Source organism: Haladaptatus sp. CMAA 1909, from assembly GCF_043952005.1.
Lineage (GTDB): Archaea > Halobacteriota > Halobacteria > Halobacteriales > Haladaptataceae > Haladaptatus.
This window is the reverse complement of record NZ_JBIOAV010000001.1, coordinates 547,999-767,403: the sequence shown is the minus strand read 5'-3', so window position 1 is coordinate 767,403 and position 219,405 is coordinate 547,999. Positions and strand designations below refer to the sequence as shown.

The window sequence follows — 219,405 nt, the reverse complement described above, 5'->3', positions numbered from 1 at the left end:
GCACCCGCCGCCGGGACGATACTCAACGCGCTCGCCACCGGCGTCGGGTCGGCGTTCGCCATCGACATGACGACGACCGCGGAGGTCGAGTTGGACGATTCCGGCGAAATTCGCGGCGAAATCGCCGACGCTCCCGACGCGGACGCCCGACTCATCGAGCGCTGTGTGGAACTCGCTCTCGCCGTCGAAGACGAGGAGTTCGGCGCGACGGTTCGAACCGAGAGCGACGTTCCGATGGCCTCCGGCCTGAAGAGTTCGAGCGCCGCCGCGAACGCGACGGTGCTGGCGACGCTCTCGGCGCTCGATATCGAGATGCGGCGCGAAGACGCCTGCCGACTCGGCGTACAGGCGGCCCGCGACGTGGGCGTGACGGTCACGGGCGCGTTCGACGACGCCAGCGCGAGCATGCTCGGCGGCGTCACCGTCACCGACAACTCGGCCGACGAACTCCTCGCCCGCGACGAGGTGGACTGGGACGTGTTGGTGTGGTCGCCGCCGGAGCAGTCGTTTTCCGCCGACGCGGACGTTTCCCGATGCGAACGGGTCGCCCCGATGGCCGAACTGGTGGCTGAACTCGCGCTCGACGGCGAGTACGAGCGGGCGATGACCGTCAACGGCTTCGCCTTCTGTGGCGCGCTCGGATTTTCGGCGGACCCCATGGTCGAGGCCCTGCCGGACGTGGCGGGGGTCTCGCTTTCGGGAACCGGACCGAGTTACGTCGCCGTCGGCAGGCGGGGGGTTTTAGAGGACGTGCAGGAAAGGTGGAAGTCATTGGAGGGTACGACATGGCTAACGACGACGCAAACAGACGGAACCCGAACGACATGAGCTTGGACGAACTGCGCGACGAAATCGAATCCATCGACCGCGAACTGGTGGAACTCATTGCCCGACGAACCTACGTCGCCGACACGGTGGCGGAGGTGAAGGCGGCCCAAGACATCCCGACGACGGACGAGTCACAGGAACAGCGCGTGATGGACCGGGCAGGCGAGAATGCCGAGAAGTTCGAAGTGGAGTCGAATTTAGTAAAGGCGATTTTCCGGTTGTTGATCGAACTGAACAAGGTGGAACAGCGGGAGAACAGGTAGCTCAATCCAACTCGAGACTTAGTTTTAGTGCTTCATCTACCTCGGCCATGGTCGGCTCGCTCAGACTTCCGACGGCCGAGTGAATCCGCTTTTCGATTGAGACGACGCGAATCTGGTCGAGGCGAACCGAAGAATCCTTCTCGAACGGCGACCCTGCTGCTTCGACGAGGACCTCGAACGGGTAGCCTCGGTGCGTGCCAGTTACCGGGGCGACGATAGTTGTGTTGGAATTTCGGTTCCCGACATCGTTTTGCACGACTACGGCGGGGCGGGTCTTTTTCAGTTCGTGGCCTTCGGAGGGGTCAAGCCGGACGATAACAACGTCGCCGCGTCGAACGTCAGTACCCTCACTCATTCATCCAGTCCATCCCACGCCTCGTCGGACACCTCGTCCCACTCCTCAGAGAGAGCGTCAGCATTCTCAGACGCCTCTCGATACGCGGCGGCCAGTTCCTCTTCATCAGGGCGGTCAGATTCGACCTCGACGACAGCAACGGTCACACGCTTATTCGCATATTCTGTCCCGAGGTAGACTCTCCCTCGGTCGTCAGTATCGTTGGTTCGGAGGTCGTGAGCATCAACTTTCATCGTATTACCCACTTAAACCCACTGCTGAATAAGTCTTGCCCACTATTACCCACGAAGATTATGGTGTAGATGTATATTTGAGAAGTGGCAAAGTAGACGAAATCTGCAACACCGTTCAGCTACCTGAACAAAGTGGAACAGCGGGAGTCGCGCTGAGAAGCCGAGACTACTCCTCGTCGGTCGGTTCCAGTGGAACTCTCGACACATCGATGTCCTCGTAATCTCTCTCGGACGAGAGTACGTCCATTCCCCGAGTTTCCGTCGTCGCTGCGTGGAATGCATCGAATGGCGTCATCCCCTCGTCGTAATAGTTGACGGCTTTCAGAACCACCTGTTTCTCTTCTTCGTCTCGAACGGGGACGAGTTCGAGCAGGTTTGCCACCAGCGGAACGTAATCGAACTCGTAGCGTTCTCTGGCGAGAATGAGTTCGAGATACGAGAATGCCGACGTCTCGACTTCGTATTCGGCCAGCGCTCCCTCCGCTGACCCCTGTAACCAGTCGGAATCTTTTGCGAGCGCGAGCAAAAAATCGGTCTCGACGTACATCGTCATCTATCGGCGTCCTTGTCACGGGCTTTGGCTCTTCCCTCTGCCTCGATGTCCTCTCGAATCTCCTCGATGGACGCATCTCGGAGGTCACCTGCCGCCTCACGAACGGCGGCGAGAGGGTCGTCCGCGACTGGAATAAGTTCGATTCTATCCTCGTAGGTCACGATGTGGTACTTTTCGCCGTACTTCTCACGCACCTCTTTAGGGATGTACAACCGGCCCTGTCTATCCGTCTCTGTTGACATAGAAGATACTACAATACCATAGACAAAGAATCTTACCAACATTAGAGATTTTGTGGTATGGAGGGGGTCGTTTTAGCCCGTATGGTGAATTTCACCGAGTTGAACGAGGTCGAACAGCGCGAGAACCGGTAACGAATACACGATTGGCGTTAACTGTCGGAATCGCCTCCCTCGACGAACAGACGGATGTCATCCACGGCATCTCCGTGATTCCAGTAGGCGTTCTCGGGAACTCCGTCGAACCATCTTACTTCCAGTTCGTCCCACGGGCCGAAACGAGGGTCGTCATCGACAGGCTCACCCGTTACGGGAATCGTACGCAGTACGACGTCGTAACTCGTCGTTTCACGCGCCTCGTCACCCGCTTCACGATGGCTTATCCGAGCGACGCGCTCCGCGCAGGTGATAGTGACACTAACACCGGTCAGTTCCTCACCGACGTGTCGCCCAGCGACTACCCAGTCCTCGTCCGCATCGACAGGGCCATACGGTAACCTCCATCCGTGCGGGCTGTTCATCAACAGAACTGCTCCCGCCTCGTTGGTGATACCGACCGCGACCATCCCATCGACGAATTCGAAGTACTCGAAGCTGTCCTGTTCGTCAATGCTCTGCTCCTCTCGGAACTCGACGGCCGTCCGACCACGAAGGGAACTCGGGTCAGAGAGCGAATCCATGTCCATGCTTCGTTGACCGTCGAACTTGGTAGTTCGGTTGAATTTTGCCGTTAGAATAGACAATAGAGTTTGTCGTCGATGCGAACGCCCTCATCTCGGCGCTCATCGCGGCCTCGAAAACTCGGGAACTCATCGTCACGCTCGAACCTGACCTCGTAGGAGTGTACTTCGCCCGGCGAAACGAATTTGGTAATACGCTCGTAATATGCCCGTATGTCTAAAGCGGACACAGGAAACGACGGCGACGACGAAATCGTCACGGTGAATTTCAAAGTCACGCAGTCGTTCCTCGACGAAATAGACGACACGTGGCAGGGACGGGGTTTCAACAGTCGGAGCGAATTCATTCGGTACGCGCTCCGAGACGCAACCGAATTTCCGACGTTCGACCGCGACGAACTCGTTGCACTCCTCCGAGCGGAAGAAGACATCCGCGAGGGGCAAACGATGAGCGCCGAAAAAGCCCGCGAACGGTTCGGTACGAACGGCGATGAGTGACAGCGACTGGACGTGGGAACTCTCACCGAAAGCGCAGGCAGATCTCGACACGCTTTCCCCGCATGAGCAAAACCGAATACTGGACAAACTCGACGAAATCGTCGGTTCCCCGTGGCGTAATCCACCAGATTACGGCGAGCCGCTCCGGAATAGTCCACACAGAAAAGTACGTATCGGCGAGTTCCGACTGGCCGTAACGTTTCGACAGAACGAACACAGGATGATTGTCGCCAGAATCAAGCGTCGCGGCGGTGCCTATACCGCTGACGATGACTGACTGTTCCTCCGCTGAAACCGGCGATTTGGGCAAAAATCCCTAACGTCAGTTCGAAACCTGAACGAGGTCGAACAGCGCGAAAATCGGAAGTAATCGAAAACTCGACACGGAAACTCTATTGGCCGCGTTCCGGCCTCGCTCATTCGACATCGTCTCGAATTACCATCACCTTGACTCGGCGGACGCCGTCGAAGTCTCGGAGTTGATAAGTTAGTTCACGGACCCGCTCGGCGGACCCCCGACAGAACAGCGACTCCAGACACCACTCCCCTTGGTGGGTGTGGCTCGTATTGAGGATGACATCCTGATAGTCGTGCTGGACGGCGTGGAGTTCCCGTATCACGTCGTGATGGCGGTAATCGAACGCGACGAGTGCGACGACTTCACCGCTCGTCTCTTCGAGGCGGGAATGAGACTCGATGTACTCTAGCATCGCTTCCCTGACCGCACGTGACCGGTTTTCGAGTTCCTGTTCTTGCCACACGTTGTCGAATTCTTCGAGAACTTCGTCAGGGATGTTGAAGCTCGTTCGCATACGTGTTTGCTCGTCCTGCCTTCATAAGACATCTCCCGTATTACGACTCCCCCGTTTCGGTAGTAACAACCGTTATCCACGTCGTCGGCAGAACCTTCGATACGTAGATGTTACACAACGAAGCACTCGGACTGCTCGTCGGTGCCGTCGCCCTCGGTGCAGTCCACGGTATCGAACCCGGACACGGTTGGCCCGTCGCCGCGTCGTACGCCCTCGACCAAACGAACAAGTGGGTGTACGGGTTCGCGGCGAGTTTCATCCTCGGTGTCGGCCACCTCATCAGCAGTATCGCGATGGTAGGGGTGTTCTTCTACGCCAAAGAGTACTTTAGCCTCACGCAAGTCAACGAGCCGATCACCATACTCGGTGGTATCCAAATCGGCGGGCCGGTAAGTCTCGTGGCCGGTATCTTGCTAATCGCGCTCGGGATCCGCGAGTACTTCCACGGGCACTCTCACGGAACTCACAACCACGATGGCGGCCACGACCACGGTGATCACAGCCACGGAAGCGGCCATCACGACCACTCCGAAGACGGAGAGTTCAAGTACGCCGTCGACGGGATGGGCGACCACGGCCACGACGGTCACTCTCACGACGGCGGTCATTCCCACGATCACAGCCACCCTCACGACGGCGGTCATTCTCACGACCACGACGACGGAGGTCGGCTCTCTCGTCTGAAAGGGTTCGTCCCGTTCGTCGGAGGACACTCTCATTCGCACGGCAACCTCGACGAAGCCTCCGACCGGGGTCTCTTCGGAATCGCGTGGTTCGCGTTCCTCCTCGGGTTCGCCCACGAGGAGGAGTTCGAGATTATCGGGCTCTGTGCCGGGTCGAACTACTGCCTCGAACTGATGAGCGCGTACGCCATTACCGTCATCGTCGGTATCGTCGGTCTGACGATGCTGTTGATCGCGGGCTATCACCGATACGAGGAGAGAGTCGAGCGGTACACGCCGTACCTCCCGGCGTTCTCCGCCGCCGTTCTCGTCATCATGGGAATCGGGTTCATCACCGGGCTGTTCTGAAGCGCGATTAGAGCCCTGTATCGTGTCATTTCGAGCTTCTCGGGAGCAAATCGCTGTAATGTCGGCAGGTGATAATGTGGATTTCAGCGAGTTGAACGAAGTGGAACAGCGGGAAAACGGTAGTAACTCACACCGATACGCCGTTGGGAGATCGCGACGAAGAGCTATTACTGATTCCACGCATCTGTACAATGGACGAAAGCCCATGTCCACTACAAAAAGCCGCAGAGCGATATTCCCCGGTAGCTGGTGGATTCCTATTGTATCAATACCGACCCTTTACCTCCTCTGGTTCTCGGTAACACTCGCGAACACAGCCTCCGCTCGGTACGTCGGGCCACAGGTTTCGGGATATCTCACTGAAACTGCATCGGTGTTGCTCATCGTGAGCTATGCATTCCCGTTGTTCGCCCCGTTCGCACTTTACCACGACCGAAAGTACGTGAGCACGCAGTCGGAGTGGACGCCGACCCTTCTCTACCTGTTCGTCTTCGTTCCGTTACTGAACGTGCCGATTGCGATTCTCTATCTCGCCCGGCGACACCGATTCGTTGGAATTCCGTAGTTCGTCCCTTCCACTAGTAACAATAAATCGGACAAAACCCCCCGCAGTTAGAGACCAGAACGAGGTGAGCAGTACGGAAATCGGAGATGTCCTGTAGGGTGGGCGGCGAAAACCACCATGCTACGTCGAGCGTCGACCTACTTGCTTTCGGAATTTTGCATCCCGTAGCGTCCCTGTCCCCGAAGAAACCGTTTCGCTTCGAGGACGAGCATCGCAATCGAAGCGACTGCCGAGAACACCGCGATTACGGCCATCACTACCGACGAGTTCATGCGCCGTGTTGGATATCCTCGTAGATAGAATTTTCCTCGAAACGACGGTCGGTCCCGTATGTGCAGCAGTTCTTTGACTCTACCGTATTCTTTTGACACCGTCTTCCGAAGTACGGATACATCCCGCCCATGAAAGCTCTCGTCGCGATCATCGTCGTCGGAATTGCCCTTCTCGGAGTCGGGACGCTCCTCGTCGAGGATTCGCCCTACGACGAGAACGTCGTAAGCGAACACAATCCGTTCGTACCGGAGCGACCCGCGACGCTCGACGGTGCCGCGGCGAGGAAGTATCTCATCGACTACGAACGGACGCTCCTCTCCAACGACCTCCTCGCTTCGCGAGGGTACACGCTCGATACGGATGACAACGTTCGAGCGGACTGCACCGCGATTTCGACGACGGAGACGACGTCCGACCGGTTCCGAGTTCGCCTCCGTTGTCACGGGAGGATAGTCGACACGAACCGACTCGTCCAACCGACCGACTTCGGGTACACCGTGACGTATTCGATAACCGAAGATAGCCTCGAAGTACGCGCCCTACACGGCTATCCGTACGAGTCGAGGGACGAACTCCGCGAACGTCCGTCGTAGCCATTCTCGCATCTACGCTGTCCACCGACCGACCGGCTCTCACCGACCGCTTCCGCGGTCACATTCCGGTCGAACGTGAAAGAGGAAGTGTGTGTATAGTGGTATCAAGGGACGAACGTGGGGAAGGTACTTGTCCGAGAACCACCACCGAGCAGTCGAGGGGTGACGTCTATTAACGGCGACAATCGACATCCTGATTCGCGGTATCGTCCTCGGATTCTCCATCGCGGCACCGGTCGGACCCATCGGAGTCCTCTGTATCCAGCGAACGCTTTCTAACGGACGACGGTCGGGGTTCATCAGCGGACTCGGAGCGGCGTCCGTGGACGCGGTGTACGGGTCGATTGCCGGATTCGGATTCACGGCGCTCTCCGCGACACTGCTCGCCCACCGGACGGGCATCCACCTCGGCGGCGGTCTTCTGCTCGTCTATCTCGGCGTCCGGTCGTTCCGTGCCGAACCGGCAGCCCTTCCGACTGCGGCGGCCGAACACACAGTTTCCACGAATAGCCCCGAACCCAGTACAGCCAACGTGTCTCCGTCGGGCAGACGCACGCTCGTCCGGGAGTATGGTTCGACGTTCTTACTGACGATTACCAATCCGATGACCCTTCTCGCTTTCATCGGCATCTTCACCGGGTTGGGAATCGGAACGTCCGGCGAGTATCTCGACGCCGTCGCGTTGGTCGGCGGCGTCTTCCTCGGGTCGGCGCTCTGGTGGTTCGCGTTGAGTACCTGCGTGAGCCGTTTCCGCACCCGATTCAGTCGCTCCCTCATGCACCGAGTGAATCAACTCGCGGGCGTCGTCATCGTCGGGTTCGGACTCGTCGCCCTGTGGAGCGGGCTGTAATCTCTCTCCCGTTCGCTGCGTTCACGGGGGAAACGACGCAGGGGCTACCGCAACGGTTGTTTGTACACGTAGCTAGCCCGTTCCATGCCGATTCGGTCCTCGTAGAAGCGGTGTGCGTCCTCCCGTTGAAGACCCGATGAGAGCGCGACGAGTTCGCAGTTTTGCTCTCTTCCCCACTCCTCGACGAACGAGAGCAGTTCCGCCCCGTAGCCTTCCGAGCGATGGTCGCCGTCGGTTATCAATTCGTACACCCATACGTGGCGACCGTAGTACATGTTCACTTGAACGCCGACACCAGCGAGCGAGACGATTTCCCCGTCCACGCTGGCGGCGAAAAGTCGGTACCCGTCGGCCGTCATCGTTCGCAGATAGTCGAGGTATGTGTCCTCGTCGAGATGGGTTCGCAACTGGGCCATCACCGGAAACGCGTCAAGCCACTCCCGTTCGGTTTCCAACTCGTGAATCGTCGTTTCGGTCATCCCCTCACACAATGCGAAGTTCGCAGGTGTCCGTTTCGGTAGGGGCGTATATTTCGTCGGGACAGATGAGAAAGATGTGGGAAACGAAGTGAAGTAGTCACTCGTTTCGCGTATCCGCGCTCTCCTGTTCCGCGAGGAGGTCGAAAACCGCCATCAGACCGGCGACCAGCGAAATTCCGCCGCCGAGAAAGCCCGCGATTCCGAAGACGAAACCGCTCGACCCAGTCACGGCATCACCGACGATAGCGAGTACGACCAACCCAACGCCGAACAGGAACACCAGAATCAACAACCAGCGGCGAATCGAGCGGAGCAGCGCGTTCGTCTCGGAGGACATGGTCGAACGATTCGGGGCGTTATTATCGTCCTTTCGATACTTCTGTGCGTCCTCAGTACTCCCAGAGGCGTTCGATTCGCCCGTCGATGTCCGGGTGGTCGTCCTGCAACGTCTCCACGCTCGTCTCCCCGTTCACGTTGATGACGTGAACCTCTCCCCTGTTCCCCGAATACACGTCCTGAAAGTCGTAGACGACGCCGATGGCGTCCACGTCGTCCGGGACGTCGTCGCTATCGAGGAGGAACTCGATTTGTCTGTCCACGTTGTACTCGACGAGTCGGTTGATGGCACCCGCCCGGTCCACGTCGTCCGGGAGCGATTCGACACCCGCTTCGAGTCGGGGTTTCAGCAGGTCGAGACAGTGTTCGATACCCGCCGGTTCGGACACCCCGTCCGTCAGGGCGTCGTAAGTCGCCGTGACGGCACCGCAACCGGTGTGCCCGACGACGACGACGGTTTCGGTTCCCGTGTGTGCCACCGGGTAGAGGACATCGCCCGAGACGACTTCCCCGGCGTCGGTTCGCTGGACGACGCGATTTCCGATGTTGCCACAGGTGAAGACGCTTCCCGGTTCGTCGTTCCCCCAGAGGTGGTCCTGCAAGACGCGGGAATCGGAACAGCAGACGGAAACGACGTCGGGATGCTGGGACTCCTGTACGTCGTCGAAACGGGTTCGAAACTCCGCCGCGTGGTCGGCGTTGTTCTCCAACAACTCGATGAACGTCCGGTGCATGGTTGCCGTCGTTTCTCCCGGACAATATTCTTTGCTTCTTGCGAAGCGGGGAATCGACGTTCGAGGATCGATACTCCGACTCGTCGGTTTCGTTTGCCGGTACCAAACGGGACGATTCTTGTCGAACGGATTCCTACCTGACGGTATGAACGAGACACGGAGGGCCGTCTTGGACGCGGTCGCGGACGACCCGGTTTCCGGCCCGGAACTCGCGGCGGCGCTCGACATCTCGCGGAACGCCGTCTGGAAACACGTCGAAGCGCTCCGTACCGCCGGCTTCGAAATCGAGAATACGAGTGACGGCTACCTCCTCGATGAGATCCCCGAGTTTGGCCCGGCGGTGGAGTACGGACTCGACGCGCCGTTCGAAGTGGAGTATCACGATTCCATCGGAAGCACGAACGACCGAGCGCGCGAGTTGGCCGGGGAGAACTCGCGGGACGTCGTCGTACTGGCGGACGAACAGGTCGGCGGACGTGGCCGCCTCGAACGTGCGTGGGTCGGGCCGTCCGGCGGCATCTGGATGAGCCTCGTCCTCCGGCCGACGATACCGCCCGCACACGCGCCGCTCCTGACGCTCGCCGCCGCCGTCGCCGTGACGCGGGCGGCGCGGGAAGCGGGCGTTCCGGCGGAAATCAAGTGGCCGAACGATGTCCTCGTGAGCGACGAAGGAGCGAACGAGGGCCAGTCGGAGCAACGCTCCGACGATGTTCTTGTGAGTGAAACGAACAAGAACCAATCAGAATCCCGTTCTGACGATGTCCTCGTGAGCGACGAAGGAGCGCACGAGAGCCAGTCAGAACCTCATCCCGAGAGGAGGGGCGGAGACAAACTCTGTGGCATCCTCACCGAGATGGAGGGCGAGGCGGACCGCGTCTCGTGGGTCATCGTCGGTACCGGAATCAACGTCAATATCGCGGCCGACGACCTTCCGAAGGGTGCGACGAGCGTACAGGAGATGGTCGGACCGGTGAACCGGCGGGTGTTCGCCCAGCGGGTGGTAGAGGAATTCCACGCGCTTCGAACCGACCTCGACACCGTGCTCCCGGCGTGGCGCGAACTGTCGGCGACGCTCGGCCAGCAGGTGCGGGTCGAAACGCCCGAGGGGGACGTGGTCGGGGAGGCAGTCGATATCGTCACGCCGGGGGCGCTCGTCGTGGACACTGACGACGGAGAAGTGCGCGTTCACGCGGGAGACTGCGACCACCTTCGCCCCGCGAACTGAAACCGACGGTTAGCTACTACTCTGTGCTTTGCCGGTCGCCGACACTTCGGGACCGTCGTCCTCGCCGCCGACGCGGACCGTGAGGACGGGAACGGTCGAAGCGCGGACGACGCGTTCGGCCACGCTGCCGAGGAGCAGGCGGTCGATGCCGCCGCGTCCGTGCGTTCCCATCACGATGAGGTCGAAGCCGTCCAACTCGGCGTAGCGGACTATCTCCTTGCTCGGTGGCCCTTCGAGCAGGGTCGTCGTCAGCGAGACGTCGTACCCTTCGACGGCGCGACGGGCATCTTCCAGCGCCGACTCACCCTCCTCTTGGAGCATGTCGGTGACGCCCTCCCACGATGACTCCATCGGTAAACTGGCGAACGTCGAGGAGTTGATGACGTATATCGCGTGCAGTTCCGCGCCATGCGCCTCGGCCAGTTCGGCGGCGTGTGCGAGAACGCACGTCATCTCCTCCGAACCGTCGGTGGGCACGAGAATTCGGTCGTACATGGACGTGTTACCGAATGCCACGGCATGAGTTGTCTTAACTCATTTGGTGGCCATACCTTCGAATCGAAATGAAATCGGGAACAGTACGGCATCGACCGAAAGCCGCGAACGGCTGGAGTTTCGTATCGATTAGTTCCGGCGAGGGCACCGCCACCCGCCGCGCGGCCGCTCGAACCGGTTACAGCACCACGTCGGACATTACAACACCACGTCGGTCACGTCGTTCGCGCCCGCGCGGCGAACGACCGAGCGAACCACGTCGCGGTTTCCGGCGAGGTTGTCCGAGTCACCGTCAAGGACGAGGAGTTTCGCGTCGCGTCCGGGTTCGACGACGCCGCAGTTCAATCCCACGATGCGTGCGCCGTTCTGCGTCGCCATTCGAAGCACTTCGCGCGGCGCGATGTCCGTCAACTTCGCCGTGAACTCCATCTCCCGGAACATCGACGGACTGTTCAACATCACGTTGTCCGTCCCGAGCGCGACCGTCGTCCGTTCGAGGAGGTCGCGTATCGGCGGCATGCCGACGCCGGTCACGAGGTTCGAGCGGGGGCAGACCGCGATGGGGATCTCGCTGTGTTCGATTCTATCGAGGTGAATCGGCTCCGGGTGAACGACGTGGACGAGGAAATCCGGCGAGAGGTCGAGCGCCGGGTTGATATCGCTCGAATCGGCCTCCCCGGCGTGGATTCCGAACGTCTTTTCGGCCCGTTTCGTCGCCGTCCGCTCACGGGCGAACTCGGCGTCGTTGGCTCCGCTCGCACCGAAACCGTCCGCGGCCTCCATCGCGTCGACCGTCTCCCGGCCGAGGATGAACGGGTCGATGTCCAACCCCTCGACAGCTTCGCGGAGCGCGTAGACGCCCTCGACGCCGCCCTCCCGAAATTCGAGAAACGAGGCGGTTCCCGTCGCCTGCATGAACTGCAACGACCGACGCATCGCTTCGACTTTTTTCTCACGGGACGTTTCCCGGAGGAGTCGGTGTTTCAGTCCGTCCGGCGGCGCGACGAGTTCCTCCAACGAGAGGCCCGCACCGGCCTCCTTCGCGATGGAATCCCCGATGTGGGTGTGTGCGTTGACGAACGCGGGACAGACGATGTTCGACGACGAAACGGACTCCTCCTCGATGGCAGTTATCGTACCATCCTCGACGACGACGCGGCCTTCCACGGGTTCGAAGTTCGGCCCGGACAGGATGGTGCCCTCCACAAGCATAGATGCCGATTATCAGTTGTCGGACTTAAACGCCTCGTCGGCCGCCGCGAACGCTCGTTCGGGTTCCCTCTACTCCTCTTCTTCCTCGAAATCGGTCAGCGTCGTCCGAACGCCGGTTCGGATGTCGTTGACGAGCGCACCGTCAGTTTCCAACCCGAGGACGCGTTCGGCCGCCCGTCCGACCGCGTCCGTCTCCTCGGCCGACGTGTACACTCCGAGTCGCCACTGGTCGCGTTGGACTTGCTGCAGCGCTCGCACCAGCGTCGATTGCTTTGCGAGCGGGCGAATCTCGCCGTTGACGACGACGCGCGACGACGACTCGGTCATCGTCGGGCGGCTCGGAACGTCGAGCGTGACGAGTTCCGAATCCACGTCGGCGCACTCCGCGATGTCGTCTTCGTACTCGCGGACGGTGTCGTGGTCCGCGTCGATGATGTCGTCCGAAACGTCCACCATCTCGGCCCACACGGCGCGCTTGTAGAGGTCGCGGTCCGACAATCGTCGGGCGAGTTCGGCGGTTTCAGGGTTCGTCCGGAGGGCGACGAGCAGGTCGTGATCGTCCATTCGTCGCAACCGTTCGGCGTCGATGTCCGGCGAGTCGAGGAGCCGTTCGCTCGCCCGCTGGAGCATCGACTTGCTGATTCGCGTGACGTGGTGGTTGTACACCGTCGGGTTCATCAGCGCACGGGCGACGAGGAGACTCTCCGCGGTTTGGACGTTCCCCTCGGCGAGGACGAGTTTGCCGTCGAAGAACGTCAATTCGTGCGTCAGTCGCTCGTGGTCAATGGTGCCGTACGGAACCCCGGTGTGGTGGGCGTCGCGGACGAGGTAGTCCATCCGGTCCACGTCGAGTTCGCCGGAGACGACCTGGCCGAGTTCGCCCTCACCCGCGATGAGTCCGGCGATGGTGTCCGTGTCCAGAGCGTGGTCGCGGAGGATGTCGCCGACCTCCGATTCCGCGAGGAGGTCGTACACGTCGTCGTGGTACTTCCCCGTCCGGCGATGGATGAGGTCCTCGATGGTGTGGCTGTACGGCGAGTGGCCGATGTCGTGGAGGAGGGCGGCCGCGCGAACGCGCTCCGCTTGCACCCCCTCGATACCGAGGTTGGTGAGGGCTTGACGGGCGAGGTGGTAGACGCCGAGACTGTGTTCGAATCGCGTGTGGTTCGCGGAGGGATAGACGAGACGGGCCGTTCCGAGTTGCGTGATATGTCGGAGTCGCTGAACCGCGTGCGTATCGAGGAGATCGCTCGCGACGCCATCGACCTCGATGTGGTCGTGAACGCTGTCCTTGATAGTCTTCATTGCGAGAACGTTGCCCGCCATGGTATAAAAACCGAAGGACGAGGCTTTATGCCCTCTCTCGAAGGAATCCGAAGCATGGTCACGTTTCTCTCTGGAGGAACCGGGACCCCCAAACTGTTGGACGGGTCCGGGTCGGTTTTCCCGCACGGCGAGACGACCGTCGTCGGCAACACGGGGGACGACGTCGAACTCGGGGGACTCCTCGTCTGCCCCGACATCGATACGGTGCTGTTCCAGCAAGGGGGCGTCCTCGACCGCGAGATGTGGTGGGGAATCGCGGACGACACGACGGCGACGCACGACGAACTCCTCCGTCTCGCGGAGTCGGCGGACCTCGCCGACGGGCCGCGATATCTCCCGGACGACCGGCAGACAGCGGGTCGGGACATCGCCCGCTGGCGGCGATTTTCGGGCGTCGCGGAGTTCATGCTCCTCGGCGACCGCGACCGGGCGGTTCACGTCACTCGGACGGGGTTGCTGGACGAGGGGAAGACGCTCACCGAGGCGACGCGAATTCTGGCTGACGCGTTCGACTCGCCGATGGACGTCGTCCCGATGAGCGACGACCCCGTCGCGAGCATCATCCACACACCCGACGGGGAGATGCACTTTCAGGAGTTCTGGGTCGCACGCGGCGGCGAACCCGAAGTCACGAACGTGGAGTTCCGTGGCGGGGAGGAGGCACGACCGTCGGCCACCGCGCTCGACGCGCTGGCGGACGACCCCGTCGTCATCGGCCCGTCGAACCCGGTGACGAGTATCGGCCCGATGCTCGCCATGGACGCCTTCCGCGAGACGCTCGAATCGACCACGGTCATCGCCGTTTCGCCGTTCGTCGAGGACCGCGTGTTCTCGGGGCCGGCGGCGAAACTGATGGACGCGGTCGGCTATCGACCGAGCACGGCGGGCGTGGCGGAGGCGTATCCGTTCGTGGACGCTTTCGTTTTGGACGAGGAGGACGGAACGTCGCTCGACCGCCCGACGGTTCGAACGGACACGAAGATGGACGACGCGGAGGACGCGTCGCGCGTCGCCCGCGCCGTGAGCGACGCGCTGGAGGCGGCGTGATGTTCGAACCACGGGTCGCGGTCGCCAGCCTCAGCGGGGAATCCGACGCGGATTGGGCGCGAACCGCGTCCGAACACGTCGGTGCGGCGTTTCTGGGCGGCATCGCGCTGGACGAGGGGACGAGGGATGCGGCCCGGCAGTTGGTGTCGCGCGAGCGAAACGAGTTCCTGCCGGACGATCCCGTCGCGTTCGTGGACGAGCAACTCGCCATGCTCGCGGACGCTCCGATTCGTCCCGGCATCAACGTTCGTTCCGCCACTCTGCCACCAATTCGGGAAGCGGCGGGGGTGTGTTCGCGCCACGACGCGATGCTGGAGCTCAACGCACACTGCCGACAGGAGGAGATGTGTGCGGTCGGTGCCGGACAATCTCTCCTTCGGAATCCGGACCACCTCCGCCGGCAGGTCAGTACTGCGGCCGACGCGGGAGCGACCGTGAGCGTCAAGGTCCGAACCGAAGTTCCCGGCGTGAATCTGCCCGAGGTTGCACGACAGGTCGTCGCGGCGGGCGCGGAAATCGTTCACATCGATGCGATGGACTCGGAACACGTCGTGGCGGACGTCGCGGACGCCACCGACTGTTTCCTCGTGGCGAACAACGGCGTCCGCGACGGGGCGACGGTCGCCGAGTACCTCGACTACGGAGCGGACGCGGTGAGCATCGGACGGCCGAGCGACGACCCAGAGGTGCTCTCCCGTGTCCGCCGTGCGGCCGACGATTGGTTCGCGGAGGTGGTGGCATGACGCCCGCGGAACACGCGCAACTCGCGCTGCTGTTGGAAGTCGCCGGGACGCCCAAACCCGGAAACGTGGACCGCGACCGGGATTTTCCCGATTTGCGCTTCGAACACTTCCTCGCCGGTGCAATCGGGTCCGGGGCGGGACTCAGAGCGGCCGAGAAGGGGACGCCCGTCGGCGAGGCGTTCGAGGAGGCTGTCGAAGGTATGAGCCAGCAGGAGGGCGGCAACACGCAGTTCGGCGCGTTGCTGTTGTTGGTTCCGTTGGTGAAGGCCGACGAGTTGTCACCGGAGGGCGTGACGGAGGTCGTGGAGACGACGACGGTCGAGGACGCGGAAGGCTTCTATCGCGCGTTCGAACACGTCGATGTGGCCGTCTCCGACCCGCCGGAGGGGATGGACGGACTGGACGTTCGCCGCGGAAGTGACGCGATTTCCGCCCTCCGGGAGGGGAGTCTCACGCTCTACGACGTGATGGAACTCAGCGAGGACGTCGACGGTGTCGCCCGCGAGTGGGCGAACGGGTTCGAACGAACCTTCGAAGCCAGCGACCGAATCGCGGAATTGGACGGCGGCATCTCGGCGCGCGCGGCGCAAGTGTACCTGGAATTCCTCGCCCGCGAACCGGACACCTTCGTGGCGAAGCGACACGGAAACAAGGTCGCGGAGAGCGTCCTCGTCCGGGCACAGGAGGCATTACAGGAGGCGCGGGAAGGGAACCCGGAACTCGTCACGGCGTTCGCGGACTCCCTGGTCGAGGAGGGGATCAACCCCGGCACGACCGCGGACATCGTGGCTGGCGGCCTGTTCATCGCGCTGGAGCGGGGTATCTCGCCGTGACGCACGCCGATTGGCCGGTCGAACTGCGGGGCGTGACCGAATCAGTCGTCACGACGCTCGGCCCGAACGGTTTGTGGAACGTTGCCGTTCTCGGACTTCACGCCGGAGACGGCCGTGACGACGACCCGATAACGGCCCGAACGTGGGGAAACACCCGAACTCGGCGGAACTTCCACCGACGGGGCGGCGGCGTCGTCCAGTTTACCCGCGACCCCGTGGATTTCGCGGAGGCCGCACTCTCGATTCGGGAGGAAGCGGAATCGGTACTCGACTCCGCGGACGCGTGGGTCGAAATAGAGGCCGAGCAAGTTGGTGCGGGGGAAACGGACGGAACACGCTGGGAGGAGTGGGAATTGACGCCGGTCGAATCCGAGGTTCGCAAACGGCGGGTTCCGTTGACCAATCGCGGGTTCGCTGCGGTCGTGGAAGCCACGGTTGCGGCGTCCCGGTTGGGCGTCGAGGGCTACGACTCCTCGGAACTCCGAACCCGATTGGACTACTTCGAGGAGGTCGCGCGGACGTGTGGCGGCGAGCGCGAGAGCGCCGCGTTCGACCGGATTCGAGAGTTGGTCGAGTGGTAAGGAACACGTCGATAGGTTGACCGTTCCGTTCTCCGACGAGTCGGGGTGATTTCAAAAGAGGTATCACTCGCGGTCGCACTACCCGCCGAGTATGAAACCCCGGTTCGTGGGTCGGCTTTCGCTCGCCGACGCGGTGACGGTATCGAACGCCGCGCTCGGCTTTCTGGCGGTTTCGGTCGCCACCACGACCCCGAGACTGGCCGCGCGCCTCATTCTACTCGCGGCGGTGGCCGACGGACTCGACGGGGTGTTGGCCCGTCACGTCGGCAGTTCCGCGGCGGGACCGTATCTGGATTCGCTGGCCGACGTCGCCTCGTTCTCCGTCGCACCCGCGATGCTGGTCGTCGCCGTCGTGCGACAAACGTGGGGCTACGATTCGCTCCGCGTGACGATCGCGACGCTCGGCGGGGCGCTCTTTGTCGCCATGGCCATCGTCAGGCTCGGGCTGTACACCGCCTACGACACCGACAACGACGTGACCGAGGGGATTCCGACGACGCTCGCGTCCGTCGTCCTCGCCGCCGGCGTCCTCGCGGGATTCACCGACCCGATGGTCGTCGTGGTACTCACCTACCTCCTCGCCGGCCTGATGGTCTCGACGATAACCTACCCCGACCTGTTGGCCCGCGACGCGCTCATCATGGGCGTCGTCCACTCGCTCGCCGTTCTCGTTCCGAGTTTCAAGGGCCGGGCGTTCCCGTACGCCCTGTTGACGCTCGCGCTGGCCTATCTCGTCCTCGCGCCGGGGTTTTACTGGCGCGAGACGGAGGGAAAGCCGACCCCGACGAAGACGACAGAAGGGAAACGCTCTTGATGGCTACGGTCCGAATTTTTCGCATATGAGAGCAACGGCACAGCCGGGGGTGGACGCATGAGCGACGAAGACGCCGAGGAGACACAGGACTCCGACGCGGAAGCCGAAGAGGAGACGGAACTCGTGAGTGCGGAGACCATCGAGGAGCAACTCGAAAGCGCGGAAGCCGAACTCGAAGCGGCGGACACGGAAGCCGAACTCGACGTCGTCGAGGCGCAACTCGACAAGATCGAAGGGCTGCTCGAAAGCGCCGACCTTCCCGAACCGGACGAGGACGACGAGGACGCGGAGGACCCGCGCGAGGAACTGGAGACGCACCTCTCGGACCTCCGTGACGAACTCGAAGATCAGCGCGGCCCGTACGCCGAAGACGTCATCAGCGACGTCGAGGACGCCGCTTCGACCATCACGGACACGCGATGGACCGACGACGGGAGCGAGGAACTCGTCACCGTCGTCGAATCCTTCGCCGAGACCGTACAGGAAACGCTCGAAACGGATTTCAGCGTGACGCTCTCGCGCAACGCGGACGACCTCGCCGAAATCCTCGAAACCGCGGCGACCGCCATCGGCGACGCGGACCTCGACCCGGACGAGGACGCGGACACCATCGAAACGCTCGTCGAAGCGACCGAGGAACTCAAATCCGGCATCGACGATGCCGAAGAGTGGAGCGACCTGTCCACCCGTGAACAGCTCGAAGCCGAGGGATATTACGACGTACTCAACCACCGCAAGGACTACCCACCGGAGTGGGGCGCGCTCAAGGTATGGGAGAAACGCGACCGCGTCGACATGGTCCTCCTCGCGCTCGATTCCCTCCAGTCGAACTTCATGGAACGTCACTGCCTGGAGTCGCTCGAACGGATGGGCAACGAGGACGCGGTCGAACCCATGCTCCAGCGCGCCCAGCGCCGCGACAAGGACGCCATCAGTATCCTCGGCAAGACCGGCAGCGAGGACGCCATCGACACCATCATCGATTACGTCGACGCCGACCCCGGAATGGCGAAGACGGTCATCAAGGCGCTCGGCGAAATCGGAAGCGACGAGGTGACACAGGAAGTCGCTGATCAACTCGTCGCCGACGACCCGGACGTCCGAAGCTACGCCGCACGCGCACTGGGTCGCATCGGCGACACGCGAGCCATCGAACCGCTCTCGGACACGCTCGAAAACGACGAGAACGATTCCGTTCGCGCGAGCGCCGCGTGGGCGCTGAACCAGATCGGCACCGAAAGCGCGCTCGATTCGGTCCGAGAGTACTCCGACGACCGCGCATATCTCGTCCAGAGCGAGGCCGAGAAGGCGCTGTAGTCGCCCGGTAAGCATCCCTTGCCGGCGCGTAATCGGTCAATAACGAAGTATCCTGAACCCGTTTTTGGACCGAGAGGTTCATGGCGACCAAATCTGCCCGGATTGGGACGTGTCCGAACTGTGGAGGAACCATTACCAGTGGCTATCTTCTGATAGAGTACGACACCAACGAAGGGCAGGAACGGTTCGCCGAATGCCCGTCCTGTGCGGAAATCGTCCACCCCACTCACTGAGCGAGGAACGTCGCGAAGAACTCCAGTGCGAACGCGACGGCGATGCAGAACGCGCCGACGCGCCCGATCCACGTGTGCTGTTTTACCTCCATCGGAGAGATATCGAGGGTGTAATCGTTGTAGTCCGGGTCGTACTCGATGTAGTTCGGTATCTGGAAGAACTCGAAGAAGACGAGAACCGCGCCGACAGCACCCAACGCATAGCCCGCCAGTTCGAGTATAATCGGAACGTCGACCATACTGGTAGGGCGAAGGTAGCGGACAAAAATCCACCGCTCCGAGCGTTTATATTGGAAGACGAAACCAGAACCTCCCGTGTTCGCCAAAGTCGCGTTCGCGGCCCTCTTGGTACTCGCCTCCGTCCCAGCGTCGGCGACGCCAGCAGCCCCGATTCGGACGGCGAGAACACCCCCAGAATCGGCACCGTCCGCGCCGCCATCGACCCGCTTGCCGACCATCGTCGCCGTCTATCCGAACCCCGTGGCGATGGACGACGTCGGCGAGTTCGTCGTCGTCTCGTTCCCGCACGAGACGAACCTCTCGGGGTGGACGCTTTCCGACGACGAATCGACCGCTCGCCTGCCCGCGCGACCCGTCTCGGGACGGGTCGCGTTCTCCACGGCACCGAACCGTACCAAGTCCCTCACTCCGCTTCGTACCCTTCCCCTTTCGAACCTCTCGCTCGCGAACTCGGGCGAGACGATCACGTTGCGACGAGAAACGACCGTCGAAATCCATGAGAGTGGCGAAGCTACCGAACCGAACTCCACGCGGGGGCGCGTGGATTCGGTTCGCTACGTCGATGCCCCGGAGGGCGAGTACTGGCGACCGAATGCCGAGGAGTGGCGACCGCTGGGCGCGACGAACTTCTCCATCTCCCGGTCGGGGGCCACGAGCGCTCGGGTGTTCGTACTCCCGGACGACCCCGAAGTCCCGGCCGAAACGCTTCGGAACGCGAACCGTCGCATCCTCCTCGCCGGATACTCGTTCACCTCCCGTCGCATCGCTGACCTGCTCGTCGCGGCGAAAAATCGGGGTGTGAACGTCCACGTCGTCGTCGACGACGCGCCGGTCGGCGGCATCTCGACCCGCGAGGCGACGGTTCTCGATGGACTCGCCGAAAACGGCGTCACCGTCGAAGTGATCGGCGGAGAACGGGGACGATACGACTTCCATCACGCGAAGTACGCCATCGCGGACGACGAGGCGGTCGTGATGACGGAAAACTGGAAACCGGCGGGCGTCGGCGGTCACGCCAGTCGCGGGTGGGGCGTCGTCGTCGGTGGCGACGCCGCAACCGACCTCCGCGAGGTGTTCGTCGCCGACACGTCGTGGAACGACACGGTTTCGTGGGCGGATTTTCGGAGGGGACGGACATTCAATCCGGTGACGCCCGCGAACGAGAACTATCCGACGCGATTTCCCGCGAAGCGTGTGTCCGTCGATTCGGTGGACGTGCTCACCGCACCGGATAACGCCGAATCGGGCGTCCTCTCGCTCCTCCGCTCGGCGAACGACTCGATTTCCGTCCAGCAGATGACGGCTGGCGGCATCGACCAACCGTTCGTCCGCGCGACGTTGGCCGCCGCCCGTCGCGGCGTCGAGGTTCGAATCCTGCTCAGTAGCGCGTGGTACGTCAGCGAGGATAACCGGCGAGTCGTGGATTGGCTGAACGAGCGCGCCGATGCGGAGGGCCTCCCGTTGCAAGCGAAACTCGCCCGGCCGGACGGGTACGAGAAGATTCACGCCAAAGGCGTCGTCGTGGACGAACGTCACGTCGTCGTCGGCAGTCTCAACTGGAACAATCACTCCGCCCGCGAGAACCGGGAAGTCGCCGTCGTCCTCCACGGCGATGCGGCCGGTGCATACTACACCCGCGTGTTCGGTGCGGACTGGGGAACGAACGAAAACACGTTCCCCATCGGCCTCGTCGGATTCGTCGCCGTCGGCGTCGCTGGTGCGCTTTGGGTCGCAAAACGTGAGATTCGGTTCGAACGCTGACCGTCGAAAGCGTCAGTCGTCCTGCTGGTGTCCGACCGTCGTGCTCTGGAGGTCCTCGTCGAGTTCCGCGTCGGCCATCTTTTCGACGAGGGCGTCGAGAACCTGCTCGCGCATTCCCTTGACGAACTTGATGCTACCGACGACGAGGTGGCCGCCGCCGCTGACGCCGCCGCCGACGATTTCCTCGTTGAGTTCCGTGACCATCTCTGGGATGTCGAGGCGGACGCCGTCGCTTCGAAGGACGGCGAAGTCCGGCCCGTAGCCGATGGTGATGACGGGTTCGCCCGTCTCCTGTACCTTCCGGTCGTGGATTTCACCGGTCGTCTTTCCTGGCGGCGGGTAGGTAAAGCGGTAGGCGTGGTTTTCCACGTCCACGCGGTAGAGGTGCGCCTCGCTCGCCAATCGCTCGTGTTTGACGTGCGGCATCGCGGCGTCGAGTTGCCGTTCGGTGTCGGTCTCGGCGCGCTCCGAGAGGAACGAGACGAGTTCCCGGTGGCGTTCCTCGTCGTCGCAGCCGACGTTGAGCACGTCGTTGATGAGGTTGCGTCCGGGGTCGTACTTCAGCCAGAACGCCCCGTAATCGAGCGCTTCGCCCATGTCGGAGAGGAACGTCTCGTCGTAGCCCTCGGATTCGGCGAGTTCGACGTACTTCGTCATCGCGTCCGCCTTGGAGCGGTCGGAGATTCCGGCGACGGCGGGAACGTGGCGTAGTTCGTCCGTGATATCCGGCGAAATCATCCGCGCGAGTTCGACGCACATCATCCCCGTCGTGATGCGGTAATCCTCGTCGTAGAGGTACGGATTGACGTGGCCGTCGATGTACGGGTCCACCGCTTCCGGATCCGGGTGGTGGTGGTCGACCACGAGAATCGGGATGTCGTAGTGTGCGAGGTTCGCGTACGCGGGAACGTCCTCCTCCGTGCTCCCGTTGTCGAGCATGAGCAGGAGCGGGAGTTTCTGGCCGTGTCGGGCCTGATCTTCGAGCGCGAAGTTCAGGTCGCGGGTCACGTCCTCCATCTCGTAGAACGGTGCCTTGCTCGGCAGACGCTTGAACAGGTGACGCTTCGCCTCGGGCGCTTGGTGGGTCTCCTCGATGAACCGCTGGAGCGCGAGTTCGACCGGGAGGCTGGCACACATTCCGTCGCCGTCGGCGTGGTGACGAACGCGAATCGGTCGGCTTTCGAGGACCGTACGGCGGAGCTGTTTTGCGATTTCCCGGAGGTCGGGGAACAGTTGTTCCAGCGCGGGCCATTCGATGAGCGGCTCCACGTCGTGCGGTTCCGCTCGCTCGTCGAGCGCCGTCTCGATTCTGTCGCGGACGACGTCCTCTTCCTCGCCCTCCAACGCGGTGAGCGACGTGACCTCGACTTGGAGGGACCCTTCGCGTTCCTCGACGACGCCGACGAGGTGAACGAGGTCCTCGATATCGATTTCGGGGTGCGCGCGAACGCCCGCTTCCTCGAAGGCGGCACAGGGGACGACGCCCGTGTGGTCGCTCACGTGGAATATCGTCGGGCCGCCCGTCTGTTTTATCTGGACGACTTCGCCTTCGAGGTGAACGGTGTCGCCGACCTGTTCGGAGAGTGTTCCGGTTTCGGCGACTTCGTACTCGTGGGCGACGGCGACAGTTTCGGCATCGTCGGCATCGGCCGGCGTGAAACTCAGGTCGCCGTTGTCCCGGACTTCGACGAGTTCGACGACGAGTTCGTCGCCGACGTCGTACGACGTAGAGAGATTCGATTCGTGAACGAGACCGGAGACGGAGTCGGAGAGGTCGACGAACACGCCGTAATCGACGACGCCGTTGACGACGGCGTGATACAGTTCTCCTTCGGACGTATCGGAGAGAGTACAGTCCGCCGCGAGTTCGTAGACGACGGGGGTATCCGGTCCACCATCGGGACCGTCTTGAGAGGAGTTCATCTTGTGCGTCCTTTCGGCCGCGCTATTTTTAACGCTTTGCAACTGCGTTCCGGCCGCGAACCGATTCGTTTCGGGTCGCTCTCGACCGCTCGTTCGCGAACACGGCTCCGTAGTCGGAATCGTCCCACAACGCGCCGTTCCCTTCGCAACGTTTAGAACGCGGGCGGTCGGAGTGTATCACATGCGGCTGTTCCGGTCGAACGAAATTCTCGGCATCGCGGAGGGCGCACTCACGTTCGCCCTCGAAGCCTCCCGCGATGCCCATCCGAACGAGTACATGGGCTATCTCCGCGGCGAGGAGGCGAGGAAACTCGGCCTCGGCCGCGAGGGTCTCGTCATCACCGACGTGCTCGTCATGCCCGGCACCGAGTCGAACAGCGTCAGCGCGACGGTGAAGACGAGCACCATCCCCAACGACATCAGGGCCGTCGGCTCGGTACACTCACACCCGAACGGCGTTCTCAGGCCGAGCGACACGGATTTAGGGACGTTCCAGAAGGGGGCGGTCCACATCATCATCGGCGCGCCCTACGAGCGAAACAGTTGGCAGGCGTTCGACCGGACGGGGAATCCACAACGACTCGACGTCCTCGACGTGGAACTCCCCGAGGCGGAATCGTTCTTCGACTTCACGCAGGCGGACATCGACGAGGAGCTGCAAGACAAGTGACACACGTACTCGCACAGGGAACCTTCGACATCCTTCATCCCGGCCACGTCCACTACCTCCGCGACGCCGCGGCGATGGGCGACCGACTGTCGGTCATCATCGCCCGCCGGGAGAACGTAACGCACAAGCAACCGCCGATTCTGCCGAATCGCCAACGGCGGGACATGATAGAGGCGCTCGGCGTCGTGGACGACGCGGTCGTCGGCCACCCGGAGGACATCTTCGTCCCCATCGAGGAACTCGACCCGGACATCATCGTGTTGGGCTACGACCAGCACCACGACGACGACGCCATCGAGGCCGAACTCGACCGCCGCGGTATCGACTGCGTCGTCCGACGCGCCTCGCCGCTGGACTCCGACGAGGGCGAACTCCTCTCGACCGGTCGAATCATCGACCGAATCTGTGAGGAGCGCTGCTGAGGACGAAGTCGACTTCGTTTGCCGTTTCGCGCTGACCCGCGTTTCGAGAGACATATACGCCGGGAAGACCGAACGTGAGCCATGAACCGCCGAGCGTTTTTGGCCGGGGTCGTCGGCGCGACATCCGCCACCTTGGCAGGGTGTTCGAGCGTAATGAACATGGGATCCGGGTCCGGATCCACCTCGGGCGACGACTTCGACATCGGGATGAGCGCGATGGCGTTCCATCCGACGAAGTTCGAGGTGAAAGCCGGAACCACCGTCGTCTGGAAGAACACCGGCATGCGACGCCACAGCGTCACCGCCTACGAGGACGGCATTCCGGACGATGCCGACTACTTCGCGTCCGGTGGCTACGACACCGAACGGGCGGCACGCGACGCGTGGACCCAAGGAAAGGGTGCGGTCGACCAAGGGCGAACGTACGAACACACGTTCACCGTGCCCGGAAACTACGCCTACTTCTGTATCCCACACGAGAAAGCGGGCATGTCCGGCGTCGTCGTCGTCAAGGAAAAATAAGGGACGTCTCTCGTCGGTCAGGTTTCAAAAAACGAAACGCAAAGCGTCGTCGTTAGACTTCGGCTTCCTCTTCGTCCACGTCCACGGAGGTCTCCTCTTCCTCGGCGACCTCTTCGGGGTGGGCTTCCAGCGTCGCTTTCTGGATTTCGACGCGGCGAAGCGGGTAAATCGTCTTGGCCTCGCCGTAGATCGCGCTGGAGAGGCGACCTTCGACGACGCCGTCGATGAGGTCCTGGAAGGTGTGGTCCTTCGCGGACTCCTGCACGATGTCGATCATCGTGCGGCGGATGGCCTTCTCCTGGCTGTGGTCCGCCTTCTTCGTCGTGAAGGCGACGGGCTGAATCTGGACGCGGTAGTCGTCCGAGGTCAGCACCGTGACGTACGCCTCGACCTTCGAGGCACCGCGGCGGACGAGGCTGCGGAGGTAGTCGCGGGTGAGTTCGTGTCGAACAAACTCCGTGTACGCCGCGTCGCTACCCACGTCGTTGATCTTGAAGGCCAACTTCGTGTTGTTCTCGCTGGCGTTGTTCGTCAGTTCGCCGAGCGTTGTTTCGATGGTGCGTCCGAGCACCTTGTCCGGTTCGTCTGCGGGGGTCGTTCCAAGCTCCTCTCGGTCGAACTGCTCGGGAGCGAGGACGGTGTACCACCGCTTTTCCTGTGACTTCTTCGAGACTGATCGTTCACTCATAGTTCGTGTTTGTGTGTTGGTTTGCCGTCTGTACTACCTTCGTTGCCACCGAGAGGTTCACAACGTAATCGTCGATGGTCGTCCGGAGTCCACCGGTCGTCTCGCGTTCGATGTGCGTCACAATCGTGCCGTCCTCCACGCTCGTGTCGATTTCGGGCGTGTTGTCGGGCACGACTGCCGCCGCGATACGCTTTGGATCCGCCAACTCCGTTCGAATCGTCGCTCGTCTCATAGTGCCTCCCGGAACGCCGAAAGGAACTCCTTCGCGTCCGCGTCGAACCGCGCGTAGCCCTGCCGTTCGGTCCCGGTTCCGTCGCCGCCGAGTCGCGACCCCGCTCGTTCCATGGCGTCCCCGATGTCGGGGGCGTCCACGGTGGAGTCATCCGTCTCGCGGTCACCGACGGCCACCGCGGCGGCTTCGTCGTCGGTGACGACCAGCGCGACCGGTTCCGGCGACCTGAAATCGCCGAGGAGTCGCGCCGTCGTCACGACCGGAACGTCGTCCGCTCGGGCGACGAACAGGCCGTCGTAGCGTCCCGTCGTCGCTTCCTGAAGCGCCGCGTGGGCCGTTTTCGTGTGCGTTCGCCACGCGTCGAGTGCGGGCGAACGGGCGTCGTGACCCAGTGCGAGCGCGATGCCGGTCCCCGGTTGCTCGCGGGAAACGGCATCGAGAACGTCGGCGTAACCGCCGAGCGTCGCAAACGGCCCGTCCGAAAGCTCGTACGGCCGAAGCGCCCGCTCGACCGTTTCGGCCGCTCGCGGCGTCGCGTTCCCCGGTCCGGCGACCGAGAGCGCGACGAGCGAAGCGACCCGTCGATGGGCGTCGTCGTCGAGTTCGACCGGTAGGCCGAGTTCCGCGAGTTCGGCCTGTGCCGCCTCCACGGTACCGGAGAATCCGGCGTGGAAAAGCGTCGAATGGGCCAGTCCGTCGGCGAGGTCTTCGGTCGGTGTCGAAACGCCGGGGCGTCGCGTCAATCGGTCGTCCGCCGCTTCGAGCAGTCGCGCCGTCCCGTCCGTACCCGGCGAACAACCCGCTGCAACGGCACCGGCGAGCGCCAGCACCGGGTCGGATTTGCCGCCGAGTTCGGTCGCGACGTCGAACGCGACGATGCTCGTCGGGCGACCGGGTAGCGAGATGCCACCACCGCTCGCGCCGACCGTGACGACGAGTTCGTCGTCACGTGAATCGACTCGTCGGGCGGGCAAGGTGGTTACACTCACTTGAAACGGAATCCCGACGGTCGCGCATGCACGAGCGAGGAGACCGCTCGATGCGAGCGCGTCGCCGTCGGCCCGCGCGACGAGCCGAACGAAGTCGGCGTCGCGGAGCGTCGCGGCGATGTCGCTCGCGGAACGGGCGTCCTCGGAAGCGGTTCGACCGGACGTGGACATCTATTCGAAGAGTTCTTTCGCGTTGTCGTAGGTGTACGTGAAGTCCTCGTCGAGTTTGTCGCCGCGGTAGTAGTTGACCAGACGGCGGACCTTCGACTCGGTGTTCTGCAGCGCGCGCTTGTTCTGCTTGTCCTGTGGGTTCTCGTCGACGTGCTCACGCAGGCGCACGGCGCGGACCATCAGGTTCTCGAGGTCTTCCGGCAGCTCGTTCGCTGCGTCGTTCTCCTCGAGGATTTCGGTTACTTTCTTGCCCGTTGCAAGCTTCACGTTCGGGACGGGCGTTCCGGTCACGCCCTCGTCGCGGAGCTTACCCCCGATTTCGCTCAGGCTGTAGCCTTGTTCCGCGAGTTCGACGACGCGGTCTTCCACGTCGTCGGCATCTACGTCGCTCCACTCCGGTGGTTCGTCTGCCACTGGTCGGTCCGAACCGGACGACCCGCGGCGTCGGGTGTGCATTCGTGCCATTGTTTGAGGATAGGAACTGCACGAGCCGCTGACGCTGGCGGTGGGTTCCGCCAGTCGTGACATGAGTCACGTTGCACGTCCGCAATCCCAGAGCCGTGAAATCTCACGACGAGTCGGATTTGCGGCTGTGCCGTTCCCTACAGACGCGTTCTGTTTTCGTGGCTTAAAGGGTTTCCATTCGAGTACCGCGTTCGAGACGACGAGTACAGTGCGGATTCCGGGTCACGATTGCAGCAGCTACGAAGCAGACCTCGAAAGCCCCACACGACAGCGACCGCACCTTACCACACGCCACCTCGAAAGTCAGCGGCGCGCGATACCGACCAATCGCCGTGGGCGCGTGCGCCAGCAACCCGAGGATTTCACATCCGAGGGCTGCTGGCAAGCGCGAGGGACGACCGGAGGAGCGAAGCGGGGGAGGGAGTCGGTTGGGGAGGACGTGGCTGTCGCGGTGCGGTTGCGGTGCCGTGGCGGTGCGGTTTCATTGACGTCTGTAGTTGCAGTCACGGCAATACCAACATCACTTCGTAGCGAGCAGAGGGGTGTACGAAAGAATCTCCGGAGCCGTTGTACTCACGGCCGAGAAAATCCATCGTATCGAGAGTGGTATGTCACACCCCCGCGGGGCGGCACGAAATTCGAGAGGTTTATCAATGGTCACACGGAAGAAGCGAGTGCAGACGAGGGCTCGTAGATCAGTGGTAGATCACTCCCTTGGCATGGGAGAGGCCCCGGGTTCAAATCCCGGCGAGTCCACTTCTTTCCTTCACTTCGTTCACTCAATCAGTGGACTCGCCGTAGTCCCCCTCGCTCACTTCGTTCGCTTGCGGGACTCCCGGCGAGTCCAGACGGACAAAGTGAGGAATGGACGAGCGGGATTTTAATTAGACAAGTCGCATGCCCGCGGGCGGAGCAAGCAGGAATGTTGGATGTAGCGACAAAGGAGATGGTCCGAGTGTGACGCAATCCTTGAAGCAAGTCCGACAAGTGTGGGGGACGATTGGGGATGAATCCCATTCTATTCCCTCTCGGGAAATTTGGGGACTCCGAACCCGATTGCGACGATACCAGTGTGTGCGGGGCACCAACGACATACAGTAAAGGGTGCGAGAACCCACCGACTCCGGCCCATGGCGCGTGTCACCGGATTAGCTTCACCGATACGGTAGACGATTCCGGTTCGGGGCTATATCGGGAGGAGAAAAGTGGTACTATTCATAGCCCGGTGTAGTGTCACATTCGGCCGTTCGTAACCCAAAATTGCATTATTCTGGAAGCTAATCTAATACCCAATGGAATTGCTGATAATCGGATCCGACGGAGCAAGCCCCCGTCTCCTCGACTATTACCTCAAAAGGGACGGATGCCCAATCTTCAACGGTTCCTCGAAACATCGGGGACCGATATGAAGCCGATGGCATCTCGGTTCGCCGGAAACGACGTCCCTCATACTGGTCCTGCATGGACGTCGATATACACGGGACTTCGGGCAGAACAGCACGGCGTCACCGAGGACGGATGGACCGAGGGACAGATATCGTTAACCCCTCACTTCGAAAACACCGTCTTCTCGCAGTTGATGAATGATGGCCTCTCGGTGGGGTCGTTGACGATGCCAATCACATACCCTGCTCAAGTCGAGAACGGCAGGTCGTGGATGCTATCTGGATATCCGTCAAGCGGACTCACTGACCGGCTACTGTCCCCAACCAAGAAACAGCCAGCACTCCCCGACGATTATTCGACCCTTCAGGCAAAAGCCCTCTTGTCGGAGGAAGGCCCTAAACCACCGGAACAGTGGGTTGAGTCAGAACGTCGGAAAGTGAACGACGTTCTCCCGAGCCTCACGACAGGGGTCGAAGATGTGTTGTTTTACGGTACACAAATAACGGATACGATGGGGCACCGTGCGCGGTATCGTCCATTCCGCCTGAACGGTGCTCTTACCCTCGCCTGTGAGAGGGTGAACGGCCTTCTTGGGACTGCAATCCAGCCACCACGAGTCGGGTCGATTGCATGGACGAACGAAATGCGTACCGCCTACGAGACGTTGGACTGGATTCTCGGCACGCTCATCGAGGACTACGACCCCGTGGATGTTCTGCTCGTGTCTGATCACGGCTTCCAGATGATCGGAGCGGACCACGAATTCCTTGGAGTCAGTGCCTCGACGTCCGGCATCGAACGTCCAGAATCGATCTTGGAAGTAAAGCGTGTCATTCTCGACCGCTTTGGAATCAACAACAGCCAAGAGTCGGTGGCAGTCGACCGTCCAAAGGACGAACTCAACGAGGAAGAATCCGAGAATGTGATGGGGCAACTCGAAGCACTCGGATACCGATAGAACATGACGAACTCCACTTCATGACGATGCGGTATCCATTTTACCTGAGCCTCGGCAGGCATGTGATGTGTATCGGCGTAACCCCAGCGAGTCCAGACGGACAAAGTGAGGAATGGACGAACGAATTTTGCTCATCACATTCCGAGTGCCAACAACAATACGTTTCGACAACAAATTACCCCGCAATGAGTCGCTCGCGTTCCCCTCGTCACTATCTCCGTGCGGAACTGTTCGAACAACCGCATCGTATCTCGCTGTCCTGTGCGCTAGTGGCGCTTTTTCTCGCCGGACTGACCTTCGCCACGGGCGCGACCTACATGGGGTCCGGCCACGCCGTCGTGGCGAGTTTTCTCCTGTTCGTCAGTTCCTTCCAGTATCGAAAACACGCGAGAAGTTCCAACGGGCGGCGTTCCAAGCGGTCGAAGAGCATGGACCGACTGTAGGGCGCGAACTTTGTCGAGAAGGTATCCTTGATCGGACGTTCAATTGATAGGTCTTCTGAATAGTGGGCAGATATTATCTTTCGCTCGCATCTAATTCCCCTATCAGATACTCCCGGCCTCGCTCGGTGATCCGAAAATGAGACGAATAGTTCTCGTCGCGCTCGATGAACTCCCGTTCTTCTAACTCCTCCAACGCTCGTTTTATCGTTCGATAGCCCGGTTGAAGTTCGTTGTCGAGGACGCCGATTGGGACGGCGATGTCGTGGTCGTCCAAGAACTCCAAAACGGGGTCCGTCGCCGTGTTCATCCAGCGTCCCCGTTTTCGCCGTGTCATTGGCAGTAGCACCACGAGGGAATACTTACTCGATTTGGTTCGTCACTCTCTTGACATTTTAGAATATCAAAATGGCAGTTTGAACTGCCAAATTATAAGTCAATAGCGTACAACGTTGCTGCCACGGAGACCACTCACGGACTGCCCACCCTGTGGAGAGCCACAACAGTGCAATCGGTCCGTGGTGGTCTCCGTATCCATCGGAAAGTCATGCTCCCCGAGAACTCGCCGGACGACGACGGTTCGATACGAGAAACGTTCCCCGACTGTCCCGTCTGTGGCGAGACAGTGTTGCTGGTCGCGACGCACGGGCCGGGCAGTCACGCGTGTCAACCGTGCGGCTGTCCAGTGAGTCCGGGAGCCATGTTCGAATTGCGCGGACAGAACACTCACGAGTGAGTGATGAAGCGGACGACGAGGCGAGCGAACCAACTCGTCGATGGTCGCAATCGTCGAAACGGCCAGTTAGTAGTCGTCGTTTCGTCCAACACACCTCGACGTCACTACCCGTCAAAAAGAGAGTTCGACCGTCCGCCCGTTTTTTCGCACACTCGTCTCAGACCCAGTCGTACACGCGGATGTAATCCACTTCCATCCGCTGTGGGAACTGCGTGCTGGCGTCGGGCGCGCCCGGCCAGTTCCCGCCGACGGCGACGTTGAGCAGGAAGAAGAACGGCCCGTCGTCGAACACCCATTCGCGGCCCGCGTTCTGCGCGTCGTACAGCGTGGTCACGAAGAACTGCTGGCCGTCCACGAAGAACTTGATGGCGTCGGGGTACCACGTCAGCGTGAAGGTGTGATAGGTGTCCGAGAACCAGTTGCTCTGGCTGTAGGACCCGCCGACGCCCGCTCCGCCGGAGTCGGGACCGTGAATGGTTCCGTGAACGGTGTCGGGGTCGGAGCCGATGAGTTCCATGATGTCGATTTCGCCGCAGTCGGGCCACCCGACCGAGCCGATGTTGGACCCGAGCATCCAGATGGCGGGCCAAATGCCCTGTCCGTAGGGAAGTTTGGCGCGCACGTCCACCCGACCGTACTGCTTGTTGTACTTTCCTTGGGTCGTCATCCGCGCGGAGGTGTAATCACACCCGCCGTACTGCTCCTCGCGGGCCTCGATGACGAGGTGGTCGTTCTCGGTCCACGCGTTGTTGCTCCGATAGTACTGGAGTTCGTTGTTTCCCCAACCGTTGTTGTTGCCGGTTTCGAAGTTCCAGATGCCGGTGTCGATGTATCCAGCGTTGAACTCGTCGCGCCAGCGAAGCGTCCACTCGTTTCCGTCAAACGCCTCGGTGTGGACCTGCCCCGAGGCAGCACTCGCAGTGTTGGTGGCGACCCCGCCGCCGAGCGAGACTGCCGCGGTGCTCAAGAACGTTCGGCGGTCGAATCGGTTACTGGTCTGTTCCTCGCCTGTCGGTTCGCTTGCATCGTCTGGACTCATTAATTTCCTCTCCATCGGGTGCCGCTGCTCGCCCAATCGCAAAACCGAGCTGGGTGGTCAACGACCTCCGATTTCAATTAATACCATGGATTACCGCAACTTAATTATTTTTTCTAGCAGTAGTAATTATCCGTGAGAAAACCCATACGTATCGAATCGCCTCACGAATCGTACCGAACTGACGGTCGATTCGTGTCGCCTCGATAATTCCTCCACGCTGTAAATAATATTTATCTTCAAAAACTATTATTCATTATTAGAATAATAACACTTGAGGACTTATGGCTAAAAAAACGATAACCGACCTGTGTTCGGGGACGGTTTCCCGACGGCGAGTGATCGAAGGAACGGGTGCGTTCATCGGTATGGCTACGACGGGAGGCGTCAGCGGCGGTAGTACGTCGGAGATGTCGAGCGCGAAAGAAGACGAATCGAAGGAGTACGAGGTCATCGCCAACTACGACTGTGTGACGGGCGAGGGGCCGCTCTGGCATTCGACGGAACGGCGGGTGTACTGGGGCGACATTCCGACCGGGCGGATGTTCCGCTACGATCCGGACACAGGGGAGCACGAGCAGTTTTACGACGGAGACGTCGTCGGCGGCTACACGATTCAGGACGACGGGTCCCTCCTGCTCTTCATGGAACAGGGGAAAGTGAAACGATGGAAAGACGGCTGTCTCACCACCGTCGTCGACGGAATCTGTGGAGAAGGGGACTCCCGGTTTAACGACGTCATCGCGGACCCGAAAGGGCGCGTGTTCTGTGGGACCATGCCGACGGAGGACCATCTCGGCAGTCTGTATCGACTCGACACCGATGGGAGTATCGTCGAGGTGCTGGACGGAATGGACATTCCGAACGGCATGGGGTTCACTCCCGACCGAGAACGGATGTACGTCACCGAATCGAACGAGCGGAAGATCTATCTGTTCGATTACGAGGAGGAGACGGGCGAGATATCCAACCAAACGACGTTCGTGCGGACCCCAGAAGGGGACGGAGTTCCCGATGGACTGACCGTCGATTCGGAGGGACACATCTGGTCCGCTCGCTACAACGGTGGAGGCCTCTACCGTTTTTCGCCGGACGGAACCCAGGAGAGGAAAATCGATCTGCCAGCGAAGAAGACGACCAGTATAACGTTCGGCGGGGAGGAGTACGCGGACGCCTACGTGACCTCCGGTGGCGGAGAAGACAAGGAAGCGAACGGGCCGGCAGCGGGTGCGCTGTTTCGAGTCGAAACCGGCGTAACTGGGGTCCCCGAGTTCCGGTCTCGAATCACCATCTAATCACACGCGACGAGCGCGTCGAAGTCGCATATTCGACCGGGATCAGTTTCGGTCCGCGCCCAGGAGTCATATCCTCCACCGGCATAGGGAATCACGAAGGAGTTCGGACACCGGCAGGAGCACCAATATGAACGCAGACATCTTCGAAACGACCATCGACATCGACGAGTCGCTCGTTTCTGAATCGAGCGGGGAAATCCGGAACCAAATACGAGAGTACGAATCGGGCGACCGCACGGAATTCGACCTGCACGTCACCGTTCCCGACGGAATGACCGGGACGGTGATGAACGCGATGGCCGACATACCGTACGGGGAAACGCGGACCTACGGCGAACTCGCCACGGCCCTCGATACGACGCCCATCGCCATCGGGCAAGCGTGCGGTCGAAACCCCGTCCCGTTGGTGGTTCCCTGTCATCGCGTCGTAGGGAGCGACGGGTCGCTGAAGGGGTATTCGGCGGCCGACGGAGTCGCGACGAAGCGACGCTTGCTGGACCTCGAAGCCGAAGTCCGGGAGCGTTCCCGGCAGACGCGGCTACCGACACGCTGATTCGGAACGACGTGCCTCGTGAAGGGCATCGCAGACGCCGCCCTGGCCGTCCATGTTCACCCGTGCGAGTCGCGCCCGGCGGTGGACGAGTTCGACCCGGTCCGGGTCGATGGGGTCCCCCTCCGGCGTTCGAAAGAGGCGTCCGTCGCCGTCGGCGAAACAGCCCACTTGCGCTCCCTTTTCGAGATACCGAACCAGCGGGTCGGCGTCCACCACGACGGCGAGCGCGCCGTCCCGAACGTCGACGGTGGCGTACTCCCCGCCGGGAAGGAAATTCACGTCCTCGCGGGACAGTACCGCTATCTGCTCGTGGGTCACGCTCGCGGCCAGCAGCACCTCGACGGCGACGTACTGCCGTGCGAGTCGAGCCTTCGAATCGAGGGTCGCGCGGGTCGCCTCGATTCCCCCGTCGGCGTCGGGAAACGTCTCGTCGAAGTCCCACCCGCCGTTGACGCCCTCCGTGACTTCCTGTGCGTGCATGTGGTCGGTCAGATACATCTCACAGCGGGCGACGCCCGGAATCGCTTCGACGGCCTCCCGCCCGTCGAGGGCCATCATCCACGCGAAGGCCGGCGAGCACCACGCCGTCGGGAGCGTGAACGTCACTCCGACGTGCGCGCCGGGTTTTTCGGGGTCGTCGGAGTCGTCGCGTTCGTCGCTCTCGATTTCGATGTCGTCGATGTAGTCGAGTTCCACGATGGACCGGTCGAGTTCGGGGTCGGTCACGCCGTCGAGCGCCGACCGGACGGCTGCTCGGGTGGGAACCCCTCCGCCGTTTTCGTCACGGTTGGCCGTTTTCGATTCGTCCGTGTTCGGCTCGTTGGTTTTCGATCCGTTCGCTCCCGGTTCGTTCGCGTTCGGAGTGTCCGTCGACATGGTCAGTCGGCCGTCGTGGAGTCCGTCGTTTCGTAGTGCGTTTCCAACCCGAACTGTTCGGTGATGGCGTCCTCGCGGAACTGCCGCTTTTTCTCCTCGATGTCGATGTCGTACAACCGGGCGGCGTTCTCACCCATGATTTTGCGCATGACTTCCGGCGTCAACTCGACGCCGTACTCATCTTTCTGTTCCTCGGTCAGTTCGGCGTTCATGACCGTCTCGACCAGCCAGTCGGGGTTCCACAGCGCGTAGTCGCTCCCGAACAGCAGGCGGTCCTCGCCGAGCCAGTAGAGGAGTTCGCCCATTATCTCCCCGAACTTCCGCGGGCGGTTCTGCGCCATCGGCGCGGCGACCGCGAGGCCGCCGTAGACGTTGGGTTCCTGCGCGGCCAGCCAACAGAAGTCGTCCAATCGCGGGAGACCGACGTGTTCCACGACGAAGTTCAGGTCCGGGAACGACGTGGCGGCGTCGTCCACGTCCTTCACGTCGAAGGCGTCCTTGTTCAGCGGTCGAATCGTCGGCCCCTTGTGCGGGTGGATGTTCTCGATGCCCAGTTCGACACACTTCTCCAGGTACTCGAACGCCTCCTCGCTGTCGAGTCGCCACCCCTTCGAATCGTCGAGCCACTCGGCGGTGTAGAGTTTCACGCCTTGGATGTCGAACTCCTCCTTCTGGCGTTCGAGTTCCCGCAACCCCTCCTCGCCTTCGCGCGGGTCGAAACGGCCGTTGACGATGAAGCGGTCCTCGTGGTCCGCCGCGAAGTCGGCGTTCGTATCCACCGTGTTGAAGCCCTCGTCGTAGAACTCCTCCAAGTGCGTCGGCTGGAAAATACCCATGTCCACGGCACCGTTGCCGAACAGGTCCTCTATCATGCGCTCCTGTGAATACTTGCGATACTCTTCCAACGTCCACTCCCGTTCCGGCGGTGTGAATCCAGTGTGGTAATCGTAAAAACAGCGGATGAACTGCTCGCCGCCCTCGTGAATGATGTTCTCCTCGCTCGCGTCCCAGAAGTGAATGTGTGAGTCGATGACGAACAGGTCCTCCTTGTCCTCCCATCGACCGTCTCCGGTTCCACGGTACATACCGCCCAAAGTAACGGGCTACTAGCACATAATCTTCATTTACAATCGTGTTATATGTGGTGCGGAAATCATATCCGAGCTGGGTAGTACACGAATGTTTATGCGTAATTCGGCGGTTATTCTACGCGCCATGGAAGCCGCACGCCTGCACGAGTACACGGAGGATATGGAAGACGCCCTGCAAATCGACGACGTGGACCGGCCGGAGGCGAGTCGGTCGAATCACGTCGTCGTGAAGGTTCGAGGGGCGGGGTGGTGCCAGACGGACAACCACGTCATCGAGGGGATGTGGACGGATTACGTGGAACAGGAACTCCCGATGACGCTCGGCCACGAGAACGCCGGTGAAGTGGTCGAAGTCGGGAGCGAGGTCCGAACCGTCGAGGAGGGCGACACGGTCATCTGCCATCCGGTGATGACCTGCGGGCAGTGTCGCCAGTGTCGCCTCGGCGAGGACATGTACTGCGAGAACGTCCAGTTTCCCGGCCTGACGACCGACGGCGGGTTCGCCGAATTCCTGCTCACGAACGAACGCGCGGTCATCCCTCTCCCCGGCGGGGTGGACCCCGTGGACATCGCACCGCACGCCGACGCCGGAATCACGGCTTACCACGCGGTCAAGAAGGCCACCCGTGAACTCAACCCCGGCGACCACGCCGTCGTCATCGGCGTCGGCGGACTGGGCCACATCGGCCTGCAATGTCTGGACGCGATGAGCGCCGCCGAAATCACCGCGCTCGACGTGAAAGCGGACGCCCGCGACTTGGCCGACGGCCTCGGCGCACACCACACGGTGGATCCGAGTTCGGAGGACGTCCCGGACACGATAACGGACATTACGGACGGCGCGGGTGCCGAACAGGTCATCGACTTCGTTGGCGCGGACGAGACGACGGGTTACGCCCCTGACATCGTCGCGCCCGGCGGCGACCACCACATCGTCGGCTACGGCGGCCACGTCCACGAACCCTCCCAGTCGCTCGTGGACGGCGAGTTCGCCTACCGCGGAACGCTGGTGGGCCGCTACACGGAATTACAGGAACTCGTGAAACTCGTCGAACGGGGCGACGTGACGCTTCACACGACGAGGTACGACCTCGACGACATCAACTCCGTCGCGGAAAAGCTGGAACATGGCGAAATCGAGGGCCGTGCAGTCATCATGCCGACGTAGACGAGTCGCCGGGTTGGGGTGGAGGAGTTCCGATTTGGGTTTTCGTTCTTTTTGTCTTCCGTTTTTCGCGTTCACGCGAGGACGCGCGAGAGCACGCGCCGCGAGACGAAAGTGAACGAAATCGACCCGCCGAGGTACCAGACGAGCCAGACTTTCACCGGGCCGACGAGGGTGGCGGTCAGTGCAACGTGCCCGACGACGGGGAGCGAGAGCGCGACCGGAATCGTCGCCGCCGCGGGATTCATCATCGCCCAGCGAATCCACAGGAACACCGGTATCGTGAGCAGCATGCTCCACACCATCGGGCGGAACTGCAGTTTCAGCATCGTCATCCACGACCGCATCAGTTCGCGTTGGTCGTCTCCGAGGGCGTCCGCGTCGTCGTCCGGCGGCGATTGCAGTTTCCCCTGCAGGGTTTTCATCTGCTCCTGCAACCGCTCCATCGCGTCGGAGTCCTGCAGGAGGAGTTGAAGCGTCGTCGAGTACAGTCCGGTCGCACCGGCCAACCCGAACAGGAACACCGAGACGGGAACGAGCGTGGCGAGCGGGCTGAGAACGACGTCCAGCGTCGCCACGACAGCGCTCTGAACCGGTGTGAGGTAGTAACCGGTCATGAGGACGAGCGCGAACGTGCCGGCCAATTTGTCGTACACCGTCCAACCGTTTTCGAGGACCATAATCGACGTACCTATTCGTCAAACATCAACTTTGTCCTCGATTCGTTTCGTTCATACAGTTCCTCGGCGAGACGGAGCAGAACAGCTAATCGCGTCCCGATGGTAGGCGGCGCGAATCGAAACAAACCACCCATGACACCGAACACGACCCAAACGAAACGCGAACTGCTTCGCCGAATGGCCGCAACGGGGACGTTTGCGGCCCTCGGGGCCGCGAACGCGACGGCGACGCGGACCGAATCCGAGGGGCCGCCGCGGTTGTTGTACACCTGTGACATCACGCCCGAAGACGACCCGACCCTGGACGTGAACGACCGACTCGACGTCGGGCGGGTCGAGGGGACCTTCGGTCCGACCGAAGCCGACTGTTTCGAGGAGCGAACGCTCCTCTATCGCTACCTGTTCGCCACCGTCGAGGGAGAAACCCGAAGACGGGAAGGAATCGCGTGGGCGACGCGGAAGCGACTTCCGCCCAGAACCTACCGAATCGCGACGATTTTCGTCTGCGAGGACGCACCGAGCGGCTACTGTGCCCAACGACCATTCTACGGGGTTGCGGTTCGTCGCGTCTCGGGATCGTCAGGGAACTGATCGGAGCGAACGACCTCCGATCCGCCCACTGCGGCCGGTCACGCGGCGGAACGGTATTCCGAACGGGCGAATCAGACGTCCGACCGAACCCACTCCGAACACAGTTCGACGGCCTGCAACAGCGGAACGTCGCCGTCCTCGAACGCGACGAACAGCGACCCTTCGCCGTGGAGGAATTGGATGACGACGGCTTCGTCGAAGGTGTAGATGGCGAAGTCGAGCGATCCGGCGCGGAACACGTTTTCGGCGTCCTCGCGAGCGTCGCGCCGGAGGAGCGACCCGTCGTGAATCCGGTCGAAATCTTCGGGGCGGAACCGCCCCTCGACGTCCTCGCGCGAAAAGAGGAGGTCGTACTCCTCGCGTCGGCCGTCGGCCACCGCGATCAGCGACGACTCGAAGCGGGACCGCAGTGCGCCGACGAACGCCTCCTCCGAGTCGAACACGATACGGGAATTCGGACGATAAAGGTATCAATTTTTTGTGTCGTGCTCGGTCGTTCGTCGACGGTACGATTCGATTATCGACCATTCGTTTCTGTAGACTTCTTGGCATAGATTTATACAGCTTCGAGATGGAAGTCGAGACTATGACACATCGGGAATCGGACACCCTCCGAAAAAACCGCCGTGGGCAATCCCCGCTTATCGGTGTCGTTTTGATGATTGGTCTGGTGACGGTTTCCGTCGTGGGCGTCCTCCTCATCGGTTCGACGGCCGTCCACGAGATTCGTGGAGCGGTGGAGGTACGGAACGCGGAACACGCGATGCGGGAGGTGGACGCCAGATTGAGTCAAGTCGCGTTCGGGACGAACAACGAACACGTCCTCGATTTCAGCGGCCAGGACGGCAACGTCGAGGTCACACACGACGGGGCCATGACCATCTCGCTCGTGAACGGGTCGAACGCGGCGTGTCGCAAGCGTATCGAATTCGGTGCCATCGAGTATCGCGGCGAGGACGGCGACGTGGTGGCGTACCAAGCGGGCGGCGTCTGGAAGCGAACCGGCAACGGGAGCGTCATGATATCGCCGCCGGACATGCAGTACCGAAACGGCACCTTCAGCTTTCAGTTGGTGAACGTCACCGGGTCCGCGAGCGGCCCCGTCGAGCGTCTCCGGGCGACGAAGAACGTCACGGCCTCCCGCGCCGACAGCGAGGAGTTCCGCGAGGCGTTCGACGCGCCGCGGTGCTCCCCGCCGGACAACGCGACGCTCACCGTCGAAAGCGACTACTACCGGGCGTGGGCGGACTTCTTCAGAACGCACGTCGACGGCGGGACCGTGACGGTGGACGACGGCAACGAAACCGCGTCGCTAACCGTCATCCTGAGCGGTTCGACGACCCGGAGCGACGACAACAGCGTCAGTGCCCAGCGGAACGCCTCCGTCAGCGTGGACGTGCTGGGGACGGAGATCTCTTCGGGAACCGATCTGGACTGGGTTTACAACGACACGACCGACGAGTGGGAGGTTCACGGGACGAAACGAAACGCCCCCATCAACATGCGCATCAACATCGGCGGGGACACCTACGAACCGTGGGGCGACGGCGTCGGGTCGACGGACGTCATCAGACACGACATCAACGATCCGACCCACGACGAGGGCTATCACTTCTCCGAAAACGTAACCGCGGGCGACGTCATCAGCGTGGAGGGAACCGCGTACGGAATCGGCTCCGTCGATTGGGGGTCCTCGGCGACGAAGCGACTCAACCAGTACGAATCCGGCAGGGAGCGGTACGATTACGTCTGGGAGTCCTACAGGACCGACTACGAAGGGTCGCTGATGACCAACATCGTCGTCGAGGCCGACGGATCGGGTACGAACGAGGGGAACGTCGTACTACTCGCCGACGGAATGGAGGTGCCGGGGTACGGTTCCGCGAATCCCGAACAGCGGAACATGTCCCAGATGCTCGGCGACCGAATCAACGACACCGGCTACCTCGACCTCGATCCGAACGAGTTCGTGTTGGTGTACGAACTCTCCTGTGCCGACGCGACCACCGACGACATCGGGACGGGGAAATGCGGCAGCGGCGACCCCGACTACAACGACGCGGTGGTCCTCATCTCGATTCACGAGGAGGGAAGCGTCGGGGAACCGGAAGACTTCCGCGTCCACGTGACGATGAATCAGGTGACGATAGAGCGGGCATCGTGAGGTCAGGTCCGGATTGCGAACACGACGGTCGTCTCGCGAACGACCGCCCGCCGGGTGTGACACTCGTACCACGTCCCGTTTTTCGACCATCCGTTGGCTTCGAAGTAGCGACGCCACGCGGCACCGTTGGGTGACGACCCGACGTTCAGCCTGACCGTCGTGGCTCGTACCCCATCCTGCGGGGTCCCGTCCGTCGGAAAGACGAGTTCCGTCGATGCGGTTCGCCCGACGAGGAGGACCGACCCCTGCTTGCTGACCGCGGAGGAGCCACCTCCCCGTTCGACCGAAACCGAGGAGACGAACGCCCGGTCGGGACCGCAGGCGAACGCCGGTGGGCGAATGGTGAAGCTTCCGCCGTCGCTTCGACCGAAGACGGCCCCCGCTTCGTACTCCACGACGTTGCCGTCGTGGGAGTAAACGAGCGCGCCGTGTGACAACGTTCGATCGAACTCGACCGCGGACGGACTCGTCTGGTCAACGATGACTTGGAGTTCCGTTCCCCGTTCCACCGACAGCGTTCCACCGGACAGGCGAACCTCTCCGGCGCGGGCGGGAGCGCGACCACGCTGGAGGTCGTCGAACGTCGTCGCCAGCGCCGAAAACGCCCGTTGGGCGTTGCGCGACTGCTCCGCGTTGCGGGCGTCGGTCAACGACCCGACGCCGCTGACGTAGAGGAGACCGACGGACGCCACGATGATGGCGAAGATGAAGACGAAGCCGAGCACCTCGCTCACCCCGCGCTCGTCGAACGTCACGGGGCCGTCACCCCGAGCGTTCCGTTCGCGGTGTCGTATTCGATGACGACGGTGCCGCCGGACACGTTCCCCCGACGAACCGGCGTTTCCGTGGCGAACGGGACCGTCACCGTCACGTCGTCGGTGGAGAGGACGAGACACTGCTGACCGGGACACGGCGGACCGTCGGTGACGAGTTCGACCGAGTAGTATCTGCCCGCGACCTGTCGTCGGTGAGTCGCGCGCAGTCGAACCGTGGGGTTCTCCCCGGCCCGCACGAGGGAGTCAACGCTCGTTAACTCGCCAGCCATTCGCTCGCCGATGACGCCGAGTTCGTTCCGTACCGCCTGCGTTCGCTGGTTCTCAACGAGTCCCCCGGCGGCGGTGATGAGTCCGCCGAGGAGTACCGCCGTAATCGCCATCGTCAGCACGTACGTGACGGTGGTCGAAACCGCTCTGTCGTCGGCCGCGAGTCGCGTAGGAATCATGGTTCGTAGAGGACGGTTCGAAGGAGCGTTCGGTAGGTCAGTTCCGGCGTCGCGTAGGTCAACCGAACCGAGACGTCGTACACGACGTACGTTCGGTACGGCGACGCGTCGAAGTCAGTGTGGACCGACTCCGACGGAATCGTCGCGTCGGTTCCGTTGAGGAGGATGGAATAGTTTCCGCTCGCGTTCGCGCCGTTCCGATACGTCACGTCGTAGCCGTCGCCGACGCCGTCAGCGAACGTGAACGAACAGCCCGATGCGGTGCCGTTGCGGAAGTCGATTCGAAGTCGGTCCGCGGTGACATTACAACTCGCCGTCGGAATCGAGGACCCGTTCGTTCGCACGACGACGTCGCTCCCGTTTCGATAGAGCGAGAGAGTCCAGTTCGCGGACCCGTCGGTGGTCGTCACCGCGAAAGAAGCGTTGGCGTCGGTCGAAAGCGACGACCGGTTCACCGTCGCGACGAACCGTCGAACGTCCGCGTTCCGCGCGACGGTCCAGTTGCTCGCATCGGTCGCGTTCGTGAAGTTCCCGCCGGGGTCCTGTTCGATACCCGTTCCGACCGTTTCGTCGACGACGGTGAGGTTCAACGAGGCGGGCGAGCGCCGGGAGAGTCGGAGTCCGATGAGCGTCCCGTACTCCGCGACGCTCGCGTTGACCGCTGTTCGGACCGCGTTCGGCGAATCGTACCGTTCCTCGTAATCGACCCGTCGAACGAGCGACCCGATGTCCTCCCGTACGAGGGCGTGTGCATCCCGCGCGTCGCGCGTCGACGAAATCGGTTCCCGGTTGGCGACGTTCTCCGTGTAGAGGACGCTGTTGAGGACGACGACCACGCCCACCAGCGCGATGGCGATGACTACCGCGCCGACGAGAATGAGTTGTCCTCGGTCGTCGCCGCGCAGGCGACGGCTTTCGCTTCCGTCTACCATACGACCAACCGCACCTCCACGACGTTGTAGACCACGTCCTCGTCGGCGTCGGGCGCGTAGAACCCGTTCGAGCCGAGCGATTCGAGCGTCGCGTTCCCGCCGTCCTCCGGGGCGGTCAACCGCTGGTCGTCGTACAGGACGACGGTGTGTCTCGCCGTCACCGCGTTGGCCGACGGCACGCCGCGGTAGACGACGCGCTCCGTGGCGACTTCCGTCGGGTCGTCCGGAAGTTGATAGCTCACGTAGAGGTTGTACGTGTAGCCGCGAACCGTGAACGCGTCGTGGAGGGTTTCGCCGAGCGAGTCGCACACGTCTTCCGGGGAACGGACGGGCGCGCAGGGCGGTTCCGAGCCGTATCCCACTTCGCTTTCGTTCGCGTAGGCGAACCCGCCGCTCGCGTTCCAGTACCGGGTGAGATTTTCCAGCGTTCCGTCGCTATCGACGGTCCTGAGCGCGTCGTTCGCTTGGACGCGGAGTTGTGCTTTCACGTCCTGGTCCACCGTCCCCGCCGTCGTCGGCGTCAGCACGATGGACTGGAAGACGAACAGCAGGGCGGTCAGCACGACGAGCGCGCCGACGAACCCCTCCAGCGTGTACGCCTGCCCCCTGTCGTCTACCATACTCTCACCGTCAGTTGGTAGGTGTTCGCTCCGATTCGAACGATGCGACCCGTCGCTGCGGTCGGACGGTCGCCGGGCGTACCGCCCGATGACTGATCGACGATTCCGGTTTCCGCATCGACGAGCGTGACGTTGACGTCAGTCGTCCGCGGGAAGCCGAGCACCCGACGGAGTTCCGTCTCGTTCTGCTCGAAAAACGTCGTGGTTCGGCTTTGGTCCAACACGTTCGGTCGTCCCTCGACGGAGAGGTCGTCGATGATGAGCGTCGCGCCGCGACTCGCGCGAGCGCTGGTCGAATCGTCTATCGGCGCGTTGAACAGGGTGAAGATGCTCGGCAGAAATGCGACGACGAACGCCACCGTCAACAGGAACACGCTGATACCGAGCACGTAGTCGTTCAGCGTCTGGCCTCGGTCGTCCATGGTCAGCCCACCACCATCCACACGCCGAGCGCCGTCGTCGCCAGCACGACGGCGAACTTGACGCCCGACAGGAGGTCCGCGTCACGAATGTAGCCGCTGATGAACCCCGAGAGGATGGCCTGAATCGTCACGGCGTGGAAAAAGAGCATCGAGAGCGTGTCGGTATCGACGCCGCCGCCGAAACTCGGACCGGACGAACCCGCACCTGCCGTCCCAGCGGCCCCCCCGCTTCCGCCCGCACTCGCCGAAAGGTTCGCCATCACGTCGAGGAACTGTGTCTTCAGAATCGCCATCACGGCGAGGAGCGTGAGGTACGTCATCATGATGATGACGACCTGCATCCGGGCGCGGGACCGGCGCTCCCGCGCGATGTCGTCCTGATTCTCGCTGGTCCGTGCCGCCGTGGTCAGAACGGCCGTAATCTGGCTCGACGCTTCCTGTGCCTTGCTGATGAGCTTCACCGTCCGGGCGAGTCGCGGGATGTGATACCGGTTGTTGAACTCGATGAGCGCCGCCTTCATGTTCATCCCGTACTCGACCTTGGCGTGCATCCGATCGAACTCGTCGGCGAGCGTTCCCGAAGACGTCTCGGCGACGGTCTTCACGGATTCGAGCAGCGTCAGGCCCGTGTCGTTCGCGCTGGACAGTTTGCGGAGGTCGTCCGAGAGCTTCCGAATCACCTTGTGGCGCGAGCGGACGTTCCATTCGCGGAAGACGGCGAGCGGAAACCCGTTCACGTACAACGGGATGTAGACGTAGACGAACGTCGTCCACGTGGGGTTCGCCCGGAGACCGTCGAACGACGACGCCACGGCCCCCGTCCACACCGCGCTGGCGACGAGGACCACCGATGTCGGAACCGTGATGCCGAGGACGTACAGCGGATTGTCGCGGAAGAAGACGTGCGGTCGTTTCAGCAGTTCGAGGGTGGTGTGGGTTCCCTCCCGGCTTTTGATTCGGTCGAAGACGGAAAACTCGCCGACGAACTCCTCGACGAGTCCGAGGTGGAGGAGGCCGGACCCGGAGACGGTTTCGAGGCGGTTCGTCCCCTCACCGGAGTCGAGGTAGCCGTCACCCACTTCGTCCTGTTTCACGGTCGAGACGAGGACAAGGAAGCCGACACCGATGATCGGAATCAGGGCGTACACCGTCCCGTAGAGCAGTATCTCCTGTGCCTTTCCGAGCATGCTCATGATGACGAGAATGATGATGAGGAGCAGGGGAAACAGCGAGAGCGTCATGTACATCTCGCCGAACAGTTCGAGGGTTTCGAGCGTCAACTCCTGTTCCTGCTTGGCAGTCCGCATGTGTTTGTCCTTCTTGTCGTCCAGAAACCGGGTCATGTTCCCGCCGCTGTTGATTATCGAGAGCATGTCGGTGAAAAACTGGGCCAACTCGTCGCTCGGCGTTTCGAGCGCCCGCTTTCTGATGGCGTTTCGGTAGTCGATGTCGAAGTAGTCGGTCTCCTGCACGACGCTCTGGAACTCGCGTGACACCTCCCCGTACGTGTCGTCCGCCTTCGCCATCGCCTCCAGAATTTCCAGTTGATTCAGCCCGCCGATGGAGAGGGCGTACATGAACGAGACGGCGTCCGGCAGGAGCATGTTTATCTCCCGCTTTCGCTCCCCGGCACGGCTGTACGGGATGACGAGTACCGTTCCGAAACCGGCCAAAAATCCGACCGCGCCGAGGACGACGCCGGTTCCGAGGACCAGCGCGGGAACCTTGAGCGCGTTCAGCACGTCGGCGACGGTTCCCGAGACGGGCATTCCGAGCCAAACGCCCGTTCCGACGACGCCGGACCGCAGGAGGAGATACCCGAGAAACAGACCGACCAACCACAGGACGAGTCCGGCGAGCGTTCCGATCGCGAGGCCTCGCGAGAGGTACAGTTCCGCCGTCTCGGACATCCGCGCCTCGGCGAGTTTTCCTTCCAAATCGGCGACGAAATCGCTGTTCTCGGGGAAGAGACGCTCGTACAGCGGATAGAAGGCGTCGGCGAGCGCGTCCGCACTCGACCCCCCTCCCGTCGACGCGGAACCGAAACTCATCCGTCGTCCTCCGATTCCGCCGTCCCTTCGTCTTCGCCGTCTTCGTCGTCCTCGTCGTTCCCGTCGTCCGTGACCGTCGCCTCCTCGAACCCGCCGAACGGGTCGTCGTCGAGCGTCGAATCGGGAACGCTCTCTGATTCCCGTTCGACGTCGGCTTCGCGGCCGAAACCGGGGTCCCGCTCGAAGCTCGATTCGCTCCCGCCTCGCGGACCGTCGGTGTCCCTGTCGTCCGTCGGTTTCGCCGTCTCCGCCAACGCGACGGCGAGACCCTTCTCCGAGACGGAGACGTCCCGATAGTCGTCGAACAGTCGGTCCTCCGCCTCGGCGAGGATATCCTCCGACAGATCCGCTATTTCCCGGGTCGGATCGGGTCGCGGGACCATCTCCTCCTTTTCGGGGTCGATGTCGATGAGGACGCTCTCCATCTCGCGGAGGTCGGCGAGGCTGTCTTCGAGCGCGTCGTTCGCCACCAGCGCGAGGATGGTGTCGGGATCGTTGATGAACGCCTGAATTGTCGCCGCGACCTGCGTGTACTCGTTCAGACCGTTGTCGATGAGGTAAGCGAGAATGGTCCGCCGTTTCAGGAACTCCTCGTCCAACCGCGACTGGTCCCACCCGCGGTCGAACTTTATCTCCTCCAAGGTGTTCGACCCGGTGAGCGGTTCGTGTTCGTCCGTTTCGGCGCGCCACTGGAACACGTCCTTGACGTTGATCTCGTCGTTCTCCGTGTCGTAATGGTTGATTTCCGTCAGCGACTTCGTCCGGCGCACCTTGCTCCCCTTTACCCGCGTCTGGGTCTGGACGGACACCAGATCGAGGGCGGTGAACAGCGTCTTCGAGACGTTGATTGGCTCCGTCGTGAACCGTTTCAGCACCTCGCCCACGGTGTCGGCGTGGAACGTCGTGTAGGTCGTGTGCCCCGTGGACATGACCTGAAAGAGCGTTCGCCCCTCTTCCCCCCGAATCTCGCCCATCACGATGTAGTCGGGGCGTTGGCGGAGCGCGGCCTCCAGCAGGTCGAACTCGTCCACGTCGCCCTTGTCGTCGTCCGAGAACGAGGGGCGGGTGACGCTCGCGATCCAGTTGCGCTGGGGCAGTTCCACCTCGCGCGTGTCCTCGATGGAGACGATCTTCGTGTTGCTCGGGATGAACAGCGAGACGGCGTTGAGACTCGTCGTCTTCCCGGACGCCGTCCCCCCGGCGAAGATGAGCGAACGGTGGTTCTCGATGGCGAGCCAGAGGAACGCCATCTCCTCCAGCGAGAAGGTGTTCCAATTGATGAGGTCGATGGGCGTGAACGGCACGTCCTTGAACTGCCGGATGGTGTAGTTCGTCCCGTGGTCCGACACCTCGCGCCCGAGCGTCAACTGGGCACGGGACCCGTCGGGGAGCGTGGCATCGACCTGCGGTTGGCGCTTGCTGATGCCCTTACCGGACCGTTGGGCGAGTTTGACGACGAAATCGTCCAGTTCGGTCACCTCGTGAAAGACGTTCGTGATGACCTGCTCGTAGTCCGAATGGTAGACGAACACCGGCGAGTCGTAGCCGTCACAGGAGATGTCCTCCACGTTGATGTCGTGTTTGATGCCGTCGATACGCTCGTACCCGATGAAGTTCCGCTTTAGGACGTACAGCAGTTTCTCGACCTGATACTCCGTCAGCGTGTCCGCGTCCTCCTCCAACAGGGCGGGTTCCGGCCGGGCCATAATGCCGTCGAGTTCGCCGCCCGTCTCGTCCACCTCGTGTTCCTCGATGATCCCCTCGATTCGGGTCCGAACCGTCCGACGAAGGCCCTCTTCCCCGGCGTGTTCGCGGAGGAGGTCCTCCCACCACGTCCGCAACTCCTCGATTCGGCTCGGTTCGACGGTAGGTGCCGATTCGTCCGAGGCCGACGGGTCGACCGAATCCGACAGTTCGACCGGTTTCGTCGCGACGACGGGTCCGTCGGTCTCCGATCCGACGTTCTGCGGGGCGGTTTCGACCGCTTCGCTCCCGGCTTTCGTTCGGTCCGTGTTCCGTCCTTGCGCGTCAGTGTCGCTTCCCGTTTCGGTTTCGGGGTTTTCCGTCCCCTCCACTTTCTCGGATTCCTCACCGTCGACCTCCTCGTTTTTACCCGTCCCATCGATCTCGGCCCCTTCCTCTATTGCTGGCGTTTCGTCTCCCCCTTCGGTCCGGTCGCTTTCGACCGCGTCTTCGACGCCGTCGCTCTCTGTATCGTCCTCGATATCATCGACGTCCTCACCTTCCCCTCTCTCCGCTTCCTCGGCGGCGTCTGCTTCGTCTGCTTCCTTCGTTTTCTCCGCTTTTTCCACTTGCCTCGCTCGTTCGATGCCCTCGCGCTCGGACTCGCTATCGCCGTCTTCGGCACCGTCCTCGACGTTTGGTTCGTCCGGGTCTGTGACGCTCGGTTCCGACGCCGACTCGTCCGATTCCGACGTCGCTTCCGCATCCGATTCCGACTTCGACTCGGCATCGGGCGAACTGATGGCATCCGGCCTCCTTTCTCGGAGGCTTTCGACGTACGGTTCCGTCCGCTCGCGGAGGGTTCGAAGCGTGTCGTCGGTTCGAGTTTCGAGTTCGGCGGCGTACCGCGTCCACGTCTCGCGTGCGTCGTCGTACCCCGAAAGCATCCCACTTAGCAGGTCGGCGATCTGGTCGTCGTCGAGCATGTACAGGTCGTAGCGCGACAGGAGGCGAAGCGCCTCGCGCCCGATGACGTCCTCGCGGGCCTCCTCGTCGGCCTCCACGACCACCTCGTCGCTGGCGTACTTGATGGAGGTCCTGAGTTTGCCGGTCAGGAACTCCCGAAGGTCCTCCTCGATTCGCGTTCGATACGGTTCCACGAGGTAGTATTTGGTCTCGTTTTCCCGCTCGGAGTGGAAGATGATGACGAACGAATAGGGCTTGTTCACCCAGTACCGGTCCACCTCGCGGAAGTGGCTCTTCTTCGGGAGCGCGACCGCCTTCTCCAAATCGTATCGGTTGACGACCGTCGTGTGCCCCTCGACGGTCGAAAAGAAGGCGTCCTCGTCCAGTTCTTCGGGAACGTCGAGCGTCCGCTCGTCCTCGACTTCGAGGAGTTTCCGCGCCTTGGCCGCACCCTCGGTGAGCAAATCCGGCAGGTCCTCCTCCTCGAAGCCGAGCCAGTCGGCTTTCTCGAACTCGATGACGTTACCCTCCTCGTCCCGAGGTTTTTCGTGCGGTTTCTCGCGGTCGGGGTCGTAGTAGTACTCGTAGCGGAAGTGCTCCCACATGTACTCGCCGACCGTGACAGGCGTGGTCGCGGGGTCGAGGAACGCCTCGAATCGGTCGCTTCCGCGATCTCCGGCGAACGCGCCGCGAAAGAGCCGTTCGGAGAGTTCGTCGGGGTCGAAGCCGAGCCAATCGGCCTTCTCGAACTCGATGACGTTACCCTCCTCGTCCCGAGGTTTTTCGTGCGGTTTCTCGCGGTCGGGGTCGTAGTAGTACTCGTAGCGAAAGTGCTCCCAATAGTAGCTCCCGAGCGCGACGGGCGTCCCCTCGTAGTCGAGGAACGACTCGAAGTAGTTTCCGAGCGCCGACGCGTTTTCCGCGGCGGTTTCGACGCGAGCGTCGGTCCCGTCGGGGTCGAAGCCGAGGAACTCCTCGGCCGGAAACGGACGCGGTTTTCCCCGCCAGTTCGTCGGCGGCATCCCGTCCTCGTGGAAAAATTCCTCTTTGAACTCCTCCCACGAGTACGACCCGACGGCCACACGTGGTGGAACCCCGTCCGAGAGGCGGATACCGTTCGGTCCGGTGTCGTCGGGACCCCCGTTCCCGAGCGTTTCGGACTCGTCACTAGCCATTGACTATCGTCAAACGCTAATCCATTAAAAAGACTTATTAAAATTAATATACATGTGGAATTTTTCACATTTGGAACCATCGGTTTCTACTCGCGTGGTTTTGAAATCACAGAGAAGAGATATCTCTCGGCCATGTCAGCTCGTTCGAAAGGGGGAGAGAGAACCGCATTTCCTCGGCACGAGGTAGTCACCGTTTCGAGGGAATGCGGCGTGCCTGACTAGGCTGTTTTCGCGGTATCTTCGTCGGAAGTTACCGCATTCGTTGCTGTTCTCCGACACGTGATAAATCTTTCATCACGTCGCTACCGGTAATTGGCGGAAAACGAGCGTCGCGCACCTCACACGGAAACGCGACATGTGCCCTCGCTCGAAAAAGACGTGGCGGGAGTGAGTGGATCGATGATTCACGAACGCTGAAAGACGCCGTGCGCCTTTCGAAACTCCCACGAGCGCAGCGAGGGCGTGGCGGGACTCCCGCGAGTGAACGTAGTGAACGAGGGGGAGTAAGCCACGCCCGTCGACTGAGCGAAGCGAGGGAGACGGGCGTGGCGGGATTCGAACCCGCGGTCGAGAGGTTAGGAACCTCTCGCCCTATCCGCTAGGCCACACGCCCCGCGTAATATGTGATAACTCGAAGGAAAAACAACTACGATTCCGACTCGGTCTTGGTTTCCGTCTCGGTCTCGGTCTCGGTTTCGGTGGCCGTCGTCGGTTCGCTTTCGACTTCGCGTGCGGTACTGGAAGAGCCCGAGCCTTGCATCTCCTGCAGTTCCTGCTCGACTTCTTCGCGGCCTTTCTTGAACTCGCCCATCGCCTCACCCGTGGAGCGTGCGAGCTTCGGAATCTTGTTTGCACCGAACAGGAGAACCGCGATGAGCAGGATCACCGCGAGCTCCATCCCTCCGGGAACCGGCCCGAATAGTGGTATCATTTCGAACATCCTCTACCAGTTTCTTACCCGTTGCCAACTATAGGCTTTTTGCTCTTCTCAGGGGGGCGATGACGAGGCTCCGAATCGACCTCACAGGGCGAAAACGTCCGACTCTTCGTTTCCCTCCATCGGTCAAATCGCGAAACGATGACGTCGGTCGCCTGCCAGTAACCATCACGATGGAAACTCGTCCGTGATCGCTCGAAATCCGTCGACTCGCGTTCGAGAGTCCCGATTACTGCGTTCGAACGACCCTTCCCCGAGAGCTTTTCTCCCCAGAACGTGAAATCGGACCATGGAAGATGCGGAAATGGAATCTCAAACGGAGAACGGGCGGCGTGCGTACGACCCGGACGCTGACCACGCCTTTCCCGACGAAAAGCTGAACGAGGTACTCGAATTCATCCACAACGACGAGGAGATTCAAGCGTATCTGGACGCCCAAAACGTCAACGCGGTGACTAGAAAGGGATACAACGACCACGGACGAAAGCACATCGAAATCGTTCGAAACCGCGCGCTTTTGCTCTACGACCTGCTGAAACGCGGCGGCGTCGAGTTCAACGGCGCGGCGGACGAAGGACTGGACGAGGCGGACGAGAGCGTCATCGTCGCGTTCGCCGCGACGCTCCACGACATCGGTCACATCGTCCACCGCGACGACCACTCTTACTACTCGATTCCGCTCGCGGCGGACATCCTCGACCGCGTACTGCCGAACTTCTACGACGTCGAAAACACGGTTCGGATGAAGGGCGAAATCCTCCACGCCATCCTCTGCCACCACACCGAGGAGGACCCGCTGACGACCGAAGCGGGCGTCATCCGCGTCTCGGACGCGCTGGACATGGAACACGGCCGCTCGCGCATCCCCTACGAGAAGGGTGGCCGCGGCATCAACACCGTATCCAGCCAAGCTATCAAGAAGGTCAGCCTGCGACAGGGCGACACCGTGCCGGTCCTCGTCGAAATCGAGATGCTGAACGCGGCGGGCGTGTATCAGGTCGACAACCTGCTCAAGGCGAAACTCCACGGGTCGGGACTGGAAGACGACATCCGAATCGTCGCCCTGAACGTCCGCGAAGGGAGCGACCACATCGTCGAGCGCGTCGAACTCTAAACGACGCGTTCGTACACCCGCTCCAATCCTTCGACCGCTCGTTCGACGCTGATTTCGTTTCTGCGGGCGAGACACGATTCCCGGAGACGCTCGCGTTCTTCGAGCGCGCGGCGAATCGACGCCCGAACGCCTTCGATGTCACCGCTCTCGAAGTGGTAGCCGGTCTCCCCGTCGACGATGGTGTTCGACAACGCTCCAGCGTTGGCACCGACGACGGGGGTGCCGCAGGCGTTCGCTTCCAGTGCGACGAGACCCTGCGTTTCGACGGGACTGGGGAACGCGAACACGTCGAGGGCGGAGTAAAAGGACGCCATCTCGTCCCGGTCGAGGAAGCCGAGGAAACGGACGTCCACGTCGTGGTCGCGAGCCTGTTTTTCGAGCGTCTTTCGGGCGGGACCGTCGCCGCCGAAGACGACGGTCACGTCCATGCCGTCCGCGGCAGAAATAACTTCGGACAGGCGCTTTTCGAACCCGTGACGCCCCGTGTAGCCGATAAGCGGCCGGTCGATGTCGAGGTCGTACTTTCGGACGAACGCCCCCGTTTCGACCGGGTGAAACCGCTCGACGTCGATACCGTTCGGGACGACGTGAACGGGCGCATCGACGCCGACGGTTTCGACGACGTGTTTCCTGGTCGCCTCGCTCGGTGTCAGCACGGCGTCCGACTGTCCGAAGAACCACCGTTCGTACGCGCCCGCCGCCCGTTCCACGTAGTCGGCGACCGACTCGTTCGAGACGAGATAGTCCGCATACTCCCCGGTCGGCGTGTGATACGAGGTCACGAACGGCCGGTCGTGTTTTCGCGCGAGTCGGAGGCCGCCGAGGCCGATGGCGAACGGCGTGTGAGAGTGGACGATTTCGGCGTCGAGAACGGCCTTCGGAATCCGCGGCGTTCCGAGTCGATAGCCGTCGTAGAAGGGAAACGGCAGGCTTCCGATGGGATGTTCGCCCTGCTCCGGCGTGTACTCGTCGGACTGGGGGTACACCACGTCCATTCGGCTACCGGTCTTCTCCCAGAAATCGCGCCACGTTCGAATCGTGTAGGTGACGCCGTTGATGGTCGGTAAATATGTGTCCGTGAAGGCGGCGACCCATCGGCTCATTGTTCGGCCATTCGACGACGGGGAGTTAAGTGCTTATGACTTCAGACGAGTTTTGAATACTCCTCGACAAGTCGTTCCCCGACGCGCTCGAGGCTGTGTTCGTTCGCCGTCTTCCGACCGTTCTCCCCCAGTCGCTCCCGGAGTTCGGGGTCGCGGTGGAGCAGTTCGAGCGCGCGTCGGAACTCGTCTTCCGTCTCGCACTTCAGGCAGTCCACGCCGTGCGTGAAGAACTCGTCGAACACGGGGATATCCCGAAGCACGACGGCTTTGCCACACGCCATGGCTTCGAGGACGACGATGCCCTGATTCTCGACCTTCGCCGGGAAGCAAAACACGTCCCCCGCCGCGAACGCGCCGCGTTTGTCCTCCACCCACCCGGAGAACGTCACGTTGTCCGGCGGGTTCTCGGTCCACTTCTTGACCGTCGAACTGGCGTGCGGCCCGTCGTCCACCGTCCCGAACCACGCGAAGTCGAAATCGGTCCGCTCGGCGACCCGGCAGAACGTCGTGAGACCCTTGCGTTCGAAGACGTTCCCCAGGGCGAAGACGACCATGCCGTTCAAATCGTAGCGCGCGCGGTACTCCTCGCGGAGCGATTCGAAGCCGTCCAACGACTCCGCGTCGACGCCGTTCGAGATGGGGTGGATCGGCGCGTCGACGGGGTAGCGTTCGAGGACGGATTTCGTGTACTCGCTGGGACACAACACGAGGTCCGCCTGCGAATAGAACCACTTCAGATAGCGTCCGAGGGGGCGCGCGACGAGACTCGACCCGCGAAAGCTCTCCGCGAAGTCCTCGCTCGTGACGTGCGAGTGGAGGACGAGCGGAATGTCGTTCCGTTTCGCGTGGCGCGCAACGGCGGCCGAACCCGGCCCGATGAGGTTGCAGTGGGCCACGTCGAAGTCGGCGAAGAAACGGCCCCCTACTGCCCCGGACGCGAGTGCATGAACCGGGGTTTCCCCCGTCCACGGCGACGTGATGACGTCGACGTCGGTTTCCGCTAACGCCTTGCGTTGCTGCTTCGTGGAGGTGCCGATGCCGCTTCGGGCCAACCGAGATTCAAGTTCGAGATAGTTGAGTACGCGCACTGCGCGGGAGATTGCATAGCGCCCAATTACTCCTTTCGGAAAGGACTCATTGAACGACCGCAAAGTATTTGTTCCCGTACGAGCATGACTCGCATGGGGCAATACAGGAACGATTTCTATCCTTGTCCTGTCTCGCCCCGGAAACCCCCCACCCCCCCATTCCGAATGACAGTAGCTCAAGAGCGAATAGAGCGTCTCGAAGTACTTGCACGGGAGGCCACCGCGGAGTGCAACGACGACAGAGCGCGGGAGTACGTCCGCCTCGCCAGGCGAATCGCCGAGCGACACCGCCTCTCGCTTCCCCGGCAGTTCAAGCGATTTACCTGCGACGCCTGTGATGCGTACCTCCGTCCCGGAAAGAACGCCCGCGTCCGATTACAGGATGGCCACGTCGTCATTACCTGCGACTGTGGCAACCACGCGCGCTATCCATACAACTGACTCGCGCGCGGTTCGACCCTCGGTTTTTGATTCTGTATCCCTCGTTTCGGAAAGCAGTGATTACGCGTCGGATTTCCACCCGTAGGAACTCCCTACCGGGCGGTTTTCGTCCTCCACACGTGTCACCGCACCGTCTCCTCGATATCCCGTCCCGTCTCCCGCACCGTTCTCGGAGACGAAACTACCAAGTCTCGCGCCATAGCACTGTCACCTATGAGCGGACAACGGTGGACGGACATGATCGTGGGGGACAGAATGGCAGTCGATAGGGAGTTCGCACAGGAAGTCGCCGATTCTCAATTCTCCCGGCAGGAATGGGGTCTAGTGATGACCGCAGTCGAGTTCGACATCGAACACCCCGACGATGACGAGCGCGCGAAACTCGTCGCCGACACGAGCAAGGTTCGACAAGTAATGCCCGAGATGGAGAATATCCAGTCGCAGATGAACTCGATGGCCGGAAAGTCGTCGAAAAAGGAAGGACGAGGCGTCTTCGGATCGGTCAAGGACGCGCTCGGACTGGGCGGCGGCGGAAGCGGCGTCGACGAGGAGCGACTCACGGCCGCCGAAGGGCTGGCACACCGATACGCCGACGAACTCCAAACGCGCCTCGAATCGAACGGGAAGTGGGCGCGTGTCAGGGCCGCGGTTCAGGAGTGATGAAGGTCGCACCCGGCGCGTGGCGATACGCCGCGCCGCCGTTCCTACTCGCCGGGCCACTTGGACTGTTCTCGCCGTTCGCTACGCTCGCGGCGCTCGCGACGGGGGGTGCCATCCTTCTGTTCTTCCGCGACCCGGAGCGTTCCCCGCCCTCCGCGGGTGTTCTCTCACCCGCCGACGGGCGCGTCTCGGTGATACGCGAGGAGGGAAACCGCGTTCGCGTCGGCGTGTTCATGAACGTGACGGACGTCCACGTCAACCGCGCGCCGCTCTCGGGGCGCGTCGAATCGGTCGAACACGAACCGGGAACCCACCGCCCCGCGTTCAGCAAGGAGTCGGACAACAACGAGAAAGTCCACATCGGCCTTTCGACCTGCGATCTGACGCTCATCGCGGGCGCGTTCGCCCGGCGAATCCACCCCTACGTCGAACCCGGAGACGAGTTGGCTCATGGGGAGCGACTCGGACACATCGCCTTCGGGAGCAGGGCGGACGTGCTCCTCCCCGAATCGTTCGACGTGGCGGACGTCGAAGTGAAAAAAGGTCAGCGCGTGCGCGCGGGAGAAACTCTCGTCGCTCGATGGGACGCCGACTGATTCAGTCGCTCGAATAGTCGCCGCCGTGGAAGAGCGTCATCTCCTCTGCCTCGTAGATGTTGATGAGCTCGTTGACGATTTCGTCATAGGATTCGTCCTCGACCCGGAGGCTGTCGAGACGCGAAACGGTTTCCTCGTCGAGTGTTATCTTGGGCATCAGCGAAAACTACCGCCCGGACGATCATTAAAGCATAGGCCGTCACCGAATTCGGACCCTCGTGGCGCGTGGTTCCAGGGGCAATTTTCGCCGTTCCGGCCGAGTAACCGGTCGTTACCGAAATCGTAGAGTTGTCTTTCCAAACGATAGTGGTTGGTTTCGCACCGACAGCCACCGGATAACAAAGTACCCACACTGATGTTAGTCGTATCGACGAGGTTCAGCATGACAACGACAAACAGCCAGATTGCTAGTGGAAGCGACACTGTAGCCGAAAACCGATGCCGAAGCTGCGGTTCCTTCGTGACGCGTGATTTCGCCCGCGTGTTCGGAAACAACGAGAACGAGGTCTTCGGGTGCCTCGAATGTATGACTGCGACCGAAGTCAAGAAGGGTGGAGCGCGCGCGGAGATCGTGGATACCTCGAAACCCGTCGGCGGACGGGAACCGATCCGCTGAGTCGGGACTGGGGACGGGGGTCCGGGGACTCGACGGGAGATGGAGAACGGGAAAACGGGACTTCTTTTTCCGATTCGACCGCTCAGGAGCGGCGCTCTTCGGTCAACAGTTCGCCGCCGCGCTCGAACACTCGGTTCGCATCGGGTGCCTCGTACGGGGGTGTGTGGCTGATTTCCGCCATCGTCTCTTTCTCTCGGTCGTCGTCTGTCGGTCGGGATGGTGAGTTCTCGTCTGTCATTGATCGGTGTGTCGGTCGTCCGCTTCGGATTTCGTGCGTTCTGTCACGATGCACAGTCGATGCCGTTCGGTGTCGATTCGAAGTTCAGTGGTGCGGATGCGGCAGGGTCAAACCCCTCCGGTGGGAATCGAGCCGACGATAGCACCGCTTGCACCGTGCGTATGCAAATCTTTAACGTACTGTTCCATCGTTGGCATGTGAATGCGTGGCAAGGCATATAACCGTTTTGCGTGAGGCAACGGTTGCCGGTCGAGTTCGCCACAATCGTAACGTAGTCCCACCGCGTACTCCGAGGCGATGACGAGCAACGAAGTCACGGATCTCCTTCGAAAGGCGTACAGCGACGAAATCGAGACGGTGATGAACTACCTGACGAACTCCATCGTCCTCGAAGGTGTGAGCGCAGAAGAGGTGCGAGAAAGCCTCGAAACGGACATCCAAGAGGAGTTGGGCCACGCCGAGATGATCGGCCAACGACTCAAACAGTTGGACGAGCGACCGCCGGCGTCCTACGACTTCGAGGCGCGGCAGGAAGGCCTGCAACCGCCCGAGGACAGCACGGACGTTCTGTCGGTCATCGACGGGGTCCTCGAAGCCGAAGAGGACGCCATCTCGACGTACCGTGACGTCATATCAGCGGCGCGAGAGGCCGACGACCCGGTTACCGAGGACCTCGGCGTTACCATCCTCGCCGACGAGGAGGCCCATCGGACGGAATTCCGCGGGTTCAAGCGCGAATACGACAACTGATCCGAATCAAGGCAAGGATTTTTCTCGGGGGGATGAGAGGTACCGCCATGAACGATTCGGGGTTCGATTTGGATTTACAAGCAGCCGAACAGGAGATAGATTTCGACGAGGATGCACGGGTCATCCTCGGCATCCTCGACGGAACCACTCCCATCGCGGAGCGCCTCGGCGCAATCGAGCACGGGCACGTCCTCGTTCTCTCCGTCGACGGCGACTTATCCGAATTGGCGGCCGACCTCGCACCGGCGGTGAAAAAACAGGGCGGAAATCTGGTTCACTTTCGGCAGTTTCTCATCATCTCACCGCCCGACATCGAAATCGATACGAGCGAACTCTGAGAGACGACGCGCCGTTGGAGGGGTGGACGGTGGTATCGCCGTCCGTGATTTGTGGCAGGGGAGACCACCGCACGCCGAAACGGCACCGAACTGTTCGAGTCCATTCGGGACGTTGTGAAAGCCGTCGCCGAGTACGTCGAGTCGCTGGACGCGAGCGACACGTAGCCACCGCGGGACGGAAGCGTTGCCCCGTCGATTTATGCGCGTCGGCCCGCTACTGTGGGTATGCCGCTGAAAGAAACCGATTCCCCGACCGAATATCGAGTGATCGACCGATGGGACGGTGGCGTCGGCTGGCTCGCCCATCCGGAGGAGACGATGGAACGGGCGAGTCACGCCCTCGCCATCGACGGTGACGTCTGGGTCATCGATCCGGTCGACGCCCCCGGTCTCGACGACCTGTTCGCGGAGTTAGGCACCGTCGCCGGCGTCGTCGTCCTTCTCGACAGGCACATGCGCGATGCGAAGGAAATCGCACAGCGGCACGACGTGCCGTTGTATCTTCCCACGTGGGTCCGCCGGAGCGTGAGCGGGGTTCCGGTTCGCCGGTTCGAGACGACGCTCGCCGATACGGGAGTGCGCGCGTTGCGACTGGTGGACAACCCGGCGTGGCAGGAGGCCGCGCTGTACGACGAGACGAACGGAACGCTCGTCGTCCCCGAATCCGTCGGAACCGCCGACTACTTCCGAACCGGCCGCGAGCGATTGGGCGTCCACCCGATGGTGCGACTCCTCCCGCCGAACGACCTGCGCGGGTTGACGCCCGAGCGAATCCTCGTCGGACACGGACCCGGTATCTTCGACGACGCTCCTGTGATCCTCGCGGACGCTCTCGATGGCTCCCGCCGACGATATCCGGCCCTGCTGATGAAAACGGTTCGCGGATTCATATCCTCGTGAGACAGTAAGAATTACAGATCGTCGATAGTTTTTTAGTATTCGGCCGACATATACGACGTATGTCCGATACGCTCCGGATTTCTTCCCCTCTAGTTTCGGAGGTGATTCGGTGACAATCTCGTTCGATGGTCGGGAGAACGAGGTCATCATACAGGACCCCATCGAACGACGCACATGTACGCTTCGGACGTTCGGTGCGGTTCGACCGAAACCGGTGGCGAATCATCCGTTTCCGTTTCCGGTCGACGACGCAGTTCGCCTTTCGACCGACGGCTTCCGTCTTTCGCCACCGGTCGCCACCTACGTCCGTGATACGGACGGCGAGATGGTACGATGCGTCGAGGGAATAGCGAACGAAGAGCTCCCGGATGGACCATACACTATCGAGCTCTGTGCGCCCATCAAACTGTACGTCCACGTCGAGGAGACGCTTTCCATCGGTGCGACGTTCGACGAGATATCGTTCGAGTTCGGATCGGAGACGGACATCGTCGTCGGCGGGCGGTCGTTCCATCGCCGTCCATCGGGAACGGTGACGACGACGGACGACCCGACGGACGTGATGGCGGCGGTTTCGACGTTCGGGTCGGCGCTGAAGACGACCAGTCCCGAGCGGGCGTTTCCCACCCTTCGCGGCCATCCGCCGGCGATCGAACTCGGCGACGAGCTTCATATCCCGGACGACCTACGACCGCCCGAAACAGGCGTGATTATCGAGGTACCACCGACGCTCGAATCCGTTTACGCCGTCGCCTCGCTCGCATACTACCTCGGCGCGACGGTCGTTCCGGGGAACACACCCCGAATCGTCGTGGGCGGCTTCGAACATCCTCTCGACATGGCTCGTGGCTTCGAAACCGAGGTCGAACGGGTGTTGAAAGGGACGTTCCTCCTCGACTGTGTGACCCGAACCGAGGGGTTGTATCCGGTCCACCTCTACGAACGTCGGGAACTCGAATCGACGGTCGAACTGGATTTTGCGGCCCTGTACGACGCGTCACCCGCCGAGAGACTGGAGCGATATCTCTCGATACCGTACACGGACATCGAGGAGTTCGTTCCCGAGTGGCAGTTGACGACGCACGTCTCCCCGACGGCGAGCAACGTCGAGATGCTGCCGTTTCTCGTTGACGACCTCGCGGTCATTCGGACCGCACGCGGCACGGAGGTATCCGCGTCGACGATACAGGTGCCGGCGGTCGAACAGTTCGTTCGTGGTAGCAGCGAAAGCAGCGAACACAGCAGAAGTGCGTCGGGAACGGCGGCGACGCCGCGTTCGTTCGTGGAACCGGAACGGGCCGACTCGCTCGAACAGGTGTGGGTCGGCGACGACGCGCCGATCGGTGCGAGTAAAGCGACGTTGACGGCGTTTCGGAACCGACTCGAACGCACGGCGACTGAAGGGGAGATAGACATAACGGTCGTCTGCAACGACGACGAGATGGACGAAGAGCGGAATCTCGCGGACGAGGTGTACGGTTCGGAACGGAACCTCCGGTTCGACGTGACCGTCCGTCACGATCTGTCCGTCGCGGAACTTCGTTCGGTTCTCGAATCCGAGACCCATTTCCTCCACTACATCGGCCACATCGACGACGGCGGGTTCAACTGTCGAGACGGAACCCTGGACGCCGCCGAACTCGACGACATCGGCGTCGAGGCGTTTCTCCTCAACGCGTGTCAGTCCTACGAGCAGGGAATGGCGCTCATCGAGGCGGGAGCCATCGGCGGTGTTGTCACGCTGAGTGACGTGATAAACAGCGGAGCGGTTCGTGTCGGGAAGACGATGGCGCGACTGTTGAACCGCGGGTTCCCGCTCTGGGCCGCGTTGGACATCGCCCGCGACCGGAGTATCATCGGCGGCCAGTACACGATCGTCGGGGATGGGAGCATCAACGTCGTGCAGACGGAGAGTATCACGGCCGTTCTTTTCGATATCGAAACCATCGACGGGGAGTTCGAGGTAACTCCGATCACGTATCTTTCCAACTCCGATGGAATGGGTGCGTTCGTGCACTTGCAACTGGACGAGGCGAACCAATCGTATTTGGCATCCGGAACACTCAGCACGCTTACGTTGGACGAGGACGAATTGGCTCGATTTCTCGCCTTGGAAGACGTTCCCGTTCGACTCGACGGACAGTTCACGTGGAGCTACGCGGTCGATGCGGAGAAATTCGATTAGCTCGGTTACACGGTGCCTCTGTAGGGGAACGTCGAATCTACGGTCCGCGTGACCCGGTCATCACGGCACCTGCTACGTTACCAGTTTGAGATAGTAGCAACACGATCGTGAACAGCACGCCGATCATTCGTGGGTTCTCTTCGAGGTACGTAGTAAGGCTGTTTTCTGCCATAGAAATGAGTTATATCTTAAAATATATAAAATTTTCTATTTTAATCTATGAAATTATATAGGAGTTACCGATATTGTATTATCATGCGAATACCACGCATGGAATCGTTATTAATTTATCACCTGAGGAGCCGCCGGGCGATGACGTTATCTCGATACGACACGAATGTGTCATCGTGGTCTTCCTCACCCGTGGATTGAGAGACGCGCTCCTCGAACTGGCCGCGGACGCCGAGCCGGAAAAGCTAACCGTCTCGTTGGCTGTCACTCCGGCGGGCGAACTGGACGGTGCGGACCATCTCGAACCGGGGACACCCGTGTTCACCCATTTCTATCCGCCGAACGCGGGGGGATCGGTGACTGCCGTGTTCGGCATGGACCTCTCGATTCCCGCCCGACAGACACAGGGGCGGTTCATCTCCCATCCACAGGGTCGTCTCGAAGTGGCACAAACTGACGACCTGCACGAAGTGGTGTTGATCGCGGTCCCGCCGTGGACGACCGAGATGGTCGGGGCGTTCGACCGGAGCGGAAGAAAACGGGAACTCGTCATCCTCGACGCGGAACCACCCGTGGAGCTACTCTAAGTATCCCAACTCGCGCAGTTGGTCCGTGATTTCGCTGAACTCCGATTCCGTCAGGCGACCCTGTCGCTGGTGTTGAATGACGATGCTGCGAAGCAGGAACCGAACGAGGTCGCTGGTGCTCGAAAAACTCGTTCCATCGATAGTCTCGTCGACGCGGTCGGCGAGGTCCTTCGGAATCGAAACCGTCGTGTATTCGGTCATATCCCCCGGTTGGTCGTCCCATCGGTTATCGTTTGTGTCCTGTCCCCGTGAACCGTCCCGGGCGTTCCGAACGACGGACCGTGGATGGTTCTCCGACAGCGACCGTCGCCTCATTCGTCACCGCGGTCGAACAGCGCGATACGGTTCCCCCAGATATCGATTCAGTCGATGAGATCCTCGAACTCGGGCAGCACGTCGTCCGAGTCGTCCCCCGTCTCCTCGTCCGAATCGTCGGTGTCATCGCTGGCCTCAGCGTCGGTTTCCCCCTCGTCTTCCTCCTCGAGTATCTCGACGTCGAGGACGGTAAGCGGGATGTTCTCCAGTCGTTGGCCGATTTCCTTGCGAGCGATTCGGGACGCGTGTTCCTCTCGCTCGACGTTGAACACCGTCATCTCCAACTCCAAGGCGACGAGCGCCTCGTCAGCGGCGATGAACGCTGGTGGGAGGTCTTCCCCGGACGGAGACGTTCGTGACCCCATGTTTATTTCGACGTAGTTCAGGTCGGGATTGAGCATCTCGCCAGTCTTCGAGATGGCGATACGCACCGCCTCATCCGGCGTTTTCACGTCGTATACCGGTATCGCGGCTTCGACGACAACTCTACAGTTCATACTCCCAAGAGTAATTACAGGGCCAATAGTATGAATTTTCGCCCTTTATAGCCCTTTTGACACGTCACACCACTACTTATGTCCGCTTCGGACCCAGCAGTAGCAATGACGACTCCGCCAGTGGTGGACGGCCACAACGATACGCTTCTCCGATTGTGCGGAACCGACGACCCCGTGGCGACGTTCACCGGTGCAGTCGAGGAACCGACGACCCACCTCGACCTCCCACGCGCTCGGGAGGCCGGACTCGGCGTCGGATTTTTCGCCACCTTCGCACTGGGAGGTGACGACCACGAACTCCGATGGACGGACGACGGCTACGAGTTTCGCATTCCGGACGCACTCGACCACGAGGGTGCACGCGAGACGACGTATCGGATGCTCGAACTACTCCACCGTCTCGCCGCCACCGCCGACGACTTTCGCGTCGTCCGCTCGGTGGACGACTTCGACGCCTGTCTCGACTCCGGCGACCTCGGTGCGATCGCACACATCGAGGGCGCGGCAGGTGTCGCCCCCGACTGCTCGAACCTCGATTTCCTCTACGCCGCGGGCGTCCGTTCCATCGGTCCGGTGTGGAGTCGCCCGAACGCCTTCGGCGCTGGTGTCCCCACCAAGTACCCGAGCGGTCCCGACATCGGCGGCGGGTTGACCGACGCGGGTCGGGACCTCGTCCGCGCCTGCAACGAACGAGGAATCGTCGTCGACTGTGCACATCTGGCCGAAACGGGGTTTTGGGATGTCGCCGAGACGAGTAGCGACCCCCTCGTGGCCACTCACATGGGCGTCCACGGTCTCGCACCTCACTCGCGGTGCCTGACCGACGAGCAGATAGACGCGGTGGCCGACTCGAACGGCGTCGTCGGTATCGGTTTCTTCGACATGGTCCTCTCGGACGAACCCGACCCGGAGGCCACCGCGACCATGGCCGACATCGTCGACCACATCGAGTACGTCGCCGACCGCGTCGGTGTCTCCCACGTCGTTCTCGGGTCGGATTTCGACGGCGCGCGCATTCCGGACGAGGTGGGCGACGTGACCGGCCTCCCCGACGTTCTGGCCGCGCTTCGAGAACGGGGGTTCACCGACGATGACCTCGTCGAGGTGGCTCACGAGAACTGGCGACGAGTCCTCGCCGCGACGTGGTGAATCGAAAGAGTTGCTTTCCCGCGATACCCATCCCCGAGCGATGGAAACCGGTTCGATACCCGTCGAAGACCTTCCGGGTGGGTTCGACCTGCAATCGACCGTCGAGAGCGGCCAAAGCTACCTCTGGCGGCGCGAGGACGGACGGATGTACGAGACGACTCGCGCCTACGGCGGGTCGGCGTGGTACTACACCGTCGTTGAGGACGAAGTCGTTCGCGCCCGCCAGCGGGACGGCCTGTTGGAGTGGGAGGCGACGACGGACGCCGAACCGCTCCTCGTCTCCCTTCTCCGTCTCGACGACGACTTGGACGCGATAATCGACGTGACGCCCGAGGATCCGCTGGTCGAAGCGGCCTACGACGAGTATCGCGGGATGCGCATCGTCCGCGACCCGTTCTTCCCCTGTCTCGTCTCGTTCATCTGCTCGGCCCAGATGCGCGTCAGTCGAATCTACGGGATGCAAACCGCGCTGGCCCGGCAGTTCGGAGACGCCATCGAGTTCGACGGGAAGACCTACCACTCCTTCCCGACGCCGACGCAGTTGGCCGCGGCGGACGAGTCGGACCTCCGAGCGTTGAAACTCGGCTACAGAGCGCCGTACGTCAAGAAATCCGCCGAACTACTCGCGTCCGGCGAGGCGACGCCCGCGGACGTGTCGGGGCTGACCTACGAGGACGCCCGCGACGCCATGCAGGCGTTCGTCGGCGTCGGCGACAAGGTGGCCGACTGCGTGCTCCTCTTCGCGCTCGGCTATCTGGAGGCGGTGCCGCTCGACACGTGGATTCAGAGCGCCATCGAGGAACACTACCCCCACTGCGAGCGGGGGTCGTATCGGGACACCTCGCGGGCGATTCGGGAACAGTTCGGCGACGAGTACGCTGGGTACGCCCAGACCTACGTGTTTCATTATCTGCGGAACTGAGTCGGGTATCTCGCCGTGGAACGGTTGGGTCGGAAACTATTTCGTCGGACCGCCGAGAGTGTCACCATGCAGACACCACTGTTCGGATTCCTCCTCGCGTTCCTCATCGGCGTAGCGGTTTCGGGCATCGGCGCGTATCTCGCGCTCAGGTCGTTCGTGTATTCGGAACTCGACCTCACGAAGGAGGAGATACGAACGGCGGTCAAACACCTCGCCTACGAGCGACTGCCGTCCGAGGAGTGACTCGATTCGGAAACACCGTCTCGAATTGGAACGGCCCCGACCGTTTTGTGTCTCGAATTCGAAATCCGGATATGGCAGACCGAACCCGCGCACACGTGTTCGTCTCCGGGAACGTGCAAGGTGTGTACTACCGAGCGAACACCCGCGATACGGCCGAGGAAAAGGGAGTCGATGGCTGGGTGCAGAACCTCTCGGACGGACGCGTCGAAGCCGTCTTCGAGGGTCCCGAATCGGCGGTCGAGGAGATGGTCGAGTGGTGTCACACGGGCAGTCCGGCGGCGGACGTGGACGACGTGTCGGTCGGGTACGACTCCCCCGAGGGCGAGGACGGATTCCGGATTCGGCGGTAGGACGGCGGCGAACGAGAACGAATGCTTTTAGGCCCGCTATCGGGAAGGGTCCGGTATGGCAATCAAACCCGACTACGTGAAGAAGACAGGGAACATCCTGTTGGAACGATACCCGACCGCGTTCACGAAGGACTTCGACCAGAACAAGGACAGCGTCGAACAACTGACCAACATCGGTTCGAAGGGCGTCCGCAACCGTATCGCGGGATACGTCACGCGCAAAAAGGAATAATTCTCGATCGTTTCGGCGTCACTTTTCACCGACGGACAGCACGGCGAGCGGTGTCAATCGTCCCCGATGACGTCCCCCGAAACCTGTAAAAACTCGGTACAACCACACTGCTCGCACTCGCCGGTATCCGTCGGGAGAACGTACGTGCCATCGTCACGAACGCGGACGGTGCACGGATGACCACACCCCTCACAGGTGACAACCACCCTATCCATACGAGTCTTGAGGTATCAGTCAGTATATCAGTGTAGCGCTCGGACGGATTCCCTGGCGCGTCGCCGCGTCGATCCGAGCGCTTGATTGCGTTTCGAGAGGCGTCGGTCCCCGTCCCCACGGCAAACTCCGTCGCCGTCGAAAGCTACTTGCACACTCCTGCTATCGAATCCCACATGAGCGTTACCGTTGGAATCCTTGGTGGGACCGGAGCGGTCGGACAGCGATTCATTCAACTGCTCGACGGGCATTCCGAGTTCGAATTGACGACGATAACCGCGAGCGACGACAGCGCCGGAAAGGCCTACCGCGAAGCGGCAAAATGGCGAATCGACTCCCCGATTCCGGACTACGTCGGCGATATCGAAGTACGCGCCACGGACCCGAGCGAGGTACCGGACGACGTGGACCTCCTCTTCTCCTCGCTTCCCTCCGGCGTCGCCGCGGACGTCGAACCGGAGTTCACCGAGGCGGGCTACGTCGTCTCCTCGAACTCCTCGAATAGCCGGATGGCCGACGACGTTCCGCTCGTCATCCCGGAGGTCAACGCGGACCACCTGAACCTCATCGAAGTCCAGCGCGACGAACGCGGGTGGGACGGCGCGCTCGTGAAGAACCCGAACTGCTCGACCATCACCATGGTCCCGACGCTCGCCGCCCTCGACGCCTTCGGCTTGGAGCGCGTTCACGTTTCCACCCTACAAGCCGTCTCGGGTGCGGGCTACGACGGCGTGACGTCGATGGAAATCATCGACAACGTGATTCCCCACATCGGCGGCGAGGAGGAGAAGATGGAAGCCGAACCGAAGAAGCTCCTCGGGTCGTTCGACGGGAGCGAAATCGTCCAGCACGACGTGGATGTGGCGGCCTCCTGTAACCGAGTCCCGACGCTCGACGGCCACCTCGAAAACGTGTGGGCGGAGACGGCCGAGGAAATCACGAAGACGAGCGCCGAGGAGGCGTTCGCGGGGGCGACCACCCTCGACCTACCGAGCGCACCCGACCCGCTCATCGAGGTGTTCGAGGACCCGGACCGTCCGCAACCGCGCCTCGACCGCTCCCTCGGCAACGGCATGCAGGTGGCCGTCGGCGGCGTGCAGGAAACGCCCGCCGGAATCCAGTACAACTGCCTCGCACACAACACGATCCGAGGGGCAGCAGGTGCCAGCGTGTTGAACGGCGAACTCCTCGTCGAAGAGGGCTGGGTGTAGGGAAAACCGCGGTTCGTTTTTCGAAGTCAGGAAACCAGATAGCGGAGCAGAACCCCGTCATCCACGCGCTCGACCGAATCGAGTTCGAGGTCCGGGAACGACGTCCGCTCGACGAAGCCGTCGCCGTCCGCGAGCGTCGGTGCCTCGCGCCCGCCGATGACCATTGACCCGACGTAGAGGCGAAGTTCGTCGACCAACCCGCCGTCGAACAGCGAAAAGATGAGTTCGCCGCCGCCTTCGACCATCGCCTGTCCGGTTCCCCGCGATTCGAGTTCCGAAAACGCCCGTCGGAGCGAGACGCGGCCGTTTCCGGCCACGACGACGTCCGCACCTGCCTCCCGTAGCGCTCGAACGCTCCCCTCCGGGGCACTCTCGGCGACGAAAATCAGGGTTTCCGCCCTGTCGTCCAACACCTCCGCGTCGAGCGGCGTTCGCGCCCGCGAATCCGCGACGACGCGCGTCGGGTTCGACCCGTCGTCCGCCGTCAAGGACGGGTCGTCCGCGAGGACGGTCCCGACGCCGACGACGATGGCGTCGCTTTCGACCCGCAGGTCGTCCACCCTATCGAAGTCGTCCGCACCGCTGATGGCGACCTGTTCGCGCTGACGCGAGGAGAGTTTTCCATCGGCGCTCATCGCGGCGTTGACGACCACGTGCATATGACCGACATACGGTACGCCGGAGAAAACCGCTTTCGGTGTCACCGGAGTGATTTCGATGCTACTTCTGTACTCGCCCGCTACGCACTGGCGTCTTTGGTTGTTTTGTGATTGCAGTTACCAAGAAGCAGACTTCGAACGCCCCGCCCGCTCGGTCCAGTGAGCGTGCGAATGGGACGTTGTCGGAGCAACGCTCCGACTGAACTCGCGACGAACTGGTGACTTCGAGTTGGTCTGTCGTTTCAGCTGATAGGAGGCAGACCACCTCGAAAGCCCCCGCCCGCTCACGGTCGCTACGAGTTGTTGTCGGTTCTTCTGTGACTGCATGTACAGACGTTAATGAAACCGCCGCCGCACCGTCTCCGCACCACACCCTCCCCAACCGATTCCCTCCGCCGCTCCTTTCAGTCGCGGCGTCACTCATCCCTCGCACGAATCTTCCGAGATGGTTCGGCCGGATCGCTGGCCGAACCATCTCTTCGGCGCGCGCCATCCGGCTGGACATGGACAGATTGCGCGCTACTGACGCTGGGTGGGCCGGACGCTACGGACCAACCACACGGCGCGCGAAGGCGCACGGTAGTGCGCCCGTGCGAGGGGCGACTGAACGAAGTGAGGGAGTCGGTTGGGGAGGATTGTGGTGCAGTAACGGGGCGGTTGCGGTCTTGATTGTTGCTCGGCATTTGCAGTCTCAGCAAACCCACATCCACTTCGGTGCGGCCGGGAATTCAGCCGGAGCAACGCTCCGACAACGTCACCCTTGCTCTTCCGTCGCTCGCGTGACCGGGCAGGGGTGTTCGAGGCGATTGTAGCTGCCGTCGTTGTATATTTGAAACCAAACAATCATCTCCCCGAGTTGTTTCCCTTTCTCAACGAACGAGATATGGACGAACAATCGATCCAAGTCGGTGGAATTGGAACCCTCCTTTTTACGATTTATACGGCCATTCTAGCAGGTGTTTTCACTTCATCTGGTGGTCACTTTCTCGCCCCGTTACTCGCATATTTCAGCATCCCAATCGCGCTTCTCGGGATAATTTTGACAGCGATTGGCTCATACTGAGAGAGGCTGACTACGAAACCCACTCTCCGCATCGACTTCTAGCGACGACGAACACTTTTAATCCATCCCGTCCCAACTTCGGGTGATGAACGTCGACGATCATGCCGAGGCGCTCGCCTCCGACCTCGGTGTTGACAAAGAGGAGGTCAAAGCAGACCTGCAGAACCTCATCGAGTACAGCGTCCCGATAAACGAAGCCAAACAGAGCCTTCGCCGGAAGTACGGCGACGGTGGCGGCGGCAGTTCCGCGCCCTCCACCGCCGACATCGCGGACGTGACGACCGACATGGGCAACGTCACGATCACCGCGAAGGTGCTCACCGTGGGTAAGCGCTCGATTCGCTATCAGGGCAACGAACAGACCATCTTCGAGGGCGAACTCGCCGACGAGACGGGAAAGATCTCCTATACGGCGTGGAACGACTTCGGCCTCGACGCGGGGCAGGTCATCACCGCCGGAAACGCGGGCGTCCGCGAATGGGAGGGAAAACCCGAACTCAACCTCGGGGACAGTACCAACGTCGCGCGCGAGGGGACCGACCTCGACGTGCCGTACGATGTCGGCGGCGACGCGACGCTGGCCGAGGTGACGCCCGGCGACCGCGGCGTCTCGCTGGAAGTGACCCTCCTCGAAGTCGAGAGCAAGGTCATCGACGGACGGGACGGCGAGACGGAGATAAAGAGCGGCGTCGTCGCCGACGAGTCCGCGCGCCTCCCGTTCACCGACTGGGAAGCGCGCGAGGAGGTGACGGAAGGTGCGACGGTTCGCGTGGACAACGTGTACGTCCGCGAGTTCCGCGGCGTGCCGTCCATCAACTTCTCGGAGTTCACGACCGTCGAAGCGCTCGCGCGTGAGGTGGACGTGAACGACAGCGCGACGCGCATGTCCGTCCGCGAGGCGGTCGAAACCGGCGGCGCGTTCGACGTGGAGGTCCTCGGTAACATCGTCGCGGTCCGCGACGGGTCGGGACTCATCCAGCGCTGTCCCGAGTGCGGCCGCGTCGTGCAGAAAGGACAGTGCCGAAGCCACGGCCAAGTGGACGGCAGAGACGACCTGCGCGTGAAGGCAATCGTGGACGACGGGACGGGCACCGTCACCGCGATTTTGGACGACGAACTCACCGCCGAGGTGTACGGCGGCGGCCTCGACAAGGCCCGTCAGCAGGCGCGTGACGCGATGGATCAGGAGGTCGTCGCGGACAGCATCCGCGAGAAGATCGTCGGCCGCGAGTACCGCGTTCGGGGCAACCTCTCGGTGGACGACTACGGCGCGAACCTCGAAGCGAGCGAGTTCGCAGAAACGGACGACGAACCGGTCGACCGTGCCAAGGCCTTCCTCGCGGAGGTGGACGCATGAGTTCGCAGGGCGGGGTCGGCCGTCGGGAAGTCGCGTGGCGAATTTTCGCCGCCGAGTACGACGATTCCTCGCTCGAACACTCGGACAGCGACGAGGAACGCGCGCCGAACTACGTCGTCACGCCGACCGGCGCACGAATCAATCGGCTGTTCGTCGTCGGCGTGCTGACCGAAATCGAGCGGGTCGGCGACGAGGTGCTTCGCGCCCGAATCGTCGACCCGACGGGCGGGTTCGTCGTCTACGCGGGGCAGTATCAACCGGACGCGCTCGCGTTCCTCGAACGCGCGGACCCGCCGATGTTCGTCGCCGTGACGGGCAAAGCACGAACCTTTCAGCCCGACGACTCGGACCTCGTGTACACCTCGATACGACCCGAGAGCATGAACGCGGTGGACGCCGAAACGCGCGACCGCTGGGTCGTCCAGACGGCCGAACAGACCCTCTCGCGCATCCGGACGTTCGCTGGCGCGCTCGATTTCGGCCGGTACGGCGAGGAACTGCAACACGCTCTCGAAGCCACCGACGTGGACACGGGACTCGCGGCCGGAGTTCCGCTGGCGCTCGACCACTACCGAACGAACACGCCGTATCTCGCGGAACTGCAGAACGTCGCGCTCGACGCCACACGGGTCGTGGCGGGCGAACAGGACGAGGTCGGTTCCCTCGACGTGTCGCCGGACGAATCCGGAGACGTGACGCTCGACGCGGATGTCTCGCTCGAATCGCCCGCGGTCGAAACCGGAGCGGACGAAACCGATGCGGACGAAACGCCGACCGCAGAGGCCGAACCGGAACCCGAGTTCGGCACGGAATTCGAGTCGGATTCGGAGAGCGAGTCGGGAACGGAACCGGCCGAATTCGAATCGACCGACGCCGAGCCGAGCGACGCCGACTTGACCGACGCCGAACCGACGGAACCGGAATCGGCGGAGGCCGAATCGACGCTCGAGACGGGATCCGAACCGGCGGACGAGTCCAGCGCGGAAACGACCATCCCCGATTCGGACCCGGAACCGGACACGCCACCGGCCCAAGCCCGCGAACCGGCGGAGACGGACGACCCGGTCGAACCGGAACCCGTCGGCGAAACCGGCGTCGAGGAGTTCGACACGGAACCGTCGGACGAAGGTCTCAGCGGCGAGATGTACGAGTTCGACGAGGGCGAGCGCGAGGAGATAGAGGAGGAGTTCGGCACCGAGTTCACCAGCGGCGCGGAGGTCGCCGACCCCGGCGAGGCCGACATCGAGACGCCGGAACCGGCCCAAGAGATTGCGACGGAGGCGGACGCGGAGACGGAGGCGGAACAGGACGACACCGCCGCCGCAGAACCGGCCGAGGCGACCGGTCCGGACGCCGACGCGGCGCAACCGGAGGGAACCGAAGCCACCGAACCCGAATCGGCGAGCGAGGGCGGCGACAAGCCGGTTCCCGAGAACCTCGAAAACACGGTGATGGAGGTTATGCGTGGGATGAACGACGGCGACGGCGTGAAGCGTGACCGCCTGCTCGCCGGCGTCGTGGATTCCTACGACGTGACGCCCGCCGACGTCGAGGACGCGCTTCAAGACGCGCTGATGGCCGGGCGCTGTTACGAATCCGGCGAGGAGACCCTGAAGCCCATCTGATGGCGCTGGTCGAACCGGTCCCCGGCGAACCCGCCGCGACCGCGACGCTCGGCGACGAACGGGCGCTCGTCGTGGCGGACTACCACGCCGGGATCGAGGCGGGACTCCGATACGAACAGGGAATCTCCCTCGACAACCGTGCCGGGGAGCGCCGCGACCGGATGGAATCGCTGGTCGAACGCACCGACCCGGACAGGGTCGTCGTCCTCGGCGACCTCATGCACTCCATCGCCGGACCGGGCGGTGCGGAGCGCGGCGAAATCGAGGTGCTCCTCGAATCCATCGACCGGCCGGTCACGCTGGTCAAGGGGAACCACGACGGCGACATCGAATCGTGGGTGGACTGCACGGTGACGCCGGGCGACGGAATCCGCCTCGGCGACGTTGGGTTCGTTCACGGGCACACGTGGCCGAACGAGTACGTGTTCTCCGCGGACGTGGTGTGCGTCGGCCACGAACACCCGTGCGTGCGGTTGGAGGATTCGGTCGGCGGCAGTCGAATCGAACGCGTCTGGTTGCGGGGGAAGTTGAATCCGGACGTGTTCGAAGAGCAGTACGGTGAGGAAGGCGCGGACGGTGCGGACGGCGCGGACGGCGGTGCCGAAATGTCGAACGACGCCCGACTCATCGTCTTTCCCGCGTTCAACGACCTGACGGGTGGGACGTGGGTGAACGTCGCCGGACAGGACTTCCTCGCGCCGTTCCTCCCGGACGGGCTCGCCGACGGGGAGGCTTACCTGCTGGACGGCACGCGGTTGGGTCGGTACGACGCGATTTAACGGCCGTGCGTGTTTTCACGCCGCACGGTGTTGGACCGTCCATGGACGCGAGTTTCGACTTCAGCGACGACGTCGTCCTCGTCACGGGTGCGAGCGGGGCGCTCGGGAGCGCGGTCTGTGCCGCCTTCGACGACGCGGGGGCGACCGTCTGTGCGACGGACGTGGTCGAACCGAACGACGAAGATGCTCGACTCGACGGCGAACGGGTCGATTTCTATCGGGCGGACTTCACCGACGAATCCGAGGTGGAATCGGTCGTGTCGGAGGTCGTTTCAGACCACGGCGGCATCGACGCGCTCGCCAACATCGCCGGAACGTGGAAGGGCGGGTCGCACATCGAAGGGACGGACGTGGGAACGTTCGACCTGCTGTTCGACGTGAACCTGAAGACGATGTTTCTCGCGTCGAAACACGCGCTCCCCCACTTGCAGGAACGAGAAGGAGCGATCGTGAGCGTCAGCGCACGGTCCTCGCTCGAAGGCGGCGAAGGCGACGGCCCGTACCGCGCCTCGAAAGCGGGCGTCCGCCTCCTCACGGAGACGATTGCCGAGGAGAACACCGGCGTCGTCCGGGCGAACGCCGTGATGCCGAGCGTCATCGACACGCCCGCGAACCGCGAAATGATGCCGGATTCCGATCACGACAAGTGGGTCGACCCGGCGGAAATCGCCGACGTGATGTGCTTCCTCTGTAGCGACGCCGCGGACGCGACCAGCGGGGCCGCAGTTCCGGTGTACGGCGAGGCGTAGGTCGCCGGTCGAAAAAGCGCTGTTCTCTCCCATGCATATTTATTATTTCATTTTCAATGTAGGAAATATACATCGGGTTGTTTATAACTCTTAATTAAAAATGGCAAGCACACACATGGCACAACGAGAAACGTGGACGTCACGAATAGGATTTATCTTCGCGGCGGTGGGGAGCGCCGTCGGTCTCGGAAACATCTGGTCGTTCCCGTTCCAGACCGCGACGAACGGCGGTGCGGCGTTCCTCGTGGTCTATCTTCTGGCGGTGGCGCTCATCGGTTTCCCGACGATGCTCATCGAGTTCGTCATCGGCCGTCGGGGGGAAAAGAACCCGGTCGAAGCGTTCCGACAAATCGGCCACGGGCAGTGGTCGTTCGTCGGGGGACTCGGCCTGTTCTCCTCGCTCTTGACGCTCGCGTTCTACAGCGTCGTCGGCGGGTGGGTCCTCAGCTATATCGTCGGTAGCGCCACGGGAAGCTACTTCGGCGACCCCGGAACCTATTTCGGTGCGGTGTCCGCCGGACCGACCGCCGTCGCCGCTCACGCCGTTTTCATGGCGGTCACCATCGGTATCGTCGCGCTCGGCGTCACGGGCGGCATCGAGCGAGCCACGACGTTCATGATTCCCGCCATTCTCGTCCTCCTCGTCGGACTGGGCGCTTGGGCGACGACGCTCGAGGGTGCCACTGCGGGGTACAACTACTACCTCTCGCCGGACTTCGGCGTCATCGCGAACAACTTCGGTACCATCGTTCCACCCGCGATGGGACAGGCGTTCTTCACCCTCTCGCTCGGGTTCAGCGTCATGATCGCGTACGCGTCCTACCTCGGCGAGGACGACAGCCTCCCGGCCGACGGGGGAGCCATCGTCGTCGTCAACACCCTCGTCGCGCTTCTCGCCGGGTTCGTCGTTTTTCCCATCCTCTTCGCCACGGGCGGAGCGGAAGGTGCGGGCAGCGGCGGTGCCGGAACGGCGTTCGTCGCCCTCGCTGGCGCGTTCGGTAACCTTCCAGCGGGACAGATAATCGGATTCGTCTTCTTCGTCGTCCTGCTGTTCGCGGCTCTCTCCAGTTCCATCAGCCTCCTCGAAGTGCCGGTGTCCTACATCACCGAGCACTACGGCTACCGACGTTCGACGACCGCGGTCGCGGCCGGCGTCTTCATCTTCCTCGTCGGTGTCCCCGCGACGTTCGGTACGTCCTGGCTCGGCTTTTACAACGACTTCGTGTTCAAGTTCCTCCTTCCCATCGCGGTGCTCCTCCTCGCCGTCTTCATCGGGTGGTTCGCCGACACCGACGCGATGGACGAACTCGGGCGGGGGAGTTCGGTGGGCGGGTCGTTCAAGACGGTCTGGCTGTGGTGGGTGCGGACCGTCGTCCCCATCGCCGTGGTCGTCACCCTCTACTTGGGCATCAAGGCGCTTTACACGGGACTCTCCTCGGGGGCCTACTTCGGCTGACGACGAATCGTAACGTATCGGTTAAATTTCCTTCCGATTCGGAATTGTAAATAGCAATTCAGCTGCCCGAAAACCATGATTGTCGTCTTTTGACGGTTTTCAATCTCGAAAGTCTCATAACCGTTCGACAAGCGAGTGCATAGCAATGGCACGTGAATCGTGGGCGAGTCGAATCGGCTTCATCCTCGCGGCGGTGGGGAGCGCGGTCGGCCTCGGCAACGTCTGGCGCTTTCCGTGGATGACGGCGGAGTACGGGGGGAGCGCCTTCCTCGTCGTCTATCTGTGTATCGTCTTGCTCGTCGGCGTCCCCGGACTCCTCGCGGAGTTCGTCATCGGACGTCGGTCGCATCGAAACCCTGCGGGGGCGTTGGCTCGCCTCGCGCCCGGCACCAAATCGTGGGGCTACGTCGGCCTGTTCGGCGTCGTCACGGCGCTCGTCCTGCTGTCGTTTTACAGCGTCGTCGGCGGATGGATCGTCCGGTACTTCGCGGCGAGTTTCACCGGGTCGTACTTCGCCGCGCCCGGCGGCTACTTCGAGACCATCAGCTTCGGGTGGGAGGCCGTCGCGTTCCACGCCGTCTTCCTCGGTATGACCGCGCTCGTCGTTCTCGGTGGCGTTCGCGGCGGAATCGAGAAGGCGACGAAGGTGATGATGCCGGTTATCATCCTGTTGCTCGCGACACTGGCCGGGTGGGCGATCACGCAGTCCGGTGCGGGCGACGGACTGTCCTTCTTCCTCGACTTCGACGTCGAAACACTGCAAGCGGCCGTCGAACACGACCCGGTCGGTCTGCTACAGGCCGCCGCCGGACAGGCCCTCTTCACGCTCTCGCTCGGCGTCGGGACGATGATAACCTACGCCTCGTACCTCGGCGAGGACAACAGCCTCCCGTTCGACGGGAGTGTCATCGCCGTGCTGAACACGGGAGTCGGCGTCCTCGCGGGACTCGTCGTGTTCCCGCTCCTGTTCGCGTTTCAGGGCGGCCTCAACGACACCTCCGCGGGCGGCGGCCCCGGCGCGCTCTTCGTCTCCATCGCCGGTGCGTTCACGCAGGTTCCCTACGGCAGGGTCGTCGCCGTCGCGTTCTTCGCCGCGATCCTTTTCGCGGCGCTGTCGAGTTCCATCAGCATGCTCGAAATCCCCGTCGCGTACCTCGTGGACGAACAGGACGTGTCGCGGCGGAACGCGACTATCGGCCTCGCTGGCTTCGTACTGCTCACCGGCGGGGTCTGTGCGCTCAGACCGTCCCTCTTCACGTTCGTCGCGGACACCCTCGTCAATTTGATGCTCACCGCCGGACTCGCCGGGTTCCTCGTCTTCGCCGGGTGGATCCTCGGCACGGACGCGCTCTCGGAGTTCGACTCCGGCGCGGGCGGACTCGCACGCTCGCTGGGTACGCCGTGGCTCTGGAGCGTCAGGACGGTCCTCCCGCTGTTCCTCCTCGTCACCCTCGCGGTGAACCTCTACTCGTTGTTGTAGGCTGGCGGACGTTTTCCCGACACAGTACGGAAACCTTTTGCGCCCGCTGGTACTGCAATTTCGCAATGACAATGCGTCCGGGTGTTCAGCGATGACAATGGACGAGCGCATCGACGAACTACGCGAGAAGCGCCGCGAGGCGGAGCAGGGCGGCGGAGAGGAGCGCATCGAGAAACAACACGAGCGCGGGAAGATGACGGCGCGCGAGCGCATCGATTACTTCCTCGACGACGACACCTTCAACGAGTTCGACCAACTCCGGACCCACCGAAGCCACAACTTCGGCATGGAGGAAAAGCAGGTGCCCGGCGACGGCGTGGTGACGGGCTACGGCGAGGTCAACGGCCGGAAGGTGTTCGTCTTCGCCCACGACTTCACCGTCTTCGGCGGGTCGCTCGGCGAGGTGTTCGCCCAGAAGGTCTGCAAGGTGATGGACAAGGCGATGGAAGTCGGCGCGCCGGTCATCGGCCTGAACGATTCGGCGGGTGCACGGATTCAGGAGGGCGTCGAATCACTCGCGGGCTACGCGGACATCTTCCACCGCAACCAGCAGGCCTCCGGCGTCATCCCGCAGATTTCGGCCATCATGGGACCGTGCGCCGGCGGTGCGGTTTACTCGCCCGCCATCACGGATTTCATCTTCATGGTGAAGGACACGAGCCACATGTTCATCACCGGCCCGGACGTCATCGAGACGGTCACGGGCGAGGAGGTAACGTTCGAGGAACTCGGCGGCGCGACGACCCACACCGACAAGAGCGGCGTCGCCCACTTCGCCGAGGACAGCGAGGAGGAAGCGCTGGACGACATCCGTCGCCTCCTCTCCTATCTCCCGCAGAACAACGTCGAGGACCCGCCGCGCTTCGAACCGTGGGACGACCCCGAACGCCGTGACGAGGAACTGAAGTCCGTCGTGCCCGACCAACCGCGCAAGCCGTACGACATCGAGCGCGTCATCGAAGGCGTCATGGACGAGGATTCGTTCTTCGAGGTTCAGGAAGGCTACGCGAAGAACATCGTCGTCGGCTTCGGCCGCCTCGACGGCCGCTCGGTCGGCATCGTGGCGAACCAACCCCGCGTCAATGCGGGTACCCTCGACATCGAGTCCTCGGAGAAAGGCTCGCGGTTCGTTCGCTTCTGTGATTCGTTCAACATCCCCATCGTGACGTTCGTGGACGTTCCCGGCTTCATGCCCGGCACGGACCAGGAACACGGCGGCATCATCCGTCACGGGGCGAAACTGCTGTACGCCTACTCCGAGGCGACGGTGCCGCTCATGACCGTCATCACTAGGAAGGCTTACGGCGGGGCGTACGACGTGATGGCCTCGAAGCACATCGGCGCGGACGTGAACTACGCGTGGCCGACCTCCGAAATCGCGGTGATGGGCCCGCAGGGTGCGGTCAACGTCCTCTACAGTTCGGAACTCGAAGAGGCCGACGACCCCGATGCGCGCCGCGACGAACTCATCGAGGAGTACCGCGAGCAGTTCGCCAACCCGTACACCGCCGCCGACCGCGGGTTCGTGGACGACGTCATCGAACCGCAGGACACCCGTCCGCGACTCATCGACGACCTCGAAATGCTGATGAGCAAACGCACCTCCCAACCCGAAAAGAAACATGGCAACATCCCGCTCTGAGGGTCTGGACCTCACGATACCGCCGGATGCCTCCGAGGAGGAAGCGGCCGCCATCGTCGCGGCAATCAACGTCCACCTCCGCGAGCAGGAGGCGGCCGCCGCCGCGGAGAACGAGGAACCTGACTGGGAGGGCGAACGCTGGACGTTCGCCGGGCGGGTGGCCCAGTTGCAGAACCGCGACGTTCGGGTCCCGACCAACGCGCCGACGAACGCGTGGAGTGCGGCGGGGCGGACGACGCGGTACTGAGTTTACCGGTTCCGGTGTCGGATGACGGTAAACTCGGCCCACCGGTACACGACGCGTAAACTAGCCGAGGTCCATTTGTATCGCTACCACCGACCCAGTTCAGCGACGCCCAAATAACCGACCGTCAGTCGCGTTGCAGACCAGCAGTTTACTGGTCACCTCGCCGATGGACACGACGTATCGGTAGGAGAGTGAGAAGAGGAATGGCGGGTCCGTGGTAAGCCTGGGCCGGGACCGTTATCGACGGGAGAGGGATGTCCGTCCCGTGGAGACCGTTCGAATGTCGTGCGATACGCTACCAAGTGTCCCCTAAAAACTTTTAGCACACCCTCCTTGCCCAGAGAATATGAAACACTCGTCATCGTCGCGGCCAGAGTCAACACCAACAACGCTATCAGACGCCGAATCAGTCACCGCGGCGGTGGTGACGGCCGTGACTGAAGCGAACGGGACGAAGCCTGCAACGCCCCTCTACGATGCGATCGACCCCGAGGGACTCGAAGCGATCTATCGACACGGCTCACCGGAGGTGAGTTTCGAGTATATCGGCTACCGCGTTACGATCCGTTCTGATCGGACGGTTTCCGTTTCCGACGTGGATTCTTAGAGCCTCCGAACAGCCGTGTCCGAGACAATCGTATATTCAGACGAGATCGGATCGAAATAAGGGAAGCGAACGTTATTATCGGGAGATCGCATCGAAACACCCATTCGGCTATTCGTTTCGGAGTCGATGCGGTACTTTTCTGTCGCTTATAGTCGAAATCTATGGATCCCAGTGCCAATCATCAAGCGTAAAGTAGCTATATTGATATAAAGAACATTAATATCGAACCCTGACCAAACATCTCCACATGACCCGGCAGCCTGATGACGACAACACGGCATCGGAGTAGCCTTCCGATGCCGTTACCGTCCCAGAGATCCCCGAACACAGACTGGAACTGGACCACGTGTTTCAGTCGATCGCAAAATCTCGCCGACGCTATCTTCTCTACACGCTCAGAACTAGGACCGAGTGGTCAGTGACCGAGCTTGCGACCAAGCTTGTTGCCTGGGAGACCGAAATCCCCGAGGATGCCGTCCCAGAGGACGAGATCGATCGAATGTACGCGTCGCTCTATCATGCACACATCCCCAAATTGGTCGATGAACGAGTGATCGAGTTCGACGCCGAAAGCGAAACCATCCGGACTGGAAAGTACGCCGAACAGGTCTTGACTGCCTTGGCGGGTGCAGGTGCGAGCCTGGACAATCGACAAGAAACGCACGCACGGAGTGAGATGGATGACGAAAAGTTCTGATGAAGGAGAGAGTTCCGAGATCGTCGTGGACGGTAGCGAACAACTCGTCGAGCAGGTTCATTACGAGCGCGCCGGAAGGGACGATCTCACGACCACAATAATTGGCGGGATCGCCGCCGCCGAGGGAGTGTCACCGGCCGAGGTGAAAGATCCGGTGCTGTACGAGTGTGTCGACGTCGCCGCGTTGGAAGATTCCTTCTTCGGACAGACAGTGGCGGGCGAACGCCGTGATGCGGTCGGCAGTGTCGAATTCCGCTTCGGCGAGTATCGCATTGAAGTCAAGAGTGATGGCTGGGTCTCGGTGTACGGACGCCCCTGAAACGGGATCGGTAAGACGCGATCGAGCGGTCCGTCTCGACGTTCAGGTACGGGTGATCGTACCCACTGCCGCTCGTGCTGTTCACAGGTAGCCAATCGGTAATTCGGGTGGATCGGAGGATCCGCTCGCTGCCGTCGCACGTTCTACTTCGGTTATCACATCGATCACGTGTCTCGAAACGAGCGAACCTCACAAATCGGATTGCTTCCCGCATGTCCGTTCGGCGTGTTTGATCCGTCGTTGAATCGCGCGGGTTACAGGGTGGGAAAACACGTCGAATAGAGCCTCGATGAAAGGACGGTATCGGTACTCAGTCGGTGGTCACGGGGGTCGCTTTCTTCGTACCCTCGTCCTGAAGTTTGCCGATCCGCCAGCGGAGAACGCCGACCGTGAGGAGTCCGATGACGAGGGCGACGTTCATGACGTATAGTGCGTTCGTGTAGCTCCCCGTCGATTCGAGAACGAACGAGGCGAGTTGCGGACCGGCGACGCCGGCGAAGCCCCACGCCGTGAGGGCGTAGCCGTGAATGGCGCTGACTTCCTTCGTGCCGAAGAGGTCGCTGAGGTACGCCGGGAGACAGGCGAACCCGCCGCCGTAGCAGGTGATGACGAGAAACATGAGCGCCGTCAGAACCCAAACCCCCGACACCTGCGGCATCACGAAGAACGCGGCTATCTGGATGACCATGAACGCCGCATACGTGGTCGTCCGGCCGATGTAGTCCGACAGGGTTGCCCAGGCGATGCGGCCACCGCCGTTGAAGATACCGATGTAGCCGGTGATGAACGCGGCCGTCGTGGCGGTGGCACCGCCGATTTGCTGGAGCATCGGCGATGCGAACGCGAGCAGCATGATGCCCGCGGAGACGTTGATGAATATGATGAGCCAGACCATGTAGAAGCGTGGTGACGTGCGCGCTTCGGCGGCGGTGTGGACATCGAGTCCCCGTAGCGCCCCCTTTGCCTTCTCCTGTGCGTCCTCCATGTCGTGCATTCCGTCGGGGAGCCATCCCTTCTCGGGCTTCGCGAGGTAGCTCGCGCCCAACGACATGAGGACGAAGTAAAGGACGCCGAGGGCGAAAAACGCAGTCGAGACCCCGTAATTCTGGATCAGGAAGTTTCCGAGCGGACCGGTGAGGAGCGCGCCAGCGCCGAAGCCCATAACGGCGAGTCCCGTCGCCATTCCGCGTCGATCGGGGAACCACTCGACCAGCGTTCCGATCGGGGAGATGTATCCCAGCCCGATTCCCATTCCGCCGATGACGCCGAACGTGGCGAGAAACAGCGGAAGGCTTCCGAGTTGCACGCTGAGTCCCGATCCGATCATCCCGAGGCCGTATAGGACGGCCGCCGCCAAGCCGGCTTTTCGCGGACCGTATTCCTCGACGTACTTTCCGAGGAAGGCGGCCGTGATCCCGAGGACGAAAACGGCGATGGAGAACGCGAGGGTTACGCTCGACGTACTCCACCCTTCCGTCTCGTTCAGCGGTATTTGGTAGATACTGTACGCGTAGATGCTACCGATCGACAGGTGAATCGCGACGGCCGAAGCGGCGATGAGCCATCGATTTTTATCCGAGTTCCTTGTTGACATGCGACGTAGTTAATAATTTATTATACTATAATAAATGTTTTCGTTGTTCTCATAAATCATGTTCGGATACTAATGGAGGACCTTATGGAATCCACCTGCCGAACTTGCCGGAACCACAATCGACTCGACCGCATCGCCGGACGGTGGCAGGGGGTCGGATCGGTGTGGGTCCGACGGGTAGGCATCCGTCGAAGAGCATCGTTTCGGGGTCGATTTCGGGAATAGTTATTTATCGTTCGTCTACATTAAACGACCATATACGTTACTCAATGTCCAAAGCTATGCACACAGAACGACCGGTCGTGCGCGTCGCCGGTCGCGGTGCGGAGCAAATCGCCGCGACCGCGAGGGACCAGACGGACGTACCCGTCGTCGAAGTCGGGTCGACGGGTTCCCCGGCAATAGAGCCGCTTCTCATCGTGGTGAACGAGGGGAGAGCGGTATTCTACACGAACGCCACCACACAGGAGGCCCGAACCATCGCGGTGGCGCTCGGTGACGCGAGCAACTCGCTTTCAGATGGGGACGCGTCGGTGACACACGCGGACTCGACTCGTTTTCCGATGCCCGATCTCGACGGATTCCGGGACGACCGGTCGGTGCTCGCCCGTTGCGGATGGGTGGAACCGACTGTCCCGGAGTCCTACGCCGAGACCGTCGGGTTTTCGGATGCGTCGCCGGAATCGGTACTCGAAGTAGCGGGGGCTACTCTCGGACGAGGATGGGGCGACTGGAGCGCGGACGAGCCCGTGGGCCCGCTCTGGGAGGGAGTCCGCGACCGCGACGGTGATCCGGCGATCGTCCTGAACGCACACGGGAACCCCGGAGACGTCCTTCTGGCCGAGAGCGATCCCTTCTCCGTACTGGAGGGTGCCGCCCACGTCGCACGCGTGGTCGACGCCGCACGGGTCTTCGTGTACGTCAGCGAAGACGACGAAACGACTCGCCAAACGCTCGAAACGGCGGTTTCCGCGTATCCGGATTTCCCGACCGATATCGCCGTCGTCCCGGGGCCGGCGGCCTACCGCTCGGCGGAACCGACGATGGCCATCGAGGCCGTGGAGGGCAATCACCGTCTCGAAGCACGCCTCCGACCGCCCGGCCCGGATGTCGAGGGTGTCTTCGGCGAACCCACCGTGGTCCACACGGCGCGAACGTTCGCGCACGTCGCCGCGGCAGTTCGCGGCGAGGAGACGGCAACACGCGTGCTCACGGTCACCGGCGACGCGGACGAGATGACGTTCGAAGTTCCGGAGACGAGTTCGATCGGAGATGCGGTGACGACCGCGGGTGTCACGGAGTACACGGGTGTCCTCGTCGGCGGGCGGTTCGGCGGCCTCACGCGCGACCTCGACGTCACACCCGATCCGGATGCGCTCGCCGAGCGGGACCTCGGCACGGACGGCGTACTCGAAGTCGTTGGCCCCGACCGCTGTCCGGTGGCGTTCGTCGGCAAGCGGACCCAGTTCGCCGCGGACGCGAACTGCGGGCGCTGTGTCCCGTGTCGTGAGGGCTCGACGCAACTGAGCGAACTCCTCCGAGACATCTACGAGGGGGATCTCGACCATGCGAAAATCGAGGAACTGCTACGCGTGATGGAATCGACGAGTATCTGCGCGTTCGGCCAGTACGCGCCGCGACCGGTTCGCACGGGACTCTCCGAATTCGGCGATGTCTTCGAGGCACACGCGAACGGGGAGTGTCCGGCGGGCCAGTGTTCCACGACCACGGAGACGGAAACGAAACCGAAGAGGGCGAAACCATGAGTTCACAGGAATCACCGCATTCGGAATCCGACGTACCGCCATTGACGGAAACCATCGCGCCGGGAACGGCGACGGACCCCGACGTGACGAGCGCGGAGACGGCGACAGTTACGGTCGACGGGGAGGACGTGACGGTCGAGGCCGGTTCGACGCTCCTCGACGCTATCGAGGCCGTCGAAACCGCCGAATACGTGCCCGCACTCTGTCACTACGACAGACAGGACATCGGGCCTCGAAGCGAGTGTCGGACGTGCATGGTCGAGGCGAAGGACGGAATCGTTCCGGCGTGTAGCACGCCCGCCGAGGACGGCCTGTCGATTTCGACCGATGCAGCATCGGCGTCGGAGGCGCGCGACGTCAACCTCGACCTCGTGCTCTCGGACCACAACCTCCGCTGCACGACCTGCGGGAAGAACGGTCGCTGTGATCTGCAGGACGTCTCCATCGAGAACGGCGTCGTCGAACCGAGGTACGGTGTGCTCGACGACCGCGACGAATACGAACCGATCGACGATAGCCACGACTTCATTCAGATCGACCGCAACAAGTGCATCCTCTGTAACCGCTGCGTGGAGGCCTGCAACGACGTGCAGGTCGAGGGCGTCCTCCGAATGGAGGGACACGGTGGAGAGACACGTATCGGCTTCCAGAACGGGGCCGAGACGATGGAGAAGTCGACGTGCGTCTCCTGTGGACACTGCGTCTCGGTCTGTCCGACGGGCAGTCTCGTCGAGAAGGGAATCGAAGACGCGACAACCATCCCGCTGCCCGGCTTCACCCAGAAGAACAGCGTCGGCGAGGCGATCGAGTCGGCGAACGTGCAGAAGGGACCGATGACGCCGATGAAAGCCGACGAGGTGACGGAACAGCGCCGTGAAATCGACGACGACACCGAGGAGAGGGATTGGCCATGACGAACACGGAGAACGCCACCGAGAACGAAGAGAAAGAGGGCGTGGCAGGCTATATGCAGACCGCCCGGAAGCAAGCACTGGAGAACGTAGAGCACGTCGCCGAAGGAGCGGCGGCGGGGACGCTGCCGGAGGGGAAACTGTTCGACATCGCCACGAAAATCGGCGAGAAGCGGCTGTCCGACCTGACCGTCGAGGACACAACCTGTGGCTACTGCGCCGTCGGGTGTCGGTTCGACGTCTACACGGACGGTGACGAAGTCCTCGCTACCCGACCGACCGACCCGGAGAAAGCGCCCGTGAACGGTATTTCGACGTGCGTGAAAGGGAAGTTCAGTTACGACTTCGTGGACAGCGAGGGACGACTGACGTCGCCGCTCGTCCGCGACCAAAACGACGAGTTCCGGCGCGCTTCCTGGGAAGAGGCCTACGACCGTGTGGTGGAGGGATTTCAGGACATCATCGACGAGCACGGCGGACAGGCGATGAGCGTCATCGCGTCCTCGAAGGCGACGAACGAGGAGAACTACCTGATGGGCAAGTTCGCCCGGCAGGTCCTCGGGACGAACACCGTCGACAACTGTAACCGGCTCTGTCACTCCTCGACCGTCGCCGGCCTCGCTCGCGCGTACGGGTACGGAGCGGCGTCCGTGTCGACGAAGGACTTCGAGCAGGCGGACTGCATCTTCCTCACCGGGTCGAACACGACGGAGGCTCACCCGGTCCTCGCGACGCGCATCAAACAGCGCGTGAAAGCCGGGAACGACCTCATCGTCTTCGACCCGCGGAAGGTTCAGATCGCGGAGTACGCCACCCAGTATACGCAGGTCCGGCCGGGGTTCGACCAGGTCTGGATCAACGGACTGGTCCGCTACATCATCGAGAACAACCTCTACGACGAGGAGTTCGTCGCGGAGCGGACGACCGGGTTCGAGGACGTGAAAGAGTCGGTCCAAGCGTTCACGCCGGAGTACGTCGAGGAAGTTACGGGCGTACCACCGGCGGACATCCGTTCGGCCGCTGAGACGATCGCTGCGGCCGACCGCGTCGTGTTCGGATGGACGCTGGGTCTGACCGAACACTCCCACGGGACGGAGAACATCCTCTCGATGGCGAATCTCGCCGCGATTACGGGGAACCTCGGAAAGCCCGGAACGGGCGTCTCCCCCTTCCGCGGGCAGAACAACGTTCAGGGCGGTGGCGGTGACATGGGCCCGCTCCCGGACAACTTCCCCGGCTATCAATCCGTCACGGACGACGAGAATCGTCGGAAATTCGAGGAGGCGTGGGACTGTGAAATCGCTCCCGAACCCGGATACTACACGACGGAGATGTTCCTCGCGGCGGACCAGGGGGACATCCGAGGAATGTACTGCATCGGCGAGAATCCCTCGCTCTCGGAACCGGGCGCGAATCACGCCTCCGAGGTGTTAGAAGGGATGGAGTTCCTCGTCGTACAGGACCTCTTTTTGAACGACACGGCGCGGTTCGCGGACGTGGTCCTGCCCGCGTGTTCCTTCCTCGAGAAGACGGGGACGTTCACCAACACGGACCGCCGCGTTCAGATGGTAAAGCAGGTCATCGACCGGAAGGGCGATTCGAAACCCGATTGGGTCATCCTTCAGGAGATAGCGAACCGGATGGGACGCGAGTGGGAGTACGAGGACACCGCGGAAATCATGGAGGAGATGCGCCGGTTGACCCCGATCTACGGCGGCATTACGCAGGAGCGCGTCGAAGCAGAAGGCGGCGTCCAGTGGCCCTGTTACGACTTCGACCACCCTGGAACGGAACGGCTCTACGAGGACGAGTTCAACACGGCGGACGGGAAGGCGCACCTCGTCGGTGTCGGCTACGGCGAACCCGGCGAACTCCCGGACGAGGAGTATCCGTTCTCGCTCACGACCGGTCGGGTCCTCTACCAGTACCACACGGGGACGATGACACATCCGGAAGAGGGCATCCAACACTACAACGACAGCGACTTCGTGGAGATCAACCCGGAGGACGCGGCGAACCACGGAATCGAAGACGGCGACCTCGTGACGATCGAGTCCCGGCGCGGCGAGATAACGGTGCCTGCACAGGTGACGGCCCGCATCGGGTCGGGGACGGTGTTCGCACCGATTCACTTCGCGGAGACGTGCGTGAACAGACTCACGAACCACGAGAGTCTCGACCCGGATGCGGCGACGCCGGAGTTCAAGATGTCGGCCGTCCGCGTTACGCCGTTCGAAGGCGATTCCGAGGACATCGAATACGACCAGACGGAACCGATCTCGGGGGACGACTGAGATGGCGAAACCGACCACTGGCGTCCCGGACGACGCGCTGAACATCGAACCGGAACGTCCGCAAGAGGGTGAGGAAGCACTGCGAGCGGTCCTCGAGGCCTACGGCGGGGATTACGCCGACGCCGCGGAGTACACGGAGGAACTCGAGAACGTCATCGAGACGGCGATTCTCGTCATCGCGAGCGCGGACGAACGAGACGTCGACAACGTCACGCAGTCGTTGGTCACGCTCGTCGAGGCCGCAGACGGACTCTCGACGGAGGGGACGGTTGCGCTCGCCGAGGGTGTCGGAGAGAACGGCGAGGACCTCGCGGAAGCCCTCGAATCCGTGCTCGAACTCCAGCGCGACGGACGACTCGACGACCTCATCGAGATGGCGGGAACGCTCTCGGCGCTCGAAATCAACGAGACGACGGTCGACGGACTGAACCGGTTGTTCCGCGCCATCGACGAAGCCGAACGGGAGACGAAACCCGTCGGGGCGTTCGGGTTCCTGCGGTCGCTCTCGGGGGACGACGTCCGATCGGGCATCGGCTACCTGCTCGCCATCGTGCGTGCGCAGGGCCGTCGTCTCCGCTCGGGTGATCGATAAACGGAGAGGGCGTCCTCCGCGGATTGTTGCGCGTCTCGGTCGCTGTGTCGGGGTCGCTCGTCACACCGTGCCGGTTCGTTCGATTCGTCTCCAACGTCGCGAATCGGCTACTACGGAGAGGATAGAGGCATCTACGTCTCGATGGTTCTCAGAAACAGCGCCTGTAGGACGCCGAAGAACACGCCAAACGCGAGGGCATACCCGAGATTTTCGCCGATCGGGCCGCCGAAGATCGCGCTCAAAGGGAGCAGTATCGCTGCCGTACCGAACGCCACCATGAGGGCACACCATCTAACCGGGTGCCCCTCGGCCCATCCGGTGAGTCGCCTGTTGTACGAACGAACCGAAGCGAGAGGACCCATACCCGTGTCAGGAGTCGAGAACTCATAGCGGTTCGGGTGCCGTTCGACTCGCGGCGCGGACCGCGTACGAATCGGCATCGGGATACCGGGGACGGGATTCGAGGTTGAGAGTAGAAATAAGCGTCGTCCAGAAGGGAGAGCGTGAGTATCGCGAAAGCACCTTCGCGACGATGACCGGTGCATCCTCCAGTAGATATATTATTCACCGACAATGAACGAAAACGTGAATATTCGACCGCTCGAAAGTGAGACGGATTTACGCGGGGCGATCCGCACGAACGGCCGCGCTTGGAAAGCCGCCTACGACGACATCGTTCCCGAATCGATCATCGAGCGGGTTGCCGCGTCACCGACGGATGAGCGCCTCGACGCACTGTTCGAAGCGGTCCATAATTCTCGGTACTTCGTCGCCGTCGATGAGACCGACAGTGTCAGAGGGTACGCGTACTTCCGATGGGGCGACGACGAGACGAAAGAGTTCGTCGAGGCGGATGAAGCCGGACTCAAAGAGATCTACGTCGACCCCGACGAGTGGGGCCGAGGAATCGGAACGGCGCTTCTCGAACACGGTCTAGCACGACTCCCCGAGTCCATCACCGCTCTCAAACTCGAAGCGCTTTCCGAGAACGACTCGGGAAAACGGTTCTATACGGCGCGCGGATTCGAACCCATCAAAGAATCCACCATTACGATCGCTGATGAGTCGTACTCCGTCACGATTTATTCGCTTTCTCTGTGACTATCCGTTTCTTGGTATCCAACTTCGCGAAGCGCCATGTCGTTCATAGAAATCGAGACCAGATCGAGAACGTAGAGTAATTTCACTGGGTCGCGTTCCGATACTGCTCTCGGGTTATGGTGTATCGATGGGCATTCGCAAGATCACCATCGTTTGGCCGAAAGTTCCTGAACAGTCCCTCGTACTGCCCCCCGTACCGATCGATGTACTTCTCAATTGCACGGCGTGACCGCTCGTTCCCCTCAAGTGTGAAGACTGCAAGCAGTTCGAGATCGAGTGTGTCGAAGACGATTTCTGTAAGTGCTGCAGCTCGTTCTCCAGCGAGTCCACGTCCCCAGAACCGCTTTCGTAACCAGAGGCGAATCGTTCCCGTTCGACGGCCCCAATGCACATCGATCCCGGTCATTCCGACAACGGGTTCGGAGGATTCTCGAAGGCGAAGCAAGTAGCGAAAGTCCTCTCCAGACTCCCAGTTTGATTCGGCACTGGTGAGAAGATCGTGAGTTTGCTTCGGCGTCTGATGAGGATCCCAGGGGAGGTACTCTGTCACGTTCTCGATTCCGGGATCGCTCGAACAGATGTCATAGAGGTCGAACAAATCAATGGCATCGTGAGTCAGTCGCTTGAAGATGAGGTGATCGGTTTCGATTCGTTCAGGAATCATATCCGTGCTTGCTGGGCCGCTACTATGAAGATACTGCGAAGAATCGCTTATCGAGACATATTGGGAGATCACACAAGTTGGGACGAGTGAGAAGTTCATGTGCCGTTTCTCTTAAATCATCTGTGCTTGGAGAAAGATAGAAGTGTCAATACGACAAAAATCGAGTAATGGGAATTCGCTCTGAACACGGCGGGACAATTACGCTCATTGGAGGACTCCTCGTGTTCATCGGCATCGGCCTCATCACACCACCCGTTTGTGGTGGCGTCGGTCTCCATGACGCAGATCCAAGTGGGCCGCATATCACTGGCTTTAGTGGGCTCGGAATCCAGTATACGTATACCACTGCTAGCGCACAAACAACCTGTAATATCGGAGCCGGCATCATTTACGTACCGCTCGGACTCGTGTTCGTAATTTCTGGGCTGCTCCGATGAGGTCTGTCGCTCAATACAGGTAGCTTCTGATGAATGAAGCATGTCAGTCATGTACTTTGCGAGGAATTATACGCTCTGCCTCTCATTAGCTCACAACTGGTGGAACCAAAATGTCACTATTGCCCGGCTCAACCCCTGAAATCGACACTGAGCAAGCGGGAGACATTCAAATTCTGGGCATCGATGAAAGGGATACGGATGCGGTCTTTGAGACGCTGTCGTCTGCAACAGCTCGCAACCTTCTCGTGACGATCAACGAAGAGCCAGGAACACCGTCTGAACTCGCTGAGCGCCTTGAGACGTCGATTCAAACTATTTCGTATCATCTTGACGCACTCGTCGATGCCGAGTTAATTCGGGTCGCGGATACACGATATTCCGAGAAAGGCCGTGAGATGAAGATCTATGCTCTTGGTGAGAATCCGGTTGTGCTTGTTGTTGGGACTGAAGAGCGGACACACGGGATTCGTTCGATACTCAAACGGTTTCTTGGCGCGATTGGTGCGCTTGCATTCCTCAGTCTCATCGTGCACACGCTTGTTGAGGGATTTCCGTTCATGGCGCAGACCGCAGCTGGTGGCCAACCAGAGCCAACCGGATGGCCGACTGGGATTGCATTCTTTGTTGGTGGGTTTGTGATTCTGCTGATCGTACTTTGGTGGCAAGCATCCCACAACTGAACGATTTACGTTGCAGTATTTTGGCTAGTAGTTAATGGGGAGAGGTAGGGTCTGTTCTGGTCACGAAGTTATACGCGAAGTCGTCGGGCTCCACTCCCAAGTACGAACCCGATTCCAGCAGCGAGCCCAATAGCGATCGCCATGAATGGGAGTGTTGTGTAGAGGAGAGTAGTATAGTTCAGTTGAAATGGTGGCGACGTATACAACATACTCCCAAGAACAACACCAAAGAGTGGACTCGCAGCGAGAACAATGCTAATGAGGAGGCCGTCGTTCAGATACGCGTTGAGCGCTGCGGGAATGAGCATGAGCGCAAATAGAATTACTAAATCTACGCCAAATCCAACAGGAATGCCGTATGACGCGAGCTCGCTAGCGCTGGGCGGTGCATGAAGGACGAAGAGGCAGAGAAACAAGATAGCCGCAAAGACGAGAGACCAACGTGACCGATGGGGGGGATCGACCGAACCAGAGCGACAGTCGACGTTGCTGGGATGTCATGAACGAGTAGTCGGAAGTGTGGGAGTAATCCGTTTGGATAGTTCAAAATCAATTTTGAGTCTATCCGATTTTCGTCTTCGGTTTTGATGTTGGTGTCTCAATCGGCGTCATTAAGAATTCCACTTCTGCTTATACTGCCCACGGAAAGTCAACCGCCAAAAACGGCCAAATTCGAGAAGTTGACCTCGCTGCTGTCGCACGTTCCACTTTGTCTACAGAATTAATCAGTCATCTCGAAACGGGGAAAATCACAGAAATCGGACTGCTTTTCATCTGACTTTTCGGAGCAATCGAATTCGCTCGTTGATTTCGATGAGCGTCGGCACACTAAATAACACCCACGAACTGTGAATAGATTGACCCGATATATTGAGGAAGTCCATTTTCGCTTATAGAATCAAACGGCGATTGCGAACCACGCCGCAGGACGGAAAACGCATCCGAATACTATACGCGACACACCGCCAGCATGTGCTCCGAGAAATCGACCGCCGCACGGTCCTCCCGGAGCAGTTTCACGAGCCGGCGAACGTCCTCGACGGCCTCGTCGCTGGCGTCCTCCAACTCCGGTTTCATTCGGTTGGCCACGCCCTCCAAACCGACCAGTTTCTCGACGGTGAAACCGGCGTCCCGCAGTTCGGCCTCGAACTCGTCGGCGCGGAAGAAGTGACACTCCGCCCAGCCCTCGCCGTCGGCGTGTTCGGCGACGCGTTCGGCGGTGTACTTGCCGTCCTCGGCGATGGGGACCAGCAATCCGTGGCTGGAGTCGAGGCTGAACTTCACGATGTCCCGAAGCGGGGCAAAGCGACCGATGACGGAGACGAAAACGGGCGCGTCGGGTGCGGCGACCCGGCGGAGTTCGCGCACGGCGGTGGCGCGCTCGTCGTCGTCCACGACGTGGCTCAGGGGGCCGCCGAGACAGCACACCGCGTCGAACGTTTCGTCCCCGAATCGCAGATCGCGCACGTCGCCCGCTTCGGCGCTGATTCGGTCGTCGAGTTCGCGCTCGGCGGCGTTTTCGCGGGCGAGTTCGACCTGCGTCTCGCTCACGTCCACGAGGGTCACGTCGTATTCGCGTTCGGCGAGCCAAAGTGCGTAGCGGCCCGACGCGCCGCCCACGTCGAGGACGCGACCCGAGTCGGGGAGGTATCGGTCGAGATAGTCGACCGTGTTCTCGAACTCCATGCGGGTGACGGGATCGCGCTCCAGTCGCTCCCATTCGTGTTCGCCGAACTCGTCGTAGTAGTTCCGGGGATCCATGTCGCTCATCGTCGTTCCCCGCTAACGGTTCGTCGAACCGTCTCGCTGCACGTCCGCTGCACTCGTTCGGTGTCGATACGTCGGACTGATTGCCTGATTTCGTACATCCGTGTCTGATTTCGGGGTTTCGTTCGGTAGTGAGAACGCGAGTCGCCCGGTTTCACCCCGTCGCCGCGTCAGCGGCCGAATCGGGACTCCACCCGGCGAAAAGCAGGTGCTGGCCCGTGATTCGGGCGGCCAGCGGCGGGTGGAGTCGGGAACGTCACGGTCGAAAAATCAATTCCGTTCGACATAACGGTTTGGGTTCGGGCGACGAACCGAACGGATCGAGTTGTCGGACGACCGTGGAACACGATTAAGTACGGATGTCACCTAGATAGTAAGGCGAATGGGTATCCGGTAATCCGAGATACGTCGCGTCTTTCAGGACGTATTCGGTCCAGAGTTGGGGAGCGGTCCGGGGGAAAAAATGGTACAAGTACTGTACGTTATAGAACGGGAGTTCATGAGAAAGACGTTCGAATCGATAAACGACCACGTGGATGTTTCGTCGGCGTACATCCCCGCCCGTCGGGAAGCGCGCGGGTGTTGCGACGCGATTCCCGAGATAGGGGTCGATGACGTGAGCGACGTCGACGGGAACGTTCGCGACATCGACCCGGCGGTCGTCGTGTACAACCACCGATTCCGCATCGATACGGTTCGGTTTCACGAGGAGTATCCGCTGGTCCACGTCCGCCACGGCGCATCGGTCGGTCGCGGGGAGGTCGACGTCACGGTCGGGACGATGGGTCGTGCCATCGACGCCGCACTCGCGCCGGGTGAGCGGTGGGCACGGAGGTACCGTGAGTCGTTTCCGGACCGCGTTCGCGTCGCGGTGGTCGGTATTCCGGAAGCGGATGGTCTCGTCGGTTCGAACGCACCGAATCGGAAGCGGGTGCTCTACGCGCCGACCAATCACAACTACGGCGGCGGGTCGTATCGGAACACCGCGATGGCGATTCTCGACGTGTTCGCCGACACCGAGTACGAACTCCTCTTTCGGCCCCATCCGATGGACAGAACCGAGGAACCCGGTCGGTCGCTGACCGAGGAGTGCAGGAAGCGAATCGGGACGATGCCGAACGTCGTGTTCGACGAGAACCCGACCCCGAGAGAGAGCATGTTGGACGCCGACGTGCTCCTCTCCGATTACTCCGGCATCATCGCCGAATGGCTTCATACTCGCCGTCCGCTCGTCCAATTCACCGACGTCGCCGCCGAAAACGGTACCGTCCCTGAAATCGGCCACGTAACGCGCGTGGGCGACTTCGACGTTCCGACCCTCGATGCGCTCTACGAAGGGGGGTATTCGGGGGCGGTCGCCGAGCGGGAAGCGAGATTCCGGGACGAACTCGGGATACCGATGGACGGTCGGGCCGGTGACCGCGCCGCAACGGAGGTGATGGCATGCAGGCGGTGATCCTCGCCGCGGGGTGTGGGAGTCGGATGGGTGATCTGACCGGCGACATCCCGAAGGCCTTCTTCGAGATCAACGGAAAGTCGTTCTACGAACGTCAGTACGAGACCCTCATCGACCGCGTCGACGGAATCACGGTCGTGCTCGGATACGGATACGAAAACGTCCTCGGGGAACTCTTCTCGGCCGAACCGCTCGTCTTCGAACGGTGGGACGAGTACGAGAACGCGGAGTCGCTTCGCCTCGCGTTGGAACGACACGACGACGACGTGCTCGTGCTCAACGGGGACGTCATCGTCTCCCCGTCCGTCATCGACGAGATGAAGCGACGCTATTCGGCGTGGCGGGGAAGCTACAACGTCGTCGGGTGTATCCCCGGGAATCAGATGAAACATACGGCCGTTCGGTTCGACGAATCGGGAACCGTCGTGGACTACGGAAACATCGAGGGACACCGCCACGCGGGCGTCGGCATCATCGGCCGTCGACATCGGCACCGTGCGATGGAAACCCTCGCTCGAAACCGAGAGGACTGGTACCCGCACGTGTACACTCGAACGCCGACGAAACGGATGTTCGTTCCTGCGAATCGACATCTCGAAATCAACCGTCCGACCGACGTCGCTCGGGCGCGGGAACGATTGCCGCTGTTCGACCAATCGAGTTCCGCGTGATCGGGAAACTTCAAAGCGGAATCTTTAATTCTTATGCGTCCCGGGACTCGGACGAGAATGGATCTTATCGCCCATCGAGGGTGCGCGGAACTATATCCTGAAAACACGGTGTACGCAGTCGAGCAGGCTTCGCTCGATTTTCCGGCCGTCGAGATAGACGTCCGCCGATGTCGGTCCGGGGAACTCGTCGTCTTTCACGACGAAACGATAGATCGAGTCACCGAGGGGAACGGTTCGGTGGCCGAAATGGCGTGGAGCGAACTGCGCAAACTGGAGGTAAAGCGATCCGGCGAGCGAATCCCGCTGCTGTCCGAAGCGCTCGCCGCGGTTCCGTCGGGTGTGAGCGTCCAAGTCGAACTCAAGCGGACGGGCATCGCGGCGGAGGTCCTCTCGCGCATTCACGATTCCGGCGTCGATGCGCGCGTCACGTCCTTCCTCCCGAGCGCGCTGAGCGAAGTGCAAGAGTACGACCCGGAGATGAAGCGCGGGTATCTCTTCGGCGAGGAGGTCGGAGCGACCATCGGCTTTCAAACGGCGCTCGCGCTCGGTTGTGACTCGCTTCACCCTCACTCCGCGTTGTGTCTCGAAACGGATATCGTCGAGGTCGCACACCGGGAAGAACTACGAGTCATCGCGTGGGCCGTGACGGACGAGTTGACCGTCGGCGAACTCCATACGAGAGGCGTGGACGCTGCGACCGCCGATACACGGATGTCGTCCATCCTCGAAGAGGCGGCACCGATGGCCGCCGACTGAAGTCCGTGGGCACGCCATCGTCACGACCCGTCGTTCGTGCTCCCGCGTCAACCGATGTGGAAATGTCACGTTGACGGCGTCGTCAGCGGGGGAGAACCGACAGAATGAGGTGGCCTTCCCGAATAGCTTTCCGCAAGAATGTTCGATAAGGTTCTTGTCGCAAATCGCGGCGAAATCGCGGTTCGCGTGATGCGCGCCTGCGAGGAGCTCGGAATCGACACCGTCGCCGTCTACAGCGACGCCGACCGAAACTCCGGACACGTCCGATACGCCGACGAAGCGTACAACGTCGGCCCGGCGCGCGCCGCCGACTCGTACCTCGACCAGGAGGCCATCATCGACGCCGCGAAAAAGGCCGGCGCCGACGCGATTCACCCCGGCTACGGGTTCCTCGCGGAGAACGCCGATTTCGCCGCGAAGGTCGAAGCCACCGACGGCGTGACGTGGATCGGCCCGGAGAGCGAGTCGATGGAGCAACTCGGCGAGAAGACGAAGGCCCGGAAGACGATGCAGGCGGCCGACGTGCCCATCGTCCCCGGAACGACCGATCCCGTCGAGGACGCGTCGGAGGTCACGGCGTTCGGCGACGAATACGGCTACCCGGTCGCCATCAAGGCGGAGGGCGGCGGCGGCGGGCGCGGAATGAAGGTCGTTCGCGGTCCCGAGGAAGCAGAGGACCAACTCGAATCCGCCCAGCGCGAGGGTGAAGCGTACTTCGACAACTCCAACGTCTACCTCGAACGCTACCTCGAAAACCCGCGTCACATCGAGGTCCAGATAATCGCGGACCACCACGGCAACGTCCGCCACCTCGGCGAGCGTGATTGTTCCCTCCAGCGCCGCCACCAGAAGGTCATCGAGGAAGGTCCGTCTCCCGCGCTCTCGGACGAGTTGCGGGAGAAAATCGCGGAGTCGGCCCGCGACGGCGCGGCCGCCGCCGGCTACTACAACGCCGGTACCTTCGAGTTCCTCGTAGAGGAGGACGAGACGCGCGGCGCTGACGAACTCCTCGGCGTGGACACGAACTTCTACTTCCTCGAAGTCAACACCCGGATTCAGGTCGAACACTGCGTCACGGAATGGTTGACCGACGTCGACATCGTGAAGTGGCAGATTCGAGTCGCGGCCGACGAACCGCTCGGCTTCGAACAGGACGACGTGGAACTCGAAGGACACGCGATTGAGTTCCGCATCAACGCCGAGAACGCCGCGAACGACTTCGCACCGGCGACGGGCGGGAAACTGACGACCTACGATCCGCCGGGTGGAATCGGCGTTCGTTTGGACGACGCGCTCCGACAGGGCGACGACCTCGTCACCGATTACGACTCGATGATCGCAAAGCTCATCGTCCACGCCGGCGACCGCGAGGAGTGTATCGCCCGCTCCCAGCGAGCGCTCGCGGAGTACGACATCGAGGGAATCCCGACCATCATCCCGTTCCACCGCTTGATGCTCGAAGACGAGGAGTTCGTCGCCGGGACGCACACGACGAAGTACCTCGACCACCACCTCGACTCGGACCGAATCGCGGATGCACAGGAGAAGTGGGGTTCGGAAACGTCGTCGGACGACGACGAGGAAGTCGTCGAACGCGAGTTCACGGTCGAGGTCAACGGCAAGCGCTTCGAGGTCAACCTCGAAGACCGCGGCGGCGTCGCGGCGGTCCCGACGAGTTCCAACGGCGGCGGTCAGAAGCCGAAACCGGCGGGCGGCAGCAGCGACGGCGGCGAAACCGTCGTGGACGCCGAAGGCGAGACGGTTTCGGCCGAGATGCAGGGCACCATCCTCGACGTGAAAGTCGCGGAGGGCGACGAGATCGAGCCCGGCGACGTGGTCTGCGTCCTCGAAGCCATGAAGATGGAAAACGACGTGGTCGCTTCTCGGGGCGGTACCGTCACCCAAGTCGCGGTCAGCGAGGGTGAGAGCGTCGATATGGGCGACGTGCTGGTCGTCGTGGACTGATAAAGGGAGCAGTCGATTTTTCGGCGTTTCGCGACTTTTACCCGGCGATAGATCGTGAGATGCTTTCACAGGCGGTCGTTTCATATACTCTGGACCGGTAGGTATGGAAACATACCGACGAACCATGACAGAAATCGGCGACCACTACCGACCCGCCGGCGAGCCATCCGATTCGAACGTCTACCGCGTCGTGGGACGGGAAGAGGAGGTGACGATGCTGCGGGTAACCGATACCGACGGGGACCGCGTCAACTCCGGCGAGATTCGTCGCTGTTCGGTGGCGGAACTCGATGCCGAGTTCGAACCGGCAAAAAACCCGGATTCGCGGTTCTCGCCCGTTTCGAGCGCGAAGAACATGCTTTCCGGGCTGTACTGGAGTTTCCGGCGATTTCTGTAGGTTCGGCCGAGCGGAAAGCGACGTTTTTGCGGGTTCCCGTCCAAGGGGAATCGGGGGAAAACGATGGTAGAACCAGTGGACGTTTCGATACGCGAGGCGACGCTCGACGATTTGCGTGATCGACTGGCGCGGACGCGCTGGCCCGACGAAGTGGCCGGCGCGGGATGGGAGTACGGGACGAACCTCGACTATCTTCGGGAACTCGTCGCGTACTGGGAAAACGACTTCGAGTGGGGAACGCAGGAATCGAGGCTGAACGAGTACGACCACTTCCGCGCAGAAATCGACGGCATCGGAATCCATTTTCTTCACGAACGGGGGGAGGGCGATGACCCGACGCCGCTGATACTCCTGCACGGATGGCCGAGCACGTTCGTCCAGATGCTGGACATCGTCCCGATGCTGACGACCCCGTCGGCGTTCGGCGGCGACCCCGACGAATCGTTCGACGTGGTCGTTCCGTCCCTGCCCGGATACGGCTTTTCGGACCGCCCGACCGAACCGGGGATGAGCGTCCCGAGAATCGCGGACCTGTTCCAGACGCTGATGACCGACGAACTCGGCTACGACCGCTACGCGGGTCGGGGGGGCGACATCGGGGCCGGGGTCCTGTTACAACTCGGACTCAAGTATCGAGGGTCGATACTCGGAATGCATCTCGGCGGGACGAACCCGCGGGTGGACGAGGGGATGATTCCGGACGACCCCACGGACGCGGAACGGGAGTTCATCGAAAACGCCGAACGGTGGGCGCGGGACGAAGCGGCGTACGCGATGGAACAGGCCACGAAACCGGGGACGCTCGCCTACGGACTGAACGACTCGCCCGCCGGGTTGGCGGCGTGGATACTCGAAAAGTTCCGCACGTGGAGCGACAACGACGGCGACGTGGAGGAGGCGTTCGCGCGGGACGACCTGCTGACGAACCTGACCATCTACTGGGCGACGGAGACGATAGGGTCCTCGATGCGGTTGTACTACGAGTCGATGCGCGACCCGGGCGAGTGGGGCCGCCCGGACGTACCGACGGCGTTGTTGATGGCACCGGCGGACATGTTCCCGACGCCGCGCGAATGGGCGGAACGGCTCTACCGGATCGACCGCTGGACGGAGGTGCCCAGTGGGGGACACTTCCTCGAATGGGAGGAACCGGAACTGACCGCCGAGGACATCCGTGCGTTCTTCGGGTCGCTGTAGCGGGACGGTGATTCCGAAGGAAAGCGAGAAAGTTCATCCGAGAACGGAGAGGAGCGCCCCGCCGACGACGATCCACGTGAGACGGCCAGGGTCGAAATCGTCCGTTCTTCCGGATAGATACTCATAGAGACTTCCGAGCACGAGACCGACGCCGCCGAGCGCCATTAGCCACTGGCTGATGCTGGATCGACTGGCGAGGAGATCGGGTACGGAGCCTGCGGCGAACGAGAGGCCGACGATACCCATCGACGCGTAGTAGAGGAGGGTCCGATTCATACGACAAATCAATCAGGAATTCCGATAAAAGCACCGACGATACCGTTTCGTTCGCAAAACTAGGGACGGATAGCCGGTCGTCGTGGCGACAAATGATAGCACCGTTGTGGTCCACGGAAGACGGATATCTTCCCACGCGTGGCTCCTCTCCGCACTCTACCGGTGTACGGAAACAGTCGTGCTGGAGCGAATCCACGCTCGGTGGTTCTCCGGGTCGTAGAACATCGCCACGGTCCCGTATTCGTCCTCGTATTCGCTGTACTCTATCTCGTTGGTTCGTGGTTCGGTCATTCTCTGTTATCGGTTGCGTTCGTGTCCCTTCCACGCGTCTCGGCAAGCGTGCGTACAGAACGGATACAAGCGGAGCGTCCCCGTCGCGTCGGTTTCGGCGAGGACCGGATGCCACGATTCGATATCGATGGCGTCTCCACAGACGGCACACACACGCTCGTCGGACGACGCTTCGGTTTCATCCATACGCTGTTCGCCCATCGTCATTCAGGGAGGACTTCCACGGTTCCGTCGCTGTGAACGCGGACGTCGTATCCTTCGAGCGAAAATTCGACGCGGCCGCCCCTCGTCCTGCTGTGAAAGAGCGAATCGAGGGCGTCCGGGTCGATGACGTCGTACAAGCAGGTCGTGAACTCGGTTGCGTCGTCGTATCCCGCCGCGTCCATGACGGCGGAAAGCACATCGAGGCTGATTCTATCGTCGGGGTCGCCTCGTTCGCTTCGTCGTTGCATATCCGTCTTCATAGTTACGGGGAGGGTATACTATGTAAAGGCGTTTCCAGCTAGATTGAACGTGATAGTTTTCGACGGGGGCTATCTGTCTAGACGGATGCCCCGCTGCTCACGATTCGAAGAGACGTCGGAGGAGTTTCCGCTCCGCCGTCCGCAGGTGGTGTTGGAACGTCGGCTGTGAGATGTCGAGCGAGCGTCCCACCTCCTCGCCGGTACTCTTTCGCGGCGAGTCGAAGAACCCGCTGTAGTACGCCGTCTCCAGCACCTCCCGCTGGCGGTCCGTGAGGGTCTCCGAGAGCGCCGTATCGATGTCCCCGGACACCACCGGTCGCTCCCGGTGTCTGCGACTCCGCAGTTCCAGCGCCGGGAACCGTTTCTGGAGTACCTCCACGAACGTCCGAACGTCGGCGTTCGTCGAGAGTCGAACGACGACCGAACCCGGAAGCGGTCCGACGGCGAACGTCTCCGGAATCGCGCCGTAATCGAGGAGCGTCCCGACGAAACTCGAATCCGTCAGCGTCGCGGCGAACAGCGCGGAGTCGTCCCGACTGCTCACCCGTTCGATGTCGACGACCTCCAACGAGCGGGACGCGAGTCCACACACGTCGTCCGACGGCGCGCCGGTCACGGTGAAAAACGCCGTCACCGTGGCGTCGTGTTTGGAGACGACACCCATGAATTCGACGTGACAGTCGAGCCGTTCCGCGATGTCCACGAACACGACCGACGAGTCCTCGATGTCGAACTGGAGTTCGACCATCTCGCTTCCGGTGAGGGCCTTCTTGCTCTCCACGGCGTTGATGGCGTAGGCGATGGTCTGGCTCACGTCTTCGAGGACGGCCCGTTCCAGTTCGTCGAACGTTCGAGGTTCGTCGGAGTACACCGAAAGCACGCCGTACACGGCGTCACCGTAGCGAAGCGGGAGCGCACACGAGGAGCGATAGCCGCGTTTCAGCGCCTCGCTCTGCCATTGCTCGGAGAGCGGACCGCGGAGTACGTCCTGTGCGACTTGCGCCCGCCCGGTTCGGAGCGCGATCCCCGCCAAATCGCCCGTCTCGTCGGCGGTCGTAATGGTTAGCGCGTCGAGGTAGCCGCGCCCGATACCCGCCGATTCGCGGGGGACGACGGCCCCCGTCGCCGGATCATCCGCTCCGATCCACGCGAACCGGTACGGCCCTCCGCTCGCCAGACGGGAACAGACGGCCGTCTCTATCTCCTCGCGGGTCCGCGCCTCCACGAGCGCCCGGTCGATGCGTCGAATACCGTCGTTCAGTTCGTTGAGGCGTTCGAGCGCGGCGTTCTGCCGACGAAGCCTCGTCTCCTGATCGCGCAGTCGTCGTTGGCGTTCGGCGCGTCCGAGGGCCGATTCGACGGCGGCCGCACAGAGTTCCGCGATGTCGAGGGTCGCGTCGCCGGACACCGAGGTGACGAACACGCCGTGCGTTCCGAGCGGAAGGATGACGGTCTCGCCATCGGATCGGACGTCGTTCTGGAGGAACGATTCCCACGCGATGCCGTCCCCGTTCAGTACCTCCTCCGGTAGTTCGTCCGACTCCTCCGTCCTCGCGGTCGGTTGGAGCGCGCCGGTCGATTCGTCGTACAGTGCGATGATCGTCACCGGGAGGGACAACAGTCGCTCCGCCGCCTCCACCGTGAGGGAACACACGTCCTCCGCGGTTTCCGTCCCCAGTAGTTCCCGCGTGAGGTCGGACAGCGCGGCGAGCGCCTCCTCGTGATGCTTTCGGCGGGTTACGTCGATGGCGACGCCGATGACGCGTTCCACGGTCCCGTCCGCATCGAATACGGGTTGGAAGACGATGTCGTAGATCGTCCCGTGGAACTCCCGCGTCGATCGAACCAAATCGCCCGACAGGGAACGGAGACAGTCCTCGAGGATGTCCGGGTAGTCCTCGTACCGTTCGTAGATGGATTGGCCGACGATTTCCTCGTCGGTCGCTCCCGTCGATTCCAACCCGCTCCCTTCCGCGAGTTGGAACGTCCCGTCCGTGTCGATGGAGAAAAATATCACCGGGACGTTGCGGACGATCATCTCGTAGCGCTCGATTTCCGAGTCCCGTTCGTGCCGTTCGGCGACGTTCATGTGCGCGACGACGACGAACCGGTTTCCGTCGTCCGTCACTTCGGCGGCACGCATCACGAACCACCGCCGTTCGTCCGGCGAGTGACACGGATATTCGAGGCTGAACTCGGACCGGTCGCCCGCCAAAATTCCGCGGATACCCGCGGCTACCTCGTCCGCCGTCAGGTCGTCAGCCACGTCGCAGACGTCGAGATAGCTGACGCCGCGCGTCGTGGCCGCCAGTCCGTTTTCCCGCCCGAACTCCTCCCACGCGTCGTTCGTCGCGACGATGATACCGTCTTCGTCGAGTACGGCGACGTTCACTGGAAGTGAATCGAGTGCGAATTGTTCGATATCGCTATGACTCACGATTCCCCCTACCCCCTAGTCAATAGGCCCGGTTGGACTTCTGCGGGTAAAACGGTAGCGCTACTCGCGGTACTCCGTCACCAACTCGTCCAGCGATTCGTGGTGGTGTGTCGTGTGCGGGGCGGTCAGCGGGGAGACACTGACGTTGCCCTCGTACACCGCGCGGCGGTCCGTTCCCTCCGCGTCCGGAAGCGTCTCGTCGTCCATCTGTTCCCACGTCAGGTCGTGCAGCGTGATGACGCCTCCTTCGTTGGTCGTATCCATGTCGTAGACGTGCGAGGGACGGGTGACTTCCATCGGCATCGGCCCGTCGCCCGGCATCGGCGCGTTGACGTTCAGGTACTCCGCCTGCTCGAACACGCCCGCGTCGAGCGCGTGTTCGGCGAGATACGTCGCCGCACGCGCCGCCTCCTCGTACTCATCGACGGTCGTGTCGTAGGGCCAGAGGTGGTTCGGCACGTGCAGCGAGACGGCGATGGCCGGAACGTCGAAGAATGCGGCTTCGACAGCGGCGCTAACCGTTCCGGAACGTCCGAGGACGTACGCACCGAGGTTCGCGCCGTTGTTACAGCCGGAGACGACGATGTCGGGGTACGGTCCGAGTTCGGTCAGGCCGGCGACCACGCAGTCGGTCGGGGTTCCCGTGACCGCGTAGCCGAGTTCGTGCTCCTCGACTTCGACTTCGTAGGACATCGCACGGCCGACCGCGCTCTGATCCGTCGCGGGTGCGACGGTGGTCACGTTGCCGACTTCCTGGAGGCTCTCGTACAGTGCGCGGATACCGGGACTGTCGATGCCATCGTCGTTCGTCAGAAGAATTTCGAGCGAATCGCCCATGAACAGGGGTTGGAACGGGGACGCAAAAGTACTCCGCTCGATGTTCGTGAACACGCCACAATAACCGTCGGACGGTGGCGGTGTGACGACCGGAAGTGAAAGCAAAACGAACGGGTGAGACGAAACGGCGTATGACCGACATAAATCACGACGTCGTGACAAATTAGCGCGCACCCGTCGTGATGAAACGTCGCGATAGCCCGTCGTCCAACCTGTTTCGCACCCGCCCAGGTTGGATACGACTCGTTTCCCGACTGTAATAATTCAGTATTGATACTCAATGAATCACCGGGATTTATACTGTGACGGTCATATAATGCGAACGGACATGGCGGAGGGAAATGTCACAGACGCTCACACGCTCGAACTCAACTACGAATACGCTCAGCGTAACGTAGACATCCTGTCCATCTGGTTCGAGTGCGAGCCAAAGAAGACGGTCGAACTGCTCGCGGAGAACAAAATACCGCTGTCACCGAACGACGAAGGGAAGTTCGGTTCGTACTACAACTTCGTCCGGGAGTGCGTCGAGGCGAACTAGCGGCGGTCCACGACCGTCCGCTCGTCCACGACGAGGTTGTACGCTTTTTCGTCCTCGTTCCAGAGCACGAGCACGTCCTCGAACGACAGGAGGCTTCCGTAGGCCGCCTCGCGAAGCGCGCGGTTGAGTGACGTTTCCCTCGTCAGGACCGCGAAGTTTCCCACCGCCTCGCTTCCGTCACTGATTTTGAACACGGCGTTTTCACCCTCCTCCGACAGCGAGTGACTGAGTTTCACCGCGACGAGGTTCACCCGTTCGGTGACGTGGCGCTCCATCCCCGCCATCTTCGCCGATTCGGACGGACGGGCGGTGAACTCCCGCCGACGGACACCGTCGGTTCGAAGGATGACGTGCGAGAACTGCACGTCGACGTTGACGAACTCGCCGTCGCCCTCGATGTCGTCCAACGTTACGGACTCCCGCGGTTCGTCCGTCCCGGTTTCGTGTGCGTTCGCGTCGGCACCACCCGCATCAAGTCCACGCCCGGACGTGTCGATATCGTCGCCGGCACCGTATTCGCTCGCGTCGGTTCCGTACTCACTTGCGTCGATTCCGTACTCGCTCGCGTCGATGCCTTGCTTATCCGTCCTCCCATCGTCGCCCGAATCGAACTCGTAGTCGCTGGCGTCGATTCCTCGGTGTTCCACCTGACTCGCGGATTCTTCGGTGCGTCCTTCGGTTTCGGTTTCGCGTTCGGAGACCTCGACGTCACCTTCGCCGTCCCCGCTCTCCCCCGCGTCCAGTCGGCGCTGAAACGGCGGCACGGCCAACTCGGGTTTCACGTCGAACGACCAGCAGTCGTCGGTCGGTTCCTCGCCGGGCCAGAGGCGAAGCGTCGGCGAGAACACGGTCGTCCGGTCGGCGACGCTTCGTTCGACCTCCCGAAGGCCGATGCTGGCGTTCTTGTCCGCCGGGGAGACGGCGACCAACGACCCCGTCGGCGCGAGGAAGTCGAGGTATTTTCGAACGACCACCTCCGGGTCGGCCAGTTCGCTCAACACGTTGCCGAACAGGACGAGATCGTACTCCGCGCCGTCCTCGGGTTCGAAGGCTTCCGCGGTGTCGCGGTGGACCGTCGGGTGGAAGTTCTCGCCCGTCTCTTCCAGCATCGCGGCGAGGACGTCGGCGGCGTCGCTCGGTTCGACGGCGTGGTACTCCACGAACGTCTCCGAAGGAAGGAAATCGTGGAGTCCGAGGGCGGGGCCGCCGACTCCCGCGCCGACGTCGAGGACGCGGAGTTTTCCGGGCAGCAGGCCGCGTTCCGCGAGTTCGGAGAGGACGTACTGGACCACGGCGTAGTAGTCCGGCAGGTGGTAGATGGCGTAGCCGAGCGCGACGCGATAGTCGTACTCGACGGGGTTCTGGGCGAAGTAGTCCTCCTTGAGCCGTCGAATCGTGTCGCGAAGTTCGTCGCCCGACGTGCCGTCCGGCCACCCAGCGCCGAACTCCGCGACCAGCAGGTCCTCCAGTTTTCGCCCGTACTTCTCGGAGAACGACTCGACACCGTGGAAGTCGGGACGAACGGGGTCGTCCGATGCGGGTTCGAAGGTGCCGTCCTCGCGCTCCACGAAACCGAGCGACCCCGCCTCCTCGCGGAGGACCTGCCGGACGACCGCCGGGTGGGGTTCGTCTTCGACGTATTCGGCGATCTCCTCGGGGTCCACGGGACGAACGTCTTGGAGGTACTTCGCGTTCGAGAGCACCTGCTCGCGCTGCTCCGCGTTCATTCGTCCACCTCGTGCGTGTCCGCCGCCTCGCGATACAACCGCTCGAAGTCGGCCGGGTCGGCGTCGGCCAGTCGCCTCGCCGCCTCCGCTACGCCCGTCGCGCCGTCGAAGGTGGCCTGAATGTCGGCGTACACGCGCGGTTCGCCGTCGGTCACGTGGCCCGCGAGGCCGGACAACTCCTCGTAGACGGGAGTTCGAAGCCCTTCGGGGACCGGCGTCGCCGCCAGCGCGAAAGCGAGCACTGCCGCGTGCGTTCCGGCTTGCACCGTCGTCATCGCCTCGTCGTGTTCCGCCGCCGTCGTCTCGACCAGCGTGTTCCCGCGAGCCTCGATGGCGGCGAGCAGTTCGTCCGTCACCGGGCCGGGTTCGTCCGCCACGACCGCCACGTTCCCCGGCGCGGTGTCCGACCCGAACAGGGGGTGCAGGCTCACCCGTTCGACGTTCGGCGCGTGTTCCGTCATCGCTTCGACCGGTTCGGCCATGACGCCGCTCACGTCGAGTATCGCCCGGTCGGCCTTCGGCGCGTGTTCCTCGACCGCCTCCGAAATCGCAGGCATCGGGACGGCGAGACAGACCACGTCGAATGATTCGTCGGATTCCAGCGCGACCGCTCGCCCGTCGGCCGTTCGAGCGGCCTCCTCCGCAACCCCCGGTTCCGCGTCGGCGAACGCGATATCGGCCGGTATCGCCTCGGCGAACCAGCGACCCATCGCGCCCGCCCCGACGACGAGTACGTTCATTGCCTTCGCGTTGGTGTGGTCCACCCAAAAGAGGTTCGTTTGCGCGAGTCGGTCAATCCGTGGATTCCGATTCCGTCGGGGGTTCGACGGCACCGATCTGTTCGAACAGTCCTAGCGCGTCGTCGTTGACGTACCGTTCCGCGAGTTTGCCGTCTTTCAAACGGTCGATGACGATCCCGGTGACCTCTATTTTCGTCCCCGTCGGCGCGATTCCCATGAGTTCACCGTCGTGGGTGGCCCGCGTCGTATATCGCGTCACCACCACGTCGTCCACGGCGTACATTCCGTCCACCTCGTGTTCCATGTCGGAGAAGGAGTCGTGAAACGCCTCGACTACTTTCCGATACCCGTCCGGGCCACGTGCCGGTTCGTCGAGCATCGGATTGTGAAAAACGAAGTCTTCGGCTACGAGGTCGGGAATCGTGTCGAAGTCCCCTCCGTCCCATACCTCGCGAATCTCTCGGTGAACGACCGCTTCGTTGTCGGCTGTTTTGATGCTCATAGTTCATCCGGTAGCGGGCGTGGACAACGGTAAAGCGGCCGCATTTCTCTCCGCTTCGAACCTTCGTCTCGTCGGTTCTGACGGTGAGGTTTCAAAAAAGCCGTTCGACGCGTCCGTCCCCGCTTACTCCTCGAACTCCCGCATCTCCGGCGGCAGTTCGACCACGCCGAGTTGGACGAGCATGCCGAGTTCGTCGGCGTTCTCGTATCGCTCGCGAATCTTCCCGTCCTCCAGTCGGTCGATGATGATGCCCGTCATCTCGATGCGCTCGTTCGTCGGTTCCTTGCCCATCATCTCGCCGGTGTTCGTGCCCCGCATGGTGTACCGGACGACCACCTCGTCGTCGGAGGAGAGGATGTCCTCCACCTCCATATCGAAGTCGGAGAACATCTTTCGGGTCTCCTCGGCCATCTCCCTGTACTCGTCCCGGCCGTTGATGTCCATCATCGACGTGTGATAGACGAAGTCGTCAGTCACGGTGTCGTCGATGCTATCCAAGTCGCCGTCGCTGCTCCATACCTCCTCGATGTCGCGGCGGACGACCGTCTCGTTGTCAGTTGTTCCGACACTCATTGTGTTTCCCCCCGCACTTGTCGTAGACCTCGTACGGCGATAAACGACGCTATCGTTCACCCGGAAACGGCAGTGAGACGGCGGGAAAGGCGGGATGGTTCGACGGACAGAGCCGATTTCCGCGTCCGTCGGCGGCCGGTTTCACCGCCTCGCCGGGTGGTCGTCGGCGAGGTGCCGCCGACCGAACACGTTCTCCCGAAGCGTTTCACCCTCGTACGCCTCGCGGACGAGGCCCCGCTCTCGGAGTTCGGGCACGATCAACTCCACGAAATCCCGGAGCGTGCCGGGGCGGACGATTTCCTTGAGGTTGAAGCCCGTAATCCCCGTCTCCGCGTGCCAGCGTTCGAGTTCGTCGGCGACCGTTTCCGGCGACCCGACGACGACGGGGGAGGTGGAACCGAGCCCGCAGAACTCCGCGACGTCGCGGACCGTCCAGTCGCGCTCCGGCGCGTGTTTGGTGAGGGCGTCCACCGCACCCTGAATCGCCTCGGTTTCGATGTGTTCGACGGGTTGGTCCGGCGCGAGTTCCGAGAAGTCCAAATCCATGAACCCGCCGAGTAAGGCGAGCGTCGCCTCCGTATCCACGTTCTCGCGGTACTGGTCGTACTTCGCCCGCGCGACGTCCTCCGTCTCGCCCACTATCGGCGCGATTCCGGCGAAGAAGGCGAGGTCGTCGCCGTTTCGTCCCGCCTCATCGGCGCGCGCTCGAACGTCCTCGACGTAGCGTTTCACGGCCGCTTCGGTGGGTTGGCTGACGAACAACGCCTCCGCGTTGGTCGCCGCGAAGTTTCGTCCGCGTTCCGACGACCCGGCTTGGTAGAGGACCGGCGTCCGCTGCGGCGACGGTTCGCAGGAGTGCGGCCCGGGCACCGAGAAGTGCTCGCCCTCGTAATCGATGGCGTGGACCTTCTCGGGGTCGGTGTACCGCCCCGCCTCGACGTCCCGAACCACCGCGTCGTCCTCCCAACTGTCCTCCCAGAGGCGGTAGCAGACCCGCATGAACTCCTCGGCCCGGTCGTAGCGCGCGTCGTGTTCCATTCGACCCTCCAGTCCGAGGTTTTCCGCCGCGCTTTCGAGGTAGGAGGTGACGACGTTGAACGCGATTCGCCCGTCCGTGAGGTGGTCCAGCGTCGAAAGCTCGCGGGCGAGTTGATACGGATGGACGTACGTCGTGGAGCGCGTCACCGCGAAGCCGAGGTCGTCGGTGACGCTCGCCATCGCCGGAATCACCAGTTCCGGGTCGTTCGCCGGCGTTTGGATGGCTTTCTCGATGGCCGCGGTTCGGTCCCCTCCGTACACGTCGTAGATTCCCCGCACGTCGGCGAAGAACACGGCGTCGAAGCCGCCCTTCTCCGCGAGTCGCGCGACTTCCTGCCAGTACGCCATGTCGGTGTAGCGGTGGGACTGGTCGCCCGGCGTGCGCCAGTTGCCCGCCGTCACGTGCTCCACCGAGTTCATGGTGAACAGGTTGAAATGAATGGTTTCGTCGCTCATTGTGATTCGTTGGTCGTATTCCGGAACGCCGGAGCAAATGTGACGGGGACCCGGCCAACCTCTCCGTCATCTGGGTTTCGGATACGATGGATCTGGGTTTCGAATACGATGGGGGCGACGGGGGAGCGGGGGTAGGGAGGTACCGTGGTTGCAACTGTCGAAGTGGCGACTCGGAACGCCCCCTGGCCGTTCGTTACGAAGTGGTGTCGGCTTGTCTATGACTGCAACGACAGACGTCAATGAAACCGCAACCACACCGTGCCACTCCCTCCCCAGCCGATTCCTCCCGTCGTCGCTGAAGCTCCTCCGGTCGTCATCCCTCGCGCGAAAGCCAGATCAGGCCCTCGGACGTAATGTCCTCGGGCCTGCCAGCCACGCGCGCCACGTGGTCGGGTCGATATCGCCCACCCTAACAGGAACAGTAGTAGTCGGCGGTTCCGAACTCGGTTTTCATGAGGCGGCGGATCGGTCCGACGTCGCCAGGCCGATACACGCCCGTCGTCAACTCGTCCGAGTCCTCGAACCCGCCGGACAGGAGGGACTCCCACTGCTCCGCCGAGAGGACGTCCGAGAAACCGGAACCGTTTGCCAGCAGTTTCAGGTAATCGGCGAGGTAGACCCACGTGGCGTCGTGCGTCTCGCCGGGGTCGAACTCCTCGCCGACCGCTTCGGCGTAGGCGGCCCCCGGCAGGTCGGCACCGGCCTGGACGGGCAGCGAAATCCACTTCCACGGACGGGTGTTGATGTCGAGGAGGACGTACTCCTCGCGCGATTGGTCGTATACGAACTCGGCTTCGCTGATGCCGTAGTAGCCCGTCTCCTCCAGCACCTTCAGTGCGCGCTCCTCGATTTCGGGTTGGTCCGTCTTCCGCACCAGACACGAGGTGCCGAACGCCTGCGGGTATCGAACGCGGGCGTTGCCGACGAACGTCACGGGGTCGCCGGATTGGGGAACGTACGAGGCGAGCGAGCAGTCCCGCCCGGTGGCGATGTCCACCTTCTCCTGTGCCATGACGTCGATGCCGGCATCCGCGGCCATGGCGGCCACGTCGGCCAACTCCTCCCTGTCGGCGACTTCGATGACGTTGGTCCCGACGGCCTCCTCGAACTCGCGTTTGAGCGCGGGTTTGACGACCAACGGGAATCCGAGCGCGTCGGCGGCGTCGTCCGGGTCGGTCTCCGAGAGGCGGTACGTCTCGGGGTACGGAACGCCCAACTCCTCGGCCTTCGTGTAGAGCGACTCCTTGTCGAGGACGGCGTCGATGGTCTCCCGACCGGCGAACGGCAGGCGGACGCCCTCGGGTTCCGTCCCGGCGAAGGCGTGAACCCACTCGTCCATGCACGGGAACGCGACGGGGTCGTGGTCCAGTTCTGCGGCGAGCGCTTCCACGTCGTCGCGGAACCCGTCCAAATCGTCGAGCGGGAACGTCACCTGTCCGGCGAAATCTACGGCGTCGGAGTACGGCGCGACGCCCTTGCCGTTTCGGTCGATGGCGATGACGGGCACGTCGTGGGCGGAGAGCGCACGGGCGACGCTCAATCCGGTGACGTGGGCGTTGCAGACTATCGCCGGTGGTTTGTCGAACGTCGCCTCGGCGAGCGCGCGCCGAAGCCCCTCGAAGGAACGAAATTCGTCGGCCATGGGTTCGATTTCCGGAGCGGAGCCTAAAGGCTGTCCGACCGGGAGAAAGCCGCCGCTATCTCGGTAGCGGAAGTCAACGAACGAAAGCGTGAATCGAAACCGAAATCGAGCCCAATCGAAAACCGGTCGGCCTACTCCTCGTCCACGACGAGTCGAATCGGGTAGTCGGTGAAGTTCTCGTAGCCGTCCTCGGTGACAACGGCGATGTCCTCGATCCGGACGCCGCCGACCTCGGGGTCGTAGAGGCCGGGTTCGATGGTGACGACGTGGCCGGGTTCCAACTCGCCGCCGCTCGGGCTGAGTCGGGGGTCCTCGTGGACGTCCAATCCGACGCCGTGGCCCGTGCTGTGGATGAATCCCGTCTCGGCGTTCGGGTTGCTCCGAAGCGTGTCGTAGCCGGCCTCCTCGTACACGTCGCACACGGCGTCGTGAACTTCTTCGCCCGTCGCGCCGGGTGCGAGGGCGTCGAACGCGGCGTCGAACGCCTCGTGCGTGAGTTCGTAGCGTTCACGTATCTCCTCGGAGGGTTCACCGCGCACGAAGGTGCGAGTCATGTCGGCGTGGTACTTGGAGGCCTTGTCGCGCGGGAAGATGTCGATGATGATGGCCTCGTTCGCCGCGAGTGGGCCACTGCCGCGGTTGTGCGGGTCCGCGCCCGCCGCGCCGCAGGCCACGATGGTCTCGTCCAGCGCGGCCCCGTGACGGAGGAGCGTCACCTCTATCTCCTCTTTCACGCGCTCGCTGGTCAACGGTTCGCCGTCGTAGTAGAGCAGGCCATCCCGAATCGTCGTCGCCGCGAGGAGGTCCTCGGCAGCCTGCATGGACGCCTCGTTCGCCTTCTGGGCGACGCGGACGTGTTCAATCTCCTCGTCCGTCTTCGTCGCGCGAATTCCCACGAGAACCGAGGAGTCGTCGGGTCGAACGGTCACGCCCGCTTCGCGCAGTCCGTCCGCGGTGCCGACGGGGAACCGAGCGGGGACCGCCACCGACTCGACGCCGCGGTCGGCGAGGAACTCGGCGATGATGTGGTTCTTCGCCGCCTCCGGACCGTGTTCGGCTATCTTCTCGTAGTAGTCGTACTCCGACAGTCGGGAGACGGTTTCCGCGTCGCTCTCCTTCTTGGCCCGTCCGTATTCGAGACTGGAGACGAGGAGGTGGACGCCGTCGGCGTACAGCGTCGTGAAGGCGTCCGGCGCGTCGAAGCCCGAGAGATACAACTGGTCCGAATCCGTCGAATCGGCGTCGATGAGAAAGCCGTCCACACCCATCGAATCGAGCGCGGAGTCCAATGCCGAGAGGTCCTGTGCCATATCCCTCGAGACAGAGGGGACGACCAAAACCATGTCGGAGGGCGGTCGTGTTCCCGGCAACATCGCCCGGAAAGAGCCGATTCTCCATCGACTCGAACTCCCTTCCATCGCCGAAATCCACATCCTCCTACGCGACCAACTAGCACCCGTTATGGGGGGATATCTGGTCGCACTCGATGGCTCGCCGTCGAGTACGGACGCACTGAACTACGCCATCGACCTCGCGGAGGACACGAACGCTCCGATTACGGCGATACACGTCGTCGTCCCGACGGAAGTGTTCGCGGGGAACGACGTACCGCCGACGAGTTTCGCCGAGGCCGACCGCGAACTGCTCTTGACGAGCGTCGAGGACGCGGAGACCCGGGGGCAGGACCTGCTCGACGACGCGGCGGCGAGCGCCGAACGCCGGGGAACGGAAATCGAGACGGGGATGCTGTACGGCGAACCGGTCGAACGGATCACTGAGTTCGCCGAGGAGAACGGCTTCGACGCCATCTTCGTCGGCCACCGCGGCGCGTCCGAGCGCTACGAGACGCTGTTCGGAAGCGTCGCGAAGCAGGTCACGGGACGCGCGACGGTTCCCGTCACGGTCGTCCGGTGAGTGTTTCGGCGCGCCGAGACGTTTCCGACCGGCGGAACGGAATGTCTCGGACTGAACGGACGTTTCGGCCGGGGTGGATGTCTCCGACCGGCGATATTTTCCGGAGGGCGGTAGTCTGATACCCGTTCGGATAGACGGGTCGAACATGGACGTCGAAATCTCCCAGTCGAGACTCTCCGGGACGGCACGGGCACCGCCGTCGAAAAGTTACACACATCGTGCGATTCTCGCGGCCGGGTACTCCGGCGGAGCGCTCGTGTTCGACCCGCTCATCAGCGCCGATACGAAGGCGACGATGCGGGCCGTCGACGGCTTCGGCGGCGACGTGACCGACACCGGCGAGGCCATCGAAATTAATGGCTTCGGCGGTGAACCGACCACTCCGGCGGACATACTCGACTGCGGAAACAGCGGCACGACGATGCGGCTGGTTTCCGGGACGACGGCGCTCGTGGACGGCATCACCGTCCTGACAGGTGACGCGTCGCTTCGCTCGCGACCGCAGGGACCGATGCTCTCGGCCATCGAGCAACTCGGCGGCAGGGCCGAAAGCAGCCGCGGTAACGGCAAAGCCCCGATCGTCATCAAGGGACCGATTTCGGGCGGGACGGTCTCGATTCCGGGCGACGTCTCCTCGCAGTACGTGTCGGCGCTGCTGATGGCGGGCGCGCTGACCGACGACGGCGTGACCGTCGACCTCGAAACGGAACTCAAATCGGCCCCCTACGTGGACATCACGCTGGAGTTGCTGGACGACTTCGGCGTCACCGCGGAGGAACGGGACGGCGGCTATCACGTCGCGGGCGGGCAGTTTTACGAACCGAGCGACGGCGAGTATCACGTTCCGGGCGACTTCTCCTCGATTTCCTACCTCCTCGCGGCGGGCGCGATCGCGGCCAATGACGGCGAGAGTATCCAAATCGAAGGCGCGTACCCGAGCGCCCAAGGAGACACGTTCATCGTCAACGTCCTGAAGCAGATGGGCGGGGACGTCCACTGGAACCGCAACGACGGCGTGTTGACGGTCCGACGCTCCTCGCTTTCGGGCGTCACGGTCGACGTGGGCGACACGCCGGACCTCCTCCCGACCATCGCCGCCCTCGGTGCCGTCGCGGACGGCGAGACGCGCATCGAGAACTGCGAGCACGTTCGGTACAAGGAAACGGACCGCGTGGCGGTGATGGCGACGGAACTCTCCAACCTCGGTGCGAGCGTCGAGGAGGAAGAGGACGCCCTCACCGTCCACGGCGACGAGTCGGACCTCGTCGGGTCCGTGGTGGACGGACACGGAGACCATCGAATCGTGATGGCCCTCGCGGTTGCCGGGCTCGCGGCCGACGGGACGACGATGGTCGCCGGTTCGGAACACGTCGACGTGTCGTTCCCCGACTTCTTCGAGGTCCTGTACGACCTGGGCGGCGACGTACAGCGGTAACTCAGTTCGTCTCCGTTCCGTTCGTCGTTCTCGTTTCCGTTGCGATTCCCGTTTTCGTCGCTGTTCCCGGCTCCATCGTGGGTTCCGTCTCCGCCGTTTCCGTCTCCGTCGCGGTTGCCGTTTCCGTCATCTCCTCCTGACACGTCGAGGTGACGCCGATTCCGTCGGGACCGACATCGATCAGAATAACGTTCGTTTCACAGCCGTTCATCTTCCACTCCACGGTGCGCCACATGTCGTTGTCGAGTTCCACGTTCACCTCGTAGGTGTCCGCTTCGAGGATGTTTTGGCGGTTCTCGATCCACCCCGGAAAAAGGTAGAACTTCGATTTGTAGTGGTCGCCCGTACGAGTGCCCTCGATAGATACCGTGACGACGCGTCGCTTCTCGAAGAAGTTGCGAACGCGCAGGCTCACCGGTTCCGCGTCGTCGTCGCCGCCATCCGTCGGAAGGCGGCCGATACAGCCCGCGGAACTTCCTACGAGACCAAGCAGGGCGGTGAATCGTCGCCGATTCATCGCCTTCGTGTTGGTGTCCGGGCTATAAATTTTCTTTCGGCCACCGGTGGCGAAACGTTCCGCGGTCTGCAACCTCTAAATGCCCCCGCCGCACAGGAACGGGTAATGAACGGAAATCGATTCGGACGCCTCTTTCAGGTGACGACCTACGGCGAGAGTCACGGGGAGGCCATGGGCGTCACGATAAGCGGCTGTCCGGCGGGGCTGGAACTCACGACCGACGACGTGCAGGGCGACTTGGACCGGCGAAAACCCGGCCAGTCGATGATATCGACCAGTCGGGACGAACCCGACGCCGTGACCATCAACAGCGGGATTCAGGACGGTTACACGACGGGAACGCCGATCGGGATGGTCATCCAGAACAAGGACGCCCGGTCGGGCAAGTACGAACCGTTCATCACTGCGCCGCGGCCGAGCCACGGGGACTTCACCTACTCCGCGAAATTCGGGACGCGAAACTGGGGCGGCGGCGGTCGGTCGTCGGCGCGCGAGACGGTGAACTGGGTCGCCGCGGGAGCCGTCGCCAAGAAGATACTCGCGGCAGAAGGCGTCGAACTGAAAGCGCACGTCGATCAGATCGGCGACGTGCGCGCCGACGACGTGAGTTTCGAGGAGATGCTCGAACACAGCGAGGAGAACGAGGTCAGGTGCGCCGACCCGGACGCCGCCGAGGAGATGCGGGAGTTGATAGACGAGTATCAAAAGAAAGGAGACTCCATCGGCGGGTCGATTTACTTCGAAGCGCGCGGCGTCCCGCGCGGATTGGGCGCTCCGCGGTTCGATTCCGTCGAGGCGCGGCTCGGGCAGGCGATGATGTCGGTGCCGGCCAGCACCGCCTTCGAGTTCGGACTCGGCCGAAACGCGCGCGAGTGGGCGGGACACGACCGAAACGACGAGTGGGAGTTCGATTCGAACGACGACCCGAAACCCGTGACGAACCGCCACGGCGGTTTGCAGGGCGGCATCACGACGGGCGAACCGATCTACGGGGAAGTGACGCTCCACGCGCCGACGTCGATTCCGAAGACCCAGACGACGGTCGATTGGGAAACCGGCGAGGAGAAGGAAGTGCAGGTCATCGGCCGTCACGACCCGGTGCTACCGCCCCGCGGCGTCCCCGTGGTCGAAGCCATGCTCGCGCTGACGCTCGTGGACTTCATGCTGCTCGGCGGCCGAATCAACCCCGACCGACTGGATGGCCAAACGGGAGAGTACGACACCGACTATCATCCCAGTCAACCCGAGACGTAATTTTATACCGGATAGGGAGCAAACCATCGTCGTATCGTCGATGAACCGACAAAACGTCGACAACGAAGGGGAGGGCGGGGAGCGCGGACCAACGCTCGTCGCGTCCGACCCGAGGACGTACCACACGCACCGGAACAAGACGTCGTTCGGCTCCATGAGCGGGACCGTCATCCAAGCTATCGCGTCGATTGGGGGCATAGATCCGACCGAAACCAGAATCCCGCTGATGGACGTTCTCGACCCGGACGCCCTCGACGCGCTCTTCACCCGTGACCCTCGGGGAAATCGAACGGTGGGGCATATCACGTTCTCCATCGACGGTCTGACCATGTTCGTTCACTCGAACGGACACGTGATACTCCGCGAGTGACCGTTCCCGGACGAACCGAACGCTCGCCGCGGGAGTCACGATACCCCGATAAAAATGCCATTTCGAGATCACGTGGTTCTTATTCACGAACAAATTTATAACGAATAGATGCGTAGGGCGTCCATAGACGGCAGCGATTCGAGCGTCGCGCTCGAATCGCACACCGTAACCGACCCGTAGACGTCCCAGCACCCAGAACGGTTTCAGAAGGGATCGCTGGCGTGAGGAACCGTGTCGCCCGTACACCGAGATAACACAGTAGTCGAATCAATGAAACCAATCAGACAGACCCTCCAGTGGTTATCGCGCGGAAGAAACGATCATCGAGGCCGACGCCCATGACGAGCGCAAACCTCGACTTCGAGACCGGCAGTAGCGTTCTCGTCACAGCGCCGAGTGATGCGGACCGTCGAGCGGAAAGCCATCCTCTCACGCACTTTCCGCACGACGATACGAACGCGTTGGTCGCCGTGACGTGCGACCGGTCGGCGAAATCGCTTCTCGATCTCTGGCGTCAGCACGTCGGCCAACTCCCAAACGCGGTTCGCGTCATCGAAGTCGGTACGTCGATGCGTAAGGCGGGACCTTCCTCCGACGGGTCGATACCGGCGACCGTCGATACCGTCCATCGCCCCGACGACCTCGCCGGGATTCGAGCGGCCATCACGTCCGCCCTCGCGGCGTTCGACGACGAGACGACGCTCCTCTTCGACTCGCTCACGACCCCGCTCGAACACGTTTCGGTTCACCGGATGGTCTCCTTTTTCGACGCCGTTTCCAAGCTCCTCGCCGATATGAACGCCGTCGGATACTTCCGATACGACGGGTACACCGACGAACCGGCGGTCGCCCCGTTTCGAATGCTCGCGGACGAGACGGTTGAATTCTCCGACGACGCCGACCGTCCCATTCGGTCGACCACGACGAATTCGAGCGACGGACCGTCGCTCGACAGCATGTTCGAAGCCCTCAGTTCGAGGCGACGGCGGGACGCGCTCCGCTATCTCCTCGAAACCGATGGAACGGTCGGAATAGACGAACTGGCGAGGGTTGTCGCCCGGCGTGACATCGGCGAGAGGAAATTGACGCCGAACCACCATCGCCAGTACTACGCGACGCTGTACTAACTCCACCTGCCGAAGCTCGACTCCGCGGGACTCATTGACCACGACGAACGGGAACACCGCGTTTCGGTTCGAGAGAACTCCCGATGGGCGGCGTCGTTTCTCGCGCTCGCCGAGGAGTAGCCCCTTTTACGCTCGCGGCACAAGCAGGGTGCATGAACGCGAAACAGGAGGAGCGCTCGAACCCCTTCGGAATGGACGAGGAGTGTACAAACTGCGAGTTATGCGAACGCCGTGAACGGGTCGTTCACGGCTACGGCGACGTGGACGCGGATTTCCTGTTCGTCGGCGAGATGCCGAGCGCGGGCGCGGACCGAACCGGCGTCCCCTTCACGGGCGACGAGGCGGGCGAACGGCTACAGGCGGTCCTCGGCCGACTCGGTCTGAACGACTCGCCGGCGGACGCCGACGAACCAGAAATCGAGAACGCGTTTCTCACCTACCTGACGCGCTGTCACCACCCGGAGCGACCGCCGGACGACGGCGAAATCATGACCTGTGAGCCGTATCTGAACGCCGAGATTCGGATGATAAACCCCGAAATCCTCGTTCCTATCGGGGAGGGTGCGCTCGCCGAAATCGCCACCGAATATACCACGACGCCGGCGTCCGACATCGACATCGCGGAGGACCACGCGACGACGATTCGGGGACGTGGATTCGAACTCGTTCCGATGATACATCCCGGAGAACAGACCGAAGAGCAGACGGAAGCGTTCATCAAGCACTTCGCCGAGTTGATGGGGACGGACTACCGGCAGACGAAGGGCCGACAAGGACGATAACGGGCGACGAAAGGGCGACGGAGTTGATTGGGTGATTGGGACACCAAGCGTCCGATTCATTCACCAGTAGGGGTTCTGCCGCCACCGCTTCGAGCGTCCGCCGACACGTGCCAGTCCGGCGACGGCGACGACGAGTAGTGCGATGGAGACGACGCTGGCGGTGACGGCGTCGCCGGTGAGCGTTTGCGTGACAAAGGCGAAGAGCGCGCCGAGCGTCAGGACGGCAAGGACGGCGACGCCGAGGAGACCGAGGGGTTTCGTCCAGTGCATGGCCGAAATTGGCACGAGGAGGGCATAAAATGGTGGCTTTCAAGGCGCTCCCGCCCCGACGGGCGGGTATGACCACTATCGCCGTACTGGCCGACCCGCCGCGCGAGGGATTCGTCCTGCCGGAACTCCCCGAAACGTCGCCGCTCTCCACGTCCGAGGCAACGGAACTGTACGCCACCATGCTGAAAGACACGTTCCTCGCGGCGGCGAACAGCGGCGGGGAACTGCTCGTCAACTACCGCCCCGACGAGGCGATTCCGGACGAGTACGAGGGGAGCGGCAGTTCCGAGGAAGAACTCCGCGCGCTGGCCGAGGAAGCGCTCGACGACGTGAGCGAGGTGCGCTTCGAGGTGCAGGTCGGCGAGACGTTCTCGGGGCGCGCCGGAAACACGGCGACCCATCTGCTCCAAGAGGAGGGGGTGGCCTCCGTCGCCGTCGTGGACGGCACCGCGCCGATGCTGACGCGAAAGGAGATAGACAGCGCGGCGATGAAACTCCGCCGGAGCGAAATCGTCCTCGGTCCGGCCGACGACGGGCGACTGTACTACCTCGGCGCGACGGACACCATCGACTTCACGGACGCGTACACCGTGCCGGAAATCGAGACGGCGACGCATCGGGCCGTCGATGCCGGTCACGACGTGGATTACCTGCCCGCGATGACGAGCGTAGCGACGGGTGGGGACTTGCGCTCGCTGATCCCGCTGCTGAACGCACGCATCGCCGCGGAACGAATCGTCCCGGTCAACACGGCGTCGTACCTCCACGAACTCGGCGTTCGCGTCGAAGAACGGGACGGAAAACGGGAATTGGTTCGGTAGTCGGCTTCGTTCTTTCGTCGTGCGATCGTCCGTCAGTCGGCGGACGCGATTGCACCCTGCTTCTCCGACGAATCGGTCGCGATTCCCTTTCCGGTGGCGGCCATCGCGAACAGGATTATCGGCGAGAGGAAGCCGAAGAGGTAGTACGGCGCGTAGGAAACCGTCGAGACGCCGAGCGCCCCGGCCATGTAGATAGCGCCCGCGTGCCACGGGATGAGCGCGCCGGTCGGCGTTCCGGCGGATTCGACGGCTTGCGAGAGGTTGCTGCTGTCGAGTCCGTACTCGTCGTAGAGGTTACGGAGCGTCATGCCGGGGACGACGATACTCATGTACTGCTGGGCCGTGAGTGCGTTCGTCAACATCGCGGCCGCACCCGTTCCGGCGATTAATCCGCCCACGCTGCTGACCGATTGGGAGAGGCGATGTGCGAGGACCGCGAGGACGCCCGTCGTTTCGAGCAAGCCACCGAGGGTGAGGGCCGCGACGACGACGCTGATGGTCCACGCCGAGCCTTCGATACCGCCGCTTTGGAGCAGTCCGTTGACGAGGTCCATCCCCGTCTTCGGAGCCGTTCCCGCCAGCACGACGTCCCACGCGGCCGTGAACGACATCCCTTGGACGAGGATGGCAGTTCCGACGCCCGAAAAGATGCCCGCGACGAGCGACGGCAACGCGGGATAGCCGCGGAGCGCGAGGCCGAACGTCACGACGAGCGGAATGAACACCAACGGCGAGATGTGGTAGGTTCCGAGCAGCGCGTGCTGGATGTCGCCGACACGCCCACCTTGGGCGCTACCGCTCGCTCGTAATCCGAGAATCGCGTAGCCGACGACCGCGAGGCCGAACGCCAGAACCGTCCCGTTCCGCATCGCGCGGATGTGATCGTACAGCTTCGTGTTCGTCACCGCCGCCGCGAGGTTGGTCGTGTCCGAGAGCGGCGACTGTTTGTCACCCGCGTACGCGCCCGAGAGAATCGCCCCAGCGGTCATCGGCGCGGGAATCCCGAGTCCCGACCCGATGCCGATGAAGGCGACGCCGAGCGTCCCCACCGTGGTCCACGAGGATCCGATGGAGAAGGCGACGAGCCCCGACAGTATCGCCGTCACGGGCAGGAAGACCGTCGGCGACAGCAATTTCAGCCCGTAGTACATCAGGCCGGGAATCGTCCCGGAGCTGATCCACGTCGCGATGAGGGCGTAGATGGCGAACAGGATGAACACGGCCTGTAGTCCCATCAGCAGACTGTCGGCGATTCCGCCGTACAACTCCTCCCACGAGAGACCGAGGAGGTAGTAGCCGACGAGGCCGGTGAACACGATGGCCCACAGCAGCGGCATGTGTGGGTCCATCCCCAACCACGCCGACCCGACCGCGAGGAACAGAATCGTCGCGAGAACGGGCACGAGCGCTTGTCCGAACGACGGTCGCCGGTCCTCCGGCAACTCCGCGTACGTCAACGGTTCGAAGTCCAGTGATGGCATCGTACTCCGGAAAATGCACCACGGGAATTAAACGATTATGGTTCAATGTCTATGGATAATATTTCAGTCGTCTCATTCGTTTGCGTCGATACGTTGCTGCCCCGAGACCGACAGTTCTTAGACCCGGTGCCGAGTAGGGCGGACCGTGGTGGGATGGCAGAGCGGCCTATTGCGCCTGCCTTGAAAGCAGGTGGCGTCATGCCTCTTGGGTTCAAATCCCAATCCCACCGTTCTCGACACGAACAGTTCGTGAGTGTCGAGTAAGGCGATTTGATTTGAATTAGACCGAGTTCTGCGCCGTGCGCAGGTCCTCGGGCGTTGTTCAAATCCCAATCCCACCGACGCGGACGTTTTGACTATCTAAAACAGGAGTGGTGGATCGTCTTAGCAGTCTTCTTCGGAATCGTCTTCAGACGACGACTCTCCGGATTCCTCGGAACCCGTCTCGCCGCTATTCGAACTTTCACCCTCATCAGACTCGCTATCGTCATCCGACTGTGAATCTTTCGAGGAGTCACCGCCCGATTCATCGTCGTCGGAGTTTTCTGTAGTTTCGCCCGAAGCGGATTCCTCCGAATCATCTTCGGTAGTCGTCCCTTCCTCCGTCGTGGTTTCGTCTTCAGTGGTCGTCCCTTCCGTCTCAGTCGTCGTGGTCTCGGGCTTGCCAACATACGTATCCCCGTCAGACCGAGCAACAACGGTGCCGTCGGGGGAAAGAATCGCGTACACTTCCTCTTCCTCGTCGGGCATTACGTATTCACGACTGACCTCTACGCCCGCTTCACCCTGCTCGGCATCCGGTGCAATCTTCAGCGTCCCACCGGCACTGATCGTCGTTCCCCGAGCTATCGTTCCTTTCTGCTCATCACCTTCGTCATCGTCTTCGAATCCAAAGTCGACGATGTACCCGCTGAGGTCCATCTCCTCCCCGGACGTGTTCTTCACGACGAGGTATTCGTTCTCGTCATTGATCTCGACGAAAACGAGTTGTGATTCATCACTCGCACCGAAAACGCTGGTTGAACTGAGACCGACTGTTCCGGCCACTACTGTACCTGCACCAAGGAGGAATCGACGTCGTTTTTGATCCGGCATACATGTTAACGAAAAATCCAGAAGAACAAGAAAATTTTGTCGGATATGATGAAATGAAACCAATGTACCCAGCTATTCGCATCCCGAAAGGTGGGGAGAAGGATGGCGCTCCCCGACGTCAAATGGGGATGACAGAGCCAATTATGGAAACAGGCCGAACCAAGCCTGACTGTTGCCCTCCACGGGAAGGGCACTCGGAGCGACGCAGTATTTACTTTAGTCCCTTTATATTTTGATGGAGTTCGACTATATATGCCTACAGAACTCCGATAACGAGAAAATTGAACGCGCAACCGAAGCGCTCGTATACCGAGCGATACCGAGGTCGGAAGGACCGCGGTCGATTCTCCGAAGAAGTGACGTTTGACGGTTACGCTGCTTCGAGTCCCGAATCCGTGACCGCCGCGAGGAGGGGCTGGTTTGCAGCCGTACGGGACAACGACCGGTCGTCGGTTCCGTCGGAATCGCCGCGGTCCTTGTTCACGTTGCCCTCGTTCACGCGGACGATTTCGATGCCCGAGAGCATCGGATCCTCCTTGTCGTGGAGGAACTTCACGTTGAGGACGCCGTCACGGACGGTGACGGTATACGACTTCATCGTCCCTCGGTCGTGACCGAGTTCCTTGTACATATCGTACTTGTGGAGGACGCGCTTGCCTTCGACTTCCACGTCGAACTTCCGCGGTCCCTCCTTTTTGTAGTCGTTCCATCCCGAGTCGTCGAAGTACGATTCGACGAAGTAGAGCCTGACCTCGTATTTCCCGCTCTGCACCGGGAATCGGTACTGCATCTCCCTGTCGTCGCTGTGATCATCCTTCACGTCGGCGTCGTAGCGTCTGCTTTGGAACACCGCTTCGGGCGTCCCCTTCGGGACGGCGGGAGTCATCGCCATCGGATCGTCGGTCTGGTTCGTGTGACTGCCGCTGATGCGTGCGTTCCCGAACCGAGTGGGGTTGTTTTCGCCGTCCGCCAACCAATCCGGGCCGCCGTCCGACGCCTGAAGTCGGCGACCACCGACGTTGACGCGGTATCGAACCGTTTTGCTCGGGGCGCTCGTCCGCGTCGTGGTCGTGGTTGTCGTGGTTGTCGTGGTTGTCGTCGGTGTGGTCGTCTCGGTCGTTTCTTCCGTCTCGGTCGTCGTCGTCGGCTGAGTAGTCGTGGTCGTCGTTGCTGTCGGTGTGGTTTCCGTCGGGGTTCCCGTCGTTTGTGTCGTTCCCGCCGGAGTAGTTCCGTTACCCGCACCACCCGCCGCCGGTCCCAGGATGCCGCCCGGAATCCCCGCCACAATCACTAGTCCCGCAACGAAGAAAACGACGCCACCGCCGATGAGTATTCCGTGGATGAATCCACCGGATGAAGAGCCTGACATGTTTCTCATCTTCCTCGCGTGTGCCGCGCCATGTCCCGAAGTTCGGAAGCCCATCCAGTTAATTATACACCGGCTAAAGTGCAATCGAGCCGAGAATAAGGCGGTAATTTTCCGACCGATACTTAAATTAGCATGAATTGGCAAGCAGAACAGCGAACCGGGTGCCGTTTGTTGTAACTCGGGTGAGTACGATTGCTGAAATCGCACTCCCGACGATCGAATTTGCCCTTCACGAGACGTTTTCGCGAGTGCCGGAGGCGAGATTCGAAGTCGTAGGAGTGGTTGCACACAACGTAGAACACGTGATGCCGCAATTGCGGGTCATGGCGGGGGATATCTCGGCCGTAGAGCGGGCGTTCATGGACGATGACACGGTCACGGATGCGACGCTGCTGACGAGGCTGAAGGATCGGGGGTTGTTTTCGATGGGGTGGGACCGTTCGGTCCACCGGATTCTCTCTCTGATCGCGATGGACGATACGGCCGTCCTCACCGCGCAGGCCTCGAACGGCGAATGGACCTTCCGTATCCAGTGTACGAACCGCGAGATTCTCTCAAGGCTATACGAATCCTGCCACGATGCCGATGTCCCCCTCGAAGTTCAAAACGTTCAGGAACGGACGACGATGGTGGACGACCCGCACGAACTCACCCAACAACAGCACGAAACGCTACGGAGCGCCATGAAGCGGGGATATTACGAGATCCCGAGAAAGGTGACGACCACGGACCTCGCCGAAGAACTCGGCGTCTCACATCAGGCCGTCTCCGAGCGGTTGCGGCGCGGCCACCGGAGTCTGGTGGAAACCGGTCTCTCGCTGTCTCGGCAGTGAGACAGAAAGCAATCCTTTTGCTTCCCCGAATGAAGATGCGAACATGGACTGGCCTCACGACCCGGATGGTGAAGAAGGGAGCGAGGGTGGACGCAAGTACGGACTCGCTATCCTCGCGAAGAAACTGGATGAGGACGAGGACTTCCCGCTCGAACGTGACGAGTTCGTCGAGGAACACGCCGACGAGCCGATTCGAATCAACTACAAAAAGGTCGTCAGCGTCGACGACATCTTCGAACACGTCGAACCGACCGAGTTCGAGACGATAACCGATTTCCACAAGGGCGTCGGCAACGCGATGCGGACCGGCGGTTTCTGGGACTACCACCCGGTCGGCGAAAATCCCGAGAAGAAACGCGCTTAGCTATTCCGACTTTTCCGACGACCATCGTTCGCCGCCACCGTCGGGTGTCGCGGCGGGCGCTTCCCTCCGCTCGGTTCCCTCGTCCGTCGGGAGGCGAATCTCCTCCTCGACGTCCCACGCGTGTTCCGTGCGCGTCTCCGCCCGAACTTTCTCTTCGAGGAGGTTGACCGCGACGCGATTTGCACCCTCCGGGATGATGAGGTCGGCGTGCTTTTTCGTCGGTTCGACGAACTGCTCGTGCATCGGCTTGACCGTCGAGAGGTACTGGTCCATGACGCCTTCGAGGTCCCGTCCGCGGTCCACGACGTCGCGCTCGATTCGGCGGAGGATTCGAACGTCGGCGTCGGTTTCGACGTAGACTTGCAGGTCGAGCATCTCGTTGACCTCGGAGTCGTACAGCGCGAGGATGCCTTCGAGGACGACGACGTCCGTCGGTTCGACCGTGACGCGTTCGTCCTTGCGGTTGTGAACGCTGAAATCGTACTGCGGCATCTGGATGGTCTGCCCCGAGAGCAGCGAATCGAGATGGTCGCGGAGGAGCCTCCACTCGAACGCCGAGGGGTGGTCGTAGTTTATCTCGGTTCGCTCCTCGAAATCGAGGTGCGAGAGGTCCTTGTAGTAGTTGTCCATCGGAATGCGAGTGACGGAGTCGCTGCGCGTTTCCGTTATCTCGCGGGCAACCGTCGTTTTCCCCGCGCCGGTGCCCCCCGCGATGCCGATGACGAACGACGGGATACTCATTGTGGGGTGCAGGTGGAACGGAGATTTGAATCCCCCGGAATCGAAACCGTCCAAAAACTGACGTTCCGGATCCCCTCCACGCTCCCGAGAACCTACCGTCGTCGGCTCGTTCTCCGTTCCATTATTGAGACGAGGAACGCGATTAGGACCGCTTATACGATAGTGCGTCAAAGTCAGGACCAACAGTGACGAACGCCCAGATAACGTTGATTCAGATCGACAACTACGGGCCGTGGACCGTGACGCCCGAACCACGCCGAGAAGTGGACCTCCAAACGCTCCAATCGCGGTTGTACGCCGACCTCTCGCAGCTCATCGGCAACCGAGAGGGGTACGTCTTCTTCACGCGGTTCGACAACATGGTGGCCGTGACGAACGGCCTCTCGCTCTCCGACCACGCGCTCGTACAGGAATCGGTCGGCAATCGCTATCCCGTGACCGTCAGTTTGAGCGTCGCCACGGGGACGAGTCCGGTGCAGGCGCTCCACGACGCCACGGAACTGCTACAGGACGCCGGCAGCGCACAGGACGGCTCGCGCCGCGAAATCCTCGACGGACGGACGATAGACGAGGAGTTCCGCACGGACGACGACGTCCAGATAGCCCACTTCGACGTGAACGACATGACCGGCAACTACACCGACGAGGTGAACGCCTTCGACTCGTTCATTCACATCGAACAGGGGTACGCCGAACTGATGCGCTACATGCGCGAAGCACACGACTCGCTCTCGTTTTTCGTCGGCGGGGATAACGTCATCGCCGTCTGTCCGAACTTGGACGAGGCGGCCTACGAGGACGCGATTCAGCACGTCGAGGAGACGGTTGAAGTCGAACTGAAAGTCGGCGTGGGACATGGACGGGTGCCACAGGAGGCCGGCATGGACGCGAAACACGCGCTGGAGACCTGTCGTGCGACCGGTAGCAGAATCGAATTCGAGTAACCGTCTTCGAACGACTCCTCCCGAGCGGTTTCCAACCGTTCACAACGGCACCGAATCGTTCATATCGGCGCCGAAAACGTAGCTAGTACCTTTCGCTCGATGCGGGAATAAAGGTGCCGGGGATACTTTTTAGAACGATCGTGTCAAACGTTCACATATGAACGCCGAAGTCATGGTGAGGGACGTGATGACCCGGGAATACGTCGGGGTCAGTGAATCAGACACGGTGTTTGGTGCGGTTCGCCTCATGTCCGATGAAGGGGTTGGCAGCGTCGTCGTCCTGCGCGGACGTGAACCGGTCGGTATCATGACGGAGTCGGACGTCCTTTCCCTCGTCGCAAACGAGAAAGACCCGAAGGAGACCCCCGTTTCGGAAGCGATGACGACGCCGGTCGTCTCCATCCCACCCGACCGCAGTCTCGCCGACGCGGCGGGGATGATGGCACAGCAAGGGATCAGGCGGATCATCGTCACGGGTGCCGACGACGAACTCCTCGGCGTTCTCACGGAACGGGACGTCATCTCCGCATCAGCGTCGCCATCGAGCATCACGCGCACGAACGAACGGGACATCGACGAGAGCGAACTCGGCAACCGAATGGAGACGAACGGCGGCGACGCGGAGTACACGAACCAGAGCATCTGTGAAGTCTGCGGCGCGCTCACGCACGATTTGACGAACGTCAACGGGCAACTGGTCTGTGCCGATTGCCGCGATTTCTGAACGAATCGTGGCTTCGCCACGGAAAAAGTTGTCGTTTTTAAAGAATCATAAAAAGCTCGAAAGGTAGATTTATAACGGTAGGGTCGATATCCAACGCTGTCCATGCGATATGATATCGAACGACGGGACGTGTTGAAGGGCCTGGGTGCAACCGGAATCGCCGGGCTTGCGGGCTGTATTGGCGGTGGCGGTGCTGGTAACGACAACGAGACGAGCGACACCGGCGACGGTAGCGGTGACGGCGGTGGTGACGGCACCGATGATGGCGGTGATGGTAACGGCAACATGAGCGGCGGTCCCGACGTCATCAACGTTATCGGGTACCCCGAAAGCGGAATTCAGTTGTTCCGAGACTACTACAAGAGTACGGACGGGGAACAGAAGATAATCGTTCCCGACGGTCTGCGTGATGCGACGCTGCCCAAGGAGGTCAGCAACGAGATGGCGAACGTCACCGGAACCGCACCGGCGGCTTCCGGACCGAACCAGAAGGCGTTCACGGAGATGTTCAAGGACGAGTACGATCAGGAGCCGGGTGTGTTCAACTCCCACTCCTACGACGCAGTTGCCGTCCTCATCCTCGCCAACGTGGCGGCGGGGGCAAACGACGGAACGAAGATTCGCGACCAGATGCGCCGCGTCGCCAACCCCGGCGGGCAGAAATACGGCCCGGAGGACTTCGTCGAGGCGGTCAAGGCCGCCTCGCGCGGCGAGGACATCAACTATCAGGGTGCGTCGAGCGTCGTGGACTTCGACAAGATGGGCGACCCGGCGTCCGCGGCCTACGACGTCTGGAAGTTCGATTCGAGCACCGATAGCGGAATCAAGACGTTGGACACCATCGACTTCGAGGGAGATCCGGGCGGAGAGATGGCGGACAGCTCCCCCGGTGGAAAGGACCGAACGGCGAAAGTCGGTATCCTGCTGCCCGAAACGGGTGACCTCGGTTCGGTCGGAAGCCTGATGATAAAGGCGGCGAGGATCCCGGTCAAACAGGTCAACGACGCTGGAATCAACATCAGCATCGACGCACAGGTGGAGGATACGCAGACCACCAAAACGGCGTCACTGAGCGGCGCGAACGCGCTCGTCAGCGCCGGCTACCCGGCCATCTGTGGCCCGGCCTCATCCGGGAACAACATCCCGGTCAGCCAGCAGGTGTACATCAAGCAGGGAATCGTCGGCTGTTCACCGTCCAGCACGGCGCTTACCGTGACGAACTTGAAAGACGACGACTTCGTGTTCCGCACCGCACCGAGCGACTTGCTACAGGGCCAAGTCATGGCGCAGGTCGCCTCCGAGCGACTCAACGGCAAGACGGCCTCGACGCTGTACGTGAACAACAGCTACGGACAGCAGCTGTCCGAAAAGTTCTCGAATACCTTCACCGGTGACTACAGCGGTGAGATATTCCAAAAGGTGTCGTTCAACAAGGGCGAGTCTTCGTACACGTCCGTCATTAACAAAGCGATAAGTTCGAACTGAGTAGCCGTCCCTCCGTTCGGCTTTTTATCGAGGAATACGTCAGTTCCTGCGTGTGCTAGTGTATCTCTCGTCAGTCGATGAACTGACTACGATATATAATGATAGTTTAAGATACATTTTTGCCTCGGAACGGTGAGGGTTCCACCGGGTATGAGTCAAAAAATCGACCGCCGCACCTACCTCCGAGCGGCAGGTGCGGCGAGTACTGTGGGGTTGATGGGTACCCTCCAACAGGAGGGTGGGCCGGACATGCTCACCATCATCGGCTACCCGGAGAGCGGGATTCAACTGTTCCGCGACCTCTATGCGAGCGGGGGGACATTCCCGTCCTTGTCCCGGACGGGTTACAGTCACCCGACCTGCCGAAACAGGTCGGGAGCGACATGCAGAACGTCACGGGAACGGTTCCCGCCGCCGCCGGACCGAACAAACAGGCATTCACGAAACTATTCCGCGACCGCTACAACGCGCCGCCGGGCGTGTTCACGTCACAATCGTACGATTCGGTCGCCATCCTCATCCTCGCCAACGCGGCGGTGGGGGCGAACGACGGACAGAAGATTCGCGACCAGATGCGCCGCGTGGCAAATCCTCCCGGCAAGGAGTTCGGGCCACAGAACTTCGTGGACGCCGTGAAAGCCGCCGCGAACGGCGACGACATCAACTATCAGGGCGCATCGAGTACGACGAACTTCGACAAGCGCGGCGGCCCCGCCTCCGCGGCCTACGACGTCTGGAAGTTCGCACCGCAGACCGAAGACGGAATCAGAGTCGTCAACACGCGACAGTTCCAGAGTAACGCGGGCGGCCCCGAGGCGAACAGCGCGCCCGGCGGATTGGGCCGAACTATCAGGGTCGGTATCCTGCTTCCGCAGACCGGCGACCTCGCATCGGTCGGGACGCCGATGATTCAAGCGTCGAGGATTCCGATTCAACAGGTGAACGAGGGGAACGTGGACTTGCAGGTCGAAACGCAGGTCGAGGACACGCAGACCGACCGGCAGGCGTCACTTAGCGGGGCGAACGCGCTCGTCAACGCGGGGTATCCCGCCATCTCGAGTCCGGCGTCCTCCGGGAACAACATCCCGGTCGCGAGCGAGGTGTTCATCCCGAACCAGATCGTCGGCTGTTCGCCGTCGAGTACGGCCATCACGGTCTCGTACTTGAAGGACGACGACTACATCTTCCGCACCGCGCCGAGCGACCTGCTGCAGGGCGGCGTGATGGCACAAGTCGCCGGGGAACGTATCGGCGCGAAAACCGCGGCGACGTTGTACGTGAACAACGACTACGGGCAACAGTTGTCGAACCAGTTCGCGAAGAAGTTCAAGCAGGACGAAAGCGGAACCGTCACCAAACAGGTGGCGTTCAACAAGGGCGAATCGTCGTACTCGTCCGTCATCCAACAGGCGCTCAACGGGTAGCTACGCGTCCGTCGGATTCATTTTTCGCGGTCGTCCCCGACACGTCCTCGTACGTCCAGTTTCCGTGCATATCGACGAGTCGGTTGTCGCTCGCGTTCGAGCGCGTCACGACCGCTTCTCCACCGGGATTCGAGAGCGTCGCGTTCCGTATCACGTCGTCGTGAGAGTCGACGAGTAGGATGGCCTCGCCCGTCGAGCGAACGACCGAATCGGACATCTCACTGCCCGCTTCTCCAAGTAACGCGACGCCCGTCTCGCTCCGCACGACCGAGGCGTTCGTCACCGTCACGTTCCCCGAATCCGCGACGAACACCCCGACCGAACTCGTATCGCGGGTAACGCTGTTCGAAACGCGACTGCCGCCCGAGTTGCGTACGAAGATGCCGGTGAAACCGTTCGTCGCGGTTACGCGTTCGACCCGCGTCCTCGGTGAGTCGGAAACCGTCACGCCGTCCCCCGTCTGCCACGTCGTCACGTTCCGTACGGTTCCCGCACGGGCACCGTCGTACGTCACTCCGAACGTCCAATTGAGTGCCGTCAGATCCCGAACCGTGACGTTTTCCCCCGTCACCGAAACGCCGGTCGTGTTCTCCCGGAACTCGTGGCCGTCCACGACGTGATTTCCCCCGTCGAGAATCACGTTATCGGCCTCGATTCGGATGCACGACTCGGAGCGCGAATCGATGTCGTCCGTGAGGACGTACCGACCCGATTCGGTTATCTCCGAGCAGGAATCGAGGTGGGTCGGATGCCCGTCGAAGGCGGGCGTCGCCGGCGTGGGAACCCCGAAAACGAGGAGGAAACCGGACACGGCCACGAGCGCGAACACCGGAGCGACCCACCGTGAACGCGTCATAGGCCGAACACGCGTCGCTAGTGCTTGTGGATTGTGGCACCGAAAGAACGGAACGGAGTTATCCGCCGAGGAACTCCTGTCGAACCTCGTCGTCCGCGAGCAGCGCGTCTCCGCTGTCCATGAAGCGGTTCCCGCCCTGCACGAGGACGTAGCCGCGGTCACAGCGTCGGAGCGCCTCCTTCGCGTTCTGTTCGACCATCAGAATCGCCGTCCCGTTGTCGTTGATTTCGTCCACCTTGTCGAACATCTCCGCCACGAGGTCGGGTGCGAGTCCGGCGCTGGGTTCGTCCAGCATCAACAGGTCTGGGTCCAACATGAGCGCCCGACCCATCGCGAGCATCTGCTGTTGTCCACCGGACATCGTCCCCGCCTTCTGGTCGCGGCGTTCGTCGAGGATCGGGAACCGCTCGAACACCTCGTTGAGGGCGTCTTTCGGCACTTCGTCCAGAATGTACGCCCCCATCTCCAAGTTCTCCTGCACCGAAAGCGTCGGGAACACGTTGTCCGTCTGGGGGACGTATCCGAGTCCGAGGTGGATGATGTCCTCGGGGGCGTCCCCCTGAATCTCCGTCCCGTCGAACGTAATCGTCCCGCCCATGTACGTCGTCAACCCGAAGACGGACTTCATCACGGTCGACTTCCCGGCCCCGTTCGGGCCGACGATGGTGACGTATTCGCCGTCCTCGACGCGCATATCGACGTTGCTCAGGATCTGTAGGTCTTCGCCGTACCCCGCGTCGAGTCCGTCGATTTCGAGAAGCGCCATCAGATCTCCTCCCCGAGGTAGGCGTCGATAACCTGTTCGTTCGACCGAATCGCCGCAGGCTTCCCTTCGGCCAGCACTTTGCCTTGATGCATGACGATGACGTGTTCGCAGTTGTTCATGATGACGTCCATGTCGTGTTCGACGAGGAGGAACGTGTAGCCACGCTCACGGAGTTCGTGGACGTGTTTGAGCAGTTTCTTTTCGAGCGACGGGTTCACACCCGCGAGCGGTTCGTCCAACAGCACCATCTGCGGGTCTGTCATGAGCGCCCGCGCCATCTCCAACAGTTTCCGTTGGCCGCCGGAGAGGTTGCCCGCGTACTCGCCCGCGAGGTGGTCGATTTCGAAGAACTCGAGCATCTCCCACGAGCGTTCGAGTACTTCCTCCTCTTGGTCACACACGTCCCCCCGCATTCCGGGCATCACCGACCGCCAAAGATGTTCGCCCTGTTGTGCCTTCGGGGCGAGCATCATGTTCTCCAAGACGGTCATCTCGGAGAGTTCGCGGGCGATTTGGAACGTCCTGACCATGCCACGGTCGGCGATTTCGAACGGTTGCAGTCCCGTGACGTCCCTGTCGTTGAAGTACACCGAACCGCTGTCCGGTTGATAAACCCCCGTGATGAGGTTGAACGTCGTGGACTTCCCGGCCCCGTTCGGACCGATGAGGCCGGTGAACGACCCCTGCTCGATGGAGAACGTCGCGCCGTCGACCGCCGTGATACCTCCAAAGGTCTTCCGGAGGTTTTCGACGCGAAGCGGCGTCTCACTCTGATCTGCCACCTCGTTTCCGATATTGAGGCCTTCGGTTTCCGCGGACTCGCTCGCGGTCATCGCTCCTCACCCCCGTCCGCCGCGGGCGTCGATCCTGGCTCGTTGGACCCGCCGCCGGGACGCGTGAGCGGGATGCTCGCCGCCTCCTCCTTACGATGGCCGAGGACGCCCTCCGGTCGGTGGTGCATTATCCAGATGAGAACTCCTCCCATGATGACCAACTGGAGTGCGTTGATGTTCCCGATGATGTAGGCCACCATCGGTCCGAACGTGCCGCTGAATATCGGGCCGAGTGCGCCCGCGAACGTGTTCGGCGCACCGCTCGGGGGGTGGAAAACGAGGTGGCCGAACTGCGGTATCGCGATGTCGATTCCCCCCCTGATGATGTTCTTCAGGTAGAGCGGTCCCTGATACAGCGCCCCGGCGAACACCGCCGCACCGAGGACGCTGCCGGTGTTCGACCCCGCACCGCCGATGATGAGCGCCAACCACACGAAGAACGTCACCTGCGGTCTGAACGACGTCGGCGTGATGGCACCCTGACGCATCTGCCAGAGGATGCCCGCCAGCCCCATCAGCGCGCAGCCGAGCATGAACGACTTGATCTTGAACACGTCGGTGTTCTTCCCGAGCGCGTTCGCGACTTCCTCGTCCTCACGGATGGCCTTGAGGACGCGACCGAACGGCGATTCGCCGGTCCGCTTCAACAGCCAGTAGAACGCCGCCACGAATCCCATCAGGATGACGGCGTAGGTCAGCGAGTCGAGAACCGGGCCGATGGACCCGCCGAACATCGGGTTGAGTGCGCCTTCGAGCGCGGTATACGGCCCGCTTTCGAAGAGCGGTTGAAGGGGGTCAGTGAAGTTCAACAGGAGACCCCGGCCACCGCCGGTTCCGAGCGTCTTTCCGGCCACCGTGAACTCCTGGAACTGGTCCGACGTCACGGTGAATCGGACGATTTCGGACATTGCAATGGTCACGATCGCGAGATAGTCGGCCCGTAATCGTAGCGCTGGAAGCGCGACGAGCAACCCGAGAAGCGCCGCCGCAGCCATTCCGCCGAGGATTCCGACCCACAGCGGAAGGCCGAGACCCGAGACGGTCGCGGCACCCGCAGTCGCGCTCGCCGCGGGTTTCGAGAGGATGGCCATCGTATACAGGCCGACGGCCATGAACCCCGCGATACCGATGTTGAACAGCCCCGTGTATCCCCAGTGGAGGTTCAACGCGAGCGCCAACATCCCGTACACACCGATGAGGAACGTGAGGCGAGCGAGGGAGTTCAACTGGCCGCGAAGCGAGTAGCCGAGGAGCGACCCCGCCCCGAGGTACACCACGTAAACGGCGAGGAGCACCCCGAGGATGAGCAGCGTATCGTTGAAGTCGAAATCGGGGATGCGCGAACTCATGCGGTCGTCCTCCCGGCAAAGAGCCCCTGCGGCTTGAACAGCAGGATGAGGATCATCATGCCGAACGCGGCGGCCCGGCCGAAGTCACTGGGAATCCAGATGATGGCGAGGTTCCACGTCAGTCCGATGACCAACCCGCCGACGATGGCACCGTAAATCGACCCGATGCCGCCGAGGATGACCGCGGCGAAGATGGGCAGCAGGAGAAGCCACCCGAACTGGAAGACGATGGTTCCCTTCCACAGCACGAGCAGGTAGCCCGCAATCCCGGTCAGGCCGCCGCCGATTATCCACGTCCAGCGGATGACGCGTTCCGTCGGGATACCGGTGACGCGGGCGAGGTCCTCGTTGTCCGCCATGGCGCGCATCGCCTTTCCGAGTTTCGTCCGCTGAAGCAGGAAGTGAACGCCGATCATCAAGCTGACGGTGCAGACGAGGAGCGTCACATCGTGTGCCGTCACGCGAACCGTTCCGTCCCACAGCAGCAGATCCCACTTGGGGATGTTCTGCAACGCGGTCGTCCCGCGGCTTTCCGCCGAGAAGACGAACACGACGAGATAGCGAAGCACGAACGCCACGCCGATGCTCGTGATGAGGAGGGAAATCCCCTCCGCGTCCCGCATGGGTCGGTACACGATGCGGTCGATGAGCAGAGCCAACACGACCGTGCATATACCAGCGAACACCAGTCCGAGGATGACCGCTATCGGCGTCGTCGTGATCGTGATACCGAGGCTGCTCGCGTACGCCGTCCCGCCCGCACCGACCAACAACAGACCGGCGATGTTGTTGCTACCCAATCCCGCAATGAGGTAGGTGACTGCCCATCCCGAGAACGCACCGCTCGTGATGTAGTCCCCGTGCGAGAAATTGGCAAAATTTAGAATACTGTACGTCATTGAAAGCCCGATTCCAGCAAGACCGATGATAAGTCCACGCATGAGGCCGTTCCACACGAGTGACCCAACGTCGGAAACCAGCAAGTCGCCGGTTAGCAGGCGATTGATGAAATCGAAGACAAGGAGTGCCGCGAACAGGCCGACGACCACCAGTAGCGGTCGTTCGACGATGAGGCGGCGCCCACGTGAATACGTCTCAGTTACGTCGTCCATTGATAACTCTCCACACGATAATCGGTTCCGGTCAGAGTATTAAACCTTTCCGACGAAGCGGCCCGCCGTATTTCAGTAACGGCGGCATACTGATAACCCCCAGGAGGAACTGTCGAGAAATAAACGAACCAGCTATTTACTCGAAAACGTGTTTATTTCCACCCCTGTTTACCGACACACATATGCCGGGCGGTGTTGCAGGCACACGTATGCCCATACAGACCCTTGACGACCTCGCCGTCCAAGGGACGACCCTCGGCGTGCGCATTGACATCAACAGCCCGTTGGCCGAATCCGGCGACCTCGCCAATGATGCGCGGCTGTTGGCCCACGTCGACACGCTTTCGGAACTGTTGGAGCGCGGCGGGAAGGTCGCGATTCTCGCCCACCAGGGCAGACCCGGAAGCGACGATTTCGCGAGTCTCTCGCCGCACGCGGCGCGGTTGGACGAACTCCTCTCCTTCCCCGTCTCTCACTGCGATGCGACGTTCTCAGCCGAAGCGCGTCGGGCCGTGACGAATCTCAACGAAGGCGAAGCGGTACTCCTGGAAAACACCCGCTTCTACAGCGAGGAGTACATGGAGTTCCCGGCGGAGCAGGCCGCCGAAACCCACCTCGTGGACAATCTCGTCCCCGAACTCGATGCCTACGTCAACGACGCGTTCGCGGCGGCCCACCGCTCGCAGCCCTCCCTCGTCGGCTTCCCGACGCGACTGCCCGGCTATGCGGGCCGCGTCATGGAACGCGAAGTGGACGTGCTGGGCGATATCGAGGCGACACCGCGCCCACGCACGTACGTGGTCGGCGGTGCGAAGGTCTCCGATTCCATCGCGGTCGCGAGGAACGTCTTGGAACGCGACCTCGCGGACCACGTCCTGACGGCCGGTGTCGTCGGCAACGTCTTCCTGTTCGCCGACGGCGCGGACATCGGCGACGGGAGCGCGGATTTCATCCACGACCAAGGCTACTGGGATTATATCGACGACGCCGCAGACCTCCTCGAAACGTACGGCGACAGGATTCACTTGCCGAAGGACGTCGCAGTCGAGCGAGACGGTGATCGCGTCGAACTCGCCCGCGAGGAGTTCCCCCCGTGGGAGGACGAAATCGCCATGGACGTCGGTGGCGACACCATCGCGACCTACTCCGACATCCTCCGTGATTCCGGCACGGTCATCCTCAACGGCCCGGCGGGCGTGTTCGAAGACGAGACGTTCGCCGACGGTACCCGCGAATTGTACACCGCGGCCGCGAACGCCGAGTTCAGCATCGTCGGCGGGGGGGATACCGCCGCCGCGATTCGGAAGTTCGGCCTCGACGGGTTTGACCACGTCAGCACCGGCGGAGGCGCGTGCCTCCGGATGCTCACCGGCGAGGAGCTCCCGGCGTTGCAAGCGCTCTCCCGATAGATGGTGGCCATCGAGGCGGCGACGAGCGCCGACATCGACCACATCGCGGACCGCTGGGTCGAACTCGCCTGCGACCAGCGCGCTCACGGTTCTCACCTCCTCGCAGCGGAGAACCGGAGCGCCGTTCGGGATTCGGTCGCGCGGCACATCGTCGAAAACGACCTCCTCGTCGCCCGAGACGAGGGTATCGTCGGGTTCGTGATGTTCGAACTCCAGACGGGCATCTACCAGCACTCGACCACTCGCGGCGTCATCCAAAACATCTACGTCGAACCCGCTTCCCGAAACGAGGGTATCGGGTCGGCGCTCCTCGACGCCGCGGAGGAGGCGCTTCGGGAACGGGGTGCCAAAGTGCTGTCTCTCGAAGTGCTGGCGCGGAACGAAAGCGCCCGCAGACTGTACGAAAACAGGGGATACGAACCACATCGAATCGAGATGGAAAAATCGGACGAAAGCGATAACCACTCAAAGGAGTAGCGATAACTGGCTGTTGCGCCAAGGGAGCTTGGGTGGTTCAAGCACTCGATTTGTAATCGAGAATACGTGGGTTCAAATCCCACCCTTGGCTTGACATTTTGACTTCGCCATTCGACGAGCGACATCCAACCCCATACTCAATTAGGACGAGTGGAAATACTTCCACACTACTGTCCGTTCGAACAACTCTGTAGCGTTGGCGCGTAAAAAACGTGCACGATGAGGGTGCCGATGCCGATACCGATTCCCATTACGATGGCCTGCAACGGTGGACCACCAAGGAGTAGAACGGTTCCCGCTCCAGCAAACAACGATAGCGCGAATAGGAATACAGCCCATATATTTCCAACTAGCGGTGATTCGAAATACATAATATCGGATTCTATTCGTGTGCATTTAACACTCGCTTACAGATTTGATACACGTTCCGATCGGTCACGCCGCATGAAATTTACAAAGAACCCTAGCACAAAAGGGGATGTATACTTGATTAGTTGGTAAAAATACAACGCTAAGATGGGAAATAAAAGGTGGAAGTTAAACAGGAGAACGATGCTCGGGGCGACCGGCGTGGCCGGCGTCGGAACGCTGTTCGGCGAGGGTGCACTCGCGACGGAATCGCGGAAAGACCACGACGAATTGGACCAGTCGTGTCGGTCGGGAAACTCGGCCGTCGAGAAGTTACTGGCGAGCGCATCCGAGAAGTTCCCCGGCGGAATCGTCTCCGTATACGCGAAGGAGGCCGGCGCGGACGGCAAGGTTCTCGCGAGCCGTCAGGCGGACACGGTCGTCAAACCGGCGTCGAACACGAAACTGCTCACCACCGCGCTGGCGTTCGAACACCTGGGGCCGGACGAACGGTTCGAAACGAGCGTCGTCGGCGACGGGTCGATAACCGGGAATCAACTCCACGGTGACCTCGTGTTGCGCGGCACCGGTGACGTGTTGTCCACCGCCGACCTCGAACGGTTGGCGGGGCAGGTCGCGGAGAGAGGAGTGAAAACGGTTCACGGCGACCTCGTGGCCGACATCACGGCGTTCGACACCTCCGGGTACGGTCCCGTGTTTTCGGTTCGCGGTCCCGGCTACCCGGAAGGGTGGACGTGGGAGGACCCCCAATACTCCTACGGCGCGCCGAGTTCGACGCTCGCACTCCACTGGAACAAAGTGTCGCTCACCGCCAAACGAACCGAGGGCGGCATCGACCTCGCCGTCGAACCGGATTCGGAGTTCGTCACCGTCGAATCCCACCTCTCGGAAGCGCCCGCCGGGTCGGACGGCTACTTCTACACCTACCTCGACCGGGTGAACGGCACCATCTACGCCATCGGCGAACTCCCGCCGGGATACGAGGAGACGGAACTGGCACCCGTAATGCGCCCCGACGAACACGCGGCGGCGGTGTTCAGGGACCGCCTCGAAGACGCTGGTGTCTCCGTTAAAGGCGACGCCGTTCTCCAAACGAAACGGACAGAGCGGGAGGCAGCGTTCGAAACACGTATCGAATCCGAACCGCTCCGCGAAACGATTGGCCCGATGCTGCTGTACTCGAACAACGTCGACGCCGACCAACTCGCGTTGATGACGGCCCGGCGCGCGCTCGACGACGGGTCGTTCGACGCATGGACGGAGCTAACCGGCGCCTACTTCGAGAGTTTGGGTTCGCCCGCGACCGTTTTCCGGGACGGTTCCGGGCTCTCGCAGTTCAATCTCGTCTCGGCGGCGGACATGGTTTCCCTGCTCGAATGGATCCAGAAGAAGCCGTGGTCGGAGACGCTCATCGGGTCGCTTCCGACGCCCGGAGAGGGGACGCTCGCGTACCGATTGCGGGACGTGGACGTTCCGGTCCACGCGAAGACGGGGACCGTTCGTGGAACGCGTGCGCTTTCGGGCGTCATCGAGCGTCCGTCGGATCCGGACGTACTGTTCTCGATTCTCATGTCGAACGTGACCGTGGGACTCGGCGACGCCCGTGACTATCAGGACGATTTGGTTCGAGTACTCATCGACTCGTAACCGCTGATAACGCCGAATTCGGCGGCGGTTATGCTCGTATTTACGAAGACTGGCTTCGACTGTTTACAGCCAGACACGACTCGTCTCGGACAGGATTAACCGGCTCTTAACGCCGAATCCCGGGTTGTGAACTGTTGCTCGTCGTTCCTACCAGACCAATTATCGGACGGTTTTATACCGTCTCCACGCTTGCTTCACTTTTATGAGCCGCACCCAGAGTGTCCCCCTCTGGATGGCAGCGCCCGATGAGTTCCGAAGTACGCTCAAGATGGTGCTCAGCACGGCGTACAAGAACGACCGCCGGTTCGACCGAGCGTGGACGTTTCGCTATCCCGACGACACACCGGACCTGATGGCAGAGATAACCCATCTCGAAAAGGGTGGAACCGAGGAGATAGTGAACCCTCCGCAGCCGACGAAACCGCCGGAGAAAGCCGTACTCAAGGATTTCCGCGACGTACTCGGTGACCTGCTGTTGAAAGGCCATCGGCGAGGCATCGACTTCGACCGAGCGTGGACGTTTCGCTATCCGAACGCCGACCATCCCGACCTGATGGTCGAAGTAACGTACCTCGAAGAGTGAGCCGAGCGACCCAAGAATTTCCTTCGAGAGCCGCGTAGCGTGGATATGGAATTCACCGTGATTCGCGGCGATATCGCGGCACAGAGCGCGGACGCGCTCGTCAACGCCGCGGGGACCAGCCTTCGAATGGGAAGCGGCGTCGCTGGCGTACTCCGGCGTGGCGCGAACGGACCGATACACGACGAAGCCGTCGAAAAGGGGCCGGTCGAACTCGGCGCCGTGGCCGTCACCGACGCCTACGAACTCGACGCCGAGTTCGTCGTCCACGCGGCGGCGATGCCGCACTACGGGGACGGAAAAGCGACCCCGGAGAGCGTCCGTGAGGCGACTCGGAACGCACTCCGAGAGGCCGACGAACGCGGAGCGGCGTCGGTGGTTCTCCCCGCCCTCGGCTGTGGCGTCGCCGGATTCGACCTTCGGGACGGCGGGAAAATCATCTGCGAGGAGATACGGCGATTCGACCCCGCGTCGCTCGAAGACGTTCGGCTCATCGCCTACAGCGGCGAGGAGTACGAAACGCTCCGCGAGATAGCCGAAACCGTCCGGATGGGCTAATCAGCAGAGTTATGTCTCCCTGATGAAACGATTCGTTCAATGACGGCTTTCAGCTACGACGACGAGGACGTACTGGTCACGACGAGTCACACGGTTCCGGGACGGGAAATCACGCGCCATCACGGCGTGGTCGTCGCCGACGTGACGCCCGGGCGAAACATCGGAAAGGACATCGCGGGCGGCCTCCGCGACATCGTCGGCGGGCGCTCCAAATCGTGGGAGAAAACCCTCGAAGAGGATCAGGAAACGGCACTCGACGAGTTGGTAGCGGAGGCGAAATCGGTCGGTGCGGATGCGGTCGTCGCGGTGGACATCACCGACGAATCCCTCGGCGGACAGGGCGGCATGATGAACATCAAGGCGTTTGGCACCGCGGTTTCGATTCGCTGAGATGGCTTACGGGTCGTTTAACTCCACGTCTTCACCCGCGTCGCCTCCCATTTGAATCGTCGCGTCCGTTTCTATCGATTCCAGTCCGTCGAGTTCACACAGGTCTACGACGGCGGGTTCCGGCAGGACGACGCGAAGCGTCTCGAATTCGAGTTCGGCGTCCACCTCGCCGCCGAGGTCCTCGACGCGGGCGGCGGTCGTTTCCACGTCCGCGTCGCCGAGTCGGAGGAGAAGCACGGCCGACTCCTCGGGCATCGGGTCGTCGCGCATGGCGCGGACGGGGTGTGAGAGGTAGGTCATTCGAGCGCGGAGAGGAGTTCGTCCGCGTGGCCGTCCGGCGAAACGTCCTCGAAGACGGCTTCGACGGTCCCGTCGGGACCGACGACGACGGTGTTCCTAAACACGCCGTCGAAGGTGTTTCCGAACATGTTCTTCTCGCCGTAGGAGTCGTACGCACTCGCGACCTCGCCGGACTCGTCGCTGAGGAGGTCGAACGGCAGGTCGTACTCGTCGCGGAATTTCGTCAAGTCGGCCACCGGGTCGTCGCTGATGCCGAGGACCGGAACGTTCCGGTTCTCGAATTCGTCCCACGAATCGCGGAAGCCGCAGGCTTCGGTGGTGCATCCCGGCGTGTCCGCACGAGGATAAAAGTATACGACGACGGTGCTGTCGAAGTCGGCGAGCGAGACGAGTTCGCCGTCCTGATTCGGCAGTTCGAACGGTGGTGCCGGTTGGCCGGGTTCGAGCATGGGAACCAGTTCGAATCCGGCGACCAACTGCGTTACGGACTCTCCTCGATGACGACGAAGGTCCGTCCGCCCTTGCGTTCGAAGTGGACGGCACTCTCCTCGGTCGAGGTGCGGACGTACGCCGCGACTTCGCTGGCGGACAACCCGGAGACGTCCGCCGATTTCCACGGCCGTTCTGTCTGCTCCTCGGTTTTCATTTCGACGTTCATGTACAAGGATTGTCCGGTTGGATACTAAAGGCGAGCCTAGCGGGGTGAAAGTGAAAGTGGGCGTGAAGAGAACGGAAACGAGGTTCGACGCGACGGATCAGGCGGCGAGCGTTAGCGCTTCCCCCTCCTGGTTCACGAGGCCGCGTTCCCGGAGGGTTCGGATGATGGTGTACAGCGTGATTTTCGGCAGGTCGAGACCCGTCTGCAGTTCGTCCAGTGTCGCGCCGCCGGTGGTCGCAAGCGAGAGATACACCAGTTTGGCGCGCGGTGAGTCCAGTTCGTCGGGCATCGGCGCGAGCGGTGTTGCTTCGATACTCATGTGGGTACGCTGGACCAGACATTCGACGATAATAAAATTATCTCACGACAATTGTCGAAATCCGGGGGTTGCCGCGGAATGGTCGTTTCTTCGAGGCGTGTTCTCATCGACGTAAATTCCCGGTGATTTTATGGTACGAGCCGTGGTAGGCGTGGGCAATGAGTCCAGCGCGGGACGAATCGGATCCGGAGGGTCGAACGGTCGTCTCCCCCGAGGAACTCGATATCGAGGAGCGTGAGAACGTCGTCGCGCTGGACGAGGGGCGGTTCGTCATCGGCGCGTCGGGAAAACCCTCGGTTCCAGACACCGCGGGGCCGGTGACGACGGGCGATGCGGCTTCCACCGACGAACCTGCATCGTCGCCGCAAACGTCCCCGGAACGGTCCCCATCACGGACGCAACCCGCTATCGACTCGGCATCGTCGCGGGAACACCCGAGCGAACGACCGCCGAAGGACGAGACGTCTCAGCCTCGATTCGACTCCGAGGACGTTCGCGACTGGCTCGAAGACGACCTGGGCGACGTGGCCGCCCGATACGGCTTTCACATCGCGGCGAAATCGGAGGGCGAAATCAGCCATCAGCGGACGTTCTCGGACGATGTGGGCACCGTCTTCGACAGCCTCCTCATGTGGTACGCCCAGCAGGTCGAGACCGAGATGCCCGTGGAGGACGTACTCGGTATCCTCATGATGGAATCGAACCTCCGTGTGCGCTACTCGCCACGCTGTTTTCGCGGCGTTCTCGAAGCATACGACCTCTCTCCCGATGACAGCATCGCCGACCTTTTCATGGCGATGCGGGACTCGAACGGTATCGTCTTTCCGCCGGACCCGGAGTAGAATTATCCGCCGTGATAGCGGGGAGTGGGTTTTATGTTCCGCCGTTCGATGTATCCGGTAACTGACTATGAGCGTTCGGGAACATGAGCCGGGGACGGAGGAGACCCAAGTCGTTGAGTTCCGACTCGGAGAGGATCTGTGTGCCATCGACATCGAACAGGTGGACAGCATCGTCGAGGTGAAAAAAGTCACGAGGATCCCGCGAACGAAGGAGTCCATCGAGGGGGTCATGGACCTCCGCGGAACCACGACGACGATCGTCAACCCGAAGACGGTCCTGGGACTGACCGATTCGGGAACCGGGAACCGCGTTATCGTATTCGAGACGGAGGACGAACGGAGCATCGGTTGGGTCATCGACGAAGTGAATCAGGTCGTCAGTTTGGACGACGTCGAGGTCGATGAGTCGGTCGAGAGCCAATCGGTCCACGGCGTCGTTCGACAGGACGACGACCTCGTCATCTGGGTAAAACCGTCGGCCATCAACGTCTGAAACGACGGTTCGACAACTGCATCGGTTTCGATGGTCGGTTCGCCCCGTTATTTTGTCATCGCTTCCCCGATGGGTGCGTCGTTTGAAGATGATAGTACTTCGATATAATCGGCGGAGCGATAGCGACGTTAGTTTCATGATTCGTCGACCGGAAGTAGTGAAATCGTAACGACGGATTCCGACCCTCCTTCGAAGCGTATCGCCGGAGCGTTCGACTTTCCTCCCGAGAATATCGATCGGAGGTACGACCGTCTTGGCAAACCCTAAGACGATCCTTCGACGTTGTCAGTAGGCGTATAACAAAGAGGCAAAGCGGGTATTCGTAGTTACCGTTCAACCCCGAGACCTGAGACGTCCGAGGGTGCTGAACACATCGGAGGCGAGTTACCTATGAGATTCCCGAACGCTAGACGGACAACCTATCGAAGTCGTATCGTCCACCGGAACAACCATCAGCTATCGCTTCGTCGTCAATGAGTGACAAGAACTCTTTGGAGGTAGTGGACTGATGTGTGGCATCATCGCCCGAGTCGGCGAAACGGAAGAGGCCGTGGACGAGTTGCTCGTCGGCCTCGAAAACCTCGAATATCGGGGTTATGACTCGGCAGGACTAGCCGTCAAAAACGGCAGCGGCCCGTCGGTCTTCAAGCGTGAAGGGCAGATTTCGCACCTGAAGGATATGTTGATCGACGAAGTGCCGGCGGGCGGACTCGGTATCGGTCACACCCGTTGGAGCACGCACGGCCCGCCGACCGACGCGAACGCTCATCCCCATACCGGCTGTTCGGAGGAGGTCGCCGTCGTTCACAACGGCATCATCGAGAACTACGAAGAGCTCCGAACGGAGCTTTCGGAGCGGGGTCACCGCTTCGAAAGCGACACCGACACCGAGGTCATTCCGCATCTCGTCGAGGAACATCTCGACCGGGGAGCGACGCCCGAAGAAGCGTTCCGGCGGACGGTCCGTCGGCTTTCCGGTAGTTACGCCGTCGCCATGCTGGTCGAGGGAAGCGACGCGGTGTACGCGACCCGGTCGGGGTCGCCGTTAGTCCTCGGCATCGAGGAAGGCACGTACTTCCTCGCGAGCGACGTTCCCGCGTTCTTGGATTTCACCGACGAGGTGATATTCCTCGACGACGGGGACGTCGTCGTCATCGAAGCCGGGCACCACGAGATAACGAAACTCGATGGGACACCGATCGAACGACCGACGCAGACGGTCGATTGGGACCCGCAGGACGCCGGGAAAGGCGGCTACGAACACTACATGCTCAAGGAGATTCACGAGCAACCGGCGGCGCTCCGCCAGACGCTCCGCGGACGTGTCCAACACATCACCGGAGACGTCTCCCTCGAAGATTTCCCTGCGGGAACGTTCGAAGAGGTTCGGCGCGTCCAGTTCGTCGCTTGCGGGACCTCCTATCACGCCGGGCTCGCCGGGAGCCATTTCATGGAACGTCGTGGCGTGCCGACACAGACGTTCCTCGCCAGCGAGTACGCCGTCTCGCCGCCGCCGGTGGACGAGAATACCCTCGTCATCGGCGTCACACAGAGCGGTGAAACGGCGGATACACTGTCCGCTCTACGGCGAGCGAACGCGGGTGGGGCACGGACCCTCGCGGTGACGAACGTCATCGGGTCGACCGCCGCACGGGAGTGCGACGACGCGCTCTTCATCCGCGCCGGTCCCGAAATCGGCGTGGCCGCCACGAAGACGTTCTCCTCGCAACTCGCGTCGCTGTCCCTCCTCGGCGAGCGGATCGTCCGGGACACGACCGGCCACCGAAGCGAGAACATCGAGACGGTGCTGTCCGCGTTCGCCGACTTGCCGGACCACGTCCAGCAGATATTGGACTTCACGAAGGCTCATCGTATCGCGAAACGGTACCACGACAGCGACGCCTACTTCTTCATCGGCCGAGGGACTGCCTTCCCCGTCGCGCTGGAAGGGGCGCTCAAGTTCAAGGAGATCTCCTACGAACACGCCGAGGGCTTCGCGTCCGGGGAGCTGAAACACGGCCCCCTTGCGCTGGTGACGCCGACGACGCCGGTCATCGCGGTGTTCGACGGTCGTCACGACGAAAAGACGCTGAGCAACGTCAAGGAAGTGGAGGCTCGCGGCGCACCGGTCATCGCGGTCGCGAGCGACGCGAACGAGGCGGTCGTCCAGCACGCGGACGACGTGCTGACGATTCCCGACACCCACCCCGACGTGGCGGGAATTCTCGCCAACGTACAACTGCAACTCCTGTCGTATCACGCCGCCGAGCTCCTCGACAGACCCATCGACAAACCACGCAATCTGGCGAAGAGCGTGACTGTCGAATGACGCGACCGGGTAATCGTCGCTTACCCACCAGAACGAAACTGAACGGTCGGCGCGGTTTAATCGCTTTCCGACCGCATTTTTGCCGGACATGAACGCCGTCGTCCTCTCTCTTGACGCTGAACTCGCATGGGGATATCACGACCTCGAAGAGATACCGGAACACGTCGAGAGTGCGCGAACGTCTTGGTCGCGGCTCGTCGCACTGTTCGACGAGTTCAACGTTCCCGCGACGTGGGCCGTGGTCGGGCATCTCTTCCTCGAATCGTGCGACGGCACACACGCGAATCATCCGGGACCGAGGGACGACTGGTTCGACCGTGATCCGGGCGGCGTCGGGAAACAACACCCGCTCTGGTTTAACGACGGACTCATCGATGCCATCGTCGATGCCGACGCGAACCACGAACTCGGCTGTCATACGTTCTCCCACGTGGAGTTCGGCGACGAGGGGACGGACCGTGAAGTCGCCGTCGCCGAAGCACGAGCGGGGTTGGAAGTGGCAGACGATGCGGGATACACCCTCCAGTCGTTCGTCTTTCCGCGGAACAACATCGGACATCGGGACGTGCTCGCCGCCTACGGTTTCACCTGTTACCGCGGTGAGCGGCCGGAACTCTGGTACGACGGATCGCGATTCGATTCGCTCGGGAAGTTCATCGACCTGACCGTGAGCAAGACGAACCCGTCGCTCGTAGAACCCAAGCTCGACGAGTACGGGCTGGTGAACATCCCCGCTTCGATGTTCCTGTTCGGCTACGAAGGCCGTGCTCGAACCATCACCGAGCGACTGTGGGACGACCCGCTCACACGATCCGCAAAGCGAGGGATCGACCGCGCCGCCGACGCGGACGAGGGCGTGTTTCACCTCTGGATGCACCCGAACAACTTCACGGAGGAGCGTGATTTCGAGCGGCTACGAACCATCCTCGAACACCTCGCTGAACATCGTGACGAGGCACGAATTCAGGTCCGAACGATGGGGGACATCGCGAGTGAAATCCGCGGTACCGACCCGGCGACGAAACGGACACCCATCGGTCCGCGATAACGGTCGGCCGGTCGTCGAGACGCGCGTTTTTCGAATGTGATTTCGCTGTACTTTCACTCGCCGCTCGAAGCTCCTTTCACAGCACTCCGTTTCGCATCCACCGAACGGTCACGCACGGCCATCACGTCGAATCGGCGGGGAAAATTTCGAGTAGACCGTGCCGGAATCACCGAAACCGGCCCATAACAAAGCGAATCCCGGTATTGGAACGGGTAGAGCCACGGGCAGGCGTTCTGCCCCGGCAACGATACTATGTCGATGGAAACTTCGAGCCCGGAGCGGGCGTTCGTCCTCGGACTGGATGGCGTCCCATGGGATTTGATTCGGCGATGGACTGGAGAGGGAAAGCTACCGAATTTCGCTCGGTTGCTCGAAGAGGGGGCCGCCGGGCCGCTCACGAGTACCACACCGGATGCGACACCACTCGCGTGGCCGACCATTGCGACGGGAGTTTGGCCCGACAAGCACGGTCTGTACGGATTTCAGCACCTCGAAAAGGGCTACACGCACCGGATGAACACCAGCGCGGACGTTCGGCGACCGGAGCTGTGGGACATCATTTCGCCCGCCGTCGTCGGCAACGTTCCGATGACCTATCCCGCGAGCGACATCGACGGGTCGGTGGTCACGGGAATGATGACGCCGGAGATGGGCGAGGGATTCACGCAACCGCCCGAACTCGCGGACGAAATCGCTCGGGACATTCCCGACTATCGAATCGGGTTGTCGTGGGACGAGTACCGCGACCGCCCCGAGGAGTTCCGTGAGGAACTGTCCAAACTGCTCGACGCGCGGCGGACCCTGATGCGACGACTGATGGAGGAAGACTGGCGACTGTTCTTTTTCGTCTACACCGCGCCGGACCGCCTCCAGCACCTCATCTGGGAGGACGAGGCCCTCCTCGAACACTACCGCGAACTGGACGACATCCTCGGCGAAGTGATGGAGTACATCGAATCCCGCGAGGCGGTGCTATTCGTCACCTCGGACCACGGCTTCGGCCCGATTTCGCGCTTCGTCTTCCTCAACACCCTCCTCGAACGCGAGAACCTGTTGACGCGAAAGGGGGGCAACGGCACGCGAGGGACGCTGACCAAAATGGGACTGACGAAGGACCGAATCGAGAGGCTTATCGCCCGACTGGGCATCAACGAGAAGTCGCTCGTCGAACACCTCCCTCGACGACTGGTCGATTCGGTTGCGAGTCAGGTACCCGGAGACCACAACCTCTACGACGTCGATTTCGACGAGACGGTCGCATTCGCCCACGGGTCGGGCAACGTCTACATCAACGACACCATGCGATTTGACCCAGGCGTCGTCGAGCCGGAGGACGTCCCCGCCATCAAAGACGACCTCCGGACCCTGTTCGAGGGCCTGACCGACCCCGAAACCGAGGACGAGGCCTTGAACGTTCACGACGGCGACGAACTGTTCCCGACCGACCCCTACTCGCCGGACCTCGTGGTGAAAGGCGACGACGAGTACGAGACGGCGGTGTCGCTGACGCGCTCCGTGTTCGCCGACAGCGGGAGCAAAGTCGCCAGCCATCGCCCCGAGGGCATCTTCTTCGCGTGGGGGGCGAGCGTCGAAGCCGAATCGACGCCCACCGACGCCACCGTGGCGGACGTGGCCCCGACGCTCCTCCACGCGCTGGACGAAGCGGTCCCGTCGGACGCCGACGGACGCGTTCTGAAGGAAATTTTCCATTCGCGGTCGAAGCCGGGTCGTCGCGCCGTCTCGCAGCGCGATTACGGCGAGGCGGGGTCGTCGGATACCGTCGAGGCGGACTTCGACGACGTCGAGGACCGACTGCGCGGATTGGGGTATATGGAATGACGGAGACGCCGACTTCGACGTCGCAACCGGCGCTCCGCGACAGAACGATTCTCGTGACGGGTGGCGCGGGATTCGTCGGCAGTCACCTCGCCGAAACCCTCGTCCGTGACAACGACGTTCGAATCCTCGACAATTTCTCCACCGGCGAGCGCGGCAACGTCCCGGCGGACGCGACGCTCATCGAGGGCGACGTCCGCGACCCGAAGGCCGTCGAGGAAGCCATGACCGACGTCGATACCGTCTTTCACGAGGCCGCGCTGGTCAGCGTGTCCGAGTCGGTCGAACACCCGCTTCGAAGCCACGCCGTCACCGGAAGCGGCACGTTGGTCGTCCTCGACCAAGCACGGCTTGAGGACGCACGAGTCGTCCTCGCCTCCAGCGCTGCGGTGTACGGCCATCCCGACTCCGTGCCGGTCGTCGAAGCCGAGCACAAACGACCCACTTCGCCGTACGGCATCGACAAACTGACCGCCGACCAGTACGCCCGCCGCTTTTCGGACCTCTATGGGCTGGAGACGGTCACGCTTCGGTACTTCAACGTCTACGGCCCGCGCCAGAACCCCGAGTACAGCGCGGTCGTCAGAACGTTTCTCGACCAAGCGAAGCGAGGCGCGGACATCACCGTCGAGGGCGACGGCACCCAAACGCGCGACTTCGTTCACGTGGACGACGTGGTGCAGGCGAACTGCCGCGCCGCCACGACAGACCGAACCGGCGAAGCGTTCAACGTCGGAACGGGCGAGAGCGTCACGATTCGGGACCTCGCCGAGACGGTCCGCTCGGTCACCGATTCGTCTTCGGACATCGTGCACACCGACCCGAGGCCGGGCGACATCGAACACAGTAGGGCGGACGTAACGAAGGCCAGAACGGCGCTCGGATACGAACCGAACGTTCCGCTCACCGACGGACTCGCGGAACTGGCGGACGGAACCGCGATCTGACCCGATTCATCGGAGTGGTTCAGGGCCACCATAACAAAGGTAGTCCCGCTCCTTCGTGTGGATGAGGAAGGGTGGCTCAGTGGTAGAGCACCACCGACTCGTCGGTGGGAGCTTGATAGGCTTCGCGTGGTTCGAATCCCGCCCCTTCCGTTTTCGCGACGAACGGACGTGAGGAGTGAAAACGAGACAGGGATTCGAATTGGACAAGTCACAGCCCGGAACGGCCGAAGGCCGCATGCCCGGAATGTCTTGGTTTGGTTCGAATCCCGCCCCTTTCGCTTTTGCGACGAACGGACGTGAGGAGAAAAATCGAACGCGGCGATTCGAAGTAGGGAAGACGCAGCGCGAACGGATGTGAGCGACCGTCTTGACGTGGTTCGAATCCCGCCCCTTTCGCTTTTGTGAAGAGTGACGACCAACCCGGAGATTCGAATCCTGCCAGCGGCACGCCCGCGCAGTCGAACGCGAGTGAGACGAGCAGGAACCGCTGGGTCCGGTTCGAATCCCGCCCCGTCCGCTTTTGCGACGAACGAACGTGAGGAGTGAAACCCGTACGCAACTCCCGTTCAATCCCGTGGCAGTTCATCGGGTTCCGATTCGAACCGGAATACCGAGCGAAAACCCGCAGGGAAGGAGTCTCGTCACGGGAGCCACTGACGCCGTCGTGACGACCAGTCCACACTGGAAGGAGTCGCCGTCGACGACGAGCGGTCCGGTCCGACCCCGATTTTCCATCGTTTCAGTTCCGGCAGCAGACGACGGCTCGAACTGATGGACGTGGCCGACGAGGAGAAATCGATGCTCGGAACCGCGTGAGCCGCTCACGTCCGTCGTCGGCGAACGCTGGTGATATAGGTCGTGACCCGGGATGAAGACGAACAAGGGGCAATGAGCGGGCTGAAAACGGTGAGAAAAGGACGCCCATCGGACACGGGCGGTCCGGTTCAGGAACCCAGCACGGAGACGACGCGGCGGACGTCGAGAAGACCGCTCACCGTGGCGAGTCCGGCCCAGACCGCACCGCCGAGCAGCACCACGCCGACGAGCGAGAACGGTCCCGACGTGAACTGGAGGGCGACGAAGACGACGGCGGACATAGCGAGCGTGATGCCGAAGACGAAGGCGACGTGGCGGAGCAGACGGGCGACGGACAGTTCGAGTTCGTGGTGAACGACGTAGAGGTTGACCAGCACGTACACCGAGTGAGTGGCGACGGTGGCCCACGCCGCGCCGACCGCCCCCATCGAGGGGATGAGGACGAGGTTGAGGGCGAAGTTCGCCGCCGACGTCGCGCCCTTGGCCCACGCCCGCTCCTGTGCCCGTCCGAGGTAGTCGAGCGCGTCGCTGGTGATGAGCGTCACCGCTTCGAGGACGACGTACCCGGAGAACACCTGCACGACGGGGACTGCCCCGGCGTACTTACTGCCGAAGATCAGCGTCACGGCCGGACCGGCGACGAGTATCAGTCCGGCGGCGGCGGGGACGTAGAGGAGGAGCGTGTGCCGAAACGTGGTCTCGTAGAGGCTGGCGGCGGCGTTCCGTGCGTCCTCCGCCTTCTGCTCGCCGTAGGTCGGCGAAATGGTGAACCCGAGGGAGGCCGCCGGAGCCTGAATGAACGTGGCGATGTTCTTGGCGAGATAGTAGTGGCTCACCGCCAGCGGGCCCTTGATGGCCCCGACGAGGATGGTGTCGATGCGCTTGTCGAGGACGTTCGCCCCTTGCGTCGCCGTGAGCGGAATGCTGTACTTGAGAACGCGGTTGGCGAGTCCGTCCTCGGACTCGTCGGCGGCATCGCTGGGCGCATAGAACTTCCAGTAGAGGACGCCCAACCCGACGACCGTGGCCACCGCATAGCTCACGACGTACCCGAAGAGTGCCCCCTCAGCGCCACCGAAGACGAGGACGCCGACGACGACGAAAACGAGGAGGCTCACGCTTCCCGTCGCTCTCGTCACCGCGCTCCACGTCACCCGGTTGAAGCCCTGGAACACGACGACGGCGAACGTCGAAAGCGAGTAACACGCGATGTACCCCGCGCCGAAGATCATCAGCGGGGCGAGTTCGGGTTGATTGACGAGGCGGGCGATGGACCCCGAAAAGACGGCGAACACCCCGGCCACGAGGACGACGGCGATGACCCGGTAGGTCAGCGCGGCACGGAGTACGTAGGGAACCTGCCCCGGGTCGCGTTCCTTGTATTCGGTGACGTACCGGGCCGCGGATTTCGAGGTGCCGAGGTCGGCGAACAGTCCCGCGACGCCGAACACTGCGAGCGCGCTCCCGAGGATACCGTACTGGGTCGGCGTGAGCAGGAACCGGGTGAGGAGGAGAACCAACAACCCGGTCGCACCCATGTGAACCGCGCGAGCGCCCAACGATGCCTTGAATCCACGTGCGAATGATTTTGCGTCCATTATCGGATGAGGTTGTGTCGTTGATGTGTCATCTGATGTAGTAGAGGTCGAACCCGCCGCCGGACTGCACCCGGTTCACGCCGGGGCGACTCTCCAACGTTCTGAACCCGCGTTTCGGAAACCGAAGCCCGCGATACACCGCCAGTTCGCGCTCCCTCGCCGCTTCGGTTATCGGCAGGTAGCGCGGCCCGTCGAAGACCTGCTTCAACCGGCCCGCGGTGAAGTTCTCCCCCGTGGCGTTGTAGTTGCCGTAAATACCCTGTCCCCGGAAGTCGGCGCTTCTGCTCCGCTCGAAGCCGAGAATCGCGTCCGAGTACCGTTCGCCCGGGGCCCGAAGTCCGGTGAACGTCGTCTCGCCGCGCTGGGAGAGCGCCGTCGAGAAGCCGGACATTTCTGCGTTGGAGACGTCCCCGGACGGCTGGTACATGTACGGCGAGTGGAATACCGTCAAGAGGGAGAGAACCAGCATGACGGCGAACAGCACCGCCGCGATTCCGGCGAGCGCCCCGTCGGGCCGAAAGGAGAGTTTTCCCCCGAGCCAATCCACGACGCGCGCGAGGGCCACCCCGCCGAGTATCGTGACGGGGACCATCATGAACCCGAGGACGCGGAAGTGGAACTGGCCGTAACTGGCGATGAGGAAGGCCACGAAGAGAACACCCAACGGGAACGTTCCCACGGCGATGTACTTGCTGAACGCGCTCGTATCGGTTCCACGGACGCGGTTGAGCAGGCCGGCGAGCATGAAGAAGCCCGCGATAACCAGGAAGAGGAAGCTGACGAGGAAGAGTTTCAGGAACAGCAGTTTGATGCTTCCCCCGAGTTGCGAGAGGCTTGCGGCCGCGTGGGCGGAGTCCGCACCCGCGGTCGGGTCCGAGAGAAGGCTGCTGATGAGCGATTTGACCGCCCCGCCCGAACGCCGGTGGAACGGGGACCACGCGAGGAAAATCGCCGAGAGGAAGAACGTCTGTGTGTACATCGGTCGATGGCGGGCGATGGCGTGTTCGTCGCGGAACAATCGATAGACGAATTGGACGACGACGACGCCGCCGAACAACAGGATGACGTTTGCGGCCTGCTGTGGATGGACGAACACGATGGCCATCGACGATAGCGCGAGGAGGGCGCCCGCCCCGGTCCCGAGCAGCGGAACCCCGCGGGGGTTCGTCGCGGTGACGTACTTCGCCACGAGGTAGATGACCAGCGGGAGGAACAGTATCGCCTGCGAGGTCGGATGCGGCATGACGAAGACGCTGATGGCGTTTATCGGGAGCAACATGAATCCCGAGAGCGCCGCGTACGTCACCGCTCGGTCGTCGTCCACGACGACGCGCACGGCGAAGGGGACGAACAGGAGATAGACGAGGACGAACGCGGAAACCATCACGAGCATGGCTCGCGGGAGCGGAATCCCGGTCGCTTCGTGGACGACGATGGCGATCGTGTGCGTTCCGGGATAGAGCAGGTCGTAGGCCGGCATCGCGCCCGAAACGATGTCCTTCGTCCAGCCGAGGTGCGTCAGCGAGTCGCCCGGGCCGTAGAAGTGATAGCCCCTGATGAGCGGGAGCGACGCAATCGAGAGGACGGTGGTCCCGCCCAGAACGAGCGCAAGCGAACGATACCAGTCGGGTGCGGACAGCGCGACCCCGATTCCGAGGAGGAGCGCGATTCCCGCGCCGGCCCAGAAGAGGAGCGGCGTCGCTCGGTAAATCGAGAGTTCGTAGCCCGGTGCCGGCGAGTCGTGTGCGAGGAACACGCCGACGGCGAGCGCACAGAACCCGAGAACGAGTGCCACCTTTTCCGGTCGGTGTGCATACGTGCGTGCCATTCAATCGTCACCAGCGTCGCCGGAGTCACCCTTTGTTATAGACCGCCTGATCCGTCCCGGCGCGGACGAGGAGGTCGGTGGCGAACCTCGTGACGTCGATCTTGTCCGCGAGCAGTCGGTCCCGACGGCGACGGAACGTTTCTCGGTCCGCCGTTTGCACGAGCGACTTCGCCTTCTCGACCGCTTTCCACTCGTCGGCCGTCGAGTAAAGCAGTCCGTACTCCGCCAGTTCGAGGAAGTTCGTCATGTCGTCCCGACCAGCGAACGACTGTGCGCGTACCGACGGGGTGCCGAGAACGGCCGCCTCGGTCGCCATCGTCGCCGAATCGCCGACGTAGAGGTTCGCGTACGCGAGGAGGTCGTGGACGAGGTGGGGCGGCACGGGAAGCCGATGGGGCGCGAACTCCTCGGGGAGGTCGGACTCGCTCGAAACGTACACCTCGCCGTGTTCGTCGAGGAAGGAAACGAGGTCACGCTTGGCCTCGTGACAGAATCCCGCCTCGCCCACGTCGTGCAGGGCCGACCACTCCCGAAATCGGACGAAATAGTACGGGTCCGTCGGTTCGACACCGTATTCCCTGAGCCGATCCGGGTCGGGCGAAAACCGGTCGGGATGCAGGTAGGCGAGTTCGTGGAACCCGTCGTAGCGGACGTGGCCGTCGCCGTAATCGTCTCGGAACCGCTTCGGCGTACAGATGATGTGCGCGAGCGGCGTCGTAATTCGATGGGACTGGACGCCCTCGTTGTCGATCCAGACGACGCTTCGCGCGCCGACCAGCGGTGCGACGTGCGAGACGGCGACGCCGCCGATGGCGGTCATCACGTCCGGGCGGATGCGAATCGCTTCGCGGAGCAGTTTGGCTTCGTAGGTCGCCTGTACTCGCGCGAGTTCGGTTATCGAGTTCGCTGACCCGGCGAGGACGGTGTGGTCGATGTCGTACTCTTCGAGGAGGGACAACGCGATGTCCTTGTCGCGGGCGAAGACGAACACCTCGTGCCCGCGCTGCTGGAGCATATCGATTATTCCTCGGAAGAAGTGTACGTGAGCGGGGTGCTGGATGGTGATGATGATGCGCATCAGACGACGGATTCGTAGACTGCGTGGATTCGTTCACCCATACGTGTGAGGCTGATGTCCTGGACGTTCTCCCGGCCGTTCGAGCGGCGCGGGGAGGAGAGAACGTCCACCAGTCCGGAGACGAGCTCGTCGTCGGACCGACAGACGTGGGACGGCGAGACGTCGGCGAGGCGTTCTTCCACGTCGCCGACGTCGGTCGTGACGACCGGCACGTTACAGGCCATCGCCTCCTTGACGGAGTTCGGCGACCCCTCACTCTTCGAGGGAAGGAGGAGCACGTCCGCCGCGTTGTAGTAGGTGGACATCTCGTCGTGGGAAACCCCGTACACGCTCTGAAGTTCGACGGACCCCTCGACCTGCTGGCCCGCAGCCGTGACCACCCGCTCCGCTCGCGGGAAGTCCTTTACCTCCCGCGTCGGCGGGTAGGGAAAGAGGACGTGTTTCGCCCGCGAGTCCCAGCCGACGGTTTCTCGGGCTTCCGCTTTCGGTTGCGGGGCGAACCGCGAGAGGTTGATTCCGTGCGGGATGACGTGGCACTGGATGTCGAGTTCGGCCGCCATGTGGTCCGACATGACGATGACCGCATCGCAGTGGCGAGCACAGAGTTTGCTCAACCATCCGTACTCGCCGAGGAGGTCCGACCCCCACAGCGAGAGGACGACGGGCAGTCGGAGTTGTGCCAGCGCCATCGGCGCGGTCAACCCGTAGTTCGCATGAATCAGGTCGTAATCGTCGAGCGAGTTCCGGATGACCGTCGGGAAGAACCGCAGGTAATCCCGCGGTGTTCGTTTCGTGACCGACTGTCGGGCACGGTGGGTTCCCGGTGGGGCGAGTGTCTCTCCGCGGACGCCGCGCTTCGCGAGAACCCGCAGTTGTTCGTTATAAAAGCGGGCGTCTGTGTTCGTCACGAGGTTCAGTACCCGCAGTGAATCCTGCTGGATGCCAGTCCTCGCTTGTGAAGCTCCTCTCGACACGTTGCCGAATTCGATGGCCGAGTCGGCCTTTGTTATCCACCTCTTTCCCGGAGACAGGTGGGTCGTACCGAAAAAGTCGGGTTTGCTACCGGTGGGTCACCGCGACCGTTCGCTCGATTCGCTCCGTCGGAACCACCGCCGTCGTCGCCACGTCCACGATGACGTCGGTGAGGTTCACCATGTTCGACAGATACTCGTCCCGTCGTTTGCGGAGTCGTGCTTTCGCCGAATCGTCCGCGAGGAGGGAGAGGGACTTCGACAACACGTCCTCGAAGTCGCGGTAGTTGTGGATGAGGCCCTCGCGTTCGAGTTCGACGAAGTTACCCATGTCCGACTCGCCGACGAAGGAGTTCGAACGAATCGCGGGCGTGCCCAGCAGGGCCGCCTCCGTCACCATCGTCTGCGTGTCCGCGACTAACAGCGAGGCCTCCGCCAGCGCGTCGTGGAGCAGGGCTGGGTGGAGGTCGAACTCGTGCGACTCGCCGGGAGCGGGATTGCCGCCCTCGTCGGAGACGAACACCGTCGCGTGTTCGGAGAGCGCGGAGACGAGTTTCCGGCGCTTTTCGAGCGAGAAGCCCGAGTGTCCCACGTCGTGGTGTGACCCGAAGGCGTTGAACCGCACGATTGCGTAGTCTTCGTCCGGTTCGACCCCGAGTCGGCTTCGAATCGTCGGGTCGGGGTCGTACACGTCGGGATGGAGGTAGGCGAGTTCCTTGAATCCGTGGAACTCGTAGTGGTTCGCGCCGAGATCCTTGCCGAACGAGTGCGGCGTGAGGAACGTGTCCACGAACGGGCGGGACGCGAGGTGATCGATGCCCGTCGGCTCCGAGTCGGCGACGACGACGACCGGCGTGCGCGATATCGCCCCGGCGTGGGCGGCGTAGGACCCGACGCCGAAGATGAGGTCCGGGTCGTATCGGCGGGTCTTCTGGAATATCCGGAAGTAGTGCTGTGGCAGTTCGCGGAACAGCGAGTACTTCGTCGTCTCGCACTTCCCGTAGATTTCGTGCGGGAGGTCGTGATACTCCAGCAAGGCACGGGTACAGCCGTAATCACGCCCCAGGACGAGCACGTCGTGGCCCCGTTCCTGTAGGGCCTCTATCGCGTGCCGATAGAGGTGGACGTGTGCGGGCGTGTTTGTAAAGAACAGGTATCTCATCCTCTGACGAACTGGTAGGCTCGTTTGGCGGCGTTCATGGTCGTCCCGCTCGATTCGACGAGGTAGTAGGGAACGAGGTCTGCGCCGAACTTCGCCTTGTACCGGCACAGTCGTTCCGTGTTCGCGCCCATCAGGTCGTAAGTCGTCACCGATTCGACTGGTGGGTCGTCCACGATATCCTGAATGATGCGCCAGTGGACGAGGCTGTTCACGCTCGTTCCCTCGTACACCGAGCGGGCACCGCCCTGCCAGAAGTACGCCGCGTCGTTCGAATAGAGCGCGGTGATGCCGGTCAGGTAGTTCCCGTCGTCGTCGCGGGCGACGTAGGTCTGGGCGGCGTCACCGAGCCCTTCCCAGAGGTCGCGGACGTAGTTCCACGACAACCCTAGGGATTCGTCCTGTTCGTCGTAGCGGTCCACGGTGTGTTCGAACACGTCCCGTGCGCCCGCGATTCCCTCTCGCGTGACGGTGACGTCGAGTTCTTCGGCGTCCCGTATTTCCCGCCGGAGGCTCTTGCTGAACGATTTCTTCACGGCGTCGGCCGTGGTCGATGCCAAGTCAAGTTCGTAGGTGAAGTAGGGTTCGACGCTCAGGTCGCCCCACAGGTAGGGGCGCGGGTCGCCGTAGGCGGTCCCACAGAGCATTCGAAACAGGGTCAGGCCGGATTCCATCTGTTCGCCCACGCGCTCTGCCATGGGCGAATCGAAACCGACCTGCGCGAGTCGCCCCGTGTAGTCGGTTCGAATCCGGTCGAGTACCGTCTCGGTGAACTCCCGGTTGACCTTCTCCTGTTTCCGCCGTTTCGGACTCGTGGGCATCACTATCGGTCCCAGTCGCGGAATCGCCATCCCCGGCGGCGGCGACATCGCGACGGTTCCGAGCGGCCCGTTCCGAACGACTATCGGGAGCAAAGCGATAGCTTGCTGTCCCTTGAATCCCCCGTACAGGTGGAGTTCACCCGGCGCGTGGTGGTCTATCGCGGCGAGCGCCGCCGGTCGGTGAAACACCTCAAATCCGTCGCTGGGGAGTGCATCGTCCCATTCTGTAATATCTAGACGTTCGACTCTCATTCGTCGTCTCGCCAGTCGATAACGGTGGTTTTCACTTTGTTATCCCCCGCCTGTCGCCGAGAAGGTAATGGAAGCGGTCAGGTAGGGCATCGCTACGGGCGGGAAAAGATGTGAATCGGCCGCACAATAGAACGGCCTATCGACGGTGTACGCTCGCCGTTCCGGTTCGGTTTTGCGGAGCGGTGCCGATACGGGACGCGAGTTCACCCGGCGGGCCGACCCACGCACCGCGTTCGAGCGCGGACTCGATGATGCGGCGGTAGAGGCGACGGTGGCCTCGGAACTCGTCGGCGAACATCCGCGGATGCCAGAGGATGGTCATCACGGCGTCGTTTTCGGCCGCTTCGGCCAGCACTTCCTCGCAGGCGTTCCACGCCGTCTCGAAGTCGTCGCCGGGGTCCGGCACCGCGATGTCCATCATCGTGAGCGGGAAAACGAGGAACTCGTCGTCGAACGGGCGCTGTACGCCGTATCCGTTGTCGAACCCGTACTCGGAACTCGACCCGAGGCTCGCGTCGTACTTCAGTCCGATGTCGCGATGGTGTTCCCAGGTCGAATCGCTGCGATTCAGGTGGTGTTGCCGACCGCCGCGAACGCGGTGACCGAGGGCGGCCTCCAACGCCGTCTTCTGGTCCCGGAGGGCATCGCGGTCGTCGTAGGAGTCGTAAGAGCCGTGGAGGCCGACTTCCCACCCGCCGTCGTCCAGTTCGTGAAGCACGTCGAGGATGTCCGCGTCGAACAGGTCGTACCGACCGAGGTGCTCTATCCAGTAGCGCGGATTGAGCAACTCGTTCGGGGACTTCTGGAAGATGGACTCCTCCTGCAGGAAGTAGAACGCCGACCGAACGCCCAGCGACTCCTCCAGTTCCATTATCTCCTCGAACTGCCACCACGGGTTGACGCCCGGCACGAGCGCCGAGAGATGTTCAGGATTTCGGTCCTTGAGGGCGTAGTACGGGGCCTGCAGTCGCTTGTACGGTCTATCCACGTCGTGGGTCAAACACAGTTCGAATTCATAGCCGGGTAACATCGGAAAGCACCTCCACGATTCGTTCAGCAGCGGTTCCATCGCCGTAGGGTGTTGGCTTCTCCGTCGGCGTCGTCGCGTTCGAGAGGGCGGTTCGAATCGCCCCTTCGTCCGCGCCGACGAGCGTGTTCCACCCGCTCTCCACCGTCTCGACCCACTCGGTCTCGTCACGGAGCGTGACACACGGCGTGTCGAGGAAGAACGCCTCCTTCTGGACGCCGCCCGAATCGGTGGCGACGGCCGTCGCGGCGTCCAGGAGGGGGACGAACTGCCGGTAGCCGACGGGTTCCGTCAGCGTCAGTTCGCGCTCCGCTCGGCCGTAGAGGTCGAACTCCTCCAGTCGGGCGACCGTTCTGGGATGGGCCGGGAGGACGACGGGACGCGGGTCCGAAACCAACGCGTCCACGATCGCCTCCAAGTTGTCGGGGTCGTCCGCGTTCGTGTCCCGGTGAACGGTTGCGAGGACGAACTCCCTGCCGTCCACGTCGAACTCGGAGAGGATGCTCCTGTCGGCCCGTTCGCGGGCCCAGAGGAGCGCATCGTACCCCACGTCGCCGCTGTTGTGGACGCCCTCGGTGATTCCCTCGCGCGCGAGGTTGGCGGCGGCGTCGGTGGAGGGGACGAACAGCAGGTCCGCGGCGTGGTCGGTGAGGACGCGGTTCGTCTCCTCGGGAATCTCGCTCCCGCTTCGCATGCCGGCCTCGACGTGGGCCAGCGGCGGGTCCATCTTCGAGGTAGCGATGGCCGCCGCGAGCGTGGAGTTTGTGTCGCCGTAAACGAGCACCGCGTCCGGTTCTTCGGCCTCGATTTCGGCCTCCAACCCGGAGAGCATCGCGCCGGTCTGTCTGCCGTGCGTGTCGGACCCGACGCCGAGGTTGGTATCCGGGAACGGGATTGACAGTTCCTCGAAGAACACGTCCGACATGTCCTCGTCGTAGTGTTGCCCGGTGTGGACGAGGACCTCCTCGTGGTCTACGCGGAGGACCCGGGAGACGGCGGCGGCCTTGACGAACTGCGGACGCGCGCCGACGACGGTCAGTACCTTCATTCGCAGTCCACCTCCAGGTCCGCGTTCTCCTCCCTGTCGAAGGTCATCGCCAGCACGAGACAGATGCCGCCGAGCAGCACCGCGGTGAGACCGTCGCTCGACTCCCGCTTGCGGCGAGCGAGCGAGAGCACCCCGGCGGCGGTTCCGAGCGTCCCGAGTCCGTAGAGGAACGCGAGCGGATGGAAGTCGCGGACCAGATACTTCGTCTTCAAACGCCAGAGGAAGCTCCACAGCAACAGCGCCGAAAGCTTCGGGATGAACGTCGAGTAGCGAATCGTGCTTTGCTCGTCGCCGTAGACGGCGGGCATCGTCACGTCGGCGACCCGCATGCCATGGACGTTCAGGCGAACCAACAGGGCGTTGGCGAAGCCGTAATCGTCGTACACGTCCTCGATGTCGAGGTTCGAGAGCGCCCGCCCCGAAATCGCGGTGTACCCGTTCTGCGGGTCCACCATCCCCCAGTAACCGCTCGCGACCTTCGTGAGGAAGGTGAGAAGCCAGTTGCCGAAACTCCGCCACGCCGACATCCCCTCGCGGAATCCCGGCGTCGAAAGGCGGTTCCCCTTCGCGTAATCGGCCCGGCCATCGACGATCGGTTGGATGATCCGTTCCAGCATCTCCGGGCGCATCTGTCCGTCCCCGGCCATCACCGCCGTCACGTCGATGTTCTCCTCGTGGGCGCGACAGTACCCGGTCTTGATGGCCGCGCCGACGCCGCGGTTTTCCGTGTGGCGAATCGGCACGACGCGCTGGTCGAACGTCATCCGTCCGTCGCCCATCGCCCCGCCGTCCGCGACCGGGTCGGCGTGCTGGGCGTGGGAGCAAATCTCCTCCCACGTTCCGTCCGTCGAGCAGTCGTCGACGGCGTACACCCTATCGACGAAGTCGGGGACGGTGTCGATGACCCGACCGACCAATCCCTCCTCGTCGTACGCCGGAACGACCACCGCGACGGTGTTTCCCTCGTACATTCAGTCACCTCCGATGGTGTAGACGCGGTGGTCGGTCCACGAGAGGTCGAGACAGTTTCGACCGTCCACGACGGCCATCGGTTCGAACCCGTCCCAGTCGATGTCCGCGAACTCGTCGTGGTTCGTCACCAGCACCGCCGCGTCGAAGTCGTAGTCGGAAAGCGATTCGAGCGGCAGTTTCGTCGCCTCGAAGCCGTCGGCGTCGGGGAGCACCGGGTCCACCGCGAACGTGTTCGCGCCGCGTTCGGTCAGGTCGGCACAGATGGGTCGAGCCGGGGCCGCCCGCGTCTCCTCGACGCCGGGACGGTACGTCAGGCCGAGGACGAGCACCCGCGAATCCGCGAGCGATTTCCCCTCCTCGGAGAGCATGGACTCGACCTTTTCCACCGTGAACGCGGGCATCGAATCGTTCACCTCGCGCGCGGTAGTCAACAGCGGGAACTCCTCGTCGAACTGCCGGATGAGGAAGTACGGATAGTACGGGATACAGTGACCGCCGACGCCCGGTCCCGGCCTGTGGATGTCACAGAACGGTTGGGTGTTCGCCGTCTCGATGGCCTCGTTGACGCTGATTTCGGCCGCGTCGGCGATTTTGGCGAGTTCGTTCGCTAACGCGATGTTGACGTCGCGGTAGACGCCCTCGAACACCTTCACGGCCTCCGCGGTGGTCGCGTCCCGCACCGCGATGACGTCGTTGTCGGTGAGTTCGCCGTAGATGAGTTCCGCGACGCGCGCGCTCTCGTCGTCCACGCCGCCGACCACCTTCGGGTAGGCCCCGCGGATGTCCTGCAACGCGCGTCCGCTGGACGTGCGTTCCGGACAGACCGCGACGCCGAACTCCTCGCGCGCGAGGTCACTTTCGCGTTCCAGCATCGGGAGCAGCACGTCCCGAGTCGTTCGCGGCGGAACCGTGCACTCGACGACCACGAGGTCGCCGGGGGAGAGTCCCGCCGCGATGCTCTCCATCACGGATTGGAGGATGGCGAGGTCGGGTTCGTCGCTGTCCGTTATCGGCGTCGGGACGATGGCGACGTGGATCGCCGCGTCCCCCGCCGCCTCGGTCGGCGACTCGACCGCGCGAAGCGCGCCGTCGGCCACCGTTTCGGAAACGAGTTCGTCCAGACCCGGTTCACGCTGGACATGACAGTCGCCGCGATTGATCGCCGCCACCACGTCCGGGTCGACGTCCGCGCCGACGACGTTCCCGCAGGTGTCGGCGTACACCGCCGCGAGCGGCAGGCCCATCTTTCCGAGGCCGTACACCGCGACCGGAACGTCGCCGGAGAGGAACGCTTCGCGCTGTTCCGCGTTCGTCGCGTCGTTCGCGTAGAGAGTGGTCTGCTCTCGCAGGCTCACCCGAGATGCACCTCCCGCTCTTTCGGCCCGGACGCCAACCCGTCAATTTTCCGCGCGACTTCGAGAACTCGAAGGCCGTCCTCGCCCGTGACGACGGGCGTCGAGCCGTTTCTCGCGCTCCGGACGAACGAGCGGAGTTCGTTCTTCAGCGGTTCGCCGTTCTCGACGGTCGGACGCTCGATGATGCTCTCGTGGCGGTAGCGAAGGTCGCCGTTGTCCTCGATGTACTCCGGCATGGAGTGACGGTGAATCTCGACGGACTGGTTGGTGTAATCGACGTTCACCCGGCACTCCGCCGCGGTGATCGAGAGCTTTCTGACCTTCTCCTGTGTCACCCGACTCGCTGTGAGTCCGGCGACGACGCCGTCGTCGAACTCGATGCTCGCACTGGCGTAGCGGTTGTCCCGCGTGCCGACCGCGGTGACCGACGTGATATCGTCGTCCACGAGCGACAGGAGGACGTCGATGTCGTGAATCATCAGGTCCATCACGGCGCTCACGTCCACCGCGCGTCCCTCCGGCGGCGGGCCGAGTCTCTGTGCGTCGATGGCGATGATGTCGAGTTCGGAGACGATCTCCGAGAGCGTTCGAATCGCCGGGTTGAATCGCTCTATGTGCCCGACCTGAATCGTCACGTCCGCCTTCTCCGCGCGCGAAATCAGGTCCAACCCCTCGTCGGGGTCGGCGACGAACGGTTTCTCGACGAGGACGTGAACGCCGCCGTCGATGCACTGTTTCGCGGTTTCGTAGTGGTACGGTGTCGGAACGGCGATGGAGGCGACGTCCGCGTTTTCGATGGCCGTCTCCATGTCGATCGCTTGCGTCCCGTGATTTCGGGCGACCTCCGCCGCGTTCTCCTCGTCCACGTCGTGAATCCCGACGAGGTTCACCTCGGGGAGTTCGCTGTAGACGCGGGCGTGATGGCGGCCCATGCTTCCGACGCCGATGACGACTGCGTTCGTTGGTTCACTCATAACTTGTGATGGCTGATGCGATGGTTCGCACGTCGTCCCCCGACAGTCCGGGATGGACGGGCAGCGAGAGGACGTTCTCGGCTACCTGCTCCGAAATCGGAGCCTCGTGGTCGACGTGGTCGTACGCTGGTTGTTCGTGAATCGGCGTCGAGTAGTAGATACCCGTCCCGACGCCTTCCGATTCGAGGTGCTCCCGGAGGCCGTCCCGGTCCTCGGCACGAATCGTGTACTGGTGGTAGACGTGCCGACAGGCGTCCGGTTCGATGGGCGGCTTGACCGCCGCGTCCCGGAGTCGGTCGGTGAGATACGCCGCGTTGGCGCGCCGCGCCTCGTTGTACTTCGGCAGGCGCGACAACTGTACGCGGCCGATGGCCGCGGCCATGCTGGTCATCCGGAAGTTGTGGCCGAGGCGAACGTGGTCGTATCCGCCGCTCGCCGTGCGGCCGTGGTTGACGTAACTCGCGGCGCGCTCGGCGACGTCCCGACGGTCGGTCGTCACCATTCCTCCCTCACCCGTCGTCATGTTCTTCGTCGGGTAGAAGGAGAAACACGCCGCGTCGCCGAACGACCCGACGGTCCGACCGTCGTATTCGGCACCGTGTGCCTGTGCGGCGTCCTCGACGAGCGCGACGTCGTGTGTATCGGCGATGTCCTGCAAGTGGCTCATCTCCGAGGGCAGTCCGTACAGGTGGACCGCGAGAATCGCGTCGGCCTCGTGTTCCCGCACGGCCTGCTCGGTCGCGTAGGTGTCGAGCGTGTACGTCTCCGGGTCGATGTCGGCGAAGACCGGTTCCGCACCGGCCAGCCGAATCGCGTTGGCGCTGGCGACGAACGAGAAGGGCGACGTTACCACCCGGTCGCCCGGCCCGATGTCGAGCGCCTCGAAGGCGGCGTGGAGGGCCGTCGTTCCGTTGCTCGTGGCGACGCCGAACTCGGTGCCACAGAAGGCCGCGAACTCGTCTTCGAACTGCCGGACCTCCGGCCCGTCCGCGAGCTGTCCCTCTTCGAGGCAGGCGGTGGTCGCTTCGATCTCTTCCTCGCCCAGTTTCGGGTCGGCGATGGGTATCACAGTTCGTTCCCTCCGCCGAGCGACTCGGGAAGCGGTCGGATCTCCGCGGGTGCGCCGACCGCAAGCGTCTCCGGCGGGACATCGTCGGTCACGACCGCACCGGCGGCGACGAACGCCCCGCTACCGACCGTGACTCCGGGAAGGAGGGTCGCGTTCGCCCCGATGGAAACGTCGTCTTCGAGCGTCGGACCTTCAAGGTCGCTCGACTGTCGAATCGGGTACGGGTCGTTCGTGAACGTGGCCGCCGGGCCGACGAACACTCGGTCGCCGATGGTGGTATTCGTCGGGATGTAGACGTTCGTCTGCATGCTCACGTTCGAGCCGATGGTCGTTTGGCCGTCGATAACCGCGTTTGTGCCGACGATAACGTCGTCGCCGATGGTGGTCTCCTCCCGGACGAGCGCACCGTGGCCGGTCGTAAAGTCGTCGCCGATGGTCACGTCGTCGTAAATGACCGTTCCCGAACGGATGGTCGCGTCGTCGCCGATGACCGGAGGCGCGGAATCGTCCGAATAGGCGTATCCAACCGTCGTTTCGGAGTGGCCGGTCCGGTCGTGACTCCGTTGTTCGGTCACGGGCGACCACCCCAGCGGAGACACGAATCACAGGGCGTGTCAGTGGATGGTAGTGAGTTCATAGGTTAGTTCGTGAATTCGCCCGATTCCGCCACGCAGGCGACGGAAGGGCGTTATCCTGCATGCTCTACCTGTCCTCTTTGTTATACGCTCCTTGGCGGCAGGTAGTTCGGGACTAGCCCTTCCACGAGGCCTTACGGCGCCGAAATCGACGTTATCCTGTCGGGAACGGTCGGTATCAACGGATAGACGAACTGTATGGCGACACTACCCCGAAACAGCACCGTGGTAACAAAGTGGGGAAGCGGTGATTGCCGGTGTATGCGGTGGTGGCATCCGTGACTACAGGGTGGTCACGTACGCGAACGGAGGTGTATTGGTTTCGATGAGCGAGCAACTGCTGTCTTCACACAATGGCTAGTTCCGGACTCTCACAGGACCAAGTGTTCGAGGTTCTCAAGAGTCCACGGCGGCGCTACGCGCTCTACTACTTGCGTCGGGAGGGAGGTCTCGTCGAACTTTCGGACCTGACCGACCAAGTGGCGGTGTGGGAAAACCAGACCACGCTGTCCAGCTTGACGAGCGAGCAGCGAAAGCGCGTCTACATCTCGCTCTATCAGACCCATCTCCCGAAACTCGATGACGCGGGTATCGTCGAGTACGACCGCGACGAGGGGACGATTTCGCTCTCTCGACGCGCACGCGAACTCGACACGTACCTCGGGGACGTCTCCAGACCCGCGCTTCCGTGGGACAGGTACTACCTCGCCCTCTCTATCGGGAGCATCCTCCTCGTCATCGGCGTTTGGTTCAACGTGTACCCGTTCGCGCTGATTTCCGGCATCGCCACTGCCATAATCATCCTCATCGTGTACGGCGTTTCGGCCATCGGTCAGTATCTCTACTACCGACGCCGAACCGTACAGGGATTACCGCCGGAACTGCGGCGTGCAGAAGGGCAATGAAGAGCGCCGCTTACTGTCTGTTTTCGACGTTGCAAACGGCGTCCGGGTCGGCGAGGATGAACGCATCGTCGCGGAGCATCTCGCTGTCCTTCGGAAGGAACATGAGACGGCCACGGCCGTCCCGACGGGCGCGGATGACGTCCCATTCGTCGATCTCGTAGCCGAGGTCACCTTCGAGGTCCGGGTCCGTTGGAAGCCGCTCCCAGAGAGGTTGTCCCATCGATCACTCCTCCGTTCCGAGTGAAATGCGTGCGTTGCCGTCGATTTGAAGGCGTTTCAGGTCGCCGGAGAAGCGGTAGCCGTCCTTGCCGCCGAAGACTTCCCCTTCGACGCGAGTGCCGTGGACGGAGTCGTGCTTGTTCACCGACCCGAGGGCATGGGATTTCGCGACCGAACCGTCCACGTCGAACGAGTAGGCGTTGGAGCCTTCGTTTACGGTTCCGTCGATGACGATTGTCTTCGGCAGGCCGAGTTTACCCGGCGTGACCTTCGTGCCGTTGAAGAAGACGGTCGCGTTGCCGTCGAGGCTGAAGCTCGCGAGCGTTCCGGAGAACCGATAGCTGTCGGTACCGCCCGCGACCGAACCCTTCGCCATGCCGTGCTTGAGGCTGTCGTCGCTGTCCTTCGACGCACCGCGGTCGGTGGATTTTCGCACTTTTCCGGCGACCTCGAACTCGTAGGAGGCGGGCGCACCGGAGTTCGAACTGGAGATACTGATGACGTTCGGGAGACCCCGTGCTTTGGCCTGTTTTTTCGCGGTGGACTGCTTGCGGTTGCCGGAGCTACCGCCCGCGCCGCTCGCGGCTTGTTCCGCGGTCATCGGAACGCCTTTCGGCGGCGTCAGGTCCGCACTGCTACCGGTCCGGGTGTTCGTCTTCGTGACCGTCCCGCCGTGGGCGGTCGAGATGGAACCGACGATGTCACAGTTTCGAAGGTGGGTTTCGCCGTACCACGACCAGATCGCGCGCGTGTTCTTCGAACCGGGGGCGGAACAACCGACGCCACAGGCCTGATTTCCGCTCGTATCGACCACGGTGTTCGTCACGTTGCAGGGGCGTGTCTTCCCGTTGAGGCGGACGTTGGCGATGGTGTTGCCTTTGAAGTACGAGGACTCGACGTGGAGGTTCCCGCCGTACCCTCGTGCTCCGGGACCCGAACCGTACAGGCCGTTGTCTATCATCTTCGCGATGTGGACGTTACGGAAAGTGATGGTGCCGCGGTGGGGGAGGTTCGCGTTGAGCCAGATTCCACCGCTCTTGGTTCGAGCGACCTGTCCGTCGCCCATGTAAACGTTCTCGACCAATCCGGTGCCGTTCGTCGCCGAGACACCGGGTGTCATGAGGTAGTGTCCGCCCGGATGCGTGCCTTTGAATCCGACGTTTCGAACTGTCCATCCGGACCCGGTGGTGAGGATCTGTGCGGATGCACCGTTCGCCGTCATATCGATGAGGACGTTTTCGAACGTCTCACCGTCGCCGACCTCGATGGTCTTTTTCGTCCCCGCCGGGACGGTAATGGTTCGATACTTCTTTCCGGTCGCCGAGCCGGCGGCTGCGAACGCCGCCGCCGTCGCTCCGGCGAATTTCAGATACGAACGTCGCTTCAACAGACCGTTGTTCGGTACGTCGCGTACCGCATCGTCGCGTGCCATGAATTCAATGCCACAGTACCAATTTAAGTAAATTACGGTTCAGACCCGGGGGATTTGTAGAAATTTAAAGGTTATTGCTATCAGGACCTATGGATATAATGCTGACGTTTCCGCGCGGAAACGGTAGCTTACCGGGGATAGAACCCGTATCGACGGGAAAAGATGTCACATAATCGCACTAGTTGGCCGTTCAGTTGCCTTTTGCCGCCTGTTCCGCACTCTTCGGGACCGTCTTCGGAATCTTCGTCTTCGGGTTGCTGCCGACGTTCTTCGTCTCGACCGAGCCGCTCGTCGGTCCCTTCACCTGCGAGTTCTTCACCATGACCTCGCCGCCGTGGAACCCACCGTTCACCGCGTCGTATTCGGTGGTGCGGACATCACAGTTCTCCACGATAATGGGAACATACCAGCCCCAGATTCCGCGCTTGTTCGGTCCGTTCGGGTGATGTACGGGAGCGCCGTTGTTCTCGATGACGGTATCCTTCACATGCGAACCCGGCGTTCCGAGGCGGACGTTGGCGATGTCGTTGTTCGCACAGTAACAGCCCTCGACTTTGACGGGACCGCCCGACCCGGCACCGTTCGCCGCACCGGGACCGCTCCCGTACAGACCGTTGTTCGCGTACTTCTGAATGTTCGTGTTCCGAATCGTGAGGTCGCCCTCGTGGGGCGCATTCGCGTTAACCCAGAGACCACCGGGTTGGGCCTCGTTGGCGCTGTTCGTCTCCGCGCCGTCGCCCATGTAGACGTTCTCGATGACACCCTTGCCGCCCGAGGAAACGCTCGGCATGATACTGAAGAAGCCGAAATTGGTCGCGCCACAACCGCCTTTTAACCCGACGTTTCGGATCGCCCAGTCGCTTCCACTGGCGCGAATCGTCGCCGCCGCGCCCGGAGCGCTCTGGTCGATCAGGGTGTTCTCCAAGTTCTTGCCATCGCCGACCGTGATGTCCTTCGTGCTGCCAGCGGGGACGGTAATCGTCTCATACTCGCTCGCACTGGCGCTTCCGCCTGCCACGCCGAGACCGACTGCGGTCGTTACCGCCGCACCTGCCGCTTTCAGGAACGATCGCCGGTTACGTTCGAATTTCTCGTTGGTTTCGATCCGCTTGTGTGTCGTTTCGTCGCGTGCCATTGCAGGTTCAATGCTATCTTACTGATTTAAGTACGTTCCGATTCTCCTTCAATGCTGTATTGCGAATTTAAGTGTACTGGCCGAATCGAGTGGAGCGGCGAGTGGACCGCCGAAGGTCAAGATCTCCGCCACCGTGGAGCCGGCACTATATACCGGAATCAGGGTAATTCGCGTCGAAACCGGGGAAACGTTGTATTGAGACGCACGCTCGCCCTACTATCCCGTTCGATACGGAATTCGAGGAGTACGACCCGAATATACGGCCGGAAACCCACGCATAACAAAGGACGAAGGTGGGGTTTCACGAGGCAGCATGGATTGTCAGATGCAGACCCTTCTCATCGGCATCGACGCGGGGTGCCGGTCCGTCCTCGAACCCTTGTTCGAGGAGGACGCGCTGCCGAACCTCCGCTCGATATTCGACGAGGGGTCATCCGGGCCACTGGAATCACAGCTTCCGCCGTGGACGCCGAGCGCGTGGCCGTCGCTGTACACCGGAGTCAACCCCGGGAAACACGGCGTGTTCGGCTTTCTTCACTTCGACGGCTACGACTGGGACGTCGTTAACGCGAGCCGCGTCCGCGAGTACACGCTGTGGGAACTGCTCGATCAACACGGACTTTCGAGCGTCGTCGTCAACGCACCGGTCACGCACCCGCCGCGGGAAATCGACGGCGCGGTACTGCCGGGATACACCGCGCCGGAGAACCCGGCGTGCCATCCCGACGGGCTTCTCGACGACGTTCGGGAAGAAATAGGCGGTTACCGGGTGTATCCGCCGCGAAACCTCCCCGAGGACAAATCGGTCGAATGGTATCGCCGTCTCACACGCATGCGCGGTGACGCATTTAGATACCTCGCGGATCGGTTCGACCCCGACTTCGGCTTCGTTCAATTCCAGAGTACGGACACGCTGTTTCACGAACATCCCGGCGACGAGGACGTCGTCCGCGCCGTCTACGAGGCGGTGGACGAACAGGTCGGGAAAATCCTCGACGCCTGCGACCCGGAAACGGTCGTCGTCGCCAGCGACCACGGCATCGGCGAGTACACCGGCTACGAGTTCCGGGTCAACGACTTCCTGCACGAGGAGGGGTACGTCGAAACCGCCCGCGGCGGCGAAGGGATGCCGTCGTGGTCCACCATCGCGGGCAACCAACTCCAGCAAGGGAAGGAGAGTTCGCCGCGCGAACAGGGGATGGCCGAGCGGGGACTCACCATCGCCGCGAAGGTCGGCATCACGAGTCAACGAATCGGTGCCGTCCTCGAACGCGCGGGATTGGACACGTTCGTCGCCGAGCGCGTCCCGGAGGACTTCATCCGTGCGGCGACCGAACAGGTCGACTTCCCCAACTCCGTCGCGTACATGCGCGACCGAATCGAGTGCGGCGTCCGACTCAACGTCGAGGGGCGCGACCCGAGTGGCGTCGTCTCGCCCGACGAGTACGAGTCGGTTCGCGCGGAGATAATCGAGAAGCTACGAGGCGTCAGGACGCCCGACGGCGACCCCGTATTCGAAACCGTTGCCCCGCGCGAGGAGTTCTTCACCGGTCCGTACAGCGATGACGCCGTGGACATCGCGTGCGTTCCCGCCGAGTACGACCAGTTCCTCTCGGCCCAACTGCGCGGCCAGCAGTTCGGGAAACCGCGCGAACCGTGGAACCACAAGCGAAACGGGATTTTCGCCGCGGCGGGCGCGGGAGTCGACCCCGATGCGAGCCTCGACGGTGCCCACCTCTTCGACGTGGCACCGACGATTCTGTCCACCTTCGGACTCCCGACGAGCGACCGGATGGACGGGCGCGTCCTGCCCGTCGTCGAGCCGGCGGGCGAGCAGCGCTACCCCGCGTTCGACGCGGGTGAGACGGTCGAAACGGACGACGAGCGCGTGGAAACGCGACTTGCAGACCTCGGATACCTCGAATGAGTGTTACAATCGAAAAGAACGGCATCAGGGTAGAACGGACGAACGACGTGGAACGCTGGAACGGACTCGTGGAGCGGTCGCCACAGGGGGCCGTGTTCCACCGGTTAGAGGCTCTCGAAGTGCAGGCGGATCACACGGGCGCGACGTTCCATCCGCTCGTGGGCTACAAGGGACAGGAACCGGTCGGGCTGTTTCCCGCCTTCACCATCTCGAAAGGAGGTGTGACCACGGCGTTTTCGCCGCCGCCGAATCTCTGGCTCCCGCACCTCGGCCCCGTCCTGTTGAACATGGGGAAACTGAAGCGACGGAAGGCGGAGCGACGACACCGACGGTTCATCGACGGCTGTCTCGACTGGCTCGACCGAGAGTTCGCGCCGAAGTACGTCCACGTTCGGACGGGCGGAAACTACGACGACGTCCGTCCGTTCGAGTGGAACGAGTTCGAAATTCAGCCGCGACACACCTACGAGGTAGACCTCACGCCCGGCGAAGACGACGTGCTGTCCAGTTTCAGCGGCGACGCCCGGAGCAACATCAGGACCGACGACGAACGGTACGAAATCCACGTCGGCGGGCCGAAAGCGATTCGAAAAATCATCGGGCAGGTGAAAGCCCGTCACGACGAACAGGACGAACCGTACCGCCTCTCGCCGCAGTTCGTCGTGGACCTCTACCGGTTCCTGCCCGACGGCGCGGTCCGACCCTACGTCTGTGACGTGGACGGCGAGTTCGCGGGCGGAATGGTCGCGTTGGCGGACGACGAACGCGTCTACCGCTGGCAGGGCGGCGCGAAACACGACCTCAACGTGCCCATCAACGACCTCGTGGACTGGGCCATCATGCGCGACGCGATGGAGGAGGGAATCCCGCGCTACGACCTCGTCGGCGCGAACGAGCGCCGACTCTGCGGGTACAAGGCGAAGTTCAACCCGGAACTCGTCCGGTATCACAGTTTGGAACGCGGCACGAGAATGATGAACCTGCTGACGGACATGTACAAGCGGTTCAGATAGGCAGGACACCTGACAAAACTTATTATTCGGCCATCGCTGGCGGAAGTATGGAGAATCCGCTCGTCGCGGCCGGAATCGCGCTCGTTTTCTTCGGCATCGGCTCGTTTTTCGGCCAAATCGGCATCATCATCGCGGGACTCGTGCTGGTCGCAATCGGACTGTCATCGCAGTCGGGAGGCGATTCCACGGACCCGGCCGACGAAGCGAACTGTCCGTCGTGCGGCGCGAGAATCGGCCCCGACAGCGTCACCTGTCACCGCTGCGGAACGGTACCCTCGACGGAATGAAAGACGTCAGGGAGTGATCGTTATCGACCGATTACCGGCGCGTAACGGACGATTTTCCGCGGCACGCCCGGCATGCCGTCGAAGAGCCAGAGGCAGAACACGCCCAGCAACAGGCCGAGTTCGAGCGCGATGTATCCCCTGATCGCCGGATCGCTGAGATGTGTGACGTAGTCGCCGAAGTACTCGTGAAATCGTGCCAGAAACCCGAGACCTGACCGGTCGGTCGGGACGGGAACGAGGGGCCACAGCAGGAAGTCATACGAGGGAGTCTTACCGACTGCGATGGGGTAGATGATGTCCCCCGCGAGGTGCGAGAGGTAGCCCACAGTAAACGCGACGCCGATATCGGTTCGCTTCGCTCGGTGGGCCAAGAGGAGTGCGACCGCCGACAGCGGGGCCGCGGTGACGAGCGAGTGGGCCAGCGAGTGCCCGCTCGGAAGCACCGACAGGGACCACGCGAGCGGTTTGTCCACGAGGTCGGGGAGTTGCGTCGCAACGCAGAGGACGACCACTGCGTCGCTTCGCGGCGCGCGTCCCGTCCACAGGCGTCTGAAAACGGAGTAGGAGAGATAGCCGAACGCGAGATGTTCCCACGGCCACATTATGCTGTCACGTTGACCCAAATCTGGGTGTGTTGAACCGCGTTCTTCGTTGTCGGGTCGCTTGGCGGGTCGCCCTTGTAGAGGAGATAGACGAGGCGAAGGTCCTCACCGGTCATGGTCGGATCGATGTCGTGGCGCGTTCGCCACCTCTCACCCGCCGAAACCCGACGGTCAAACCGACCTATTTCCTCGCGTTCCGTGACGCGCGCACCGCCGTTCGGACGCTGCTCCACGCGCTGAAGTTGAGCGACGACGGTGTACTCCGTCGTCTCGTCCTCGTGGTTCTGCACCGAGACGAACACGGGTTTCGGATCGCCCGCCGTGATGTTCGTGGGGTAACCCTCCGTGACGTAGTCCCCGTTATCGTTCCGCGTGAGCAACGACAGGTTCGAGAAGTGTTCCCCGTCCTGCGGGGCGGCGACGGCGAATCCCACGGTCGTCAGCGCGACGATGACCGAGAGGACGAGCGCCAGATTGAGTACCACGTCCGCCGCCGACTCCTCGTGAAAGATGACACGGTACAGATGGGTTACGCCCCCGCGGACCGACACCGACAGTCGGCTCTTTTTCGGGACGTTGAACCGGCGAACGACCGCGAAGATCGAGACGAGGAGCGTGAAAGCGGCGACGGCGGCGATGACGTACACCGGGACGAACGGCAGGCGAGCGAGCGAAAACAGCACTCCGACCGGCGTCAAAAGGGCGACGCTGACGCCGAAGGAGAGTGCACAGCGTTCGCCGCCCGTGACGCCGTGCTGTCTGACCCTTGCCGGACTCGTCCACTTCTGCGACTGCGACGACCCCTCCTTCGGGAACAGGAACGCGACGAGGGCGTACCCCGGCGCGAAGAACACGAGCGGAAGTCCCAACGCGACGGCGAGCGGGGTTCCGTACACCATCGGTTGTACGAGCGCAAGTGAAAGGAGTATGACGACGATACCGAGGATAGCTAAATCGACGGGGAACTCCAACACCGGCTGTGTGATTTTGGCCCACCAGGAGTCGTTCGTTTCGTGGCTCATGTCGGTAATAACTCACGTGTTGTTTTCGTGCGGTGCTGGTCCGTCCGTTGTTCTCGGAAAGGCATCGAAATCAGTCCGTGAGGGTCGTATTCTCGGCTGGTACTTTGTTATCCAGCGCGTACTTCCGGCCCGACGCTGTTCGATACCCCTACTACCCCGTCAACCCCTCGAAACCGCGGTTTTCGGCCCGGTAAGGGGTTATTGTGACGCGGAAGGAAGTCCATAACAAAGGGGATGAAGGCGAGATACACCTCCGTGCTTGCCAAGCAACGGCGAGTGAATGACGGTGATCGAATCTGAATTGGACACGCGCAACCGATGACTTGGACGAACAGATTCCCGACGGCGACGTGATGTTCGCCGTCGACGAAGACGAGGACGGCGACGAGTTAGCCATCATCGCCGACATTACACGAGACGAGGCGTGGATATCGATGCCGTTGGCGGCGGCGCACACGCTCTCGCAGTGCCGTTGACTCCGAACCACTTTTCACCGCCGTCTTCGGAGTGCATAGCCGATGGATTACACACTCACCGCGCTCGCGCTACTGACCGGACTGCTGACCGGCGCACTGTTCAAGTTCGTCGGCGCGCCGATTCCCGCGCCGCCCGAACTGCCCGGGATCATGGGAATCGTCGGTATCTATCTCGGATTCAAAATCGTCGACGCCGCGGGGTGGAGCGTCGACGCGCTTCTCACGACGCTCGCCGGATGAAACGGACGAAATGACGCATGTGTATCGACGCACCCGAACGGACAGCTTCTACGTGACCACTGAAAAACGAAGAGCAGCGCGACCACCGAATCAGCAATCGGCGCTACCATTCAAAGTCGGCAGGTGACACAACCACCCAGTCACTCACCGAAAGATCGTGGTCTTTCGAGCCGTCACAGTCGCGCCGCAATCGTGAGACACCGGAAAATCGGAGATTTTCCGGGCTACCGACTGAATGGAGCCGAACGACTCGCCCAGCGAGTCGTTCGGCAAAATGAAGGAGGTATGCTTTTGGTCCAGCTTTTACAGAGAGACTGCCAGCGGTCAGGTCGTTTCGACCCGACCGCTGGCTTTCGACCGTCGTAAAAGGTGGGTTCTTAGTAACTGCGTTCTTTCGGCTCGTACGTCTTGTTTTCGCCTTCGAGGATGGTCGGCTTGTACCAGAGTTGCGGCGTGCCGTCCTCCCACGAGAGGAGCGTGTGTTTCAGCCACACGTCGTCGCGGCGGTTCTGGTTCTCCTGTCGCCAGTGAGCGCCACGGAACTCGTCACGGGCCAACGCGCCGAGCGTGATGGCCTCGGCGAGGTCGATGAGGTTCCGCATCTCGATGGTGTGGATGAGGTCGGTGTTGAACGTGCGTGACGGGTCGTTGACGTACACGTCCTGATACTCCTCGCGGACCTCGCGGATGTCGCGAAGCGCCTGCTTGAGTCCGTCCTCGTTCCGGAAGACGTTGACGTTCGCCGTCATCGCCTTCTGGAGTTTTGCCCGGAGTTCGGCCTGCTGGATGCCGTCGTCCTTTTCGAGGAGGGTTTCGACGCGGTTTCGCTCGGCCTCCAACGCGGCTTCGACCGTCTGGGTCGGGTCGGCGAGCGTCGCGCCGCCGTCCGCCACCGCGCCGTCGTCGTCCGATGCGACCGCGCCGGGTTCGACGGGCGTATCGACGTCGCCCATCTCGGTGTCGTCCGTCTTGCCGGTCGTGATCTCGGGTTCGCCGAGGTCTTTCCCGGCGGCGTGACGGCCCGCGCGGGCGCCGAAGACGATGAGTTCGGGCAGCGCGTTGCCGCCGAGGCGGTTCGACCCGTGAACGGACACGCAAGCACACTCGCCCGCTGCGTACAGGCCGTCGATGCAGGTGTGACCGTTCTCGTCGGTTTCGATGCCGCCCATCGCGTAGTGCTGACCGGGTTTGACGGGCATCGGTTCTTCGAGCGCGTTGACACCCTCGAAGTCCTCCGCGAGATGGAGGATGTTTTCGAGGCGGTCCATGATGCGCTCCTCGCCGAGGTGGCGCATGTCGAGGTGGACGTACTCGTCTTCGATTCCGCGCCCGTTGTTCACTTCGGTCAGTTCGGCACGGGCGACCACGTCGCGGGAGGCGAGTTCGCCCTCGTTGTTCGCGTAGCCGTGTTCGAACATGAACCGCTCGCCCTCGCTGTTGTAGAGGATGCCGCCCTCGCCGCGTACGCCCTCGGAGATGAGAACCCCGGTCGAGGGAAGCGTCGTCGGGTGGAACTGGATGAACTCCATGTCCTCCAGCGGGACGCCCGCGCGGTAGGCCATCGCGGCACCGTCGCCGGTGTTGGCCACCGCGTTGGTCGTGTGGTCGAAGACCTGTCCGAGGCCGCCGGTCGTCAGGATGACGCCGTTTCGGGCGACGAAGCCCTCGACGTTGCCCGATTTGATGTCGTAGCCGACGACGCCGTGACAGTCGCGCTCCGCGGGATCGTCCTGATTCGTGACCGCGAGGTTGGTGACGTACCACTCGTCGTACACCTGAATGCCGCGTTTGACGACCTGCTCGTACATGGTGTGGAGCAGGTGATGACCCGTCTCCGCACCCGCGTAGGTCGTTCGGGCGAACGAGAGTCCTCCGAACGGGCGCTGTGACACCCGGCCGTCGTCCTCGCGGGAGAACGCCATCCCCCAGTGTTCGAGTTGAATCGTCTCTTTCGGGCTGTCCTGACAGAGCGTCTCGATCGCTGGGGCGTCGCCGAGGTAGTCCGACCCCTTCATCGTGTCGTAGGCGTGGAGTTCCCAGTCGTCGCCCTCTCTCAGTGCCGCGTTGATACCGCCTTCCGCCGCGCCGGTGTGGCTTCGCACGGGATGAAGCTTCGTGACGAGGGCGACGTCCGCACCCTCCTCGTGGGCCGCGATGGCCGCACGAAGCCCCGCACCGCCCGCACCGACGACGATTACGTCGTGTTCGTACATTGTGTCTGAATTAGGCTTACCAGAACTTGAGGTTGTTCTTCACCGCTTCCCGTTTGAGTTCCTGAATGTGCTGGGTCAGCGGGATGTCTTTCGGACAGACGTTCGTACAGGAGAACTGGGTCTGACAGCGCCAGACGCCGTGTTCCTGATCGAGGGTTTCGAAGCGGTGTTTCCGCATCTCCTCGCCTTCGCGTTTGTCCATGGCGAACCGGAACGCCTTGTTCAGCGCCGCCGGGCCGAGATACTGGTTGTCGCCGGCCGCGATGTTACACGAGGACATACACGCGCCGCACCAGATACAACGCGTGGACATCTTGATCTTCTCGCGGTTTTCGCGACTCTGGCGCTGTTCTTCCAGTTCGTCGCTCGGCTTGTCGTCCGTCTGGAAGTAGGGTTCGACCGAGTGCATCTGGTCGTAGAAGTGCTCCATATCGACCACGAGGTCCTTGACGACCTCGGCGTGCGGGAGCGGTTCGACGCGGACCGGCCCGTCCAAGTCCGAAATCTGGGTCTTGCACCCGAGTCGCTGCGTGCCGTTGATGAACAGCGCGTCGCTGCCGCAGATGGCCTGTCGGCAGGAGTGACGGAACGTGAGCGTCGTGTCGAAGCGGTCACGTGCGTACATCAACGCGTCGAGGACGGTCATCCCCTTTTCGAGGGGAACGTGGAAGTCGTCGAAGCGGGGTTCCATCTTCCCCTCGACCTCGGGGTCGTAGCGGAACACCTTGAGGTGGACCGTCTCCTCGTCCGTCTCGGGCGACTCCTGCGCCTCGGTTGACTGCTCGTTTCGGGCCTTCTTTTCCGCTCGGCGGCGGTCGCCGGGGGTTTCGATGCGCTCCGTTTCGGTTTCGGCTTCCGTCTCTTCGGATAGTTGCGTGCTCATGATATCAACCCGTTCATGACGAGTGCGACGTAGATTCCCTGTGCCGAGAGCAGAACGCCGGCCACGATGAGGACCCATTTGACCGCGGTCTTTCGACCGCCCGTGAGGCCCTGATTGAGCAGGGCGGCGTAGACGCCGTTGACGCCGTGGAACGCCGCCGTGATGAGGAACAGCGTCATCGTGAGGAAATACCCCCACTGGGACATCCGAGCCTGCGTCCCCGCGAACGTGATTTCGGGCGCGTGGTGGACGAAGTGGAGCATGAAGAAGTGGAACGCCAGCACGACGACGAGGAACGCCGCCGTGACGCGCTGAAGGAACCACGTCATGCTTCCGCTCTGGAAGGAAGAATAGCGCTCTGCCATTCAGAACGCCCCCTCCAAGAACGTCGGAACGCTCGCCAAGACGATGACGGCCGTCACGATGAGCGAGGCGTAAAAGCTCTTGTCCTGCGATTCGAGTCCGACACCCAAGTCGACGAAGAGTAGCCTGACGCCGTTGAGAATGTGGAAAACGGCCACGGCGAGCAGGCCCACTTCACCGATTCGGACGATGGTCAGCCCTTCGAGTCCTTGGATGGTGGCTCTGTAGGTCTCTGGATTTGCCGTGGCGGTACTCAGTACGGCGATGTGCGTGAACAGGTAGCCGATGAGTACCCATCCGGTAAATTTGTGGAAAATCCAGGCCCACATCCCGGCCGAAAACTCGCGCCAACGGCCGAAGTCCTCGATGAGGCCCCGGTTGTACGATTGACTCATTCCAATCGGATGGTCGGTACTGGGAGCAAATAGAAGTTACTACCTGTCCGCGTTCGCGCCGGCGAACTGCGGCCGCGTTGATAGCTCTTCCGAAGGGAGCGTCGGATGTCGGATTTCGGCGTAAAAGTGCCCCATCAGTTCGGTATTCGGACCTCTCACCCGTCCGACTTCCGTTTTGCGGCAAAATTAGCTGTCATCGAGTCGGCAACTCGAAGATTGCCGGTTTCTCGGTCGAGACGACCCCGGGATCACTGATCGGCGAGTTCGGGCGTGCCGACGTATCCCGGGGGTTGCACGTCGCCCTCGGTTTCGGCGTGCGCCCGGTCGCGTTTCAGCGCCCGGCGGGTGTCCGCGTTCAGTTCGACGATGTGACAGAGCGGATTGCCCGGATACACGACGGGGTTTTCGAGAACCCCGACGAGGAGGCCGGTGAAGGGTGCTTCGACGGTTTCGCGTTCCGTCTTGAACGGGTTCGTGATGGAACAGATCGGCGTCCCTTCGTAGACCAACGAGCCGCGGTCGTAGTGCATCTCCACGAGGCCACCGGCGTCCGCGCGAAGCCACGTCTTTTCCTTCTCGTCGTCGATGACGGTCCGCCATCCGGGCCACTTCACTGGGTCGTCCGGGTGGAAGTTGTACTCCGCGAAGACGCTCATCACGCCTTCGAGCGCCCGGTCGATGAAGTGTCGCTGAAACCGGTGGGCCTCGCCCATCTCGATGGTTATCGTCGGCGCGCCGCCGTCGGTCACCTCCCGTCGAAGCGTTCCGGAGGGACCCGACGAGGAAATGATGACGTTCGAACCGAACGCGCGCGCCAACCGGGCGACGTCGGGGTCCTGCATGTCGGCCCTGACATGGAGCATGTTCGTCCGGCCGCGTGTGGACGTGTGAAAGTCGATGCCGAGGTCACACGGTTCGAGGAAGTTCCGATATATCTGATCGGCCATCCGTTTCGCGCTCGTCGAATCCTCACGGCCGGGGAACGAGCGGTTCAGGTCGCGGTCGTAGATCGGGAGGTATCGCTGTTGGGCGAGGAAGCCGGGGACGTTGAGTACGGGCAGGCAGACGATCGTGCCGTGTAACTCCTCGTGGTTCCAGTCGTAGGCGACCTCGCGGACGACCTCGATACCGTTGAGTTCGTCACCGTGCGCCGCCGCCGAGAGAAAAACCGTCGGTCCCGGATACTCCCCGTTGATGATTGTGACGGGAATCCGTACGGGATCACCGAGATACGTCTCGCTGATTCCGTACCGGATGTTCTGCGTCTCGCCCGGCTTCACGATACCGCCATTGTAGGTAAACGGCTCCGCATCGTCCCCGGTCATGTACAGCACTCAGGGGCGACCGCATAAAAACATACTACTACATCTGTCTGATTCCGAAACCATTCCATGAGGGTCGTTGACGCTTCAAATCAAGTGAGAACGATTTAAGGCCGAACGGGCGAAATGTACCCTCACATGGATTCTGACGGTTCACCTGTTCGCGTAGGGATACTCAGTCTGCACAACAGCAAGGAAACGAAAGCGATCTGCAACGCCATCGAAGACCTCGGCCACGAACCGGAGTGGCTTCGCCACGAGAACACGGCGGTCGAAATCGAGGACGGGTCGATCACGCTCGAACCCGACATCGACGTCGTCGCGAACCGACTGCTGCTGTCCAATACCGAACAACCCTCGGAGGCCCTCGGTCTCGCAAACATCTACGACTCGCTCGTACCGACCCTCAACCGTCCCAAAGCCGTCATGACGGCGATTCACAAGTTCTCCACCGCCGCGAGTCTCACGAGTGCGGGCGTCCAAGTCCCGGACGCGCTCCTCGCGCTCAACACCGACCGCCTGAACGACGGGCGATCGAACTACGGCGAGGAAGCCGTCTACAAGACCGCCATCGGAACGCACGGCGGCGGGACGTGGAAGGTCGGCGCGGACGAGTTGGTCAACCCGCGCGTCGGCGAACGACAGGCGTTCCTGCAGGAACTCATCGAGCGCGACGAGGGGCGACACCGGGACCTCCGCGTCTACGTCGTCGGCGACCGGATCGTCGGCGCAATGAACCGCTACGCACCGGAAAACGACTGGCGGACGAACGTCGCGCTCGGCGGCGACGTCGAGGACATGACCGACGCGCTTCCCGACGACGTGGTCGACATCGCCCGCCGAGCGACCGACGTTATCGGCCTCGACTACGCCGGCGTGGACCTCATCGAGGGACACGACGGCTGGTACGTCCTCGAAGTGAATCCGACCGCCGGATTCAAGGGGCTGTACAAGGCGACCGGACGGAGCGCGGCCCCGTACATCGCAAAAGTCGCGATCGAAGCGGGCGGCGGCGAAGTGGACGACACCCGCGTCGAGGAACTCACCGCCACGCTGGACGACTCGGTCCCATCGTGTAAACCCGTCAGCGCCACGGCGGAACCGACGGAACCGGTCGTCATCGGCTACACCGAGGAGGTCTTGGTGAGCGGAACGAGCGGGTCGGAAACGGTCGTCGCCAAATCCGACACCGGTGCCACTCGGTCGAGCATCGACACCAAACTCGCGGCGCAGATCGGTGCCGGACCCATCAAAAGCATGACGCGCGTCAAGTCCGGAAGCCGAAAGTCGAGCAAATCGCGCCCAGTCGTGGACGTGGTCATCGGCGTCGGCGGCAACCGCCACACCGTCACCGCGAGCATCGAGGACCGAGGTCACATGGACTACCCGGTCCTCCTCGGCCGCGACATCCTCGAACACTATCAGGTGGACGTGCGCCGCCGCGTCGACGGCGAGGAGGAAGCCGAGATGGAAGAAGAGGAAGAACAGGAAGGGTGATCGACCGCGTTCGAAGGTGACGTGAACAGGGACTCCCAGAAAACCACCAAACACGCCGTTTTTTACGTTCGAATCCCTACCGAAGGACAGTATGGAGACATCCCGCGACGGGAATGGGACGGATTTCGATGACGTGGAGACCGTCCTCCGAACGGACCCCGTGATGGCTAAATTGCTCGACAAACACGACCCGTACACGGAGACGAACTGGACGGAGTACGAGCGGCTCTGTATCTCCATCATCAATCAACAACTGTCGACGGCGAGCGCCGCGGCGGTGAAAGAGCGCGTCTTCACCTTGCTCGGCGACGTGACGCCGGAAGCGGTACTCGCCGCCGAGAAGGCGGCCCTACGGGACGCCGGGCTTTCGCGAACGAAAGTCGAGTATCTGAAGAACGCGGCGCGTGCGTTCCAGCGCGACGATTTTACCGTGGAGGGGTTGGCCGACCACTCGGACCAGGAGGTCGTGGACGCGCTAACCGAAATCAAGGGCGTCGGGGACTGGACCGCGAGAATGTACCTGTTGTTCGTGCTGGAGCGCGAGGATATTCTCCCATTGGGCGACCTCGCGGTTCGGCGCGGCATCCAGCAGTTGTACGGCGACGGTGAGGAGTTGACGCGCGAGGAGATGCGTGAAATCGGCGAACGGTGGCGGCCGTACCGTTCGGTCGCGACCCGATACATCTGGGCGGAGTACGAGTCGGACTGATCGGAAAACGATCATCGTTGCGACGGACGCGTATCGAATCCGATCGGGAAAAGAACGAAGAGGGTCGTCAGGGTTCCTCGTACCGCGGGACGGAATCGTCAGCCGTCGTGCCCGTGGCCGTCATCGTCGTCGTGGCCGCGTCCGTCGCCGTGATCACCGTGATGGTCGCCGTGGTCGTGTCCGTGTCGATGGTGGTGATTCCGAATGTTCCGCCACACGGCGTGTTTCGTGTCGAGGTGGCCCTCGCCGTGGTATGTCGGATTGTGCAGGTCGCGGGCGGTGGCTTCGAGATGCGCTCGCACTTCGGCGGGCGTCGCGTGCGGGTTGACGCTCTTCACCAGCGCTGCGACGGCGGCCACCTGTGGTGCTGCCATGCTCGTCCCCGCCTTCCACGCGTACGCGGGAACCATGTCCGCGTCGTCGTCCTCGTCGCCCCAGTCGAAGACCGTACTGAGCACCATGTCGTACTGTGCGTTGGCGTCCTCGGACGCTTCTCGGTCGAAGTTCCCGCCGGGGGCACTGATGTCGATAGCCTCCGCGCCGTAGTTGGTGTAGTACGCCGGTTCGGTCGTCGGTTCGCGGAGACGGCGAAGCGCCCGCCGGTAGTGACGACGGTCGTGATGCCAACCGCCGTGGCCGCGTTTTTCCTCGTGCTTCTCCTTGCGCTTCTCGTCGTCCCAGAGGAACCCGATGGGACCGGTCGCGCTGATGCTCAACACGTTGTCCGCCTCGTTCGGGAGGCTGATGACGTCGCCATCCTCGTCCAGATTCACGGCGTCGTTCCCCGCCGCTGCCACGAGGAGCGTTCCCTGTTCGTTCGCGAAGTCCGCCGCCCGTTCGATGGACTCCTGTAACAGTTCCGTGTCGGCATCCTTCGGGAGCGGATACGCGCCGAGACTCATGTTCGCCACGTCGGATTCGATCTCCGCGCTGTGTTCCATCGCGGCGATGATGTCGCCGAAGACGGCGAACGGTCCGGTGAACACGCGAAGGGCGACGAGGTCGGTGTCGGGTGCGGTGCCGATGACGCCGTCTTCGTTCGATCCGTCCGCGGCGATGATGCCCGCACAGTGCGTTCCGTGGTCGCTCAGTATCGGGTTGAAGTCCCCGCCGTCGCCGGTGAAGTTCATCGAGAGGTCCGTGTTGAGCGCGTGCCGGAGGTCCGGATGCGTTTCGAGCGCACCCGAGTCGATGACCGAGACGCGCGTTCCCTCCCCACGCGTCTTGCGGTGGACTTTCAGGACGTCCTGTGCCTGTTTGTCCCATTGCAGGTCGTAGCGCGTGTCGTGCGGATGGTGGTGGGGGTGCTCGTGGTGTTCGGTTTCGGCTCGATCGAACTCCATCTCGACGTCCTTCGAGTGGCGCGTTCCGCTGACGTCGCTCTTTTCGCCCTCGACCACGGCGATGTCGATCTGGTCCAACCGATGGACGACTTCGAGTCCGTCGAGAACGTCGGACGAGGCGTCCCGTAAGTCGACGATATATCGATCTTCCTGCGACCGTGCCGAAACGGTCGGTGTCGTCAGCGCTACTCCGGTTAGTGCGGCCCCTGCACCCTTCAAGAAAGAACGGCGCGTCGGTTTTCGTGGCATTCGTTTACATATACTATCATCCACATATTAATCTTAATATTCGAAATTATTGCAAAATATAAGAGTAGGAGGTTTTTTATCAGAATGCTATCCAGTTGAATCGAATTAGTCGTCGGAAGAAGGAGATGACGAGGTGATGAGACGGCGGAAATGCCACGAAGACGACGGATGAAAGGGCAGTCGTTCCCCGATTCGGATTCGCGGAGAAGGGATAGATACCGTCCCGGATGGTGCCGGCTAGAAACTCGTGGAGGGTTCTAACTCCCTGGTGAGGTCGAGGTACGACGTTATCGGCACGTCCGACTCGTCGAGTAGAACGCGTTCGCCGTCCCGTTCGATGATGCCGGCCTCCTCCAGCTTCGGGATGTGTTTGTGATGGAGTTCGGTGAGAACGTCCGGCTTGTCGTGTTCGGTCGTCCGGTCGTCCCAGTCGATGATCCGGTCGGCGAGTTCCTCGCGTTCGACGGGCGTTTCGCAGTTTCGAAGATGATAGAGGACGTAGCGACGGCGATAGTCCGCTAACACCGCCATCACCGCGTCGAGGTCGTCCGAATGGACGTCGTCGTTCTTCGAATTCGCTCCCGGAACGCCGGTAAAGTCGGAACTCATCGTAATTAATACAATAGCTAGCATCCGTAAAAGAACTACGCCTACGCATGTAGGCACGGGTGGAACGGCCTTAGAGCCCCTTTCCAAGCAGTTCGCGAGCGATGATGTTCTTCTGAATTTCCGTCGTCCCCTCGTAGATTTGGGTGATCTTCGCGTCGCGGTACAGTCGCTCCACGTCGAAGTCGTTGACGTACCCGGATCCGCCGTGAATCTGGACCGCTTCGTCCGCACATTCGACCGCGATACGCGAGGAGAACTCCTTCGCCATCGACGCGAGTTGGGTCAGTTGCCCGTCGCCGTTGGCGACGCTCCACGCGGATTTGTAGGTGAGGTTGCGCGCGGCTTCCGTCTTCGTGTGCATCTCGGCGAGTTTGTGCTGAATCGCTTGGAAGTCGCTGATTGAACGCCCGAACTGTTCACGCTCTTGGGCGTAATCGAGGGCGCGTTCACAGGCACCCTTGGCGATACCGACGCCCTGTGCGGCGACGGCCGTCCGAGTTTCGTCGAAGAACTGCATGAGTTGGAGGAAACCCATGCCACGCGTCCCGACGAGGTTCTCCTCGGGGACGCGCACGTCGTCGAAAATGAGTTCGGCGGTGTCGGAGGCGCGGATGCCGAGCTTGCCGGTTATCTTGTCGGCCTCGAACCCGTCGCGGTCGGATTCGACGATGATCTGCGAGAAGCCGGCGTAGCGGTCCTCTGCCTCGGGATCGGTCTTCGTCATGACGACGAAGAAGTCGCCGATGGAACCGTTCGTAATCCACATCTTGTTGCCGTCGATGACCCACTCGTCGCCGTCCTTCTCGGCCGTGGTGGAAACCGACGAAACGTCGGATCCCGTGTCGGGTTCGCTGATGGCGGTTCCCATGACGGCGTCGCCGGCGGCGACAGGGGCGAGGTACTCCTCTTTCTGCTCTTCGGTACCGAACTCGCGGATGGCGTCGCCGCCGAAGGCCGTACTCGTGATACAGAGACCGATGCCGGGGTCCACGGCGAACAGTTCCTCGACGATGATGGCGACCTCGAGGGGCGAGTAGCCCGCGCCGCCGTATTCGATAGGAATGTTCGCGCCGGTCAGGCCCATCTCGGCGGCCTTGTCGATGATCTCCCACGGGTACTCCTCCTTCTGGTCGTACTCCTTCGCGATGGGTTCGACCTCGTTCTCGGCGAATCGTCGTACTTCGTCACGGATCGCTTGCTGCTCGTCGGTCAGTTCGAAGTCCATGCCAACGACTTACGGGGCAACGGATAAATCGTTTTGTAACCGGATATAAACTCGAAGATCGTTTATTAGTTAGTAGAGAGAAACGTTGAAACACCCCCGTAACGAGGGTTCTCACATGGCGCTCGAAGATATCAACACCATAGCGGTTCTCGGTGCTGGCAACATGGGCCACGGAATCGCGGAAGTCGCCGCACTTGCGGGATTCGACGTGAACCTGCGCGACATCGAAGAGGAGTTCGTCCAGAACGGCTACGAGGGAATCGAGTGGAGTCTGGGGAAACTCACGGAAAAAGAACAGATCAGCGAGGCGGAAGCGGACGCCGCGCTGGACCGCGTGACACCCCTCGTGGACTTCGAGGAAGCCGTGTCCGACGCGGACTTCGTTATCGAAGCTGTTCCCGAGAAGATGGCCATCAAGAAGGACGTGTACGGCGAATTGGAGGAGTACGCCCCGGACCACGCCATCTTCGCCACCAACACGTCCAGCCTCTCGATTACGGAACTCTCCGAGGTGACGAACCGCCCCGAACGGTTCTGTGGGATGCACTTTTTCAACCCGCCAGTTCGGATGCAACTCGTCGAGGTCATCACGGGCGCACACACGAACGAAGACGTTCTCGACGTGACCGAGGAGTTGGCCGAGGAGATGGGCAAAACTCCCGTTCGCGTGCGCAAGGACAGCCCCGGTTTCATCGTCAACCGCGTACTCGTTCCCCTGATGAACGAGGCGGCGTGGATCGTCGAGTCCGGCGACGCCACCGTCGAGGAAGTCGACAGCGCGACGAAGTTCGACATGGGCCTGCCGATGGGCAGTTTCGAACTCGCCGACCAAGTCGGCGTCGACGTCGGCTATCACGTCCTCGAATACATGCACGAAGTGCTCGGCGATGCCTACGAACCGTGTCCGCTCCTCGCCGAGAAGGTGGAGGAAGGGAACCTCGGGAAGAAGACCGGGAAGGGCTTTTACGACTACGAGAACGGCGGCGTCGATATCCCGACCGATGCCGGAAGCGAGGACATCGTCCTCCGCCTGCAGGCCGTGATGGCGAACGAAGTCGCGAACCTCGTCGGCAACGACGTCGCACCGGCGAACGAGATCGACGAGGCGGTCATGCTCGGCGCCGGCTTCCCGGAAGGACCGGCCCGGATGGCCGACGACGCCGGACTGGACACCCTGCTCGAAACGCTCGAATCCCTCCACGAGGAGACGGGTGCGGCGCGCTACGAACCCGCGGACTACCTCGAAGAGCGCGCCGAAGTCGGCGGCTTCGCGGACAAAGACGAGGACGAAGGTATCGAGTTCGAAGCCGTCCGCATCGAGAAACCGGGCGAGATGGTCGGCCAGATCGTCCTCGACCGTCCGCACCGCATGAACACCATCAGCGGGCAACTCCTCGACGAACTCGCCGAGGCAATCGACCAGTTGGAGGAGGACGACGATGTCCGCGCAATCCTCATCACGGGCGAAGGCGACAAGGCGTTCTCCGCCGGTGCCGACGTGCAGAGCATGGCCGCGGGCGGTGCCGACCCCATCGGTGCCATCGACCTCTCGCGGAAGGGCCAGGAGACGTTCGGGAAACTCGAATCCAGTCCGATGCCCGTCGTCGCCGGAATCGACGGCTACTGCCTCGGCGGCGGCATGGAACTGTCCATGTGTGCCGACCTCCGAATCGCAAGCGAGCGCTCCGAACTCGGCCAACCGGAACACGACCTCGGTCTCCTGCCGGGATGGGGCGGCACCCAACGCCTCCAGCAAATCGTCGGCGAGGGACGAGCGAAGGAGATAATTTTCACCGCGGACCGCTTCGACCCCGAGACGATGGCCGATTACGGCTTCGTGAACGAGGTCGTGCCGACCGAGGAGTTCGAGGACAGCGCGTTCGAACTCGCCGCGAAACTCGCGGGCGGCCCGCCCATCGCACAGAAGTTCACGAAGCGAGCGATGCTCAAGGGCTGGGAGAGCACGGAAGCGGGACTCGAAATCGAGGCGCAATCCTTCGGCCACCTGATGGCCACCGACGATCTGATGGAAGGAATCACCGCCTTCATGGGAAAACAGGAACCCGAATTCGAAGGGAAGTAGACTGACACCCCATCCCAAACGGGGTGGCACCGATTGACGCGAAATCCGCCCGCTGTCGGTCGATAACGGAAGGTTTAAACTAGTCCACCAGAAAGCAATGAGTGCGCAGAAGCGCGCTACGCTCGGTTGGTGTAGTCCGGCCAATCATCTTGGCCTTTCGAGCCGAGGACCAGGGTTCAAATCCCTGACCGAGCATATTTCTGAACGAACGAAGTGAGTGATGAAAGACGCGCAGAGTCGGGATTTGAGCAGCCGAGACGCAGCCCGGAACGGCGCGGAGCGCCGCACGCCCGGACCGTCTCGGCGAGTTCAAATCCCTGACCGCATATATCAATTACATATCTTTTCGAGGAACGAAGTCGCGAGGAGCAGTGCGCGGGGATGACTCCGAGCTGTCGCGGCGCACATTCGAATAACAAACGAGGATCATGAACGGTGCTGGTGATTTCTGTCGAAGTATTCGTGCGAAGTCGGTGTCGTATTTTGATCACAATACAATAATTCCACCAGGATCAGAATACACCAAATCCACCATAATATAGCCTTGTAAAATTCGAGAACAAACTGCGAATGTTTGACGATTCAAAGAACTAGCGGATATCTTTATTATTCTCGGCTGTCTCTAGATAAAACGTCAGACGATACGTTCTCCGATCAGGAGAAGCAAATAAGTTTCAGAAATAAACGACATGACTATAGCAAGCGATTCCGTATTCAGCACCGGTTCCATTCTCCTCTGCACTGCCGCATTGGGTCGAGACGGCAATGACGACTGCGTACGTTGGTTATCGTGCAAAGAGGAAGCGGATACGGATAGAAACGTCCTCCTCGTGACGTACAACCGCGCTCAGAAGGTCGTGTACGACCACTGGGAATCGCACATCGGCGAGGAACCGACGGAGCTCGGAATCATCTCCGTCGGCGGCGGCGGTGCACGGACCGGAACGCACCGCTTGGAGCCCCGTAGTGATAGCAACGCCATCTCGCTCGCTAGTCCCGCCAGCCTCGGTCGTCTCGAAACCACGATTCACCTGTATCTCGATCAATGGTCGGCGAACGACGGGAAAACGGTACTCTGTTTCGACTCGATATCGTCGTTGCTTCGGCACGTAGACCGGACGGCGGCGTTTCGATTTTTACACTCGTTGACCGAGTATCTCCGCCAGCAGAACGTCCTCGCACACTTCCATATTGACCCGGACCTCCACGACGACGCGACGATAGCGATGCTGTGTTCGTTGTTCGACGCGGTTCACGGGCGCTCCGGGGACGTGGAGAACGTTTCCGCGGACGTCCTCTTGGCGCTCCTCGGGACTCCGCGACGACGACTCGTCTGTCGCTACCTCGTCGAAATCGCCGACCGCGCACCTATCTCGGCGATTGCAAAGCGAATCGCCGAGTGGGAAGGGTCGGGAACGGCGAGCGAGAACGAACGAGAACGGGTTCACATCACCCTCCATCACGTCCATCTGCCGGAGTTGGCCGACGTCGGCGTTCTCGAACGGGACGGCGAGATGGTCTCCTCGACCGTCGAAAGCGGAACCTTGGACCGATACGTTCGGTTGACGGCGAACGACTCCTCTCCGGAGGTGACGCCCGCGCTCCCGAGCCGGGAGTCCATTCGACCGAATGACTCCTCGGTGGACGAATCGGACGAGACGTATTGGACGGTGTACGGGACGGCACCAGATTCGATAGCCGTGACGCTCGCACGGGCGTTGGGCGACGTTCAAAACACGAACGCCACCGAACTACGACCCGTCCTCGCCGACGTCATCGATATCGACGCGCTTCAGCGACTGTCGGACCACGGCGACGTCTCCGTCTACGCGGCCTTCGAATACGAAGAATACGAAGTGGTGGTCGACAGCGGCGAGATCAAACTCTACGAATTACGCTAGCCACTCGTCCGGTTTCGTGTTGTAATCCACGTCCGTCGCGGCGATGTCCTCGACTTCGCTCCACGGCAGGTCGCGCATCTCGAACTCGTTCCCGTCGTAACGGAGGAGTTTTCCCTGCTCTTCAGGTTCCGGTTCGCGGTCACGCCGTCGGGCGATTTCGGCGTCTCGTTCGTCGATTTCCTTCACGATGGTCTTCAGGTTCACCGGGTGGCCCCACAGTTCGTAAATACGTTCGAGCGTTCGCGTGGCCTGCTCCAAATCCAGCATGACGCCGTTGTAGTGGTGGCCGAGGAGCAACTCGCTCTTGTTGTCGTAGTTGCCGTCGTAGACGGCCATCGTCGGCTTTCCGAAGTTGGTGAACTGAAGCATCAGTTTCTTCTTCACGTCCTCGTACTCCGTACTCGAAACCCGATAGTCGCCGGTCGTCCGACTGAACTCGTAGGTGAAGTATTCGTTTTCGACCACGAACTCCTTGGTCAGGAAGCCGTCGAGGAACGTCACGTCGTTGTGGCTGGACCGAACCTCGTACATCCGGTCCCATCCGGCGGTGTACTCGACGTCGGCCATCGCTTCCTCGACGCTCCCGTACCGCTCGTCGTCCATCATGTAGCGGGCGTACTGCTCCAAATCCGCCTGCGAGATGGCTTCGAGGAACCCCTGATTCTGGAGTTTGCAGAGCGAGAAGTGACGCTCCGCCAGTCCCTCGTAGGTGAGCACCTTCCACGGGTGGCTATCGACGTCGATATCGCCTTCGTTCGCACGCTCCAGCGCCTCGGCATCGATTTTCGCCGCGGGAAGCGATTGGAGGTCCGAGAGCGTCCCCGACGTTACCGTTTCAAGCGCCAGGTCGGGTTCGAGGAGGTCCGCGACCTGCTCGAAGTCGACGACATCGTGGAAGTTACGCCACGTGATTCCGCGCACGCGAAGGAGTTTCCGGACGACTTCGCGCCGATTTTCGGTGTTTTCGATGTATTCCCAGAGTTGTTTGCCGAGTTTGTAGGGGTTCAACCCCGGGGACCCGAGGACGCGGGCTTGGTGGTCGGCGTATTCGATGAATTCGTCCGTACCCGCAAAGCACTCCTCGCCCATCATCATCGACTCCCAGTAGGCGGCCCATCCCTCGTTCATCACCTTCGTCGTCTTCTGGGCCGCGAAGTAGTAGGATTCGGTGCGGAGCATCTCCAGAATCTCCGTCTGCCACTCCTCCATCTCGACGGCCTTGCCCTCCTCGGGTTCGTAGGCATGCCCGTGGTCGCGAAGGTACGCGAGGAGATCCTTTTCTGGTTCCTCCAGTGCCCCGGCCTGCTTTTCCTCCTGTGCTTCCAGCCATTCGTCGTCGAACACCTCGTTACGGACCTCGTCGCTGAGGTTCATCTCCGAGAGTTGGTCCCCGAGTTCGTCCGTCTCGTGTTCCTCGTCTTCGACTCGGTGCTGGTGTTTGAACGCCTGATGCTGGTCGATGTTGTCCTGCAAGCAGAGGACGTTGTCGATCCACTTTTCAACCTCCTCGCGGTCGATTTCGGGGTCGCTCATGATGCGACGCACGCGGTCCGCGTGACGCGAGAGGAGCGCCGCCGCGTCCAGTTCGTCCGCGAACATCCGATACCAGCGATTGTTGGCGAAGAAGTCCGAGTGGGCTTCGACGTGGGTGATGACGGCTTTCTGGTCCGCGAGGCTGTTCGACTGCTGGAGGAAGGCGTGAGCAGGGTCGTCGTTGATGACGATCTCGAACGCCTTGCCGCCCGCGTACTGACCCTGTTTTTGCTGGCGGTCGTACTTCATCCCCCAGCGCCAGTGCGGGTATCGCTCCTGAAACCCGTCGTAGGCGATGAGTTCGTTCATCTCGTCGTAATCGACGATCCAGTACTTGACGGGGTACGGGTCGAGACCGAGTTTCTGCGCGAGTTTCCGCGCTTCCACGACCGGTTCGCGCACCTGTTCCGCCTCGCGCTGTGTTTCGATTCGCTCGTTCATGATGCCTCCGTACTGAGGATTTCGTAAATCGCGTCCGTCACGTCCTCCGGACCGTTGACGTAGCTGACGGCGACGGTATCTGACTCGTCGAAGTGGCGTTCGACCTCTTCCGCGTGAGTCGCGTTGATGGCCTTGCCCTCCGGTTGCGTTTCGACGTAGGCGTGGAGGTTCGCCGGAATCTCCTCCATCCGTGGAATGACGTTCTCCTCGGTGTCGTTCCGGCTGTTTTCGCTGTCGCCCGCCGCGAACACGTAGCGGTTCCAGTCGGCCCACGGGTACTCCTCTTCGAGGATGCGACCCGCGAGTTCGTAGGCGGACGAGATCTTCGTCCCGCCGCCCGACCGGATGCCGAAGAACTCGTCGCGTTCGACGCGCCACGCCTCCGCGTCGTGGGCGATGTAGACGAACTCCGCCGTGTCGTACTTCCCGGTCAGGTACCAGTCCAGCGGGGTGAACGTCCGCTCAACCAGTTCGCGCTTCTTCTCGCGCATCGACCCGGACACGTCGCGGATGTTGACGACGACGACGTTCTTCTCGCGCTCCTCGATGATTTCGGGGTATCGGTAGCGCTCGTCCTCCCGACGGAAGGGGATGTTTTTGACGCCGTGTTCCCGGATTTTCTGCGCCGTGGTCGTCGGTTCGACCTTCGACTCCATCTCCTCGATGCTCTCCCACTTCGAGCGCTCGTCCGCGGGGAGGTCGTCGTAGTTCTCCTCGACCCACCGCTTCGAGACGGTGAGGTTGTTCTCCCGCGCCCATCGGAACACTTCGTCCGGTCCCCAGCCTTCGACGCCCATCGCTTCGCGGATGTAATCGGGGTCGAAGTCCATCGCGAGCTTTCGCTTTAGTCCTTGCTTGAACATCCGCTCGAAGTCGAGCGTGCTGTCGGGACCGGTCTTCGTCATGTCGGTGAAGTCGCCCTCTATCTCCTCGACGACCTCCTTTCCTTTGGGTTGGAGGTCGAGGCCGAGTTCGTCGTCCAACTCCTCGGCGAACTCCTCGGGATCCATCTCGTAGTAGCCGTGTTCGTCCGACTCGTCGCCGGGGTCGCCTTCGTCCCCGTCGTCGCCGGGTTGGGGTTGGGGCTGACCGACCGGGTCGCCCACGTCGGGTTTCCCTTGGCCGACGCCGCCCTTGTCGCGGCGGTCGTACTGGAACTCCGGGAGGTCCACGATTTTGATGGGGATGTGAATCTCGTCCGGGAGACTCTGGCCGAGGTCGCCGTATTGGATGAACTCCGCGAGATCCTCACGGCGGTCCTCGCCGACTTCACGGTACCGTTCGAGGTCGTCTCTCAATCCCATTTGTAGCTCACCTGATTAATGACGTGCTGGCTGGTCAGTTCGGCCGAGGCGGGCGAGTAGCCGAACAGGTCCTGTAGGTTTTGGATGGTCTGTTCTTTCACCTCGGCCGTCTCGGTGTTCTTCGGCGGACTCTCCCACTGGTTGGGGTTGAAGTCCTCGTAGACGCGGTGCACGTCGTCCCAGTCGTTGTTTGCGAGTACTGTTTTGATGATCGGAACCTCCTTCGGATCGATGTCGCCGACTTCGAACTCCTCGTTCCGGTTCTCCCACGCGTGGCGGTTCAACGCGGTGATGACCTTGTTCCGGCGGAACTCGGCCACCGCCGGACTCGGTTCGTGATTCACCTCGTAGGCGTCGGGTGTGAACCGGCCGAGGTGTTCCGTCTCGAACACCTTCATCTTCAGCGCGTCCGGTTCGATAGGCTCGCCGCGTTCGTTCTCGACGTCCTCGCCGGTCGCCCACGCGTAGACGTGTTCGATGTATTCGGCGACCGTCTCCTCGTCCACCCGCCGGTCGCGCATGATGGCGTCCAGCACGTCGCTTTCCTGCTGTTGGAAGATGTGGTTCTTCACGGGCACGAGGCGGTTCTCGTACTCGGTGCGCTCGGCCGCGGAGAACACGGGGGCGTCGCCGATACTTTCGGCCATCGCGTTGAGAACGTCGCGAGGCATGATGACCTGCTCGACGTCGTAGTCGGGGTGGTGCCGGTCACGGATTTCGTTGAGCAGTCCGGCAATGATGTCACGGGTGTACGTGACCGGAATACCGCCCGACCCGTCCGTCGCGTCGTCGTCGAAGTCGAAATCGTCCTTCTCGATGCGCTCGTCGCCGTCCAACAGGTAACCGCGGTCGAAGAGAACGGCCTTGTCGACGAGATCGAGTCCGGCGGGCACGTCGCTCGCGTCGAGTCGGGACACCACGCTGTACAGCGCGGCGGATTCGATGGCGTGCGGCGCGATTTCGCGCTCGTTGATGTCGTCGCCGTCTCGAACCCGAACGCCGACCGGTTCCCGAATCCGGGCGTCGAGTTCGTCGTACACGTCCGCCTGCCACACCGTCGTCTCGTTCGTGAGTTCGCGCCTGATGAGTTCGGCCTCCAGACTGAGGTTCGTCAGGTAGCGGAACTCCCGACGGTCGAGGCGGCGCTTCAGCGCCCGGAGCGGGTCCGCACCGCCGGCGTCCGCGTGCTGGTTCAACTGGGCTTCGAGGTCGGGATTCGAGATGATGACGAGCTGCGTATCGATGTCCATCTGGATTCCCTTGTCCAGTTTCACCGCCTTCTCGTCGGGGACGTTGAGCAGTTTCTGGAGCAGGTCCGCGTGTTGGGCCGCGTCCTCCACGATGGTCAGCAAGCCGTTGCCCTGCGAGAGGACGCCGTCGTAACTGAACGCCTGCGGATTCTTGCGTCCGCGGGAGTCGAGTTCCTGCAACATCCCCTGCATCCAACTACCGACCAGTCGCTGTTTGGGACGGCCGCTGTCCTCCGAGTGGAGGACGCCGATGCCGTCGCCGATGTCCACGACGTAGTTCTTCACCCGGAGGTGTGCCGGGTCGGTGATTGCCGTGAACAGTTCCTCCTCGCCCTCACGTCGGTACTGTTCTTCGAGATAGTCGTACGCCTCCCGGCTGAACGGGTCGATTTTCCCCTCGACGAGGATGTCGAGGTGGTCGTCGATACGGTCGTTCAACCCTTCGAGCAGTCGCTCTCGCACCCGCTGCGGGAAGACGAGGAGCGGATGTGACTGGACGGGACTGGCGTACCAGTTCTCTTCACTCGTCGCCACCGCGTCGTCGCCGTAGGTCAGCCCCGGCGCTTCCGATGCGGTGGCGATGTTCCACTCGACGGTGTAACGCCGTCCCTCGGGCGTCTTCGAGTACTCCCGGAGGCCGTTGACCAGACAGCGTTTGAGTTCGGACTTTCCTGTCGCCGTCGGTCCGGCGAACCAGATTATCTTCTCCTCCTTGCCGCGACGCGCCGCGATGGACCGCAGGTCGTCCACGAACGCGTTCAGCACCTCCGTGTTGCCGAGGATGGCGTGTTCGCCGTCGTTGTGCGGGTCGTCGAAGAAGTTGTAACGCTCCTTCTCCTCGCCCTCCTCTACGACGGTTCGGGTACCCATCGACTCGATGGCTTCGAGGAGGTACTTGCTCGCGTGCGAGGCGATGGTCGGATTTTCGAACGCCGCGTCTACGTACTCCGCGAGGCTCATCGGCTCCTCGTACGTCTCGCGGAGTTCACGGTTCGCGTCGTCGATGTAGTCGCTCCCTTCGGTCACTGGTCACTCCTCCATTTCGGCGCGGGCGACTTCGGCCCCGGCGAATTCGAGCACCTCCTTCGCGCCCTCGCGTGAGTAGCCCTGCTCCATGAGCGCGTCCACCCACGCGTTCTGTTCGTCGTTGTCCATTTCGTTCGCCGACACCAACGCCGAGAAGTTGATGTTGTGTTTCTTGTCCTCCCAGAGTTTGCGCTCCAAGGCGCGGCGCAGACGATCGTTGTCCTGCGGGTCGAACGCCTGCCCCTCGCGGGCGCGCCGCGACACCCAGTTCGACACTTCCTGCCGGAAGTCGTCCTTGCGGTCTCGGGGGACTTCCAGTTTCTCCTCGACGGCGCGCAGGAAACTCTCGTCGGGTTCCTGCTCGCGCCCCGTCAGTTCGTCCTCGACGGTTGCGTTATCGATGTAGGCCATCACGTGATCCATGTACTTCTCGCCCTGTCGCTGGATCTCGTCGATGTCGTAGGCCAGCGCGTGTCGCACGTCCTCGATGGCTCGTTCGCGGTACTCCCCGCGAACGGTTTCGAGGTAGCGGTAGTAGGTCTCGAAGTTCTCCTCGGGGATGGAACCGTGGTTCTCCAGGTTCTCCTCGAAGTGGTTGAACACCGACAGCGGACTCAGGAAGCCGCGGCTACGGTGCGTGGAGTTCATGATGGCTTCCGCGATCTCGTCGCCGATGAATCGCGCGGAGACGCCTTCCATCCCCTCGCCGATGTCGGCCTTGCCTTCGGCTTCCTCGCGGAGTTTCTTCACGTCCACGTCGTCCGTGTCCTCGATTTCGCCGTTGTAGGATTTGGCCTTCTGGAGGAGGTCGACCATCTCGGTGTCCGGTTCCTCGACACGGGTCAGGACGCCGAACAGGCCGGCCATCTCCAAGGTGTGTGGCTCGATGTGGACGTCCGGAACGTCCGCGTTCCGGAGCATCTTTCGGTAGATGTCGGCCTCGGATTCGTATTCGAGGACGTACGGGAAGTCGATGCGCTTCGTCCGGTCGTTGAACGCCTCCATCTTCTCGTCGCCCTTCTTGTCCCGATACTCGGGCATGTTCGTCCGGCCGACGATGACCTGATCGATGTCGATACGTGGGTTGTTCTTCGGCTTGATGGTCTGTTCCTGGGTGGCGTGCAGGAAGTCGTACAGGAACTCCCGCTGGAGTTTGAGCAACTCCTCGCCGCTGAAGATGCCCCGGTTCGCGTTACAGAACGCGCCGGAGTAATCGAACGCGCGCGGGTCGGATTCGCCGTAGATGGCGATCTTCGAGTAGTTGACGTCGCCCGTCAACTCCGTCTCGTCCTGATTCTTCTTGTCCTTCGGCTCGAACGTCTCGACGGACTGGCGCTTGTTCTCGTCGGCGACGAGGCGGAATATCTCGATGTGGTTTTCGAGCACCTGTTTGATGTCGTCGTCATAGTACGCCAGCAGCGCGTCCATGTAGAACTCGCTCGCGGGGTCCAACGCCTGTTCGTTCTTGATCGTGTAGGGAGCGTCTAGCTCCTCGTTGATGTCGTCGATGACGCGCTGTCGTTGTTCGAGCGGGAGGAGGACGAGCGGATCCTGATTCATCGGGGACCGGATCACGTCGTCGGACGGGTCCTGATCCGGGATGACGTCACAGAGGTTCGTCCACCGGAAGGTGTACAGTCGCCCCTCGTCGTTGAGGGTGTAATCCTCGAAATACTTGCGGACCTGTCGGTCGAAGTCGGATTTACCCGACCCGACCGGCCCGAGGAGTAACTTGATGCGTTTTTCTGGGCCGAGTCCGCGCGCACCGCTCTTTACCTTGTTCACGAACTCGTGAATCGCACGGTGGATTTCACGGCCGTAGAACGTGTTCTCCCCGTCGAATATGGGGTCTTCGGACGCGAGTCTGTACTCGACGACGCCGGAGTCTTCGTCGTACTCCGTGCCGTAGTAGTCGAACATGTCCGCGACTCGCTGGTGGGCGTTTCGGGCTACCTTCGGGTCTTCGTACACCTCCCGTAGGTACCAGTCGAAGGACTTCGTTTCACGGAGGTCTTCCGGCATCGATTCCTGGTAACTGCGGCTGAGGTCGTCCAGCGTTTCGATGTCACCTTTCATTGTATCACGCATTGTTTGGGAGTTCGGATGGACCGAGGGAGAGAGAGACCGACCGGGCGGTCCGATACCGGCGGGGCATACGTAGTCGGCACGCATTCACAAAGATGTGTCGGTCGGAACACCGCGATCGCTCTCCGGCGGGGCATGTCGGGCGACGGCGTGCGCGCCCGCAGTAACTCCTGCGTCAATCGCGGGATCATTGTGCGTGCCATCCATCGCTTCGGAAACCAGTCGGCGTATTCCAGCGAGTCCCATCCACCCGGAAGCGTATGGTTATAGACCGTGTACCGTGCGGACTGCTACCACCCGATACTGTTTAATGGATAGGACGAGACCATATATAACTGTTGTCCATACACAAGTCTTTTTTGATATAGATTAAGTTCCTAAAACCGCCGAAGTTACGAACTAATGGGCCTGTAATGCCTGAATCCTCCATTGTGAAAAATCACAACTTATACCCCCTTTATATGCAAGGTCGGGAACGTGGCACCGACAAACCTTACCCCGCTCCGCCGCAAACCGCTCCCCGTGTCTATCGAGAACCTTCCCGAGTCGTGGGTCGTCTGGAACGAGGAACCGGACGGACGGTGTATCCTCGCCTACCGCCCGGACGTGTTCGACACGCGGCAGTTCCCGCCGGAGTGTATGCCGACGCTGTATCTCACCCAAGGAACCCCGAACCGCCCGGCACAGGAGCGACGGGCGACGGACTCGTGGTACTTCGAGTTCTTCCTCGAACCGGAAGTCACCCTGCCGCGGACGCCGCGGTTCCCCACGCGCGATGAAGCACTCGCTGCCGCCGTGGAACTCGCAGACGAGTTCGACCGCGGCGAGGTGGAGTACCGCTCGTGCTACCAGGTCCCGCGCGAGGAGTACCTCGACAAGTTGGACGAGTTGACCGGGCGAACCGAATAGGGGAGTTTCCCCGTGGCGAGAGGCTTAACCGAGCCCCACGCTTACGCCCGCCTATGTCCACCATCACGCTCGTCGGTACCCGTCTCGCGGACGTCGGTCAGGAGTTCGTGTATCAGGGCGAGGCCAGCGCCTGTGAGGGATGTCCCTACAGGAATCAGTGTCTCAATCTCTCTGAGGGGGTAAAATACCGCGTCACGGACGTCAGAAACGGTGCGCAGACGCTCCCCTGCGGCGTCCACGACGACGGGGTGAGCGCCGTCGAAGTCGAACCGACCACCGTCCGCGCAAACGTTTCCGCGCGGAACGCCTACGCCGGGAGCAAGGCGACACTGGAAGGTCCGTGCCCGCACGTCGAGTGTCCGAGCCACGAGTTCTGTGAACCCGCCGGTGCCGACTTCGACGAGGAGTATCAAATCTCGAAGATCGTCGGGGACCCGCCCCACGACTACTGCCCGTTGGACCGCGACCTGACGCTGGTCGAGTTCGCCGAAAAGGACGAGTAGTCAGTTCCCGAGGACGCCGACGTACTCCGCCGTGTAACCAAAGATGTCCTCGTAGCCGTACGCGGACATCAACACCGGCACGAACGGGTTCTCCGCGACCAACTTCTCCCCGTCCGCGGCCGCGAACGGCTCTCCCCGTCCGACTCGCTGGAAGTTCTCCACCAACACCTCGAACTCGGACCCGCCGTTTTTCCGGACCGGTTGGTCCATCCTGAAGACCTCCACTTCGTCCCGACTTCCCGCGTCTAGCGGACTCTCCGCGTCGGGCAGCGGAAGCGCACCCGTCCCGGCGAGGAATCCGCGAACGAGGTCGTAGGCGTGGTCGACAGCCTCGGGAGACCCCTGGAGTCCGCACTCCACTTCGAGCGTATGGGGATGCGAGATGAGTTTTCCCTTCGTGAACTTGTCCGTCTCGACCAGTTGTGACACCGGCAGGTACGGACAGATGGACCGCGCAACCGCGTTCACCCGGTCAACGAGCGCGAACGGTTTGGCGTACGACTGCGTGGAGTGGAGCGAGAGGACGGTACAGCCCCGCAGCTCCGTCACCAACTCGTGCGCCAACCGCCGCTCGTACGTCTCCGCGTCCGGGTCGCCAGGGAACACACGGTTCAAATCCTCGTTGACGTAGCGGACGCCGCGTTCGAGCGCGCGCTCGTTGACGACGACGATCTTCACCGCTCGCTCCACTTCGGGGTCCTCCAAAAGAAGTCGCTCGACCGCTCTCGGACCGCACGGCTCGTCGCCGTGAATTCCGGCGACTACCGCAACTTCCGGCATACCGTCGCCCAACTGCTCGATTCGCATTTAACGAGGGCAGGTGTCGAAGCCTGAAAGCGCTTTACAATCGCGTTTTCCCGGCAAACGAGTCGGGATATTCGTGACAGTCACCGCCGCAAATCACGCGCCGTCACCGTTCGAATCGTCGTCGCTGTCGTCGCCCGCGGGGTTACTCGAGACGTTCGGCGTAATCGAAGTCCGCTTCGCTCGCTTCCGACCGCTCCCCGTCGAGTTCTATCTTCCACCCGTGGAGCACCGTCGGGTCGTCCAACGCGTTCGTCATCTTCGTGCGCACGTCCGTGACGTTCACGCCGTAGAAGTCGCTGGGAACCCCGTGAAGGTACTGCAGTGCGGTTTCGAAGAGCGAACGCATGCCGCCGTCGTCCTCGAAGTCGAAGTGCTTGTACGCGCCCGCGGCCACCTGCACCATTCCGTGGAGGAACGCGCTCTCCACCGATCCGTTGCCGTAGTTGTACCACTCGTCCTCGAAGCAGTCGTGGCTCTCGTGGAACTCCCCGGCGTTGAACAGGCGGACGCCGTGAACCACCGCCGTTCGAAGGGTTCCGTGTTCCCAGCAGTCCCGTTCCGGAAGCCATCCCGTCGGCCGTCGCCCGGCCGCCGGCGGGTCGGCGGTCGGGTCGCGTGTGTGGTCGTCCATTGCAGTCGCGTCGTCGTTCGCGCGCCACGGGTTTGTGTGTTGGTACCGACCGCTCTCGACCCGTTGAGAAAATTGAAAGAGTTCTATCCGCTCCGCTCGGTTCCTTACTGTGCAACCACCGTCTTGCTCGGCGGCGCTCGCGCGACTTCGTAGTCCCCCTCGTCGTCTACCGCGATGACTGCCCACTCATACTCCGGGTTGGAGTCCCGTATTCGTTGGCTCAGTCGCGTCGCGTTCTCCGTCCACGTGACGAAGCATCGAAGCGTCCCATATTTCGGAGCGTCTCCGCTATCACTGACAGCAGAGACACGTACCTCCCGCCACTTTCGTCTGGCGCGAAATTCGTCTCCGTCGTCCAATACCTCGTATCCGAGGCGGTTGAAAATCGACCTGGCCTCCTTGGTCGGTGGTGTGCTAACAGGGGCCATCCATATGAACGTAATACACAATCCGTAATAAATGTTCTTGCGGATTCGAACAATCGTCCTCCTTGATTCAAAATATCGAAACGAACGACGATCAGCGAAGTTGCACCCACGGGTTAGCGTGCTGGGCCGGGTACTCCCGTATCTCGTCCTCCGCTTTGAGTTCCCGTATTTGGTCGCGGGCGTCCTGCCGCGTCATCCCGCCGATAGCGACGGCCGCGTCCAGCAACATCTCCTTCAGGACGCCGTCGTCCGTGACCGCTTCACGGTCGCCGCCCTCCGTTTCCATCGCGTCCGTTCCCATCACCCTGAGAAACTCGCGTAGGTCCGGCGTCTCCCGAAGTTCCTCGTGCCACCGCGGCGGATAGTAGCTCACCCTGTCGTCCGCGAGGCGATAGACGTGGCCGCCGCCCTGCCACGACTCCGCGTCCACGAGAATATCCTCGAACGAGGCGGGGAAGGCGTCCCGTCCGTAAGTCATCGCGTCGAGGTACGCCTCGAATCGGTCGCGTTCGACGCCGGTACCGACGTCCGGATGTTCCTGTTCGACCAGCCGAACCGCCTCGTCCAGCCTGAGGGTTTGGCGTTGACTTTCCAACTCCGAAACCACCTCATCGTCGATGGAGACCATGTCGAAACGTCGCGTCGCCGCACGGGTAAAGAAATCGGCCGACTTATTCGTGCGCCGCGTCCCACTCCGTTGCTTTCCGGAGGTTACCGCACCGATTACACTCGATTCGTCCCATCGAGTCCATCGCGTTGTCCACCGTCTCGCAGTTCGCACAGAAGAACCCGTAGCGCCGTTCGTGGTCGGGCGAGCGATAGACGACGAAAAACGGACCTTTCGAGCCGCGAGTTCCCTCCGACTCGTCGATGTACACCGTTTCGTCGTCCCCCGTCGTCGCTGTTGTCATTATCCACCTTTATCGGCCCATCGATTTAGGGATGTTGCACGTATCGAAGGTCTCTTGTCTCGCGCCTGAGACACGTCGTCAATGACGCTCCGGCTCCTCCACTACTCGGACATCGAGAACGCCTACGATGATCCCGACCGAATCAGCCGACTCGCGGGATGTATCGACGCCTGGCGGGACCGGCGAACGCTCGTCATCGGAACCGGCGACAACACCGCCCCCGGCGTCCTCTCGCTCGTCACCGAAGGGGAGCAGGCACTCGATTTCTTCGACGCCATCGCCCCCGATTTCGGCACGTTCGGCAACCACGATTTCGACTACGGAACCGATCGGACCCGCGAACTCGTCCGCCGTTCCCCCCAGACGTGGCTCACCGCCAACGTCCGTGAGGAAGCGGGGAACGAGCGATTCGCGGCCGATGCCGGAACCGCACCGTACGCGATTCGGGATGTCGGCGGTTCCCGCGTCGGAATGTTCGGCGTCACCACGCCCGAAACGGCGTCGATAAACCCGAATGCGAGCGATCTGACGTTCACCGACCCGTTAGCCGCGGCCAAACGTACCGTGTCCCGACTCCGCGAGGAGGGCGCAGATATCGTCGTCGCGCTGTCCCATCTCGGCCGCGGCGACGAAGCGCTCGCCAACGCGGTGGACGTGGACGTCATCCTCGGCGGTCACGTCCACTCCGAACGAATCGAACAGCGGAACGGGACGCTCGTCACCCGTCCCGGCGTCAACGGCCACGTGCTCCTCGAAGTCACGTTCGACGGCGGCCCGGAACCGGACGTGGCTCGACACCGTGTCGCGGACGCTCCGCGAAACGAGGAGGTGGCCGAACTGATGCACGAACGAAAGGCGAGGGCGGGCCTCGATTCGGTCGTCGCGACCGTCGACGACCCCATCGAGCGAACCCAGTCGACGACCTTTCGCGGCGAGAGCCGAATCGGAAACTTCGTCGCCGATGCCTATCGCTGGGCGACCGATGCGACCGTCGGCCTGCAAAACAGCGGCGGCATCCGCGAGGGCGATCCGCTTTCGGGCGATGTGACCGTCGGGGACTTAGTGAGCGTCCTGCCGTTCCAAGAGCGCGTCGTCGTCGCGGAACTCACTGGCGCGGAACTCCTCGACGTGTTTCGACAGGCACACGACCCGACCATCGGGTTCGCCGAGCACGACTGGTGGCACGGCCACATGAGCGGGGTCGAACTCGTCTGGAACCGAGCCGAAAGCGCGCTCGAATCGGCGACCATCGACGGGACCGAGGTTCGGGACGACCGGACGTACAGCCTCGCGACGACAGAATACCTCCTGCACAGCGACCGGGAATTCCCCACGCTCGATGCGTCACACCGCGTCGAAACCGGCGACTTGCAGTACGAGGTGCTGGCCGACTACGCTCGACGGTTCGGCATCGACCCACGGGTGGAGGGGCGCATCGCGCGGCGGTAGATAGTAAGGTTCTCCAAAGTCGGTCCCCTCCGACTCGATATGACTCGTGTTCTCGTTCCGGTTCGCTATCCGCTCTCGGAACACTCGCGTCGGACGCTCTCCCAGGCACTCCGTGTCGCCGAGGAGCGAGACGCGGACCTCACCGTTCTACACGTCAATCTGTATCACCGAGGGGACGACGTGCGACGCACCGACCTGAAACGCACCGTCGAGAAGGCGTTCGGTCGCATCACGAACGCCAGATACGTCATCCGGGACGGATTCTTGGTCGAGGAGACGATTCTCGAAGAGGTGGCGGCGACGCGCGCGGACGTAGTCATCATCGGCCGCAAGCAGATGGGTCGGTGGCGACGCGCGATTCGGCGACTGGTGGACGACCCGAACATCGAGAACTTCCTCCGCGAGAAGGTGGACTGTGAACTGATTACGGTCGGCTAATCAACGCTCTTCGAATTCGACCGGACGGGACGGCTGATTTCGAGGGGGTACGGTTTGGTTCGAGTCAGATTCGACCGCGACCCGCGCGACGCCGCTCGTGTCGTCGAAGACGAGGTGCGAGTGGGGGTAGGCGATTTCCACGTCGGCGTCCTCGATGCCGTCCCAAATCCGCTCCATGATGCGCGAGTGAACCCGGCGCATGTAGTATGGGTCTTTGACCCAGTACCGGAGTTCGAGGAGGACGCCGTGGTCCGCGTAATCGCGTATCTGTGCGACGGGGTCGCTTGGATACCGGGCGCTCCCGATGCGGATGTCGGGGCCGGACGCGACGACTTCCGGCGTGTCGCGGGCCGCTCGTTCCATGATGGCCCGCGCCTCGTCGAGGTCCCCTTCGTAGGTGACTTGCAGTTGCAGCGAAAGCCTCGAACGCGTGTCCTCGGCGGAGTAGTTCACCACGTCCCGTTCGCGCATCGTCGCGTTCGGAATAACGAGGAAGGTGTTCTGGAGCGTGAATATCTTCGTGTACCGGAGCGTGATGTCCTCGACGTAGCCGCGGGTCCCACCGTTCGGCGAACCGCTGTCCACCAACTCGATGAGGTCGCCGATTTCGTACGGCTGGTCGGCCAACAGGAACAACCCGTTGATGACGCTCCCGATGATGGGCGCGAGGACGAGACCCACCGTGGCGGAGAACACCGTCACCGACAGGAGGAGGTTCGACGCCCCTAATCCCACCTGTGCGGCGGCCGTGGCGACTGCGATGAACAGGATGACGCCACGAATCCCGCGGAGGACCGTCTTCGTGATACTCGGCCTGCGGAACCGGCGGGCGACCTGCCGCCCGACGAGGCTGACGACCAACTGCGAAACGTACCAGCCGAGGAGGATGAAAACGATAGCGAGGACGACGTTCGTGACGGTAACGGGGGTTTTTTCAGGTCCGAAAACTCTCCAAGCACCGACCTTCCCGAACCACTGAAAGACATCGTTCACCACCTCTCCGAACGTCGGCATGAGTCTCCCGTCTCACCCGATCAAGTAAAACCCCCACATTTTCGCTTATGACATGTCGGTGTCGGGAGGAGTGGCGGCGGAAACTAAGTCACGTCCCGACGATTCGGACGTATGGCTTCCGAATCACATCGTCCGCGCGCCTCGTTCGAAATCAGCCACTCCGAGGAGCCGAGCGGCACCCTCCTCGCCGGATTCTCGGAGTTCGGCCTCGCCGGGTTGACCGCCGTGAACTACCTCGTCGATCGACTCGATTTGGAGGAGACGGGCCACGTGACCGCCGAGCAGTTGCCCGCGATTACGCCGTTCGAGAACGGAGTGCCGCGCCACCACACGCGACTGTTCTCCCATCCCGACCACGACCTGACGGTTCTCGTGGGCGAACTGTTCGTCCCCACGTGGGCCGCCGACCCCTTCGCCAGCGCCGTTCTCGACTGGACCGAAGAACACAGCGTCGAGGAAATCGCGGTCCTCTCCGGGGTTCCGGTCCCGCACGGTCCCGACGAACACCGCGTCTTCTCCATCGCCACGGAGGATTTCCACGAAAAGCGCCTCGGCGACACCGACATCCCCGGCATGGGTCGCGGGTTCCTCGACGGCGTGAACGCGACGCTCGTCGCCCGCGGCCTCGATTCCACGCTCGCGACCGGCGTGTTCGTCACTCCCGTCCACGCCCAGACGCCGGACGTGGAGGCCGCCATTCGCCTCATCGACGCCGCCCGTGACGTGTACGACCTCGAAATCGACACCGAACCGCTTCAGGACTTCGCGGAGGAAGTCGGCGAATACTACGCCGAACTCGCCCAGCGGGTCGAATCGGCGGGCGACGGAGAACGACCGGACGATCGGATGTACATGTAGCAGAACGTTTTACGACGGTCGATGTCGGGCGGACGTGGTGACTCACCACGCCCGCCCGACGCCTCCCTGTAAAACGTTCATCAAAAGCACTCCTTCCTCATTTCGACGAATGACTCGCGCCGCGAGTCGTTCGTCTCCATTCGGTCGTCGGCCCGGAAAATCAAAGATTTTCCGGAGAGTGTACTAGCGACTGGCGGCTGTGTTACCAGTGGAAGTTTGGTGGTCGTCTCAATCGCCGATTTTCGATGGTTGGTCGGTTGCTGACATTCTGGCGGTTATGTCATCGGCTGATTTTCGGAAGTTGTGGCGATTACGGACTTCTGTCGGTTGTGTGACTGGCCTACCGCTCCCTTCGGTCGCTCGCCGAAACCCAGCGACCAGCGAAGCGATAGGCTACCCGTCCTTTCAGGGCGCTACTGTCCTCTCCGCGAACGGCGAAGCCGTGAGCGGACCGAGGAACCCCCGACGGAGCGACTGAAAGGCGCGACAGAAGTGGGGTGACGTGGTGCTTTTGGTCCAGCTTTTACAGGGAATGCGAGGGAGCTTTGCTCCCTCGTTCCTTCACGGGCATCGCTCGTGAAGGAAGCGTTAGCGACGGCTTCGATTACCGAAGCCGTCGCTAACCCGCTGACCGTCGTAAAAGGTGGAAGAGAAAGCTGGGGTTCTATAATCCTCCGTGGATTCCCGTTCCATAATGAGCTCCGACGACCTCTATCTGACACTCGAACGAGTCGGAGAACGGTTCAGCTTAGGGGAGTACGAAATCGACGCCTACCTCACGGTTCTCGAACACGGACGACTGACCGCGAGCGGAATCGCGGATCACACGGACATCCCGCAACCGCGGGTGTACGACACCGTCCGGAGTTTGAGCGACCGCGGACTGGTCGAACTCCGCGAATCGCGACCGATGAAGGTCATCGCAATCGACCCCGAAGAAGCCTTCTCCGACGTGCAATCGTCGCTCGGCGACATGATAACCGAACTCGAAGAGCGCTACACCGCCCCGGCGCGGGACACCGAGGCCGTCTCGTTGGTCAAATCGCGCTCGACCATCCTTCGGTACCTCGAAGACGTCATCGAGGCCGCGGAGTACGAACTCGCGCTGTCGCTGACGCCCGACCTCTTGGAACGGTTCGCCGACGACCTCGCGGCGGCCATCGACTCCGGCGTGAGCACGGAACTCCTCGTCACGCCCGCCTCGGAAGCGCCCGATCCGGCGGAGTTCGACTACGAGGCGGTGGCGACGACGGCCCGTGCACGCCGCGGAATCACGACGCCCGTCATCGCGGTGGCGGACGGCGAATACTCGATGTACGCCACGCAGGACGCCCTTCGCGACGACCGGGACCGCTACGGCGTCATCTTCAACCGCTCCGCGCTGGGATTCCTCGTCTCCGGGTTCTTCGGGACGGTCCTCTGGACGACGGCCGAGCGGACCCTCTCGGCGGACGCGGAAACGCGAACGTTCCCCCGCCGATACGCCTCCATTCGCCGCTGCGTCAAGGAGATTCAGGGAATGGAGGGCGAGTTTTACGCGACCATCAAGGGCCGCGACATCGAATCGGGAAGCGACCGAATCGTTCGCGGGAAGGTCGTCGGCTTTTCGTTCGAAGGCGGCGAGCGCGTCGCCGGAATGTCGGTCGAGACGAAGGACGGCACGGTCACGGTGGGCGGCCAGGTCGCCGCGCTCGAAGACATCGAAGCGCACGAGATTCGAATCGGGACGGACGAACCGCCGGCCTATGAGCGGTAAGTGGACGGGTGCGGGAACGGGACGGATGCGGGAACGTATCTAAAACGTGAAGACGCGCTGACCGCATTCCGGACAGGCCAGCACGTCGTCGGGTGCTTCGAGGGGATTCGAACGCCCGCTTCCGCAACATCGGTCCGCGCTGGTTTCTTCGAGCGGCGTGTCGCAGACGGGACAGTCGTAGAGGAACGACCGGAGTGCCGACGCCGACTGTACGCGAACGTCGGGGTCGACGTCGAACTCGGCCAGCGTCCGCACCGCCGCGACCTCCGCGACGGCGACCGGGCGCGAGAGCCAGCGTTCGGTTTCCACCCCGCCGGCGGAGACGACCACGAACTCCCCGTTCTCGACCGCCTTCGCGGAGACGGGAGACGACGCCGCGGAGCGGACGGCCGCCGTGAGGTTCCCGTTCCGGACGGTTACCATCTCCTCGCGCCAGTCGTTCCGGAATCGGTCGTCCAGATAGAGGCCCTCGCCGTCGGGATGGATGATGTTCGCATCGAGGAGTTCCGACAGCGCGCGCTCGCCGACATCCTCGTCGGTGTCGCCCGCCAGTGACCCGGTTTCGGCCGGGGGAGCCGGGGAGTCGGAGAACGCCGCGACGAGTTTCGGCGCGAACTCCGGCGTACCGGGGACGAGGTAGCCTCGAAGTGCGATTGCTGCCCCACCGACGATGCCGACCGTCGAGGCGACGCCGAGGCGACGCGAACGTGTCCCGGGAAGCAGTCGGGCGACGCACGCGCACGCGAGGAAGAGAACGCTAGCGTTCAACGCGGTACACGGCCAACAGCGGCTTTCGCCCGTGTACTCCGGCTTTCGAAGCCCGTCAATCATTGGCAGGGTGTTCGAACGGGGGGCGTTTGAAGGTTCGGGAGACGGGGGTTCGACGACCGTTCGAACGCAACACATACATCGGACGATTGGGAAATATTGGCCGAAATGCCCTCCCCCATCACATCGGGTCGTATCCACCCTTCGAATGGCCGGACACATGATCGACCGCGATGCGCTCCGACGAGTCGCCACCGTTATTCCATTGCTGGTAGCGAACTTGTTTCCGGTCGTCGGCGTCCTGTCGTTCGGGTGGACGCCCGTCGCCGTCCTCGTACTGTACTGGGTCGAGATGGGTATCGTTACCTGTTGGTCCGTGCCGAAGGTGCTGTTCGCGCAACGACGGTCACCCGAGGTTGGGAACCGGCACCTTCCGCTGTCCGAGCTGCGGGAGAAACGCGGCGGCAAACCCCTCTGGCGCGGAGGGCCACCGGCCTACGTTCGAAACGTTCCGTTCGCCGCCGCACAGGTGAACGTCCTGTTGTTGGTGTGGTTCCTGCTGGGTGCCCTCCTCCTCACCCAACTCGACATCTGGAACCGGACGACACCAGCGATGGTGCGGACGGTGGCGGTCGGCGGTCTGGGAATGGTAGTCGGACGCGGCGTCGAATTCCGTCGGGAGTACATCCGCGAGGGGAACTACATCGAGACGTCCCCACGCGCGACACAACGAGCGACCGCCCGGCACATCGCGGTGTTCGTGCTCCTGATGGGTGTCACGGGAGTAATCGGGAGTGCGCGGACGGCGAGCCTCGTCGGGGTCGGCGTCATCGTCGCGGCGAAACTCGCCCACGAAGTACACAATTATCGAACGGAGTACGCGGACGAGCGAACGGGCGGCATCGTCGGACGGCTGCTCGACTCGGACGGCAACGAAGACCCGCCAGAACGGGTGTCGATGCCCGACGGGACGCCGGACCAGAGAATTCGGCCCGATACCCGTGCCGTCGTCGGCGACGGAATCGTACCGGGGGTGTCCGGCTTGGCGAGTCGGACGGGATACCTCGCCGTCCTCCTCACCGCGTTCGGTGTGATAGTGTTCGAATGGGCCGTCGTGGCGGTCGGGGTGGCGCTGTTTTCGTCCATCGTCCTCGGGAAGCTGGGAACCCACTACCTCCGCCGAGGAACAGTCGAGTATCGGCGTTACGGGGACGTAATCGTCGAATACGACCGTTGGCTCGACGAACCACAGTGGCGGGTCGCTATCGACGACATCGAGGAATCCTCGATACCGCGGCGGGTGATTGACCGATTTTTCGGGACCGGAACCATCGCCCTCGATTGGCGGGACGCCGACGAGGAGCGACACGTACCGTCGCTCGGGCCGTTCGAGGAAGTCAACGATGTTTCAGAGCGGTTGGCCTGTCCGCGACGGACGCAGAGCAAAAGGACCCCGACAGAACCATGTTCGTAGCCGCGGCGGGCATCGCGCTCACGTTCCTTGCGGTGCCGGTCGGTGTGGTCGTCTCGGGCGAGATGGGGGCGGGCGGCGTCGTTATCCTCACGCTCCTCTTCGGAGGGCCGTTCCTCATCGTTCTCGGGGCGCTCCTCTGGGTCGCCGCGATGAACTGGTGACCCCCTTGATAGTTCGCCCACAGCCCTTTACCTCCCCTCGAAGAACGCTCCAACGGGCATGACCGAAATGGAGTACACGAAACTCGGGAGCACCGGTCTGGAAGTGTCTCGCCTCTGTCTCGGCTGTATGAACTTCGGGAGCGAACGGCCGTGGATGATGAACGACGAGGCGGCCAGCCTCGACCTCCTCGAGCAAGCGATGGACATGGGAATCAACTTCCTCGACACGGCGAACGTCTACTCGCACGGCGAGAGCGAGGAAATCGTCGGGAAGGCCATCGAGGGGCGCAACCGCGACGAACTCGTGATAGCGACGAAGGTGTTCGGGGAAATGGGCGACCATCCGAACGGACAGGGGTTGTCACGAAAACACGTTTTGGACCAAGCCGAGGCTAGCTTGGACCGACTCGGGACGGACTACATCGACCTGTATCAGATTCACCGCTGGGACGAAACGACGCCGATAACGGAGACGCTCTCCGCGCTCGATTACCTCGTCGAGACGGGACGGGTTCGCTACATCGGCGCGAGCACGATGGCGGCGTGGCAGTTCACGAAGGCGCTGTACGAAAGCGACGTCGAGGATTACGAGCGCTTTGCCTGCATGCAACCGGAGTACAACCTCGTGGACCGTCACGAGGAGGAAAACCTCCTGCCGGTCTGTGACGCCGAAGGCGTCGGCGTCATTCCGTGGTCGCCGCTCGGCGGCGGGTTCCTGACCGGAAAATACCAGCGGGACGAGGAAGCTTCGAGCGGGCGGGCGACCAGCGACGAGTACACGGAGGAGCGGTTTACCGACGAGAACTGGGCGGTATTGGGCGAGGTGCGAGCCGTTGCCGAGGAAAAAGGAGTTTCCCCCGCACAGGTCAGCCTCGCGTGGCTACTCCACAAACCGGTCGTCGATTCGCCCATCATCGGTCCCCGGACGGAGGAGCACTTGGTCGAGAACGTCGCATCCATCGACGTTTCGCTTTCGGACGAGGAAGTGGAACGACTCGAATCGCCGAAAACGCCGGTTTGGTCACGCGACATCGCGAACATCTGAGGCTGATACGTCACGGAGGTGTAACGTCAGGTTAGGAAGAACGAATGTCGGCAGTTATTGCCTCAAAACAGGGGGAAAAGCGGCGGATTAGCGGTTAAAAAGTGAGGAGGTTGACCGAATCCGTCGGGTCCTCACAACGCGTCGAAACCCGGCCAAGCCGGCCACTTTTCACACGAAGCGGCCGAAAGATGATGATTATCGGCCACAAATAGTTTTACCTATCACAGATATCCGTTAGACGAACGTGATAAATCGTGGGTAGAAATGGTAACAACGGCAGTAGTCAATCGCACCAAAGGTATAAATGCGGCAGTTCCGTCTTACAAAACCATGGTGGGTGTTAGCGAACGTGATAGGGGTCGTCGGCGAGACGGCGTCTCTCGGCGGACCTTCGTGAAGGCCGTCGGAGTATCCGGAACCGCCGCCGGTCTCGCCGGCTGTACGAGTCGAGGAAAACCCGCGAACCCGAATACCATCAAGTGGGCCGCCGATTCCGACGCGGCGGATGCGCAGGGGGAGATAAACAAGGCACTTCACAACGCTGGCCTGTCCGAGGACATCCACGTCGAAGTCCTCGCTGGGTCGAGCAATACGGACGTACGACAGTCCCAGTACCAACGATGGCTCTCGGCGAACTTGGAAGAGCCGGATATACTCCTCATGGACAGCGGATGGGCGTTACCGTTCATCGCCCGTGAGCAGGTGTTGAACCTGAGCAATAACCTTCCGGAGGACCTGCTGAAGCAGGTAAACAACGACTACTTCGAAGCCAGCGTCCAGACCGCGAAGTCCACGAACGGGGACCTGTACGGCGTCCCACTCTTCCCCGATTTCCCGACGATGCAGTATCGGAAGGACCTCGTGAAGAAGGCCGGGTTCGAACCGGACAAGGAAAAGTGGGGAACGAACTCCATCTCGTGGAAGAAGTTCTCCAAGGTGACCAAGGAGGTCCAAAAACAGAACGACATGGACTACGGGTTTACGTTCCAAGCGGACATCTACGAGGGACTCTCCTGTTGTGACTTCAACGAGTTCATGACCTCGTGGGGCGGCGCGTACTTCGGCTCACACGATAACCTGTTCGGGCCAATCGGGAAGCGTCCGGTGACCGTCGCCGAGGACCCGGTCATCAAGTCCATCAAGATGATTCGGACGTTCATTCACGGGTCGTCCGCACCCGGAACGTTACAGGGGTACGAGGGCGGCATCGCGCCGACCGCCGTCCTCTCGTGGTCCGAGGAAACCTCACGTGCGCCGTTCACGAACAAGAATGCGGTCATGCACCGAAACTGGCCGTACTCCATCGTCATCAACGGGGCCGACGACGTGTTCGGAAAGGGCCTCGGCGTCATGCCGATTCCGTACGGCGTCAAACCGAGCGAGGCGAAGTACAAGGGAACGGGCGGCCCCGCCGCGGCCCTCGGCGGGTGGCACCTGACCGTCAACCCGAACTCGCCGAAGAGGGAAACCGCCTTCGAGGTGATCCGGGCGATGATGAAATCGTCGTTCAAGCTGAAAATGTTCGAAGTCATCGGTTGGCTCCCGCCCGAACCGAAACTACTCAAATCGAAGAAGGCGAGACAGGTACCGGTCATCGGTCGATACGTCGACCAATTGCGGGTGGCCGGCCAGAACGCCGTTCCACGCCCCGTCACGGCGGTCTGGCCACAGGAGTCGGGTAAGGTGGCCCAGCAAGTGCACGCGGCGTACGCCAACGAGGCCTCGCCGGAATCCGCGATGTCCACCTTGAAAAGCCAGTTGACCCAAATCGAGAACTACAACAAATAATCATGGCAACTGAAGAACCAACGGAACACGGCTTGCGAGAGCAGCCGAAGTCGGGTGCCTACGCCAGCGCAGTTCGGTGGATCGAAAGCCTGAGCGAGACGCAGTTCGCGTACCTCCTCTTGCTTCCCGCCCTACTGCTCCTCGGCGTCATCGCCTTCTGGCCGCTCTTGCGGACGTTCGAGATGTCACTGCACGCAGATAGTATCACAGGACCCGCTCAGATCGGCGGATTCGTCGGGTTCGAGAACTACGTGAACCTGCTGACGGGGAAACTCGATACGGTCGCACTACCACAACCGTTCATCGACCTCAGTTCTCCGTTCAAAAGCGCCCTCATCGTCACGTTCATCTTCACCATCGTCAGCGTTCTGTTCGAAACCATCATCGGCTTCGGACAGGCGCTCGTGTTGGACCAGGACTTCCGCGGTCGGCGCTGGGTGCGGGTCGCGATCATCCTCCCGTGGGCGGTTCCCATCGTCATTCAGGGGATGATCTTCTACCTCCTCTTCCAACCGGGAATCGGCTTCGGGGCCGACATCCTTCACAACGTGGTCGGGTTCTCGACGACGCCGCTGGTCAACAGCCCGGAGGCGTTGTCCATCATTATCGTGGCCGACGTGTGGAAGACGACGGCGTTCATGGCCCTGCTCATCCTCGCCGGATTGCAGAGCGTCGACCGAAGTCTCTACGACGTGGCCAAGGTCGCGGGCGCATCGAAGTGGCAGCAGTTCAAGATGATAACGCTGCCGCTCGTCTTCCCGACGGTCATGGTCGCGATGCTGTTCCGTACCATCGCGGCGATGCGGATTTACGGCCTCATCCAGACTATGTCCGGGTGTGCGACCGTTCCGTCGCTGTCCTGTCTCGTCGTCTCGACGTTCAGCGTCCGACGGTACGGGACGGCGTCCGCCATCGCGTTCGTGACGGCGGCCATCATCGGCATCGTGGTAACGGTGTACATCGTGAAGTTCCGCGAGAGCGCGGAGGCGATCTAAATGGCGCAAGCCGAAGCCGATCAGACGACGTCGGACCCCGAGGAAAACCTCGGCCCGTTCCGACGGTGGGCGAAAGGGTCGATGCAGGACCCCGAAAGCACCTACCGAGGGTTGTTCTACCTCGTCATGGTGTTCTTCCTGTTCACCACCCTGTTCCCGCTGTACTGGTTGCTCGTCCTCGCGCTGACGCCGAGCAACAAGATCGTCAATATGGGTCTCCTCCCGAAAGGGTTCAATCCCGGCGCGTTCGTGGAGATATTCCAACGGTTACCGTTCCACGTGTACATGTTCAACAGCTTCGTGCTCGCGTTGTTGACCACCGCCATCGTGCTGGTGCTCGCGAGCCTCGCGGGCTACGTGTTCGGGCGACTCGACTTCCCGGGCCGTGGGCCGCTGATGTTGCTCATCCTCGCCATCTCGTACTTCCCACCGGCGGCGTTCCTCATCCCGCTGTTCCGGCTGTTCACCGGGAACATCGAGATACTCGGGCTGAGCACGCCGATGCTGTACAACACGCCGGGAGCGCTGTTGCTCCCGTTCAGCGCCCTGTTCATGCCGCTCTCGATATTCATCCTGACGACGTTCTACAGCCAGATTCCGGACGGGCTGGAGGACGCCGCGCGAATCGAGGGCACCACGCGACTGGGCGCGCTGTTCCGCGTCATCATCCCGCTGTCGGCACCCGGCGTCGCCACGGCAGGCGTGCTAACATTTATCAACGTGTACAACGAGTTCTTCTTCTCGTACCTGATGACGGACGGGGAGGCAGAACACTGGGCCCCCATTCTGTGGGGCATCCTTGGCTACCAAGGCCAGTACGCATCGTTCTACAACCTCATGGCGGCGGCGAGCATCGTTGGCATCCTGCCAATCGCCATCCTCGTCGTCATCGCGCAGGAGAAAATCGTCAGTGGACTTACCTCTGGCGCACTGAAGGAGTGATACAAAATGGGTGAAGTAAACCTCGAACACGTTTCGAAACGGTACGATGATGTAACGGCGGTCGACGACATGAATCTGGAAATCGAGGACGGCGAGTTCGTCACGCTCGTCGGCCCGTCGGGTTGTGGAAAGTCCACGACGCTCGAAACCATCGCGGGACTCACGATTCCGACGGAGGGAACCATTTCCATCGCCGACCGGGACGTGACGACGCTTCCACCGAAGGACCGCGGCATCGCGATGGTGTTCCAGAACATCGCGTTGTTCCCGCACATGGACGTGTACGACAACATCAGCTTCGGCCTTCGGCTCAGAAGCTACGAGAAGAAGGAGGTGGACCGGCGCGTCGACCGGGCCGCGGAAATCGTCCAACTCGAAGGCATGCTGGACCGGATGCCCGACGAGATGTCCGGCGGTCAGCGCCAGCGCGTCGCCATCGCCCGCGCCATCGTCCGCGAACCCGAAGTGTTCCTGATGGACGAACCGCTGGCGAACCTCGACGCGAAACTGCGCGTCCACATGCGCACGGAACTCCAGCGACTCCACAAGGAACTCGACGCGACCATCGTCTACGTCACACACGACCAGGCGGAGGCGATGACGATGTCGGACCGAGTGGCGGTCATCAATAAGGGCGAACTGCAACAGTTCGCGCCGCCGCTCACCTGCTACAACGAACCGACGAACCTGTTCGTCGCGGGGTTCATCGGATCGCCGAGCATGAACTTCGTGGAGGGGACGGTCGATTCGGACGGCTTGCAGACGGAGGATTTCCACGTTCAGTTCGACACCGGCCAACTGGGCGGTATCGCGACGGACGACAGGTTGACGCTCGGCGTTCGACCCGAGGACGTGTACCTCACCGACGACGCCGACGACGTGATGGCTCCGACCGAGTCGATTTCGGCACGGACGGACGTGCTCGAACCGATGGGGGACCAAATCTTCGTCTACATCCTCACGGGAGGCGTGACTTCGGAGGGAATGGACGCGGAAGCCGACGACTCCCACCAACTGATGATGAGCGTCGACCCCGACAAGGACATCGATTCCGACCAAGACGTAGACGTCGTCCTCGACAGGGAACACCTCCACCTGTTCGATACGGAAACGGGTGACGCCATCGCCCACGGACTGGAGTTCGCCTCGGCCGGAACCGAGCCCACGGGAACCGAAGCGGAGGGGGACGACTGAGATGGTAACCGAACTCGGCTGGTACTATCTGGGAGCGGGAACGATCCTGTTCTTCTTCTGGGCGTACGGGGTCGTCTCGTTCGGCTTGGACGTGAAGAACAAGATAATTCCCAGCATTCGCGGCCACCTCGCGGACAGGAAGGCCCGGAAAGCGGAGGAAGAGCGTGAACGCGAACGCGAAGAAAAGAAACAGCAGTTGTACTGACGTGTCACGCTTCGCTCACCCGAATTCGGTTCGACAGGGGAGAACTAGTGGTAACGATCGTGTGAATAACGGCGATATCGGACGACGAAAGGAAAAGAATAACACCGTCTCACCGGTGAGCGGTAACTATGAGTGCCAGTGAGCCGGTTCGAGTCGGGTTCGTCGGTCTCGGAAATATCGGACATTATCACGCCGACCGAATCACTGATCTACGCCACGAAATCGTCGGCGGTGTCGATATCAACCCCGACGCGCGCGCCCGCTTCGCCGAGAAGTACGACACCCGTTCGTTCGAGAGCTACGAGGAACTGTACGAGTCGGACATCGACGCCGTAATCGTCACGACGCCGAACAAGTTCCACGAGGAGTACGCCATCTCCGCGCTCGACGCCGGTCTCGACGTCCTTCTCGAAAAGCCGCTCGCGCACACGCTCGAAAGCGCAGAACGCATCGCGGAGGCGGCCCGAAACGCCGAAGGCTTCTGTATGGTCGGCTTCCACAACCGCTTCCGCAACCCCGTCGAGGTCATCAAAGGGTATCAGGACGAGGGTCGCTTCGGGAAGACGCGTCACGTCGAAGCGAACTACATCCGACGTCGCGGCATCCCCGGCCGCGGGTCGTGGTTCACGAACCGGGACGTCGCGGGCGGCGGTGCCCTCATCGACATCGGCGTTCACGCCATCGACCTCGCGTTGCACCTCCACGACTTCCCCGAAGTGAAGGAAGTCAGCGGCGAGGTCCGCTCGCAGTTCGGCGACCGGGACGACTACACCTACCTCGAAATGTGGGGCGACGACACCGACTCGGGCGCGTTCACGGTCGACGACTCCGTGACCGCGTTCATCCGCTGTGAGGGTGGCAGGACCATCTCGCTGGAAGTCGCGTGGGCCGCGAACCGCTCGTCGAGCGAGGAGTACTTCGTTCGCGGGGAGGACGCCGGCGCGAGTTTCGACAAGCACGACGACTCGCTCACCATCTACGAGACGAGCATGGTCGGCGCGGACCACTTCTCCGACTGTCAGGTCAAGACGCGACAGGAGGACGCCCACAAGGCGGAACAGCGCGTCTTCTTCGAGGCGGTGCGCGACGGCGTCGCGCCGAAGATGAACACCATCGAACAGGCGTTGACGGTCCAGCGCGTCATCGACGCCGTGTATCGCTCCTCGCAGGACGAGCGGGCGATTCAACTGTCCCAGGAGTAGCGTGTAGATTTCGCTGTTCTCGGCAGTCGTGGGGAGACGTTCGTCGGTCGGCGGATGCTGTAACCCATCGCACCAAAATTTTATTCCCGAACGGAGTACTCGTTCGAAGCATGGACATCGGCGTTCACACACCACCACTGTACGGCGAATCGCTCGACGATGCACTCTCCTACCTGAACGACATCGGCGTGGACGCCATCGAACCCGGCGTGGGTGGCTATCCCGGCGACACGCACCTCCCGCGGGAGGAGTATCTGGACGACGAGGCGGCACAGGAAGAACTCCACGACCTCCTCGACGAACACGACATGCGAATCAGCGCGCTGGCGACACACAACAACCCGCTCCACCCGGACGACGAGGAGGCAGAGGAGGCCAACACGGAACTCCGAGAGGCGATTCGGCTCGCCGACCAGTTGGACGTCGGCACCGTCACTTGCTTCTCCGGCCTGCCCGCCGGCGGTCCGAACGACGAGTATCCGAACTGGATCACCGCGCCGTGGCCGTCGGAACACGAGGAAGCCCTCGAATACCAGTGGGAGGACGTCGCGATTCCGTACTGGACCGAAATCGCGGAGTTCGCCGACGACCACGACGTGAACCTCGCCATCGAGATGCACCCGAACATGCTGGTCCACGAACCCGCCGGAATGCTCGAACTCCGCAACGCGACCAACGAGCGCGTCGGCGCGAACTTCGACCCCAGCCACCTCTACTGGCAGGGCATCGACGTGCCGGAGGCCATCCGCTTCCTCGGCGAACACGACGCCATCCATCACTTCCACGCCAAGGACACGAAGGTGTACGAGTCCCAAGCCCGCTACAAGGGCTTCCTCGACACGACGCCGTACACCGAGGAGGCGAACCGCTCGTGGCTGTTCCGCTCGGTGGGCTACGGTCACGGGGAGGGCCACTGGAAGGACATCGTGAGCGCGCTCCGTCTCGTGGACTACGACGGCGCGCTCTCCATCGAACACGAGGACTCGCTCACCAGTTCGCGCGAAGGATTGGAGAAGGCCGTGGAACTGCTCCAGCGCGCCGTGTTCCGAACCACGCCCGGCGAGGCGTACTGGGCGGAGTAGTTCAGAGGTCCGCGACGAGCGCTTCGGGATACAGCGTCTCGGGGTCGTCCTCGTCCCTGAAGTCGGCGGACGATTTCCAGACGCACGCTATGCGTTCGTCGTGTTCGGGTTCGTAGCCCGGGAACTCGTCACGCTCGTACGGCCACGCCTCGTCGATAACCGCCTCGTAGACGCGCCAGATTTCGTGATGTCGCCGCCCGCCGAAGGTGAACACCGCCTCGTATGTTTCGAAGTGGGTGACGTTCGAGAGCGAGACGCCCAGTTCCTCCTCGAACTCGCGGTGGAGCGCTTCCTCGCTGTGCTCACCGAATTGGACGCCGCCGCCGAGCGGGTAGTGGTACGGGGGATCTGCATCGGAGCGAGGTTCCCGCGCGACGAGAAGTTCGTCGCCGCGGCGGACGAGGCCACGAGCGGAGACGCGGATGTGGGGTTCGGACATCGGACTCGTGAAGAGCAAAGAGTGTCAGATAAGCGTATCGAATCCGCGACGAAGGTCAGCGAACGATCCACGTCAGGTACCACGTCAACAGCGTGCCGACGATCAGTCCGCCGACGACTGCGGCGACGAGGACGACGGGACCGCCGCCGCCGTGCAGTGCGATGAGTCCGCCGGATGCGCCGACGAGGAGTACGACGCCGATTTTCAGACGGGTCATCGCGGCCGAACGCTCCTCCTGCGAAATCGGTCCGACCATTATCGACCCCTGCTCGTTCGCGCTGAACTTTTCTCGTCACCGACGCGTACGCCACGCATGAAAGAGGGCGGGACTGGCAGACGCTTAAATCCCGGCGGGATGGGGTTACTCCCGGTACCGTTCGACGCTTTCGAACAGTGCCTCGAAGGCGGGCGTGCCGTCGTACCGAATCGTTCCCGTCCGGTCGTCATAATCGATGAGATGGACGTCCCACAGTTTGGGGAGCGTGACGTGCCGGAGGTTGGTTTCGAGCGACACCCGTCTGAGTTCGTCGGTTTCGGTCAACTCCTCGACCGTGAGGACGCCGTCGGGCGCATCCATCGCCATTCGAAGCACGTATCGGCACTCCCGGTCGGCCAGCACGGAGAGCCAATCGTCCACCACGCCGGAGGGCGCACCGATTTCCGAGGTGGCCACCGGTAACCATGGAGGTTCCGACGCGTCCGGGTCCGTCGGTGTCGAATCGTCGAGGGTGGAGAAGATCACATCGCTCGGCGTGGCCGTGTTCGAGTCGGATTCCTCGACATTCGAACCGCCCGTTTCGTTCCGAATCGGAGCAACTATTCCGGCGATGCCGACGACCAACCCCAACAGCGCGCCGCTCGTCACGAGAGTCTGTGTGAGAAAGTAGGGATTTGCGATGTGCCACCCGGAGACTTTCGCGGTGACGATGACGCCCGCCGCAAAGCCACTGAGTGCCAACATCCCCTTGAGACAGGAGATATCGATTCGCTGGAGCGCGCTCGCTTCGATGTCGCTCCTCGATAACCTGTATCCCGAGTAGATGAGTATCGCGGAGAGCGTCATCTCGATGATGAACTCCGGGAACCACACCGAATCAGCACGGAGGTACAAGTCGAAGACGACGACTATCGACAGCAGAACACCGAGGAGTGAGATCATTCGTCCGCCGGTTCTCGACTCACCGTCGGCTACCGTGAGGTCGGGGTGGGTCACACGCATCCGAGGTCACTATCACGGGTAGTCGCTCAGCGCTACTATCGGTTTCGCCACCCGTGAAAAATCGGAGCCGCCGTTCGTACGAACGAAAATTTCGGACGTTACTGGAACCCGCGACCCACTTCGTCCTCGTCGATGAGGTCGTCTAGCTCCTCGTTCAATAACTTTTCTTCTTCCTCGAACGTCTCGGCGAGGTCGGAAATCTGGTCCGGCCTGTCGTAGCCGTCGAACGCCATCGGTCCGAACGCCGGGCTTTCGAGCGCCTCCATCACGTCGTCGAAGAGGTCCGCTCCCGACGTCGGCGCGTCGGCGTGTGCCTTGATGGTCTCCTCGACGCGCTTTGCACGCGCCTCCATCTCCTTTTCGTCCGGACGCTCGTCCTCCGTATTTCGAACCGCGAACCGACCCTCGCGGGACTCCTTTTCCGGGAGATAGCTCCCGATTTCGTCGTCCAGTTTTCGGGCGACGTGGGTGCCGACGCCGCGGACCTGATACGGGTTCTTCGCGTAGGTCTTCAGATGGAAGAGACCGGCCTTCGGATGGCCGAGATACAGGTCCTCCCCGACGCCGCCCGCACGCTGTCCGCCGGCGGCCCGCCACCCCTCGGGGTCGACGCTGCGGTCGACCACGTCCTGTAAGATGTCCTGCCACTCTCGAATCCGCATAGATACACAGTAACACGCCGGAAGGATTAACGTATCGCTTTTCCGTATCCGTCTCCGTCTCGTCGTCCACGGACGGTCGTTTTCGGCCGTCCCGATGCACCGAAGCGATGGACATCGAGGAGGCGGTCGACGAGGTGGAACGGGTACCTTTTTCCTCCGGCACTCGAAGAACCATCATGAACCTTTCAGCGGAACAGCGGGCCATTCGGGACGTGGTTCGGGAGTTCGCAGTCGAGGAGATACGACCGGTCGCCGGCGAGTGCGACGAGAAACAGGAGTTCCCCGAGGAGGTGTGGGACGGCCTCGCCGAACTCGATATGATGGGACTGACGGTCCCCGAGGAGTACGGGGGACTCGACGTGGACAAACTGACCTACAGCGTCGTCAACGAGGAGGTCGCCTACGGCATGCTGTCGGTCGCGACGGCGCTGTCGGTCCACTGCCTCGCGACGTCGTGTCTCGCCGAGTTCGGCAACGAGGAACAGAAGGAACGCTGGCTTCCCGACATGGCGGAGGGGCGCCCCGTCGGCGCGTTCGCGCTGTCGGAACCCGAGGCGGGGTCGAACCCGGCCGAGATGTCCACGGAAGCGCGCCGCGAGGGAGACGAGTACGTCATCGACGGCAAGAAGCAGTGGATCACGAACGGCAAACGCGCCGACGTCATCGTCCTGTTCGCGAAGACCGACCGGGACGACCCGGGGAGCGTCACGCAGTTCGTCGTCCCGAAGGACGCGGGCGTCGAAGTCGGCAAGAAGGAGGAGAAACTCGGCTTGCGAGCGAGCGACACGACGAGTCTCATCTTCGACGACGTTCGAATTCCCGCCGAGTATCGACTGACGGAGGAGGGCAAGGGACTGTCCGCGGCATTCCACATCCTGACGGGCGGACGCATCGGCATCGCCAGTCAGGCGGTCGGCCTCTCGCAGGCGGCCCTCGACCAAGCCGTCGAATACGCACAGGAGCGCGAGCAGTTCGACCGGCCCATCGCGGATATCCAGACCATCCGGCACAAACTCGCCGACATGCGGACGAAGTTGCAGGCGGGACGGTTGCTGACCCGCGATTCGGCCCGTCGTGCGGACGACGGCGCGGACCACGCAGCGGCCGCGAGCATGGCGAAGTACTTTGCCAGCGAGTCCGCCGTCGAGATCACGAACGAGGCGGTACAGATTCACGGCGGCTACGGTTACACGACCGACTTCGACGTAGAGCGGTTCTACCGCGATTCGAAGATCACGACCATCTACGAGGGTACCTCCGAGATTCAGAAGAAGGTCATCGCCCGCGACTTGCTCGGCTGACGCGTCCATCGAGCGTTCGCAGGTGTCGCCGACCGAAGTCCCTTTGCACCTTCCTTTCCTACCGACGAGCGTGATAGACGACGTTTCGGCGGTCGTGTACGACTTGGATGGGACGCTCGTGAACCTCGTCGTCAACTGGAAGCGAGTCGCGGAGGACGTCACCGTCGTCCTCTCCGACCACGGCGTCGACGCGAGCAACGTGGACCTCTGGGCGATGTTGGACTTGGCGGACGAAGCGAACGCCCGCGAGGCGGTCGAATCGGTCATCGGCGACCACGAGTGCCTCGGTGCTCGGCGGTCGAAGCGCCTCCCGCACGCCGACGAACTCCTCCGCCGCGAGGTGCCGGTCGGCGTGTGTTCGTTGAACTGTGAGGCCGCCTGCCACGTTGGCCTCGAAACGCACGGCCTCGCCGACGCCGTCGATGCGGTCATCGGCCGGGACTCCGTCCCGACGCGAAAGCCCGACCCGGAACCGCTTCGGGCGACGCTTCGGGCGCTGGGAATCGACGGCCCGGCGCTGTTCATCGGCGACTCTCCACGTGATGAGCTGACGGCAGAACGAGCGGGCGTCGCGTTCAAGTACGTTTAGTTGCGTACTGTCAATGGTTGAGCGCGAGCGTGTTCTTCAGGAGGTTCGCCTGGCCGCGTCGTAGCTTCTCCGAGATGGATTGATGTGTCACGCCGAGAGTCTCGGCGAGGTCCGTCGCGGACGTGCTGCGGGGAATCGAATAGTACCCGTTTTTGTACGCGAGCATGAGCGTCTGCTGTTGGCTCTGCGTGAGGCCGTATCGTCCCGTTCTCCCTTTGGAGAACTCGTGGATGTTCTGGAGTTCGAGGTCGATTCCTCGTCGATTACAGTACTCGTGGGTGCGAGTGACGGAGTCGTGATCGCTGAACAGCAACCGGAACTTCCACTGATCTTCCTTCCCCGTCGCGGCCAGTACCGTTCCGTTTTCCTCCACGAGTATCTGTATCAGTGCATCGATATCCTTGACCCACTCCAGCCGATACAGACATTCCGTGTCGAACGCCGCGACCAGTTGAAAATCGCGGACGGTTTCGTCGGCCGAGAACGCCGTTTCGATGGCCTGTTGGCTATCCGTCCCGACCCAAACGAAGGGCATGAGATGGTTGCGATTGTAGGCAGCCACCTGTTCGACGTCGAATCGAACCGAATCGAGTTCCGCAAGCGTGTGACCGAGGGCAAACCTATCGGCGGGAAACGCCACTTCGGCTATGGTTCCCGTCATGACCTTTTCTCAGGAGTTGTCCTTAATATCGCT

The 219,405-nt window shown here is 62.1% G+C and carries 238 protein-coding genes, 6 tRNA genes and 2 pseudogenes (1 of these 246 only partly in view); 128 read left to right on the top strand and 118 right to left on the bottom strand.

Translation table 11 applies throughout. The annotated features are described in order from the left end of the window. Together ACGYLY_RS04245 and ACGYLY_RS04240 are read left to right on the top strand one after the other, a co-directional pair. A protein-coding gene (locus ACGYLY_RS04245; protein WP_395282834.1) for a shikimate kinase crosses the window boundary here: on the top strand, positions 1-828 show its 3' portion. The gene continues 18 nt to the left of window position 1, outside the view; 828 of the gene's 846 nt are visible here — the last part of the coding sequence; its start codon lies off the left edge, out of view; the stop codon is at positions 826-828. Beyond that, positions 786-1,091, top strand: a complete 306-nt coding sequence (locus ACGYLY_RS04240; RefSeq protein ID WP_395282835.1) for a chorismate mutase — start codon at positions 786-788, stop codon at positions 1,089-1,091. The genes ACGYLY_RS04245 and ACGYLY_RS04240 overlap by 43 nt, the downstream gene beginning before the upstream one ends. Before the next feature lies 1 nt (position 1,092). Here the strand turns inward: ACGYLY_RS04240 and ACGYLY_RS04235 are convergent, their stop codons facing one another. From ACGYLY_RS04235 to ACGYLY_RS04215, 5 genes are all read right to left on the bottom strand, one after another. Beyond that, on the bottom strand, positions 1,093-1,446 hold the full coding sequence (locus tag ACGYLY_RS04235; RefSeq protein WP_395282836.1) for a type II toxin-antitoxin system PemK/MazF family toxin: 354 nt from the start codon (positions 1,444-1,446) through the stop codon (positions 1,093-1,095). Next, on the bottom strand, positions 1,443-1,679 hold the full coding sequence (locus tag ACGYLY_RS04230) for a hypothetical protein (RefSeq protein ID WP_231182940.1): 237 nt from the start codon (positions 1,677-1,679) through the stop codon (positions 1,443-1,445). Before ACGYLY_RS04230 ends, ACGYLY_RS04235 begins: the two co-directional genes overlap by 4 nt. A gap of 166 nt (positions 1,680-1,845) precedes the next feature. Then, positions 1,846-2,232: a PIN domain-containing protein gene (locus ACGYLY_RS04225; RefSeq protein WP_395282837.1), complete on the bottom strand. Its 387-nt coding sequence runs from the start codon at positions 2,230-2,232 to the stop codon at positions 1,846-1,848. After that, positions 2,229-2,474, bottom strand: a complete 246-nt coding sequence (locus ACGYLY_RS04220) for an AbrB/MazE/SpoVT family DNA-binding domain-containing protein (protein WP_395282838.1) — start codon at positions 2,472-2,474, stop codon at positions 2,229-2,231. The genes ACGYLY_RS04225 and ACGYLY_RS04220 overlap by 4 nt, the downstream gene beginning before the upstream one ends. Positions 2,475-2,623: 149 nt before the next feature. Next, entirely contained in the window at positions 2,624-3,151 is a 528-nt protein-coding gene (locus ACGYLY_RS04215) for a hypothetical protein (protein WP_395282839.1), read from the bottom strand. A 62-nt stretch (positions 3,152-3,213) separates the two neighbouring features. On the opposite strand from ACGYLY_RS04215, the pseudogene ACGYLY_RS04210 reads away from it, so the two are divergent. From ACGYLY_RS04210 to ACGYLY_RS04200, 3 genes and pseudogenes are all read left to right on the top strand, one after another. Further along, a pseudogene (locus ACGYLY_RS04210) lies at positions 3,214-3,309 on the top strand (DNA-binding protein); the annotation flags it as partial. A 55-nt stretch (positions 3,310-3,364) separates the two neighbouring features. Next, entirely contained in the window at positions 3,365-3,649 is a 285-nt protein-coding gene (locus ACGYLY_RS04205) for a ribbon-helix-helix domain-containing protein (protein ID WP_395282840.1), read from the top strand. Continuing rightward, complete coding sequence (locus tag ACGYLY_RS04200; RefSeq protein WP_395282841.1) at positions 3,642-3,926, top strand: type II toxin-antitoxin system RelE/ParE family toxin; 285 nt, start codon at positions 3,642-3,644, stop codon at positions 3,924-3,926. Before ACGYLY_RS04205 ends, ACGYLY_RS04200 begins: the two co-directional genes overlap by 8 nt. 139 nt (positions 3,927-4,065) lie before the next feature. Here ACGYLY_RS04200 and ACGYLY_RS04195 read toward each other — a convergent pair whose 3' ends face one another. After that, positions 4,066-4,461: a CopG family ribbon-helix-helix protein gene (locus ACGYLY_RS04195; RefSeq protein ID WP_395282842.1), complete on the bottom strand. Its 396-nt coding sequence runs from the start codon at positions 4,459-4,461 to the stop codon at positions 4,066-4,068. A gap of 107 nt (positions 4,462-4,568) precedes the next feature. Between ACGYLY_RS04195 and ACGYLY_RS04190 the strand changes: the two genes are divergently transcribed. Next, positions 4,569-5,492, top strand: coding sequence for a hypothetical protein (locus tag ACGYLY_RS04190; protein ID WP_395282843.1), 924 nt, complete (start codon positions 4,569-4,571; stop codon positions 5,490-5,492). A 205-nt stretch (positions 5,493-5,697) separates the two neighbouring features. Beyond that, the gene (locus tag ACGYLY_RS04185; protein WP_395282844.1) at positions 5,698-6,057 is read left to right on the top strand and encodes a hypothetical protein; all 360 of its coding nucleotides are present in this window, start codon (positions 5,698-5,700) and stop codon (positions 6,055-6,057) included. Between the two features lie 137 nt (positions 6,058-6,194). Here ACGYLY_RS04185 and ACGYLY_RS04180 read toward each other — a convergent pair whose 3' ends face one another. Further along, on the bottom strand, positions 6,195-6,329 hold the full coding sequence (locus ACGYLY_RS04180) for a hypothetical protein (protein ID WP_395282845.1): 135 nt from the start codon (positions 6,327-6,329) through the stop codon (positions 6,195-6,197). A 129-nt stretch (positions 6,330-6,458) separates the two neighbouring features. Here ACGYLY_RS04180 and ACGYLY_RS04175 point away from each other — a divergent pair, with 129 nt between their 5' ends. Next, a complete protein-coding gene (locus tag ACGYLY_RS04175) occupies positions 6,459-6,923 on the top strand; it encodes a hypothetical protein (protein ID WP_395282846.1) in 465 nt (154 codons plus the stop codon). A gap of 184 nt (positions 6,924-7,107) precedes the next feature. Further along, complete coding sequence (locus tag ACGYLY_RS04170) at positions 7,108-7,773, top strand: LysE family translocator (RefSeq protein ID WP_395291254.1); 666 nt, start codon at positions 7,108-7,110, stop codon at positions 7,771-7,773. A gap of 44 nt (positions 7,774-7,817) precedes the next feature. On the opposite strand, the gene ACGYLY_RS04165 is transcribed toward ACGYLY_RS04170, so the two are convergent. The 3 genes from ACGYLY_RS04165 to ACGYLY_RS04155 all read right to left on the bottom strand — a co-directional run bounded on the left by ACGYLY_RS04165 (position 7,818) and on the right by ACGYLY_RS04155 (position 9,322). Continuing rightward, complete coding sequence (locus tag ACGYLY_RS04165; RefSeq protein WP_395282847.1) at positions 7,818-8,252, bottom strand: GNAT family N-acetyltransferase; 435 nt, start codon at positions 8,250-8,252, stop codon at positions 7,818-7,820. A 97-nt stretch (positions 8,253-8,349) separates the two neighbouring features. Continuing rightward, entirely contained in the window at positions 8,350-8,589 is a 240-nt protein-coding gene (locus tag ACGYLY_RS04160; RefSeq protein WP_395282848.1) for a hypothetical protein, read from the bottom strand. Between the two features lie 52 nt (positions 8,590-8,641). Continuing rightward, entirely contained in the window at positions 8,642-9,322 is a 681-nt protein-coding gene (locus tag ACGYLY_RS04155; RefSeq protein WP_395282849.1) for a carbonic anhydrase, read from the bottom strand. A 145-nt stretch (positions 9,323-9,467) separates the two neighbouring features. Here ACGYLY_RS04155 and ACGYLY_RS04150 point away from each other — a divergent pair, with 145 nt between their 5' ends. Further along, positions 9,468-10,547, top strand: coding sequence for a biotin--[acetyl-CoA-carboxylase] ligase (locus tag ACGYLY_RS04150; protein WP_395282850.1), 1,080 nt, complete (start codon positions 9,468-9,470; stop codon positions 10,545-10,547). Positions 10,548-10,556: 9 nt separating this feature from the next. Here ACGYLY_RS04150 and ACGYLY_RS04145 read toward each other — a convergent pair whose 3' ends face one another. The 3 genes from ACGYLY_RS04145 to ACGYLY_RS04135 form a co-directional block, all read right to left on the bottom strand. Beyond that, complete coding sequence (locus ACGYLY_RS04145; protein ID WP_395282851.1) at positions 10,557-11,042, bottom strand: universal stress protein; 486 nt, start codon at positions 11,040-11,042, stop codon at positions 10,557-10,559. A gap of 198 nt (positions 11,043-11,240) precedes the next feature. Then, the gene (locus ACGYLY_RS04140) at positions 11,241-12,254 is read right to left on the bottom strand and encodes an amidohydrolase family protein (RefSeq protein WP_395282852.1); all 1,014 of its coding nucleotides are present in this window, start codon (positions 12,252-12,254) and stop codon (positions 11,241-11,243) included. A gap of 69 nt (positions 12,255-12,323) precedes the next feature. Further along, complete coding sequence (locus ACGYLY_RS04135) at positions 12,324-13,559, bottom strand: HD domain-containing protein (protein ID WP_395284157.1); 1,236 nt, start codon at positions 13,557-13,559, stop codon at positions 12,324-12,326. 75 nt (positions 13,560-13,634) lie between these two features. Between ACGYLY_RS04135 and cofD the strand changes: the two genes are divergently transcribed. The 7 genes from cofD to ACGYLY_RS04100 all read left to right on the top strand — a co-directional run bounded on the left by cofD (position 13,635) and on the right by ACGYLY_RS04100 (position 19,148). Next, positions 13,635-14,627 (top strand): 2-phospho-L-lactate transferase, encoded by a 993-nt coding sequence (gene cofD / locus ACGYLY_RS04130; protein ID WP_395284158.1) that lies wholly within the window; start codon positions 13,635-13,637, stop codon positions 14,625-14,627. After that, positions 14,627-15,370 (top strand): tRNA-dihydrouridine synthase, encoded by a 744-nt coding sequence (locus ACGYLY_RS04125; RefSeq protein ID WP_395282853.1) that lies wholly within the window; start codon positions 14,627-14,629, stop codon positions 15,368-15,370. The genes cofD and ACGYLY_RS04125 overlap by 1 nt, the downstream gene beginning before the upstream one ends. Beyond that, entirely contained in the window at positions 15,367-16,203 is an 837-nt protein-coding gene (locus ACGYLY_RS04120) for a triphosphoribosyl-dephospho-CoA synthase (RefSeq protein WP_395282854.1), read from the top strand. Before ACGYLY_RS04125 ends, ACGYLY_RS04120 begins: the two co-directional genes overlap by 4 nt. Continuing rightward, a complete protein-coding gene (locus ACGYLY_RS04115) occupies positions 16,200-16,784 on the top strand; it encodes a DUF447 domain-containing protein (RefSeq protein WP_395282855.1) in 585 nt (194 codons plus the stop codon). The genes ACGYLY_RS04120 and ACGYLY_RS04115 overlap by 4 nt, the downstream gene beginning before the upstream one ends. Positions 16,785-16,875: 91 nt before the next feature. Beyond that, positions 16,876-17,598 carry a protein sorting system archaetidylserine synthase gene (locus tag ACGYLY_RS04110; protein WP_395282856.1) on the top strand — a complete coding sequence of 241 codons (723 nt, stop codon included), beginning with the start codon at positions 16,876-16,878 and terminating at the stop codon, positions 17,596-17,598. Between the two features lie 57 nt (positions 17,599-17,655). Beyond that, on the top strand, positions 17,656-18,915 hold the full coding sequence (locus tag ACGYLY_RS04105; protein WP_395282857.1) for a HEAT repeat domain-containing protein: 1,260 nt from the start codon (positions 17,656-17,658) through the stop codon (positions 18,913-18,915). 80 nt (positions 18,916-18,995) lie between these two features. Further along, on the top strand, positions 18,996-19,148 hold the full coding sequence (locus tag ACGYLY_RS04100) for a hypothetical protein (protein ID WP_395282858.1): 153 nt from the start codon (positions 18,996-18,998) through the stop codon (positions 19,146-19,148). Here ACGYLY_RS04100 and ACGYLY_RS04095 read toward each other — a convergent pair. Beyond that, entirely contained in the window at positions 19,142-19,387 is a 246-nt protein-coding gene (locus tag ACGYLY_RS04095) for a hypothetical protein (RefSeq protein ID WP_231182923.1), read from the bottom strand. The genes ACGYLY_RS04100 and ACGYLY_RS04095 overlap by 7 nt on opposite strands. Positions 19,388-19,463: 76 nt before the next feature. On the opposite strand from ACGYLY_RS04095, the gene ACGYLY_RS04090 reads away from it, so the two are divergent. Further along, positions 19,464-21,149, top strand: a complete 1,686-nt coding sequence (locus ACGYLY_RS04090) for a phosphatidylserine/phosphatidylglycerophosphate/cardiolipin synthase family protein (protein WP_395282859.1) — start codon at positions 19,464-19,466, stop codon at positions 21,147-21,149. 12 nt (positions 21,150-21,161) lie between these two features. On the opposite strand, the gene ACGYLY_RS04085 is transcribed toward ACGYLY_RS04090, so the two are convergent. Beyond that, positions 21,162-23,072, bottom strand: coding sequence for a DHH family phosphoesterase (locus ACGYLY_RS04085; protein ID WP_395282860.1), 1,911 nt, complete (start codon positions 23,070-23,072; stop codon positions 21,162-21,164). A gap of 181 nt (positions 23,073-23,253) precedes the next feature. Between ACGYLY_RS04085 and ACGYLY_RS04080 the strand changes: the two genes are divergently transcribed. The 3 genes from ACGYLY_RS04080 (at position 23,254) to ACGYLY_RS04070 (ending at position 24,686) form a co-directional block, all read left to right on the top strand. Beyond that, complete coding sequence (locus tag ACGYLY_RS04080) at positions 23,254-23,742, top strand: Mov34/MPN/PAD-1 family protein (RefSeq protein ID WP_395282861.1); 489 nt, start codon at positions 23,254-23,256, stop codon at positions 23,740-23,742. After that, positions 23,739-24,164 (top strand): FAD synthase, encoded by a 426-nt coding sequence (locus tag ACGYLY_RS04075; protein WP_231182919.1) that lies wholly within the window; start codon positions 23,739-23,741, stop codon positions 24,162-24,164. The genes ACGYLY_RS04080 and ACGYLY_RS04075 overlap by 4 nt, the downstream gene beginning before the upstream one ends. Before the next feature lie 81 nt (positions 24,165-24,245). Further along, positions 24,246-24,686, top strand: coding sequence for a plastocyanin/azurin family copper-binding protein (locus ACGYLY_RS04070; RefSeq protein ID WP_395282862.1), 441 nt, complete (start codon positions 24,246-24,248; stop codon positions 24,684-24,686). Positions 24,687-24,738: 52 nt separating this feature from the next. On the opposite strand, the gene ACGYLY_RS04065 is transcribed toward ACGYLY_RS04070, so the two are convergent. The 4 genes from ACGYLY_RS04065 to ACGYLY_RS04050 are packed head-to-tail and all read right to left on the bottom strand — an operon-like array spanning position 24,739 to position 27,231. Continuing rightward, positions 24,739-25,374, bottom strand: a complete 636-nt coding sequence (locus ACGYLY_RS04065; protein WP_395282863.1) for a 30S ribosomal protein S3ae — start codon at positions 25,372-25,374, stop codon at positions 24,739-24,741. Then, complete coding sequence (locus tag ACGYLY_RS04060) at positions 25,367-25,606, bottom strand: KEOPS complex subunit Pcc1 (protein WP_395282864.1); 240 nt, start codon at positions 25,604-25,606, stop codon at positions 25,367-25,369. The genes ACGYLY_RS04065 and ACGYLY_RS04060 overlap by 8 nt, the downstream gene beginning before the upstream one ends. Further along, entirely contained in the window at positions 25,603-26,766 is a 1,164-nt protein-coding gene (locus tag ACGYLY_RS04055) for a DHH family phosphoesterase (protein WP_395282865.1), read from the bottom strand. Before ACGYLY_RS04055 ends, ACGYLY_RS04060 begins: the two co-directional genes overlap by 4 nt. Further along, entirely contained in the window at positions 26,767-27,231 is a 465-nt protein-coding gene (locus ACGYLY_RS04050) for a 30S ribosomal protein S15 (protein WP_395284159.1), read from the bottom strand. It abuts the gene before it with no gap. A gap of 684 nt (positions 27,232-27,915) precedes the next feature. On the opposite strand from ACGYLY_RS04050, the gene ACGYLY_RS04045 reads away from it, so the two are divergent. The 3 genes from ACGYLY_RS04045 (at position 27,916) to ACGYLY_RS04035 (ending at position 30,018) form a co-directional block, all read left to right on the top strand. After that, positions 27,916-27,987: transfer RNA gene (locus tag ACGYLY_RS04045), tRNA-Ala, on the top strand. A gap of 481 nt (positions 27,988-28,468) precedes the next feature. Then, entirely contained in the window at positions 28,469-29,575 is a 1,107-nt protein-coding gene (locus tag ACGYLY_RS04040; RefSeq protein WP_395291253.1) for an alkaline phosphatase family protein, read from the top strand. A gap of 185 nt (positions 29,576-29,760) precedes the next feature. Then, positions 29,761-30,018, top strand: coding sequence for a hypothetical protein (locus ACGYLY_RS04035; RefSeq protein WP_395282866.1), 258 nt, complete (start codon positions 29,761-29,763; stop codon positions 30,016-30,018). Positions 30,019-30,091: 73 nt separating this feature from the next. On the opposite strand, the gene ACGYLY_RS04030 is transcribed toward ACGYLY_RS04035, so the two are convergent. Beyond that, the gene (locus tag ACGYLY_RS04030) at positions 30,092-30,352 is read right to left on the bottom strand and encodes an ArsR family transcriptional regulator (RefSeq protein ID WP_395282867.1); all 261 of its coding nucleotides are present in this window, start codon (positions 30,350-30,352) and stop codon (positions 30,092-30,094) included. 168 nt (positions 30,353-30,520) lie between these two features. Between ACGYLY_RS04030 and ACGYLY_RS04025 the strand changes: the two genes are divergently transcribed. Beyond that, complete coding sequence (locus tag ACGYLY_RS04025) at positions 30,521-30,751, top strand: hypothetical protein (protein WP_395282868.1); 231 nt, start codon at positions 30,521-30,523, stop codon at positions 30,749-30,751. 157 nt (positions 30,752-30,908) lie between these two features. Here ACGYLY_RS04025 and ACGYLY_RS04020 read toward each other — a convergent pair whose 3' ends face one another. Then, on the bottom strand, positions 30,909-31,790 hold the full coding sequence (locus tag ACGYLY_RS04020) for a family 16 glycosylhydrolase (protein WP_395282869.1): 882 nt from the start codon (positions 31,788-31,790) through the stop codon (positions 30,909-30,911). A 407-nt stretch (positions 31,791-32,197) separates the two neighbouring features. Here ACGYLY_RS04020 and ACGYLY_RS04015 point away from each other — a divergent pair, with 407 nt between their 5' ends. Both ACGYLY_RS04015 and ACGYLY_RS04010 read left to right on the top strand, forming a co-directional pair. Next, positions 32,198-33,082 (top strand): SMP-30/gluconolactonase/LRE family protein, encoded by an 885-nt coding sequence (locus ACGYLY_RS04015; protein ID WP_395284161.1) that lies wholly within the window; start codon positions 32,198-32,200, stop codon positions 33,080-33,082. A gap of 127 nt (positions 33,083-33,209) precedes the next feature. After that, the gene (locus tag ACGYLY_RS04010; RefSeq protein WP_395282870.1) at positions 33,210-33,635 is read left to right on the top strand and encodes a methylated-DNA--[protein]-cysteine S-methyltransferase; all 426 of its coding nucleotides are present in this window, start codon (positions 33,210-33,212) and stop codon (positions 33,633-33,635) included. Here ACGYLY_RS04010 and ACGYLY_RS04005 read toward each other — a convergent pair. Beyond that, entirely contained in the window at positions 33,621-34,511 is an 891-nt protein-coding gene (locus ACGYLY_RS04005) for an iron-sulfur cluster assembly protein (protein WP_395282871.1), read from the bottom strand. The two genes, ACGYLY_RS04010 and ACGYLY_RS04005, sit on opposite strands and share 15 nt — an antisense overlap. A 2-nt stretch (positions 34,512-34,513) precedes the next feature. Continuing rightward, positions 34,514-35,596 (bottom strand): amidohydrolase family protein, encoded by a 1,083-nt coding sequence (locus ACGYLY_RS04000; protein ID WP_395282872.1) that lies wholly within the window; start codon positions 35,594-35,596, stop codon positions 34,514-34,516. 130 nt (positions 35,597-35,726) lie between these two features. Here ACGYLY_RS04000 and ACGYLY_RS03995 point away from each other — a divergent pair, with 130 nt between their 5' ends. After that, a complete protein-coding gene (locus tag ACGYLY_RS03995; protein WP_395282873.1) occupies positions 35,727-36,770 on the top strand; it encodes an NAD(P)-dependent alcohol dehydrogenase in 1,044 nt (347 codons plus the stop codon). Between the two features lie 71 nt (positions 36,771-36,841). Here ACGYLY_RS03995 and ACGYLY_RS03990 read toward each other — a convergent pair whose 3' ends face one another. After that, positions 36,842-37,447 (bottom strand): DUF106 domain-containing protein, encoded by a 606-nt coding sequence (locus ACGYLY_RS03990; RefSeq protein ID WP_395282874.1) that lies wholly within the window; start codon positions 37,445-37,447, stop codon positions 36,842-36,844. Positions 37,448-37,579: 132 nt separating this feature from the next. On the opposite strand from ACGYLY_RS03990, the gene ACGYLY_RS03985 reads away from it, so the two are divergent. Next, positions 37,580-38,038 (top strand): hypothetical protein, encoded by a 459-nt coding sequence (locus tag ACGYLY_RS03985; protein ID WP_395282875.1) that lies wholly within the window; start codon positions 37,580-37,582, stop codon positions 38,036-38,038. 71 nt (positions 38,039-38,109) lie between these two features. Here ACGYLY_RS03985 and ACGYLY_RS03980 read toward each other — a convergent pair whose 3' ends face one another. Next, entirely contained in the window at positions 38,110-38,481 is a 372-nt protein-coding gene (locus ACGYLY_RS03980; RefSeq protein WP_231182904.1) for a hypothetical protein, read from the bottom strand. Positions 38,482-38,624: 143 nt separating this feature from the next. Here ACGYLY_RS03980 and ACGYLY_RS03975 point away from each other — a divergent pair, with 143 nt between their 5' ends. Next, a complete protein-coding gene (locus ACGYLY_RS03975; RefSeq protein ID WP_395282876.1) occupies positions 38,625-40,202 on the top strand; it encodes a hypothetical protein in 1,578 nt (525 codons plus the stop codon). 2 nt (positions 40,203-40,204) lie between these two features. Here the strand turns inward: ACGYLY_RS03975 and ACGYLY_RS03970 are convergent, their stop codons facing one another. The 9 genes from ACGYLY_RS03970 to ACGYLY_RS03930 form a co-directional block, all read right to left on the bottom strand. Beyond that, a complete protein-coding gene (locus ACGYLY_RS03970) occupies positions 40,205-40,957 on the bottom strand; it encodes a hypothetical protein (protein ID WP_395282877.1) in 753 nt (250 codons plus the stop codon). Further along, positions 40,954-41,424, bottom strand: a complete 471-nt coding sequence (locus ACGYLY_RS03965) for a hypothetical protein (RefSeq protein ID WP_395282878.1) — start codon at positions 41,422-41,424, stop codon at positions 40,954-40,956. Before ACGYLY_RS03965 ends, ACGYLY_RS03970 begins: the two co-directional genes overlap by 4 nt. Continuing rightward, complete coding sequence (locus tag ACGYLY_RS03960; protein WP_395282879.1) at positions 41,421-42,356, bottom strand: hypothetical protein; 936 nt, start codon at positions 42,354-42,356, stop codon at positions 41,421-41,423. Before ACGYLY_RS03960 ends, ACGYLY_RS03965 begins: the two co-directional genes overlap by 4 nt. Next, positions 42,350-42,976: a hypothetical protein gene (locus ACGYLY_RS03955; RefSeq protein WP_395282880.1), complete on the bottom strand. Its 627-nt coding sequence runs from the start codon at positions 42,974-42,976 to the stop codon at positions 42,350-42,352. The genes ACGYLY_RS03960 and ACGYLY_RS03955 overlap by 7 nt, the downstream gene beginning before the upstream one ends. Continuing rightward, positions 42,970-43,398: a hypothetical protein gene (locus ACGYLY_RS03950; RefSeq protein WP_395282881.1), complete on the bottom strand. Its 429-nt coding sequence runs from the start codon at positions 43,396-43,398 to the stop codon at positions 42,970-42,972. Before ACGYLY_RS03950 ends, ACGYLY_RS03955 begins: the two co-directional genes overlap by 7 nt. Before the next feature lie 2 nt (positions 43,399-43,400). Continuing rightward, positions 43,401-45,449 carry a type II secretion system F family protein gene (locus ACGYLY_RS03945; RefSeq protein ID WP_395282882.1) on the bottom strand — a complete coding sequence of 683 codons (2,049 nt, stop codon included), beginning with the start codon at positions 45,447-45,449 and terminating at the stop codon, positions 43,401-43,403. After that, complete coding sequence (locus tag ACGYLY_RS03940) at positions 45,446-49,273, bottom strand: ATPase, T2SS/T4P/T4SS family (protein ID WP_395282883.1); 3,828 nt, start codon at positions 49,271-49,273, stop codon at positions 45,446-45,448. Before ACGYLY_RS03940 ends, ACGYLY_RS03945 begins: the two co-directional genes overlap by 4 nt. Before the next feature lie 540 nt (positions 49,274-49,813). Beyond that, a tRNA-Arg gene (locus tag ACGYLY_RS03935) sits at positions 49,814-49,886 on the bottom strand. Positions 49,887-49,919: 33 nt separating this feature from the next. Next, on the bottom strand, positions 49,920-50,171 hold the full coding sequence (locus tag ACGYLY_RS03930; protein WP_395282884.1) for a twin-arginine translocase TatA/TatE family subunit: 252 nt from the start codon (positions 50,169-50,171) through the stop codon (positions 49,920-49,922). Positions 50,172-50,499: 328 nt separating this feature from the next. Between ACGYLY_RS03930 and ACGYLY_RS03925 the strand changes: the two genes are divergently transcribed. Further along, positions 50,500-51,324, top strand: a complete 825-nt coding sequence (locus ACGYLY_RS03925) for an HD domain-containing protein (RefSeq protein ID WP_395282885.1) — start codon at positions 50,500-50,502, stop codon at positions 51,322-51,324. Here the strand turns inward: ACGYLY_RS03925 and ACGYLY_RS03920 are convergent. Together ACGYLY_RS03920 and ACGYLY_RS03915 are read right to left on the bottom strand one after the other, a co-directional pair. Next, positions 51,321-52,427 carry a glycosyltransferase gene (locus ACGYLY_RS03920; protein WP_395282886.1) on the bottom strand — a complete coding sequence of 369 codons (1,107 nt, stop codon included), beginning with the start codon at positions 52,425-52,427 and terminating at the stop codon, positions 51,321-51,323. The genes ACGYLY_RS03925 and ACGYLY_RS03920 overlap by 4 nt on opposite strands. 41 nt (positions 52,428-52,468) lie before the next feature. Beyond that, entirely contained in the window at positions 52,469-53,515 is a 1,047-nt protein-coding gene (locus ACGYLY_RS03915; RefSeq protein WP_395282887.1) for a glycosyltransferase family 4 protein, read from the bottom strand. Between the two features lie 165 nt (positions 53,516-53,680). Between ACGYLY_RS03915 and ACGYLY_RS03910 the strand changes: the two genes are divergently transcribed. The 3 genes from ACGYLY_RS03910 (at position 53,681) to ACGYLY_RS03900 (ending at position 55,212) form a co-directional block, all read left to right on the top strand. After that, entirely contained in the window at positions 53,681-53,956 is a 276-nt protein-coding gene (locus ACGYLY_RS03910; protein WP_395282888.1) for a ribonuclease P protein component 4, read from the top strand. A gap of 213 nt (positions 53,957-54,169) precedes the next feature. Beyond that, on the top strand, positions 54,170-54,616 hold the full coding sequence (locus tag ACGYLY_RS03905) for a DUF5799 family protein (RefSeq protein ID WP_395282889.1): 447 nt from the start codon (positions 54,170-54,172) through the stop codon (positions 54,614-54,616). Continuing rightward, complete coding sequence (locus tag ACGYLY_RS03900) at positions 54,616-55,212, top strand: protein sorting system archaetidylserine decarboxylase (RefSeq protein ID WP_395282890.1); 597 nt, start codon at positions 54,616-54,618, stop codon at positions 55,210-55,212. The genes ACGYLY_RS03905 and ACGYLY_RS03900 overlap by 1 nt, the downstream gene beginning before the upstream one ends. A gap of 1 nt (position 55,213) precedes the next feature. On the opposite strand, the gene ACGYLY_RS03895 is transcribed toward ACGYLY_RS03900, so the two are convergent. Continuing rightward, complete coding sequence (locus ACGYLY_RS03895) at positions 55,214-55,369, bottom strand: hypothetical protein (RefSeq protein ID WP_231182888.1); 156 nt, start codon at positions 55,367-55,369, stop codon at positions 55,214-55,216. Positions 55,370-55,594: 225 nt separating this feature from the next. Here ACGYLY_RS03895 and ACGYLY_RS03890 point away from each other — a divergent pair, with 225 nt between their 5' ends. Further along, positions 55,595-55,828, top strand: coding sequence for a hypothetical protein (locus ACGYLY_RS03890; RefSeq protein ID WP_231182887.1), 234 nt, complete (start codon positions 55,595-55,597; stop codon positions 55,826-55,828). Between the two features lie 82 nt (positions 55,829-55,910). On the opposite strand, the gene ACGYLY_RS03885 is transcribed toward ACGYLY_RS03890, so the two are convergent. Then, positions 55,911-56,066, bottom strand: coding sequence for a hypothetical protein (locus ACGYLY_RS03885; RefSeq protein ID WP_231182886.1), 156 nt, complete (start codon positions 56,064-56,066; stop codon positions 55,911-55,913). Between the two features lie 297 nt (positions 56,067-56,363). Here ACGYLY_RS03885 and ACGYLY_RS03880 point away from each other — a divergent pair, with 297 nt between their 5' ends. The 4 genes from ACGYLY_RS03880 (at position 56,364) to ACGYLY_RS03865 (ending at position 60,239) form a co-directional block, all read left to right on the top strand. Then, complete coding sequence (locus ACGYLY_RS03880; RefSeq protein ID WP_231182885.1) at positions 56,364-56,816, top strand: ferritin-like domain-containing protein; 453 nt, start codon at positions 56,364-56,366, stop codon at positions 56,814-56,816. A 47-nt stretch (positions 56,817-56,863) separates the two neighbouring features. After that, positions 56,864-57,154 (top strand): DUF5779 family protein, encoded by a 291-nt coding sequence (locus ACGYLY_RS03875; RefSeq protein WP_231182884.1) that lies wholly within the window; start codon positions 56,864-56,866, stop codon positions 57,152-57,154. 225 nt (positions 57,155-57,379) lie between these two features. Continuing rightward, on the top strand, positions 57,380-58,054 hold the full coding sequence (locus tag ACGYLY_RS03870; protein WP_395282891.1) for a hypothetical protein: 675 nt from the start codon (positions 57,380-57,382) through the stop codon (positions 58,052-58,054). Between the two features lie 109 nt (positions 58,055-58,163). Then, positions 58,164-60,239 carry a hypothetical protein gene (locus ACGYLY_RS03865; protein WP_395282892.1) on the top strand — a complete coding sequence of 692 codons (2,076 nt, stop codon included), beginning with the start codon at positions 58,164-58,166 and terminating at the stop codon, positions 60,237-60,239. 37 nt (positions 60,240-60,276) lie between these two features. On the opposite strand, the gene ACGYLY_RS03860 is transcribed toward ACGYLY_RS03865, so the two are convergent. Then, positions 60,277-60,411, bottom strand: coding sequence for a hypothetical protein (locus ACGYLY_RS03860; RefSeq protein ID WP_395282893.1), 135 nt, complete (start codon positions 60,409-60,411; stop codon positions 60,277-60,279). A gap of 175 nt (positions 60,412-60,586) precedes the next feature. Here ACGYLY_RS03860 and ACGYLY_RS03855 point away from each other — a divergent pair, with 175 nt between their 5' ends. Continuing rightward, on the top strand, positions 60,587-60,997 hold the full coding sequence (locus ACGYLY_RS03855; RefSeq protein WP_395282894.1) for a hypothetical protein: 411 nt from the start codon (positions 60,587-60,589) through the stop codon (positions 60,995-60,997). Here ACGYLY_RS03855 and ACGYLY_RS03850 read toward each other — a convergent pair. Both ACGYLY_RS03850 and ACGYLY_RS03845 read right to left on the bottom strand, forming a co-directional pair. Further along, on the bottom strand, positions 60,989-61,198 hold the full coding sequence (locus ACGYLY_RS03850) for a ribbon-helix-helix domain-containing protein (RefSeq protein ID WP_231182880.1): 210 nt from the start codon (positions 61,196-61,198) through the stop codon (positions 60,989-60,991). The genes ACGYLY_RS03855 and ACGYLY_RS03850 overlap by 9 nt on opposite strands. 161 nt (positions 61,199-61,359) lie before the next feature. Beyond that, entirely contained in the window at positions 61,360-61,809 is a 450-nt protein-coding gene (locus tag ACGYLY_RS03845) for a DUF555 domain-containing protein (protein WP_231182879.1), read from the bottom strand. A gap of 105 nt (positions 61,810-61,914) precedes the next feature. Between ACGYLY_RS03845 and ACGYLY_RS03840 the strand changes: the two genes are divergently transcribed. The 5 genes from ACGYLY_RS03840 to ACGYLY_RS03820 all read left to right on the top strand — a co-directional run bounded on the left by ACGYLY_RS03840 (position 61,915) and on the right by ACGYLY_RS03820 (position 64,705). Then, the gene (locus ACGYLY_RS03840) at positions 61,915-62,958 is read left to right on the top strand and encodes a dipeptidase (protein WP_395282895.1); all 1,044 of its coding nucleotides are present in this window, start codon (positions 61,915-61,917) and stop codon (positions 62,956-62,958) included. A 40-nt stretch (positions 62,959-62,998) separates the two neighbouring features. Continuing rightward, positions 62,999-63,880, top strand: a complete 882-nt coding sequence (locus ACGYLY_RS03835; protein ID WP_395284162.1) for a DNA-3-methyladenine glycosylase family protein — start codon at positions 62,999-63,001, stop codon at positions 63,878-63,880. A gap of 66 nt (positions 63,881-63,946) precedes the next feature. Then, complete coding sequence (locus ACGYLY_RS03830; protein WP_395282896.1) at positions 63,947-64,123, top strand: hypothetical protein; 177 nt, start codon at positions 63,947-63,949, stop codon at positions 64,121-64,123. A 71-nt stretch (positions 64,124-64,194) separates the two neighbouring features. Then, positions 64,195-64,473 carry an acylphosphatase gene (locus ACGYLY_RS03825; protein ID WP_395282897.1) on the top strand — a complete coding sequence of 93 codons (279 nt, stop codon included), beginning with the start codon at positions 64,195-64,197 and terminating at the stop codon, positions 64,471-64,473. 55 nt (positions 64,474-64,528) lie between these two features. Then, complete coding sequence (locus ACGYLY_RS03820; protein ID WP_395282898.1) at positions 64,529-64,705, top strand: 30S ribosomal protein S17e; 177 nt, start codon at positions 64,529-64,531, stop codon at positions 64,703-64,705. 53 nt (positions 64,706-64,758) lie between these two features. On the opposite strand, the gene ACGYLY_RS03815 is transcribed toward ACGYLY_RS03820, so the two are convergent. Next, on the bottom strand, positions 64,759-64,920 hold the full coding sequence (locus ACGYLY_RS03815; protein ID WP_395282899.1) for a hypothetical protein: 162 nt from the start codon (positions 64,918-64,920) through the stop codon (positions 64,759-64,761). Positions 64,921-65,094: 174 nt separating this feature from the next. Between ACGYLY_RS03815 and asd the strand changes: the two genes are divergently transcribed. Further along, complete coding sequence (gene asd, locus ACGYLY_RS03810) at positions 65,095-66,129, top strand: aspartate-semialdehyde dehydrogenase (protein ID WP_395282900.1); 1,035 nt, start codon at positions 65,095-65,097, stop codon at positions 66,127-66,129. A 26-nt stretch (positions 66,130-66,155) separates the two neighbouring features. Here asd and ACGYLY_RS03805 read toward each other — a convergent pair whose 3' ends face one another. Then, positions 66,156-66,788 (bottom strand): 2,5-diamino-6-(ribosylamino)-4(3H)-pyrimidinone 5'-phosphate reductase, encoded by a 633-nt coding sequence (locus tag ACGYLY_RS03805; RefSeq protein ID WP_395282901.1) that lies wholly within the window; start codon positions 66,786-66,788, stop codon positions 66,156-66,158. Between the two features lie 1,148 nt (positions 66,789-67,936). On the opposite strand from ACGYLY_RS03805, the gene ACGYLY_RS03800 reads away from it, so the two are divergent. The 11 genes from ACGYLY_RS03800 to ACGYLY_RS03750 all read left to right on the top strand — a co-directional run bounded on the left by ACGYLY_RS03800 (position 67,937) and on the right by ACGYLY_RS03750 (position 78,809). After that, complete coding sequence (locus ACGYLY_RS03800; protein WP_395282902.1) at positions 67,937-69,208, top strand: Single-stranded DNA binding protein; 1,272 nt, start codon at positions 67,937-67,939, stop codon at positions 69,206-69,208. After that, complete coding sequence (locus tag ACGYLY_RS03795) at positions 69,205-70,833, top strand: hypothetical protein (RefSeq protein WP_395282903.1); 1,629 nt, start codon at positions 69,205-69,207, stop codon at positions 70,831-70,833. Before ACGYLY_RS03800 ends, ACGYLY_RS03795 begins: the two co-directional genes overlap by 4 nt. Beyond that, positions 70,833-71,612, top strand: coding sequence for a metallophosphoesterase (locus tag ACGYLY_RS03790; RefSeq protein ID WP_395282904.1), 780 nt, complete (start codon positions 70,833-70,835; stop codon positions 71,610-71,612). Before ACGYLY_RS03795 ends, ACGYLY_RS03790 begins: the two co-directional genes overlap by 1 nt. A gap of 41 nt (positions 71,613-71,653) precedes the next feature. Next, entirely contained in the window at positions 71,654-72,361 is a 708-nt protein-coding gene (locus ACGYLY_RS03785) for an SDR family oxidoreductase (RefSeq protein ID WP_395282905.1), read from the top strand. 115 nt (positions 72,362-72,476) lie between these two features. Next, entirely contained in the window at positions 72,477-73,817 is a 1,341-nt protein-coding gene (locus ACGYLY_RS03780) for a sodium-dependent transporter (protein ID WP_395282906.1), read from the top strand. 145 nt (positions 73,818-73,962) lie between these two features. Continuing rightward, on the top strand, positions 73,963-75,297 hold the full coding sequence (locus ACGYLY_RS03775; RefSeq protein WP_395282907.1) for a sodium-dependent transporter: 1,335 nt from the start codon (positions 73,963-73,965) through the stop codon (positions 75,295-75,297). A 97-nt stretch (positions 75,298-75,394) separates the two neighbouring features. Further along, entirely contained in the window at positions 75,395-76,939 is a 1,545-nt protein-coding gene (locus ACGYLY_RS03770) for an acyl-CoA carboxylase subunit beta (RefSeq protein WP_395282908.1), read from the top strand. Further along, complete coding sequence (locus ACGYLY_RS03765) at positions 76,920-77,186, top strand: acc operon protein (RefSeq protein WP_395282909.1); 267 nt, start codon at positions 76,920-76,922, stop codon at positions 77,184-77,186. The genes ACGYLY_RS03770 and ACGYLY_RS03765 overlap by 20 nt, the downstream gene beginning before the upstream one ends. A gap of 346 nt (positions 77,187-77,532) precedes the next feature. Continuing rightward, positions 77,533-77,793: a HalOD1 output domain-containing protein gene (locus ACGYLY_RS03760; protein WP_395282910.1), complete on the top strand. Its 261-nt coding sequence runs from the start codon at positions 77,533-77,535 to the stop codon at positions 77,791-77,793. Between the two features lie 418 nt (positions 77,794-78,211). Then, on the top strand, positions 78,212-78,490 hold the full coding sequence (locus ACGYLY_RS03755; protein WP_395282911.1) for a hypothetical protein: 279 nt from the start codon (positions 78,212-78,214) through the stop codon (positions 78,488-78,490). Beyond that, positions 78,474-78,809: a HalOD1 output domain-containing protein gene (locus ACGYLY_RS03750; protein ID WP_395282912.1), complete on the top strand. Its 336-nt coding sequence runs from the start codon at positions 78,474-78,476 to the stop codon at positions 78,807-78,809. Before ACGYLY_RS03755 ends, ACGYLY_RS03750 begins: the two co-directional genes overlap by 17 nt. Before the next feature lie 310 nt (positions 78,810-79,119). Here ACGYLY_RS03750 and ACGYLY_RS03745 read toward each other — a convergent pair whose 3' ends face one another. Then, positions 79,120-80,403 carry an OFA family MFS transporter gene (locus ACGYLY_RS03745; protein ID WP_395282913.1) on the bottom strand — a complete coding sequence of 428 codons (1,284 nt, stop codon included), beginning with the start codon at positions 80,401-80,403 and terminating at the stop codon, positions 79,120-79,122. 281 nt (positions 80,404-80,684) lie between these two features. Between ACGYLY_RS03745 and ACGYLY_RS03740 the strand changes: the two genes are divergently transcribed. The 4 genes from ACGYLY_RS03740 to ACGYLY_RS03725 are packed head-to-tail and all read left to right on the top strand — an operon-like array spanning position 80,685 to position 85,966. Next, positions 80,685-82,169, top strand: a complete 1,485-nt coding sequence (locus ACGYLY_RS03740; RefSeq protein WP_395282914.1) for an NADH-ubiquinone oxidoreductase-F iron-sulfur binding region domain-containing protein — start codon at positions 80,685-80,687, stop codon at positions 82,167-82,169. Next, complete coding sequence (locus ACGYLY_RS03735) at positions 82,166-83,083, top strand: 2Fe-2S iron-sulfur cluster-binding protein (protein WP_395282915.1); 918 nt, start codon at positions 82,166-82,168, stop codon at positions 83,081-83,083. The genes ACGYLY_RS03740 and ACGYLY_RS03735 overlap by 4 nt, the downstream gene beginning before the upstream one ends. Next, on the top strand, positions 83,080-85,374 hold the full coding sequence (fdhF, locus tag ACGYLY_RS03730; protein WP_395282916.1) for a formate dehydrogenase subunit alpha: 2,295 nt from the start codon (positions 83,080-83,082) through the stop codon (positions 85,372-85,374). Before ACGYLY_RS03735 ends, fdhF begins: the two co-directional genes overlap by 4 nt. A 1-nt stretch (position 85,375) precedes the next feature. Further along, positions 85,376-85,966 carry a DUF1641 domain-containing protein gene (locus ACGYLY_RS03725; protein WP_395282917.1) on the top strand — a complete coding sequence of 197 codons (591 nt, stop codon included), beginning with the start codon at positions 85,376-85,378 and terminating at the stop codon, positions 85,964-85,966. A gap of 131 nt (positions 85,967-86,097) precedes the next feature. Here ACGYLY_RS03725 and ACGYLY_RS03720 read toward each other — a convergent pair whose 3' ends face one another. Then, on the bottom strand, positions 86,098-86,328 hold the full coding sequence (locus ACGYLY_RS03720) for a hypothetical protein (protein ID WP_395282918.1): 231 nt from the start codon (positions 86,326-86,328) through the stop codon (positions 86,098-86,100). Positions 86,329-86,551: 223 nt separating this feature from the next. Between ACGYLY_RS03720 and ACGYLY_RS03715 the strand changes: the two genes are divergently transcribed. Further along, a complete protein-coding gene (locus tag ACGYLY_RS03715) occupies positions 86,552-87,067 on the top strand; it encodes a GNAT family N-acetyltransferase (RefSeq protein WP_395282919.1) in 516 nt (171 codons plus the stop codon). A gap of 82 nt (positions 87,068-87,149) precedes the next feature. Here ACGYLY_RS03715 and ACGYLY_RS03710 read toward each other — a convergent pair whose 3' ends face one another. Continuing rightward, positions 87,150-87,731 (bottom strand): GNAT family N-acetyltransferase, encoded by a 582-nt coding sequence (locus ACGYLY_RS03710; RefSeq protein WP_395282920.1) that lies wholly within the window; start codon positions 87,729-87,731, stop codon positions 87,150-87,152. A 547-nt stretch (positions 87,732-88,278) separates the two neighbouring features. On the opposite strand from ACGYLY_RS03710, the gene ACGYLY_RS03705 reads away from it, so the two are divergent. After that, positions 88,279-88,848, top strand: coding sequence for an ArsR/SmtB family transcription factor (locus ACGYLY_RS03705; RefSeq protein ID WP_395282921.1), 570 nt, complete (start codon positions 88,279-88,281; stop codon positions 88,846-88,848). Between the two features lie 948 nt (positions 88,849-89,796). Here ACGYLY_RS03705 and ACGYLY_RS03700 read toward each other — a convergent pair. Beyond that, positions 89,797-90,618 (bottom strand): class I SAM-dependent methyltransferase, encoded by an 822-nt coding sequence (locus ACGYLY_RS03700; RefSeq protein WP_395282922.1) that lies wholly within the window; start codon positions 90,616-90,618, stop codon positions 89,797-89,799. 496 nt (positions 90,619-91,114) lie between these two features. Between ACGYLY_RS03700 and ACGYLY_RS03695 the strand changes: the two genes are divergently transcribed. The 6 genes from ACGYLY_RS03695 (at position 91,115) to ACGYLY_RS03670 (ending at position 97,057) form a co-directional block, all read left to right on the top strand. Beyond that, positions 91,115-92,071: a CDP-glycerol glycerophosphotransferase family protein gene (locus ACGYLY_RS03695; protein ID WP_395282923.1), complete on the top strand. Its 957-nt coding sequence runs from the start codon at positions 91,115-91,117 to the stop codon at positions 92,069-92,071. Beyond that, a complete protein-coding gene (locus ACGYLY_RS03690) occupies positions 92,059-92,742 on the top strand; it encodes an NTP transferase domain-containing protein (protein WP_395282924.1) in 684 nt (227 codons plus the stop codon). Before ACGYLY_RS03695 ends, ACGYLY_RS03690 begins: the two co-directional genes overlap by 13 nt. A gap of 57 nt (positions 92,743-92,799) precedes the next feature. Then, complete coding sequence (locus tag ACGYLY_RS03685; RefSeq protein WP_395282925.1) at positions 92,800-93,498, top strand: glycerophosphodiester phosphodiesterase; 699 nt, start codon at positions 92,800-92,802, stop codon at positions 93,496-93,498. Between the two features lie 138 nt (positions 93,499-93,636). Next, entirely contained in the window at positions 93,637-95,463 is a 1,827-nt protein-coding gene (locus tag ACGYLY_RS03680) for an acetyl-CoA carboxylase biotin carboxylase subunit (protein ID WP_395282926.1), read from the top strand. Positions 95,464-95,587: 124 nt separating this feature from the next. Continuing rightward, positions 95,588-95,860 carry a hypothetical protein gene (locus tag ACGYLY_RS03675; RefSeq protein ID WP_395282927.1) on the top strand — a complete coding sequence of 91 codons (273 nt, stop codon included), beginning with the start codon at positions 95,588-95,590 and terminating at the stop codon, positions 95,858-95,860. A gap of 63 nt (positions 95,861-95,923) precedes the next feature. Then, complete coding sequence (locus ACGYLY_RS03670; RefSeq protein ID WP_395282928.1) at positions 95,924-97,057, top strand: epoxide hydrolase family protein; 1,134 nt, start codon at positions 95,924-95,926, stop codon at positions 97,055-97,057. Between the two features lie 33 nt (positions 97,058-97,090). Here the strand turns inward: ACGYLY_RS03670 and ACGYLY_RS03665 are convergent, their stop codons facing one another. The 6 genes from ACGYLY_RS03665 to surE form a co-directional block, all read right to left on the bottom strand. Further along, on the bottom strand, positions 97,091-97,333 hold the full coding sequence (locus ACGYLY_RS03665; protein ID WP_395282929.1) for a hypothetical protein: 243 nt from the start codon (positions 97,331-97,333) through the stop codon (positions 97,091-97,093). Between the two features lie 156 nt (positions 97,334-97,489). Next, positions 97,490-97,624, bottom strand: a complete 135-nt coding sequence (locus tag ACGYLY_RS03660) for a hypothetical protein (protein WP_395282930.1) — start codon at positions 97,622-97,624, stop codon at positions 97,490-97,492. A 6-nt stretch (positions 97,625-97,630) separates the two neighbouring features. Next, positions 97,631-97,810 (bottom strand): hypothetical protein, encoded by a 180-nt coding sequence (locus ACGYLY_RS03655; RefSeq protein ID WP_395282931.1) that lies wholly within the window; start codon positions 97,808-97,810, stop codon positions 97,631-97,633. A 17-nt stretch (positions 97,811-97,827) separates the two neighbouring features. Continuing rightward, positions 97,828-98,088, bottom strand: coding sequence for a HalOD1 output domain-containing protein (locus ACGYLY_RS03650; protein ID WP_395282932.1), 261 nt, complete (start codon positions 98,086-98,088; stop codon positions 97,828-97,830). A gap of 97 nt (positions 98,089-98,185) precedes the next feature. Next, positions 98,186-100,525 carry a bacterio-opsin activator domain-containing protein gene (locus ACGYLY_RS03645; protein WP_395282933.1) on the bottom strand — a complete coding sequence of 780 codons (2,340 nt, stop codon included), beginning with the start codon at positions 100,523-100,525 and terminating at the stop codon, positions 98,186-98,188. A 60-nt stretch (positions 100,526-100,585) separates the two neighbouring features. Beyond that, positions 100,586-101,362, bottom strand: coding sequence for a 5'/3'-nucleotidase SurE (gene surE, locus ACGYLY_RS03640; RefSeq protein ID WP_395282934.1), 777 nt, complete (start codon positions 101,360-101,362; stop codon positions 100,586-100,588). A gap of 328 nt (positions 101,363-101,690) precedes the next feature. Between surE and ACGYLY_RS03635 the strand changes: the two genes are divergently transcribed. Then, entirely contained in the window at positions 101,691-101,903 is a 213-nt protein-coding gene (locus ACGYLY_RS03635) for a hypothetical protein (RefSeq protein ID WP_231182834.1), read from the top strand. Here ACGYLY_RS03635 and ACGYLY_RS03630 read toward each other — a convergent pair. From ACGYLY_RS03630 to ACGYLY_RS03600, 7 genes are all read right to left on the bottom strand, one after another. Then, positions 101,900-103,630: a small ribosomal subunit Rsm22 family protein gene (locus tag ACGYLY_RS03630; protein WP_395282936.1), complete on the bottom strand. Its 1,731-nt coding sequence runs from the start codon at positions 103,628-103,630 to the stop codon at positions 101,900-101,902. The two genes, ACGYLY_RS03635 and ACGYLY_RS03630, sit on opposite strands and share 4 nt — an antisense overlap. Beyond that, the gene (locus tag ACGYLY_RS03625) at positions 103,627-104,370 is read right to left on the bottom strand and encodes a prephenate dehydrogenase/arogenate dehydrogenase family protein (RefSeq protein WP_395282937.1); all 744 of its coding nucleotides are present in this window, start codon (positions 104,368-104,370) and stop codon (positions 103,627-103,629) included. Before ACGYLY_RS03625 ends, ACGYLY_RS03630 begins: the two co-directional genes overlap by 4 nt. Before the next feature lie 52 nt (positions 104,371-104,422). Next, entirely contained in the window at positions 104,423-104,872 is a 450-nt protein-coding gene (locus ACGYLY_RS03620; RefSeq protein WP_395282938.1) for an ester cyclase, read from the bottom strand. A gap of 123 nt (positions 104,873-104,995) precedes the next feature. Beyond that, positions 104,996-105,445, bottom strand: a complete 450-nt coding sequence (locus ACGYLY_RS03615; RefSeq protein WP_395282939.1) for an ester cyclase — start codon at positions 105,443-105,445, stop codon at positions 104,996-104,998. Positions 105,446-105,586: 141 nt separating this feature from the next. Continuing rightward, entirely contained in the window at positions 105,587-106,939 is a 1,353-nt protein-coding gene (locus ACGYLY_RS03610; RefSeq protein ID WP_395282940.1) for an LLM class flavin-dependent oxidoreductase, read from the bottom strand. Between the two features lie 409 nt (positions 106,940-107,348). After that, positions 107,349-108,581, bottom strand: coding sequence for a carboxylate--amine ligase (locus ACGYLY_RS03605; protein WP_395282941.1), 1,233 nt, complete (start codon positions 108,579-108,581; stop codon positions 107,349-107,351). A gap of 131 nt (positions 108,582-108,712) precedes the next feature. After that, on the bottom strand, positions 108,713-109,891 hold the full coding sequence (locus ACGYLY_RS03600) for a M24 family metallopeptidase (protein ID WP_395282942.1): 1,179 nt from the start codon (positions 109,889-109,891) through the stop codon (positions 108,713-108,715). Positions 109,892-109,922: 31 nt separating this feature from the next. Between ACGYLY_RS03600 and ACGYLY_RS03595 the strand changes: the two genes are divergently transcribed. Both ACGYLY_RS03595 and aroA read left to right on the top strand, forming a co-directional pair. Next, positions 109,923-110,495 carry a universal stress protein gene (locus ACGYLY_RS03595; protein WP_395282943.1) on the top strand — a complete coding sequence of 191 codons (573 nt, stop codon included), beginning with the start codon at positions 109,923-109,925 and terminating at the stop codon, positions 110,493-110,495. Positions 110,496-110,640: 145 nt separating this feature from the next. After that, a complete protein-coding gene (gene aroA, locus ACGYLY_RS03590) occupies positions 110,641-111,930 on the top strand; it encodes a 3-phosphoshikimate 1-carboxyvinyltransferase (protein ID WP_395282944.1) in 1,290 nt (429 codons plus the stop codon). A 1-nt stretch (position 111,931) separates the two neighbouring features. Here aroA and ACGYLY_RS03585 read toward each other — a convergent pair whose 3' ends face one another. Continuing rightward, positions 111,932-112,447, bottom strand: coding sequence for a hypothetical protein (locus tag ACGYLY_RS03585; protein ID WP_395282945.1), 516 nt, complete (start codon positions 112,445-112,447; stop codon positions 111,932-111,934). Between the two features lie 105 nt (positions 112,448-112,552). Here ACGYLY_RS03585 and aroC point away from each other — a divergent pair, with 105 nt between their 5' ends. The 4 genes from aroC to ACGYLY_RS03565 all read left to right on the top strand — a co-directional run bounded on the left by aroC (position 112,553) and on the right by ACGYLY_RS03565 (position 115,980). Then, the gene (gene aroC, locus ACGYLY_RS03580) at positions 112,553-113,701 is read left to right on the top strand and encodes a chorismate synthase (protein WP_395282946.1); all 1,149 of its coding nucleotides are present in this window, start codon (positions 112,553-112,555) and stop codon (positions 113,699-113,701) included. A 40-nt stretch (positions 113,702-113,741) separates the two neighbouring features. Continuing rightward, positions 113,742-114,071 carry a HalOD1 output domain-containing protein gene (locus tag ACGYLY_RS03575; protein WP_395282947.1) on the top strand — a complete coding sequence of 110 codons (330 nt, stop codon included), beginning with the start codon at positions 113,742-113,744 and terminating at the stop codon, positions 114,069-114,071. Positions 114,072-114,409: 338 nt separating this feature from the next. Next, positions 114,410-115,198 carry a hypothetical protein gene (locus ACGYLY_RS03570; protein ID WP_395282948.1) on the top strand — a complete coding sequence of 263 codons (789 nt, stop codon included), beginning with the start codon at positions 114,410-114,412 and terminating at the stop codon, positions 115,196-115,198. Positions 115,199-115,350: 152 nt separating this feature from the next. Further along, the gene (locus tag ACGYLY_RS03565) at positions 115,351-115,980 is read left to right on the top strand and encodes a uracil-DNA glycosylase family protein (RefSeq protein WP_395282949.1); all 630 of its coding nucleotides are present in this window, start codon (positions 115,351-115,353) and stop codon (positions 115,978-115,980) included. Between the two features lie 60 nt (positions 115,981-116,040). On the opposite strand, the gene ACGYLY_RS03560 is transcribed toward ACGYLY_RS03565, so the two are convergent. Continuing rightward, positions 116,041-116,250 carry a hypothetical protein gene (locus ACGYLY_RS03560; RefSeq protein WP_231182819.1) on the bottom strand — a complete coding sequence of 70 codons (210 nt, stop codon included), beginning with the start codon at positions 116,248-116,250 and terminating at the stop codon, positions 116,041-116,043. A gap of 68 nt (positions 116,251-116,318) precedes the next feature. Here ACGYLY_RS03560 and ACGYLY_RS03555 point away from each other — a divergent pair, with 68 nt between their 5' ends. Next, positions 116,319-117,071, top strand: coding sequence for a DUF2064 domain-containing protein (locus ACGYLY_RS03555; protein ID WP_395284163.1), 753 nt, complete (start codon positions 116,319-116,321; stop codon positions 117,069-117,071). A gap of 32 nt (positions 117,072-117,103) precedes the next feature. Here the strand turns inward: ACGYLY_RS03555 and nhaC are convergent, their stop codons facing one another. After that, positions 117,104-118,552 carry a Na+/H+ antiporter NhaC gene (gene nhaC / locus ACGYLY_RS03550; protein WP_395282950.1) on the bottom strand — a complete coding sequence of 483 codons (1,449 nt, stop codon included), beginning with the start codon at positions 118,550-118,552 and terminating at the stop codon, positions 117,104-117,106. A gap of 147 nt (positions 118,553-118,699) precedes the next feature. On the opposite strand from nhaC, the gene ACGYLY_RS03545 reads away from it, so the two are divergent. Beyond that, a tRNA-Ser gene (locus ACGYLY_RS03545) sits at positions 118,700-118,782 on the top strand. Between the two features lie 154 nt (positions 118,783-118,936). Here the strand turns inward: ACGYLY_RS03545 and ACGYLY_RS03540 are convergent. Together ACGYLY_RS03540 and ACGYLY_RS03535 are read right to left on the bottom strand one after the other, a co-directional pair. Next, complete coding sequence (locus ACGYLY_RS03540; protein WP_395282951.1) at positions 118,937-119,647, bottom strand: lamin tail domain-containing protein; 711 nt, start codon at positions 119,645-119,647, stop codon at positions 118,937-118,939. Between the two features lie 370 nt (positions 119,648-120,017). Continuing rightward, positions 120,018-121,016: a malectin domain-containing carbohydrate-binding protein gene (locus ACGYLY_RS03535; protein ID WP_395282952.1), complete on the bottom strand. Its 999-nt coding sequence runs from the start codon at positions 121,014-121,016 to the stop codon at positions 120,018-120,020. Positions 121,017-121,177: 161 nt separating this feature from the next. Here ACGYLY_RS03535 and ACGYLY_RS03530 point away from each other — a divergent pair, with 161 nt between their 5' ends. Together ACGYLY_RS03530 and ACGYLY_RS03525 are read left to right on the top strand one after the other, a co-directional pair. Continuing rightward, the gene (locus tag ACGYLY_RS03530) at positions 121,178-121,849 is read left to right on the top strand and encodes a helix-turn-helix domain-containing protein (RefSeq protein WP_395291252.1); all 672 of its coding nucleotides are present in this window, start codon (positions 121,178-121,180) and stop codon (positions 121,847-121,849) included. A 43-nt stretch (positions 121,850-121,892) separates the two neighbouring features. Then, a complete protein-coding gene (locus tag ACGYLY_RS03525; RefSeq protein WP_395282953.1) occupies positions 121,893-122,213 on the top strand; it encodes a DUF5785 family protein in 321 nt (106 codons plus the stop codon). Here the strand turns inward: ACGYLY_RS03525 and udk are convergent, their stop codons facing one another. Continuing rightward, positions 122,214-122,954 (bottom strand): uridine kinase, encoded by a 741-nt coding sequence (gene udk, locus ACGYLY_RS03520; RefSeq protein WP_395282954.1) that lies wholly within the window; start codon positions 122,952-122,954, stop codon positions 122,214-122,216. It lies immediately after the preceding gene. A gap of 185 nt (positions 122,955-123,139) precedes the next feature. Here udk and ACGYLY_RS03515 point away from each other — a divergent pair, with 185 nt between their 5' ends. The 4 genes and pseudogenes from ACGYLY_RS03515 to ACGYLY_RS03500 all read left to right on the top strand — a co-directional run bounded on the left by ACGYLY_RS03515 (position 123,140) and on the right by ACGYLY_RS03500 (position 127,531). After that, complete coding sequence (locus ACGYLY_RS03515) at positions 123,140-123,898, top strand: GTP cyclohydrolase III (protein ID WP_395282955.1); 759 nt, start codon at positions 123,140-123,142, stop codon at positions 123,896-123,898. A gap of 157 nt (positions 123,899-124,055) precedes the next feature. Further along, positions 124,056-124,622 carry a cyclic nucleotide-binding/CBS domain-containing protein gene (locus ACGYLY_RS03510; protein ID WP_395282956.1) on the top strand — a complete coding sequence of 189 codons (567 nt, stop codon included), beginning with the start codon at positions 124,056-124,058 and terminating at the stop codon, positions 124,620-124,622. Between the two features lie 102 nt (positions 124,623-124,724). Next, positions 124,725-126,107, top strand: a complete 1,383-nt coding sequence (locus tag ACGYLY_RS03505) for an ABC transporter substrate-binding protein (protein ID WP_395282957.1) — start codon at positions 124,725-124,727, stop codon at positions 126,105-126,107. A 150-nt stretch (positions 126,108-126,257) separates the two neighbouring features. Beyond that, a pseudogene (locus tag ACGYLY_RS03500) lies at positions 126,258-127,531 on the top strand (ABC transporter substrate-binding protein). Here ACGYLY_RS03500 and ACGYLY_RS03495 read toward each other — a convergent pair. The 5 genes from ACGYLY_RS03495 to ACGYLY_RS03475 are packed head-to-tail and all read right to left on the bottom strand — an operon-like array spanning position 127,521 to position 132,447. Then, positions 127,521-128,387 (bottom strand): right-handed parallel beta-helix repeat-containing protein, encoded by an 867-nt coding sequence (locus ACGYLY_RS03495; RefSeq protein WP_395282958.1) that lies wholly within the window; start codon positions 128,385-128,387, stop codon positions 127,521-127,523. The pseudogene ACGYLY_RS03500 and the gene ACGYLY_RS03495 overlap by 11 nt on opposite strands. Before the next feature lie 58 nt (positions 128,388-128,445). Beyond that, the gene (locus ACGYLY_RS03490) at positions 128,446-129,153 is read right to left on the bottom strand and encodes an ABC transporter ATP-binding protein (RefSeq protein WP_395282959.1); all 708 of its coding nucleotides are present in this window, start codon (positions 129,151-129,153) and stop codon (positions 128,446-128,448) included. After that, a complete protein-coding gene (locus ACGYLY_RS03485) occupies positions 129,153-129,986 on the bottom strand; it encodes an ABC transporter ATP-binding protein (RefSeq protein WP_395282960.1) in 834 nt (277 codons plus the stop codon). The genes ACGYLY_RS03490 and ACGYLY_RS03485 overlap by 1 nt, the downstream gene beginning before the upstream one ends. Beyond that, positions 129,983-131,335, bottom strand: a complete 1,353-nt coding sequence (locus ACGYLY_RS03480) for a branched-chain amino acid ABC transporter permease (RefSeq protein WP_395282961.1) — start codon at positions 131,333-131,335, stop codon at positions 129,983-129,985. The genes ACGYLY_RS03485 and ACGYLY_RS03480 overlap by 4 nt, the downstream gene beginning before the upstream one ends. Then, positions 131,332-132,447 carry a branched-chain amino acid ABC transporter permease gene (locus ACGYLY_RS03475; RefSeq protein WP_395282962.1) on the bottom strand — a complete coding sequence of 372 codons (1,116 nt, stop codon included), beginning with the start codon at positions 132,445-132,447 and terminating at the stop codon, positions 131,332-131,334. Before ACGYLY_RS03475 ends, ACGYLY_RS03480 begins: the two co-directional genes overlap by 4 nt. A gap of 209 nt (positions 132,448-132,656) precedes the next feature. Between ACGYLY_RS03475 and ACGYLY_RS03470 the strand changes: the two genes are divergently transcribed. From ACGYLY_RS03470 to ACGYLY_RS03440, 7 genes are all read left to right on the top strand, one after another. After that, complete coding sequence (locus tag ACGYLY_RS03470) at positions 132,657-133,856, top strand: phosphoglycerate kinase (protein WP_395282963.1); 1,200 nt, start codon at positions 132,657-132,659, stop codon at positions 133,854-133,856. Continuing rightward, positions 133,857-134,333 carry a GNAT family N-acetyltransferase gene (locus ACGYLY_RS03465; RefSeq protein ID WP_395282964.1) on the top strand — a complete coding sequence of 159 codons (477 nt, stop codon included), beginning with the start codon at positions 133,857-133,859 and terminating at the stop codon, positions 134,331-134,333. Positions 134,334-134,350: 17 nt separating this feature from the next. After that, positions 134,351-134,424 (top strand) — tRNA-Thr (locus ACGYLY_RS03460). Between the two features lie 461 nt (positions 134,425-134,885). Further along, positions 134,886-136,349, top strand: a complete 1,464-nt coding sequence (gene dacB, locus ACGYLY_RS03455) for a D-alanyl-D-alanine carboxypeptidase/D-alanyl-D-alanine-endopeptidase (protein WP_395282965.1) — start codon at positions 134,886-134,888, stop codon at positions 136,347-136,349. A gap of 232 nt (positions 136,350-136,581) precedes the next feature. After that, entirely contained in the window at positions 136,582-136,932 is a 351-nt protein-coding gene (locus tag ACGYLY_RS03450; RefSeq protein ID WP_395282966.1) for a hypothetical protein, read from the top strand. 45 nt (positions 136,933-136,977) lie between these two features. Further along, on the top strand, positions 136,978-137,487 hold the full coding sequence (locus ACGYLY_RS03445; protein ID WP_395282967.1) for a macro domain-containing protein: 510 nt from the start codon (positions 136,978-136,980) through the stop codon (positions 137,485-137,487). Between the two features lie 39 nt (positions 137,488-137,526). Next, a complete protein-coding gene (locus tag ACGYLY_RS03440; protein ID WP_395282968.1) occupies positions 137,527-137,877 on the top strand; it encodes a YbjQ family protein in 351 nt (116 codons plus the stop codon). Between the two features lie 6 nt (positions 137,878-137,883). Here the strand turns inward: ACGYLY_RS03440 and ACGYLY_RS03435 are convergent, their stop codons facing one another. The 4 genes from ACGYLY_RS03435 to ACGYLY_RS03420 all read right to left on the bottom strand — a co-directional run bounded on the left by ACGYLY_RS03435 (position 137,884) and on the right by ACGYLY_RS03420 (position 139,154). Further along, positions 137,884-138,177 carry a hypothetical protein gene (locus ACGYLY_RS03435; RefSeq protein WP_395282969.1) on the bottom strand — a complete coding sequence of 98 codons (294 nt, stop codon included), beginning with the start codon at positions 138,175-138,177 and terminating at the stop codon, positions 137,884-137,886. Continuing rightward, positions 138,174-138,626, bottom strand: a complete 453-nt coding sequence (bcp, locus tag ACGYLY_RS03430) for a thioredoxin-dependent thiol peroxidase (RefSeq protein WP_395282970.1) — start codon at positions 138,624-138,626, stop codon at positions 138,174-138,176. The genes ACGYLY_RS03435 and bcp overlap by 4 nt, the downstream gene beginning before the upstream one ends. 32 nt (positions 138,627-138,658) lie before the next feature. After that, complete coding sequence (locus ACGYLY_RS03425) at positions 138,659-138,835, bottom strand: hypothetical protein (RefSeq protein ID WP_231182797.1); 177 nt, start codon at positions 138,833-138,835, stop codon at positions 138,659-138,661. A 97-nt stretch (positions 138,836-138,932) separates the two neighbouring features. Continuing rightward, the gene (locus tag ACGYLY_RS03420; RefSeq protein WP_231182796.1) at positions 138,933-139,154 is read right to left on the bottom strand and encodes a helix-turn-helix domain-containing protein; all 222 of its coding nucleotides are present in this window, start codon (positions 139,152-139,154) and stop codon (positions 138,933-138,935) included. A 158-nt stretch (positions 139,155-139,312) separates the two neighbouring features. Here ACGYLY_RS03420 and ACGYLY_RS03415 point away from each other — a divergent pair, with 158 nt between their 5' ends. From ACGYLY_RS03415 to ACGYLY_RS03385, 7 genes are all read left to right on the top strand, one after another. Continuing rightward, a complete protein-coding gene (locus tag ACGYLY_RS03415) occupies positions 139,313-139,996 on the top strand; it encodes a hypothetical protein (RefSeq protein ID WP_395282971.1) in 684 nt (227 codons plus the stop codon). A 67-nt stretch (positions 139,997-140,063) separates the two neighbouring features. After that, the gene (locus ACGYLY_RS03410) at positions 140,064-140,489 is read left to right on the top strand and encodes a chemotaxis protein CheW (RefSeq protein ID WP_395282972.1); all 426 of its coding nucleotides are present in this window, start codon (positions 140,064-140,066) and stop codon (positions 140,487-140,489) included. Positions 140,490-140,997: 508 nt separating this feature from the next. Continuing rightward, positions 140,998-142,818, top strand: coding sequence for a glutamine--fructose-6-phosphate transaminase (isomerizing) (gene glmS / locus ACGYLY_RS03405; RefSeq protein WP_395282973.1), 1,821 nt, complete (start codon positions 140,998-141,000; stop codon positions 142,816-142,818). 88 nt (positions 142,819-142,906) lie between these two features. Continuing rightward, positions 142,907-143,866 carry a polysaccharide deacetylase gene (locus ACGYLY_RS03400; RefSeq protein ID WP_395282974.1) on the top strand — a complete coding sequence of 320 codons (960 nt, stop codon included), beginning with the start codon at positions 142,907-142,909 and terminating at the stop codon, positions 143,864-143,866. A gap of 252 nt (positions 143,867-144,118) precedes the next feature. After that, positions 144,119-145,705, top strand: a complete 1,587-nt coding sequence (locus tag ACGYLY_RS03395; protein WP_395282975.1) for an alkaline phosphatase family protein — start codon at positions 144,119-144,121, stop codon at positions 145,703-145,705. Then, entirely contained in the window at positions 145,702-146,649 is a 948-nt protein-coding gene (locus ACGYLY_RS03390; RefSeq protein ID WP_395282976.1) for an NAD-dependent epimerase/dehydratase family protein, read from the top strand. The genes ACGYLY_RS03395 and ACGYLY_RS03390 overlap by 4 nt, the downstream gene beginning before the upstream one ends. A gap of 65 nt (positions 146,650-146,714) precedes the next feature. Continuing rightward, a tRNA-OTHER gene (locus ACGYLY_RS03385) sits at positions 146,715-146,799 on the top strand. 432 nt (positions 146,800-147,231) lie between these two features. Here the strand turns inward: ACGYLY_RS03385 and ACGYLY_RS03380 are convergent. The 14 genes from ACGYLY_RS03380 to ACGYLY_RS03315 form a co-directional block, all read right to left on the bottom strand. Then, a complete protein-coding gene (locus ACGYLY_RS03380; RefSeq protein ID WP_395282977.1) occupies positions 147,232-147,474 on the bottom strand; it encodes a hypothetical protein in 243 nt (80 codons plus the stop codon). Positions 147,475-147,593: 119 nt separating this feature from the next. Continuing rightward, positions 147,594-149,063 carry an oligosaccharide flippase family protein gene (locus ACGYLY_RS03375; protein ID WP_395282978.1) on the bottom strand — a complete coding sequence of 490 codons (1,470 nt, stop codon included), beginning with the start codon at positions 149,061-149,063 and terminating at the stop codon, positions 147,594-147,596. 28 nt (positions 149,064-149,091) lie between these two features. Then, complete coding sequence (locus ACGYLY_RS03370) at positions 149,092-150,891, bottom strand: hypothetical protein (RefSeq protein ID WP_395282979.1); 1,800 nt, start codon at positions 150,889-150,891, stop codon at positions 149,092-149,094. Between the two features lie 25 nt (positions 150,892-150,916). Beyond that, positions 150,917-151,969: a DUF354 domain-containing protein gene (locus ACGYLY_RS03365; protein ID WP_395282980.1), complete on the bottom strand. Its 1,053-nt coding sequence runs from the start codon at positions 151,967-151,969 to the stop codon at positions 150,917-150,919. Then, positions 151,969-152,877: a glycosyltransferase gene (locus ACGYLY_RS03360; RefSeq protein ID WP_395282981.1), complete on the bottom strand. Its 909-nt coding sequence runs from the start codon at positions 152,875-152,877 to the stop codon at positions 151,969-151,971. Before ACGYLY_RS03360 ends, ACGYLY_RS03365 begins: the two co-directional genes overlap by 1 nt. A 151-nt stretch (positions 152,878-153,028) precedes the next feature. Further along, on the bottom strand, positions 153,029-154,102 hold the full coding sequence (locus ACGYLY_RS03355; RefSeq protein WP_395282982.1) for a hypothetical protein: 1,074 nt from the start codon (positions 154,100-154,102) through the stop codon (positions 153,029-153,031). Continuing rightward, a complete protein-coding gene (locus ACGYLY_RS03350) occupies positions 154,099-155,172 on the bottom strand; it encodes a GNAT family N-acetyltransferase (RefSeq protein ID WP_395282983.1) in 1,074 nt (357 codons plus the stop codon). The genes ACGYLY_RS03355 and ACGYLY_RS03350 overlap by 4 nt, the downstream gene beginning before the upstream one ends. Positions 155,173-155,308: 136 nt before the next feature. Beyond that, positions 155,309-156,202, bottom strand: a complete 894-nt coding sequence (locus tag ACGYLY_RS03345) for a polysaccharide deacetylase family protein (protein ID WP_395282984.1) — start codon at positions 156,200-156,202, stop codon at positions 155,309-155,311. After that, positions 156,186-157,247: a non-hydrolyzing UDP-N-acetylglucosamine 2-epimerase gene (gene wecB, locus ACGYLY_RS03340; RefSeq protein WP_395282985.1), complete on the bottom strand. Its 1,062-nt coding sequence runs from the start codon at positions 157,245-157,247 to the stop codon at positions 156,186-156,188. Before wecB ends, ACGYLY_RS03345 begins: the two co-directional genes overlap by 17 nt. Continuing rightward, positions 157,244-158,218 (bottom strand): glycosyltransferase family 2 protein, encoded by a 975-nt coding sequence (locus ACGYLY_RS03335; RefSeq protein ID WP_395282986.1) that lies wholly within the window; start codon positions 158,216-158,218, stop codon positions 157,244-157,246. Before ACGYLY_RS03335 ends, wecB begins: the two co-directional genes overlap by 4 nt. Continuing rightward, positions 158,219-159,574, bottom strand: a complete 1,356-nt coding sequence (locus tag ACGYLY_RS03330) for a nucleotide sugar dehydrogenase (RefSeq protein ID WP_395282987.1) — start codon at positions 159,572-159,574, stop codon at positions 158,219-158,221. Next, the gene (locus ACGYLY_RS03325) at positions 159,571-160,548 is read right to left on the bottom strand and encodes a Gfo/Idh/MocA family oxidoreductase (RefSeq protein WP_395282988.1); all 978 of its coding nucleotides are present in this window, start codon (positions 160,546-160,548) and stop codon (positions 159,571-159,573) included. The genes ACGYLY_RS03330 and ACGYLY_RS03325 overlap by 4 nt, the downstream gene beginning before the upstream one ends. After that, positions 160,541-161,617: a DegT/DnrJ/EryC1/StrS family aminotransferase gene (locus ACGYLY_RS03320; RefSeq protein WP_395282989.1), complete on the bottom strand. Its 1,077-nt coding sequence runs from the start codon at positions 161,615-161,617 to the stop codon at positions 160,541-160,543. The genes ACGYLY_RS03325 and ACGYLY_RS03320 overlap by 8 nt, the downstream gene beginning before the upstream one ends. Beyond that, positions 161,614-162,192 (bottom strand): acyltransferase, encoded by a 579-nt coding sequence (locus ACGYLY_RS03315; RefSeq protein ID WP_395282990.1) that lies wholly within the window; start codon positions 162,190-162,192, stop codon positions 161,614-161,616. The genes ACGYLY_RS03320 and ACGYLY_RS03315 overlap by 4 nt, the downstream gene beginning before the upstream one ends. A gap of 413 nt (positions 162,193-162,605) precedes the next feature. Between ACGYLY_RS03315 and ACGYLY_RS03310 the strand changes: the two genes are divergently transcribed. Then, positions 162,606-163,157, top strand: coding sequence for a hypothetical protein (locus ACGYLY_RS03310; protein ID WP_395282991.1), 552 nt, complete (start codon positions 162,606-162,608; stop codon positions 163,155-163,157). Positions 163,158-163,167: 10 nt separating this feature from the next. On the opposite strand, the gene ACGYLY_RS03305 is transcribed toward ACGYLY_RS03310, so the two are convergent. The 3 genes from ACGYLY_RS03305 to ACGYLY_RS03295 form a co-directional block, all read right to left on the bottom strand. After that, on the bottom strand, positions 163,168-163,377 hold the full coding sequence (locus ACGYLY_RS03305) for a hypothetical protein (protein ID WP_395282992.1): 210 nt from the start codon (positions 163,375-163,377) through the stop codon (positions 163,168-163,170). A 3-nt stretch (positions 163,378-163,380) separates the two neighbouring features. Then, positions 163,381-164,808, bottom strand: coding sequence for a hypothetical protein (locus tag ACGYLY_RS03300; RefSeq protein WP_395282993.1), 1,428 nt, complete (start codon positions 164,806-164,808; stop codon positions 163,381-163,383). A gap of 190 nt (positions 164,809-164,998) precedes the next feature. Further along, positions 164,999-165,943 carry a hypothetical protein gene (locus ACGYLY_RS03295; RefSeq protein ID WP_395282994.1) on the bottom strand — a complete coding sequence of 315 codons (945 nt, stop codon included), beginning with the start codon at positions 165,941-165,943 and terminating at the stop codon, positions 164,999-165,001. A gap of 313 nt (positions 165,944-166,256) precedes the next feature. Between ACGYLY_RS03295 and ACGYLY_RS03290 the strand changes: the two genes are divergently transcribed. The 3 genes from ACGYLY_RS03290 to ACGYLY_RS03280 are packed head-to-tail and all read left to right on the top strand — an operon-like array spanning position 166,257 to position 169,170. Next, positions 166,257-167,870: an alkaline phosphatase family protein gene (locus tag ACGYLY_RS03290; protein WP_395282995.1), complete on the top strand. Its 1,614-nt coding sequence runs from the start codon at positions 166,257-166,259 to the stop codon at positions 167,868-167,870. Continuing rightward, positions 167,867-168,883: a lipid II:glycine glycyltransferase FemX gene (locus ACGYLY_RS03285; protein ID WP_395282996.1), complete on the top strand. Its 1,017-nt coding sequence runs from the start codon at positions 167,867-167,869 to the stop codon at positions 168,881-168,883. The genes ACGYLY_RS03290 and ACGYLY_RS03285 overlap by 4 nt, the downstream gene beginning before the upstream one ends. A 47-nt stretch (positions 168,884-168,930) precedes the next feature. Continuing rightward, positions 168,931-169,170, top strand: a complete 240-nt coding sequence (locus tag ACGYLY_RS03280) for a hypothetical protein (RefSeq protein ID WP_395282997.1) — start codon at positions 168,931-168,933, stop codon at positions 169,168-169,170. A gap of 20 nt (positions 169,171-169,190) precedes the next feature. On the opposite strand, the gene ACGYLY_RS03275 is transcribed toward ACGYLY_RS03280, so the two are convergent. Then, the gene (locus tag ACGYLY_RS03275) at positions 169,191-169,772 is read right to left on the bottom strand and encodes a metal-dependent hydrolase (RefSeq protein ID WP_395282998.1); all 582 of its coding nucleotides are present in this window, start codon (positions 169,770-169,772) and stop codon (positions 169,191-169,193) included. Continuing rightward, entirely contained in the window at positions 169,772-170,794 is a 1,023-nt protein-coding gene (locus tag ACGYLY_RS03270) for a DUF1616 domain-containing protein (RefSeq protein WP_395282999.1), read from the bottom strand. Before ACGYLY_RS03270 ends, ACGYLY_RS03275 begins: the two co-directional genes overlap by 1 nt. Positions 170,795-171,117: 323 nt before the next feature. On the opposite strand from ACGYLY_RS03270, the gene ACGYLY_RS03265 reads away from it, so the two are divergent. Together ACGYLY_RS03265 and ACGYLY_RS03260 are read left to right on the top strand one after the other, a co-directional pair. Further along, positions 171,118-171,270: a hypothetical protein gene (locus ACGYLY_RS03265; RefSeq protein WP_231182747.1), complete on the top strand. Its 153-nt coding sequence runs from the start codon at positions 171,118-171,120 to the stop codon at positions 171,268-171,270. A 42-nt stretch (positions 171,271-171,312) separates the two neighbouring features. After that, positions 171,313-171,510, top strand: a complete 198-nt coding sequence (locus tag ACGYLY_RS03260) for a XapX domain-containing protein (protein WP_395283000.1) — start codon at positions 171,313-171,315, stop codon at positions 171,508-171,510. A 377-nt stretch (positions 171,511-171,887) separates the two neighbouring features. Here ACGYLY_RS03260 and ACGYLY_RS03255 read toward each other — a convergent pair whose 3' ends face one another. From ACGYLY_RS03255 to ACGYLY_RS03235, 5 genes are all read right to left on the bottom strand, one after another. Beyond that, the gene (locus tag ACGYLY_RS03255) at positions 171,888-173,723 is read right to left on the bottom strand and encodes an FAD-binding protein (RefSeq protein ID WP_395283001.1); all 1,836 of its coding nucleotides are present in this window, start codon (positions 173,721-173,723) and stop codon (positions 171,888-171,890) included. Positions 173,724-173,739: 16 nt separating this feature from the next. After that, the gene (locus ACGYLY_RS03250) at positions 173,740-174,606 is read right to left on the bottom strand and encodes a succinate dehydrogenase/fumarate reductase iron-sulfur subunit (protein WP_395283002.1); all 867 of its coding nucleotides are present in this window, start codon (positions 174,604-174,606) and stop codon (positions 173,740-173,742) included. Then, entirely contained in the window at positions 174,603-174,971 is a 369-nt protein-coding gene (locus ACGYLY_RS03245; RefSeq protein WP_395283003.1) for a succinate dehydrogenase hydrophobic membrane anchor subunit, read from the bottom strand. The genes ACGYLY_RS03250 and ACGYLY_RS03245 overlap by 4 nt, the downstream gene beginning before the upstream one ends. Beyond that, complete coding sequence (sdhC, locus tag ACGYLY_RS03240) at positions 174,972-175,364, bottom strand: succinate dehydrogenase, cytochrome b556 subunit (protein WP_395283004.1); 393 nt, start codon at positions 175,362-175,364, stop codon at positions 174,972-174,974. A gap of 248 nt (positions 175,365-175,612) precedes the next feature. Then, positions 175,613-176,689: a succinylglutamate desuccinylase/aspartoacylase family protein gene (locus tag ACGYLY_RS03235; protein ID WP_395283005.1), complete on the bottom strand. Its 1,077-nt coding sequence runs from the start codon at positions 176,687-176,689 to the stop codon at positions 175,613-175,615. A 135-nt stretch (positions 176,690-176,824) separates the two neighbouring features. On the opposite strand from ACGYLY_RS03235, the gene ACGYLY_RS03230 reads away from it, so the two are divergent. Together ACGYLY_RS03230 and ACGYLY_RS03225 are read left to right on the top strand one after the other, a co-directional pair. Continuing rightward, a complete protein-coding gene (locus ACGYLY_RS03230) occupies positions 176,825-178,183 on the top strand; it encodes a RimK family alpha-L-glutamate ligase (RefSeq protein ID WP_395283006.1) in 1,359 nt (452 codons plus the stop codon). Between the two features lie 91 nt (positions 178,184-178,274). Next, positions 178,275-178,892 carry a DNA-3-methyladenine glycosylase family protein gene (locus ACGYLY_RS03225; RefSeq protein WP_395283007.1) on the top strand — a complete coding sequence of 206 codons (618 nt, stop codon included), beginning with the start codon at positions 178,275-178,277 and terminating at the stop codon, positions 178,890-178,892. Between the two features lie 98 nt (positions 178,893-178,990). On the opposite strand, the gene ACGYLY_RS03220 is transcribed toward ACGYLY_RS03225, so the two are convergent. The 3 genes from ACGYLY_RS03220 to ACGYLY_RS03210 form a co-directional block, all read right to left on the bottom strand. Then, a complete protein-coding gene (locus tag ACGYLY_RS03220) occupies positions 178,991-180,484 on the bottom strand; it encodes a S8 family peptidase (RefSeq protein ID WP_395283008.1) in 1,494 nt (497 codons plus the stop codon). 237 nt (positions 180,485-180,721) lie between these two features. Further along, complete coding sequence (locus ACGYLY_RS03215) at positions 180,722-181,093, bottom strand: hypothetical protein (protein WP_395283009.1); 372 nt, start codon at positions 181,091-181,093, stop codon at positions 180,722-180,724. 70 nt (positions 181,094-181,163) lie between these two features. After that, positions 181,164-182,318, bottom strand: coding sequence for an acyl-CoA dehydrogenase family protein (locus ACGYLY_RS03210; protein ID WP_395283010.1), 1,155 nt, complete (start codon positions 182,316-182,318; stop codon positions 181,164-181,166). Positions 182,319-182,433: 115 nt separating this feature from the next. Here ACGYLY_RS03210 and ACGYLY_RS03205 point away from each other — a divergent pair, with 115 nt between their 5' ends. The 3 genes from ACGYLY_RS03205 (at position 182,434) to ACGYLY_RS03195 (ending at position 186,302) form a co-directional block, all read left to right on the top strand. Further along, positions 182,434-184,401: a 3-hydroxyacyl-CoA dehydrogenase NAD-binding domain-containing protein gene (locus ACGYLY_RS03205; protein WP_395283011.1), complete on the top strand. Its 1,968-nt coding sequence runs from the start codon at positions 182,434-182,436 to the stop codon at positions 184,399-184,401. Positions 184,402-184,521: 120 nt separating this feature from the next. After that, a tRNA-Glu gene (locus ACGYLY_RS03200) sits at positions 184,522-184,596 on the top strand. A gap of 494 nt (positions 184,597-185,090) precedes the next feature. Continuing rightward, positions 185,091-186,302 (top strand): HalOD1 output domain-containing protein, encoded by a 1,212-nt coding sequence (locus tag ACGYLY_RS03195; RefSeq protein WP_395283012.1) that lies wholly within the window; start codon positions 185,091-185,093, stop codon positions 186,300-186,302. On the opposite strand, the gene ACGYLY_RS03190 is transcribed toward ACGYLY_RS03195, so the two are convergent. Genes ACGYLY_RS03190 through ACGYLY_RS03175 form a run of 4 tightly spaced genes read right to left on the bottom strand, consistent with a single transcriptional unit; the run spans position 186,294 to position 193,932 of the window. Further along, positions 186,294-188,276: a SpoVR family protein gene (locus ACGYLY_RS03190; protein WP_395283013.1), complete on the bottom strand. Its 1,983-nt coding sequence runs from the start codon at positions 188,274-188,276 to the stop codon at positions 186,294-186,296. The genes ACGYLY_RS03195 and ACGYLY_RS03190 overlap by 9 nt on opposite strands. Further along, positions 188,273-189,580 carry a YeaH/YhbH family protein gene (locus tag ACGYLY_RS03185; RefSeq protein ID WP_231182733.1) on the bottom strand — a complete coding sequence of 436 codons (1,308 nt, stop codon included), beginning with the start codon at positions 189,578-189,580 and terminating at the stop codon, positions 188,273-188,275. The genes ACGYLY_RS03190 and ACGYLY_RS03185 overlap by 4 nt, the downstream gene beginning before the upstream one ends. Beyond that, entirely contained in the window at positions 189,571-191,856 is a 2,286-nt protein-coding gene (locus ACGYLY_RS03180) for a PrkA family serine protein kinase (RefSeq protein ID WP_395283014.1), read from the bottom strand. Before ACGYLY_RS03180 ends, ACGYLY_RS03185 begins: the two co-directional genes overlap by 10 nt. Before the next feature lie 3 nt (positions 191,857-191,859). Next, positions 191,860-193,932: a PrkA family serine protein kinase gene (locus ACGYLY_RS03175; protein WP_395283015.1), complete on the bottom strand. Its 2,073-nt coding sequence runs from the start codon at positions 193,930-193,932 to the stop codon at positions 191,860-191,862. Positions 193,933-194,463: 531 nt separating this feature from the next. Here ACGYLY_RS03175 and ACGYLY_RS03170 point away from each other — a divergent pair. Both ACGYLY_RS03170 and ACGYLY_RS03165 read left to right on the top strand, forming a co-directional pair. Then, a complete protein-coding gene (locus tag ACGYLY_RS03170; RefSeq protein ID WP_395284165.1) occupies positions 194,464-194,850 on the top strand; it encodes a DUF5820 family protein in 387 nt (128 codons plus the stop codon). Positions 194,851-194,903: 53 nt separating this feature from the next. Beyond that, the gene (locus ACGYLY_RS03165) at positions 194,904-195,353 is read left to right on the top strand and encodes a UPF0179 family protein (RefSeq protein ID WP_231182730.1); all 450 of its coding nucleotides are present in this window, start codon (positions 194,904-194,906) and stop codon (positions 195,351-195,353) included. On the opposite strand, the gene ACGYLY_RS03160 is transcribed toward ACGYLY_RS03165, so the two are convergent. From ACGYLY_RS03160 to ACGYLY_RS03140, 5 genes are all read right to left on the bottom strand, one after another. Beyond that, complete coding sequence (locus ACGYLY_RS03160; protein ID WP_395283016.1) at positions 195,354-196,160, bottom strand: succinylglutamate desuccinylase/aspartoacylase family protein; 807 nt, start codon at positions 196,158-196,160, stop codon at positions 195,354-195,356. It lies immediately after the preceding gene. 142 nt (positions 196,161-196,302) lie between these two features. Next, positions 196,303-196,791 carry a DUF309 domain-containing protein gene (locus ACGYLY_RS03155; RefSeq protein ID WP_395283017.1) on the bottom strand — a complete coding sequence of 163 codons (489 nt, stop codon included), beginning with the start codon at positions 196,789-196,791 and terminating at the stop codon, positions 196,303-196,305. A 104-nt stretch (positions 196,792-196,895) separates the two neighbouring features. Beyond that, on the bottom strand, positions 196,896-197,219 hold the full coding sequence (locus ACGYLY_RS03150) for a hypothetical protein (RefSeq protein ID WP_231182727.1): 324 nt from the start codon (positions 197,217-197,219) through the stop codon (positions 196,896-196,898). 91 nt (positions 197,220-197,310) lie between these two features. Further along, positions 197,311-197,847, bottom strand: coding sequence for a hypothetical protein (locus ACGYLY_RS03145; RefSeq protein ID WP_395283018.1), 537 nt, complete (start codon positions 197,845-197,847; stop codon positions 197,311-197,313). A 43-nt stretch (positions 197,848-197,890) separates the two neighbouring features. Next, positions 197,891-198,130 carry a DUF5816 domain-containing protein gene (locus tag ACGYLY_RS03140; RefSeq protein ID WP_395283019.1) on the bottom strand — a complete coding sequence of 80 codons (240 nt, stop codon included), beginning with the start codon at positions 198,128-198,130 and terminating at the stop codon, positions 197,891-197,893. A gap of 81 nt (positions 198,131-198,211) precedes the next feature. Between ACGYLY_RS03140 and ACGYLY_RS03135 the strand changes: the two genes are divergently transcribed. Together ACGYLY_RS03135 and ACGYLY_RS03130 are read left to right on the top strand one after the other, a co-directional pair. Beyond that, complete coding sequence (locus ACGYLY_RS03135) at positions 198,212-199,579, top strand: bifunctional metallophosphatase/5'-nucleotidase (protein ID WP_395283020.1); 1,368 nt, start codon at positions 198,212-198,214, stop codon at positions 199,577-199,579. A gap of 39 nt (positions 199,580-199,618) precedes the next feature. Next, a complete protein-coding gene (locus tag ACGYLY_RS03130) occupies positions 199,619-200,017 on the top strand; it encodes a universal stress protein (protein ID WP_395283021.1) in 399 nt (132 codons plus the stop codon). Here the strand turns inward: ACGYLY_RS03130 and ACGYLY_RS03125 are convergent, their stop codons facing one another. Continuing rightward, a complete protein-coding gene (locus ACGYLY_RS03125; protein ID WP_395283022.1) occupies positions 200,018-201,031 on the bottom strand; it encodes a mechanosensitive ion channel family protein in 1,014 nt (337 codons plus the stop codon). It lies immediately after the preceding gene. Positions 201,032-201,142: 111 nt separating this feature from the next. On the opposite strand from ACGYLY_RS03125, the gene ACGYLY_RS03120 reads away from it, so the two are divergent. The 3 genes from ACGYLY_RS03120 to trmB all read left to right on the top strand — a co-directional run bounded on the left by ACGYLY_RS03120 (position 201,143) and on the right by trmB (position 203,645). After that, positions 201,143-201,889: a proteasome assembly chaperone family protein gene (locus ACGYLY_RS03120; RefSeq protein ID WP_395283023.1), complete on the top strand. Its 747-nt coding sequence runs from the start codon at positions 201,143-201,145 to the stop codon at positions 201,887-201,889. A 331-nt stretch (positions 201,890-202,220) separates the two neighbouring features. Next, positions 202,221-202,367, top strand: coding sequence for a hypothetical protein (locus tag ACGYLY_RS03115; protein WP_395291133.1), 147 nt, complete (start codon positions 202,221-202,223; stop codon positions 202,365-202,367). Positions 202,368-202,583: 216 nt separating this feature from the next. Next, positions 202,584-203,645 carry an HTH-type sugar sensing transcriptional regulator TrmB gene (trmB, locus tag ACGYLY_RS03110; protein WP_395283025.1) on the top strand — a complete coding sequence of 354 codons (1,062 nt, stop codon included), beginning with the start codon at positions 202,584-202,586 and terminating at the stop codon, positions 203,643-203,645. A 39-nt stretch (positions 203,646-203,684) separates the two neighbouring features. On the opposite strand, the gene ACGYLY_RS03105 is transcribed toward trmB, so the two are convergent. Next, positions 203,685-204,476 carry a hypothetical protein gene (locus tag ACGYLY_RS03105; RefSeq protein WP_395283026.1) on the bottom strand — a complete coding sequence of 264 codons (792 nt, stop codon included), beginning with the start codon at positions 204,474-204,476 and terminating at the stop codon, positions 203,685-203,687. A gap of 145 nt (positions 204,477-204,621) precedes the next feature. Between ACGYLY_RS03105 and ACGYLY_RS03100 the strand changes: the two genes are divergently transcribed. The 10 genes from ACGYLY_RS03100 to ACGYLY_RS03055 all read left to right on the top strand — a co-directional run bounded on the left by ACGYLY_RS03100 (position 204,622) and on the right by ACGYLY_RS03055 (position 214,501). Continuing rightward, complete coding sequence (locus ACGYLY_RS03100) at positions 204,622-205,887, top strand: DUF6498-containing protein (RefSeq protein ID WP_395283027.1); 1,266 nt, start codon at positions 204,622-204,624, stop codon at positions 205,885-205,887. Then, a complete protein-coding gene (locus tag ACGYLY_RS03095; protein ID WP_395283028.1) occupies positions 205,878-206,048 on the top strand; it encodes a hypothetical protein in 171 nt (56 codons plus the stop codon). The genes ACGYLY_RS03100 and ACGYLY_RS03095 overlap by 10 nt, the downstream gene beginning before the upstream one ends. Before the next feature lie 58 nt (positions 206,049-206,106). Further along, the gene (locus tag ACGYLY_RS03090) at positions 206,107-207,093 is read left to right on the top strand and encodes an aldo/keto reductase (protein ID WP_395283029.1); all 987 of its coding nucleotides are present in this window, start codon (positions 206,107-206,109) and stop codon (positions 207,091-207,093) included. Between the two features lie 330 nt (positions 207,094-207,423). Continuing rightward, a complete protein-coding gene (locus tag ACGYLY_RS03085) occupies positions 207,424-208,881 on the top strand; it encodes a substrate-binding domain-containing protein (protein ID WP_395283030.1) in 1,458 nt (485 codons plus the stop codon). A gap of 2 nt (positions 208,882-208,883) precedes the next feature. After that, the gene (locus tag ACGYLY_RS03080) at positions 208,884-209,876 is read left to right on the top strand and encodes a carbohydrate ABC transporter permease (protein WP_395283031.1); all 993 of its coding nucleotides are present in this window, start codon (positions 208,884-208,886) and stop codon (positions 209,874-209,876) included. Continuing rightward, positions 209,877-210,818: a carbohydrate ABC transporter permease gene (locus ACGYLY_RS03075; RefSeq protein WP_395283032.1), complete on the top strand. Its 942-nt coding sequence runs from the start codon at positions 209,877-209,879 to the stop codon at positions 210,816-210,818. Positions 210,819-210,824: 6 nt separating this feature from the next. After that, positions 210,825-212,012 carry an ABC transporter ATP-binding protein gene (locus ACGYLY_RS03070; protein WP_395283033.1) on the top strand — a complete coding sequence of 396 codons (1,188 nt, stop codon included), beginning with the start codon at positions 210,825-210,827 and terminating at the stop codon, positions 212,010-212,012. Position 212,013: 1 nt separating this feature from the next. Next, positions 212,014-212,217: a hypothetical protein gene (locus ACGYLY_RS03065; RefSeq protein WP_395283034.1), complete on the top strand. Its 204-nt coding sequence runs from the start codon at positions 212,014-212,016 to the stop codon at positions 212,215-212,217. A 128-nt stretch (positions 212,218-212,345) separates the two neighbouring features. Continuing rightward, a complete protein-coding gene (locus ACGYLY_RS03060) occupies positions 212,346-213,419 on the top strand; it encodes a Gfo/Idh/MocA family protein (RefSeq protein ID WP_395283035.1) in 1,074 nt (357 codons plus the stop codon). A gap of 110 nt (positions 213,420-213,529) precedes the next feature. Continuing rightward, a complete protein-coding gene (locus ACGYLY_RS03055; protein ID WP_395283036.1) occupies positions 213,530-214,501 on the top strand; it encodes a sugar phosphate isomerase/epimerase family protein in 972 nt (323 codons plus the stop codon). Position 214,502: 1 nt separating this feature from the next. Here ACGYLY_RS03055 and ACGYLY_RS03050 read toward each other — a convergent pair whose 3' ends face one another. From ACGYLY_RS03050 to ACGYLY_RS03035, 4 genes are all read right to left on the bottom strand, one after another. Beyond that, entirely contained in the window at positions 214,503-214,940 is a 438-nt protein-coding gene (locus tag ACGYLY_RS03050; protein ID WP_395283037.1) for an NUDIX hydrolase, read from the bottom strand. Positions 214,941-214,995: 55 nt separating this feature from the next. Then, entirely contained in the window at positions 214,996-215,196 is a 201-nt protein-coding gene (locus ACGYLY_RS03045; protein ID WP_395283038.1) for a hypothetical protein, read from the bottom strand. 105 nt (positions 215,197-215,301) lie between these two features. Continuing rightward, positions 215,302-216,159: a hypothetical protein gene (locus ACGYLY_RS03040; RefSeq protein WP_395283039.1), complete on the bottom strand. Its 858-nt coding sequence runs from the start codon at positions 216,157-216,159 to the stop codon at positions 215,302-215,304. A 98-nt stretch (positions 216,160-216,257) separates the two neighbouring features. Next, positions 216,258-216,821 (bottom strand): hypothetical protein, encoded by a 564-nt coding sequence (locus ACGYLY_RS03035; RefSeq protein WP_395283040.1) that lies wholly within the window; start codon positions 216,819-216,821, stop codon positions 216,258-216,260. A 176-nt stretch (positions 216,822-216,997) separates the two neighbouring features. Here ACGYLY_RS03035 and ACGYLY_RS03030 point away from each other — a divergent pair, with 176 nt between their 5' ends. Continuing rightward, positions 216,998-218,122: an acyl-CoA dehydrogenase family protein gene (locus ACGYLY_RS03030; protein ID WP_395283041.1), complete on the top strand. Its 1,125-nt coding sequence runs from the start codon at positions 216,998-217,000 to the stop codon at positions 218,120-218,122. A gap of 70 nt (positions 218,123-218,192) precedes the next feature. Further along, positions 218,193-218,711 carry an HAD family hydrolase gene (locus tag ACGYLY_RS03025; protein ID WP_395283042.1) on the top strand — a complete coding sequence of 173 codons (519 nt, stop codon included), beginning with the start codon at positions 218,193-218,195 and terminating at the stop codon, positions 218,709-218,711. Positions 218,712-218,721: 10 nt separating this feature from the next. Here the strand turns inward: ACGYLY_RS03025 and ACGYLY_RS03020 are convergent, their stop codons facing one another. Then, a complete protein-coding gene (locus ACGYLY_RS03020) occupies positions 218,722-219,372 on the bottom strand; it encodes a helix-turn-helix domain-containing protein (protein ID WP_395283043.1) in 651 nt (216 codons plus the stop codon). Positions 219,373-219,405 lie beyond the last annotated feature (33 nt).

Excerpts from the sequence above, each read along its gene's own strand:
- ACGYLY_RS04240 (WP_395282835.1), top strand. The coding sequence starts at position 786 with ATGGCTAACGACGACGCAAACAGACGGAACCCGAACGACATGAGCTTG.
- ACGYLY_RS04235 (WP_395282836.1), bottom strand. The coding sequence starts at position 1,446 with ATGAGTGAGGGTACTGACGTTCGACGCGGCGACGTTGTTATCGTCCGG.
- ACGYLY_RS04230 (WP_231182940.1), bottom strand. The coding sequence starts at position 1,679 with ATGAAAGTTGATGCTCACGACCTCCGAACCAACGATACTGACGACCGA.
- ACGYLY_RS04225 (WP_395282837.1), bottom strand. The coding sequence starts at position 2,232 with ATGACGATGTACGTCGAGACCGATTTTTTGCTCGCGCTCGCAAAAGAT.
- ACGYLY_RS04220 (WP_395282838.1), bottom strand. The coding sequence starts at position 2,474 with ATGTCAACAGAGACGGATAGACAGGGCCGGTTGTACATCCCTAAAGAG.
- ACGYLY_RS04215 (WP_395282839.1), bottom strand. The coding sequence starts at position 3,151 with ATGGATTCGCTCTCTGACCCGAGTTCCCTTCGTGGTCGGACGGCCGTC.
- ACGYLY_RS04205 (WP_395282840.1), top strand. The coding sequence starts at position 3,365 with ATGTCTAAAGCGGACACAGGAAACGACGGCGACGACGAAATCGTCACG.
- ACGYLY_RS04200 (WP_395282841.1), top strand. The coding sequence starts at position 3,642 with ATGAGTGACAGCGACTGGACGTGGGAACTCTCACCGAAAGCGCAGGCA.
- ACGYLY_RS04195 (WP_395282842.1), bottom strand. The coding sequence starts at position 4,461 with ATGCGAACGAGCTTCAACATCCCTGACGAAGTTCTCGAAGAATTCGAC.
- ACGYLY_RS04190 (WP_395282843.1), top strand. The coding sequence starts at position 4,569 with ATGTTACACAACGAAGCACTCGGACTGCTCGTCGGTGCCGTCGCCCTC.
- ACGYLY_RS04185 (WP_395282844.1), top strand. The coding sequence starts at position 5,698 with ATGTCCACTACAAAAAGCCGCAGAGCGATATTCCCCGGTAGCTGGTGG.
- ACGYLY_RS04180 (WP_395282845.1), bottom strand. The coding sequence starts at position 6,329 with ATGAACTCGTCGGTAGTGATGGCCGTAATCGCGGTGTTCTCGGCAGTC.
- ACGYLY_RS04175 (WP_395282846.1), top strand. The coding sequence starts at position 6,459 with ATGAAAGCTCTCGTCGCGATCATCGTCGTCGGAATTGCCCTTCTCGGA.
- ACGYLY_RS04165 (WP_395282847.1), bottom strand. The coding sequence starts at position 8,252 with ATGACCGAAACGACGATTCACGAGTTGGAAACCGAACGGGAGTGGCTT.
- ACGYLY_RS04160 (WP_395282848.1), bottom strand. The coding sequence starts at position 8,589 with ATGTCCTCCGAGACGAACGCGCTGCTCCGCTCGATTCGCCGCTGGTTG.
- ACGYLY_RS04155 (WP_395282849.1), bottom strand. The coding sequence starts at position 9,322 with ATGCACCGGACGTTCATCGAGTTGTTGGAGAACAACGCCGACCACGCG.
- ACGYLY_RS04150 (WP_395282850.1), top strand. The coding sequence starts at position 9,468 with ATGAACGAGACACGGAGGGCCGTCTTGGACGCGGTCGCGGACGACCCG.
- ACGYLY_RS04145 (WP_395282851.1), bottom strand. The coding sequence starts at position 11,042 with ATGTACGACCGAATTCTCGTGCCCACCGACGGTTCGGAGGAGATGACG.
- ACGYLY_RS04140 (WP_395282852.1), bottom strand. The coding sequence starts at position 12,254 with ATGCTTGTGGAGGGCACCATCCTGTCCGGGCCGAACTTCGAACCCGTG.
- ACGYLY_RS04135 (WP_395284157.1), bottom strand. The coding sequence starts at position 13,559 with ATGAAGACTATCAAGGACAGCGTTCACGACCACATCGAGGTCGATGGC.
- cofD (WP_395284158.1), top strand. The coding sequence starts at position 13,635 with ATGGTCACGTTTCTCTCTGGAGGAACCGGGACCCCCAAACTGTTGGAC.
- ACGYLY_RS04125 (WP_395282853.1), top strand. The coding sequence starts at position 14,627 with ATGTTCGAACCACGGGTCGCGGTCGCCAGCCTCAGCGGGGAATCCGAC.
- ACGYLY_RS04120 (WP_395282854.1), top strand. The coding sequence starts at position 15,367 with ATGACGCCCGCGGAACACGCGCAACTCGCGCTGCTGTTGGAAGTCGCC.
- ACGYLY_RS04110 (WP_395282856.1), top strand. The coding sequence starts at position 16,876 with ATGAAACCCCGGTTCGTGGGTCGGCTTTCGCTCGCCGACGCGGTGACG.
- ACGYLY_RS04105 (WP_395282857.1), top strand. The coding sequence starts at position 17,656 with ATGAGCGACGAAGACGCCGAGGAGACACAGGACTCCGACGCGGAAGCC.
- ACGYLY_RS04100 (WP_395282858.1), top strand. The coding sequence starts at position 18,996 with ATGGCGACCAAATCTGCCCGGATTGGGACGTGTCCGAACTGTGGAGGA.
- ACGYLY_RS04095 (WP_231182923.1), bottom strand. The coding sequence starts at position 19,387 with ATGGTCGACGTTCCGATTATACTCGAACTGGCGGGCTATGCGTTGGGT.
- ACGYLY_RS04085 (WP_395282860.1), bottom strand. The coding sequence starts at position 23,072 with ATGAACTCCTCTCAAGACGGTCCCGATGGTGGACCGGATACCCCCGTC.
- ACGYLY_RS04080 (WP_395282861.1), top strand. The coding sequence starts at position 23,254 with ATGCGGCTGTTCCGGTCGAACGAAATTCTCGGCATCGCGGAGGGCGCA.
- ACGYLY_RS04070 (WP_395282862.1), top strand. The coding sequence starts at position 24,246 with ATGAACCGCCGAGCGTTTTTGGCCGGGGTCGTCGGCGCGACATCCGCC.
- ACGYLY_RS04065 (WP_395282863.1), bottom strand. The coding sequence starts at position 25,374 with ATGAGTGAACGATCAGTCTCGAAGAAGTCACAGGAAAAGCGGTGGTAC.
- ACGYLY_RS04060 (WP_395282864.1), bottom strand. The coding sequence starts at position 25,606 with ATGAGACGAGCGACGATTCGAACGGAGTTGGCGGATCCAAAGCGTATC.
- ACGYLY_RS04055 (WP_395282865.1), bottom strand. The coding sequence starts at position 26,766 with ATGTCCACGTCCGGTCGAACCGCTTCCGAGGACGCCCGTTCCGCGAGC.
- ACGYLY_RS04050 (WP_395284159.1), bottom strand. The coding sequence starts at position 27,231 with ATGGCACGAATGCACACCCGACGCCGCGGGTCGTCCGGTTCGGACCGA.
- ACGYLY_RS04035 (WP_395282866.1), top strand. The coding sequence starts at position 29,761 with ATGAGTCGCTCGCGTTCCCCTCGTCACTATCTCCGTGCGGAACTGTTC.
- ACGYLY_RS04030 (WP_395282867.1), bottom strand. The coding sequence starts at position 30,352 with ATGACACGGCGAAAACGGGGACGCTGGATGAACACGGCGACGGACCCC.
- ACGYLY_RS04020 (WP_395282869.1), bottom strand. The coding sequence starts at position 31,790 with ATGAGTCCAGACGATGCAAGCGAACCGACAGGCGAGGAACAGACCAGT.
- ACGYLY_RS04015 (WP_395284161.1), top strand. The coding sequence starts at position 32,198 with ATGTCGAGCGCGAAAGAAGACGAATCGAAGGAGTACGAGGTCATCGCC.
- ACGYLY_RS04010 (WP_395282870.1), top strand. The coding sequence starts at position 33,210 with ATGAACGCAGACATCTTCGAAACGACCATCGACATCGACGAGTCGCTC.
- ACGYLY_RS04005 (WP_395282871.1), bottom strand. The coding sequence starts at position 34,511 with ATGTCGACGGACACTCCGAACGCGAACGAACCGGGAGCGAACGGATCG.
- ACGYLY_RS04000 (WP_395282872.1), bottom strand. The coding sequence starts at position 35,596 with ATGTACCGTGGAACCGGAGACGGTCGATGGGAGGACAAGGAGGACCTG.
- ACGYLY_RS03995 (WP_395282873.1), top strand. The coding sequence starts at position 35,727 with ATGGAAGCCGCACGCCTGCACGAGTACACGGAGGATATGGAAGACGCC.
- ACGYLY_RS03990 (WP_395282874.1), bottom strand. The coding sequence starts at position 37,447 with ATGGTCCTCGAAAACGGTTGGACGGTGTACGACAAATTGGCCGGCACG.
- ACGYLY_RS03985 (WP_395282875.1), top strand. The coding sequence starts at position 37,580 with ATGACACCGAACACGACCCAAACGAAACGCGAACTGCTTCGCCGAATG.
- ACGYLY_RS03975 (WP_395282876.1), top strand. The coding sequence starts at position 38,625 with ATGACACATCGGGAATCGGACACCCTCCGAAAAAACCGCCGTGGGCAA.
- ACGYLY_RS03965 (WP_395282878.1), bottom strand. The coding sequence starts at position 41,424 with ATGATTCCTACGCGACTCGCGGCCGACGACAGAGCGGTTTCGACCACC.
- ACGYLY_RS03960 (WP_395282879.1), bottom strand. The coding sequence starts at position 42,356 with ATGGTAGACGGAAGCGAAAGCCGTCGCCTGCGCGGCGACGACCGAGGA.
- ACGYLY_RS03955 (WP_395282880.1), bottom strand. The coding sequence starts at position 42,976 with ATGGTAGACGACAGGGGGCAGGCGTACACGCTGGAGGGGTTCGTCGGC.
- ACGYLY_RS03950 (WP_395282881.1), bottom strand. The coding sequence starts at position 43,398 with ATGGACGACCGAGGCCAGACGCTGAACGACTACGTGCTCGGTATCAGC.
- ACGYLY_RS03945 (WP_395282882.1), bottom strand. The coding sequence starts at position 45,449 with ATGAGTTTCGGTTCCGCGTCGACGGGAGGGGGGTCGAGTGCGGACGCG.
- ACGYLY_RS03940 (WP_395282883.1), bottom strand. The coding sequence starts at position 49,273 with ATGGCTAGTGACGAGTCCGAAACGCTCGGGAACGGGGGTCCCGACGAC.
- ACGYLY_RS03930 (WP_395282884.1), bottom strand. The coding sequence starts at position 50,171 with ATGGAGCTCGCGGTGATCCTGCTCATCGCGGTTCTCCTGTTCGGTGCA.
- ACGYLY_RS03925 (WP_395282885.1), top strand. The coding sequence starts at position 50,500 with ATGGAAGATGCGGAAATGGAATCTCAAACGGAGAACGGGCGGCGTGCG.
- ACGYLY_RS03920 (WP_395282886.1), bottom strand. The coding sequence starts at position 52,427 with ATGAGCCGATGGGTCGCCGCCTTCACGGACACATATTTACCGACCATC.
- ACGYLY_RS03910 (WP_395282888.1), top strand. The coding sequence starts at position 53,681 with ATGACAGTAGCTCAAGAGCGAATAGAGCGTCTCGAAGTACTTGCACGG.
- ACGYLY_RS03905 (WP_395282889.1), top strand. The coding sequence starts at position 54,170 with ATGAGCGGACAACGGTGGACGGACATGATCGTGGGGGACAGAATGGCA.
- ACGYLY_RS03900 (WP_395282890.1), top strand. The coding sequence starts at position 54,616 with ATGAAGGTCGCACCCGGCGCGTGGCGATACGCCGCGCCGCCGTTCCTA.
- ACGYLY_RS03895 (WP_231182888.1), bottom strand. The coding sequence starts at position 55,369 with ATGCCCAAGATAACACTCGACGAGGAAACCGTTTCGCGTCTCGACAGC.
- ACGYLY_RS03890 (WP_231182887.1), top strand. The coding sequence starts at position 55,595 with ATGACAACGACAAACAGCCAGATTGCTAGTGGAAGCGACACTGTAGCC.
- ACGYLY_RS03885 (WP_231182886.1), bottom strand. The coding sequence starts at position 56,066 with ATGACAGACGAGAACTCACCATCCCGACCGACAGACGACGACCGAGAG.
- ACGYLY_RS03880 (WP_231182885.1), top strand. The coding sequence starts at position 56,364 with ATGACGAGCAACGAAGTCACGGATCTCCTTCGAAAGGCGTACAGCGAC.
- ACGYLY_RS03875 (WP_231182884.1), top strand. The coding sequence starts at position 56,864 with ATGAACGATTCGGGGTTCGATTTGGATTTACAAGCAGCCGAACAGGAG.
- ACGYLY_RS03870 (WP_395282891.1), top strand. The coding sequence starts at position 57,380 with ATGCCGCTGAAAGAAACCGATTCCCCGACCGAATATCGAGTGATCGAC.
- ACGYLY_RS03860 (WP_395282893.1), bottom strand. The coding sequence starts at position 60,411 with ATGGCAGAAAACAGCCTTACTACGTACCTCGAAGAGAACCCACGAATG.
- ACGYLY_RS03850 (WP_231182880.1), bottom strand. The coding sequence starts at position 61,198 with ATGACCGAATACACGACGGTTTCGATTCCGAAGGACCTCGCCGACCGC.
- ACGYLY_RS03845 (WP_231182879.1), bottom strand. The coding sequence starts at position 61,809 with ATGAACTGTAGAGTTGTCGTCGAAGCCGCGATACCGGTATACGACGTG.
- ACGYLY_RS03840 (WP_395282895.1), top strand. The coding sequence starts at position 61,915 with ATGACGACTCCGCCAGTGGTGGACGGCCACAACGATACGCTTCTCCGA.
- ACGYLY_RS03835 (WP_395284162.1), top strand. The coding sequence starts at position 62,999 with ATGGAAACCGGTTCGATACCCGTCGAAGACCTTCCGGGTGGGTTCGAC.
- ACGYLY_RS03830 (WP_395282896.1), top strand. The coding sequence starts at position 63,947 with ATGCAGACACCACTGTTCGGATTCCTCCTCGCGTTCCTCATCGGCGTA.
- ACGYLY_RS03825 (WP_395282897.1), top strand. The coding sequence starts at position 64,195 with ATGGCAGACCGAACCCGCGCACACGTGTTCGTCTCCGGGAACGTGCAA.
- ACGYLY_RS03820 (WP_395282898.1), top strand. The coding sequence starts at position 64,529 with ATGGCAATCAAACCCGACTACGTGAAGAAGACAGGGAACATCCTGTTG.
- ACGYLY_RS03815 (WP_395282899.1), bottom strand. The coding sequence starts at position 64,920 with ATGGATAGGGTGGTTGTCACCTGTGAGGGGTGTGGTCATCCGTGCACC.
- asd (WP_395282900.1), top strand. The coding sequence starts at position 65,095 with ATGAGCGTTACCGTTGGAATCCTTGGTGGGACCGGAGCGGTCGGACAG.
- ACGYLY_RS03805 (WP_395282901.1), bottom strand. The coding sequence starts at position 66,788 with ATGCACGTGGTCGTCAACGCCGCGATGAGCGCCGATGGAAAACTCTCC.
- ACGYLY_RS03800 (WP_395282902.1), top strand. The coding sequence starts at position 67,937 with ATGAACGTCGACGATCATGCCGAGGCGCTCGCCTCCGACCTCGGTGTT.
- ACGYLY_RS03795 (WP_395282903.1), top strand. The coding sequence starts at position 69,205 with ATGAGTTCGCAGGGCGGGGTCGGCCGTCGGGAAGTCGCGTGGCGAATT.
- ACGYLY_RS03790 (WP_395282904.1), top strand. The coding sequence starts at position 70,833 with ATGGCGCTGGTCGAACCGGTCCCCGGCGAACCCGCCGCGACCGCGACG.
- ACGYLY_RS03785 (WP_395282905.1), top strand. The coding sequence starts at position 71,654 with ATGGACGCGAGTTTCGACTTCAGCGACGACGTCGTCCTCGTCACGGGT.
- ACGYLY_RS03780 (WP_395282906.1), top strand. The coding sequence starts at position 72,477 with ATGGCACAACGAGAAACGTGGACGTCACGAATAGGATTTATCTTCGCG.
- ACGYLY_RS03775 (WP_395282907.1), top strand. The coding sequence starts at position 73,963 with ATGGCACGTGAATCGTGGGCGAGTCGAATCGGCTTCATCCTCGCGGCG.
- ACGYLY_RS03770 (WP_395282908.1), top strand. The coding sequence starts at position 75,395 with ATGGACGAGCGCATCGACGAACTACGCGAGAAGCGCCGCGAGGCGGAG.
- ACGYLY_RS03765 (WP_395282909.1), top strand. The coding sequence starts at position 76,920 with ATGGCAACATCCCGCTCTGAGGGTCTGGACCTCACGATACCGCCGGAT.
- ACGYLY_RS03760 (WP_395282910.1), top strand. The coding sequence starts at position 77,533 with ATGAAACACTCGTCATCGTCGCGGCCAGAGTCAACACCAACAACGCTA.
- ACGYLY_RS03750 (WP_395282912.1), top strand. The coding sequence starts at position 78,474 with ATGACGAAAAGTTCTGATGAAGGAGAGAGTTCCGAGATCGTCGTGGAC.
- ACGYLY_RS03745 (WP_395282913.1), bottom strand. The coding sequence starts at position 80,403 with ATGTCAACAAGGAACTCGGATAAAAATCGATGGCTCATCGCCGCTTCG.
- ACGYLY_RS03740 (WP_395282914.1), top strand. The coding sequence starts at position 80,685 with ATGCACACAGAACGACCGGTCGTGCGCGTCGCCGGTCGCGGTGCGGAG.
- ACGYLY_RS03735 (WP_395282915.1), top strand. The coding sequence starts at position 82,166 with ATGAGTTCACAGGAATCACCGCATTCGGAATCCGACGTACCGCCATTG.
- fdhF (WP_395282916.1), top strand. The coding sequence starts at position 83,080 with ATGACGAACACGGAGAACGCCACCGAGAACGAAGAGAAAGAGGGCGTG.
- ACGYLY_RS03725 (WP_395282917.1), top strand. The coding sequence starts at position 85,376 with ATGGCGAAACCGACCACTGGCGTCCCGGACGACGCGCTGAACATCGAA.
- ACGYLY_RS03720 (WP_395282918.1), bottom strand. The coding sequence starts at position 86,328 with ATGGGTCCTCTCGCTTCGGTTCGTTCGTACAACAGGCGACTCACCGGA.
- ACGYLY_RS03710 (WP_395282920.1), bottom strand. The coding sequence starts at position 87,731 with ATGATTCCTGAACGAATCGAAACCGATCACCTCATCTTCAAGCGACTG.
- ACGYLY_RS03705 (WP_395282921.1), top strand. The coding sequence starts at position 88,279 with ATGTCACTATTGCCCGGCTCAACCCCTGAAATCGACACTGAGCAAGCG.
- ACGYLY_RS03700 (WP_395282922.1), bottom strand. The coding sequence starts at position 90,618 with ATGAGCGACATGGATCCCCGGAACTACTACGACGAGTTCGGCGAACAC.
- ACGYLY_RS03695 (WP_395282923.1), top strand. The coding sequence starts at position 91,115 with ATGAGAAAGACGTTCGAATCGATAAACGACCACGTGGATGTTTCGTCG.
- ACGYLY_RS03690 (WP_395282924.1), top strand. The coding sequence starts at position 92,059 with ATGCAGGCGGTGATCCTCGCCGCGGGGTGTGGGAGTCGGATGGGTGAT.
- ACGYLY_RS03685 (WP_395282925.1), top strand. The coding sequence starts at position 92,800 with ATGGATCTTATCGCCCATCGAGGGTGCGCGGAACTATATCCTGAAAAC.
- ACGYLY_RS03680 (WP_395282926.1), top strand. The coding sequence starts at position 93,637 with ATGTTCGATAAGGTTCTTGTCGCAAATCGCGGCGAAATCGCGGTTCGC.
- ACGYLY_RS03675 (WP_395282927.1), top strand. The coding sequence starts at position 95,588 with ATGACAGAAATCGGCGACCACTACCGACCCGCCGGCGAGCCATCCGAT.
- ACGYLY_RS03670 (WP_395282928.1), top strand. The coding sequence starts at position 95,924 with ATGGTAGAACCAGTGGACGTTTCGATACGCGAGGCGACGCTCGACGAT.
- ACGYLY_RS03665 (WP_395282929.1), bottom strand. The coding sequence starts at position 97,333 with ATGAATCGGACCCTCCTCTACTACGCGTCGATGGGTATCGTCGGCCTC.
- ACGYLY_RS03660 (WP_395282930.1), bottom strand. The coding sequence starts at position 97,624 with ATGACCGAACCACGAACCAACGAGATAGAGTACAGCGAATACGAGGAC.
- ACGYLY_RS03655 (WP_395282931.1), bottom strand. The coding sequence starts at position 97,810 with ATGGATGAAACCGAAGCGTCGTCCGACGAGCGTGTGTGTGCCGTCTGT.
- ACGYLY_RS03650 (WP_395282932.1), bottom strand. The coding sequence starts at position 98,088 with ATGAAGACGGATATGCAACGACGAAGCGAACGAGGCGACCCCGACGAT.
- surE (WP_395282934.1), bottom strand. The coding sequence starts at position 101,362 with ATGGGCGATTCGCTCGAAATTCTTCTGACGAACGACGATGGCATCGAC.
- ACGYLY_RS03635 (WP_231182834.1), top strand. The coding sequence starts at position 101,691 with ATGGCGGAGGGAAATGTCACAGACGCTCACACGCTCGAACTCAACTAC.
- ACGYLY_RS03630 (WP_395282936.1), bottom strand. The coding sequence starts at position 103,630 with ATGAACGCGGAGCAGCGCGAGCAGGTGCTCTCGAACGCGAAGTACCTC.
- ACGYLY_RS03625 (WP_395282937.1), bottom strand. The coding sequence starts at position 104,370 with ATGAACGTACTCGTCGTCGGGGCGGGCGCGATGGGTCGCTGGTTCGCC.
- ACGYLY_RS03620 (WP_395282938.1), bottom strand. The coding sequence starts at position 104,872 with ATGAGCATCAAAACAGCCGACAACGAAGCGGTCGTTCACCGAGAGATT.
- ACGYLY_RS03615 (WP_395282939.1), bottom strand. The coding sequence starts at position 105,445 with ATGAGTGTCGGAACAACTGACAACGAGACGGTCGTCCGCCGCGACATC.
- ACGYLY_RS03610 (WP_395282940.1), bottom strand. The coding sequence starts at position 106,939 with ATGAGCGACGAAACCATTCATTTCAACCTGTTCACCATGAACTCGGTG.
- ACGYLY_RS03605 (WP_395282941.1), bottom strand. The coding sequence starts at position 108,581 with ATGGCCGACGAATTTCGTTCCTTCGAGGGGCTTCGGCGCGCGCTCGCC.
- ACGYLY_RS03600 (WP_395282942.1), bottom strand. The coding sequence starts at position 109,891 with ATGGCACAGGACCTCTCGGCATTGGACTCCGCGCTCGATTCGATGGGT.
- ACGYLY_RS03595 (WP_395282943.1), top strand. The coding sequence starts at position 109,923 with ATGTCGGAGGGCGGTCGTGTTCCCGGCAACATCGCCCGGAAAGAGCCG.
- aroA (WP_395282944.1), top strand. The coding sequence starts at position 110,641 with ATGGACGTCGAAATCTCCCAGTCGAGACTCTCCGGGACGGCACGGGCA.
- ACGYLY_RS03585 (WP_395282945.1), bottom strand. The coding sequence starts at position 112,447 with ATGAATCGGCGACGATTCACCGCCCTGCTTGGTCTCGTAGGAAGTTCC.
- aroC (WP_395282946.1), top strand. The coding sequence starts at position 112,553 with ATGAACGGAAATCGATTCGGACGCCTCTTTCAGGTGACGACCTACGGC.
- ACGYLY_RS03575 (WP_395282947.1), top strand. The coding sequence starts at position 113,742 with ATGAACCGACAAAACGTCGACAACGAAGGGGAGGGCGGGGAGCGCGGA.
- ACGYLY_RS03570 (WP_395282948.1), top strand. The coding sequence starts at position 114,410 with ATGACGAGCGCAAACCTCGACTTCGAGACCGGCAGTAGCGTTCTCGTC.
- ACGYLY_RS03565 (WP_395282949.1), top strand. The coding sequence starts at position 115,351 with ATGAACGCGAAACAGGAGGAGCGCTCGAACCCCTTCGGAATGGACGAG.
- ACGYLY_RS03560 (WP_231182819.1), bottom strand. The coding sequence starts at position 116,250 with ATGCACTGGACGAAACCCCTCGGTCTCCTCGGCGTCGCCGTCCTTGCC.
- ACGYLY_RS03555 (WP_395284163.1), top strand. The coding sequence starts at position 116,319 with ATGACCACTATCGCCGTACTGGCCGACCCGCCGCGCGAGGGATTCGTC.
- nhaC (WP_395282950.1), bottom strand. The coding sequence starts at position 118,552 with ATGCCATCACTGGACTTCGAACCGTTGACGTACGCGGAGTTGCCGGAG.
- ACGYLY_RS03540 (WP_395282951.1), bottom strand. The coding sequence starts at position 119,647 with ATGCCGGATCAAAAACGACGTCGATTCCTCCTTGGTGCAGGTACAGTA.
- ACGYLY_RS03535 (WP_395282952.1), bottom strand. The coding sequence starts at position 121,016 with ATGTCAGGCTCTTCATCCGGTGGATTCATCCACGGAATACTCATCGGC.
- ACGYLY_RS03525 (WP_395282953.1), top strand. The coding sequence starts at position 121,893 with ATGGACTGGCCTCACGACCCGGATGGTGAAGAAGGGAGCGAGGGTGGA.
- udk (WP_395282954.1), bottom strand. The coding sequence starts at position 122,954 with ATGAGTATCCCGTCGTTCGTCATCGGCATCGCGGGGGGCACCGGCGCG.
- ACGYLY_RS03510 (WP_395282956.1), top strand. The coding sequence starts at position 124,056 with ATGAACGCCGAAGTCATGGTGAGGGACGTGATGACCCGGGAATACGTC.
- ACGYLY_RS03505 (WP_395282957.1), top strand. The coding sequence starts at position 124,725 with ATGCGATATGATATCGAACGACGGGACGTGTTGAAGGGCCTGGGTGCA.
- ACGYLY_RS03495 (WP_395282958.1), bottom strand. The coding sequence starts at position 128,387 with ATGACGCGTTCACGGTGGGTCGCTCCGGTGTTCGCGCTCGTGGCCGTG.
- ACGYLY_RS03490 (WP_395282959.1), bottom strand. The coding sequence starts at position 129,153 with ATGGCGCTTCTCGAAATCGACGGACTCGACGCGGGGTACGGCGAAGAC.
- ACGYLY_RS03485 (WP_395282960.1), bottom strand. The coding sequence starts at position 129,986 with ATGACCGCGAGCGAGTCCGCGGAAACCGAAGGCCTCAATATCGGAAAC.
- ACGYLY_RS03480 (WP_395282961.1), bottom strand. The coding sequence starts at position 131,335 with ATGAGTTCGCGCATCCCCGATTTCGACTTCAACGATACGCTGCTCATC.
- ACGYLY_RS03475 (WP_395282962.1), bottom strand. The coding sequence starts at position 132,447 with ATGGACGACGTAACTGAGACGTATTCACGTGGGCGCCGCCTCATCGTC.
- ACGYLY_RS03470 (WP_395282963.1), top strand. The coding sequence starts at position 132,657 with ATGCCCATACAGACCCTTGACGACCTCGCCGTCCAAGGGACGACCCTC.
- ACGYLY_RS03465 (WP_395282964.1), top strand. The coding sequence starts at position 133,857 with ATGGTGGCCATCGAGGCGGCGACGAGCGCCGACATCGACCACATCGCG.
- dacB (WP_395282965.1), top strand. The coding sequence starts at position 134,886 with ATGCTCGGGGCGACCGGCGTGGCCGGCGTCGGAACGCTGTTCGGCGAG.
- ACGYLY_RS03450 (WP_395282966.1), top strand. The coding sequence starts at position 136,582 with ATGGCAGCGCCCGATGAGTTCCGAAGTACGCTCAAGATGGTGCTCAGC.
- ACGYLY_RS03445 (WP_395282967.1), top strand. The coding sequence starts at position 136,978 with ATGGAATTCACCGTGATTCGCGGCGATATCGCGGCACAGAGCGCGGAC.
- ACGYLY_RS03440 (WP_395282968.1), top strand. The coding sequence starts at position 137,527 with ATGACGGCTTTCAGCTACGACGACGAGGACGTACTGGTCACGACGAGT.
- ACGYLY_RS03435 (WP_395282969.1), bottom strand. The coding sequence starts at position 138,177 with ATGACCTACCTCTCACACCCCGTCCGCGCCATGCGCGACGACCCGATG.
- bcp (WP_395282970.1), bottom strand. The coding sequence starts at position 138,626 with ATGCTCGAACCCGGCCAACCGGCACCACCGTTCGAACTGCCGAATCAG.
- ACGYLY_RS03425 (WP_231182797.1), bottom strand. The coding sequence starts at position 138,835 with ATGAACGTCGAAATGAAAACCGAGGAGCAGACAGAACGGCCGTGGAAA.
- ACGYLY_RS03420 (WP_231182796.1), bottom strand. The coding sequence starts at position 139,154 with ATGAGTATCGAAGCAACACCGCTCGCGCCGATGCCCGACGAACTGGAC.
- ACGYLY_RS03415 (WP_395282971.1), top strand. The coding sequence starts at position 139,313 with ATGAGTCCAGCGCGGGACGAATCGGATCCGGAGGGTCGAACGGTCGTC.
- ACGYLY_RS03410 (WP_395282972.1), top strand. The coding sequence starts at position 140,064 with ATGAGCGTTCGGGAACATGAGCCGGGGACGGAGGAGACCCAAGTCGTT.
- glmS (WP_395282973.1), top strand. The coding sequence starts at position 140,998 with ATGTGTGGCATCATCGCCCGAGTCGGCGAAACGGAAGAGGCCGTGGAC.
- ACGYLY_RS03400 (WP_395282974.1), top strand. The coding sequence starts at position 142,907 with ATGAACGCCGTCGTCCTCTCTCTTGACGCTGAACTCGCATGGGGATAT.
- ACGYLY_RS03395 (WP_395282975.1), top strand. The coding sequence starts at position 144,119 with ATGTCGATGGAAACTTCGAGCCCGGAGCGGGCGTTCGTCCTCGGACTG.
- ACGYLY_RS03390 (WP_395282976.1), top strand. The coding sequence starts at position 145,702 with ATGACGGAGACGCCGACTTCGACGTCGCAACCGGCGCTCCGCGACAGA.
- ACGYLY_RS03375 (WP_395282978.1), bottom strand. The coding sequence starts at position 149,063 with ATGGACGCAAAATCATTCGCACGTGGATTCAAGGCATCGTTGGGCGCT.
- ACGYLY_RS03370 (WP_395282979.1), bottom strand. The coding sequence starts at position 150,891 with ATGGCACGCACGTATGCACACCGACCGGAAAAGGTGGCACTCGTTCTC.
- ACGYLY_RS03365 (WP_395282980.1), bottom strand. The coding sequence starts at position 151,969 with ATGCGCATCATCATCACCATCCAGCACCCCGCTCACGTACACTTCTTC.
- ACGYLY_RS03355 (WP_395282982.1), bottom strand. The coding sequence starts at position 154,102 with ATGAGATACCTGTTCTTTACAAACACGCCCGCACACGTCCACCTCTAT.
- ACGYLY_RS03350 (WP_395282983.1), bottom strand. The coding sequence starts at position 155,172 with ATGAGAGTCGAACGTCTAGATATTACAGAATGGGACGATGCACTCCCC.
- ACGYLY_RS03345 (WP_395282984.1), bottom strand. The coding sequence starts at position 156,202 with ATGTTACCCGGCTATGAATTCGAACTGTGTTTGACCCACGACGTGGAT.
- wecB (WP_395282985.1), bottom strand. The coding sequence starts at position 157,247 with ATGAAGGTACTGACCGTCGTCGGCGCGCGTCCGCAGTTCGTCAAGGCC.
- ACGYLY_RS03335 (WP_395282986.1), bottom strand. The coding sequence starts at position 158,218 with ATGTACGAGGGAAACACCGTCGCGGTGGTCGTTCCGGCGTACGACGAG.
- ACGYLY_RS03325 (WP_395282988.1), bottom strand. The coding sequence starts at position 160,548 with ATGAGTGAACCAACGAACGCAGTCGTCATCGGCGTCGGAAGCATGGGC.
- ACGYLY_RS03310 (WP_395282991.1), top strand. The coding sequence starts at position 162,606 with ATGGCTAGTTCCGGACTCTCACAGGACCAAGTGTTCGAGGTTCTCAAG.
- ACGYLY_RS03305 (WP_395282992.1), bottom strand. The coding sequence starts at position 163,377 with ATGGGACAACCTCTCTGGGAGCGGCTTCCAACGGACCCGGACCTCGAA.
- ACGYLY_RS03300 (WP_395282993.1), bottom strand. The coding sequence starts at position 164,808 with ATGGCACGCGACGATGCGGTACGCGACGTACCGAACAACGGTCTGTTG.
- ACGYLY_RS03295 (WP_395282994.1), bottom strand. The coding sequence starts at position 165,943 with ATGGCACGCGACGAAACGACACACAAGCGGATCGAAACCAACGAGAAA.
- ACGYLY_RS03290 (WP_395282995.1), top strand. The coding sequence starts at position 166,257 with ATGGATTGTCAGATGCAGACCCTTCTCATCGGCATCGACGCGGGGTGC.
- ACGYLY_RS03285 (WP_395282996.1), top strand. The coding sequence starts at position 167,867 with ATGAGTGTTACAATCGAAAAGAACGGCATCAGGGTAGAACGGACGAAC.
- ACGYLY_RS03280 (WP_395282997.1), top strand. The coding sequence starts at position 168,931 with ATGGAGAATCCGCTCGTCGCGGCCGGAATCGCGCTCGTTTTCTTCGGC.
- ACGYLY_RS03275 (WP_395282998.1), bottom strand. The coding sequence starts at position 169,772 with ATGTGGCCGTGGGAACATCTCGCGTTCGGCTATCTCTCCTACTCCGTT.
- ACGYLY_RS03270 (WP_395282999.1), bottom strand. The coding sequence starts at position 170,794 with ATGAGCCACGAAACGAACGACTCCTGGTGGGCCAAAATCACACAGCCG.
- ACGYLY_RS03260 (WP_395283000.1), top strand. The coding sequence starts at position 171,313 with ATGGATTACACACTCACCGCGCTCGCGCTACTGACCGGACTGCTGACC.
- ACGYLY_RS03255 (WP_395283001.1), bottom strand. The coding sequence starts at position 173,723 with ATGTACGAACACGACGTAATCGTCGTCGGTGCGGGCGGTGCGGGGCTT.
- ACGYLY_RS03250 (WP_395283002.1), bottom strand. The coding sequence starts at position 174,606 with ATGAGCACGCAACTATCCGAAGAGACGGAAGCCGAAACCGAAACGGAG.
- ACGYLY_RS03245 (WP_395283003.1), bottom strand. The coding sequence starts at position 174,971 with ATGGCAGAGCGCTATTCTTCCTTCCAGAGCGGAAGCATGACGTGGTTC.
- sdhC (WP_395283004.1), bottom strand. The coding sequence starts at position 175,364 with ATGAGTCAATCGTACAACCGGGGCCTCATCGAGGACTTCGGCCGTTGG.
- ACGYLY_RS03235 (WP_395283005.1), bottom strand. The coding sequence starts at position 176,689 with ATGACCGGGGACGATGCGGAGCCGTTTACCTACAATGGCGGTATCGTG.
- ACGYLY_RS03230 (WP_395283006.1), top strand. The coding sequence starts at position 176,825 with ATGGATTCTGACGGTTCACCTGTTCGCGTAGGGATACTCAGTCTGCAC.
- ACGYLY_RS03225 (WP_395283007.1), top strand. The coding sequence starts at position 178,275 with ATGGAGACATCCCGCGACGGGAATGGGACGGATTTCGATGACGTGGAG.
- ACGYLY_RS03220 (WP_395283008.1), bottom strand. The coding sequence starts at position 180,484 with ATGCCACGAAAACCGACGCGCCGTTCTTTCTTGAAGGGTGCAGGGGCC.
- ACGYLY_RS03215 (WP_395283009.1), bottom strand. The coding sequence starts at position 181,093 with ATGAGTTCCGACTTTACCGGCGTTCCGGGAGCGAATTCGAAGAACGAC.
- ACGYLY_RS03210 (WP_395283010.1), bottom strand. The coding sequence starts at position 182,318 with ATGGACTTCGAACTGACCGACGAGCAGCAAGCGATCCGTGACGAAGTA.
- ACGYLY_RS03205 (WP_395283011.1), top strand. The coding sequence starts at position 182,434 with ATGGCGCTCGAAGATATCAACACCATAGCGGTTCTCGGTGCTGGCAAC.
- ACGYLY_RS03195 (WP_395283012.1), top strand. The coding sequence starts at position 185,091 with ATGACTATAGCAAGCGATTCCGTATTCAGCACCGGTTCCATTCTCCTC.
- ACGYLY_RS03190 (WP_395283013.1), bottom strand. The coding sequence starts at position 188,276 with ATGAACGAGCGAATCGAAACACAGCGCGAGGCGGAACAGGTGCGCGAA.
- ACGYLY_RS03185 (WP_231182733.1), bottom strand. The coding sequence starts at position 189,580 with ATGGGATTGAGAGACGACCTCGAACGGTACCGTGAAGTCGGCGAGGAC.
- ACGYLY_RS03175 (WP_395283015.1), bottom strand. The coding sequence starts at position 193,932 with ATGAAAGGTGACATCGAAACGCTGGACGACCTCAGCCGCAGTTACCAG.
- ACGYLY_RS03165 (WP_231182730.1), top strand. The coding sequence starts at position 194,904 with ATGTCCACCATCACGCTCGTCGGTACCCGTCTCGCGGACGTCGGTCAG.
- ACGYLY_RS03160 (WP_395283016.1), bottom strand. The coding sequence starts at position 196,160 with ATGCGAATCGAGCAGTTGGGCGACGGTATGCCGGAAGTTGCGGTAGTC.
- ACGYLY_RS03155 (WP_395283017.1), bottom strand. The coding sequence starts at position 196,791 with ATGGACGACCACACACGCGACCCGACCGCCGACCCGCCGGCGGCCGGG.
- ACGYLY_RS03150 (WP_231182727.1), bottom strand. The coding sequence starts at position 197,219 with ATGGCCCCTGTTAGCACACCACCGACCAAGGAGGCCAGGTCGATTTTC.
- ACGYLY_RS03145 (WP_395283018.1), bottom strand. The coding sequence starts at position 197,847 with ATGGTCTCCATCGACGATGAGGTGGTTTCGGAGTTGGAAAGTCAACGC.
- ACGYLY_RS03140 (WP_395283019.1), bottom strand. The coding sequence starts at position 198,130 with ATGACAACAGCGACGACGGGGGACGACGAAACGGTGTACATCGACGAG.
- ACGYLY_RS03135 (WP_395283020.1), top strand. The coding sequence starts at position 198,212 with ATGACGCTCCGGCTCCTCCACTACTCGGACATCGAGAACGCCTACGAT.
- ACGYLY_RS03130 (WP_395283021.1), top strand. The coding sequence starts at position 199,619 with ATGACTCGTGTTCTCGTTCCGGTTCGCTATCCGCTCTCGGAACACTCG.
- ACGYLY_RS03125 (WP_395283022.1), bottom strand. The coding sequence starts at position 201,031 with ATGCCGACGTTCGGAGAGGTGGTGAACGATGTCTTTCAGTGGTTCGGG.
- ACGYLY_RS03120 (WP_395283023.1), top strand. The coding sequence starts at position 201,143 with ATGGCTTCCGAATCACATCGTCCGCGCGCCTCGTTCGAAATCAGCCAC.
- trmB (WP_395283025.1), top strand. The coding sequence starts at position 202,584 with ATGAGCTCCGACGACCTCTATCTGACACTCGAACGAGTCGGAGAACGG.
- ACGYLY_RS03105 (WP_395283026.1), bottom strand. The coding sequence starts at position 204,476 with ATGATTGACGGGCTTCGAAAGCCGGAGTACACGGGCGAAAGCCGCTGT.
- ACGYLY_RS03100 (WP_395283027.1), top strand. The coding sequence starts at position 204,622 with ATGGCCGGACACATGATCGACCGCGATGCGCTCCGACGAGTCGCCACC.
- ACGYLY_RS03095 (WP_395283028.1), top strand. The coding sequence starts at position 205,878 with ATGTTCGTAGCCGCGGCGGGCATCGCGCTCACGTTCCTTGCGGTGCCG.
- ACGYLY_RS03090 (WP_395283029.1), top strand. The coding sequence starts at position 206,107 with ATGACCGAAATGGAGTACACGAAACTCGGGAGCACCGGTCTGGAAGTG.
- ACGYLY_RS03085 (WP_395283030.1), top strand. The coding sequence starts at position 207,424 with ATGGTGGGTGTTAGCGAACGTGATAGGGGTCGTCGGCGAGACGGCGTC.
- ACGYLY_RS03080 (WP_395283031.1), top strand. The coding sequence starts at position 208,884 with ATGGCAACTGAAGAACCAACGGAACACGGCTTGCGAGAGCAGCCGAAG.
- ACGYLY_RS03075 (WP_395283032.1), top strand. The coding sequence starts at position 209,877 with ATGGCGCAAGCCGAAGCCGATCAGACGACGTCGGACCCCGAGGAAAAC.
- ACGYLY_RS03070 (WP_395283033.1), top strand. The coding sequence starts at position 210,825 with ATGGGTGAAGTAAACCTCGAACACGTTTCGAAACGGTACGATGATGTA.
- ACGYLY_RS03065 (WP_395283034.1), top strand. The coding sequence starts at position 212,014 with ATGGTAACCGAACTCGGCTGGTACTATCTGGGAGCGGGAACGATCCTG.
- ACGYLY_RS03060 (WP_395283035.1), top strand. The coding sequence starts at position 212,346 with ATGAGTGCCAGTGAGCCGGTTCGAGTCGGGTTCGTCGGTCTCGGAAAT.
- ACGYLY_RS03055 (WP_395283036.1), top strand. The coding sequence starts at position 213,530 with ATGGACATCGGCGTTCACACACCACCACTGTACGGCGAATCGCTCGAC.
- ACGYLY_RS03050 (WP_395283037.1), bottom strand. The coding sequence starts at position 214,940 with ATGTCCGAACCCCACATCCGCGTCTCCGCTCGTGGCCTCGTCCGCCGC.
- ACGYLY_RS03045 (WP_395283038.1), bottom strand. The coding sequence starts at position 215,196 with ATGGTCGGACCGATTTCGCAGGAGGAGCGTTCGGCCGCGATGACCCGT.
- ACGYLY_RS03040 (WP_395283039.1), bottom strand. The coding sequence starts at position 216,159 with ATGCGTGTGACCCACCCCGACCTCACGGTAGCCGACGGTGAGTCGAGA.
- ACGYLY_RS03035 (WP_395283040.1), bottom strand. The coding sequence starts at position 216,821 with ATGCGGATTCGAGAGTGGCAGGACATCTTACAGGACGTGGTCGACCGC.
- ACGYLY_RS03030 (WP_395283041.1), top strand. The coding sequence starts at position 216,998 with ATGAACCTTTCAGCGGAACAGCGGGCCATTCGGGACGTGGTTCGGGAG.
- ACGYLY_RS03020 (WP_395283043.1), bottom strand. The coding sequence starts at position 219,372 with ATGACGGGAACCATAGCCGAAGTGGCGTTTCCCGCCGATAGGTTTGCC.